The 230686-nt window shown below is 45.6% G+C and carries 143 protein-coding genes and 6 pseudogenes (2 of these 149 cut by a window edge); 55 read left to right on the top strand and 94 right to left on the bottom strand.

Features of this window, described 5'->3' with window-relative positions; genetic code table 11:
• On the top strand, positions 1 to 22 hold the 3' end of the coding sequence (locus G9F50_RS05850) for an acyl-CoA carboxylase subunit beta (protein WP_060561604.1). 1508 nt of this gene lie to the left of the window's left edge; the window shows 22 of its 1530 coding nt (coding positions 1509-1530); its start codon lies beyond the left edge, outside the window; it ends in the stop codon at positions 20 to 22.
• A gap of 54 nt (positions 23 to 76) precedes the next feature.
• On the opposite strand, the gene uptA is transcribed toward G9F50_RS05850, so the two are convergent.
• The 3 genes from uptA to G9F50_RS05835 all read right to left on the bottom strand — a co-directional run bounded on the left by uptA (position 77) and on the right by G9F50_RS05835 (position 2049).
• The gene (uptA, locus tag G9F50_RS05845; RefSeq protein WP_007410125.1) at positions 77 to 667 is read right to left on the bottom strand and encodes an undecaprenyl phosphate transporter UptA; all 591 of its coding nucleotides are present in this window, start codon (positions 665 to 667) and stop codon (positions 77 to 79) included.
• 74 nt (positions 668 to 741) lie between these two features.
• Positions 742 to 1635 (bottom strand): UTP--glucose-1-phosphate uridylyltransferase GalU, encoded by an 894-nt coding sequence (galU, locus tag G9F50_RS05840; RefSeq protein ID WP_060561605.1) that lies wholly within the window; start codon positions 1633 to 1635, stop codon positions 742 to 744.
• Positions 1636 to 1641: 6 nt separating this feature from the next.
• On the bottom strand, positions 1642 to 2049 hold the full coding sequence (locus tag G9F50_RS05835) for a GtrA family protein (RefSeq protein WP_060561606.1): 408 nt from the start codon (positions 2047 to 2049) through the stop codon (positions 1642 to 1644).
• Positions 2050 to 2324: 275 nt separating this feature from the next.
• Here G9F50_RS05835 and G9F50_RS05830 point away from each other — a divergent pair, with 275 nt between their 5' ends.
• The 18 genes from G9F50_RS05830 to G9F50_RS05745 all read left to right on the top strand — a co-directional run bounded on the left by G9F50_RS05830 (position 2325) and on the right by G9F50_RS05745 (position 55600).
• Positions 2325 to 3092, top strand: a complete 768-nt coding sequence (locus G9F50_RS05830; protein WP_060561607.1) for a 6-carboxyhexanoate--CoA ligase — start codon at positions 2325 to 2327, stop codon at positions 3090 to 3092.
• Complete coding sequence (gene bioA / locus G9F50_RS05825) at positions 3092 to 4438, top strand: adenosylmethionine--8-amino-7-oxononanoate transaminase (RefSeq protein ID WP_012117687.1); 1347 nt, start codon at positions 3092 to 3094, stop codon at positions 4436 to 4438. Before G9F50_RS05830 ends, bioA begins: the two co-directional genes overlap by 1 nt.
• Positions 4428 to 5588: an 8-amino-7-oxononanoate synthase gene (bioF, locus tag G9F50_RS05820; protein WP_060561608.1), complete on the top strand. Its 1161-nt coding sequence runs from the start codon at positions 4428 to 4430 to the stop codon at positions 5586 to 5588. The genes bioA and bioF overlap by 11 nt, the downstream gene beginning before the upstream one ends.
• Entirely contained in the window at positions 5585 to 6286 is a 702-nt protein-coding gene (gene bioD, locus G9F50_RS05815) for a dethiobiotin synthase (RefSeq protein WP_060561609.1), read from the top strand. The genes bioF and bioD overlap by 4 nt, the downstream gene beginning before the upstream one ends.
• A gap of 2 nt (positions 6287 to 6288) precedes the next feature.
• On the top strand, positions 6289 to 7308 hold the full coding sequence (gene bioB / locus G9F50_RS05810) for a biotin synthase BioB (RefSeq protein ID WP_007410132.1): 1020 nt from the start codon (positions 6289 to 6291) through the stop codon (positions 7306 to 7308).
• A gap of 1 nt (position 7309) precedes the next feature.
• Positions 7310 to 8506, top strand: a complete 1197-nt coding sequence (locus G9F50_RS05805) for a cytochrome P450 (RefSeq protein ID WP_060561610.1) — start codon at positions 7310 to 7312, stop codon at positions 8504 to 8506.
• A gap of 303 nt (positions 8507 to 8809) precedes the next feature.
• Positions 8810 to 10255 (top strand): GntP family permease, encoded by a 1446-nt coding sequence (locus tag G9F50_RS05800; RefSeq protein ID WP_060561611.1) that lies wholly within the window; start codon positions 8810 to 8812, stop codon positions 10253 to 10255.
• A 24-nt stretch (positions 10256 to 10279) separates the two neighbouring features.
• On the top strand, positions 10280 to 10981 hold the full coding sequence (locus tag G9F50_RS05795; RefSeq protein ID WP_007410135.1) for a CoA transferase subunit A: 702 nt from the start codon (positions 10280 to 10282) through the stop codon (positions 10979 to 10981).
• Positions 10982 to 10998: 17 nt separating this feature from the next.
• On the top strand, positions 10999 to 11661 hold the full coding sequence (locus G9F50_RS05790; protein WP_007410136.1) for a CoA transferase subunit B: 663 nt from the start codon (positions 10999 to 11001) through the stop codon (positions 11659 to 11661).
• Positions 11662 to 11673: 12 nt separating this feature from the next.
• Positions 11674 to 12459 carry a 3-hydroxybutyrate dehydrogenase gene (locus G9F50_RS05785; protein ID WP_060561612.1) on the top strand — a complete coding sequence of 262 codons (786 nt, stop codon included), beginning with the start codon at positions 11674 to 11676 and terminating at the stop codon, positions 12457 to 12459.
• Positions 12460 to 13018: 559 nt separating this feature from the next.
• On the top strand, positions 13019 to 14221 hold the full coding sequence (gene bamD / locus G9F50_RS05780; protein ID WP_060561613.1) for a bacillomycin D biosynthesis malonyl-CoA transacylase BamD: 1203 nt from the start codon (positions 13019 to 13021) through the stop codon (positions 14219 to 14221).
• Positions 14222 to 14240: 19 nt separating this feature from the next.
• On the top strand, positions 14241 to 26189 hold the full coding sequence (gene bamA / locus G9F50_RS05775) for a bacillomycin D hybrid PKS/NRPS BamA (protein ID WP_165406468.1): 11949 nt from the start codon (positions 14241 to 14243) through the stop codon (positions 26187 to 26189).
• A 44-nt stretch (positions 26190 to 26233) separates the two neighbouring features.
• Positions 26234 to 42361, top strand: coding sequence for a non-ribosomal peptide synthase/polyketide synthase (locus tag G9F50_RS05770; protein WP_165406467.1), 16128 nt, complete (start codon positions 26234 to 26236; stop codon positions 42359 to 42361).
• 83 nt (positions 42362 to 42444) lie between these two features.
• Entirely contained in the window at positions 42445 to 50304 is a 7860-nt protein-coding gene (gene bamC / locus G9F50_RS05765; protein WP_060561616.1) for a bacillomycin D non-ribosomal peptide synthetase BamC, read from the top strand.
• A 170-nt stretch (positions 50305 to 50474) separates the two neighbouring features.
• Positions 50475 to 52013 (top strand): glycoside hydrolase family 43 protein, encoded by a 1539-nt coding sequence (locus G9F50_RS05760; protein WP_060561837.1) that lies wholly within the window; start codon positions 50475 to 50477, stop codon positions 52011 to 52013.
• A gap of 61 nt (positions 52014 to 52074) precedes the next feature.
• Positions 52075 to 53346, top strand: a complete 1272-nt coding sequence (gene xynC, locus G9F50_RS05755) for a glucuronoarabinoxylan endo-1,4-beta-xylanase XynC (protein WP_060561617.1) — start codon at positions 52075 to 52077, stop codon at positions 53344 to 53346.
• A 143-nt stretch (positions 53347 to 53489) separates the two neighbouring features.
• Positions 53490 to 54197, top strand: a complete 708-nt coding sequence (locus G9F50_RS05750; protein WP_015239948.1) for a response regulator transcription factor — start codon at positions 53490 to 53492, stop codon at positions 54195 to 54197.
• Between the two features lie 2 nt (positions 54198 to 54199).
• Positions 54200 to 55600, top strand: a complete 1401-nt coding sequence (locus G9F50_RS05745) for a sensor histidine kinase (RefSeq protein ID WP_060561618.1) — start codon at positions 54200 to 54202, stop codon at positions 55598 to 55600.
• 51 nt (positions 55601 to 55651) lie between these two features.
• Here G9F50_RS05745 and G9F50_RS05740 read toward each other — a convergent pair whose 3' ends face one another.
• Positions 55652 to 55963 (bottom strand): magnetosome magnetite crystal formation protein family, encoded by a 312-nt coding sequence (locus G9F50_RS05740; protein WP_017417895.1) that lies wholly within the window; start codon positions 55961 to 55963, stop codon positions 55652 to 55654.
• 459 nt (positions 55964 to 56422) lie between these two features.
• Between G9F50_RS05740 and G9F50_RS05735 the strand changes: the two genes are divergently transcribed.
• From G9F50_RS05735 to G9F50_RS05700, 8 genes are all read left to right on the top strand, one after another.
• Positions 56423 to 57922 (top strand): cellulase family glycosylhydrolase, encoded by a 1500-nt coding sequence (locus tag G9F50_RS05735; protein ID WP_060561619.1) that lies wholly within the window; start codon positions 56423 to 56425, stop codon positions 57920 to 57922.
• 259 nt (positions 57923 to 58181) lie between these two features.
• Positions 58182 to 59318, top strand: coding sequence for an alpha/beta hydrolase (locus tag G9F50_RS05730; protein ID WP_060561620.1), 1137 nt, complete (start codon positions 58182 to 58184; stop codon positions 59316 to 59318).
• A 263-nt stretch (positions 59319 to 59581) separates the two neighbouring features.
• Positions 59582 to 60727, top strand: coding sequence for a tyrosine-type recombinase/integrase (locus tag G9F50_RS05725; RefSeq protein ID WP_060561621.1), 1146 nt, complete (start codon positions 59582 to 59584; stop codon positions 60725 to 60727).
• Positions 60720 to 61064 carry a helix-turn-helix domain-containing protein gene (locus tag G9F50_RS05720; RefSeq protein ID WP_079891060.1) on the top strand — a complete coding sequence of 115 codons (345 nt, stop codon included), beginning with the start codon at positions 60720 to 60722 and terminating at the stop codon, positions 61062 to 61064. Before G9F50_RS05725 ends, G9F50_RS05720 begins: the two co-directional genes overlap by 8 nt.
• 11 nt (positions 61065 to 61075) lie before the next feature.
• The gene (locus G9F50_RS05715) at positions 61076 to 62341 is read left to right on the top strand and encodes a tyrosine-type recombinase/integrase (protein WP_060561622.1); all 1266 of its coding nucleotides are present in this window, start codon (positions 61076 to 61078) and stop codon (positions 62339 to 62341) included.
• 66 nt (positions 62342 to 62407) lie between these two features.
• Positions 62408 to 64537, top strand: coding sequence for an AAA family ATPase (locus tag G9F50_RS05710; protein ID WP_060561623.1), 2130 nt, complete (start codon positions 62408 to 62410; stop codon positions 64535 to 64537).
• A complete protein-coding gene (locus G9F50_RS05705; protein ID WP_060561624.1) occupies positions 64527 to 66287 on the top strand; it encodes a UvrD-helicase domain-containing protein in 1761 nt (586 codons plus the stop codon). Before G9F50_RS05710 ends, G9F50_RS05705 begins: the two co-directional genes overlap by 11 nt.
• Positions 66288 to 66392: 105 nt before the next feature.
• Positions 66393 to 66995 carry a hypothetical protein gene (locus G9F50_RS05700; RefSeq protein WP_060561625.1) on the top strand — a complete coding sequence of 201 codons (603 nt, stop codon included), beginning with the start codon at positions 66393 to 66395 and terminating at the stop codon, positions 66993 to 66995.
• A gap of 540 nt (positions 66996 to 67535) precedes the next feature.
• Here the strand turns inward: G9F50_RS05700 and G9F50_RS05695 are convergent.
• The 15 genes and pseudogenes from G9F50_RS05695 to G9F50_RS05625 all read right to left on the bottom strand — a co-directional run bounded on the left by G9F50_RS05695 (position 67536) and on the right by G9F50_RS05625 (position 83068).
• Positions 67536 to 67805, bottom strand: coding sequence for a hypothetical protein (locus G9F50_RS05695; protein WP_060561626.1), 270 nt, complete (start codon positions 67803 to 67805; stop codon positions 67536 to 67538).
• A gap of 301 nt (positions 67806 to 68106) precedes the next feature.
• On the bottom strand, positions 68107 to 68316 hold the full coding sequence (locus tag G9F50_RS05690; RefSeq protein ID WP_060561627.1) for a bacteriocin-like WGxF protein: 210 nt from the start codon (positions 68314 to 68316) through the stop codon (positions 68107 to 68109).
• A 13-nt stretch (positions 68317 to 68329) separates the two neighbouring features.
• Positions 68330 to 68950 carry an ATP-binding cassette domain-containing protein gene (locus tag G9F50_RS05685; RefSeq protein ID WP_060561628.1) on the bottom strand — a complete coding sequence of 207 codons (621 nt, stop codon included), beginning with the start codon at positions 68948 to 68950 and terminating at the stop codon, positions 68330 to 68332.
• On the bottom strand, positions 68947 to 71112 hold the full coding sequence (locus G9F50_RS05680) for a DUF1430 domain-containing protein (RefSeq protein ID WP_060561629.1): 2166 nt from the start codon (positions 71110 to 71112) through the stop codon (positions 68947 to 68949). The genes G9F50_RS05685 and G9F50_RS05680 overlap by 4 nt, the downstream gene beginning before the upstream one ends.
• A gap of 199 nt (positions 71113 to 71311) precedes the next feature.
• Positions 71312 to 72913, bottom strand: a pseudogene (locus G9F50_RS05675) (YndJ family protein); the annotation flags it as partial.
• Complete coding sequence (locus G9F50_RS05670; protein ID WP_060561630.1) at positions 72907 to 73515, bottom strand: DUF4166 domain-containing protein; 609 nt, start codon at positions 73513 to 73515, stop codon at positions 72907 to 72909. The pseudogene G9F50_RS05675 and the gene G9F50_RS05670, both read right to left, overlap by 7 nt.
• Complete coding sequence (locus G9F50_RS05665) at positions 73512 to 74327, bottom strand: hypothetical protein (RefSeq protein ID WP_060561631.1); 816 nt, start codon at positions 74325 to 74327, stop codon at positions 73512 to 73514. The genes G9F50_RS05670 and G9F50_RS05665 overlap by 4 nt, the downstream gene beginning before the upstream one ends.
• A gap of 118 nt (positions 74328 to 74445) precedes the next feature.
• Positions 74446 to 75717 carry an MFS transporter gene (locus tag G9F50_RS05660; protein ID WP_060561632.1) on the bottom strand — a complete coding sequence of 424 codons (1272 nt, stop codon included), beginning with the start codon at positions 75715 to 75717 and terminating at the stop codon, positions 74446 to 74448.
• A gap of 77 nt (positions 75718 to 75794) precedes the next feature.
• Positions 75795 to 76796, bottom strand: a complete 1002-nt coding sequence (locus tag G9F50_RS05655) for a substrate-binding domain-containing protein (RefSeq protein WP_060561633.1) — start codon at positions 76794 to 76796, stop codon at positions 75795 to 75797.
• 83 nt (positions 76797 to 76879) lie between these two features.
• On the bottom strand, positions 76880 to 77716 hold the full coding sequence (locus tag G9F50_RS05650) for an SDR family oxidoreductase (RefSeq protein ID WP_015239937.1): 837 nt from the start codon (positions 77714 to 77716) through the stop codon (positions 76880 to 76882).
• A complete protein-coding gene (uxuA, locus tag G9F50_RS05645) occupies positions 77713 to 78789 on the bottom strand; it encodes a mannonate dehydratase (RefSeq protein WP_060561634.1) in 1077 nt (358 codons plus the stop codon). The genes G9F50_RS05650 and uxuA overlap by 4 nt, the downstream gene beginning before the upstream one ends.
• A gap of 1 nt (position 78790) precedes the next feature.
• A complete protein-coding gene (locus tag G9F50_RS05640; RefSeq protein WP_165406466.1) occupies positions 78791 to 79426 on the bottom strand; it encodes a bifunctional 2-keto-4-hydroxyglutarate aldolase/2-keto-3-deoxy-6-phosphogluconate aldolase in 636 nt (211 codons plus the stop codon).
• Between the two features lie 13 nt (positions 79427 to 79439).
• On the bottom strand, positions 79440 to 80459 hold the full coding sequence (locus G9F50_RS05635; RefSeq protein ID WP_060561635.1) for a zinc-binding alcohol dehydrogenase family protein: 1020 nt from the start codon (positions 80457 to 80459) through the stop codon (positions 79440 to 79442).
• 29 nt (positions 80460 to 80488) lie between these two features.
• Positions 80489 to 81445, bottom strand: coding sequence for a sugar kinase (locus G9F50_RS05630; protein ID WP_032871576.1), 957 nt, complete (start codon positions 81443 to 81445; stop codon positions 80489 to 80491).
• Between the two features lie 204 nt (positions 81446 to 81649).
• Positions 81650 to 83068: an alanine/glycine:cation symporter family protein gene (locus G9F50_RS05625; protein ID WP_015239933.1), complete on the bottom strand. Its 1419-nt coding sequence runs from the start codon at positions 83066 to 83068 to the stop codon at positions 81650 to 81652.
• A 376-nt stretch (positions 83069 to 83444) separates the two neighbouring features.
• On the opposite strand from G9F50_RS05625, the gene G9F50_RS05620 reads away from it, so the two are divergent.
• Both G9F50_RS05620 and G9F50_RS20540 read left to right on the top strand, forming a co-directional pair.
• Entirely contained in the window at positions 83445 to 83798 is a 354-nt protein-coding gene (locus G9F50_RS05620; protein ID WP_003153956.1) for a hypothetical protein, read from the top strand.
• Between the two features lie 24 nt (positions 83799 to 83822).
• Positions 83823 to 83948, top strand: a complete 126-nt coding sequence (locus tag G9F50_RS20540) for a hypothetical protein (RefSeq protein WP_013352436.1) — start codon at positions 83823 to 83825, stop codon at positions 83946 to 83948.
• Positions 83949 to 84000: 52 nt separating this feature from the next.
• Here G9F50_RS20540 and parC read toward each other — a convergent pair whose 3' ends face one another.
• From parC to G9F50_RS05605, 3 genes are all read right to left on the bottom strand, one after another.
• On the bottom strand, positions 84001 to 86424 hold the full coding sequence (gene parC, locus G9F50_RS05615) for a DNA topoisomerase IV subunit A (protein ID WP_060561636.1): 2424 nt from the start codon (positions 86422 to 86424) through the stop codon (positions 84001 to 84003).
• A gap of 2 nt (positions 86425 to 86426) precedes the next feature.
• Entirely contained in the window at positions 86427 to 88394 is a 1968-nt protein-coding gene (gene parE / locus G9F50_RS05610) for a DNA topoisomerase IV subunit B (protein WP_007611767.1), read from the bottom strand.
• Between the two features lie 423 nt (positions 88395 to 88817).
• Positions 88818 to 89225, bottom strand: coding sequence for a CoA-binding protein (locus tag G9F50_RS05605; protein ID WP_007410316.1), 408 nt, complete (start codon positions 89223 to 89225; stop codon positions 88818 to 88820).
• A 151-nt stretch (positions 89226 to 89376) separates the two neighbouring features.
• On the opposite strand from G9F50_RS05605, the gene plsY reads away from it, so the two are divergent.
• The gene (plsY, locus tag G9F50_RS05600) at positions 89377 to 89958 is read left to right on the top strand and encodes a glycerol-3-phosphate 1-O-acyltransferase PlsY (RefSeq protein ID WP_007410317.1); all 582 of its coding nucleotides are present in this window, start codon (positions 89377 to 89379) and stop codon (positions 89956 to 89958) included.
• Positions 89959 to 90046: 88 nt separating this feature from the next.
• Positions 90047 to 90334, top strand: a complete 288-nt coding sequence (locus tag G9F50_RS05595) for a HesB/YadR/YfhF family protein (RefSeq protein ID WP_007410318.1) — start codon at positions 90047 to 90049, stop codon at positions 90332 to 90334.
• Positions 90335 to 90366: 32 nt separating this feature from the next.
• Here the strand turns inward: G9F50_RS05595 and G9F50_RS05590 are convergent, their stop codons facing one another.
• From G9F50_RS05590 to acnA, 7 genes are all read right to left on the bottom strand, one after another.
• Positions 90367 to 90666 (bottom strand): hypothetical protein, encoded by a 300-nt coding sequence (locus G9F50_RS05590; RefSeq protein ID WP_003153968.1) that lies wholly within the window; start codon positions 90664 to 90666, stop codon positions 90367 to 90369.
• 15 nt (positions 90667 to 90681) lie between these two features.
• Complete coding sequence (locus G9F50_RS05585; RefSeq protein WP_003153973.1) at positions 90682 to 91098, bottom strand: YbgC/FadM family acyl-CoA thioesterase; 417 nt, start codon at positions 91096 to 91098, stop codon at positions 90682 to 90684.
• Positions 91099 to 91184: 86 nt separating this feature from the next.
• Positions 91185 to 91427: a small acid-soluble spore protein Tlp gene (gene tlp / locus G9F50_RS05580; RefSeq protein WP_007410320.1), complete on the bottom strand. Its 243-nt coding sequence runs from the start codon at positions 91425 to 91427 to the stop codon at positions 91185 to 91187.
• A gap of 26 nt (positions 91428 to 91453) precedes the next feature.
• A complete protein-coding gene (locus G9F50_RS05575) occupies positions 91454 to 91600 on the bottom strand; it encodes an acid-soluble spore protein N (RefSeq protein ID WP_003153977.1) in 147 nt (48 codons plus the stop codon).
• A 63-nt stretch (positions 91601 to 91663) separates the two neighbouring features.
• Positions 91664 to 91789, bottom strand: coding sequence for an FbpB family small basic protein (locus tag G9F50_RS05570; RefSeq protein WP_012117651.1), 126 nt, complete (start codon positions 91787 to 91789; stop codon positions 91664 to 91666).
• A gap of 78 nt (positions 91790 to 91867) precedes the next feature.
• The gene (locus G9F50_RS05565) at positions 91868 to 92377 is read right to left on the bottom strand and encodes a TlpA family protein disulfide reductase (RefSeq protein ID WP_060561637.1); all 510 of its coding nucleotides are present in this window, start codon (positions 92375 to 92377) and stop codon (positions 91868 to 91870) included.
• Positions 92378 to 92438: 61 nt separating this feature from the next.
• Positions 92439 to 95165, bottom strand: coding sequence for an aconitate hydratase AcnA (acnA, locus tag G9F50_RS05560; protein ID WP_060561638.1), 2727 nt, complete (start codon positions 95163 to 95165; stop codon positions 92439 to 92441).
• A gap of 231 nt (positions 95166 to 95396) precedes the next feature.
• On the opposite strand from acnA, the gene sspO reads away from it, so the two are divergent.
• The 4 genes from sspO to G9F50_RS05540 all read left to right on the top strand — a co-directional run bounded on the left by sspO (position 95397) and on the right by G9F50_RS05540 (position 96846).
• Positions 95397 to 95543 carry an acid-soluble spore protein SspO gene (gene sspO, locus G9F50_RS05555; RefSeq protein ID WP_003153982.1) on the top strand — a complete coding sequence of 49 codons (147 nt, stop codon included), beginning with the start codon at positions 95397 to 95399 and terminating at the stop codon, positions 95541 to 95543.
• A 29-nt stretch (positions 95544 to 95572) separates the two neighbouring features.
• Positions 95573 to 95719, top strand: a complete 147-nt coding sequence (locus tag G9F50_RS05550; protein ID WP_003153984.1) for a small acid-soluble spore protein P — start codon at positions 95573 to 95575, stop codon at positions 95717 to 95719.
• A 93-nt stretch (positions 95720 to 95812) separates the two neighbouring features.
• A complete protein-coding gene (locus tag G9F50_RS05545) occupies positions 95813 to 96184 on the top strand; it encodes an Hsp20/alpha crystallin family protein (protein ID WP_007410324.1) in 372 nt (123 codons plus the stop codon).
• Between the two features lie 233 nt (positions 96185 to 96417).
• A complete protein-coding gene (locus G9F50_RS05540; protein ID WP_060561639.1) occupies positions 96418 to 96846 on the top strand; it encodes a DUF2621 domain-containing protein in 429 nt (142 codons plus the stop codon).
• A 27-nt stretch (positions 96847 to 96873) separates the two neighbouring features.
• Here G9F50_RS05540 and G9F50_RS05535 read toward each other — a convergent pair whose 3' ends face one another.
• The 3 genes from G9F50_RS05535 to G9F50_RS05525 form a co-directional block, all read right to left on the bottom strand.
• On the bottom strand, positions 96874 to 97365 hold the full coding sequence (locus G9F50_RS05535) for a CcdC family protein (protein ID WP_007611735.1): 492 nt from the start codon (positions 97363 to 97365) through the stop codon (positions 96874 to 96876).
• A gap of 79 nt (positions 97366 to 97444) precedes the next feature.
• Positions 97445 to 97807, bottom strand: a complete 363-nt coding sequence (locus G9F50_RS05530; protein WP_033574804.1) for a response regulator — start codon at positions 97805 to 97807, stop codon at positions 97445 to 97447.
• An 84-nt stretch (positions 97808 to 97891) separates the two neighbouring features.
• Positions 97892 to 98599 (bottom strand): cytochrome c biogenesis protein CcdA, encoded by a 708-nt coding sequence (locus G9F50_RS05525; RefSeq protein ID WP_088056486.1) that lies wholly within the window; start codon positions 98597 to 98599, stop codon positions 97892 to 97894.
• Positions 98600 to 98800: 201 nt separating this feature from the next.
• On the opposite strand from G9F50_RS05525, the gene G9F50_RS05520 reads away from it, so the two are divergent.
• Positions 98801 to 98974 carry an aspartyl-phosphate phosphatase Spo0E family protein gene (locus G9F50_RS05520; protein ID WP_012117647.1) on the top strand — a complete coding sequence of 58 codons (174 nt, stop codon included), beginning with the start codon at positions 98801 to 98803 and terminating at the stop codon, positions 98972 to 98974.
• 73 nt (positions 98975 to 99047) lie between these two features.
• Here G9F50_RS05520 and G9F50_RS05515 read toward each other — a convergent pair whose 3' ends face one another.
• From G9F50_RS05515 to yneA, 6 genes are all read right to left on the bottom strand, one after another.
• Positions 99048 to 99266, bottom strand: coding sequence for a YneF family protein (locus G9F50_RS05515; RefSeq protein WP_003153994.1), 219 nt, complete (start codon positions 99264 to 99266; stop codon positions 99048 to 99050).
• A gap of 85 nt (positions 99267 to 99351) precedes the next feature.
• Positions 99352 to 99798, bottom strand: a complete 447-nt coding sequence (sirA, locus tag G9F50_RS05510) for a sporulation inhibitor of replication protein SirA (protein WP_003153995.1) — start codon at positions 99796 to 99798, stop codon at positions 99352 to 99354.
• Positions 99799 to 99949: 151 nt separating this feature from the next.
• On the bottom strand, positions 99950 to 101953 hold the full coding sequence (gene tkt, locus G9F50_RS05505) for a transketolase (RefSeq protein ID WP_007611727.1): 2004 nt from the start codon (positions 101951 to 101953) through the stop codon (positions 99950 to 99952).
• Between the two features lie 166 nt (positions 101954 to 102119).
• Positions 102120 to 102353: a DUF896 domain-containing protein gene (locus G9F50_RS05500; RefSeq protein WP_003153997.1), complete on the bottom strand. Its 234-nt coding sequence runs from the start codon at positions 102351 to 102353 to the stop codon at positions 102120 to 102122.
• 68 nt (positions 102354 to 102421) lie between these two features.
• Positions 102422 to 103072, bottom strand: coding sequence for a YneB family resolvase-like protein (locus tag G9F50_RS05495; RefSeq protein WP_007611724.1), 651 nt, complete (start codon positions 103070 to 103072; stop codon positions 102422 to 102424).
• A 15-nt stretch (positions 103073 to 103087) separates the two neighbouring features.
• Positions 103088 to 103399 carry a cell division suppressor protein YneA gene (yneA, locus tag G9F50_RS05490; protein WP_003154001.1) on the bottom strand — a complete coding sequence of 104 codons (312 nt, stop codon included), beginning with the start codon at positions 103397 to 103399 and terminating at the stop codon, positions 103088 to 103090.
• A 156-nt stretch (positions 103400 to 103555) separates the two neighbouring features.
• Between yneA and lexA the strand changes: the two genes are divergently transcribed.
• Complete coding sequence (gene lexA, locus G9F50_RS05485; protein WP_003154004.1) at positions 103556 to 104176, top strand: transcriptional repressor LexA; 621 nt, start codon at positions 103556 to 103558, stop codon at positions 104174 to 104176.
• A gap of 339 nt (positions 104177 to 104515) precedes the next feature.
• Here the strand turns inward: lexA and G9F50_RS05480 are convergent, their stop codons facing one another.
• A complete protein-coding gene (locus G9F50_RS05480; protein ID WP_060561640.1) occupies positions 104516 to 104944 on the bottom strand; it encodes a hypothetical protein in 429 nt (142 codons plus the stop codon).
• Between the two features lie 153 nt (positions 104945 to 105097).
• Here G9F50_RS05480 and G9F50_RS05475 point away from each other — a divergent pair, with 153 nt between their 5' ends.
• Positions 105098 to 105547, top strand: a complete 450-nt coding sequence (locus tag G9F50_RS05475; protein ID WP_003154009.1) for a YndM family protein — start codon at positions 105098 to 105100, stop codon at positions 105545 to 105547.
• Between the two features lie 27 nt (positions 105548 to 105574).
• Here the strand turns inward: G9F50_RS05475 and G9F50_RS05470 are convergent, their stop codons facing one another.
• The 3 genes from G9F50_RS05470 to G9F50_RS05460 form a co-directional block, all read right to left on the bottom strand.
• On the bottom strand, positions 105575 to 106405 hold the full coding sequence (locus G9F50_RS05470) for a prohibitin family protein (RefSeq protein ID WP_007410333.1): 831 nt from the start codon (positions 106403 to 106405) through the stop codon (positions 105575 to 105577).
• Positions 106392 to 106541, bottom strand: a complete 150-nt coding sequence (locus G9F50_RS05465) for a hypothetical protein (protein ID WP_007410334.1) — start codon at positions 106539 to 106541, stop codon at positions 106392 to 106394. The genes G9F50_RS05470 and G9F50_RS05465 overlap by 14 nt, the downstream gene beginning before the upstream one ends.
• 108 nt (positions 106542 to 106649) lie before the next feature.
• Positions 106650 to 107471: a poly-gamma-glutamate hydrolase family protein gene (locus G9F50_RS05460; RefSeq protein ID WP_060561641.1), complete on the bottom strand. Its 822-nt coding sequence runs from the start codon at positions 107469 to 107471 to the stop codon at positions 106650 to 106652.
• Positions 107472 to 107683: 212 nt separating this feature from the next.
• Between G9F50_RS05460 and G9F50_RS05455 the strand changes: the two are divergent.
• A pseudogene (locus G9F50_RS05455) lies at positions 107684 to 107791 on the top strand (DUF4177 domain-containing protein); the annotation flags it as partial.
• Positions 107792 to 107878: 87 nt separating this feature from the next.
• Here G9F50_RS05455 and G9F50_RS05450 read toward each other — a convergent pair.
• Positions 107879 to 108313 carry a dUTP diphosphatase gene (locus G9F50_RS05450; RefSeq protein ID WP_060561642.1) on the bottom strand — a complete coding sequence of 145 codons (435 nt, stop codon included), beginning with the start codon at positions 108311 to 108313 and terminating at the stop codon, positions 107879 to 107881.
• Positions 108314 to 108691: 378 nt separating this feature from the next.
• On the opposite strand from G9F50_RS05450, the gene G9F50_RS05445 reads away from it, so the two are divergent.
• The 4 genes from G9F50_RS05445 to G9F50_RS20535 all read left to right on the top strand — a co-directional run bounded on the left by G9F50_RS05445 (position 108692) and on the right by G9F50_RS20535 (position 112532).
• The gene (locus G9F50_RS05445; RefSeq protein ID WP_060561643.1) at positions 108692 to 111109 is read left to right on the top strand and encodes a peptidase G2 autoproteolytic cleavage domain-containing protein; all 2418 of its coding nucleotides are present in this window, start codon (positions 108692 to 108694) and stop codon (positions 111107 to 111109) included.
• Positions 111110 to 111278: 169 nt separating this feature from the next.
• On the top strand, positions 111279 to 111440 hold the full coding sequence (locus G9F50_RS05440) for a hypothetical protein (protein ID WP_020955874.1): 162 nt from the start codon (positions 111279 to 111281) through the stop codon (positions 111438 to 111440).
• Between the two features lie 285 nt (positions 111441 to 111725).
• Positions 111726 to 112262, top strand: a complete 537-nt coding sequence (locus tag G9F50_RS05435; protein ID WP_060561644.1) for a hypothetical protein — start codon at positions 111726 to 111728, stop codon at positions 112260 to 112262.
• A gap of 135 nt (positions 112263 to 112397) precedes the next feature.
• Complete coding sequence (locus tag G9F50_RS20535) at positions 112398 to 112532, top strand: hypothetical protein (RefSeq protein ID WP_023356917.1); 135 nt, start codon at positions 112398 to 112400, stop codon at positions 112530 to 112532.
• Positions 112533 to 112601: 69 nt separating this feature from the next.
• Here the strand turns inward: G9F50_RS20535 and G9F50_RS05430 are convergent, their stop codons facing one another.
• Positions 112602 to 113141: a GNAT family N-acetyltransferase gene (locus tag G9F50_RS05430; protein WP_060561645.1), complete on the bottom strand. Its 540-nt coding sequence runs from the start codon at positions 113139 to 113141 to the stop codon at positions 112602 to 112604.
• A gap of 141 nt (positions 113142 to 113282) precedes the next feature.
• Here G9F50_RS05430 and G9F50_RS05425 point away from each other — a divergent pair, with 141 nt between their 5' ends.
• Positions 113283 to 113381 (top strand): YjcZ family sporulation protein, encoded by a 99-nt coding sequence (locus G9F50_RS05425; RefSeq protein WP_003154022.1) that lies wholly within the window; start codon positions 113283 to 113285, stop codon positions 113379 to 113381.
• A gap of 164 nt (positions 113382 to 113545) precedes the next feature.
• Here the strand turns inward: G9F50_RS05425 and G9F50_RS05420 are convergent, their stop codons facing one another.
• The 9 genes and pseudogenes from G9F50_RS05420 to G9F50_RS05380 form a co-directional block, all read right to left on the bottom strand.
• Positions 113546 to 114166, bottom strand: a complete 621-nt coding sequence (locus G9F50_RS05420) for a lytic polysaccharide monooxygenase auxiliary activity family 9 protein (RefSeq protein WP_003154023.1) — start codon at positions 114164 to 114166, stop codon at positions 113546 to 113548.
• A gap of 207 nt (positions 114167 to 114373) precedes the next feature.
• Positions 114374 to 115447 (bottom strand): LLM class flavin-dependent oxidoreductase, encoded by a 1074-nt coding sequence (locus G9F50_RS05415; protein ID WP_060561646.1) that lies wholly within the window; start codon positions 115445 to 115447, stop codon positions 114374 to 114376.
• Positions 115448 to 115672: 225 nt separating this feature from the next.
• On the bottom strand, positions 115673 to 116293 hold the full coding sequence (locus G9F50_RS05410; RefSeq protein ID WP_060561647.1) for a DUF3885 domain-containing protein: 621 nt from the start codon (positions 116291 to 116293) through the stop codon (positions 115673 to 115675).
• Positions 116294 to 116844: 551 nt separating this feature from the next.
• Positions 116845 to 117322, bottom strand: a pseudogene (locus tag G9F50_RS05405) (DUF4944 domain-containing protein).
• Between the two features lie 128 nt (positions 117323 to 117450).
• Complete coding sequence (locus tag G9F50_RS05400; protein ID WP_207195667.1) at positions 117451 to 117786, bottom strand: DUF3902 family protein; 336 nt, start codon at positions 117784 to 117786, stop codon at positions 117451 to 117453.
• Positions 117787 to 118308: 522 nt separating this feature from the next.
• Positions 118309 to 118852 (bottom strand): annotated as a pseudogene (locus G9F50_RS05395) (GNAT family N-acetyltransferase).
• A 232-nt stretch (positions 118853 to 119084) separates the two neighbouring features.
• Positions 119085 to 119846: pseudogene (locus G9F50_RS05390) on the bottom strand (GNAT family N-acetyltransferase).
• A 35-nt stretch (positions 119847 to 119881) separates the two neighbouring features.
• A complete protein-coding gene (locus G9F50_RS05385; protein WP_060561650.1) occupies positions 119882 to 120298 on the bottom strand; it encodes a UPF0715 family protein in 417 nt (138 codons plus the stop codon).
• 177 nt (positions 120299 to 120475) lie between these two features.
• Positions 120476 to 120619 (bottom strand): hypothetical protein, encoded by a 144-nt coding sequence (locus G9F50_RS05380; protein ID WP_007611678.1) that lies wholly within the window; start codon positions 120617 to 120619, stop codon positions 120476 to 120478.
• A 285-nt stretch (positions 120620 to 120904) separates the two neighbouring features.
• Between G9F50_RS05380 and adhP the strand changes: the two genes are divergently transcribed.
• Positions 120905 to 121921 (top strand): alcohol dehydrogenase AdhP, encoded by a 1017-nt coding sequence (adhP, locus tag G9F50_RS05375; protein WP_060561651.1) that lies wholly within the window; start codon positions 120905 to 120907, stop codon positions 121919 to 121921.
• A gap of 137 nt (positions 121922 to 122058) precedes the next feature.
• On the opposite strand, the gene G9F50_RS05370 is transcribed toward adhP, so the two are convergent.
• A complete protein-coding gene (locus tag G9F50_RS05370; protein WP_060561652.1) occupies positions 122059 to 122520 on the bottom strand; it encodes a DinB family protein in 462 nt (153 codons plus the stop codon).
• 346 nt (positions 122521 to 122866) lie between these two features.
• Positions 122867 to 123052: a hypothetical protein gene (locus G9F50_RS05365; protein WP_003154035.1), complete on the bottom strand. Its 186-nt coding sequence runs from the start codon at positions 123050 to 123052 to the stop codon at positions 122867 to 122869.
• A gap of 812 nt (positions 123053 to 123864) precedes the next feature.
• On the opposite strand from G9F50_RS05365, the gene G9F50_RS05360 reads away from it, so the two are divergent.
• The gene (locus G9F50_RS05360; RefSeq protein ID WP_072589120.1) at positions 123865 to 123963 is read left to right on the top strand and encodes a YjcZ family sporulation protein; all 99 of its coding nucleotides are present in this window, start codon (positions 123865 to 123867) and stop codon (positions 123961 to 123963) included.
• A gap of 723 nt (positions 123964 to 124686) precedes the next feature.
• Here G9F50_RS05360 and ppsA read toward each other — a convergent pair.
• From ppsA to xylA, 3 genes are all read right to left on the bottom strand, one after another.
• Positions 124687 to 127284, bottom strand: coding sequence for a phosphoenolpyruvate synthase (ppsA, locus tag G9F50_RS05355; RefSeq protein WP_060561654.1), 2598 nt, complete (start codon positions 127282 to 127284; stop codon positions 124687 to 124689).
• Between the two features lie 174 nt (positions 127285 to 127458).
• Positions 127459 to 128958, bottom strand: coding sequence for a xylulokinase (gene xylB / locus G9F50_RS05350; protein WP_060561655.1), 1500 nt, complete (start codon positions 128956 to 128958; stop codon positions 127459 to 127461).
• A gap of 135 nt (positions 128959 to 129093) precedes the next feature.
• A complete protein-coding gene (xylA, locus tag G9F50_RS05345) occupies positions 129094 to 130431 on the bottom strand; it encodes a xylose isomerase (protein ID WP_015239909.1) in 1338 nt (445 codons plus the stop codon).
• A 263-nt stretch (positions 130432 to 130694) separates the two neighbouring features.
• On the opposite strand from xylA, the gene xylR reads away from it, so the two are divergent.
• Positions 130695 to 131849: a transcriptional repressor XylR gene (gene xylR, locus G9F50_RS05340; protein ID WP_060561656.1), complete on the top strand. Its 1155-nt coding sequence runs from the start codon at positions 130695 to 130697 to the stop codon at positions 131847 to 131849.
• 142 nt (positions 131850 to 131991) lie between these two features.
• On the opposite strand, the gene xynB is transcribed toward xylR, so the two are convergent.
• Entirely contained in the window at positions 131992 to 133593 is a 1602-nt protein-coding gene (xynB, locus tag G9F50_RS05335; protein ID WP_060561657.1) for a xylan 1,4-beta-xylosidase, read from the bottom strand.
• A 42-nt stretch (positions 133594 to 133635) separates the two neighbouring features.
• Positions 133636 to 135027 carry an MFS transporter gene (locus tag G9F50_RS05330; protein WP_039063141.1) on the bottom strand — a complete coding sequence of 464 codons (1392 nt, stop codon included), beginning with the start codon at positions 135025 to 135027 and terminating at the stop codon, positions 133636 to 133638.
• 567 nt (positions 135028 to 135594) lie between these two features.
• On the opposite strand from G9F50_RS05330, the gene G9F50_RS05325 reads away from it, so the two are divergent.
• Complete coding sequence (locus tag G9F50_RS05325; RefSeq protein WP_165406465.1) at positions 135595 to 136689, top strand: L-dopachrome tautomerase-related protein; 1095 nt, start codon at positions 135595 to 135597, stop codon at positions 136687 to 136689.
• A 784-nt stretch (positions 136690 to 137473) separates the two neighbouring features.
• Here the strand turns inward: G9F50_RS05325 and G9F50_RS05320 are convergent.
• The 7 genes and pseudogenes from G9F50_RS05320 to spoVK all read right to left on the bottom strand — a co-directional run bounded on the left by G9F50_RS05320 (position 137474) and on the right by spoVK (position 144336).
• Positions 137474 to 138103, bottom strand: a complete 630-nt coding sequence (locus tag G9F50_RS05320) for a hypothetical protein (RefSeq protein ID WP_224181736.1) — start codon at positions 138101 to 138103, stop codon at positions 137474 to 137476.
• Between the two features lie 107 nt (positions 138104 to 138210).
• Positions 138211 to 138470, bottom strand: a pseudogene (locus G9F50_RS05315) (ArpU family phage packaging/lysis transcriptional regulator); the annotation flags it as partial.
• 317 nt (positions 138471 to 138787) lie between these two features.
• The gene (gene glnA, locus G9F50_RS05310) at positions 138788 to 140122 is read right to left on the bottom strand and encodes a type I glutamate--ammonia ligase (RefSeq protein ID WP_007410365.1); all 1335 of its coding nucleotides are present in this window, start codon (positions 140120 to 140122) and stop codon (positions 138788 to 138790) included.
• A gap of 57 nt (positions 140123 to 140179) precedes the next feature.
• On the bottom strand, positions 140180 to 140584 hold the full coding sequence (locus G9F50_RS05305) for a MerR family transcriptional regulator (RefSeq protein WP_007410366.1): 405 nt from the start codon (positions 140582 to 140584) through the stop codon (positions 140180 to 140182).
• A gap of 109 nt (positions 140585 to 140693) precedes the next feature.
• On the bottom strand, positions 140694 to 141959 hold the full coding sequence (locus tag G9F50_RS05300; protein WP_012117612.1) for a methionine gamma-lyase family protein: 1266 nt from the start codon (positions 141957 to 141959) through the stop codon (positions 140694 to 140696).
• Between the two features lie 16 nt (positions 141960 to 141975).
• Positions 141976 to 143238: a GTPase HflX gene (gene hflX, locus G9F50_RS05295; protein ID WP_015239904.1), complete on the bottom strand. Its 1263-nt coding sequence runs from the start codon at positions 143236 to 143238 to the stop codon at positions 141976 to 141978.
• Positions 143239 to 143367: 129 nt separating this feature from the next.
• Entirely contained in the window at positions 143368 to 144336 is a 969-nt protein-coding gene (gene spoVK / locus G9F50_RS05290; RefSeq protein WP_015417523.1) for a stage V sporulation protein K, read from the bottom strand.
• A gap of 306 nt (positions 144337 to 144642) precedes the next feature.
• Here spoVK and G9F50_RS05280 point away from each other — a divergent pair, with 306 nt between their 5' ends.
• On the top strand, positions 144643 to 145401 hold the full coding sequence (locus tag G9F50_RS05280) for an N-acetylmuramoyl-L-alanine amidase (RefSeq protein WP_012117610.1): 759 nt from the start codon (positions 144643 to 144645) through the stop codon (positions 145399 to 145401).
• A gap of 49 nt (positions 145402 to 145450) precedes the next feature.
• Here G9F50_RS05280 and G9F50_RS05275 read toward each other — a convergent pair whose 3' ends face one another.
• The 9 genes from G9F50_RS05275 to G9F50_RS05235 form a co-directional block, all read right to left on the bottom strand.
• Positions 145451 to 146071, bottom strand: coding sequence for a hypothetical protein (locus G9F50_RS05275; RefSeq protein ID WP_012117609.1), 621 nt, complete (start codon positions 146069 to 146071; stop codon positions 145451 to 145453).
• Between the two features lie 48 nt (positions 146072 to 146119).
• On the bottom strand, positions 146120 to 147109 hold the full coding sequence (nrdF, locus tag G9F50_RS05270; protein ID WP_012117608.1) for a class 1b ribonucleoside-diphosphate reductase subunit beta: 990 nt from the start codon (positions 147107 to 147109) through the stop codon (positions 146120 to 146122).
• Positions 147110 to 147126: 17 nt separating this feature from the next.
• Positions 147127 to 149229, bottom strand: coding sequence for a class 1b ribonucleoside-diphosphate reductase subunit alpha (nrdE, locus tag G9F50_RS05265; RefSeq protein ID WP_007611605.1), 2103 nt, complete (start codon positions 149227 to 149229; stop codon positions 147127 to 147129).
• Positions 149189 to 149581, bottom strand: coding sequence for a class Ib ribonucleoside-diphosphate reductase assembly flavoprotein NrdI (nrdI, locus tag G9F50_RS05260; RefSeq protein ID WP_003154061.1), 393 nt, complete (start codon positions 149579 to 149581; stop codon positions 149189 to 149191). Before nrdI ends, nrdE begins: the two co-directional genes overlap by 41 nt.
• A 259-nt stretch (positions 149582 to 149840) precedes the next feature.
• A complete protein-coding gene (locus tag G9F50_RS05255) occupies positions 149841 to 150056 on the bottom strand; it encodes a hypothetical protein (protein WP_003154062.1) in 216 nt (71 codons plus the stop codon).
• Between the two features lie 82 nt (positions 150057 to 150138).
• Positions 150139 to 150414: a YmzC family protein gene (locus G9F50_RS05250; RefSeq protein ID WP_025284768.1), complete on the bottom strand. Its 276-nt coding sequence runs from the start codon at positions 150412 to 150414 to the stop codon at positions 150139 to 150141.
• Positions 150415 to 150511: 97 nt separating this feature from the next.
• The gene (gene hfq / locus G9F50_RS05245) at positions 150512 to 150733 is read right to left on the bottom strand and encodes an RNA chaperone Hfq (RefSeq protein ID WP_003154064.1); all 222 of its coding nucleotides are present in this window, start codon (positions 150731 to 150733) and stop codon (positions 150512 to 150514) included.
• A gap of 39 nt (positions 150734 to 150772) precedes the next feature.
• Positions 150773 to 151717: a tRNA (adenosine(37)-N6)-dimethylallyltransferase MiaA gene (miaA, locus tag G9F50_RS05240; RefSeq protein WP_060561660.1), complete on the bottom strand. Its 945-nt coding sequence runs from the start codon at positions 151715 to 151717 to the stop codon at positions 150773 to 150775.
• A gap of 98 nt (positions 151718 to 151815) precedes the next feature.
• Positions 151816 to 152220 carry a YmaF family protein gene (locus G9F50_RS05235; protein WP_014417831.1) on the bottom strand — a complete coding sequence of 135 codons (405 nt, stop codon included), beginning with the start codon at positions 152218 to 152220 and terminating at the stop codon, positions 151816 to 151818.
• 101 nt (positions 152221 to 152321) lie between these two features.
• On the opposite strand from G9F50_RS05235, the gene G9F50_RS05230 reads away from it, so the two are divergent.
• From G9F50_RS05230 to erbB, 3 genes are all read left to right on the top strand, one after another.
• Positions 152322 to 152627 carry a hypothetical protein gene (locus tag G9F50_RS05230; RefSeq protein WP_060561661.1) on the top strand — a complete coding sequence of 102 codons (306 nt, stop codon included), beginning with the start codon at positions 152322 to 152324 and terminating at the stop codon, positions 152625 to 152627.
• 138 nt (positions 152628 to 152765) lie between these two features.
• Positions 152766 to 153080: an SMR family multidrug efflux transporter EbrA gene (gene erbA / locus G9F50_RS05225; protein ID WP_007410378.1), complete on the top strand. Its 315-nt coding sequence runs from the start codon at positions 152766 to 152768 to the stop codon at positions 153078 to 153080.
• 17 nt (positions 153081 to 153097) lie between these two features.
• On the top strand, positions 153098 to 153451 hold the full coding sequence (erbB, locus tag G9F50_RS05220) for an SMR family multidrug efflux transporter EbrB (protein WP_029973435.1): 354 nt from the start codon (positions 153098 to 153100) through the stop codon (positions 153449 to 153451).
• Between the two features lie 13 nt (positions 153452 to 153464).
• On the opposite strand, the gene G9F50_RS05215 is transcribed toward erbB, so the two are convergent.
• The 3 genes from G9F50_RS05215 to G9F50_RS05205 all read right to left on the bottom strand — a co-directional run bounded on the left by G9F50_RS05215 (position 153465) and on the right by G9F50_RS05205 (position 155173).
• Positions 153465 to 153917 carry an OsmC family protein gene (locus tag G9F50_RS05215; RefSeq protein ID WP_014305039.1) on the bottom strand — a complete coding sequence of 151 codons (453 nt, stop codon included), beginning with the start codon at positions 153915 to 153917 and terminating at the stop codon, positions 153465 to 153467.
• Between the two features lie 59 nt (positions 153918 to 153976).
• Positions 153977 to 154684: a poly-gamma-glutamate hydrolase family protein gene (locus G9F50_RS05210; RefSeq protein WP_007410381.1), complete on the bottom strand. Its 708-nt coding sequence runs from the start codon at positions 154682 to 154684 to the stop codon at positions 153977 to 153979.
• Positions 154685 to 154939: 255 nt separating this feature from the next.
• On the bottom strand, positions 154940 to 155173 hold the full coding sequence (locus G9F50_RS05205; protein ID WP_060561662.1) for a hypothetical protein: 234 nt from the start codon (positions 155171 to 155173) through the stop codon (positions 154940 to 154942).
• Between the two features lie 178 nt (positions 155174 to 155351).
• Between G9F50_RS05205 and aprX the strand changes: the two genes are divergently transcribed.
• Entirely contained in the window at positions 155352 to 156680 is a 1329-nt protein-coding gene (aprX, locus tag G9F50_RS05200; protein WP_060561663.1) for a serine protease AprX, read from the top strand.
• Between the two features lie 193 nt (positions 156681 to 156873).
• Positions 156874 to 157197, top strand: coding sequence for a protein YmzB (gene ymzB, locus G9F50_RS05195; protein ID WP_165417695.1), 324 nt, complete (start codon positions 156874 to 156876; stop codon positions 157195 to 157197).
• A gap of 33 nt (positions 157198 to 157230) precedes the next feature.
• Here ymzB and G9F50_RS05190 read toward each other — a convergent pair whose 3' ends face one another.
• Both G9F50_RS05190 and G9F50_RS05185 read right to left on the bottom strand, forming a co-directional pair.
• A complete protein-coding gene (locus tag G9F50_RS05190; RefSeq protein ID WP_060561664.1) occupies positions 157231 to 157986 on the bottom strand; it encodes a YoaK family protein in 756 nt (251 codons plus the stop codon).
• 59 nt (positions 157987 to 158045) lie between these two features.
• Entirely contained in the window at positions 158046 to 158480 is a 435-nt protein-coding gene (locus tag G9F50_RS05185; protein ID WP_007611576.1) for a NucA/NucB deoxyribonuclease domain-containing protein, read from the bottom strand.
• A 288-nt stretch (positions 158481 to 158768) separates the two neighbouring features.
• Here G9F50_RS05185 and G9F50_RS05180 point away from each other — a divergent pair, with 288 nt between their 5' ends.
• Entirely contained in the window at positions 158769 to 159980 is a 1212-nt protein-coding gene (locus G9F50_RS05180; protein WP_060561839.1) for a cytochrome P450 family protein, read from the top strand.
• A 136-nt stretch (positions 159981 to 160116) separates the two neighbouring features.
• Here the strand turns inward: G9F50_RS05180 and G9F50_RS05175 are convergent, their stop codons facing one another.
• The 13 genes from G9F50_RS05175 to G9F50_RS05115 all read right to left on the bottom strand — a co-directional run.
• Complete coding sequence (locus tag G9F50_RS05175; protein WP_165417694.1) at positions 160117 to 167574, bottom strand: beta-ketoacyl synthase N-terminal-like domain-containing protein; 7458 nt, start codon at positions 167572 to 167574, stop codon at positions 160117 to 160119.
• 13 nt (positions 167575 to 167587) lie between these two features.
• Positions 167588 to 183889, bottom strand: a complete 16302-nt coding sequence (locus tag G9F50_RS05170; RefSeq protein WP_060561666.1) for a non-ribosomal peptide synthetase — start codon at positions 183887 to 183889, stop codon at positions 167588 to 167590.
• Entirely contained in the window at positions 183879 to 194414 is a 10536-nt protein-coding gene (locus tag G9F50_RS05165) for a type I polyketide synthase (RefSeq protein ID WP_060561667.1), read from the bottom strand. Before G9F50_RS05165 ends, G9F50_RS05170 begins: the two co-directional genes overlap by 11 nt.
• Positions 194415 to 194431: 17 nt before the next feature.
• Positions 194432 to 207850, bottom strand: a complete 13419-nt coding sequence (locus G9F50_RS05160) for a type I polyketide synthase (protein WP_311388959.1) — start codon at positions 207848 to 207850, stop codon at positions 194432 to 194434.
• Position 207851: 1 nt separating this feature from the next.
• Positions 207852 to 222803: a non-ribosomal peptide synthetase gene (locus G9F50_RS05155; RefSeq protein ID WP_060561669.1), complete on the bottom strand. Its 14952-nt coding sequence runs from the start codon at positions 222801 to 222803 to the stop codon at positions 207852 to 207854.
• A 39-nt stretch (positions 222804 to 222842) separates the two neighbouring features.
• Entirely contained in the window at positions 222843 to 223592 is a 750-nt protein-coding gene (locus G9F50_RS05150) for a polyketide synthase (RefSeq protein ID WP_003154094.1), read from the bottom strand.
• A gap of 9 nt (positions 223593 to 223601) precedes the next feature.
• A complete protein-coding gene (locus G9F50_RS05145; RefSeq protein WP_015239888.1) occupies positions 223602 to 224375 on the bottom strand; it encodes an enoyl-CoA hydratase/isomerase in 774 nt (257 codons plus the stop codon).
• Complete coding sequence (locus G9F50_RS05140) at positions 224372 to 225634, bottom strand: hydroxymethylglutaryl-CoA synthase family protein (protein WP_060561670.1); 1263 nt, start codon at positions 225632 to 225634, stop codon at positions 224372 to 224374. The genes G9F50_RS05145 and G9F50_RS05140 overlap by 4 nt, the downstream gene beginning before the upstream one ends.
• A 51-nt stretch (positions 225635 to 225685) precedes the next feature.
• Entirely contained in the window at positions 225686 to 225934 is a 249-nt protein-coding gene (locus G9F50_RS05135) for an acyl carrier protein (protein WP_007409841.1), read from the bottom strand.
• A 65-nt stretch (positions 225935 to 225999) separates the two neighbouring features.
• Positions 226000 to 228240: an ACP S-malonyltransferase gene (gene fabD / locus G9F50_RS05130; protein WP_060561671.1), complete on the bottom strand. Its 2241-nt coding sequence runs from the start codon at positions 228238 to 228240 to the stop codon at positions 226000 to 226002.
• Position 228241: 1 nt separating this feature from the next.
• Entirely contained in the window at positions 228242 to 229216 is a 975-nt protein-coding gene (locus G9F50_RS05125; RefSeq protein ID WP_060561672.1) for an acyltransferase domain-containing protein, read from the bottom strand.
• A gap of 136 nt (positions 229217 to 229352) precedes the next feature.
• Positions 229353 to 230222, bottom strand: a complete 870-nt coding sequence (gene fabD, locus G9F50_RS05120; RefSeq protein ID WP_060561673.1) for an ACP S-malonyltransferase — start codon at positions 230220 to 230222, stop codon at positions 229353 to 229355.
• A gap of 314 nt (positions 230223 to 230536) precedes the next feature.
• Positions 230537 to 230686, bottom strand: the end of a protein-coding gene (locus G9F50_RS05115; protein ID WP_003154103.1) for an MBL fold metallo-hydrolase. The gene runs 528 nt beyond the window's last position; only the last 150 of its 678 coding nucleotides appear in the window; its start codon lies off the right edge, out of view; it ends in the stop codon at positions 230537 to 230539.

Genomic DNA, 230686 nt, shown 5'->3' with positions numbered 1-230686 from the left:
ACACCCCGTATACCCGGTATAAATAAAAAAAAGACTGCATAGATCCGGCTCGCAGCCGCTCTTATGCAGTCTTTTTTCACAGTCTTGATCTCATTTTCTTCACAACAAAATAAACAACAATAAATACGAGAGCCAATATAATGATCGGAGTTGTATACATTCCGGCATAGCTGTCTACGTCTTTCCACTGTCCCCCGAGCTGATACCCGAGATAAACGAAAATGACAGACCACGGAATAATGGCGAGCGTCGTCAATATGACAAACTTGGAAAGAGGCATTTTCGCAAGGCCGGCCGGGATGGAGATCGCATGTCTGACGACCGGGATAAACCGCGCCGAGAACACAACGCCGGCGCCGTAACGGCGAAACCAGTTTTCCGCAACATCAACATGATGCTTTTTCAGAAGTAAGTACTTGCCGTACTTGTCCAAAAACGGCCGTCCCCCATAACGGGCGATCCAGTAAATAAAGCACTGCGCGATCGTTCCCCCGATCACACCGGCGACAATGGCGCCGATAAAGCTGATCGTGCCTTCTGACACCATATAGCCTCCGTAAGCCAGAACGATTTCACTCGGAATGATTTCGATCATTAATCCGAGCGCAATCCCTAAATAGCCCATACTTGTCAGCCAGGATAATATTTCACTAATAAAATTGCCCACACTGTTCACAACCTCTTTATCTTTTTACCCAATTATATGACTGATTGACAAGCAAAATGGTTACAAATTATTTTTTAACGCACGATTTCTTCAGATTCTCTTTTTAACACCTCTTCTAAATAAGCTAAAAGTTTCGGTCTCATTTCTTCCCGCAGAAGCCCGATCTCCGTGCCGGCCTTAAAACAGCCGAACTTATCTCCTATATCAAACCGGCTTCCTTCAAGCTCCCGCGCGTAAATGCTTCGGGTGCGGCACACTTCGCGCAGCGCGTCTGTCAATTGGATTTCGTTGCCCGCGCCTCTTCCGATCGTCTTCAGCGTTTTAAAAATAGCAGGGGTTAATATGTAGCGGCCCATCACGGCAATATGAGAGGGCGCCTTTTCAACAGCCGGTTTCTCAATCAGATCCTCAACCTCGTACTCATGACCGCTCTGCCGCCCCGTCTGTATAATACCATATTTGCTGACATCAGCAGGATCGACGGGCTGTACGCCGATCGTTTCTGTGCCGTGTTGGTTATAGACGTCGATGAGCTGTGAAAGAGCGGGAGTATCAGATACCATAATATCATCACCTAATAGAACGGCAAAAGGCTCATCTCCGATAAAATGCTTCGCACACAGCACCGCATGTCCTAATCCGAGCGGTTCTTTCTGACGGAGGTAATGAATATTGGCCAAATCGGCAATCCGCTGCATTTCCTTCAGCGTCTCCGTTTTGCCTTTTTCCTGCAGATTGAATTCCAATTCCGCCGACCGGTCAAAATGATCTTCAATCGAGCGTTTGTTTCTCCCTGTAATAATCAGTATATCTTCAATTCCTGACGCTGCGGCCTCTTCGACAATATATTGGATGGCCGGTTTGTCGACAATCGGCATCATTTCTTTCGGCTGCGCCTTTGTCGCCGGCAGAAATCTCGTTCCTAAACCCGCTGCGGGAATGACCGCTTTTCTCACTTTTTTTCTCATTCATCTTCACTCCTGATCCTGTATGTTTTTCAGCGAATCTCCAAATACCCAGATTCGGTTTCCGATAAAATTCATCATCATCCCGCCGATAGTGGCGGCGAACTTACTCACCAATAGCGAACAGCCGCCTTTTTGAAACGCGTAAAGCAGCAAAAAGGTGATTCCCGACGCGGCAAGATTAATGATGAGAAAGCGCATGATCTCTTTCCCGTCAGCCTTGCGTTTTACACGAAACGTCCACTTCCGGTTCCATACATAGCTGTTGATGATCCCTGCCGAATAGGAGCAGATCTGCGCCGGAAGATAGGGGACATGACAAGCGGCGAGAAGAAAGAAGACACCAAAATCGATCAGCGTATTGCCGACGCCTACAGTGCAAAAACGGCCTGCTGTCTTTACTTTTTCTTTCAGCATAACGGCATCCGGTGTTGACCTCCCTTCATAAAAGAATCAGATGGCTGTCATATTTGTTGATATGGACTACTTTAGCGGACGGTGTTGAATAAACAATTACTAAAATATGAACAAAACATGAAAACGTAATGAGGCTTTGCAAAACTAATTAAGTTAACATTTTGATAGTTTAGGTTGACATATTCCGTGAAGGGCACTAATATTCTGTATAAGTGTTAACCTTAAATTAATTTTGGTTAACTTAATTTTCAAAGTAAGAGAAAGGAGGGGAATATATGCGGGAAGAAACCTATTACAGCGTCAGAATGAGAGCTTCCCGAAACGCCCCCCATGAGCAGGGCGGAAAACACATTTCCGGCGGAGAACGGCTCATCACTTACAGCGGTTTACAGGAAGCGGTAGATGGCTTATTACATAAAGGCTTCTCGCACTCAAGAGGGATACCTGATTTTATGCAAATTCAGCTTGAAAGCATTAATGAACCGATCGAAACGATCGGCCCTTTGCCGGTTGCTTTCCATCAAACAGACACGCCGGAAAAAGGACAAGCAATCGCCCGCAAGCTTCTGCAAAAGGCGGGGATTTCCCCGTACATGATAGAGAAAGCGTACGAAAACCTTGCGGAATATGCAGAGGCAAGAGGAGCGGTCCTGTTTGATATCCGGGCAGGAGAACGCATTGACGGCAGAGGAAATAGAGGTGTGCGGGTATCCCGAGTGGATTGGCCGTCACATGATTTTCAAAAATGGGCTTTTACTCACAACATGCCGGAACATTCACGAATAAAAGAAGCACATGCCATCGCGGCAAAAGTTTGCGCATATCCGGGGATTATTGCTGAATTGTGCTGGTCGGATGACCCTGATTACATAACAGGCTACGTTGCCGCAAAGAAGCTGGGATATCAGCGGATTGCCAAGATGAAGAATGCCGGAGATGAAAGCGGATGCCGGATTTTCTTTACAGATGGCTCCATAGATACGGAGAGCTGTATCCATTTTTTAGAGAAGCAGCCTGTATTCATTCAGCGGGAGGAGAAATGATGAAACAATCAATGATTGAAAAAAGCAAACAGCATCTTTGGCTGCCTTTCACACAAATGAAAGATTACGATGAAGATCCGTTAATCATTGAAAGCGGAAACGGGATCATGCTGAAAGACATCAGCGGCAAAGAATATTATGACGGCTTTTCTTCAGTATGGCTCAATGTACACGGCCACCGCAAAAAAGAAATGGATGAAGCGATTCAAAAACAGCTTGAAAAAATCGCTCATTCGACCTTACTGGGTATGACGAACGTTCCCGCAACAGAACTTGCCGAGATGCTGACAGGCATCACACCGGAAAAGCTGACACGCGTTTTTTACTCCGACAGCGGAGCGGAAGCAATGGAAATCGCTCTGAAAATGGCCTTTCAATACTGGAAAAACATAGGGAGACCCGAGAAACAGACGTTTATTTCTATGCAGAACGGCTATCACGGCGATACGATCGGAGCCGTCAGCGTCGGCTCCATTGAACTCTTCCACCATGTGTACGGCCCGCTGATGTTTGAAAGCTACAAAGCCCCGATTCCGTATGTATACAGATCTGAAAGCGGTGACCCCGTACAGTGCCGGGATGAATGCCTTCACGCGCTCGAACAGCTGCTTGCAAAGCATCACGAAGAGATTGCCGCACTTACGATCGAATCGATGGTGCAAGGCGCATCCGGGATGATCGTCATGCCTGAAGGCTTTCTGGCAGGCGTACGAAAGCTGTGTACGGCATATGATGTGTTAATGATCGTTGATGAAGTGGCGACGGGGTTCGGCCGCACCGGAAAAATGTTTGCCTGTGAGCATGAAAATGTCCAGCCGGACTTGATGGCGGCAGGGAAAGGCATTACGGGAGGCTATTTGCCGATCGCTGTGACGTTTGCCACAGAAGCCATTTATGAAGCCTTCTACGATGACTACGACAAAATGAAAACATTTTTCCACGGCCATTCCTATACAGGAAATCAGCTTGGCTGTGCCGCGGCAATTGAAAATCTGCGTTTATTCGAATCAGAGCGCATCGTTGAACAAGTCGCCGAAAAATCAAAAACGGCAGCGAAATTTCTTCATGATCTGAAGCAGCTTCCTCATGTCGGCGATGTCCGCCAGCTCGGTTTCATGTGCGGCATAGAGCTTGTGCAGGATAAGGGGACAAAACAGCCTTATCCGCCTGAAAAGCGGATGGGATACAAGGTGTCCTTGAAAATGAGAGAGCTTGGTATGCTGACACGGCCGCTCGGAGACGTCATCGCCTTTCTGCCGCCGCTTGCCAGCACAACCGATCAGTTACAAGCCATGATCTCCATTATGAAAGAAGCGATAGCCGAGGTGACCGGCCGTGGATTTTGACGGATGGCTCTTCAAAAGGCTCGATGCGGTGAAAAGAGACGGGCTGTATCGGACGCTGCGAACACAGGAATCCGCTCTCAAAACCAAGGGGCAAAAGCGGCAGACCTGGGCGTCCAATGACTATTTAGGCCTGTCAAAAGATGAGCGGCTGATCACAGCTGCGCAAACGGCGCTGAGCCGGTTCGGGGCAGGAAGCGGCGGCTCACGGTTAACGACAGGAAATACTGTGTGGCACGAAAAACTTGAACAAACAATCGCGGACTTTAAACAGACGGAAGCGGCTTTATTGTTTTCAAGCGGTTACTTGGCAAATATCGGCGTGCTTGCCTCACTGCCTCAAAAAGGCGATGTCATTTTAAGCGATCAACTGAACCATGCGAGCATTGTTGACGGCTGCCGTTTATCAAAAGCGGAAACCCTCGTGTACCGCCATATTGATATGGCTGATCTTGAGAAAAAACTTGCCTCCGTCCAGGCTCGGAACCGCCGCTTTATCGTCACAGACGGCGTCTTCAGCATGGACGGCACAATCGCGCCTCTTGACCGCATAATGGCGCTTGCAAAGCAGTACCAGGCATTTGTGATAGCAGATGACGCGCATGCAACCGGTGTACTCGGGGAAAACGGCGGGGGAACCAGTGACTATTTCGGTGTTTGTCCTGATGTTGTCATCGGCACATTAAGCAAAGCTGTAGGAACGGAAGGCGGTTTTGCCGCGGGATCAAACATTTTCATTGATTTTTTGCTGAATCAGGCGCGGACGTTTATTTTTCAGACGGCCCTCCCGCCGTCAATTTGTGCGGCTTCGCATACGGCACTTGACATCATATCAGATATGCACGATACGCGCCGTGAGCTGCAGTCGTCTGTCAAAACGATAAAAACGCGTCTGGCCGATATGGGCTTTACCGTAAGAGGCGGAGATACACCGATTATCCCCGTTATCATCGGTGATGCAAAAACAGCGGTTTCAGCCGCTGCGCTGCTGGAGAAAAAGGGAATCTGCGCCCCGGCCATCCGCCCGCCCGCCGTTCCGGAAGGCGAAAGCAGAATCAGGCTGACCGTTACGGCTGATCGCAGCTTACAGAACATAGACGAACTGACAGAAGCATTTGATTCCATTAGAAAAGAGCTGAATATAAACAAATGAGAAGTTTTTTTGTTACAGGAACAGATACCGGCGTCGGAAAAACCATCGTTTCTTGCGGACTTGCCGCGGCATTCCGGCAGAAACAGGCGGATATCGGAGTGTTTAAGCCGTTTTTAAGCGGCGTGCCGCGATCTCATCCGGAAAGTGACACCTCGCTGTTGAAAGACATGTCACAAACCGCACTGTCTCATGAAGAAATTACGCCATTTGAATGGAAAGAGCCGCTTGCGCCGTACACGGCCGCCATGCTTGAGGGGAAATCCGTGAGCATGGATGAAGTCATGGCCCACTGGAGTAAGATCAAAAATCGTCATGAGTGTTTCATCGTCGAGGGGGCAGGCGGCATTTCCGTCCCGCTTGGTGAAAATTACTTAGTCAGTGATCTGATAAAAGCCTTGGAATTGCCGGCAGTGATTGTCACCAGGCCTGATCTCGGAACCATCAACCACACATATTTAACCGTTGAATATGCGAAAAACATGGGGATAGAGGTTCTCGGCATTATTATCAACGGCGTAAGGAGCAGGCGGGGGCTGGACGAAAAGACAAACCCGAGCATGATTGAAACATTATGCAAAGTTCCGATTTTGGGAATCACACCGAAGCTGGATCACGTTTCACCGGAAAACATTCAACACATGATTGAGAAACATATAGATGTTTCCTCTTTCATGAATCTGACACAAATGGGGAGATAAACATGAATCAATGGATGGATCTTGCAGAGAGAGTGCTGGACGGGGCGGAAGTAACGAATCAAGAAGCGCTGGCCATTTTAAATTGTCCTGATGAGGATCTTTTATTGCTGATGCATGCCGCTTTTCATATCAGAAAACGATTTTACGGAAAAAAAGTAAAGCTGAATATGATTATGAATGCAAAATCAGGCCTGTGTCCGGAAAATTGCGGGTACTGTTCACAATCTTCAATATCAAAAGCGCCGATCGAGTCTTATCGGATGGTGGATAAGCATATATTGCTGAAGGGGGCAAAACGCGCCCACGACCTGAATATAGGGACATACTGTATCGTCGCCAGCGGGCGGGGACCGTCAAACAGAGAAGTAGATCAAGTTGTTGATGCTGTCAAAGAAATTAAAGAAACGTACGGTTTAAAAATCTGCGCATGCCTCGGTCTGCTGAAGCCGGAACAGGCAGAGCGGCTGAAACAGGCAGGAGTAGACCGGTACAATCATAACATCAATACATCACAAAGGAATCACTCAAACATTACGACCTCCCACACGTATGACGACAGGGTCAACACAGTGGAAACGGCGAAACAATCGGGGATGTCACCTTGTTCTGGTGTCATCGTCGGCATGAAAGAGACGAAACAGGACGTCATTGATATGGCGAACAGCTTAAAAGCGCTTGACGCCGACAGCATCCCGGTTAATTTTCTGCATGCGATTGACGGAACTCCGTTAGAAGGGGTAAGCGAATTACATCCGGTGTATTGCCTGAAAGTGCTCGCCTTGTTCCGTTTTATCAATCCGTCAAAAGAAATCCGTATCTCAGGAGGCCGGGAAGTCAACCTTCGTTCGCTGCAGCCGCTGGGACTTTATGCCGCAAATTCGATTTTCGTCGGAGATTACTTAACGACAGCAGGGCAGCAAGAAACAGAGGATCATCAAATGCTCCATGATTTAGGTTTTGAAGTCGAATCCGTTGAAGAAATGAAAGCCGGCCTGCAATCCGCCTGCAATACGGAGGTATAAGATGACGGCGGGCCTATCGATTGCACATCCGTCTCTCCATGCGGATTCGGATTTTTGGAATGACCCTTACCCGTTTTATGACAAACTGCGATCCATTGATCCTATTTATAAAGGAACCGTATTAAAATATCCGGGCTGGTATGTCACCGGGTACAAAGAGGCGGCAGCGATTCTGAAAGACACCCGATTTAAAAACCGCATTCCTCTTCCGGAAGCTTCAACGAAATATCAAAATCTATCGCATATCCAGCACGATATGCTGTTATTTAAAAATCAATCAGACCATAAGCGGATGCGGATGCTTATCGGTAAAGAATTTACCGCAAAGACGGCGGAATCACTTCGCCCCTGTATAAAAAAAACCGTTCATGACTTGTTGGATCAAGTCCAAATCAAAAAAACCGCGGATCTTGTTTCAGAGTTTGCCTTTCCATTGGCAAGCCTTATCATTGCGGAGATACTCGGAGTGCCGAAAGAGGAGAGATATCAATTCAGACAATGGACGGCAGACGTCATCCAGGCCATTGATCTTACCCGATCAAGAAAGACGTTAGTCAGAGCAAGCGACACCGCAGGCAGGCTGACGTCATATTTCAGAGATTTGATTCACAAGCGGGAAGCGCACCCTCAGCAAGACTTGATCAGCAGGTTTATTATGGAGGAACAGCTTTCAAAAGAGGAAGTGCTCGCGACATGTATCTTACTTGTCATAGCCGGACACGAGACGACGGTAAACCTCATAAGCAACGGTGTGTTTACTTTATTGAAACACCCTGAACAGCTTAGCGCACTGAGAGAAAACCCCTCGCTTATTGAAACTGCAGTTGAGGAATGTCTGCGCTACGACAGCCCCGCGCAGCTGACGGCACGCACCGCCTCAGAAGACTGCGAAATAAATGGGAAGACCATAAAAAAAGGAGAGCAGGTATATATCCTTTTAGGGGCAGCCAATCGCGATCCAAGCATATTCGATCAACCTCACAAAATGGATATCCAAAGAAAGCCGAATCCGCATCTTGCATTCGGAAAGAACGCCCATTTTTGCATAGGCTCCTCATTAGCGCGCATCGAAGCACAAATTGCAATTCTCACACTGTTTGAGCGGATACCTAAGCTTCGGCTGGCTGCACACCGCCTTGAATACCGCAAGCTCATTGGTTTTAGGTCGCTCAAAGAGCTCCCGGTTGTCATTGGCTGAATGACCATGCAGGAGGGCCGGATTTTATCGGTTCCTCTTGCAGGAAATAAATGAAAGAAAAAAGAATACATATTTATAAAGCAAAAATCCTCTCTGATCCATCTCACTATCCCTAAAAAAACTCACTGCTCAGCCAATCAATCTAATACAGCAAGGGTCTCCCTTTCTTTCGCCAAAACGGAACATTCACCATGATGCACATTTTTTCAGCCTCAGAAACTGTGCAAAACCGGCATGTTTTTTGCTTTATTTTCTCGATTTTTGTAAGCGCTTACTAATATTGAGCAGAAAAGAGGGGGATTTGTGGACATTGTTATTATTTTATTGGCATTAGGCATGCTGATGTTTGCGGCTTACCGGGGCTTTTCAGTCATTTTATTCGCCCCGATTTGCGCGCTGTTTGCCGTGCTCCTGACAGATCCAAGCTTCGTACTTCCTTTCTTCTCGAATATATTTATGGAGAAGATGGTAGGATTTATTAAGCTGTATTTTCCCGTATTTCTTTTAGGGGCCGTTTTTGGCAAGGTTGTTGAAATATCCGGGCTCGCCGAGTCGATTGCAAAAACAATCGTCAAGCTTGTGGGAGCAAAAAGAGCCATTCTCGCCATCGTCTTAATGGGTGCGATTTTAACGTACAGCGGCGTCAGTCTCTTCGTAGCGGTGTTTGCCATTTATCCGTTTGCTAAAAACTTATTTATTAAAGCTGATATTCCCAAGCGTCTGATACCCGGTACGATTGCATTGGGCGCCTTTACATTTACAATGGATGCGCTTCCCGGCACACCGCAAATTCAAAATGTCATTCCGACCGCTTTTTTTAAAACAAACATTTATGCCGCTCCCTGGCTCGGACTGATTGGTGCAGCATTTGTGCTTACGGCCGGAATGATTTATTTAGAATCCCGGCGCAAAAAAGCGGCCAATGCCGGAGAAGGCTATGCTGGATTTCAATCTGAAGTTTCCGCTGCAGAGGAATCCTCAAGTCTGGCTAATGAAACACATACGCCTGTTTTACCGCAGAAGGCAGAACCCAGCCCCGCGCGGCAAGTGCTCGCCTTTGTTCCGCTTATCCTTGTGGGGGTCATGAACAAATGCTTCACGATGTGGCTCCCGCATTGGTACCCTGGCGGATTTGATTTTGCGCCGCTCGGCTTAGAAGCGTTCGGGAAGATTGACCTTTCCTCCGTCACTGCGATCTGGTCAGTAGAACTCGCACTGTTCACCGGAATCATGACCACGATTTTGTTCGATTGGAAAAAAGTCCTCTTCAATTTGAAAGAAGGACTGAATGAGGGTATCGGGGGTGCCTTGCTGGCGTCGATGAATACAGGAGCCGAATACGGATTTGGCGGCATCATTGCGGCGCTTCCCGGCTTTAAAATGGTCAGCAGCGGCATATCGCAGACGTTTACTGATCCGCTCGTCAACGGAGCGGTGACGACCACTGCGCTTGCCGGGATTACAGGATCGGCATCAGGAGGAATGGGCATCGCTTTAAGCACGATGTCAGCAGCGTATACAGAAGCAATCAATACATTCCACATCCCGCCGGAGGTCATGCACCGGGTGATCTCGATGGCCTCCGGCGGGATGGACACTCTTCCTCATAATGGCGCCGTCATTACGCTGCTCGCGGTCACCGGGTTGACCCACCGCCAATCCTACAGGGATATCTTTGCCATTACCGTCATTAAAACAGCCGCTGTGTTTGTCATCATCGCCATTTACAGTCTGACGGGCCTTGTGTAGCCAAAACAGAAAGGGGAAACGAATATGGGAAAAGGAAAAGTGATGGACTCTTATCAAGATGCTGCTGCACTGATCAAGGACGGAGACACCCTCATCGCAGGAGGCTTCGGCCTGTGCGGCATTCCGGAACAATTAATTCTCGCGATCAGGGACAGCGGCGTAAAAAACTTGACCGTTGTCAGTAATAACTGCGGTGTTGATGATTGGGGGTTAGGCCTCTTGCTTGCAAACCGGCAGATCAAAAAAATGGTCGCATCCTATGTGGGAGAAAACAAAACCTTTGAACGGCAGTTTTTAAGCGGAGAGCTGGAAGTCGAATTGGTGCCCCAAGGAACGCTCGCAGAAAGAATTCGCGCGGGAGGGGCGGGCATTCCGGCGTTTTACACACCTGCGGGCGTCGGAACATCAGTAGCCGAGGGAAAAGAACATAAGACATTTGACGGACGCACCTATCTTCTGGAGAAAGGGATTACAGGGAACGCCGCCATCGTAAAGGCCTGGAAAGCCGATCCTCTGGGCAACCTGATGTTCAGAAAGACGGCGAGAAATTTCAATCCGCTCGCTGCAATGGCAGGCAAAGTGACGATTGCAGAGGCTGAAGAAATCGTCGATGCCGGAGAGCTTGATCCGGATCAAATTCATACGCCGGGTATTTTTGTGCAGCACGTGCTGCTCGGCGGGATTCATGAAAAACGGATTGAACGCCGCACCGTCCGGCAAGCATGATAAAGGAGGCTGACAGAATGAGAGATAGCAGAAAACGAATGATCAAACGGGCTGTAAAGGAAATTAAGGACGGAATGAATGTGAACTTGGGGATAGGGATGCCGACGCTTGTAGCCAATGAGATACCGAATGATTATAACGTCCTGCTTCAGTCTGAAAACGGCTTGCTCGGGATCGGTCCTTATCCGGCGGAAGGAACGGAGGACCCCGATCTGATCAATGCGGGAAAAGAAACCATCACCGAAGTAAAGGGAGCCTCGTATTTTGACAGTGCCGAATCCTTTGCCATGATTCGCGGCGGCCACATTGATGTAGCGATCCTCGGCGGGATGGAAGTGTCCGAACGGGGAGATTTGGCGAACTGGATGATCCCCGGAAAAATGATCAAAGGAATGGGCGGCGCCATGGACTTGGTCCACGGAGCAAAACGGATTATTGTCATTATGGAGCACGTGAATAAATATGGGGAATCTAAAGTGAGAACGGAATGTACGCTGCCTTTAACCGGCAGGCAGGTGGTCGATCGGCTGATCACAGATTTGGCTGTATTCGATTTTCATGATGGCCGTATGACGCTCACCGAACTGCAGGAAGGTGTAACAATGGAGGAGGTCTTTGAGAAAACAGAAGGTCATTTTACTGTCAGCCAGTCGTTAAAAAACGGGGTCAGACCAAAATGAGGAGGTGCCGTCATGCATTCATTGCTTATTGAAAAAACAGCCGTTGTAACAGGAGCAGCCGGAGGAATCGGGCTTGAAATCGCAAAAGAATTCGCCCGTGAAGGAGCAGCCGTCATCATCTCTGATATAAACGAACAAGCGGGGAAAGAAGCGGCGGCAAGACTGAAAGATGAAGGCTGTGAAGCAGTCAGCATCACATGCGATGTAACAAATGAAAAGCAAGTGGCCGACATGCTGCAGACGGTCGAGAAACAATTCGGACGTCTCGATATCCTTGTGAATAATGCCGGCATTCAGCATGTCGCGCCCATCGAGGAATTTCCCACCGAACAGTTTGAACGGCTCATTCGTCTCATGCTGACTGCGCCATTTATCGCAATGAAGCATGCATTTCCCATTATGAAAAAACAGCAATTCGGTCGAATCATTAATATGGCGTCTGTCAACGGACTGATCGGTTTTCACGGGAAAGCGGCATATAACAGCGCCAAGCACGGCGTCATTGGTTTAACGAAAGTCGGCGCACTTGAAGGCGCGGCTGACGGCATTACCGTCAATGCGCTTTGTCCGGGATATGTGGACACTCAGCTTGTCCGCAATCAGTTAAAGGACATTTCCGCAACAAGGAATGTACCGTACGAGCGGGTGCTTGAGGACGTCATCTTTCCGCTCGTTCCCCAAAAACGGCTGCTGTCAGTGAAGGAAATCGCTGATTACGCCGTATTTTTGGCCAGCGACAAAGCAAAAGGGGTCACAGGTCAGGCCGTAGTCATGGATGGCGGGTATACCGCTCAATAGTTCTTATACTTTTTAAAAAAACAGCCGCTCTGAACGGCTGTTTTTTTATGCCTGAAAACCTTGCTCACTCAATAGGCCGATTTACTGCGTCAATCGGTATCCGGGCAGGGTCATTCGCATGTTCTGCGGCGTATTTCGTCCTTGCGGATTTTCCCCATCCAGATCCATCTCTTGCGCCACATTTATAAACAAGCGCAATCAGTTTACAATCCTTCACAGATATACAAATGATTTTTTACAATAAACAGAAAATATGTAATTTCCGACACAATAATGCCAATAGCCCTAAAACATATGAAACATGAAGAGCGCGTCCGAAGTGAAGAAGAGCCGGTAACAGGCTCCACCCCGGCTTTCATCATCTCTCTTTAGGACTGATTTTCGGCGAAACCCCCATGTTTTATTTTATGAATAAATATATCTAATTCGTTTGTGAAAACGAACAATAACTCCTCCGAAAGTATTCTATACACATTTGTTATAATCATGCTAGGATGTTAGATAAAGGGATATTTTGTAGGATATTGTATCCCCTGTTCAATATGATCGGAGGAATCTCATGAACAATCTTGCCTTTTTATTTCCTGGACAAGGGTCTCAATTTGTAGGAATGGGCAAACAATTTTGGAATGATTTTGTGCTCGCAAAGAGATTGTTTGAAGAAGCGAGCGATGCGATCTCCTTGGATGTAAAAAAACTGTGTTTTAACGGAGATATGAATGAATTGACAAAGACAATGAACGCGCAGCCCGCTATTTTAACGGTCAGTGTAATTGCTTTTCAAGTGTATATGCAGGAAATAGGGGTGAAGCCCCGCTTCCTGGCAGGCCATAGCTTAGGCGAATATTCAGCGCTTGTCTGTGCCGGCGCCCTTTCTTTTCGGGATGCCGTTACACTTGTAAGGGAGCGGGGAATTCTTATGCAAAATGCAGATCCTCAGCAGCAGGGGGCGATGGCCGCCGTGACTCACCTCTCTCTTCAAACCTTGCAGGAAATATGTTCGAAAGTGTCGACGGAAGACTTTCCGGCAGGAGTAGCCTGCATGAATTCAGAACAGCAGCACGTAATTTCCGGACACCGGCAAGCTGTGGAACGTGTCATCAAGATGGCGGAGGAAAAGGGTGCGGCATACACTTATTTGAATGTCAGTGCGCCTTTTCACAGTTCGATGATACGATCAGCCTCCGAACAATTCCAGACTGTATTACACCGGTATTCCTTCCGGGATGCCGCATGGCCGATCATTTCAAATGTCACCGCGCGCCCTTACAGCAGCGGAAATTCAATCAGCGAACATCTCAAGCAGCACATGACGTTGCCGGTTAGATGGACAGAATCGATGCATTACTTGCTTTTACATGGAGTCACAGAAGTCATCGAAATGGGTCCGAACAATGTCTTAGCCGGTCTGCTGAGAAAAACAACGAATCACATTGTACCTTATCCCTTAGGACAGACATCTGATGTTCCCCCGCTTTCCAATCCAGCGGAAAGAAAGAAACATATTGTCCATTTACGCAAAAAACAACTGAATAAATTGATGATTCAATCCGTCATTGCGCGAAATTACAACAAGGATTCAGCGGCTTATTCCACTATGACGACGCCATTATTTACGCAAATCCAAGAGCTGAAAGAGAGAATGAAAAGGCATGAAGACGTGCTTTCAGAACAAGAACTCGAACATTCGATCCATTTATGCAAATTAATTTGTGAAGCTAAACAGCTTCCGGCTTGGGAAGAATTGCGGATTTTAAAATAAAGCGCCCAGGAGGGGACCTATGTATACCAGTCAATTCCAAACCTTAGTAGATGTCATTCGGGAAAGAAGCAGTATCTCTGATCGCGGGATCCGTTTTATCGAATCCGATAAAAACGAGACGGTTGTCTCTTACCGCCAATTGTTTGAAGAGGCGCAAGGGTATCTTGGCTATTTACAGCATCTCGGCATTAAGCCGAAGCAGGAAATTGTATTTCAAATCCAAGAGAACAAATCATTTGTCGTTGCTTTTTGGGCTTGTATATTAGGAGGAATGATCCCGGTTCCGGTCAGTATCGGTGAAGATGATGACCATAAACTGAAGGTCTGGCGCATTTGGAATATATTAAATCATCCCTTTCTGATTGCCTCTGAAAAAGTATTGGACAAAATAAAGAAATACGCTGCAGAACACGATTTACAGGATTTCCATCATCAATTAAACGAAAAATCTGACATCATTCAAGATCAAACCTACGATTACCCCGCTTCATTTTATGAACCTGATGCGGATGAACTCGCCTTTATCCAATTTTCTTCCGGATCGACAGGAGATCCAAAAGGAGTCATGTTAACGCATCACAACTTAATACATAACACGTGCGCCATTGGGACTGCCCTACACGTTCATTCGAAAGACTCTTTCTTATCATGGATGCCTTTAACGCATGATATGGGGCTCATCGCCTGCCACCTTGTTCCCTTCATAACCGGAATCAATCAAAATCTAATGCCTACAGAGTTATTTATTCGCAGACCTATTCTTTGGATGAAAAAAGCTCATGAACATAAAGCCAGTATTCTATCCTCTCCTAATTTCGGGTACAACTACTTCCTTAAATTTCTGAAAAACGAACCAGACTGGGATTTATCCCACATCAAGGTCATCGCAAACGGTGCAGAACCGATATTGCCGGAGCTGTGTGACGAATTTTTGAAAAGATGCGCAGCATTCAATCTGAAAAGATCCGCCATTTTGAATGTTTACGGTTTAGCGGAAGCTTCGGTTGGCGCAGCGTTCTCTAAAATAGGTAAAGAATTCGTTCCTGTTTATTTGCATCGTGACTATTTAAATCTTGGTGAAAGAGCTGTAAAAGTCAGCAAAGAGGACCAAAATTGCGCTTCATTCGTCGAGGTGGGACAACCTATTGACTATTGTCAGCTTCGGATCTCCGATGAAACAAATGAAAGAGTAGAAGACGGAATCATCGGCCATATCCACATCAAAGGAGACAATGTGACGCAAGGGTATTATAACAACCCAGAGAGTACGGAAAAAGCGCTGACTTCTGACGGCTGGGTAAAAACGGGAGACCTCGGATTCATTAGTGAAAGTGGTAACTTAGTCGTAACCGGAAGAGAAAAGGACATTATTTTCGTGAACGGAAAAAATATCTACCCGCACGATATTGAACGGGTCGCGATTGAAATGGAAGAGGTTGACTTAGGAAGGGTTGCCGCCTGCGGTGTATATGATCAAAAGACACAAAGCGGAGAAATCGTGCTCTTTGTTGTTTACAAAAAATCACCTGAAAAATTCGCACCGCTTGTCAAAGAGATAAAAAAGCATTTGTACAAGCGGGGCGGCTGGAGCATAAAAGAAGTCCTTCCGATCCGAAAACTCCCTAAAACAACCAGCGGAAAGGTTAAACGCTACGAACTTGCCAGACAGTATGAGGCAGGGAATTTTTCAACAGAGTCTGCCGCCATCAATGAATGTTTGGAGAGCAGCCCGGAAACATCCGGACAGACACCCATTCATGAGATAGAAACGGAATTGCTGTCTATCTTTTCCGAAGTGCTCAACGGGAAAAAAGTTCACCTCGCTGACAGTTATTTTGATATGGGAGCAAATTCATTACAGTTATCGCAGATTGCCGAGCGCATAGAACAGAAATTCGGACGCGAGCTTGCCGTTTCAGATCTCTTTACGTATCCTTCTATCACTGATTTAGCGGCATATCTGTCTGAAAGCCGGGCTGAAATCAAACAGGACGCGGCAGCGAAACCAAGCCATGTGACACCGAAAGATATCGCCATTATCGGGATGTCGCTCAATGTCCCGGGAGCGTCAACGAAAAGTGATTTTTGGAATCTGCTTGAAAAAGGTGAGCACAGCATTCGAGAATACCCCGAATCCCGGCTGAAAGATGCGGCGGATTATTTAAAGTCCATCCAAAGCGAGTTCAATGAGAGTCAGTTTGTGAAGGGCGGCTATTTAGATGAAATCGACCGCTTTGATTATTCGTTCTTCGGTTTAGCTCCTAAAGCGGCTCAGTTTATGGACCCTAACCAAAGACTGTTTTTGCAGTCTGCATGGCATGTGATTGAAGATGCGGGCTATGCCGGCGGGAGCATGAACGGGAGCCGTGTCGGGGTATATGCGGGGTACTCGAAGGTGGGCTACGATTATGAACGTCTCCTTTCTGCGAATTATCCGGAGGAACTTCATCAATATATCGTGGGCAATCTCCCTTCCGTGCTAGCCAGCCGAATCGCTTATTTCTTAAATTTAAAAGGGCCGGCGGTCACAGTGGATACGGCATGCTCCTCATCGCTTGCCGCCGTTCATATGGCATGTAAATCTTTAATGTCCGGCGATTGTGAAATGGCTCTTGCCGGAGGTATCCGAACATCGCTCTTGCCGATCTGTATCGGGCTTGATATGGAATCTTCGGACGGGTACACGAAAACGTTCAGCAAAGATTCAGACGGCACGGGCACAGGTGAAGGCGCGGCCGCAGTCCTGCTAAAACCTTTGCAGGATGCTGTTCGCGACGGAGACCATATTTACGGTGTAATCAAGGGAAGCGCGATGAATCAAGACGGAACAACCGCCGGGATTACAGCACCGAATCCGGCAGCTCAGACTGAGGTCATTGAGACGGCTTGGAAAGACGCGGGCATTGCCCCTGAAACACTGTCTTTCATCGAAGCGCATGGCACCGGAACGAAGCTCGGTGATCCGGTTGAATTTAACGGACTTTGTAAAGCGTTTGAAAAGTATACGGCAAAAAAACAATTTTGTGCGATTGGTTCTGTTAAATCGAACATCGGTCATTTGTTTGAAGCGGCAGGCATCGTCGGGCTGATCAAATCTGTCCTCATGCTGAATCACAAGAAAAATCCGCCGTTAGCGCACTTTAATGAACCTAATCCGCTCATTCATTTTCACTCTTCACCATTTTACGTAAACCAGGAAGCTGCAGCGTTCACATCCGGTGATGAGCCGCTGCGAGGCGGAATCAGCTCGTTCGGTTTTAGCGGAACGAACGCTCATGTGGTATTGGAAGAATATATTTCTCAAAGTGAGTATGCACCCGAGGATGAACATGGGCCGCACCTATTTGTTTTATCCGCTCATACTGAAAAATCACTCTATGAACTCGCACAGCAGTACCGGCAATATGTATCGGATGACAGCCAAGCTTCATTAAAGTCCATTTGCTATACAGCCAGTACGGGCAGGGCTCATTTGGATCATGGCATTGCCATGATTGTATCCGGTAAACAAGAACTATCGGATAAGCTGACCCGCCTGATTCAGGGAGACAGAAACCTTCCCGGTGTATACATCGGTTACAAGAATATGAAGGAAATGCTGCCTGCTCATAAAGAAGAGCTGAATCAACAAGCAGCCGCTCTGATTAAGCAGCGTTTACGTACGCAAGATGAACGGATCACATGGCTGCATCGCGCAGCCGAATTATTTGTGCAAGGAGCCGTTATCGATTGGCGCGCGCTTTATTCCGGTGAAACTGTACAAAAGACGCCATTGCCCCTGTATCCGTTTGAACGGAGCCGATGCTGGGCTGAAGCTGACCAATTGCGCTTAAACGAGGGCGAAAAGAAAGGAGGAGCAGCATTGAATATCAATCAATCGAAAGCGCACATTGAATCCTTCCTGAAAACTGTAATCAGCAACGCTTCAGGGATCAGAGCGGAGGCACTCGATCTGAATGCTCATTTTATCGGGCTCGGAATGGATTCTATCATGCTGTCACAGGTCAAAAAAGCCATCGCGGACGAATTTGGGGTAGACATCCCGATGGATCGTTTTTTTGATACGATGAACAACCTTCAAAGTGTCATAGATTACTTGGCTGAGACCGTTCCATCGTCCTTTGCATCCGCTCCCCCTCAAGAGAATGTTCCGGCGCAGGAAATACAGGTCATTTCAGAAGCACAGTCTGAATCGGATCGCAGAGAAGATCATCAAGAGCATATGCTCGAAAAAATAATCGTATCTCAGAATCAATTAATTCAGGATACCTTGCAAGCTCAATTAAATAGCTTTAATTTGTTGAGAAACAGCGGACATCATTCCGATGAGAAAGAATACGCTAAAGCGCAAGAGAAATCAATTCCTTCTGTCAAGCAGGGGCCTCCGACCGTCACTGCAGAACAGAAAGCGGCTCAAGAAGCGAAACCCTATGTTCCTTTCCAGCCTCAGAACCTGAATGATCAGGGGCACTATACCGTACGGCAAAAACAATACTTAGAAGATTTCATCAAGAAATACGCAGATAAAACGAAAGGTTCCAAAAAATATACGGACAACACCCGATTTGCTCATGCAAACAACCGCAATTTGTCCAGCTTCCGTTCGTATTGGAAGGAAATCGTATACCCGATTATCGCCGAACGTTCTGACGGTTCTAAAATGTGGGATATTGACGGAAATGAATATATCGATATCACCATGGGATTCGGGGTTAACCTTTTCGGGCATCATCCTTCCTTTATTACAGAGGTTATCGATGATTCAACCCGTTCATCATTGCCTCCGCTCGGCCCGATGTCAGATGTCGCCGGTGAAGTTGCCGACCGGATCCGCACATGTACCGGAGTGGAAAGGGTCGCTTTCTATAATTCCGGAACAGAGGCCGTCATGGTTGCCCTGCGTTTGGCGCGGGCGGCAACAGGAAGAAAGAAAGTCGTGGCGTTCTCCGGATCTTATCACGGCACGTTTGACGGCGTATTAGGGGTTGCCGGCACAAAAGGCGGGGCTGCGTCTGCGAATCCGCTGGCTCCAGGCATACTGCAGAGCTTTATGGATGATTTGATTATTTTACATTACAACAATCCCGATTCGCTGGACGTGATCCGCAGTCTTGGTGATGAATTGGCAGCCGTACTGGTGGAACCGGTACAAAGCCGCAGACCGGATTTGCAGCCGCAGGCATTTTTGAAAGAATTGCGGGCGATCACGCAGCAATCCGGAACAGCTCTGATTATGGATGAAATTATTACCGGATTTCGGATCGGTCTCGGCGGCGCACAGGAATGGTTCGGCATTCAGGCTGATTTAGTGACCTACGGAAAAATCATCGGCGGCGGACAGCCGTTAGGGGTAGTTGCCGGAAAAGCTGAGTTCATGAATGCGATCGACGGGGGTACCTGGCAGTATGGGGACGATTCCTACCCGCAAGACGAGGCGAAACGCACGTTTGTGGCCGGCACCTTCAATACACACCCGCTTACCATGAGGATGTCATTAGCCGTCCTTCGCCATTTACAAACCGAAGGAGAACATCTGTATGAGCAGCTTAATCAAAAAACAGCCTACCTGGTCGATGAGCTGAATCGCTGCTTCGAACAAGCGCAAGTGCCTATCCGCATGGTTCGATTCGGTTCTTTATTCCGGTTTGTCTCATCGCTTGATAATGACTTGTTCTTTTACCATCTCAACTATAAAGGGGTCTATGTATGGGAGGGACGCAACTGCTTCTTATCTGCGGCGCATACCGCGGATGATATCGAAAATATTATTCTAGCGGTGAAAGACACGGTGGAGGATCTTCGCCGAGGCGGATTTATTCCGGAAGGCCCGGATTCCCCTGGTGGCGGAGGCCGTAAAAAGTCCGGGACGCGCGAGCTTTCATCTGAACAAAAGCAGTTGGTTATGGCATCCCATTACGGGAATGAAGCTTCCGCCGCTTTAAACCAGTCCATTATGCTGAAAGTGAAGGGCGAACTGCAGTATACATCATTAAAACAAGCCGTCCGGCATATCGTTGACCGTCATGAAGCTTTACGTACGGTGATTCATCCCGATGACGAGGTACAGCAAGTGCTGGAACGGATGAATATAGAAATACCTGTCATTGATTTTACCGGTCACCCGCATGAACATCGGGAGCCGGAAATCCAAAAATGGCTGACAGAAGATGCCAAGCGGCCGTTTCATTTTCATGAACAAAAGCCTTTGTTTAGAATCCATGTGCTTACATCGGCTCACAATGAACATCTGATTGTGCTCACGTTCCATCATATCATTGCCGATGGATGGTCAATCGCCGTTTTTGTTCAAGAACTGGAGAGCAGCTACGCGGCAATCGTACAAGGAATACCGATTTCACCGAAAGAGGCAGATGTTTCGTTTCGCCAATACTTAGACTGGCAGCAGGCACAGATTGACAGCGGCCATTATGAAGAAGGGGTCCGTTATTGGCGGCGTCATTTTTCTGAACCGATACAGCAGCCAATTCTGCCAAGCACAGCTTCTGTCCGTTATCCGAACGGGTATGAGGGAGACCGGTGTACCGTCAGGCTTGGACGGCCATTGAGCGAGGCTTTAAGGTCATTAAGCATTCAGATGAAAAATAGCGTATTTGTGACGATGCTGGGTGCATTTCATCTTTTTCTGCACCGGCTTACCAAACAGTCAGGCCTTGTGATCGGGGTCCCCGCAGCAGGTCAATCGCATATGAAACAGCATGATCTGATTGGAAATTGCGTCAATATGATTCCGGTGAAGAACACGTCTTCTTCAGAAAGCACTTTATCCGGTTATCTTGGCAGTATGAAAGAAAGCGTGAATCTTGCAATGCGGCACCAAGCCGTCCCGATGACACTGGTGGCCAGAGAGCTTCCGCACGATCAAGTGCCGGATATGCGTATTATCTTTAATTTAGACAGGCCTTTTCGAAAACTGCATTTCGGAAAGGCTGAAGCGGAGCCCGTTGCATACCCGGTAAAATGCACCCTGTACGATTTATTTCTGAACATAACAGACGCGCATCAAGAATATGTTCTTGATTTCGACTTTAATACGAACGTCATCAGTCCGGAAATCATGAAAAAGTGGGGAGCGGGTTTTACAACATTGCTGCAAAAAATGGTTGAGGGAGATTCAATCCCTCTTGACGCCATGATGATGTTTTCCGATGAAGAACAGCATGATTTACAAGCACTTTACGCCGAACACCAGAAGCGGGTCTCTTCAATAGGAAGCAATACGGCAAATTTTACTGAAGCCTACGAGGCGCCGGTAAATGAAACGGAGCGGCAGCTGGCGCGGATTTGGGAGGAACTTTTCGGCCTTGAACGGGTCGGCAGATCAGATCGCTTCCTGGCTCTGGGGGGAAACTCACTCCAGGCAACGCTTATGCTTTCCAAAGTTCAGAAGACATTTCATCAAAAGGTTTCCATCGGACAATTTTTCAATCACCAGACTGTTAAGGAATTAGCACGTTTCATTCAGAACGAAACGAAAGTCGTGCACCTCCCGATGAAGGCTGCCGAGAAAAAAGCGTATTACCCGACATCGCCGGCACAGCAAAGAGTATATTTCCTGCACCAACTGGAACCGGATCAGCTGGCGCAAAATATGTTCGGCCACATATCAATAACAGGGAAGTACGATGAGCAGGCCCTGATCTCATCTCTTCAACAAGTGATGCAGCGGCACGAAGCGTTTCGCACGTATTTCGACATTATAGATGGCGATATCGTTCAGAAACTTGAAAACGAAGTTGATTTTAACGTTCATGTCCGGGCAATGAGCCGGGACGAATTTGATGCCTATTCAGACCGGTTTGTAAAACCGTTCCGCCTTGATCAAGCTCCGTTAGTTCGTGCGGAGCTGATCAAGATTGAAAACGAGCAGGCCGAACTGCTCATCGATATGCATCATATCATTTCGGACGGTTATTCCGTCAACATCCTTACAAATGAATTGCTGGCTTTATATCATCAGAAACCATTACCGGACATTGAATTTGAATATAAAGATTTCGCAGAATGGCAAAACCAACGGCTGAATGACGATGCCATGAAGCGGCAGGAGACATATTGGCTGGAACAATTTCAAGACGAAATTCCCATCCTTGACCTGCCGACAGACGGTTCAAAAGCGGCAGAACGGTCTTCTGAGGGACAGCGTGTGACATGCTCCTTACAGCCGGATGTCATCCGTTCGCTTCAAGACTTGGCGCAAAAGGCGGAAACGACTCTCTATACAGTGCTTCTGGCCGCCTATAATGTGCTGCTTCATAAATATACGGGACAAGAAGACATTGTCGTTGGCACGCCTGCATCAGGAAGAAATCATCCGGATATCGAAAAGATCATCGGTATTTTCATACAAACCATCGGAATCCGGACGAAGCCGCACGCCAATAGAACGTTTACGGATTATCTGGAAGAAGTAAAGCGGCAGACGCTTGACGCTTTCGAAAACCAAGACTATCCATTCGACCGGCTTGTGGAGAAATTAAATGTGCAGCGGGAAACAACCGGAAAGTCTCTGTTTAACACGATGTTTGTGTTTCAAAACATTGAATTTCATGAAATCCGGCACAATGAATGTACATTTAAAGTGAAAGAACGAAATCCAGGGGTCTCTTTGTATGATTTGATGCTCACGATCGAAGATGCCGGTCAACAGATAGAGATGCATTTTGATTATAAACCGGGACGATTCACAAAAGACACCATTGAACAGATCACCAGACACTATACCGCCATTTTAAACAGCCTTGTTGAGCAGCCGGAGATGACATTGTCTTCCGTTCCTATGCTGTCTGAAACCGAACGGCATCAACTGCTGACGGAGTGTAATGGCACAAAGACGCCGTATCCGCATAAGGAAACGGTATATCGGTGGTTTGAAATGCAGGCGGAACAGAGTCCCGATCATGAAGCCGTTATTTTTGGCAATGAGCGGTATACGTACAGACAGCTCAATGAACGGGCGAACCGATTGGCGCGGACGTTACGGACAAAAGGCGTACAAGCGGATCAATTCGTTGCCATCATCTGCCCGCATCGGATCGAGCTGATTGTCGGAATTTTGGCTGTTCTGAAAGCCGGCGGCGCATACGTGCCCATTGATCCTGAATATCCGGAAGATCGGATCCAATATATGCTGGGAGATTCAAGAGCGGAGGTTGTGTTGACACAGCGCAGCCTGCTGGATCAATTCCCGTATGATGGTGACGTTGTGCTTTTGGATGAGGAAAACTCATACCATGAGGAGCACTCGAATCTTGAATCGGACAGCGATGCGCATGATTTGGCCTACATGATCTATACGTCAGGTTCCACGGGAAATCCAAAAGGTGTACTCATTGAGCATCAGGGGCTGGCTGATTATATTTGGTGGGCGAAAGAGGTTTATGTAAGAGGTGAGAAAACCAACTTTCCATTATACTCTTCCATCTCTTTCGATCTGACTGTGACCTCGATATTTACACCGCTGGTTACGGGAAATACCATCATTGTCTTTGACGGCGAAGACAAAAGCGCTGTGCTTTCTGAGATTATGCGGGACTCAAGAATAGACATGATTAAATTGACCCCGGCACATCTGCACGTCATCAAGGAGATGAATATCGCTGGCGGCACCGCAATACGGAAAATGATTGTCGGCGGAGAAAATTTAAGCACCCGTCTGGCCAAAAGTGTCAGCGAGCAGTTTAAAGGCCGGCTGGACATTTTCAATGAATACGGACCGACGGAAGCTGTCGTCGGATGTATGATTTATCACTTTGACGCAGTACGGGACAAGCGGGAATTTGTACCGATCGGCACTCCGGCTGCCAACACGGATATTTATGTGGCCGATGCAAGCAGAAACCTGGTTCCGATCGGGGTAATCGGCGAAATATATATCAGCGGACCGGGTGTTGCCAGAGGGTATTGGAACCGCCCGGATTTAACGGAAGAGAAATTTGTTGAAAACCCGTATGTCCCGGGAGCGAAAATGTACAAATCAGGGGATTTGGCTAAGCGATTGAAGGACGGAAATCTTGTATATATTGGGCGCGTTGATGAACAAGTCAAAATCAGGGGACACCGAATCGAGCTTGGTGAAATTGAAGCAGCGATGCATAACGCGGAAGCGGTGCAAAAAGCCGCGGTTACAGTGAAAGAAGAAGAAGACGGCTTAAAACAATTATGCGCGTATTACGTAAGCGACAAGCCTATAGCGGCTGCGCAGCTTAGGGAACAATTGTCATCGGGGCTTCCGGACTACATGGTTCCGTCCTATTTTGTCCGTCTGGAGCATATGCCGTTAACGTCCAACGGGAAAATAAACCGTAAGGCACTGCCTGCACCGGAATCGAGTCTGCAGCAGACAGCTGAATATGTTCCGCCGGGTAATGAGACGGAGTCCAAACTGACAGATTTATGGAAGGAAGTGCTCGGAATAAGCCATGCGGGGATCAAACATAATTTCTTTGATCTCGGAGGCAACTCCATCCGAGCGGCTGCCTTAGCCGCCAGAATTCACAAAGAGCTGGATGTGAATCTGTCTCTCAAAGACATATTCAAGTTTCCTACCATTGAACAATTGGCTGACAAGGCGTTACACATGGACAAAAATCGATATGTACCGATTCCGGCTGCAAAGGAAATGCCATATTATCCGGTTTCTTCAGCTCAGAGGCGGATGTATTTATTAAGTCACACAGAAGGCGGCGAGCTGACTTACAATATGACGGGTGCCATGAATGTGGAAGGGACGATCGATCCCGAACAGTTAAACGCCGCTTTCCGAAAATTAATCGCGCGTCATGAAGCATTGCGGACCAGCTTTGATTTATATGAAGGCGAGCCGGCACAGCGTATTCATCAGAACGTCGACTTTACGATAGAACGAATTCAAGCAAGCGAAGAAGAAGCGGAAGACCGTGTGCTTGATTTCATCAAAGCGTTTGACTTAGCCAAACCGCCGCTGATGCGGGCCGGACTGATTGAAATTGAACCTGCGCGGCACGTGCTTGTGGTGGATATGCATCATATCATTTCTGACGGCGTGTCCGTCAATATTCTGATGAAAGATTTAAGCCGAATCTACGAGGGGAACGAACCGGACCCGCTCTCTATTCAATATAAAGACTTTGCAGTTTGGCAGCAATCGGACATTCAAAAACGGAACATCAAGAACCAGGAAGCGTATTGGCTGGATCAGTTTCACGGTGATATTCCTGTACTGGATATGCCTGCGGATTATGAGAGACCTGCCATACGCGATTACGAAGGCGAATCATTTGAATTTCTTATACCCGAACACTTGAAACAGCGTTTAAGCCAAATGGAAGAAGACACAGGAGCAACACTGTATATGATTTTATTGGCAGCCTATACGATTCTTTTATCCAAATACAGCGGACAAGAAGATATTATCGTAGGAACGCCATCTGCCGGGCGGACTCATCTGGATGTAGAGCCCGTCGTGGGAATGTTCGTCAATACGTTAGTCATTCGCAATCACCCGGCGGGCCGTAAAACATTTGATGCCTACTTAAATGAAGTAAAAGAAAACATGCTGAACGCCTATAAAAATCAAGACTATCCGTTGGAAGAATTAATTCAGCATCTGCATCTTCCAAAAGATTCAAGCCGCAATCCTTTATTCGATACGATGTTTGTGCTGCAAAATCTTGATCATGCTGAATTGACTTTCGATTCCCTTCAACTCAAGCCGTATCCATTTCATCATCCGGTTGCCAAATTCGATTTGACCTTGTCGATTCAGGCGGACCGCGACAACTATCACGGACTGTTTGAATATTCGAAAAAACTGTTTAAGAAAAGCAGAATCGAGGTTTTATCAAACGACTACCTACACATCCTATCGGCGATTTTGGAACAGCCAAGCATTCTAATCGAACATATCGGATTGAGCGGCAGCAATGAGGAAGAAGAGAACGCGCTTGATTCTATTCAATTGAACTTTTAGGGAAAAGCATTATTTCTTTAAAATATATAAAATGAGGTGCTCCAATGTCGGTATTTAAAACTCAAGAAACGTACTGGGAAAACCTGTTTGATGAAGAAGACGGCCTAAGCGCATTCCCTTACTTTAAAGCAGCGGATAAAGCGTCGTTGGCCCGTACCGGCTACCAGGAAAAATGCATCTGCCGTTCCTTATCTCCGGAAGTATCTCAAAGAATCATGACAATGGCGAATCATTCCGATATGGCGGCCTATCTGATTTTATTGGCGGGTATTGAATGCTTGTTATATAAATATACGGATCGAACGAGCCTGATTCTTGGCATTCCAACGGTATCGAAGCAAAAAGCCGGCCAGTCAGCCGTTAACAACATTGTCCTCTTAAAAAATACGCTTTCAAACGAGAGCACATTTAAAACCGTATTCGGGCAGCTGAAAGAAGCCGTTAATGATTCTCTGAAAAATCAAAACCTGCCGTTTAGAAAAATGGCCCGGCATCTGAGCGTGCAATACAATGACGAGCATATGCCTTTGATTCATACCGTCGTTTCGCTTAACGAAATTCATTCCTTGCAATGTAAAGAAGATACTGCAACCGATACGCTGTTTCACTTTGATTTGGAGAACAACGGGATTCATTTGAAGCTTTTTTATAACGGCAATCTGTACGATGAGCGCTATATCAATCAAATTGTATCCCATTTGGATCAGCTGCTGTCTGTGATCCTGTTTCAGCCTCAAGCCGCGATCCATACGGCAGAGATCTTACCGGAAGCGGAAAAACAGAAGCTATTGTTTGATTTTAACGACACCGTCAGAGATTTCTCCGGGAGCAGAACAGTCTATCAATTATTTGAAGAACAGGCAGAAAGAACGCCTGAGCATGCGGCCGTCAAGTTTAAAAACGACCATTTGACGTACAGGGAACTGAATGAGAAGGCGAGCCGTTTGGCAAGAACATTGCGTAATTGCGGGGTTAAACCCGATACGTTAGTTGCCATTCTCGCTGATCGTTCATTAGAGATGATCGTATCCATTATAGCTGTTTGGAAGGCAGGGGGCGCTTATGTGCCCCTGGATCCTGAATATCCAAAAGAGCGGCTTCAATATTTGCTTCATGATGCGGATGCAGACGTTCTCCTTGTTCAGCATCATTTAAAAAACAGCCTCGCCTTTGACGGCCCGGTGATTGATTTGAATGATGAAACATCATACCATGCCGATTGCTCATTGTTATCACCAGTAGCGGGACACAGCCATTTAGCCTATGTCATTTATACGTCGGGTACAACAGGAAAGCCGAAAGGGGTCATGGTTGAACACGGCGGCATTGTGAACTCGCTTCAGTGGAAGAAGGCGTTTTTCAGGCATTCTCCGGCGGATCGCGTACTTGTCTTGTACCCGTATGTTTTTGATGCGTTCATTTTAAATTTCTTCGGCCCGCTCATCTCAGGAGCAACTTTGCACCTTTTGCCTAATGAAGAGAATAAAGAAACTTTCGCCATTCAAAATGCCATAAAACAAGAAAGAATTACCCATTTTTCAACTTCTCCCCGTCTTCTGAAAACGATGATCGAACAGATGAACAGAGAGGATTTCATCCATGTTCAGCATGTTGTTGTAGGCGGTGAGCAGCTGGAAACAGATACAGTTGAGAAGCTGCATTCTCTGCAGCCTCGCATTCGGATCAATAATGAATACGGACCGACAGAAAACAGCGTGGTATCTACATTTCACCCTGTTCAGTCCGCTGATGAACAGATCACAATCGGCAGCCCGGTGGCCAACCATCAAGCTTATATTTTAGGAGCGCACCATCAAATCCAGCCGATCGGCGTACCGGGAGAGCTGTATGTCGGAGGAGCGGGAGTGGCCCGCGGCTACCTCAATCGGCCTGAATTGACGGAGGAAAAATTTGTGGAGCATCTGCATGTCCCTGGTCAAAAGATGTATAAAACGGGGGATCTCGCCAGATGGCTGCCGGATGGAAGAATCGAATATTTAGGGCGGATTGATCATCAAGTGAAAATTCGCGGCTACCGGATTGAGATCGGCGAGGTAGAGGCAGCCATGTTCAATCTGGAAAACGTTCGTGAAGCCGCAGTCGTCGCGCGGGAAGACGCAGACGGGGCAAAACAATTGTATGCCTATTATGTCGGCGAGCCTTCTTTGACCGCTGCGCAGTTCAGAGAAGAATTATCCCGGGAACTGCCGAATTATATGATTCCCTCCCGCTTTATCCCTTTGGAACGCATTCCGCTCACTTCCAATGGGAAGATTGATCTGAAAGCTTTGCCTGCTGCTGACGAAAATACGCGGGCGGAAAACGAATACATAGCCCCGCGGAACACAATAGAAGAACTGCTGGCGTCTATCTGGCAAGAAGTATTAGGGGCAGAACGTATAGGAATTTTGGATAATTTCTTTGATTTTGGCGGAGATTCGATTAAATCAATTCAGGTGTCATCCAGATTGTATCAAGCCGGATACAAGGTTGATATGAAGCATTTGTTTAAACACCCCTCGATTGCTGAACTTAGTCAGTTTGTAGCACCGGTCAGCAGGGTGGCTGATCAAGGAGAAGTGAATGGCGGAACCAAGCTGACCCCGATACAGCATTGGTTTTTTGAGCAAAAAATGCCGCATGCACACCATTACAATCAGGCCGTCATGTTATATTCGGCGGAAGGCTTTAAAGAGGGCCCGCTTCGCCGGACGATGGAACGGATCGCGTCGCATCACGATGCCTTGAGGATGATTTTTGAAAAAACACCGGATGGATACGCTCCGCGAATTACAGGAACAGATGAAAGTGAACTATACCATCTGGAAGTGATGAATTATAAAGGGGAAACCGATCCGGCTCAAGCGATTGCCGATAAAGCGAATGAGATTCAAAGCAGCATGGTATTAGACAAAGGGCCATTGATGAAGCTCGGTTTGTTCCAATGTCCGGATGGAGATCATTTGCTGATTGCAATTCATCATTTGCTGATTGACGGTGTATCCTGGCGTATTTTGCTCGAAGATTTTGCAAGCGGTTATGAGCAGGCAGAACGCGGACAAACGATCCAGTTCCCGCAAAAAACAGACTCGTTTCCATTCTGGGCCGGTCAATTGTCCAAATATGCGGCGGAAACCGATATGGAAGAGGAGATTGCGTATTGGACTGAGCTTTCAAGTATAAAGCCTCAGCCATTGCCTAAGGACACTATCAGCGAAGGATCGTTATTAAGAGACAGCGAAGAAGTGACGATTCAATGGACAAAAGAGGAAACGGAGCAATTATTAAAACAAGCGAACCGCGCCTACAACACGGATATCAACGATCTGCTGCTGACTTCGTTAGGGCTGGCTGTTCACAAGTGGACAGGCACGGAAGAGATTGTCGTGAATTTGGAAGGCCACGGGAGAGAACCGATTATTCCGGATGCTGACATTTCCCGCACGATAGGATGGTTCACAAGCCAGTACCCTGTCGTCCTGAGGATGGAAGCCGGAAAAAACCTGTCGCAGCGGATCAAGATCGTAAAAGAAGGGCTGCGCCGTATCCCTGACAAAGGAATGAATTACAGCATCATCAAATATATAGCCGGGCATCCGGAAGCCGACAGCCTGCAGCTGAAACCGGAGATATCGTTTAACTATTTGGGACAATTTGACCAAGACCTGAAACATCAGGCTTTACGCATGTCGCCTTTTTCCACAGGGTTATCAATGAACGAAAACCAAGAGAGAACGGCCGTGCTTGATTTGAACGGCATGATTGCCGAAGGGACATTATCACTGACACTGAGCTACAGCAGCAAACAATACGAAAGATCTACTATAGCGCAATTTGCCCGGGGGTTGAAAGAAAGTCTGCAAGAAGTCATTGCGCATTGCGTAAGCCGGCAGCAGACTTCTCTCACACCAAGTGACATCCTGTTAAAAGACATCTCAATCGACGAACTGGAACAGCTTTTGGAGCAGACGCGTGAATTAGGCGAAGCGGAAAATATTTATCCATTAACGCCGATGCAGAAGGGCATGCTGTTTCACAGCTTATTTGATCCGAATTCTGATGCTTATTTTCAGCAAACGATGTTTGATCTGCATGGAGATCTGGAAATTGATTCATTTTCAAAAAGCTTGGACGGCTTATCGCAAAAATATGATATTTTCCGCACGAATTTTTACAGAGGCTGGAAGGATCAGCCGCTCCAAATCATATTCAAAACGAAAAAAATCGGCTTTCAATTCAATGACTTACGAGAGATGAAGGAATCTCAAAAAGAAGCGATGATTCAGCAGTATGCCAGAGAAGATAAGATGCGGGGGTTCGACTTAGAAAAAGGCGCGTTAATGCGGTTATTCATCCTTCGTACGGATGAAAAGACATACCGTTTTATCTGGAGTTTCCACCATATTTTGATGGACGGCTGGTGTCTGCCGCTGATTACAAAAGAAATTTTCGAGAATTACTTTGCCTTGCTTCAGCAAAAGCAGCCTGAACAATCGTCAATTACTCCGTACAGTCAATATATTGAATGGCTCGGCCGGCAAGATGCGAAAGAGGCCACGGCTTATTGGGATCAGTACTTGGAGGGATATGAGGAGCAAACCGGCCTTCCTAAGGATCACCATGCAGCGGAGGACGGACGATACGTTCCTGAAAAAGTGACGTGTGACATAAGCTCCGATCTCACTTCGAAAATGAAGCGGACGGCAGGCAAGCATCATGTCACGCTGAACACGCTGCTGCAGACGGCATGGGCGGTTTTGCTGCAGAAATATAACCGCAGCCGGGACGTTGTGTTTGGAAGTGTTGTATCCGGAAGACCTGCTGGAATTCCAAACGTGGAAAACATGATCGGCTTATTCATTAACACCATCCCCGTCCGGTTCCGGTGTGAAGCCGGGACAACGTTTGCCGGGCTTATGAAAGAGGCGCAGGAAAGGGCTGTAGCGTCTCAACAATTTGAGACGCACCCACTGTACGATATTCAAGCGCGTACAACGCAAAAGCAAGATTTAATTACACATTTAATGATATTCGAAAATTATCCGGTTGATCAGTATATGGAAAGTATAGGCCGCCAGAACGGAACATCCATCACGATTTCCAACGTCCAAATGGAAGAACAGACCAACTACGATTTTAATTTGACCGTTATACCGGGCGACGAGATGAACATCTCTTTTGAATACAATGCAAATGTGTATGATCGGGCAAGCATAGAGCGGGTTCGGGAACATTTCATGCAAATCCTGCATCAAGTCGTGACAGATGCGGATATCCGGGTGGACCAAGCGGAATTGTTAACGGAAGGCGAAAGAAGAACCCTTCTGCAGACGCTTAACGACACGGCCGCGCCGTTTCCGCAGACACCGGTTCATCAATTATTTGAAGAGCAATCGCAGCGTACGCCCGATCAAGCAGCCGTCATTGATAAGGACAGGCAGCTCACGTACGGAGAGCTCAATAAGCGGGCCAACCGACTGGCGCGAACGTTAAGAGCGAAAGGAGTGCAGGCGGATCAGCCTGTAGCCATCATCGCAAGAAACAGCATCGAATCGGTGGTCGGAATCCTTGCCGTTTTAAAATCAGGCGGAGCCTATGTCCCTATAGATCCGGAATATCCGCAAGACCGCATCCGGTATATGCTGGATGACTCCCAAGCCGGAATCGTTTTAATGCAGCGGGACGTCAGGAAACAGCTTGCCTATGAAGGCGTCACGGTTTTACTTGATGATGAAAGTTCTTATCACCAAGATGGCTCTGACCTTGCTCCGATAAATGATGTGAGTCATTTGGCATATGTCATTTATACGTCAGGTTCCACAGGCCGGCCAAAAGGCGTACTAATCGAGCACGGAGGCTTGACCAATTATATTTGGTGGGCGAAAGAAGTTTATGTAAAAGGCGAGAAAGCCAACTTCCCATTGTATTCGTCAATTTCTTTTGATCTGACGATGACTTCTATTTTCACGCCGCTTGTCACAGGCAATGCAATCATCGTCTATGACGGAGAGGATAAAACAGCTCTGCTTGAATCGATTGTGCGGGACCCGAGGGTGGATATCATTAAATTGACCCCGGCCCATTTGCAGGTTTTGAAAGAAATGAACTTTGCCGATCAAACGGCTGTCCGAAGAATGATTGTGGGCGGGGAAAACTTAAGCACCCGGTTAGCCCGCAGCATTCATGAACAGTTCGAAGGCCGGATTGAAATATGCAATGAGTACGGACCGACGGAAACCGTTGTCGGCTGCATGATTTACCGTTATGATGCCGCAAAGGACAGGCGGGAATCAGTACCGATCGGAACCGCTGCGGCAAACACGAGCATTTACGTTCTTGATGAGAATATGAAACCCGCGCCGATCGGTGTCCCGGGAGAAATCTATATCAGCGGCGCCGGAGTGGCAAGAGGATATTTGAACCGTCCCGAATTAACGGCAGAGAAATTTGTCGATGACCTGTTTGAACCCGGAGCGAAGATGTATAAGACCGGAGATTTGGCGAAGTGGCTGGCGGACGGAAACATTGAATATGCGGGCAGAATAGATGAACAAGTGAAAATCAGAGGCTATCGTATCGAATTAGGCGAGATCGAGGCGGCACTGCTTCAAAAAGAAGCAATCAAGGAAGCTGTCGTTACAGCCAGAGAGGATGTCCACGGGTTTAAACAATTGTGTGCATATTACGTGAGCGGCGGGCAAACAACGGCAGCCCGGCTCCGGAAACAATTGTCTCAAACCCTTGCAAGTTATATGGTTCCGGCTTATTTTATTGAGCTTGATGAAATGCCTTTAACTTCTAACGGAAAAATAAACAGAAAAGGGCTGCCGGCTCCGAATTTCGAGCTGCAGGACAGAGCAGAGTATAAAGCTCCCCGAACAAAAGCTGAAGAAATATTAGTTTCTGCCTGGGAATCGGTATTAGGCGCTGAAAACGTCAGTATTCTTGATAATTTCTTCGATCTTGGCGGAGATTCCATTAAATCCATTCAAGTATCCTCCAGATTAAATCAGCAAGGATACAAAATGGAAATCAAAGACTTGTTTCAATATGCAACAATTGCAGAATTGAGTCCGCATATCAAGCAGAATCTGCGTATAGCCGATCAAGGTGAGGTCAAAGGAAAAGTCAGCCTGACTCCTATTCAGCATTGGTTTTTCGAACAAACAACAACAGATCAGCATTATTACAATCAAGCCGTCATGCTGCATGCGCCGGAAGGTTTTCAGGAAACGCAGCTTCGTCAAACCCTGCAAAAGCTTGCTGAACATCACGATGCGCTCCGCATGACGTTCCGGACTACGGAAAATGGCTGTGAGGCACAGAATGAAGAAATCGCCCAAAGCGGGCTGTACCGCTTAGAAGTCCTGAATCTGAAAGAAGATCCCGATCCGGGGCGTACAATTGAAGCCAAGGCTGATGAGATACAAAGCAGTATGCGTTTAAGTGATGGGCCGTTAATGAAAGCCGGGTTGTTTCAATGCGCAAATGGAGATCATCTGCTCATTGCCATCCATCATTTGATTATAGACGGGATTTCATGGCGTATTTTACTGGAAGATATCGTTAGCGGCTACAAGCAAGCCGAGAACGAGCGAGTGATTCAACTGCCGCAAAAAACAGACTCTTTCCAATTATGGGCTGAGAGACTGTCAGAATATGCGCAAAGTGAAACGATAAAACAAGAACAGGAATATTGGACAAAAATCGAACAAACCGAAGTCAAACCGCTGCCTAAAGATTTTCATGAAACCCATACAACTGCAAAAGACAGCGAAACAGCAACTGTGGAATGGACGAAAGAGGAAACGGAGCTCTTATTAAAACAAGCGAATCGCGCTTATCACACGGAAATAAACGATTTGCTTTTAACTTCTCTGGGTCTTTCCATATCGCATTGGTCAGGACTGGAACAAATTCCGATTCATTTAGAGGGACACGGCCGAGAACAGATTATACAAGATATAGATATCTCCCGCACGGTCGGGTGGTTTACAAGTCTGTATCCGGTTGTGCTGCACGCGCAGCTGGGCAAAGAAATCTCTGATTATATCAAGACGACCAAAGAAGGATTGCGCCAAATTCCGCATAAAGGGATCGGATATGGAATAGCAAGGTACTTAAGCGGCGGAATGCCATCGAAACTCAATCCCGAGATCAGCTTTAACTATCTGGGACAGTTTGACCAAGATTTACAGCAGCATGGGGTTCGGTTATTATCTTCTTATTCTTGCGGTTCAGACTCAAGCGGAAATCAAGAAAGACCGTATGTATTGAATATAAACGGAATGATCACCGAGGGCCGGCTGAAGCTTACGATCAGCTACAGCAGCAAACAGTACGCAAAAGAAACGATCATGCGGTTATCGGAAACGATTCAAAGCCGCCTGCGGACAATCATTACGCATTGCGTTCATAAAGAACAATCGGAACTGACGCCAAGCGATATTTTGTTAAAAGGCATATCCATTGACAAATTGGATCAGCTCCTCATTCAACTGCCGCATGCAGGTGAGGTTGAAAACGTGTATCCGCTCACTCCGATGCAGAAAGGAATGCTCTTCCACAGCCTGCTGGACGAGGCCTCAAGTTCTTATTTTGAACAAGCATCGTTCGATTTGCAGGGAGAGTTAAAGATTGATTGGTTTAAAGCAAGCCTTGAACGATTATTTGAAACATACGCCGTGCTCAGAACCCGTTTTTACAGCGGCTGGAACGATACTCCTTTACAAATTGTCTATAAAACGCAAACACCGCAAATTCATTTTGCAGATTTGCGTGATATAGAGGAGCACCTGAGAGAGGATGCAATCGCAGCCTATCAAAGAGAAGACAAGGCAAAAGGATTTGACTTGGCTCGGGATCCGCTGATGCGCATAGCGATTTTCCGTATGGAAGACCGCAAATATCATTTGATTTGGAGCTTCCATCATATTGTGATGGATGGCTGGTGTCTGTCTCTTATCACGAAGGAAGTGTTTGATCATTATAGCGCCTTACAGGAAGGCAGGGAACCAGAACCGCCATCGGCAGCTCCTTACAGCGACTATTTCGAGTGGCTTGACCGCCAAGATCAGGGAGCGGCAAAGCGGTACTGGAGCGGGTATCTTGAAGGATATAAAGGTGAAACCACGCTTCTTCATAAAATAGCGCAGCATGAACAAAAAGAATACGCTTATGCCAATGTGATCTGCCGATTTGATCACGAACAGACAAAACAATTACAGCAGATCGCAAATCAGCATCAGGTTACGTTAAATACGTTGATCCAAACGTTATGGGGGATTTTGTTACAGAAATACAGCGGGTCCGCAGACGTTGTCTTCGGCAGTGTCGTGTCGGGAAGGCCGGCGGAAATTCCTGATGTGGAACAGATGATCGGCCTGTTCATCAATACCATTCCGGTTCGCATCCGCTGCGATGAGGACAGCACTTTTGCTGATACGATGCAAATGGTTCAACAAAACGCGCTGGCTTCCCAATCGTACGATACCTATCCTTTATACGAAATTCAGGCCCAAACGGAACAAAAGCAAAACTTAATTGATCATATCATGATCTTTGAAAATTATCCGATAGGGCAGCAAGTCGAAGAGGGCCATGATGCTGCGGATTTAAATATCGTGAATTTCCATATAGAAGAACATACCCATTACGATTTTAATGTAGTTGTCATCCCTGGCGAACAACTCACCGTTCATTTTAGTTTTAACCGAAATGAATATGGACAATCAGAAGCAGAGCGGATTCGCGGACATTTTGAACAGCTCATGCAGCAAGTATTGCAGCTGCCGTCTGTCAAAATAGAAGAAATGGAACTTCTGACGCAGCAAGAAAAAGAACAGCTGCACAGCCGTTTTCAGTCTAACGAAATGCATTACCCACGTGAACAAACGATTCATCAGCTGTTCGAGGAACAAGCACTCCGGACGCCGAACCATGAGGCGGTTATATTCGAGGAGCAGCGTATGACATACCTTGAGTTAAATGAACGGGCCAATCAACTAGCACGCACTTTACGAGCTGAAGGCCTACAGGCCGACCAGCTTGTTGCGATCATGGCTGAGCGTTCTCTAGAAATGATGGTCGGGATTTATGCAATCCTGAAAGCGGGAGGCGCTTATGTGCCAATCGACCCGGATTACCCGGAGGAACGCATACGCTACATCCTTGAAGATTCAGGAGCGACCCTGCTGCTGTCACAGCGTCACGTGAAAGAACGGGTTGCTTTTGCAGGAACGGTCATCGATCTCGATGATACTTCCGTTTACGATGATGACGTTTCTAACTTGGAGCCGCTGTCTGGTGCGGGCGATAGGGCATATGTAATCTACACGTCCGGATCGACCGGCAAGCCCAAGGGGGTTATGGTTGAACATCGTCCGGTTATAAACCGGTTGATGTGGATGCAAAAGGCTTATCCGATCGGCAGCGGCGATACGATTTTACAAAAGACAGCGATCACCTTCGACGTCTCGGTATGGGAGCTGTTCTGGTGGGCTTTGACCGGTGCGAAGGTGTGCCTGCTTCCGCTCGGCGGAGAGAAAGACCCTGAAGTGATTTGGAACACAATAGAAGAGCAAAGTATCACGACAATGCATTTCGTCCCGGCGATGCTGCACGCCTTCCTGAAGTTTGCGGAAACACAGACGGCGAGCGGACAGACAAGCAAGCTGCGTACGTTGCGGCAAGTGTTTGCAAGCGGTGAGGCATTAATGCCGGCACATACGGCAAGATTTCATCGCCTTATTACGCCTGTGAACGGCGCCCAACTGATCAACCTGTACGGCCCGACGGAAGCAACGGTCGATGTGTCGTACTTCAACTGCGAAGCGAACCAAGCGTATGCATCGGTACCGATCGGCAAGCCGATCTCGAATATACAGCTGTATATGATGGCACCGGGATCAATGCGTCTACAGCCAGTCGGAGTACCGGGAGAGCTTTGTATCGCAGGCGACGGACTGGCGAGGGGGTACCTGAACCGTCCGGAGCTGACTGCGGAGAAGTTCGCGGATCATCCGTTCGAACCCGGCAAACGGATGTACCGGACGGGCGATCTGGCGAGATGGCTGCCGGACGGTAACATCGAATATTTGGGCCGGATCGATCATCAGGTGAAAATTCGAGGATACAGGATCGAACTCGGCGAGGTGGAAGCTCAGCTCTTAAAGATAGAATCGGTACAGGAAGCAGTAGTCACCGCTCTTGAAGACGGAGCCGGAGAAAAGCAGCTATGCGCATACTTTTCAGCGAACACCGAGCTGATGGTAAGCGAGCTGCGAATAGCGCTGTCGCAGGAACTGCCGGGGTATATGATCCCGTCGTACTTTATCCAACTGGAGCGTTTGCCGTTAACGGCAAACGGAAAAATCGACCGCAAAGCATTGCCAGCACCAGAAGGAGGCGTGCAAACAGGGATCGAATACGTTGCTCCCCGTACAGCGGCGGAAGCGCAGCTGGCGCATATCTGGCAAGAGGTGCTTGGACTTCCGCGTATCGGCGTGAAAGACAATTTCTTCGACATCGGCGGTCACTCGCTGCGGGCAACGACGCTGACAGCGAAACTGCACAAAGAGATGGGGGTCAGCCTGCCGCTGCGGGAAGTGTTCCGATCGCCAACAATTGAAGAAATGGCAGAAACGATTACCGGTATGAAACACACAGCATATACATCTATCCCGACCGTTGAAGCAAAAGAATACTATGCCGTCTCCTCGGCGCAGAAACGGTTGTACATTTTGAATCAGCTGAAAGGCGGTGAGCTGAGCTACAACATGCCGAGTGTCATGAGAGCCGATGGAGCTTTGGATCGGGAACTTGTCGAGAAGGCGATCCGCAAGCTGATTCAGCGCCATGAAACGCTGCGTACCGGCTTTGAACTGATAGACGGAGAACCGGTGCAGCGGATCTATGACGACGTCCCATTTGCAGTGGAATTCACTCAGGCGAAAGAAGAACAGGCGGAAGCCCTTGTTCATGGGTTTGTGCGGGCATTTGACTTGGAGAAAGCGCCGCTGCTGCGGGTAGGACTGATCGAGCTTGCAAAAGACCGCCATTTGCTGCTATTTGACATGCATCATATCATTTCCGATGGCGTATCTATCAAGAATTTGATTGAAGAGTTCGTTTCATTATATGAAGGAAAAGAATTGCCGCCATTGCGGGTTCAGTATAAAGATTATGCGGCGTGGCAGCTGTCGGATATGCAAAGCGAACGGATGAAGAAACAGGAAGCGTACTGGCTGGATGTGTTCAGCGGAGAGGTTCCGGTGCTGGATATGCCAACCGACTACGGAAGACCGGCTGCGCGGAGCTTTGAAGGAGGACAAATCGAGTTTGTCATCGGACCGGAGTTGACGGAACAGCTGAAAGGCTTGGCGCTGAAGAGCGAAAGCACGCTGTACATGGTGCTGCTGGCTGCTTATACGACCATGCTTGCCCAATACAGCGGGCAAGAAGACATCGTAGTAGGCAGCCCGATTGCCGGAAGAACCCATTCGGATTTGGAAAGCTTAATCGGCATGTTCGTGGGCACACTGGCGATACGAACGAATCCGGTCGGGGAAAAAACATTCCGGGAATACGTGCAGGAAGTCAAAGAGCATACATTAAAAGCGTATGAAAACCAGGAGTATCCATTCGACGAACTGGTGGACAAGCTGAATGTGTCCCGGGATTTCAGCCGCCATCCGCTGTTTGACACGATGTTCATATGGCAAAACACAGAACAGGGAGAATTGAGCCTCGATGATGTGCGTTTTACCCCTTATCCGGACAACCATGCGATGGCGAAGTTCGACCTGACGTTCCAAGCGGCAGAAAATGAAGACGGAATTACAGGTATGATCAGTTACGCGGCAGCGCTGTACAAGCAGGAAACTGCGGAACGCATGGCAAAGCACTTTATCCAATTGATCGAGGCGATTGCGAATGATCCGCAGGCGCCGCTTTCATCGCTGGAGATGATCACCGCGCAGGAGAAAGAGCAGATTGTGGAAAGATGGGGTCAACCGGCGATAGACTGCCCAAGGGACAAAACAATTCACCAATTGTTCGAGGAGCAGGCGGAGCGCACGCCGGAACATACGGCCGCAGTTTACGAGAAAAGCCGATTCACATACCGTGAGCTGAATGAGCGGGCCAACCGCCTGGCGCGGATTTTAAGAAGCGAAGGCGTGCAGCCTGACCAGCCTGTGGGTATTCTGGCAGAACGTTCTCTGGAAATGATCGTGGGGATTATGGCGATCCTGAAAGCCGGGGGCGCGTATGTGCCGATGGATCCGGACAGCCCGCAGGAACGCCTCCGCTATATTCTGGAGGATTCAGGAGCAAAGGTTCTGCTGGCACAGCCCCATTTACAAGATCGTGTATCCTTTGCCGGAGAGATTTTACTGCTGAATGACGAACGAATGAACAGCGGGGACGGCTCGAATCTGGTGACGGCAGCCGGACCGGATCACTTGGCGTATGTGATTTACACATCAGGCACAACCGGCAAGCCAAAAGGCACGCTGATTGAGCATCGCCAGGTCCTTCATTTGATGGAGGGGCTCCGCGGACAAGTGTACGGTGCTTATGATTCGGGATTGCGTGTGTCTTTGTTGGCACCGTACTATTTCGACGCATCTGTCAAGCAAATTTTCGCGGCACTGTTAAGGGGACATGCACTGTATATCGTCCCTAAAGCATCAGTATCAGACGGTTATGCCTTGTCAAACTATTATCGCACCCACCGCATTGACGTAACAGACGGAACACCGTCACATTTGCAATTGCTTATCGCTGCAGACAGCCTTCATGGGGTAACGATCCGGCACATGCTTATTGGAGGAGAGGCGCTCCCGCAGGCGACGGTGGCGCAATTGCTTGAATTGTTCGCTTCGAACGGGTCATCAATGCCGCTCATAACCAATGTATACGGTCCGACGGAAACCTGCGTGGATGCATCGGTCTTTCACATCGTACCGGAGACATTGGCATCCGCTGACGACGGCGGTAACGTGCCGATCGGCAAACCGCTGGGCAACAACCGTGTGTATATTGTTGATTCCCATGATCGGATGCTGCCTATAGGTGTAAAAGGTGAGCTGTGCATCGCCGGAGACGGAGTAGGACGGGGGTATCTGAACTTGCCTGAATTAACGGGCGAAAAGTTTGTGGCCGATCCGTTTGTAATCGGAGAGCGGATGTATAAAACAGGCGACCTTGCCCGTTACCTGCCGGATGGAAACATTGAATATGCCGGAAGAAAGGATCATCAGGTTAAAATTCGCGGTTACCGGATCGAACTTGGCGAGGTGGAAGCCGCTCTTCTCAACATCGAGCATGTACAAGAAGCGGTGATCCTGGTCAGAGAAAATGCAGAGGGGCAAAGCGATTTGTATGCCTATTTTACAGGGGAGAAGTCACTGCCGATCAATCAGCTTAAAGAAAAACTCTCCGATCAAATACCAGGCTACATGGTTCCTTCATACTTGATGCAACTGGAGCAAATGCCGTTAACCTCCAATGGAAAAGTGAATCGCAGCGCGTTACCGCTGCCTGAAGCAGGCTTGCAGACCGGGATTGACTATGTTGCTCCAAGGACAAAGCCGGAAGAGCAGCTGGTTCACATCTGGAAAGAAGTATTGAAGGTAGAACAAGTCGGCGTAAAAGATAACTTTTTCGATCTCGGCGGGCATTCGTTACGGGGGATGACGCTCGTTACCAAGATCCATAAGCAATTCGACAAAAGCATTTCATTGAGAGAAGTGTTTCAATACCCGACGGTTGAAGAAATGGCGAGGGTCATTGCAGGCGCGGAAACCAGCGGTCCGGATGAAATCCCTGTTGCAGAAGCCAAAGATATTTATCCTGTATCTTCTGTGCAAAAGATGGTTTACCTGTCTACACAAATTGAAGGCGGAGAACTAAGTTACAACATGCCGGGGATTTTGACATTGGAAGGCAGGATCGACATGAATCGTTTACAATCTGCGTTCCAAAGTCTGATCCAACGCCATGAATCGCTACAAACCGGATTTGAAATGATCCGCGGAGAGCTGGTGCAGGTGATCAAGCCGCAGGCGGATTTCTCTATAGAAAGGTACAAAGCAGCTGATGAAGAGGTCGAGGAGCTGTTCCGCAATTTCGTGCGGCCTTTCGATCTCAGTCAGGCTCCATTGCTTCGGGCCGGACTCATCGAATTAGAACAGGACAGACATGTTTTCATGTTTGACATGCATCATATCGTTTCAGACGGCGCTTCTATGAATATTTTTGTTGAAGAACTGATTCAATTGTATGACGGCAAAGAATTAACCCCGCTCCGGATTCAATACAAAGATTACACTGTATGGCAGCAGCAGGCGGAGCAGAGGGAACGCATCAAGAGCCAGGAGAACTATTGGCTGAATGTATTTCATGAGGAACTCCCGCCATTTGAGCTGCCGAAAGATTTTGCCAGACCGCGAATTCGAAGCTTTGAAGGCAAGCGATACAATTTCGCTCTCGATGAGAACGTGGTCCAGGGGATAAAACAGATGGAAGAATTGACCGGATCGACCGCTTACATGATCTTGCTGTCAGCCTATAACATACTGCTGGCCAAATACAGCGGTCAGGAAGATATCGTCGTCGGTACGCCTATTGCGGGAAGAATGCATGAAGATTTACAGCATATTATCGGGATGTTTGTGAATACGCTGGCCATCCGTACGGCCCCGGCTGGAGAAAAGACTTTTATGGACTATGTAACGGAAACAAAAGAAACGATGCTGAAAGCTTATGAAAATCAAGAATATCCTTTTGAAGAATTAGTTGAGAAACTGGGAGTGAAACGGGACTTAAGCCGGAATCCGCTATTCGATACGATGTTTGTTCTGCAAAATACGGAACAAACGGATATCGAATTGGACTCTCTCGCGGTCAGACCATATGAACAAACAAATACGGCGGCCAAATTTGATTTACAGCTGACCTTCGTGATGAATCCGCACGAGATACGAGGAAGCTTTGAGTACTGCACGAAGCTGTTTAAACAGAAAACCATCGCTACACTGAGCAAGGATTACGCCATGATTCTGTCGGCGATCATAAAAGACCCATCGATTCCTTTAAAAGAAATTCAATTAAGTGAGAAAGTAAACAAAAGTGAACACTTTGCAAGCGAAATCGAATTGAATTTCTAAAAACGGCCGGTACCGGCTGTCCCCGGCATGATGTTTTTACGGGGACAGCGGTCAGCCGGCTAAAACTTACTGGAGGGATATTAATGTCAGAATTTAAGCAACAGGAGTTGTTCTGGAGCAGTATGTTCGATGCGGAAGATCGTCCCAGTGCAATCCCTTCGTTTCAAATGTCGGACTCAACAATAGAGCACGATGCGTCGAGTGCACCCAACCGGATTCACAGTTCATTGAGCTCCGATGTATCCCTGCGCATCATGAAGATGACGAATAAATCGCCAATGGCCGTTTATATGGTTCTCCTGGTCGGAATCGAGTGTCTTTTGTACAAATATACGGGGGAAGAGGGCGTTATTGTAGGCGTTCCGACCTTTGAAGAAGAAACCGATGAAGACCTTCGTTTAGATCAAGTCATGTTAATCAAACAAAACATAAATCCGGACGGCACGTTTAAATCCATATTTAATGAATTCAAGCATACGCTGAACGGAGCCATCTTACATCAGCACGTTCCTTTCGATAAAATGGCCGGTCCATTAAATCTGAACTACGATTCAAATCATTTGCCAATGATCCACACGATCGTATCACTAGATCAGCTTCACCCCATTCGTTTTATAGAAACGGCTGCTGCTGATACGTTATTTCAGTTTTCCATAGAACATGATTCGATTCATTTAAAGTTAACTTATAATGAACAAGCTTATGATCGCCAGTATATGATGCAAGTGATCGAACATGTAAACCGGATTTTTTCGATTTTGTTATTCCAACCCGACCTTATGATCCGCCAGCTTAATATTCTGTCAGACTCAGAGACAAATCAACTCATCGCCTATAATCAAACGGCTGCAGAGTATCCAAGAGAAAAAACGATTCATCAATTTTTGGAGGAACAAGCGGAACGTACCCCTGATCAAACGGCTGTTGTCTACGAGGATAGCCGTCTAACGTACCGGGAATTGAATGAAAGGGCGAATCAACTCGCTCGGACACTGCAATCTGAAGGCGTGCAGCCGGATCAGCCGGTCGGGATTATGGCCGAACGCTCCCTGGATATGATTGTAGGGACCTTCGGGATCTTGAAAGCCGGCGGAGCGTATGTACCAATTGACCCGGGCTATCCGGAGGAACGGGTTCGATACATATTGGAGGATTCGGATACGAAGTTGTTACTCGTGCAGAATCAATCGCAAGAGAGAGTACCTTTTAAGGGAAAAGTGCTGGATATGAAAGATCCGCAAAACTTTTGTGAAGACGGGTCGAATGTAGAGCCGGCTGCTGGTCCGGATCATCTGGCCTATGTTATTTATACATCGGGTTCAACGGGAAAGCCGAAAGGGGTTATGGTTGAGCACCGGTCGGTCATCAATCGGCTGGTGTGGATGCAGGAAAAATACCCTCTCGATGAGCGGGATGCGATTCTGCAAAAAACTGCGATCACCTTTGATGTATCAGTGTGGGAACTGTTCTGGTGGACGATATCAGGTTCCAGATTGGTTCTGCTGCCAAACGGAGGAGAAAAGAATCCCGAGCTGATTTTAGATACAATTGAACAAAAAGGTGTCAGCACAATGCATTTTGTACCGGCGATGCTGCATGCCTTCCTGGAATCCATGGATCAGAAGCCAAGCGGGATGTTGAAACAAAAATTAGCGTCATTAAGACATGTGTTTGCAAGCGGTGAGGCTTTGAAGCCTGTACATGTCGCAGGCTTCAAACGCATCATCACGTCGGTGAGCCAGGCTCGAATCATCAACTTGTACGGACCGACTGAGGCAACAATTGATGTATCATACTTTGATTGCCAGACGGAAGAAACGTATGCATCGATTCCGATAGGCAAACCGATTTCCAATATTCAATTGTATATATTACATGCTGATTTGGAACATATGCAGCCGATCGGTGTGGCGGGAGAACTGTGCATAGCGGGCGATGGGCTTGCAAGGGGCTACTTGAATCGTCCCGAACTGACGGCCGAGAAGTTTGTAAACCATCCGATTGCAGCAGGAGAACGGATATACCGGACGGGAGACTTGGCAAGATGGCTGCCGGACGGCAATATCGAGTATTTGGGCCGGATTGATCACCAGGTGAAAATCCGCGGTTACCGCATTGAAATCGGCGAAGTCGAAGGCGCTTTTTTTCAGCTGCCGGCGATCAAAGAAGCCATCGTTATCGCCCGGGAAATCGATGGGGAAACATCCTTGTGCGCCTATTATACCGCACAACATGCTTTAACTGCAGGCGAGCTCCGTGAAGAGCTGTCCCGGCAGCTTCCATCCTATATGATACCTGCGTATTTCGTTCAGCTGGAAGAGATGCCGCTTACTTTCAACGGGAAAATAGACCGTAAATCCCTTCCTTCTCCAAGAGAGAATCTTTCAGGCATGAACTATGAAGCTCCTCGAACAGAACTGGAAAAAATACTGGCCGCGGTGTGGGAGTCGGTCTTAGGCTTAGAACGGGTCGGAATCTCAGATCATTTCTTCGAATTGGGGGGCGACTCCATTAAGTCGATTCAAGTGTCCTCAAGATTATACCAAGCCGGGTATAAGTTTGAAATCAAACACTTGTTTAAATACCCAACGATCTCCGCGCTTGTTCCATACGTAGAGCCGGTAACCCGAATCGCAGAACAAGGAGAAATTAAAGGCCGGGCGCTGCTGACACCGATTCAGCATTGGTTTTTTGACCAGAAATACCCGGAATTACACCATTATAATCAAGCGGTTATGCTTTATTGGAAAGAGGGACTGGATGAATCAAAGCTTCGGGACGTCATGAAGAAGATCACGGAGCATCACGATGCTTTGCGCATGGTCTATGTTCCGACAGAAGATGGATATGCAGCCCGAAATCGCGGGATCGATGAAGGTGATCTGTTCAGCCTTGAAGTGATCTCATTACGCGAAGAAAACAATGTGTCCCAGACGATAGAAACCATTTCCAATGAGATTCAGCAATCCATTCATTTAGCCGAAGGACCGCTCATGAAACTGGGATTGTTCCGGTGTCAAGAGGGAGATCATTTGCTGATTGCGGTTCATCATCTGGTCATCGACGGCGTATCGTGGAGGATTTTACTTGAGGATATAGCGGCAGCTTATGAGCAGCTTCAAAACGGCGAAGCGATCCGGCTTCCGAAGAAAACGGACTCTTACCTGTTATGGGCTGAACAGTTGAATCGTTATGCAGAAAGTCAGGAATTCAAAGCGGAAAATCAATACTGGTTCAGCCAGAAACATAATCCGCAACTTACATTGCCAAAGGACAATGAACAGGAGACCGGTCTGGCCAAAGACAAGGAAACGGTTATCGTTCAATGGACCGTTGAGGAAACCGAACGTTTATTAAAAAACGCTCACCGGGCTTATTCGACCGATATGAACGATTTATTACTGACCGGTCTGGGAACTGCTATTCATCGTTGGACCGGATATGAAGACATTCTCATTGATCTTGAAGGACACGGCAGAGAGTCTATCATTCCGGATCTCGATATTTCGCGTACGGTGGGATGGTTCACAAGCCTATATCCGGTTTCGCTTCAAATCAAAGCTGATCAGGATATCCCGCAGCGGATTAAAATAGTGAAAGAAAATTTGCGTCAGATCCCCCAAAAAGGAATAGGTTACGGCCTGATCAAATATTTGTCCGATCACCCGAAGGCACATGAATGGACCGGACATCCGGAAATACGTTTCAATTATTTGGGTCAATTTGATCAAGATGTCCGGAACGGCAGGATGGAGGTATCCCCTTACTCAAGCGGGAAAACAGCCAGTGACAATCGTCCCTTGACCTATACACTTGATATCAACGGCATGATTTCAGACGGCCGATTGTCGCTGGCCATCAGCTATTGCGGAAAACAATATCAAAGAGAAACAATGGAAGCCTGTGCCGATCTCTTAAAAAGCAGCCTGCAGCAAGTCATCGCACATTGTGATGCTCAAGATCAAATTCACCTGACGCCAAGCGATATTTCGTTAAAAGGTATAACGATCGGTGAATTAGATCAATTTGTGCAGCAAACGAGTCATCTCGGTGACATTGAAAATATATACCCATTAACCCCGATGCAGAAAGGAATGTTGTTCCACAGCTTGATCGATTCGGCTTCCGAAGCTTACTTTGAACAAGCCGCTTTTGATCTGAAAGGTTTCTTGGATATCGATGCATTCAAGATGAGTTTGGCGCATCTGGCCGAAAAATATGACATTCTTCGGACTCTTTTTTATACAGAATGGAAAGATCAGCCTTTGCAGATTGTATTCCGGCAAAAGCCGATTGAAACGGCCGTTGAAGATATTCGCAGCATGAACAGTCATCAGCGCAGCGAGTTTATTGCCGATTTTGCAAGAAGAGATAAGGCGCGGGGATTCAATCTCACCCGGGATGCTTTAATGCGCGTATCGATCCTGCGGACAGAAGAAGACCAAGCGCGATTGATATGGAGCTTTCATCATATTTTAATGGATGGCTGGTGTTTGCCTCTTGTTACGAAAGAAGTGTTTGAAACCTATTATGCGATACTCGAGCAAAGGCAGCCGAAGCGGGGAGCCGTCACTCCATACAGCCGATATATCGAATGGCTGGATCAACAAGATCACAAGCAGGCGTCAGCCTATTGGCGTAATTACTTGGAAGGTTATGAAGGGCAGACTGTTTTGTTACAAGAACAAACTTCCGACCGGGCGAAAGGATACGAAAAAGGTGAGTATGAGTTTCGTTTGGGAAAGCGGCTCACAGACGAAATCAAACGGGCCGCAAGCCGCCAGCAAGTCACCGTCAATACATGGATACAAACCGCATGGGGCTTATTGCTGCAAAGATACAACGGGAGTCAGGATGTCGTCTTCGGCACGGTCGTATCCGGCAGACCGGCAGAAATTCCGGGAATTGAAACCATGGTCGGTTTATTTATCAATACCATTCCCGTACGTATTCATACGCAGCCTGAAATGACAGCTGCACAAGTATTGAAAATGAACCAGGAGCGGGCACTGGCTTCTCAAAAATATGATACATTTCCGTTGTATGACATTCAGGCTCAAACTGAGCAAAAGCAGCAGTTGATCAATCATATTATGGTATTTGAAAATTACCCGGTTGAGAAACAAATAGAACATATGAAGCAGGATGACAACGCATTAGACATTCTCGATTTTCATATGGAAGAACACACTCATTACGACTTTACTTTTATAGTGATGCCGGATGGAGAAATTGACATTCGTTTTGTATACAATCGCGATGTTTATGACCAAGCAAGTGTCGAACGGATGCAGACGCATTTCATACAAATCATGAAGCAAATGGCGGACGATCAAGAAATTCGCGTTCAAGACCTTGATATCGTAACAGCGGATGAGCGATCGCTCCTGATAGATAAGTTCAACGATACGGCGGCTGAGTATCCGAAGGAAAAGACGATTCATCAATTGTTTGAAGAACAAGCGGAGCGAACGCCGGAGCAAGCGGCGATTGTTTTTGAAGATAAGAAGATAACGTATCGGATAGTAAATGAACGCGCCAATCAGCTGGCCCGAACCTTGGTTGCCAAAGGACTTCAGGCCGAGGAGCTTGTCGGCATTATGGCGGAACGTTCACCGGAGATGGTGATAGGCATCCTTGCTATTTTGAAAGCCGGGGGCGTTTACGTACCGATCGATCCGGATTATCCGAAAGAACGCATCCATTATATGCTTGAGGATTCTAACGTCTCTATCTTATTATTGCAACATCATCTTCTGGAAGGTACCGATTATCAAAGTCAGACTGTCTTCCTTGACGATCCGTCATCATACGGCTCCGAAGCATCTAATCTCAATCTGAACGTGATGCCAAATCAATTAGCCTACATTATTTATACATCAGGAACAACGGGGAATCCGAAAGGCACGCTCATTGAACATAAAAACGTGGTTCGTCTGTTATTTAACAACAAAAATGTTTTTGATTTTAATGCATCGGACACATGGACTTTGTTTCATTCCTTCTGCTTTGATTTTTCAGTATGGGAAATGTACGGAGCGCTGCTGTATGGGGGCAAATTAGTGATTATTCCGAAACAAATAGCAAAAAACCCGGAAAGGTATTTGCAATTGTTAAAATCGGAAGCTGTGACCATTTTAAATCAAACGCCAAGTTATTTCTACCAACTGATGCAGGAAGAGAGAGCAGATCCCGAATCCAATTTAAACATCCGAAAAATCATATTTGGCGGAGAGGCGTTAAATCCATCCTTCTTGAAAGACTGGAAGCTTAAATATCCTTTAACACAATTAATCAATATGTACGGCATCACCGAAACCACCGTTCATGTCACATATAAAGAAATCACGGAACGGGAAATCAACGAGGGCAGAAGCAACATCGGACAACCTATTCCTACTCTGCAAGCGTATATTTTGGACGAATATCAACGTATTCAGGTAATGGGCATACCGGGCGAGCTCTATGTGGCAGGAGAGGGACTGGCCAGAGGATATTTGAACCGCCCGGAATTAACGGCTGAGAAATTTGTTGAACACCCGTTTGCCGCAGGCGAAAAAATGTACAAAACGGGAGATGTCGCCCGGTGGCTGCCGGACGGCAATATCGAGTATTTGGGAAGAATTGATCATCAGGTGAAAATCCGGGGCTACCGGATTGAAATTGGCGAGGTCGAAGCGGCTTTATTGCAATCGGAATCTGTCAAAGAAGCGGTCGTCATCGCAATTGAAGAAGAGGGCTCAAAGCAGCTGTGCGCCTACTTGTCAGGAGACGACTCATTAAATACGGCGCAGCTGAAGCATCATTTACTGAACAAACTGCCCGCTTATATGATACCGGCTTACTTTGTACAAATGGAGAAGATGCCGATAACCGCAAATGGAAAAATCGATCGAAAAGCTTTGCCGGCTCCTGAGGGAAATAGGCTCACCGGAACCGAATACGAAGCGCCCGGAACGTTAATTGAAAAGCAACTGGCCGAAATTTGGAAAAACATTTTAGCTCTCAGTGACCCGGGAATTAAAGATAACTTCTTTGACGTTGGCGGCCATTCGCTCAAAGTATTGCAAGTTATTCATCAAATCAACGACCGTATGGGAATCAAAATGCATTATCAAGCCGTATACGATTTTCCTACCATCGAAACAATGGCACGCGCCATTCAAGCGGCAGTTTTCGAGTCCAAGACGGATAACGTATTCGTCAAGATGAATCAGAACGGTTCAATCCCTGTGTTCTGTTTCCCGCCTTTAATCGGATACGGGCTGGTCTATAATGAAATGGCGAAAAGACTTGACGGCCGCTGCACCGTCTATGCCGCTGATTTCTTAGAAGAGCCGTCTTACGAAAAAGAGATCGTTGACCGGTATGCAGAAAGCATGATAGGCATTCAGGAACAAGGGCCCTTTGTTTTACTTGGTTACTCCTCGGGGTCGAATTTGGCTTTTGAGGTTGCCAAAGCCTTGGAGAAGCGCGGACGCATCGTGTCGGACATTATGATGCTTGATTCTAAAAGAGCCGTTTCGGTGAATTATTTTTCGGAAGAGGAAACCGAAGAGATCATTCATCGGAATCTGGATATCATTCCGGATTATTATAGAGAATTATTAACCATTCCTTCGATTAAGGATAAAATCAGAAGCTATCTCACATATCACAATAAACTGATCAATTCCGGCGCGGTGAACGCCAACATTCATCATTTTCTATGCGGCGAGTTGACCGATAGAGGATGGAAGCAATCAACCGCACAGCATTACCTTGAGTACAAATTAAAAGGAGACCATGTGACGATCTTTGACCCTCACAATATTGAAGAAAATACGGATACAATTCGATCTATTATCAAGAGGATTGAAGAACGGCATCATCACGGACTTGTTCTTGAAGAACAACTGTCAATGGGATCGTTTGCTGGCGACACGAAGTTTGACAAAATGTAAGTGATTCAGGGCAAAATGCCGCTGACTGCAACCGGCGGCATTTTTCATAAAAGAGGGTCAGATATTTGCAACGTTTTCACTCTAAAAATCATTCATTTTACGCATTCTTCATGACCTGTTGTTATCATATTTTTTAAAAACCTAATATGCGGAAACAGGAGGATGTTAAGCTGATGAAAAAGTGCAGCGTATGTTTATTGATTCTTGCTTTATTATTGAGCTGTTTACCTGGGGAATATGCGAATGCGGTAAGCACTCCAATTGCAAAACATGTTGGGAATTCAAATCCGCTTATCGACCATCATCTGGGCGCAGATCCGTTTGCGCTGACCTATAACGGAAGAGTCTACATCTATATGTCAAGCGATGACTATGAATATAATAGCGACGGCACGATTAAGGATAATTCATTTGCCAATTTGAATAAAATATCCGTCATATCTTCAGCGGATATGGTGAACTGGACAGATCACGGAACGATTCCCGCAGCGGGTGCCAATGGGCTGAATGGCGGCCGGGGGATTGCCAAATGGGCAGGAGCATCATGGGCCCCGTCAGCCGCGGTGAAAAAGATCAATGGTAAGGATAAATTTTTCCTTTATTTCGCAAACGGCGGCGGAGGTATCGGGGTTCTCACCGCAGACAGCCCGACCGGCCCATGGACAGATCCGATCGGAAAAGCGCTTGTAACGCCAAATACGCCAGGAATGTCCGGTGTTGTATGGCTTTTTGATCCTGCAGTATTCGTAGATGATGACGGTACCGGTTACCTATATGCCGGCGGAGGCGTTCCGGGCGGTTCAAATCCCGCACAGGGGCAATGGGCCAATCCTAAAACAGCAAGAGTCATGAAATTAGGTCCTGATATGACCAGTGTTGCCGGAAGTGCGTCTACGATTGATGCGCCTTTTATGTTTGAAGATTCGGGAATGCATAAGTATAACGGAAAATATTACTATTCCTATTGTATCAATTTCGGGGGCGCGCACCCGGCCGATAAACCTCCAGGTGAGATCGGCTATATGACCAGCTCAAGTCCTATGGATTCTTTTTCGTATAGAGGGCACTTTCTGAAAAATCCGGGAGCATTTTTCGGAGGCGGCGGGAACAATCACCATGCTGTTTTCAATTTTAAAAACGAGTGGTATGTGGTGTATCATACTCAAACTGTCAGCTCCGCTCTTTACGGGGCCGGCAAAGGTTACCGTTCTCCCCATATTAATAAGCTTGTGCATAATCCAGATGGCTCCCTGCAAGAGGTAGCGGCAAATTTTGCAGGTGTCAAACAGCTATCCAATTTGAATCCATATCACCGCGTAGAAGCGGAAACGTTTGCCTGGAACGGACGGATTTTGACAGAGGCATCCTCAGCACCCGGCGGCCCGGTCAATAATCAACATGTCACAAACATTCATAACGGAGACTGGATTGCTGTTGGAAATGCAGACTTCGGCTCAGGCGGTGCCAGGACGTTTAAAGCAAATGTAGCGTCCGCTCTTGGCGGGAAAATAGAAGTGCGGCTAGACAGTGCAAACGGTAAGCTTGTCGGAACCTTGAATGTCCCTTCCACAGGCGGAACGCAATCTTGGAGAGAAATAGAAACTGCGGTAAGCGGCGCATCCGGTGTTCACAACGTATTCTTTGTATTTACCGGAACTGGTACAGGAAACTTGTTTAATTTTGATTACTGGCAGTTTACACAAAGATAAGCAAAGGGAGACAAAGGTACGTTTTCTAAGTCCATAAACGACATATGAAGGAGAGGAAAAAATGATGTCGAGCGTAAAAAAAACAATTTGTGTATTATTGGTATGTTTCACAATGCTGTCCGTCATGCTCTTAGGACCGGGAGTTACTGAAGTTTCAGCAGCAAGTGATGCAACAGTTAATATATCTGCAGATAGACAAGTGATTCGCGGTTTTGGAGGAATGAACCACCCGGCTTGGATTGGAGACTTGACTGCGGCTCAACGGGAGACCGCTTTTGGCAATGGACAGAATCAGTTAGGTTTTTCGGTCTTAAGAATTCATGTAGATGAAAATAGAAATAATTGGTACAAGGAAGTAGAGACTGCAAAGAGTGCAATCAAACATGGAGCAATCGTTTTTGCTTCCCCTTGGAATCCGCCAAACGATATGGTTGAGACTTTCAATCATAATGGTGACACATCAGCTAAGCGGCTGAGATATGATAAGTACGCCGCATACGCGCAGCATCTTAACGATTTCGTTAATTTCATGAAGAGTAATGGTGTGAATCTGTATGCGATTTCTATGCAAAACGAGCCTGATTACGCTCACGAATGGACATGGTGGACGCCCCAAGAAATCCTGCGTTTCATGAGAGAGAATGCCGGTTCCATTAATGCCCGCGTGATTGCGCCGGAATCATTTCAATACCTGAAAAATATATCGGACCCCATTTTGAACGATCCGCAGGCGCTTAGGAATATGGATATCCTTGGAACCCACCTGTACGGCACTCAGGTCAGTCAGTTTCCTTATCCTCTATTCAAACAAAAAGGAGGAGGGAAAGAGCTATGGATGACGGAGGTATACTATCCGAATAGTGACAACAATTCAGCGGATCGCTGGCCTGAGGCTTTAGGTGTTTCAGAGCATATTCATCATTCAATGGTAGAGGGAGATTTTCAAGCTTATGTGTGGTGGTACATCCGCAGATCATACGGCCCTATGAAAGAAGATGGGATGATCAGCAAACGCGGATACAATATGGCTCATTTCTCAAAATTTGTGCGCCCTGGCTATGTAAGGATTGATGCAACGAAAAATCCTGAACCGAATGTTTACGTGTCAGCCTATAAAGGAGACAATAAGGTCGTGATTGTTGCCATTAATAAAAATAACACAGGGGTCAACCAAAACTTTGTGTTGCAGAATGGAACTGCTTCGCAAGTATCCAGATGGATCACGAGCAGCAGCAGCAATCTTCAACCTGGAACGGATCTCAAAGTAACGGACAATCATTTTTGGGCCCATCTGCCGGCTCAAAGCGTGACAACATTTGTTGTAAAGCGTTAAAGGCATCAGCATCGCAATAAGCCAATTTTCTTACTTGAAAAAGAAAATTGGCTTATTTTCTGTGGGATAGAAGTGTTGATTTTTTTAACGATACACAGACATTGGGTATAATAATGACAATGACTTCAAGGAGTGATCAATATATGTCACGGCTTCACAGCAAAGTATTAATCATAGACGACGAAAAAGAAATTTTGGAACTGATCAAAACCGTATTAATAAGAGAAGGCATTGATCGCGTAGTGACCGCTTCGACTGCCCGTGACGGATTGGCTCAATTTCATCAAGAAAATCCCGATCTGGTGATATTGGATATCATGCTGCCAGACGGTGAAGGCTATGATATCTGCAAGCAAATAAGAGACATTTCACACGTTCCTATTATCTTTTTGTCTGCAAAGGGGGAGGAAACGGATAAAATTGTAGGACTTGCCATCGGCGGGGACGACTACATTACAAAACCCTTCAGCCCTAAGGAAGTTGCATATCGAGTCAAAGCGCAGCTGAGACGGGTCTCTTACTTACAGCCTTCTCAAACCGGAACCATAATAAAAAAAGGGCCATTTGAATTAAACCAACAACAAGCCGAGCTCACCAAAAATGGAGCGGCTATTGAGTTAACACCTAAAGAACTTATGCTTATGACCTATTTTCTGCAGCATCCCAACCGGGTGATCAGTAAAGAAACACTCTATCAAGCTGTATGGGGAGAAGATTTCTTCGGTTCTGACAACACGGTGATGGTTCATATACGCAGGCTCCGTGAGAAAATAGAAAACACCCCATCAAAACCAGACTTTCTCGTCACTGTGAAAGGGTTAGGCTACAAATTTGTTGTAAAGGATGCGTAAGGATGAATTGGCGATTAACAGGCAGATACATGGTATCTGTCATCATAGTGACCATCATTACAGTCTTCATTAATTTATTTATTTTTATGTTTTGGCTCGTTTTCCAGGCGAACACCCAACATGACGAAGAAAGTACACCGGAAACTTTCACAAGATCATTCCGACAATATGTCACGTTATCGAACAATGGTATCACAGTAAACAAAGAGGGCCAAAAAGCTTTAAAAGAGCAGAATGCATGGATTCAAATATTAGATGAAAACGGACGGGATGTTTATCATGATAGAGAACCTAAAGGACTGAAGAAAAAATATACGCCTATTGAAATTGTAAATTTACATAAATATAAGGATGAACAATTATTATCAACCATTTACGCCGGCGGAAAAAAAGTAAACGGCAAGGAGTACAGTTACTTTATAGGGTTTAAAAATCCCTCTCTCGGAAAATATGTCCTCTCATATGATACCAAGGAATTTGTGACGAAGTTCAATGCAGGAACCATCATATTATTATCAATAGATGCATTGATCGCGTTACTCATTGGCTATCTATTCAGCCGGCAGCTCACAAAACCGCTCGGCCGTGTCATTCAAGGAATCCAGCGGTTAGCTAATGGAGATTATACGATCAAAATGAAATCCAAAGGCATTTATAAAGATGTCTTCTATAATGTCAATCATTTATCGGAACAACTATCTTCAAGCAAAAAAGAAAAAGATAAATTAGAGCAAATGCGTGAAGAGTGGATCAGTCATATTTCTCATGACATTAAAACACCATTAGCATCTATTCAAGGCTATGCAGAAATCATCCAAGATCCAAATTACCATCTCACAGCCGAACAGACCAGAGAGTACGCCCATATCATTGAGAGTAAATCCCTCTATATGAAAGATGTGATGGAAGATTTAAATTTAACGACAAGGCTGAAAAACAACGATGTGATGCTACATACAGAACGGGTAAACCTTGTATCGCTGCTGCGGGAAACGTTAATTGATATGTTAAACGATTCTAGATATGCGGATAAGTCCATTGAGCTTCAAACGAACGTGGAAAAGCTGATGCTGAACCTTGATGCGATATTGATTCGGAGAGCGGTCACGAATCTCATTTTAAATTCCCTCGTTCACAATGATCCTGATGTGAAGATCGTTGTACGGCTTGAACAAAAAGAACGGACTCATGTGACAATTAAGGACAACGGCAAAGGGATAGAAGAAGAGGAGCTGGAAAAAGTGTTTGATCGCTATTACAGGGGGACAAATACAGGAACGACGCATGCAGGCTCTGGTCTTGGAATGGCCATAGCAAAGGATATTATCCAAAAGCACGGAGGGGACATCACCATTCACAGCACCGCGGGAGAAGGGACAACGATAGATATACAATTATCATAATGGCTATACAAAAAAAACGGTTCTGCTGATTAATGACAGAACCGTTTTTTCCTATTGTTCCGAAAATACTTTGATTCCTTTGACAATGTTCCAAATGAAAAAATAGATCGCCACAAGGAATGTAACAGCATACGTCGCAAGCAAGAAAGGCCCGGCGTGCCTGATGTCATTCATACCAAGTAAACCTGAAGCGATGATGCCAATTCCAAAAATCAAATAAGGAATCAGATGCGTCCACAAAGATTTTTTCGCATGATATTTCACATCGTCCTGTCCTAAGAAATAGACGATAATCGGAAACAGAAACGGCGCAAAAAATATACTGAAGTAACATAATGAAGACAAAATTTTATTTTCTCTCAAACCTTTTCACCTCTATGATTTATTGAAGGGGGAATTCTTCTGGCTGAATCCCTCACTGAAGTACAATCTTATTGTACAACTCCAACCTTAACCCGTATTAATCCAAACCTTACATCAACCTTACATTAACAAGGACGGGCAAGGGCTCGTCTTCTTACAGCAATCATAAGATTCAATGCCATATTGAGACTCATCACATTCAGCATGTCTGCGTTGGAAATACATTTAATTTTTCGATTCGATTGAAAAATGACGTGTAAAGTCCCGATTCAGCCCGGTTTTCTTTGTTCTATATGTGTCAGGTGTGTCTTATTCAATAGAGATAGAGCAAATTGACAGGCTTTTACACCTCCCAAAAACAAGAAATTAGGTTGATAGACAATCATGAGAAAGATTTTTACAATGAGTTCGAGCTCATAAGAAAGAGCCAAAATGATGCGAAGGAGGAAAAGATCAGATATGAAACGGTCAATTTCTATTTTTATTACGTGTTTATTGATTGCGTTATTGACAATGGGCGGCTTGCTGCCTTCGCCGGCATCAGCAGCAGGAACAAAAACGCCAGTAGCCAAGAATGGTCAGCTTAGCATAAAAGGTACACAACTTGTAAACCGAGATGGCAAAGCGGTACAACTGAAAGGGATCAGTTCACATGGATTGCAATGGTATGGAGATTTCGTCAATAAAGACAGCCTAAAATGGCTGAGAGACGATTGGGGCATAACCGTTTTCCGCGCGGCGATGTATACGGCAGATGGCGGTTATATTGACAACCCGTCCGTGAAAAATAAAGTAAAAGAAGCGGTTGAAGCGGCAAAAGAACTTGGGATATATGTCATCATTGACTGGCATATCTTAAATGACGGCAACCCAAACCAAAATAAAGAGAAGGCAAAAGAATTTTTCAAGGAGATGTCAAGTCTTTACGGAAATACGCCAAACGTCATTTATGAAATTGCAAACGAACCAAACGGTGACGTGAACTGGAAGCGTGATATTAAACCGTATGCGGAAGAAGTGATTTCCGTTATCCGCAAAAATGATCCAGACAACATCATCATTGTCGGAACCGGTACATGGAGCCAGGATGTGAATGATGCTGCCGATGACCAGTTAAAAGATGCAAACGTCATGTACGCGCTTCATTTTTATGCCGGCACACATGGCCAATTTTTACGGGATAAAGCAAACTACGCACTCAGCAAAGGAGCGCCGATTTTCGTGACGGAATGGGGAACAAGCGATGCGTCTGGAAATGGCGGTGTATTTCTTGACCAGTCGCGGGAATGGCTGAATTATCTCGACAGCAAGAACATCAGCTGGGTGAACTGGAATCTTTCTGATAAGCAGGAATCATCTTCGGCTTTAAAGCCGGGAGCATCTAAAACAGGCGGCTGGCCGCTTACAGATTTAACTGCTTCAGGAACATTCGTAAGAGAAAACATTCGCGGCACTAAAGATTCAACGAAAGACGGCCCTGAAACGCCAGCACAAGATAACCCCACACAGGAAAAAGGCGTTTCTGTACAATACAAAGCAGGGGATGGGCGTGTGAACAGCAATCAAATCCGCCCGCAGCTTCACATAAAAAATAACGGCAATGCGACGGTTGATTTAAAAGATGTCACTGCCCGTTACTGGTATAACGCGAAAAACAAAGGCCAAAACGTTGACTGTGACTACGCGCAGATGGGATGCGGCAATCTGACCCACAAATTTGTGACGCTGCATAAACCTAAGCAAGGTGCAGATACCTACCTGGAACTGGGGTTTAAAACAGGAACGCTGTCACCGGGAGCAAGCACAGGGAATATTCAGCTTCGTCTTCACAACGATGACTGGAGCAATTATGCACAAAGCGGCGATTATTCCTTTTTCCAATCAAATACGTTTAAAACAACGAAAAAAATCACATTATATCATCAAGGAAAACTAATTTGGGGAACAGAACCCAATTAGTTAAGCTTTAGGCGGACATCAGCAACGATGTCCGCTTTTGTCATCTTAAACAGCAATACAAGGAGGTTTACGTGGCGGATGAAACTCTGAAACAGTATATGGGCCTGTACAAATATTGTTAGCAATCTCAAGAAAGCCAAGGAGTAGATATGATTCACTGAACATATGATGTAATCGTTTCACAGTTTTGAAAAGCGTTTATAGCGCAATGTATGTATTTCACATCCGCCACTTTTATTACGTAAGGGGGAACAAGAGAATGAAAAAGTATGACGCATTTCCAGAGCCAATTGGCGGCTATACTGTCGGCCGAACCCAGATGGATTTTGAGTACACGGCATCAGATCATACAAAAAGAGAACTGACGGCGTTTGTGTACTATCCGTCTGACAGCAGCGAAGGGAAGACTACATCAACGTACATGTTTCCTGAAGTCTGCGAAATGCTTGATGAGCAGCCGCTTCTCACTGCGTTGAAGGATGCTTACTCTATAGATATCAAGACCCAATGTTACGACGACCTTGCTCTCTCCGGGAAGGAAAAACGCTATCCGGTGTTATTTTATGTTTGCGGCGGGGGCGGTTCTCCAGAATGGGGTACAGTGATCTGTACAGACTTGGCAAGTATGGGATATGTTGTGGTAAGCATCGGCCATCAGAATAGCACGATGTATAAGCGTAAAGATGGGCGCCTGTTTAATGTATCAAAGGATTTTTCGGATGTCATTATAGCGTTTTCTGAAGATCCGGAGATGCTGGCTTTGGCAGGTAAGATGGAGATGCGGCCCGACGATGAAACTGCCATTGAGATGTGCCAAAACGTGCTTACACTGCCGATACTTGACAAGTTAACAGAGTATAGTGAATTACAGGCAGAAGATGTAAGGTATGTAGCCGATTATCTTGTCAAATTGGACTCTGGAGAGCTGAATTCCATCTTTAAGGGCAGATTGTTGCTTGACATCGGCATGGGCATAGTCGGACATTCTTATGGAGGGCCTACGACGGCGATTGTTTGCCGGGACGACGAACGGTTCGCCTGCGGGATTGGCTTGGATAGCGGTGCGTTCGGCCTTCAGGGCAGCGACCTTAAGAAACCCTTTTTGCTGCTGTTTTCTGAACCGAACTATAACATGAATGCGATCATTGGCGCTAACAATAGCATGGATACCTATTATTTCTCTGTTGATCGTGCTGCGCATTTAGATTACTGCGACATCGTGTTTACCAGTGTGAATGAGGAACTTAGAGGCGAACGGGATGCCATGGAGATGCGAAATCTTGTTACAGACTATACGAAGAACTTTTTTGATCATTATATACTGCAGAAGGCTGCAAGTGTGGAAAGTCTGGCATACGATGGCGTGGACTTGATCAAGAAGACCAGCAACAAGTGACATAACCGATTAAAATACTCAAACTGAAAAACCTTTATGACCAATTTAATTTATTAAGGGCGTAGAGGTTTTCCTTACAAAAGGGGATGCTCTTAGAATATGGATCCACTTTTATATTCTCTACATAATTTCTGCTGGAAGAGGCTCATGTCATTTTATCGACATAAGTCTTTTTTTGTCGGAAAAATACAGCATTTAATTGCATAATCAAACTTTTAATTGTATAATCCAATTAAAAGTTTGATTATGGAGGGAAAGCTATTATGAGTAAAAGTAGCTCGTTTAAACTTATTAGTTCTACTTCTTCTAGCCGACCTCAAAATTCAGAGAATAAAAATATAATAGACTATTCAGAGGTGAAAGGAGACCATAAAAGAATTATTGAACATTATTTAATTTCAAAGAAGCTCAGAAACCACTCTCCAACAACAATTAAAGGTACATCAAGTGTACTTAGAAGGTTCTTTGATATAGTCAGAAAACCTTGCTGGGAAATAACAATTAATGATGTAAATGATTATCATAGTGGCTTAATTGATGCAGGTCTTTCTCACTCTACAAGAAGAGGATATATTAACATCATTACCAACTTCTATAACTTTTTTATCGATCATCCAGAGATTCCACAAAGTTCTCTTGAACTACAAGCTGGAAAACAGCTTGAAAGAGCTGATATTAAATATAATGTTAAATTAATACAGCCTGTAGACAAGTGGTTTGTTCAAAAACATGTAACCGATGATATAGCAGTGGAAACTTCAATTCCCTCAAAAGATAATATGCGAAGTTTTTTTAAAACATTACGAAATAGTGCATTGACTTCTGTCAAACCCCTTGTTATTAATAGAGATTATGCAATGTTTAGGTTGATGTACCACACTGGACTTCGATTAAGCGAATTAATGATGCTTGATGTTAGAGATATTAGTTTTGAAAGAGGAACTATACATGTTCGTTACGGAAAGGGCTCTAACGGTTCCGGCAAAAAAGAGAGGTGGGTACCGGGTTCTTTATATAATCTTGAAAGTGTTCTTTCAATTTATTTAAAACAAGTCAGACCACATTTTTTAAATGCAGAAAAAGAGAAAGCCCTCTTTTTATCCGAACATGGAAAACGTATTAGCACAACTACTATCAAAAATAGACTCATAGAAGCTCTCCAAAAGTGTGAACAAGAAAAATTATTCATCCCTCACTTTACATGTCATGATTTTAGAAGATCATTCGCAACACATTTTTACGAAGAAAATCCGACTAAAATAGAAGCCATTAGACACATACTTGGACACTCTCTTCTAGGAACTACACAACGTTATTTAAAACCAAGCAAAGAATTTCTGAAAGAACAGCTTGATGATGTTACTAATGGAAATTTCAATAAATTAATAGGAGATATCAACAATGATTAAATGGCATCTAAGACAAGTCATGGCCGAGAAAGGTATTTGGACAGGTCAAGAGCTTTTAAATGCTCTAGAAAAAAAAGCAGGAATTATAATTTCACATACTGCAGCCATGCAGTTAATAAAGCAAGAACCTAAAGCAATACGCTTCCAAACTCTAGATGCTTTATGCCAAGCATTAGACTGTAACCCTTGGGACCTAATTGAATACAAAGCAAATCAAAAAAGTAAACAAGATAAACAAGTAGCAGGAGAAAATTACGAAGCAATTAGACCTTATGCTAGAAAGGCAAAAATTGATGAGGCACCTAAAAATAACATATATCCAGAAGAGGATTTTTAGGAGGAAAAAAGATGGGCAAATGCTTGAACTGCATTAACTGTGGTAAAAGTTTAAAACGCTATGGTAGACTTTGCAGAACATGTGAAACTGACAAACTCATGACCAAGAAATATATACTATTCAAAGAAAAATTCACATCTTCTACAGATGCAAAACATTCTTTGTTGAATAGGTTTATGTTATACCTAGATTCGGTTTATGGTGACCAAAAGCGTGAAATAGCGACTAGAGTACAATCAATTCACAGTTGTATGGAGGATGAAAAAAAGAAGCTGATATTAAAAAAGAACTGGAATATTAATGACCTTGTGGAACTCGATATTTATAGACAGAATTTATCTGTAGCCAAAAGAACTGCAATTTATCATCTTATAGAATTCTTAAAAAACGAATTTCAATTAAAAGATGATTGGAATGAAACTCTATTGTTAAAAACAGTGGAAGAAATACCTGCAATATTTAGAGAAATCACACACGATTATTTATACTTCTTAAAAGAGAAAAGGGAATTAAAACATTGGACAAGATATCAAATAAGTTTTAATTTAAAATATTTTTTTGAATTTATTCATGATAAAGATGTATCAAGCCTTACACAAATCCAAAGAGCTCATATTATTGAATACTTGACTTACCTAAAAAAGAAAAATTCGCAAAAAACAGTTTATACACGTTCCCGTGAATTAGATTCTTTTTTTAAGTGGGCATACGACAATAAAAAAGTATTCGTCAACCCGCTGAAGAAATTAAATGTGAATTACTTTCATCAGACATCTGAAGCATTAACCACTGAAGAACAAAAAGAACTAATTTCACAGTGGCTACATCCTGATTGCGACCCCTTAGAAGCTTCTATTGGTTTATTAGCAATAGTTTACGCATGTTCACCTCTAGAAATCTCCAACATAAAATTAGAAGATTTAAGTACAAATCAAATAAACTTTTCCAATCGCTATGTTCAAATTGAAATTCCTGTTAAAATCACTACAGTCCTAAACCGATATTTAGAATGGAGAGAATACTTTATTAAAGGAGCCAACAGTGATTATTTATTTGTAACAAGACGTTCATATAAATTAAATAAACCCGTTAGCTCTACATTTATTTTAAACAAACTTCGTCCCTATAACATCAACACAAGAACACTTAGAGCAACTAGATTAATTAATATCGCTCAAACGGGGAATGTCAAAATTCTTGAAGGAATGGGGCTGTCTTATGAAGGAACAAGGCCTTATCTAAAGGCCGCATCACATAAACTTAAATTAGATAATTGAAATATATAATTGGTATATAATTATTCAAATTAAATTATAAATCGGGTATTAGAGAGGGGTTTTAGCTTGTTTATCTCAGATGTGACAGTGCGAAACTTTCGGAATTTCAGCAATGCAACTTTTTCTTTTGCAAGAGGTGTGAACTCTTTAATTGGTGAAAACGGTTCTGGAAAAAGTAATATCTTATATGCTATGAGACTTCTTCTTGATGGTAATCTGCCACAAAGAGCATCAGTACTTACAGAAGACGATTTCAATAGAGATTTAATAGATTGGAGAGGTCACTGGATTATCATTCACCTTACATTTAAAGATATTTCAAAAAATGAATTAGGTTCCTTTATGGCCCATAATATATCATCAGTTGATTCAAAAGATGATAAAGGAACGTACACTTTCTATTTTAGACCAAACTTTAAAATCAGAAATTCATTATATGAGCTTTCAAAAGATCCTGAAAAAAATGAAGATAAGTTTGAAGAACTAAAAACAAAAATAACCATTGATGATTATGAATCCATATTTACATTTCGAGGCGAAGCAAATTTTGCAGATGAAAAGGTTTATGAGAACATTATAGGGAATTTCAGCAAAATTGAATTTCCAGATCCTAAAAATGATGATAAGCGACTGATTGGAGAAACCACGTCTTTTATTACTTCAATGCGCAAAGAGATGGTATGTACATATATTAAAGCTTTGCGAAATGTAGTGAACGATTTGAAAGGCCGAAAAAGCCCCCTTCTAACTCTTTTACGCGGCGAAGCGAAAGAGTTAGAACTCAGTGAAATAAATGAGATGAAAACAAAGATACAAGAATTAAATAATTTAATCGGTACAATGGATGAGATTACAGATTTAAGCACAAGAGTTAGTAAAACTCTTGAAAATACAGTGGGTTTTACATATGCACCATCAGTGGCAATAAAATCAGAATTCCCTGAAGATATAAATAAGATCATGCAATCTTTAACTCTTTGGATTGGGGATGGATTTAATAATAAATTTGATGGAAGGATAGAAGACTTAAGCCTTGGTGGTGCTAATTTAATCTATATGACTTTAAAGTTATTAGAATATGAACTTAAGCAACCCAGAGAAGAGAAAATCGCTCATTTTTTACTTATTGAAGAACCTGAAGCGCATGTGCATAATCATATTCAAAAAACTTTATTTGATAATTATCATTTTGAAAATACACAGGTTTTCGTCACAACACATTCTACTCAAATATCATCTGTCAGCAGAATAAGCTCTATGAACATTCTTTTAAAAAATGATTTAAAAACCCTAGTTTGTCAGCCAAGTAAGGGCTTATTAAAAGATGAATGTAAAAAAATTGAGAGATACTTAGATGCCACCAGAAGTAATCTACTCTTTGCTAAAGGTGTGATTCTTGTAGAAGGGGATGCTGAGTTGATTTTGATACCTACAATGTTTCAAAAAGTATTTGGCTTAAGTTTAGATGAAATTGGTATCAGTATTATTAACATGAGTAGTGCTTTTTTCAAACATATAGCCAACTTATTTCATGATGACAGAATTCACCGTAAATGTGCAATTATCACAGATTTAGACCGTTCAATAAAAAAGCTTCCTAATGATCCTAAAATGGATACACCTCTTCAAAAGAAGTATCGTTCTTCACAAAAAAAGGGATTTCAAAGAAGGGAATTTTTAAACGAATTTTGTTCGAATAACTGTTGGTTAAAGCCATTTTATGCTGAGCATACTTTTGAAATAGATACGTTCAAAGATAATCTAAATTTGATCATTGAAACATTAACAGAGGTTTATAGTCAGAAAATGAAAATTGCAGAAAAAGAAAATAAATTGAAATCGAGTAACTTAGAGGAGGTTTATGAAACAATTTTACAAGTTGCAGAGAAAGAAGGGAAAGGTTGGTATTCATTGATGTTATCGGAAAAAGTAGAATTCGATTTCTATTTTCCACAATATATTCTTGCTGCCATTTCATTTGCTTCTTCTCATCTTGATGAAAGACACTTACAAAAAATGATGTATTATCGTTTAAGTGAAGGGAAAAAGTTCTCTCAACAAGAATTACTAGACCTAGATAAAAAATTTCAATCTGAAAAGGAACGGCTCTCTAAACTATACGATATATATTCCACTCATTTTTCAGATCCAAACGACTCTTTTAATCGTTTGAAGGGTTTGTTAGATGATGAATGATATCCTTAAAGGTCTAAATAATGAACAAAAAAAAGCAGTACTTGCAACAGATAATGCTCTGGTAATTGCTTGCCCAGGAAGTGGGAAAACTAGGGTTTTGACCAGAAAAATTGCTTATGAACTCAATCAAATAACATCCTCTAAACAAATGATTGTAGCATTTACTTTCACAACTAATGCGGCTGAAGAGATATACTCCCGAGTTGAAGAAATGGATTTGTCTACTGAAAATCTTTGGATCGGTACTTTCCATTCTTTTTGTTCTCAATGGATTATTAAACCTTATGGAATGTACCATAATGAATTAAACTTGGGTTTCTCTTATGCTACAGATTACTATCAAAATAAAGTTCTAAAAGAAATCAAAGCAGAAAGTGGATTGAAGTTTTTTGATAACGTGAATACAAAATTTAATCGTGCAGGAGAATACACAAATAAAATTCATAAATTTAACGAAGTAGCCAAGTTATATCATCAAAGATTAAAAGAAGAAAAATTAATTGACTATAACCAAATCATCTACTTTTCTTATCAATTAATAAAGACACACCCTAAGATTTCAATTAATTTATCCAATTTGTTTAAGTATATCCTTGTAGATGAATACCAAGATACTCAGGATTTACAATACGGAATAATTGGTGAGATTATTAAAAATTCACATGGAAAAAGCAAGCTCTTTATGGTCGGTGATCCTGAACAAAATATATACTCCAGCATAGGAGGAATAGCAAAAACTAAAGATGAAATTCAAAAAGATCTTGGTGATAACAAATTAGTGGAAGTAAAACTCAATGGAAATTATCGATCTACACAGAGAATAGTGGACTTTTGCAAATCATTTCAGTTAGAACAAAGAGAAGTTGTCTCATTAGCAGTATTAAAAAATTCACGTGGAATAATAACTTTTGATGATAAGATACATTCTAATGAGGTTACAGATGAAATTGCTAATCTTGTAAGGTCTTATATTACTAAGGGACATGCCCCTAACGAAATTTGTATCGCAGCACCTCAGTGGTTTATGTTAAATCAAGGTGTAAGAAAATTAAAACAAGCTTTACCTGATATAGCTTTTGCTGCACCTGATTTAACACCACTTCCTAAACAAACGGATAATTTTTATTCGAAGCTCTCTAGGATCTTATGTACACCATCGTCACCTAAAATGTACCTGCATAGACTAAGATGGTCAAAAGAAATTGTTGAACAATTAAATGAAACTTGTAACTCTTCTTGGCCAAATAACAAATCGTCTTGCATTAAACTTTTAAACTTAATGAAGAGATGTAAGTCACACCAGTCAAACATAAGAGAATACTTAGAGCAATCTTTTGAAATGATCATGGTGGAATTAAATCTAGATTTCTATACATATCCTGATTTAGCATTAATGTATCAACTCTTTTTTGAACAATTAGATGAGAAACTGAAAATCCCAGAATATCCACAAGATATAAATTCAATATTGAATTTGCATGAGCCAAAAACAGGAATCGCGATTAAATCTTTTCATGGTGTAAAAGGTGAGGAGTATGAGACAGTAATAGCATTTGGTTTACTTGAAGGATATATTCCACATTGGAATGAGATAAGTGATAGAACCGTATCAAAAAGACTTCTATACGTTTTATGCTCAAGAGCAAAAAAAAATTTACACCTTTTTTCAGAAACAAACAGATGTACTGGTAAGGGTTATCCTTATAAAACGAATAGGGAATTAAAAAATGTAGAATTTGAATATGATTAAAATGAAAAAGGCGATAAGCACTGAACCATGTAAAATTAATTCAAATATGCAAATAATCATGACAAATATTTTTCAATCATAATTGATTTATACTGGAGGAGTTACATGAGAATTGAATTACCCACACTAAACCAAAAGTTATTTATTAGTGGAAAGTATGAAGACATGGCATACATTGGAGTCTCAAATCCTATAAAGCATATGGACTTAATAGCTGAAGGTTATAAGCTAGCTGCTGATAATTTAGTTGAAAACTGCCTTGAAAATCCAAGTATGCTTAAATCTAAAGACAGTCAAATTTATCCCATAATTTTTCTATATCGTCACTATCTTGAGCTCCGTTTAAAACAGATTCATCTAGTCTACAATAAAAAATCAGATCCAAAGAAGCTGAACCATAGCTTAATAGAAAACTGGGAGAAAGCAAAACCAGTTATTGAGAAGGTTTTTAATAAAGAAGAAAAAGTAGATGAAGTAATCCAAGCTACGGAGAATTATATCAAGGAGTTTGCTGAAAAAGATGACAATTCATACGTTTTCAGATATTCATTTGAAAAGATGAAGAAAAACCAAACTAAACTTAAGAGTTATTATACTTCAGAGCTCAGAATCGACTTAAAACACCTTAAAGATCGAATGAATGAATTAGAAGTGCTTTTCTATGGTTCAATTGCAATTTTAGAAAACCATGAAGAGTTATCTTATTAGCTGCAATAATATAATAAGGAATCAACTGCAAGTTTATTTGGCTGGCTCACATACTTAGGAGGATTCCACTGAAAATCGAAGTTCAAGAAGAAGGTTTGTTAGAAATCCAACAAATACTTATTATTGCCTTTCGTTTTGTAAAAGGTGGTCCAAGTCCAAAACCTGAAGATGATTTGTATAAATCAGTTCAAAGTATAGATCGTATGATAAAGACAAAAGATTAAAATTAGTCATTAAATGAAATTCCAGAAAAAATCAGCTGTAATTCGCATGCTGATTTTTTCTTACACATTATGAATTAATGGAGGACTGAAGAACATGGTTATAAAACAAGAAACAGCTCAAGTAATAGCAAATTTTCAATACAACCAAAACTTAAACTCGGGCTCTTTTAGTTTACATAATATATATTCTAGGAAGTTGAATAGTGAATAAAAAATTTTGTCTCATTATCCTAAGTATACTTAGATATTGAGACAAAATGAGAAAAATAGGACTTATTACGATTTATCTTCGCTATATACTATGAATAAGACTTCTTCATTCATATACGTAACAAACTCCGCCTTCTGTAGTTACACACTCAAAATCTTCCCAATAATATTTTCCTTCACTGTCTCTAAAGAAAATTCTAACAGTATCATTACCAAGCCATCTGTATTCTTCAACCTTATCATCAAATTGTTTGTTTCGAATTGGTATTAAATTTCCTGGTTTAGTTGCAGCATCAGCTGCTTGTGCGCCAGATAATAGCAAGGCCCCCACCAGTGCTGTAGCTCCTGCTATCTTTTTGAGTTTACTTGTCAACATTTTTATTGCCCCCTTTTGATTTGTTGCCTGCTGCTTACTCACTTAGCAGGCAATCTGATTTTATCACCTTGCAAGAGGGAAATTTGTCATATTTTGTAGATGAGAGTATTATTTTTGGAAAAAACACAAAATTATGGCGATTCTTTTCCATTCTTGAATTCTGAAACTTTTCGAAGGGCTTCTGATAGCGATCCTTTTTGCAAATATGCTTACATAAAAAAACCGGCGTGTTGGCCGGTCCTTTCTTCTAGAACAACATGTACCCTTATTGATACTTCGTGAGGAAGCATTAAAGCCTTTATTAAGCCTCGTAATTTCTGCTGTTTGAACCTAAATTCCTAAAGAGTAAAGAAGAAAGCAGAGCTAGTACAAAATAAACAACTACAAATCCGCCCCAGAAGATTACTGCTTGATCAAAAGGTAAACTAAACATTCTAAAAATTATTCTGTGTACCCCCCCGGTAATAATGACCAGGATGCTTGCTGATAACGCAAAAGTAATGTGTTTCAATTTAAACCTCTCCTTATGAAAGATTAATAACTCTGTCAGACCCATTGGCGATTTCTTGATCGTGAGTAACACAAATAATCGTTTTCCCCATACCTTTTAACTGATGAAATAAAGACAAAATAATGCTTTTGTTATATTCGTCTAAGTTTCCTGTCGGTTCATCAGCCAGGATAATATCACAAGGCTTCAAAATAATTCTTGCGATGGCCACACGCTGCTGCTCTCCGCCACTCAGCTGATAGACCTTTTTCTTTAAAAAGCTTTTATCAAGGCCGACCATTTCTAATGCTTCTGTCAACTTTTCTTTCTTGAAATCTTTTGCATATGCCGTAGAAAGCAGTAAGTTTGTTAATACTGTTTCGTTGTCCATAAGCACGTAATTTTGAAAGATATACCCTAAGTTTTCTCTCCTTAGTTTCATCACCTCTGTAGGTTTAGGGTTTCGAAAGCCTAAAATTTCAACATCCCCTGAGTGTGGAGTATCAAGAAGACCTATGATATTTAGCAGGGTAGTCTTCCCTGAACCGCTCTTACCAACAATTGAAACAAATTCATTTTCTTTTATCTGAAGAGAGAAATTCGAAAGAACAGATTTTTCATCAAACGTCTTTGATATGTTGTTGAGTGTAATCATATTCTATCTCCTTTTAAGATCTTATTCATGTTTTTCCTGTTTAAATAGACACTCAGAAAATAAAGAATAAGCAGCTCGATTACAATAAACAGCGCGATGAAAATTGTTAATTCGAAGATTTTGTAATAAATACTGCATCCTAAACCTATAAGGCAATTGGTTAAAAGGGAAAAGATGATTAAATTTTTATTTCTAGCCCAATATGAATATCCAAAAAGCTCTTTAAGGTACAGCCGATATGCATTTGCGCTGTAATACGACCAAATATAAGCGACAAGAAAGGCTGCGGACAGGATAACCGTTATTGTTAGGCCAATTAAATTCTGTAAGAATTGATTCTGAATTCTTGCTATATTGTCGCTTAACTCTTGATAAACAGAAATTGATGAATCAATTAGATCTCTGGTATTGGTCTTCTCCAAATAAGGAACTATGCGATCATCCGCCATGCCTTTTGAAGAATCTGAAAAGAATAAACATGAGGTTGAGTAAGCACCTATAACAGATGGATCAACGTTATCTGTGAAAACAGCAGCTATTGGATCAACAATGTTATTCTTATTGCCGGCATCACCAAGTTGACTATTAAAGGTGAAATACTCCTGCCTATTTTTAGTATAAATGATGTTGATTTTCAATTCATCTTTTTTAAGTGTGTTTAGAGGTTGCTTAATCTCCTTGTTATACATATTATCTAATTCAACTTTGTCAAAGAAAAACTGATCCCTGTATGCAGCTATTATTTTTTCTTTATATTTTTCATACTTTTGTGGAACAAGCAGGTTCAATGTATTTGAATCAACCCTTAATTGCTTTTGGCTTATGGCTTCCCCATTAGCACCGATAATGGAATTCACCTTTAAATAATTAGGGCTGATTGTAATACTTCGTCCAGAAGGGGAATAAATTTCATTTTTCTTTGTCGTATTTAAGGTATAAAAATAAACAGGTTTTTTCCCGTCTTTTCTTAGTAAACCATAGTTTTGTGCATCAATGACAAACGCATTTTTATGCTTCTCTAATTGATGATACAACGCGCGAACTCTAACATTTTTCTCCCTGTCTAATTTTAAATCACTATAGTCTATCCCGGTATTTGCAAAGCTTGTCTTATAAGTGTTTTGTGTCTTTTTCCAGTACGATTGATTATCAAGCTGCTGTTTGAGATCGAATACGTTAGAAAGTGAAAACGCAACAATATTAAAAAGCAATATCGTGACAACAATTTTAAAGCCTACAGATAACCATTGGAATTTTTTAATCGGTGTGCTGCCTTTGATCGAACCACTAATGTCGCTGTTGTTATACAAGACGAGAGTAACAATGATGGTGTATACCATCATGATAAGCGCACCAATCACCGCGTTCCTAATGTAAATTCTAAGATATGCAGCCAGCCAGTCATTTAAACTGAAAGGAAAGGTTAGCAAAGCCACAATAATTGCACCGCAAAATATGATTATAATTAGAGGCTTCAAAAACATTGCTGGGTAAGAAAGCAGTGTTTTAACCTTGGAATACCCCCATAACTTTTGCAGCAGAAGCCGTTTGCGATTTTTAATTACAAAATAAAGGACACCAATAAACAAAATCAGCATAGAAAGCAACACCAGCATAAGCAAAGTTTTGTTAAACATAAAAGCAGTATTCTCAGTGATGTCCTCATAACTTACTTCACCATAGTCAGCAAAAAGGTTTTGTGCTTTCTCCAATACCTTGTCATCGTTAGATGAAATATAAAATTTGCTTCCTATGCCTATATTCTTTATTTGATTGAAGTCAAAATATCTGATTTCCCATGTTGACAGCGGAAAAGAAATGCTGCCGATCATCTTCTGCTCTGAATGGCCTCTTAGAAAATTTGACACAAGTTTATTGCCGTTATGTATTGATGGTTCATTTTCAGGGCTTGTAGAATAGATGTTTAAGCTCTTTTCATCCAAGAAATTGTATTGAGAAATGTTCACTTTGTTTTCTTTGGAGAAGGCGACCAATCTCTTTACAAAGTCCTCACTTTTAAATTCTGAAGTATAATCGATTATCAATGCTTCTTTATTGGAGAATAAAGTGTAATAGATTTGTTTGTTAAGAGTGTAATGATAGCTTGACATATTCATTGAGAGCAAAACCAGAATGAACAATATGTAGATTGTTTTCTTCATTGGACAGCCTCCATAAAAAGAAATCCGGTGCTGTCTTGTATTCAAGTTTGACCACACCGGAAGGAAAATTAAAAAATCACTTTGCTATCGTTTTCTTTATTTTGTATCCCAAAAAGCCTTGTTTCCAAAAAGGGTTTGATACACGGCAGCGTAGGTATACCCTTCGTCTTTTTTCTTCCATTCGGTTACCCGCGGAAGCATGAGTGATCCGATAATGCACAGTTAAAAATTTCAGTCCGAACAGCCACATATGATGAACGGCCTTCAGGCTGGTTTCGCTCTGGGCTGAAATAAGAAATGTCTCTGCCAGCGGAAGATGACACGTCCCCCATTTCGTCTGCAGATAAATCCCTTCATCACCCGCTCCGCTTTTTCGCCGTCTGCTTGTCAAAATAAGATTCTGCTTACGCGCATAAGGCTTTAAAATGCCCGTCATTTGACCGTACGGCAGCGGAAGAGAGATATTCATGTATCCTTCCCCTTTTGCCCTGTACGCTGAATACAGCGCAGTAAAAACGGTTTCCTGCTTTTCATTTGTTCTGATCCACGCACGGACATTTTTTCTGCCGTCTTTGTCAGAGTCAACTCCTATAATATCACTGTGCATGATATACCAATCCGGATTCATGGACAGGTGAATCTGCCCCGCTCTTCTGCTGAACGGCTCGTACACGCGCGCGAACGGACGAAACCATCCGCTCCACGTCACTTTTGCCATGATGTCATAATCAATTGTCTCTTCATAAAAGGAAATAACGGCCGGCGCCAGTTTTTCAGTTGAAAAGTCTTCAGAATGCAGTTCTCTCATCTGATCCAGAAGGCCGGTATAATGGATGTCATTTGCTGCATGAATATCAGTCAAAAAGTCTTTGCCTATCGTTCTCTTCCCGTAAATACGGCTGAACGTTCTTTCGCTGCCCTCATCAAACAATCTCGGATTTTCTAACCTCCACCCCGCCAAAGCCGGCAGGATAACGCCGAATGCATTGACGGCCCCGTGAATCCAAATCATCTGGCTGATCGTGAACGTTGCCTCCTCGCGGTAGACACCGTACGAATATATCAAAGATAAAGCAATTGTGATCATTAACACAGCCGAAGAACTCTTGATCAAGACCCTGCCTGTTTTCGTAACAAACGGCGCCGTAAAGACGAGATATGCATTTACATACAGACCCGCCAGATACAGAGCGACAGCAATCACATCAAGTGTCTTTGAAAATGTTATCCCCAAGGCAATAAGGATCGGCGAAATCAAAATAATGACCGTGCTCCATCTGTAAAGAACCCGTTTCTCCCGTATGATCCTGCCGAGCAATCCGTTAAAGATCGGAATGAGAAAAGCGGAATAGTGAAAGTGCACCGCCGTCAGCAGAACGATAAGCGGGCCGAAATTCATGACGGGAATCTCAAGGACATATGCGAAGAACCAGAATCCGCCCCCGGCCAAATAAATGAAACCCGCCATAACAGACATCTCTTCAGTTCTGTGAATATTTGTTTTCATCAGCCGCCAGACAGCATACAGTGCCAGCCCAAGCGTATAAATGAGCCACACAACGGCAAAAAAACTGAAGTCTGTGACAAGCGCAAGCACCGCACATAAAGCGGCAACAGGATAACTCCGTAATAACACATTCTCTAAGGTCTTTGACGGCCGAAAAGCAAAATCGAATACAGCGGGAACGAAAAAAAGTACGGAAAATAAAACAAACGTCTCAGCAGCTGATATATGCGGAGCTTCAGCCGCCGCAAATCCCAAAAAGCAAATCACGCTTACCATGAGATGACGCTTCAGCATGTTTCCCCCTCTGTTTCACGGAAAGTCCCCCGGTAAGAGAAAAGCGTGCCGAGTATCCGGTTTTTCACATGAACCTTTATGCTGAAGCAATTCATTTCCTCATCATAAGCCTCATAAACGGTTGAACTGCCGCACAGCCATGCCGGAAGCGGGATTTTCTTTCCGACTATCAGGAGCCACTGCCTTCCGGATGTAATAACAAGCCCTCCGTCTGAAGACGCTTCTAAATGCAGTTCAGACAGTAGGATGCGGGGTTTGCCGAAGTAATCAAGAATTCTGTTTTCCCGCTCATCATATTCCATGACGGCATCAAAAAAACGCGTTTTGCTTTTAAAGAAAAAGGTACGATTCCATTCCACGCCATTTTGCCTGTTTTTGTTTTCGATAGTGAAAGGGATATCGTTTCCCCTCTCTGAGAAAAAACATCTGAAAAAAACACCTGTCTTTAAAAGCATTCTGACAAGAAAAGAACCTCCCTTTATTTCTGACATAACTCCTTCTCCGCAAAACGTGCGTGATCCGTCAAATCTGTACCGTTTCTGCAGCATCGGGTGCAGTGATTGATAATGAGTAATCGCTTTTTCATACATTGAATCCGTCATTTCACTTCTCTCTTTCGTTTTGTATGCCAGGCGCTCGGCAGCTTGGGCTTAAGAATCATTGCGGCTATCGTAAGCACTCCTAATGAGATCACGAATCCGCCGCCCGAATATAGCAGTGCCGTTACACAAAAGAAGACTGACTGCCCGGTGTGAATCAGCCACTTTCTCCGCATGGGAAGCAGCCATAATACCCCTAACCCTGTCTCCAGCGCTCCCCTCACGATCTCTGCATCGGCACAGCCATCATGAAAGCCTTGAAAAAACCAATACAGACTGAATACGAGACACATAAAGACATAGACAAACCCGAAACGGACTGATATCTTCGGATGTCTGTTTTGTTCTATCCAAAGCCGCAACGCATCAAAGCTCCATGCGGTAGCCCAGCTTAGCAGAGGACGAAATAAAAACCGGTCTATCCAACTTCCCGGCAGACCGCGGGCCGTTTCATATTGATATTGAGTCAAAAATGCGGTTTGTCCGTTATCCCGCTCTATATACTTCCAGTAGCCACTGCCTTCTTTTATAAGTGACAGCGGATGATCAGAGGCAAAAGCGAGCGAAGACACTCTTTCTGACGAGCGAGGCCTTATGTCACCTATTGATTCGCCCGTGCCGGATACCTTCAGCCCAAAACCGATTCGTGTTTCATATAGAAATCTCTGCGGTTCATCTGGCAGCCTATGAAGATATGTAATGTCAGAAAACCGCAGATCCCATTCCTTATGAAGATGCGGGTTTTGCGTATATTCCCAAAGCGTTTCTATATCAGATGCAATATTGATTTCGACATATATCGGCTTCTGTTTCATGCCCCCTCCTCTTCCCTTCTTTTGTAAACAATTCCTATATTATCATAGGAACAGATCAAGCGGCAGAACAAAAAGGCCATCCCGTTATCTGCAGGACAGCCTCAGTGGCTTTGATAACTTATGAATAAGGTATCGTGTCTTTTTTATCTTCAGAAGCGGTTTGAATGATAATCGGGCGCACGAATCGGATTACCGCAGCCGAGGCCAAAACGGCTAATCCGCCTGCAAGCAAAAACGCCCCGGAGAATGATCCGCTTTTGTCCGCGATAAAGCCGGTTAAAGCAGGCCCGATAATACCGGCCGTGTTTGCAAGAAAATGCATAAAGCCGCCGACTGATCCGACATTCCTTTGATCAACCACATCATGAATCACCGCCCAATAGATAGAGCCCGTTATATATAAAAAGAAGACTGATAAAGCAACGAGAATAACGGCACTTACGGTAGTGGTAACAAGTCCGGCAAATCCGATCAGTACAGCGGAAGCGAACAGACAAGTGACAAGAATGACTTTCCGTGAGAACAAAACCCCTTTTCCGGCGGTTTTTTTGAATACATAATCAGAAATCATTCCGCCTGCCGCCAAACCGATAAATCCAAGAATCCAGGGAATAACAGTCACCACGCTCATAAATTCAACACTTAAACCGCGTTCTTTCACCAGATAGCTCGGAAACCATGTTAAGAAGAAAAATAAGATGTAATTGTAGGCGAAAAAGGCAAAAGCCGTGAAGAGAACCGTTTTTTGTTTCAAATAAAAGGTCATCGGGATATGCTGCTCATGCGACTGAATCTCCGCTTTTATTGCCGGGGCGTCTTCCGTCTGCGCCGGCCGTTCTTTGACAAATTTAAACCAGATGACCGCCCAGACTAAACCGATGATCATGATCAGGACAAAGGAAACCTTCCAGCTGAACGCCACAGCAATCATCCCGACAATCGGGCCGGAGATCGCTCCGCCGAGCGGCGTTCCGCTGTTTGTCAGGCCGATGACCGTGGCGCGCTGAGACGGAGGAAACCAATTGTTGACCATTTTGCTTATGGCAGCCGACAGCGGCCCCTCTCCCATACCGAATAAAATACGGATAATCAAAAGACTTACAAATCCGAAAGCAAGCGCAACCGCTCCGCTGAAAAGAGACCAAACGATCATCGCCGTACACAATGTCAATTTAGCCCCGTACCGGTCAGATGCAACACCGCCGAGAAAGTTAAACACAGCGTATCCGACAGAAAAACTGCTGAAAATCAGCCCCATTTGGGTTGCAGACAATGTGAGATCCTGCTGTATGAACGGCGCTGCAATAGACAGCGCTGAGCGGTCTAAATAGTTAATCACCCCGGCTGAAAATAAAAGAAGAATAATAGGGAATCTATCTTTTGAGAACATAAAAAAATCCCCCTCTCATTTCGCAATATTCAGACATTTAAATTGCCGGAGTAAACCGGTTTATGCAATGAAACCGGTTATCCGGATTGCCTTGCGAGCAGCGCCGGTTTATAGCGGTGAATCCGTTTTTCACCGCCATCTTTTTCTTGTATCTGACGAAGAAGAAGGCTTCCCGCTTTTCGCGCCATTTCTGCCGCAGGCTGGACGATCGTCGTAATCGGAGGAGTAAAAAAACCAGCAAAAGGAACTTCATCAATTCCGATGACGGCTGCCTTATCCGGAATTGCCATATCATGCTCCTTCATATACTTCAGCACCTCAACAAGAACGATATCGTTTGCCGCCAATATCGCTTTCGGAGGCTCCTCAAGTGAGAACAACTCTGACAAAACATTGGAAATATCAGCTGCATCGGCTGTTTTGATATATTCGTCCCGCACCATCATTCCGTGGCGGTCAAGCGCCTTCTTATACCCTTCAATCCTTTCTACCCTCGGACTGATTTCCCGAATAATAGACGTCGTAATAATTGCGATTCTCTTAATGCCGCTTTCGATAAACCGGTCAACGGCAAGACCGGCTGCATGATGATTATCAAGCATCACTGTCGGAATTCCGAGTTCTTCAATGGTTCTGTCCATAAACACGACCGGAAACGTATCGCGTTTCATCTTTTCATATAAAGAGAGATTTTCACCCGTCGGAAAAATAATAATTCCGTCCACCTGCTTAGCCCGCAGCATTTCAATATATTTCTTTTCTTTTTCCGGTTCATCATCCGCATTGCAGACAATAATATGAAATCCTTGTTCATGAAAATAGTCTTCCACCGCCCTGATGACCTGAGTGGAAAAAGTGTGAAGAATATTAGCCACCACCACACCTACCGTAAATGTTGATTTCTGTTTTAAGCTGCGGGCGACGAAATTCGGCTGATAGTTCAGCTCTTGAATGGCCGCTTCTATTTTTTGTTTCGTTTTCTCGCTCATATAGTCATAGCGCTGATTTAAAAATTGAGATACGGTGCTTTTAGATACGTTTGCATATTTCGCCACATCAGAAATTGTAATGGTTTTCATAGACTCATCCCCGTCTGTCTTCATTTTTCACTAGTATAAGTCAGAAGTAAATGGTTTACAATCTGACAGGGACATGGATTCTGTCACACTCCGGAATAAGCCATAAAACCTCCGTCGACGGGAACGGTGACCCCGGTGACAAAGCCCGAGCATGAATCATCCGAAAGCCACAGGAGCGTTCCCAGAAGGTCTTCCGGTTTCCCGAAACGTTTCATCGGTGTATGTGCCATAATCTTATTGGATCGGTCTGTCAGACTTCCATCTTCCTGTAATAACAACCCACGGTTTTGCGCTGTCAAAAAGAAACCCGGAGCGATGGCATTCACCCGCAGCCCTTTTTTTGCGAAATGAACAGCCATCCACATCGTAAAATTCTGAATCGCCGCCTTGGCCGCGCTGTAGGCGGGCACCTTTGTCATCGGTGTATACGCACTCATAGAAGAAATATTAATAATCGCGGGACATTCCGCCTTCAAAAGGTCTTTTCCAAACACTTGCGATGCCAGAAATGCACCGGTAAAGTTGGTTGAAAATACGCTGGAAAACCCCGTTTCGTCCATATCAAAAAATGATGTGCCCTGCTCATCCTCTTCATACGTCTCGCTGGCAGTGATCGCATCAGGGTGGTTTCCCCCGGCTCCGTTAATTAAAAGATTGACAGAACCGAACCGGCTGATAATCTCGTCTTTTGCCTTTTCGAGCGAATCACGGGCTGAAACATCAGCCGGTACAGAAACCGCGGTTCCTCCAGCGTCAGCAATCTCGCCCGCCGCACGCTCTGCTTTATCAGCATTCCGGCTGACGATCGCAATTTTCATCCCCTGCCGTGAAAGCTCCTTTGCCATTGCTGAACAGAGAACACCGCTCCCGCCTGTTATGACAGCGGTTCTTCCTGATAAACGTTCATGAATCGGTCTCATCTCTTCACCCCTTTCTCATGAGACGAGAACGCATCCCACAGCCCGTTCAAGTACATAATTCCTAAAGCACGATCATATAAACCATAACCCGGCCGGCATTGTTCGCCCCAGATATGACGGCCGTGATCAGGCCGTACATATCCTTTATAGTCTTGGCCGTGCAATTCTTTTACAACACCGGTAATATCAATGGACCCATCACTGGTAAGATGCGAAGTTTCCGTAAAATCACCGTTATCGCAGATTTTCACATTTCGTATATGGGCAAACGGCGCAGCTCCCGCATAGTGTTTGGTGATCTTCACCATATCATTGGCGGGATCCGCTCCCATCGAACCCGTGCACAACGTAATACAGTTGGCGGGTGAATCTGAAATCTCTTGCAGCTTTTCATAACTTTTCTCATCGGTGATAATACGGGGCAGGCCAAAAATTGACCAGGGCGGATCATCCGGATGAATGGCCATTTGAATGCCGTGTTCCTCCGCTACAGGAAGGATTTCATGTAAAAAGAATTCTAGATTGGCCCAAAGCTGTTTTTCATCAACCGTTTGATAGGCCTCAAACAGTTCCTTGATCCGGGCCATTTTCTCCGGCTCCCACCCGGGAAGCGTCAAATCAGAAGATTCTTCAACCGTGCGGATCAGTTCCTCCGGAGGGAGACTTTCCACTTTCGCTTTTTCAAAAAACAGTGCGGTTGACCCATCCTCCAGCGCGCGGAACATATCGGTACGCGTCCAGTCAAATATCGGCATGAAATTGTAACAGATGACTTTCACGCCGAATTCGGACAGATTGCGAATGGTCTGTTTATAGTGCTCAATATATTGTCCGCGTTCTTCATGACCGAGTTTAATGGCTTCATGAACATTCACGCTTTCCACGACCTCTGCATGAAACCCATAGGATTGAATGAATCTGACTTCCGCTTCAATGTCCTCCTTTTCCCATACATCGCCCGCGGGCTTCTGGTGAAGAGCCCAGACGATGCCTTTGACCCCGGGAATTTGTCTGACATGTTCAAGAGTCACCGTATCATTACCTTGGCCGTACCAGCGAAACGTGATATTCATGTTACACCCCCGTATATTCGTTTTTTCGGCAGACGTATTCTTTGCTGAGGGATACGGCAGCTTCATAGCCGCCCTTTTGATATGCTTTTGTCAAGTCGCTTCCCACACCGACCGCGACCGCTCCGGCAGAGAGCCAGTCATTCATGCTGTTTAATGAGATACCCCCGGTCGGCATAATGCGGACATTCGGCAGAGGGCCGTTGACCGACTTGATAAATGAAGGGTCAAACGAATTAGCGGGGAACAGCTTTACCACATCACATCCGGCTTCGAGCGCCAAAGCCATATCAGACACGCTCATGCATCCCGGAAGATACGGTACGCTGTACTGGTTGCATAGAGATGCTATCTCTTTTACAAAATGAGAGCTGACGATAAATGAGGCGCCTGATAAAATGGCGTGTCTCGCCGTTTCTGTATCCATTACAGAACCGGCTCCAAGAAGAATATCTTGATGCCGGAGTTCCTTAAAGACATCTTCCACTTCAGGAGTTGTGTATGTAAGCTCAATGGCGCTGATACCTCCTGAAATGGCCGCTTTTGAAACATCAAGCGCCTCTTGGCTGTTTTGTCCCCTTATGACAGCCACCACTTGTGCATGCAGAAGTTTTTCGTAAATGGCGTACTTAGGCAGCATTCTCGCTCCTCCTTTAATCAAACGTAATGATTGCTTTTCCCACCTTGCCCGGATGCTGTTCGATCAACTGAAATGCTTGATGGACGTCATCTGCTGAAAATGTATGTGTAATAAGACCGCCGTGCGTTAAGAGGCCTTTATTCAGTAAGTCTGTAATGTACGGAAACTGGTTCGTCTGCAATCTTGAACCGGTTATCGTGACTTCCTTTTTTGTGATCGGAAGCTGAGAAATGCCGGCAGTCCTCTCATCAAAACCAAGCACAACCACATGACCGGCCGGAGACACCGCGTCAATGGACGTTTCAAACGTTGAGGGGAGACAGACGGCATCAATGACGACATTGGCGCCTTCTTTTTTTGTCCATTCGTTCACCCGCAAAACGGGATCTTCTTTTTGCGCGTTGACGGTAACGTCCGCACCGTTTTTTTCAGCGAATGCCAAGCGTTCATCATTCAAGTCAGTTATCATGACGGAAGCGCCTTTGAACTTTGCCATTTTTAATATGCAGATTCCGATCGGTCCCGCCCCCTGAATCAAAACGGTATCTTCCTTCTCGACACGGCCTCTCCAAACGGCCTGGGCGCCGATCGTATATGGTTCTGCCATGACCGCTTCCTCCCAGGGCAGATCGGGGGAAACGGCATGCAGCTGCTTTTCCGGAACCACGATATATTCCCGCATCCCGCCATCTTCATGAACGCCGAACACCGAAAGCGCTTTGCAGACGTTCGGACGTCCTTTCCGGCAGGCATAGCATGTTCCGCAATAAGATATCGGTTCAACCACTACGCGGTCACCCGGCTTGAAACGCCGAACATGAGAACCGGTATTTGCGACTTCCCCTGTAACTTCATGTCCGATTACTCTCGGCAGGGACGCTAACGGATTTGTCCCATGATAAATATGCAAATCTGATCCGCAAATTCCGACCCGCTTCACCTTGACAAGAACATCATCCGCGTGGACAACAGACGGTTTCTCACATTCCGTCACCACCAGATCAAATGCTTTCCGTACTAGAACCGCTTTCATTTTCTCACCCGCTTTTTAAGTTGTGCTTGCTACCGTTCAATCACAGTCTCTTTGTTTACAAATGACAGAACCTCTTCTAGATAGGGAAGCCCTTCATTGTCACCTGAAACTGTGGTGACGAGCGCACCGACCGCATTGGCAAACTCCAGACGTTTTTCCGGTTCAAAACCATGCAGATAACTGTACAGGTAGCCGGCATTAAAGCCGTCACCCGCTCCTACCGTGTCAACAGGCGCAACCGGGAAAGCCTCTTTGTGAATCCACTTATGATCATGATACAGCGCAGAACCTGCTTCACCGTCTTTTATGACAAGCTGACTGATTGAATAGGTCTCTGCAAACCGGGCTAATGCTTCATTTTCCCCTATACCTGTCAGCTGTTTCATTTCGTCCCGGCCCGCCAGAAGAATATCAGTATGCGGAAAGATTTGATGAAATGCCGCACGCGCCTCCTCGATCGTCCACAGCTTCAGCCTGATATTCGGATCAAAAGATACGGGAATCCCCCTTGCTTTGGCGATGGAAAGCACCCTTTCAGCAATTTCAAGATTTTTCTTATCAAGTGCGAGGAACACACCGGTAAGATGAACGATGTGAATGCCGGCAAACATATTCTCTGTTATATCTTCCGGTGCAAGAGTCAGAATTGGTGAATTGAAACGATAATAAAACGTCTTGCCTGAACCGTCATTTCTGATCTCTTTGACATTTAAAGATGTAGGAAAGCCTTCAACATAGGAGACGTCAGTCACATCAATTCCTTCTCCTTTGGCAAACTGATAAATCACTCTGCCGAACTCATCCTTCCCCAGTCTGCTGACCCACTTTGAGTGCAGATTCAATCTGGCGCATGCAATCGCAAAATTCAGTTCAGCTCCTCCTGCTTTTCGTTCAAAATGGGTAACAAAACGCAAAGGTCCTGTGCTTGCGGGATTTAAGGTGATCATCGCATCACCGATCGTAAAAATACCATAATCAGAAGCCACATCAATACTCCCTTCTTTGAAGACTAAATCGGTTTGGTAAACCGGTTTAGTTAAACTTTATATGAAAGCCCTTACATACACAAGAGAAAAATACAACAAATTCAAAAAAATCTGTTTTTAGTAAAAATAACCCGATTTTTCACATAAAAAAAACCCCTCACAACAAAATGTAAGGGGTTTTTTGAAAATTGTATGCATGTTTCCTCAGTTAGCAGTCTTACGTTCGGGGCTTGTACCTTCTTCTTCCGCCCATGTTTCAATATGCTTGAGCTCCGGGGTATTCTCGGCTTTGAATACGGGATCAAGACCTTTTTTGCGCTGAGCGGCATAATCCTTATAGATCTTGTAGGCTACATTACTCAACAGTAAGATTGCCACTAAGTTAATGAGAGCCAAGAGTCCCATAAACAAGTTTGCCATGTCCCAGACGATCTGGAAGTCAGCCAAACATCCGTATACCACCATCACTACAACGAATACGCGGTAAATATTAAGCCATGTTTTGCTTGTTTTAATAAATTCAATATTCGTTTCACCATAGTAATAGTTGCCGACGACAGAGCTGAATGCGAATAAAAACATCGCAATCGCAATAAATGTCGGCGCCCATCCGCCGAGGTGGTGCTGCAGTGCGGCTTGTGTCACTTGGATGCCGTCGCCTTTAGGCGTAAAGCTGTACAATAAAATGATAAAGGCAGTCGATGTACAAACAATAAATGTATCAAAAAACACGCCGAGCGTCTGAATTAATCCCTGCTTAGCCGGATGAGACACATGTGCAGCCGCTGCGGCATTCGGCGCGCTTCCCATACCCGCTTCGTTTGAAAACAGGCCGCGCTGCGCACCGATAATAATGATGCTTCCTAAGCTTCCGCCGACGATCTGTTCAAGACCGAACGCATTTTTCACAATCGTCATAAGCAATTCAGGTACCGCGGTAATATTCACAATTACAACATACAGCGCGATCAGAATATACATACCCGCCATGACCGGAACGATTAATTGCGAAACGGATACAACACGTTTCAGACCACCGAATATAATGAAAGCCGTTAATACAGCTAAAATGATTGCGATAACTGTTTTATTCACATGGAATGCTTCGTCAAACGCCACAGAAATCGTATTTGACTGCACGGCGTTAAAGATAAGTCCGAAAGAAACGGTAATCAATACGGCGAATAAAATACCGAGCCAGCGGGCGCCCAGTCCCTTAGCCATGTAATATGCCGGACCGCCGCGGAATTCGTCACCGGAACGCACTTTATACAGCTGCGCCAAGGTGCTTTCCACAAAGCTGGAAGCCATACCGACAATCGCTACGATCCACATCCAAAATACTGCGCCGGGACCGCCTGTTGCAATCGCCAGCGCGACGCCGGTCAAGTTTCCGGTTCCGACACGAGAAGCGGCTGAGATAAAGAATGCCTGCATTGAAGACACTCCTTTATTCCCTTGCGGCTTCTCCCCGACGATTCTGAACATTTCAATAAAGTATTGGAATTGAATAAAGCGAAAACGGAACGTAAAGTACAATCCGATCCCGACTAAAATATAAACAAGATACTTCCAAATAAAATCATTTGGAACATTTATGATTTCACTGATGAAAGCCTCCATGTTTAACCTCCCTTTTACATATCTTTTACTGTCATTTTTGCTGCATATGTTAGATCTTTTAACACAACGAGTATTATTATATCACAACAACAGTGGTTGAGAAGTTTTTTTAAGAAAATGTTTCGGTTTCTACATCACGTATTTTGCTGTCATGCCCCGTTTTTTATCTTACTGCCCGAAAAATGTTGTCACGTCATAAGAAATGCGTGCATATCATAACAAATAGGTCTTTAAGAAAAAAGAGATGAAAAGATGAATGGAATGGTATATACTTAACCAGGATAATAATTTTTTAAATTTAATAAATATGTTTACTTTACATTTAAATTAGGGTATTATAATAAAAATATTCAGACTTATGAAGGGGGGAGAACATTTGAAAAAAATCTTGTTTTTGAAAGCTTCTATTTTATTTTTAGCGATTGCAAGCTTTCATTTGCTCTCTATTCCCCATGCGTTTGATACTGCTCATCATTTTAAAGCGGTAGCCGACCAGCAGGAAATGCACGAAATGAAGGCCGGCCAAAATGCTGATGATGAGAAAAAATCGCTGACGGGCTCATATATCTTGACGGCGCTTTTTGCCGCTTCTGTCTCACTGATCGTGATATCAGACAGGAGACGCCCCGCTTCCCGGAGAAGACAGCGAAAGAAAAGCTTTTTAATCGCTAAATTTTATCAGTCCTCGTATTTCGATGAGCTTCATGTTCAACATCGCCTATCTATGTAACATAAAATGAGGAGGTTGTTAAACATGTTGTTTATCTTACGAATGGTGATTTTAGGGTTATTTTCATTCACTGCATTGAATTTATTTGTATGGCAGGGAATCGAAGTCGTTCACGCTATCACTGACTTATTCGGCAGCCATGAAAGCTAAATAGTAAAACCTCCGCTCAATGAGCGGAGGTTTTTTTATTTTATTTTTACTCTTAAACATCAGACGCGGGGATACGCCATACATCTGTTACCGGCCCTGTCTCATCTTCATCGGTAAAGAAGGAACCGTTGCTGTATCGGTCATTCGCCCGCAAGGACTTCACGGCGATTTCGATTCTCTCGCCTTTTTCTGTTTCCGCAGCGATCATGTCGGCTAAAGCGCACGCGAATACGCCGACTGCGCGATGCGGGTTCTTTTTAAGCTCACGCAGCATGATGACACCGCGCTTCGCCCTGGATGTTTTTTCGAATTCAGATAGGTTCATCCGCTTGATTGCTCCCCGCTGTGTGACAAGGACAAGCGAATCTGTCTCATGCATGATTTGTCCTGATACAACGGTATCACCCTCTTTTACATTTATACCCTTTACGCCGGCCGCACGGGCACCGACTACATTTACTTCATCTTCACCGAACCATAAACCATACCCGAGGCGGGTGGCGATAAACAGCTGGCTGCCGCCGTCTGTGACATGAACATCAATCAGCTCGTCGTCCCCTTTAAGGTTAAGGGCAACAAGCGCTTTCGAGTAACGCTGCGCTTTGTAATGCGTCATTTCAGTTCTTTTCACCATGCCGTTTTTCGTCATAAACAATAAATATGAAGATGGATCAAATTCTTTTACCGGTATAGCTTTCACGATGGTTTCATCACGGTCAATCGTGATGATGTTCGTTACGTGCTGCCCCATGTCTTTCCACCTGATATCGGGAAGCTGGTGAACCGGACAATAAACATAGCTTCCCTTATTGGTAAAGAGCAGGAGAACATCCGTTGTATTCATTTCAAATTGGTGAATCAGCCTGTCAGTATCCTTCATACCGAAATCCTGGCCGTTAGAAGCGGCAAATGACCGCTGGCTTGTTCGTTTTACATAGCCGTCTTTTGTGACTGTCACATATACGTCCTCAGAGGCAACCATGACTTCAAGATTGATTTTAATTTCCTCAATCTTTTCTTCAATGACAGACCGTCTGCTGTCAGCATAGGTCTTTTTCAATTTTTTCAGGCTGCTTGTAATGACTTTTAACAGCTTTTTATCATGACTTAAAATGGCTTCGAGCTCCTGAATTTTCTTGCTGAGCTCTTCCGCTTCCTCTTTTAGCGCCGTAATATCCGTGTTTGTCAGACGATACAGCTGCAAGGATACGATCGCTTCGGCCTGCGGCTCCGTAAATGCGAATTTAGACATTACGTTTTGTTTCGCATCTTTCTTGTCGCTGCTTGCCCGGATGACGGCTATGACCTCATCTAACACAGACAGTGCCTTCATCAGGCCTTCAACGATGTGGTGCCGCTCTTTTGCTTTTTGCAATTCAAAGACGGAGCGGTTTGTCACCACTTCCTTCTGATGGGAAATATACGCATCCAGGATGGCCGTAAGACTCATCAGCATCGGCCGGCGGTTATGTATGGCGACCATATTAAAGTTATATGTTGTCTGCAGATCAGTGTTTTTATATAAGAAATTCAAAATGCCTTTTGCATCGGCTTCTTTCTTTAACTCAACGACCACCCGAAGCCCCGTGCGATCAGTTTCATCCCGGACTTCAGAAATGCCTTCGACTTTTTTGTCTATGCGGTATTCGTCCATTTTCTTTACGAGATTGGCTTTATTTACTTCAAACGGAATTTCTGTAATGACGATCTGCTCCCGTCCGCCTCTTACGGATTCCACTTCAGCCTTGCCGCGGATAATAATTTTGCCTTTCCCGGTTTCATAAGCCTTCCGAATGCCGTCGACTCCTTGAATAATGCCTCCTGTCGGAAAGTCAGGCCCTTTAATCACCTGCATCAAGTCATCGACGGTGCAATCCGGAGATTCAATCCGTTTAATGACGGCATCAATGACCTCACCCAGATGATGAGGGGGAATATCAGTCGCATAGCCCGCTGAAATCCCGGTTGATCCGTTGACAAGCAAGTTAGGGAACATGGCGGGCAAAACAACCGGTTCTTTACTAGTGTCATCAAAGTTCGGAACGAATTCAACCGTATTTTTATCAATGTCACGCAAAAGCTCTGATGCGATAGAAGATAATCTCGCTTCCGTATAACGCATGGCAGCCGGCGGATCACCGTCAATGCTTCCATTGTTGCCGTGCATCTCAATCAGCACATTCCGCACTTTCCAATCCTGGCTCATCCGCACCATCGCTTCATAAACGGAACTGTCACCGTGCGGATGATAATTACCGATAACATTTCCGACCGTTTTTGCCGCTTTACGGAAATTTTTATCGAATGTATTTCCGTCTGCGTGCATGGCGTATAAAATTCTCCGCTGCACCGGCTTTAAACCGTCACGAGCGTCGGGCAGCGCCCTGTCTTGAATAATGTATTTACTGTAGCGTCCGAAACGGTCGCCGATTACTTCTTCTAACGGTAAATCATGAAATAATTCTGGCTGTGCCACTATTAAACCTCCTCAGCGACCGACAAGTTTTCATTTTCTAAAATATTGCTTTCCTCATCTAATCCGAAGGCAACATTTTTTTCAATCCATTTTCTTCTCGGTTCTACTTTGTCTCCCATTAATGTCGTTACACGGCGCTCTACCCGTGCCGCATCGTCGATCTTGACTCTGACGAGCGTTCGCGATTCGGGATTCATCGTCGTTTCCCAGAGCTGGTCTGCGTTCATTTCTCCCAGACCTTTATAGCGCTGGATGGTATACCCTTTGCCGACTTTCTTTAAAACGCCGTCCATTTCTTCGTCGGACCAAGCATATTCAATAATCTCTTTCTTACCGCTTCCTTTGCTCACTTTGTAAAGAGGCGGAAGGGCGATGAAGACTTTTCCGTGCTCGATTAAAGGTTTCATATAGCGGTAGAAAAATGTTAACAGCAAGACTTGAATGTGCGCGCCGTCGGTATCCGCGTCCGTCATGATGATGATCTTGTCATAATTGATGTCGTCTATCTCAAAATCTGCGCCGACACCGCCTCCGATCGCATGAATAATCGTATTGATTTCTTCATTTTTGAAGATGTCTGCAAGCTTTGCTTTCTCTGTGTTGATGACCTTTCCGCGAAGGGGCAGCACGGCTTGGAATTTCCGGTCTCTTCCCTGTTTTGCAGAACCTCCCGCAGAGTCTCCCTCCACAAGATACAATTCATTCTTCGCCGGATTTCTGGAACCGGCCGGTGTGAGTTTTCCGCTCAGCGTCGCTTCTGATTTTTTGCGTTTTTTGCCGCTTCTCGCTTCTTCTCTCGCTTTACGGGCCGCTTCACGGGCCTGGCTTGCTTTAATCGCTTTTTTGACAAGCAGGGTTGCTGTATCGCGGTTTTCTTCCAGGAAATAAGCAAGATTCTCGGAAATGACGGCATCCGCGGCGGATCTCGCCTCACTTGTGCCAAGCTTCCCTTTCGTCTGGCCTTCAAATTGCAGCAGTTCCTCCGGGATACGCACGGAAATGATTGCGGACAAACCTTCCCTGATATCGGCGCCTTCAAGGTTCTTGTCTTTCTCTTTTAAAAGGGCGACCTTTCGCGCATACTCGTTAAACGCTCTTGTCATTGCCGTTTTGGCTCCTGATTCGTGGGTGCCGCCGTCCTTTGTTCTGACGTTATTAACGAATGACAGCATATTTTCTGAATACCCGTCATTAAACTGAAAAGCGAAATCGACTTCAATGTCATGATGCTCGCCTTCAAAGGAAACCACTTCGCATAAAGCGTCTTTTTCCTCGTTTAGATAAGCGACAAATGCTTCAATTCCGTTCTCATAATAAAATACTTCTTTTACGCCGTTCCGTTCATCAATTAATTCTATTTTCAAACCTTTTAACAAGAAAGCCGATTCGCGCAGACGTTCTGACAGCGTGTCAAAATTATAAACCGTTGCGCTGAACATTGACGGATCAGGTTTAAAATGGGTAAGCGTTCCCGTTTTTTTGGTCGTTCCGATTTTTTCAAGTGAAGTCACGGGCTTGCCGCCGTTTTCAAACCGCTGTTTATACACATATCCGTCACGCTCAATAGTAACCGTCAGCCACTCTGATAATGCGTTTACGACAGATGCGCCGACACCATGCAGACCGCCGCTTGTTTTATAGCCGCCCTGTCCGAATTTCCCCCCGGCATGCAGCACGGTGAAAATAACTTCCGGCGTCGGCTTTCCGAGCTTATGCATCCCGGTCGGCATTCCGCGTCCTCTGTCCTGTACAGAGATGCTGTTGTCCTTATGTATCGTTACGATAATATGATCTCCGTAGCCGGCAAGAACTTCATCGACGGAATTGTCGACGATCTCATATACCAGATGGTGCAGGCCGCGTGCGTCCGTCGAACCGATGTACATTCCCGGTCGTTTTCTGACGGCTTCCAGGCCTTCAAGCACCTGTATGGCATCTTCGTTGTAATCAAATTGCTGTTTTCTAGCCAAACGTACAAACCCCTTTCAAAAAACCTGCTCTTAATCATTCTCTTTTTTAACTGTTTTCATGTCTTTGTTTTTCAGTATGCGCAAGCTTCGGTCCAATTCTCCTCGGACTCACAATTATAACCAATATGCTTGATTTCGCAACATATTTAAGCGAATGGCTCGTTTTTTAGGCCGCAAGACATACATTCGAACGGCTTTTCATCTTTCTGGTGCCCTTTTCAGCGAATAAGAACATGAGTTCGCTTTCTATTATATAGCTTTATGCCGGCCATCGCAAACAGACTGTAAACCCCTGTATAAAGGGGTTTCTAAAAAAGCTGTTCATGCTTTATTGTATCTGTTTCATCATCATACGCAAAGAGTATTCTTTCAATAAAAAAGCAAAAACCCCTGATTCGCCAAGGATTTTTGCCTTTTTTGTTCCTATTTTATAACAGCGCGGGCGACTTTTATACATAAATCCATAACAGCCGTCCGTCCTTTGTCTGTAATCATGCGATACGCTTCTTCATTTGCAAGGCCCTGCTGCGCCCAAAAAACGGGAGCGTCCGTCTGTAAAAATTCTTCAGCGACACCGGGAAGCTGCTCAGAGCGTCTGAACACATTCACGATATCAATCGGTCCCTCCACGTCTTTTAATGAAGCGACGGCTTTAACGCCAAGCGCCTCATCAATCGTTGGATTGACGGGAATAATTTCATACCCTTCATCCTGCATCGCTTTGGAAACCATGTAAGAAGTCCGGTCGGGACGGTCTGACAGCCCGACGACTGCGATCCGTTTGCTCCGATCCAGAATTTCTTTAATCTCTGATTTTGAAGGATTTTGCATCTTTACCATCTCCTTTTGATATATTGTACATGACCGCTTCGCCGGAATCAAAAAAAGCGCTTTGTCAGCTTAATTCTCAAAAAACTTGTCATCAGACGGTAACAACTCGTGTTAAAATAGAGTGAAGGGACATTGAAAAGGAGAAATGTAGATGTTGATTGCTTTATTGATTATTTTGGCCTATGTAATAGGCAGCATCCCGTCAGGTTTAATCGTAGGCAAACTTGCGAAAGGGATCGATATTAGAGAACACGGAAGCGGCAATTTGGGCGCTACAAATGCTTTTCGCACGCTTGGCGTTAAAGCGGGATCTGTTGTCATCGCAGCCGATATTTTAAAAGGCACCTTGGCCGCGGCGCTCCCATATTTACTGCACGTCCCCATTCATCCTCTTCTCGCAGGGGTGGCAGCAGTAATCGGCCATGTATTCCCCGTGTTCGCAAAGTTTAAGGGAGGCAAAGCCGTAGCCACATCAGGGGGCGTCCTGCTGTTTTATGCTCCGCTGTTATTCGTTACGATGGTTGCAGTATTTTTCGTATTTTTATTCCTTACGAAATTTGTTTCTCTGTCTTCAATGTTAACAGGGATTTATACGATTATTTACTGTCTGTTTGTAAAAGACCCTTATTTATTAGTCGTAGTGACGCTCTTGACCGCGTTTGTTATCTACAGACACAGGGCAAACATCAAACGGATTATAAACAAAACAGAACCGAAGATCAAATGGTTTTGATGAAACTTCAATTTTGACATCAAAATGCCATATGCGTTTATAATAGAGATAATTTCTTTATATGAGAAACAAAAAGGGAGTGTTCCGGATGAACATGAAAGTAACGAAAGGCGCGCTGGATTGGTACAAAGAAGAGCTCGATCTGGAAACAGGCGACCATGTCCGTTTCTTTGTCCGTTACGGGGGATGCAGCAACGTTCAGAAAGGCTTTTCTCTCGGCATTTTAAAAGACCGGCCGATGAACATCGGCACCAGCACGGAAGTTGAAGGCATTACCTTTTTTATTGAAGAAAGCGACTTATGGTACTTTGATAATCACGATTTGTCAGTCACATATTCAGATCAGGCAGAAGAGCCGGTATTTGATTACGTGTAAGAAAAAAAGAACGCAGCGGATGCGTTCTTTTTTTACAGCCTGAACCTTTTGAGATGATCAGTCAGACGTTCTTTTTCTAATATGCTTCTTTGCGTTTCACCGAGCAGGTCAAAGTGGGGAAATTCATTTTTATGGTGAATCCACTCCGGCTTCAGCCCGTACTCCGCTCCCCATCTGATCAGTTTATTGAGGTCGCTTGAACCGGCCTTCGTCACGGTCTTAGCCTCCGGAAAACGGTCATCCAGCCAGTAATGCGTTAAAAAAGCGATTTTCCCTTCCGATACATCCCGCTTCCATCTTTCCAGTTCCTTACGCGTAATTCCAAATGCCATAACTGCAGCCGCTCCTTATTTTTTTGCCTTTTCGTAAGCGGCATGCCAATCAGGAAAAGCCTTGCGAAACTGAATCGGTTTGAAGCTCTCTTTATCAACGCATATATGAGAGGATGTCGCTTTGATGGCAAGTTCTTGATCCGGATTATAGATGTGGTAGCCGTAAACGGTTTTAAATCCGTTATATTCTTCAATCCAAGTATGTACGACAGCCGTTTCTCCGTAGCGGAGCGGCTTTTTATAAGAAATGCTGATATCCAATACAGGGGACAGCACTCCTCTATCTTCCATATCCTTGTAAAGGAATCCGAGTTCCTTAATCAGCGCCGTTCTGCCGACCTCCATCCAGACTAAGTAATTGGCATGATAGACGATACCCATTTGATCTGTTTCCGCATAACGCACTTCTATTTCTTTTTTTGACACATGCAACGTTCTCTGCTCCCTTATTATCAGATTAGCCCCATTTTATCACAACGAGCCGGAAAGAGAAAAAAACCAGGTTTCCCTGGTTTTTATTATGATTGATAGCCGTTTTCTCTTGCAGCCGATTCATCCTGGATTTCACTGCGGAACGATTCAATGCTTTCATTGCGTCTGGCATTCTTCTCTTGAATGCGCTGTTTTTCCTCATCTGTCGCAAATTCCATTGATTCTTTGGCTTCTTCTATATTTTCAATGGTATTCTGCACCATATCCTGCAGCTTTTCAACGTTATCGGAACGGTCATCCGGATTCGGTTTTTGATAATTGTTTGTCATAATGTCTGCTCTCCTTTGATATGATGTTATTCGCCTTTCGTCTGCATGACAATCGGATGTCCGTTTGACTTGTCATGAAACTTTTCCCCTTTGTTGCGTTTATATTTAACGGGTTTTGTCCCTAAGTGGCTCGGAGCGTATTGCGGCTGGCCGTCTTTCTTGTTTATGCCCATGTTCATCCCTCCTTAAGAGTATATTTTGCAAAAGGAGGTGCAAACATGACTGCAAATTAAAGGTTATTTTTGTTTGAACCGCTGCTCCAGCTTTTCTTCAAGCTGATTCAAATATTCCGTATTGGTCATCAGCTCACGTTTATTTTCCATAACCAATTCATGAAAAGAACGTTTTCGCATTTTTTTCAATCTTCTCACCTCCGTGTTTTCATTCATTTTTTCCAATTTTTCAAAACCTAAGCCCTTCACAATAAAAAAACTGAACCTCTATTTGAGATCCAGTTTTTCTTTCATTTCTTTTTTTGTCATCGTGCCTACGCGAATATGCTGAATGGTTCCTTTTTCGTCTAATATGTATGTTGTCGGATAAGAAAGCACGTTGAAATCTCCGTTAATTCCGCTTTTGTCAATCAGAATAGGAAAGGTCAGCTGATAATGATCAGCAAATGATTTCACAGCCTGTATATTTTTTTCAGAGGATGTAAAATTAACGGCTGCTACCGCAATATCAGGATATTCTTTCTGCAGCTCCTGCATATCGGGCATTTCCATTCGGCACGGCTTGCACCACGTCGCCCAGAAATTGAGGAGCACTTTTTTTCCTTTATAATCAGAAAGGGAGATACTTTTTCCTGACAATGTATCAAGTGTAAAGTCAGGGGCTTTCATCCCTTCTTCTGTCCCTTCTTTCGGACTTTTTTGTCCAGAATAAATGTTCCAGCCCGCATACACTAACAACCCGATAAGTAACATTCCGCCCAGCCATTTCGCAAGCATCTCAAGGCCTCCCGCATAAAAAGAGAGAAAGCAGACTGCTTTCCCTCCTTTGTTCATTCTGCTACTGTTTCATTTTATCGCGAAGCACCATTTGTAAAATGCCGCCGTGGCGATAGTAATCAATTTCCACTTCACTGTCAAAACGGACAACAACTTCAAATGTTTTTACCGTACCGTCTTCACTGATTGCTCTGACAGTCAGCAAGTCGCGCGGACGTACAGATTCATCAACATCCACCTCGATGACTTCCTTACCGGTTAAGCCGAGTGTATCCGCGTTTTCACCCTGTTTGAACTGAAGCGGCAGCACACCCATGAAGACGAGATTGCTTCTGTGAATTCTTTCAAAGCTTTCGGCAATGACTGTTCTGATGCCGAGCAGGTTTGTTCCTTTTGCAGCCCAGTCACGTGAAGAGCCCATTCCGTAATCTTTTCCGGCCAGGACGACAAGACCCGTTTTATCTTCTTTATACTGCATGCAGGCATCATAAATAGATGTCACTTTCCCGGTAGGCCAATGTGTTGTGTATCCGCCTTCTGTACCAGGTGCGATTTGGTTTTTAATGCGGATATTGGCGAATGTTCCTCTCATCATGACTTCATGGTTTCCGCGGCGTGAGCCGTAAGAGTTAAAGTCACGAGGAGAAACGCCTTTTTCCTGCAGGTATTTGCCCGCCGGTGTGTCTTTTCCGATTGCTCCGGCCGGAGAAATGTGGTCAGTCGTCACGGAATCGCCGAATTTGCCGACAACGCGAAGCCCTCTTAAAGGCTCAACTTTTCCCGGCTCTACAGACATTTCCTCAAAGAACGGCGGGTTTTGAATGTAAGTGGAATCCTGATCCCACTTGTACAGCGCTTCATCCGTCGTTTCGATTTCGTTCCAGCGCTGGTTGTCGTCAAATACCGTTTCATACTCTTTGCGGAATAACTCTGGCGTAACAGTCTGTTTGACGAGAGAATTGATTTCATCCATGGACGGCCAGATGTCATCGAAATAAACATTTTGTCCGTCATTTCCGACACCGATCGGATCCGTTTTCAGGTTGATATTCACAGTGCCTGCTAATGCGTATGCGACAACAAGCGGAGGTGACGCAAGGTAGTTTCCTTTGACAAGCGGATGGATCCGGCCTTCAAAGTTTCTGTTACCCGACAAGACAGAAGTGATCAAGAGATCATTTTTAGCAACCGCTTCTTCAATCTCTGGAGAAAGCGGGCCGGAGTTCCCTATACATGTCGTACAGCCATACCCTACGAGGTTAAAGCCGAGCTCCTTCATGTAAGGAAGCAGGCCTGAGTTGACTAAGTATCCAGTAACAACCTTAGACCCCGGTGCAAGTGATGTTTTAACATAATTCGGCACTTTCAAGCCTAATTCTACCGCTTTTTTGGCTACCAATCCGGCACCGATTAATACATAAGGGTTTGATGTATTCGTACAGCTTGTAATAGCGGCGATTGCAATCGCCCCTGTTTTCATAACCGCATCTTCGCCGCTGTTAAGTTTAAATGAAATTTCTTTGTTCTCTTCAGCAGCATCCGCTCCGAATCCTTGGTTGCCGGCCGGGCTGACAAGATGTTTTTTAAACGTTTCCTGCATAACGGAAAGCGGGATTAAATCCTGCGGACGTTTCGGTCCTGAAAGGTTCGCTTCAATTTTTGACAGATCAATTTCCACAACGTCTGTAAAAATCGGCTCTTCCGCGTCAGGCGTATAGAATAAACCGTTGTTGCGGCAGTATGCTTCCACAATATCGATCTGCTCTTCTTCACGGCCGGTCAGACGCAGGTAAGAAAGTGCTTCCTCGTCAACCGGGAAGAATCCGCAAGTCGCTCCGTATTCCGGCGCCATATTGGCAATAGTCGCACGATCCGCAAGCGGAAGCTCAGCAACACCAGGACCGAAGAATTCAACAAATTTATTGACTACGCCTTTTTCGCGCAGCACTTGAGTGACTTTCAGCGCCAAGTCAGTCGCCGTCGTTCCGTTAGGCAATTTTCCGACAAGTTTCGCGCCGATGACCTCAGGAACAGGGAAATATGAAGGCTGGCCGAGCATTCCCGCTTCCGCCTCAATACCGCCGACACCCCAGCCGAGAACGCCGATTCCGTTAATCATTGTTGTATGGGAATCTGTTCCCACCAAAGTATCAGGATATGTCACAAGTTCTCCGTCTTCCTCTTTCGTATGAACGACACTTGCCAAAAATTCAAGGTTTACCTGGTGAACGATACCTGTTGCAGGCGGAACGGCCTGATAATTGTTAAACGCTTTCTTTGCCCAGCTTAAAAATTTATAACGTTCTGCATTTCTTTCGAATTCTAAGTCCATATTAATGGCTAACGCGTCTTCCGTACCGGCTTTGTCGACTTGTACGGAGTGGTCAATGACCAGGTCAACCGGAATTTCAGGATTGATTTTATCAGGGTCTCCGCCGACAGAGGCCATGGCTTTTCTTAAAGATGCCAGGTCAACTACGGCCGGAACGCCTGTAAAGTCCTGTAGAATAACCCGTGACGGTTTAAACGGCACATCGATATCTTTTAATTCAGCAGTACCCCATCTTGCTAAATTTTCAACATGTTCCTTTGTAATGACGCGTCCGTCTACCTGACGCAAAACGGATTCCAAAAGAACCTTAATAGAATAAGGAAGTTTTGAAACATTGCCGACCCCTGCGTCTTCCAATGCTTTTAATGAATAGTAGTTGTATGTTTTCCCATTTGAAGAAAATGTTTTTCTTGCTTGGAAAACGTCTTGTGTTGCGACTTTTTGCTGATTTGTCATTCTCCAAAATCCCCCTTCAATGATCAAGATCGTTCTTTAGATGAATGTTCACATTCCATCACAATTTTCTCACAATTTCATCTTAGTATAAAATCATACATAAGTAAATATCAATGTTTTTATTAAATACAATAAGATCGTCTTATCAGCATGATTTTCGGTAAATTTTGTCCGATTTTCCGCCTCATACAACGGGCTGTAAAGAGCCATATTAATGTTGAGGTGATGATCATGGTAAAACGGAAAGCCAATCATGTCATTAACGGCATGAATGATGCGAAAAGCCAAGGCAAAGGCGCGGGTTATATAGAAAATGACCAGCTCGTCCTGACGGAAGAAGAACGGCAGAACAATAAAAAAAGAAAAACAAACCAATAGCCGGAACACCTTAAAAAGGAGGCTTTAACATGACAAATAAAAATACGAGTAAAGATATGCATAAAAATGCTCCGAAGGGCCATAACCCCGGCCAGCCGGAACCGCTGAGCGGAAGCAAAAAAGTGAAAAACCGCAACCATACAAGACAAAAACATAATACAAGCCACGATATGTAAAACAGACCCCGTGTCTGTTTTTTTGTGCCATTCACCCATTCAAAGCTTCTGCATACGTTATAGCAAGGCTTTTTAATATGGAGGGATGCTTCCATGAATCACTCAAAAAACGCTGAAGAATTTGATGATACGGAAGAATGGCTGCGGCAGTTTTACGAGGACCCGTATGCTTGGTATGACGAGACGCTGCCGATCGATCTATATGAAACAAGCCGTCAATATATCATTGAAGCCGACCTGACGGCGCTGAAGCAGGTGCAAGCGATAACCGTCACTCTTTCGGGGAATGAATTTATGCTCTCTGTTAAAACGCTTGAACGGACGTTAAACAAACAAATGATGCTTCCTTTTTATCTGAATGACAAACATATTTTCACTGATTTCACCAACCATATTCTGACCGTCTCCATGAACAAGGAGCCAAATGAGACTCCTGCCTCTTTTTCCTTTCAATTTCCTCTATAACATAAAAAAGCCGCTTTCATCCCTCAATGGAAGCGGCTTTTTTGTCCGGTCATATCAGTCATATACCCTCAAAGTGAATCTCCCATGGCCAAATAGCAGAATCACTATACGATAGAATATGTTCTACCAACCGGAATGACTGGACATCTATCATTTTTTCTATTCTTTTTTTCATGTGTTCTTCTATTCTGTCTTCGTTTACAATATGGTTAAAGTAAGGAGGAGATAGAACAATGCTGGAAGGCTGGTTTATGTGGTTTATTTTATTTTGGGTCATCGTGATGATCGGATTGCTGTCTATCGGCGGGTTTTTTATGTTTCGAAAATTTTTAAAACGCTTACCGAAAGAAGACGGCCGGTCAGAACTGGATTGGCAGGACTATTATATTGAAAAAAGCAGACACTTATGGAATGAGGGTGACAAGGCGTTTTTGGATGAATTGGTCGCCCCCGTGCCGGAGCTCTTTCGGGATGTAGCCAAAGCGAAAATCGCCGGAAAAATCGGTGAACTTTCCTTAGCGGAGGAAGCTGAACAAATAAACCATGATTTAATCATCAGGGGTTACATACTGGCCACTCCTAAGCGTGATCATCAATTTTTAAAAAAGCATCTCCGTGAAAAACAGATTGATCTTACTCCTTATCAAGCCCTGCTCAAATAAAAAACCTTTCCGCCGGACGGAAAGGTTTTAATTCATCTGAATATCAGCGGTCTTCAGTTCATTCGAAAGTTTGCGGTAAGACAAAAACATCGCGATGCGCCACGGAACAATCATTCCGAAAGCAAGAATCCAAAACATTCCGCTTAAAGCTCCGTAATCAATCGTCGTGCTCAAAATGGATTTCATAGCGATTCTGATAACCAAGAGACCAATCAGGATAAACACAAACGCTTTTGACCGTTTTAAATAGATTTCATTATTTTTAATCTCAAATTTAGATGTTTTAATCAGAAAAATAGAGAAGATTACGCCCAGCGTAATGGCCTCCAAAAATTCTTCGCCCGTCACTCTGAAAATCGGAAAAAGGAACATAAGCGCTCCCGTACTCATGAAAATCGGCGGGAGAATTATTTTTTTAGGTGAAGCGGGCTTGTCGGAGGATTTAATCCTGACGATCATCACGGAAATTGCCATGGCCGCTGCAATAACGGATGAAATTATAATCATCATCTTTATCATTCCTTTGCTTGCACGGAGTTTGATACTATATACTATACTCCAAAAACATAAAAAAAACCAATTTGAAAAGAGAACACGTTTACGTTCCCGTTACCCGGCCTACGGCCTCCAGCACTTTAGATGCTTCAAACGGTTTAACGATAAAGTCTTTAGCGCCTAATTCAATCGCTTCCAGAACGATCCGCTGCTGCCGCATGGCGGTGCACATGATGATCCGGGCTTTCGGGTCAAAAGCTAAAATATCCTGCAGGGCCTGTATACCGTTTTTGACCGGCATGGTAATATCCATAGTCACCAGGTCGGGACGGATTTTTTGATATACTGACAGGGCTTCCTCACCGTCAGCCGCTTCCCCGGCCACTGTGTAATTCGCCGATTCCAGAATCTCTCTGATTTTCACCCTCATGAACTTGGCGTCATCTACAACTAAAACTCGTGTCATATTCCCCTCCACATATTTAACATTAACTAGTCTTATTGTACCAAAAACAAAAGGGTATATAATAGTTCAAAAGTTATTAATCCGTTACAGACCCGTAAATCCTCCGAAAAGATTTGACAGAACGATCAGAATGTAGCTCATCCAGTTAAAAAACAGCATAACTCCGATCAGAATCATAAGAATGCCGCCGATTTTCATGATAAGCAGCTGATGCTTGCGAATCCAATTCATTCTGGTAATAAAAAATGAAAGAACAAGAAAAGGAATCGCAAATCCGAGAACATATAAAAACATATACGGCACTGCTGAAGAAGGATTTGTATTGGCCAGCGAAAACACGGCTCCTAAAATGGGCCCGCTGCACGGCGACCAGCCGGCTGCAAACGCAAGACCGATCAGAACCGAACCGATAAACCCTTCCGGACGGCGCTTAAAGTGAATGCGCCGCTCTTTCATCATGAATTTCGGCTGAAACACACCGGCAGTAATCAGCCCGAAAAGGATCAGCATGATAGCGCCAAACTGGCGGATCGCTTCATGATATTGGGTAAAAAAACTGCCGATAAACGAAGTTCCATATCCCAATGCGATAAAAATCACGGAGAAACCAAGCAAAAAACAAAGTGTATGCACGAGGCCACGCTTTTGCAGCATCACCTTTTCTGTTTTCACCTCGTCCATACTGACACCAGTTATGTAAGATAAAAAGGCGGGGTACAACGGCAGACAGCATGGAGAAATGAAAGACAAAAATCCGGCCCCAAACGTCAAAAAGTAATTAAAACTCACGATGACACACTCCCTTCGAGTTATGACAAAATCATTTCATTTTTTTAACACTTTCCCGAGAAGGATTACTTTTTATAGAAAAAGCTTATATAATTTAATTTGACATCGAGATATTATACTCCTTCTTATTTGAAAAACAGTATAAATGTGGATATAATAATAGCGACTCAGGTGAAAGATTTATGTATGAAAGGATATATCCCTGTGATTAGAGAGCATCTATTAAATGAAATTGAAAAAAAACGGGCAGAGCTGCTTAAAATCGTCATGACAAACGGAATGACATCAAACATTACGATAGAACTCAGCCAGGAGCTTGACCACCTTCTCATACAATATCAAAAAGAACTGCACACCGGCAGTTGGGGTGAAACATGACGCCAAAATAAAAAACCCTCTCCGGGTTTTTTATTTTTATAACCATGTATCTCTATATCATAATCTGTACGTATTATTTCGCTTGATTATTCATGGCTTTCATCATTTGATTAATTTTCTTTTGAGAAGGTTTCATTCCCATTTGCATCATCATCATGCGTAGCATTTGTTCATTAATAGGCGGATTCTTTTTCAAATAGCTCATCATATATTTACGAGCAATAAAAAACCCGAGTGCAACACCTATGAGCAATGCGACAACGCCCACTAGGATGCCAACCCATAAAGTCATTTTATTTCCTCCTTCATGTTGTCTAGTTTAAAGTGTACTAAACCAAAGGCTATTATACAACATTTACATCTCTTTTTCCTCGTTTTTAGACAAAATTTCTTTCTCTGACCGGATTTAACCACCCGTAGCGCCGTGTCTTGAAATCCATTGCAAGAAAACAGGGGCTGATTTTACGCAGAATCTCAAAGAAAATCGTTTCCGCCTCATAATCTCCCGAAGCCGCAATCTCAATTAAACTGTCTTTCATCATGAAGGTGGCGCGGCCCTTTTCTCCGGGCAGTGTAAGCCGGTAAATGGAATCCAAACGGCTGTAACTCATTCGGTTTAAATGCAGCTGGAGACGCTGATGCATATGTATCACCGGAATCGGTTCCGTTATATATTGAACTTGCTTTTCTGTCATTTGATATTCCTGGGGTGTCAGATCTGTCCAATGATAGTCTCGAAACAACTCAAACATAGCCGTTTCCCGCCCGAAGTAGTGGTTCGCAAACTCATCCTTTATCAGGTGTGTATAGTAATGACGTTCCATTTCCTCATCCCCTTTTACAGCGCTTCGTTATTGCTTTCTATTATACAAAAGGAGAAAAGAAAGAATTGTCTATTACTGTTACGCCGCCCCTTCTATTTTTGTCGCATAAACAGGAAAAAGAGGATGATTTGACTCATCCTCTTTTGTCTCGTTATTTGTTTAAAAGTTTTTTCACGCGGTCAACCACGTTTTCTGCAGTAAACCCGTATTCTTTCATAATTGTTTCTCCCGGAGCTGAAGCACCGAAACGGTCAATTGCAAGAACGTCTCCTTCAAGACCGGTAAATTTACCCCATCCGAAGCTTGAACCCATTTCGATCGCAAGACGTTTCGTCACATTCGGAGGAAGCACGCTGTTTTTGTACTCGGCCGATTGTTTTTCAAAGCGGTCCCAGCTCGGCATGCTGACTACAGATACGTGAATGTTTTCTTCAGCCAGTTTCGCTTGAGCTTCGATCGCAAGTCCGACTTCAGAACCTGTCGCTAAAAGAAGAGCGGCCGGTGATTCCGTTTGGGCTTTGGAAACGATATAAGCCCCTTTTTCCACGCCCGCATACGCTTCTTCAGCCTGCTGATCAATCGTCGGCAGGTTTTGGCGTGTCAATACAAGAGCTGTCGGATGATCTTGGCTTTGAACGGCAACCTTCCATGCAGCTGCGGTTTCATTTCCGTCAGCAGGTCTGATCACAGAAAGGTTAGGAAGTGCGCGTAAAGAAGCAAGCTGCTCAATCGGTTCGTGAGTCGGCCCGTCCTCTCCTACGGCAATACTGTCATGCGTGAATACATAAGTGACGGGAAGACCCATCAATGACGCCAGACGAATGGCAGGTCTTAAATAGTCAGAGAACACAAAGAATGTGCCGCCGAATACGCGGAGGCCGCCGTGAAGCGCCATTCCGTTTAATGCAGCGCCCATCGCAAATTCACGGACACCGAACCAGAAGTTTTTCCCGGCGTAGTCTTTGGCCGTGAAGTCTCCTCCATTTTTGATTGTCGTTTTATTTGAACCCGCAAGGTCAGCAGATCCCCCGACAAAGAAAGGAATTTTCTTGGCGATCCCGTTCAGCACCTCACCTGAAGATGCGCGGGAAGCAAGGCTGCTGCCTTTTTCATAAACGGGAACTTCCTGATCCCAGTCTTTAGGAAGCTCGCCTTTCATGCCGAGTGACAGCTGTTCAGCAAGCTCAGGATATTTTTCTTTATAAGCCGCGAACAGTTCATTCCATTCCTGTTCTTTTTTCGAGCCGGCTTCTTTTACAGCTTGATTGAAATGCCCGTATACTTCTTCCGGAACATAAAAATCTTCTTCAAACGTCCAAGCATACGCTTCTTTTGTCAGCTTGCTCTCTTCTAGTCCTAACGGAGCGCCGTGAACGCCGGATGTCCCCGCGCGGTTTGGAGAACCGAAACCGATCGTGGTTTTCACTTCAATCAAAGTCGGTTTTTTATCATTCTGGCGCGCTTTTTCAATTGCAGCCGTCAATTCAGCGATGTTGTTTCCGTCCTCAACATAAAGAACTTCCCAGTTCATTGCTTCAAAACGCTGCTTTACATTTTCAGAGAAAGAACGGTCTAAATCGCCGTCTAAGGAAATGTCATTAGAATCGTATAATACGATCAGGCGGCCTAATTCAAGATGGCCTGCAAGAGAAGCGGCTTCGGAAGAAATGCCTTCCATTAAATCACCGTCTCCGCAAATACTGTATGTATAATGATCAACTACGTTGAAAGAATCACGGTTATATGTCTCAGCCAGATGGCGTTCTGCAATTGCCATTCCCACTGCCATTGCAATACCCTGTCCAAGCGGCCCGGTCGTTGCGTCTACTCCGGCTGTGTGCCCGAACTCCGGATGTCCCGGTGTTTTGCTTCCCCATTGACGGAACTGTTTCAAGTCTTCAATGCTGAGGTCATATCCGCTTAAATGCAGCATGCTGTATAAAAGCATTGAACCGTGGCCTGCTGATAAAACAAAGCGGTCGCGGTTAAACCAGCCCGGATTCTGCGGGTTTACATTCATAAATTTCGTCCACAGCGTATATGCCATCGGAGCGGCTCCCATCGGCATGCCCGGATGTCCGGAATTCGCTTTTTCAATTGCGTCTATAGATAGTGTACGAATGGTGGCAACTGATTTCTTTTCAATTGTATCCATTATAATCCCCTTCCTTATTGTTGTACCTTTTCATCATAAAGCGATGCTGACTTTTTCTCAACTCTTTCAGCTTAAATTTGAGATAAACTTGTTGAAAATTGTCGTAAAGTACATCCTGATATTAGTATATACGAAAAAAGAATACGTATTGCCGTATTCTTTCTGTTTAATGAAGATTATTTTTCTGTTGTTCTCTTTTTAATTTTTCAGGGGTGACATCGTTGCCTTCCGGATCAATCACTTTTACGCTCTTTAACGTATTTTTCATTGAGGAGCGGAATCCTTTCAAATACTCCTGGCGAAGCTTTTGCTGTTCAGCTTTTTCCTCATCCGTTATCGTGTTTGATTTAGCTTTTTGAGCCAATTCGTTAATTCTTGCGATTTTTTCTTTAGAAATCATAATAAGCTCCTTTGGTGCGTGTTGATTATATACTACTAAAACGCAGTCTTTTTTACAACTGATGCGCGTCAGCTGCCTTCTGTGTCTGCGATATATTCCTGAAACCGCCGGTGAACCGTGGCTTTGGACACATCGTAGCCGAATCCCCTTAAGGTCGCTGCGATTTCTGCAAAGGTAAGCTTGTTGGCTCTCAGCCTGATAATTTCCGAAACCGGAACCTCTTTTTTTTCTTTTCCGCTGTTTTCATGTCTGTTTTTCAGATTCCGTTCAGGTTTGTAGCCGTTTTTCACGGCTCTTTTCATTCCCCGCCGGATTTTCATATTGTGAATTTTCCTTTGATATTCCTCAACAATACTGACGATTTCGAGGACCATCGAATCAGCTTCGGAAAGCTCCAGTTCACCTTTATGAGCCGTCGTATATATTTTTACGTTCTCCCTGTAAATGCAGTGCAAAAGCGCAATCTTGGCGTTTCCTCTTCCCAATCTCGTTTCGTCCTGCACCAATATCGCGTCAATATGTGATTTTTTAATTTCATCAAGCATTTCAAATACTCCGTCGCGGTCCATTTCGTAACCGCTGGCTTTCTCAGAAATGACTTTCACGACTTCCATGCCGTTTGCAGCAGCAATCTCACTGAGCTCCTCTTCCTGTCTTTTTAATGATGTTTGCTGCTGTTCTTTGTTTGTGCTTACGCGGGCATAAATGAGCGCCTTCATTTCTCTCTTTCCTCTCTAATTGACAATGGCCAGCTGATATACGGCCGGATGCTTTTTCTTAACCGGAAGAATAAGTTCGTCTCCGGGCTTTATATCAGCAGTTTGGAGATGATTATTCTCCGTCACCCACTCAATGAAATCTTCTTTATTAATGTGTTTCTTTTCTGCTACATGATCCGCAAGTGACCAGAGTGTATCGCCGTCCTGAACCTTTATTTTAACATATTGGCTGAGGGACTGATCATTTCCCGCACATGAGACAAGTAAAATAGCGGCACTTAAAATCGCAGTAAACAGTCCGACAAATATAATAGATTCTTTCGCCATGTAAACAACCTCCGATAAGAATGTTTGTTCGCTTTTTATACCTTTCAGTATATACGAACAAACGTTTCTGTCAATCGTTTTTTTCGAACCTATGTTTGTACTGTCAGGAAAATCATGCTATAATCTACTTAAAATCGACGTTTTGAGGTGCGAAATATGACGAAGCTATCAAAAAGGCAGCTTGATATCCTGCGTTTTATTAAAGAAGAGGTAAAAACGAAAGGATATCCGCCTTCTGTAAGAGAGATAGGAGAAGCAGTAGGACTGGCTTCCAGTTCAACCGTGCACGGCCATTTGGCGCGGCTGGAGACAAAAGGCCTGATCAGACGGGACCCTACTAAACCGAGGGCGATTGAGGTATTGGATGAAGAAGAAGTCCACATTCCGAAAAGCCAGGTCGTAAACGTTCCGGTCATCGGGAAAGTGACGGCGGGTATTCCGATTACAGCTGTTGAAAATATCGACGAGTATTTTCCGCTTCCTGACCGGATGGTTCCTCCGGGCGAACATGTCTTTATGTTAGAAATCATGGGAGAAAGTATGATCGACGCCGGCATTTTTGACAAAGATTACGTCATTGTCAAACAGCAGAACACGGCCAATAACGGAGAAATCGTCGTAGCTATGACCGAAGATGATGAAGCGACGGTCAAGCGCTTCTATAAAGAAGACAATTATGTACGGCTGCAGCCGGAAAATCCGACGATGGAGCCGATTATCCTGCAAAACGTAAGCATTTTGGGGAAAGTTATCGGCGTATTCAGAGCCGTACATTAATTCTATTAAACTTCATTTATCGTAAAAAACCCCTTACAGAGGGGTTTTTTTTGCATAAAAAAAGCAGATTCGCCCTGGCTTAAGAAACGAATCTGCTAAGGAGGAAAAACTTACATTCTTATTATCCGACATCGCACTTTTGAAGTCAACTAATAATGTTTCCCTCAAGAAACTTTTTATTCATTTTTCAACTTTGTATATTTGTGCGTGATGAATTTACTTTTGTTTATGTTTTCTTTGGACGGGTGCATTAAAATTTATGTATGAATATTTAGTACATAGTACAATAAGTTATATTTAAATATAAAAAAACCCGCTGCCTTTAGCGAGTATCTATTTTCAATCAAAATGATAATATTCTACACCGTATAACCCTTTAATATAGACGGGCCCACAGACGTTTGAAGAACTTTCAACCAGAATCCTGTATTTGTGATACGGATCAATTGATTTTTTATCCTGGGCACTGAGGTTTAACCAGCTGCCGCTGTAGTTTTTAGAACTTAATGTATAAAAATTCCCGTTCAGCGCCATCCGCTGGAGTTTCATGCTTAAACCGCACGAAGAGTTGTTCATTATGGTGAACTTATATCCTAAAAAGTAATCGTCGGCAGCTACAGCCCCCGGATTTTCAATATGAAACTCTTTTGCATTTCCCTCCAAAGTGAAGCTTGTTTTTGATCCGAATTCAGTGGTAGCCGCTTCAGCTAAGTGTATTCCGCTAAAACATAATAAAAAAACAGCAATACATATCCAGTATTTTTTCATTTGCATCCCCCTTTTTACATATTTTAACTTGTGAATCCTGTGATGTCTATTCACATTTTATTAAAACGTATACTTTATAACCACTATATACCAGTTTAAAAATTTGCGGATTGCTTACAATGAAGACTAAACGAAATAACGAAGGTGGTTCAAATGAAACACGTAATTGCTTTCGCTTCTAAAACGGCGCTCACACTTGCTTTACTGTACATTGTTCTGGATCTTATGTACCAAGTAACCTTTTTAAACGTTCTGTTTATTACAGTGATCTTAAGTTTAATCACTTATTTTGCGGGTGATTGCATGATTCTGCCGAGAACAAGCAATTTCACAGCCGTTGCAGCTGATTTCGGAATTTCATTCATTATATTATGGATATTCCTTATGAACATTGGCGGATTTAATGTCTCTCCTGCCGCGGCATCGGTTATCTCTGCACTTTGCATTTCTGTTTTTGAGGCATTTTTTCACCGGTATTTGCAGCAATATGTACTTCCCGAAGATTATCAGGACACAACAGAGACGGATAGCACGCTATGGAGCTATCAAACCGAGGCGTCTGAAGAATTAGTGCCGGAAAAAGACCCTCAGGAAAAAACATAAAAAGGAGGCAATCGCCTCCTTCTCTTTTTATTTTTGCTTCTGATCGTCCAGCGGCAGCTGCAGCAGTGAGTCTGTGCCTGTCGCTTTCGGTGTTTTTCCGTCCCATTTTTCAATCCATTTATATTTGATCATCTCATCGGACATTGATTTCTTTATGATTTCGTTATAATCAGCGATCCCTTCCGCTTCAATTTTTTTCTTTTTCGCTTCGGCTTCGGCTATTTTAATTTCAGTTTGTGTCCGTTCAAGTTCCTGTGAAGACTTCACCCTTGCATCGATGGCTTCCTGTGTGGCTTTATCCGGCTTCGGTACGCCAAGTGTCAGATCATCAATTAAAAATCCAAGACTCTTCATATCATCAGCAAATCTCTTTTGAACATCGGCAGCGGCTTCTGCAGATTTTTGCCCGTATGTGTCAATAACCGAGTATTTGCTGATTGATTTTCGCGCCGCATCCCACAGCCTTGTTTTTAAATATGTATTTTCAATCGTTTCAACGTCTACCGCGCCGAATTTGTTAAACAGATCGACTACTTTGTCAGGCTGCACGACATAGTTGTAAGCGATATCCATTTCTATATTTTTACCGTCTGAGGTTGCCACTTTTATATTTTCATTATTCACTGTCTGCATACGCACCGGATATTCCGTTACTTTATTAAATAAACCGACTAAGTGCCAGCCTTGGTCCAATGTGTCGGATTTTACCCCGCCATTCGGTGAGTATACAACCCCGACATAACCGTTCGGTATTTTTTCAATGAATAGTGACGCTGTAACGCCCGCAATTAAAAGGGCTGCACCTATAATCACACCGCCGATAATTTTTTTTGTGTTTCCGCGCTTATTTTCGCTCATGCTGATCTTCTTCCTCCCATGACTTTTTGAATTTTTTGGCTCCGCTTCCCACTTGTTTAAAGATTGGACTAAGCATCAGCCATAAACCGAATCCGATGATGACAAGAAGAATGATAGACCCGATCATCACTTTCATTTGCCCACCTCTTTTCTTTCATCCTGTCAATTATGTATACGATCTTAAGAACTTAAAGTTTCATAAATTTCAAAAGAAAAAGCCCCGCCGACAAAATAGGCGTGCTTATTAATAATTGTCACTGATAAAATCAGAAACCGTTTTTGTGAATTGATAAAAGGTCCCATTTTGTGTGGATGCTCTGCTTTTCAGCGTAAAAGTGTCAAATAGTGATTTTCTGAAGCCGGTGCTCATTTCAATTTGAATACTCAATCCGGATGAAGATTGATTGGCAAGGTTGTTCGGACTGACGCCTGCATATTTATCATTTATGCCAAGAAGAACGGCAGGATACCCGTGCCGTTTCAGCACATCGGTCAAAAGTTCGGCCCGTTCTCTGTCTGTACCGCCGATTTTTATCTTTTTATCATCACTGCCGTAACCGTGCAATGAAATGACATGAGAGTGCTCTTTCACCATTTGCACGGCCTTCGGTTCATCGAAATGCGAACTTGTCAAATGCAGAGCCGCATTACCGGCTGATTTTAACCCTTCAAATAAATATAAACTCTGGTTTTCGGCAATTTCTCTGGCTAACTCACTGGTCCCCGGCTCTATGCCTCCGCCGTGTATAGCTAATATGAGGACAGAAGGGTCATGCTCTCGCGTTGAAATGGAAAAATCGGAAGGATCTTCATTCAGCTTTAATTCCTCGAAACCGCCGTAAATATCTGAAGCGGCATCAGCCCGAAAGAACGGCAGAAGCAAAAACGGTAAAATCAAAACTAAAATTCCTTTTTTGGTTATTGATGGCATTTGTATGTTTATGTTACAATACAAATGCTTCAGCCTTTGAAGCGAACGGCAGAACAGGGTGACTTTGGACGGTTTCTTCTGCTCTGCCTCTTTGCCAGCTGCTTTACGGTCTACTCTTCTAACCCTTTTTGCCATAACATCATCCTTTCTTTTGTTTACACTTTTGTCACAATATTATATACGTTGGACAAAACCTCCGTTCATCTTGAAGAATAAAAACATCAAAACAACCTCTATCCTTTAACCTAAAAAAGTCTTTCTGTCAAAGAGACGGAAAGCTTAAATGATAAAAATGAAACCCTTCTCCTTAGTTTTGGAGGAGAGTGAGGACTGCAGGGAAATCATTTTATCAATATGCTGAGTTAGGCTGGCGTCCGGCTCAAATATTTGCTCCCGGCATAGACGGTTACGGAGCGGCCGCTTATTTCGAAGTCAAATTCGAACGTGACGTATGATTTCCCAATTCAAGAATCCCCGAAACAAATGGATGTAACTGCTGTTTCCATAAAAAAAAGACTGCTGTTAAGCAGTCTTTTTTCGTTTTATTTCGTGCCTGTTGATCCCAGTCCGCCACGGTCATTGTTCCCGAGCTTGTCTACTTCGATCAGCTCCACTTCAGGCATTTTCTTCATGATTCTGAATTGGCAGATCCGCTCCCCCTTGGAAATGTCGGTATCCCGAAGCGCGAATGCAGGAAAAAACCAGAAGTCATTGTCGCCTTTATAAGATTCATCAATGACTCCCATTGAATTTGTCTGAATGATACCGAAATGCTTATATGTACTTGAACGCGGAACGACATGGGCCTCATATCCTTCCGACAGTTCCATCGCAACTCCAAGCGGGATAAGTTTGAATTCACCTTTTTTGATTGTTATATCTTCAGCTGCCCGCAGATCAATCCAATCGCCCTGTTCAATTTTACTGATTCTCGTTTGCGTATCATCTGAATATTTAATTTTGATTTGTAAAGTCATTTTCGCTGCTCCTTTTGCTTCCCTATTTCAGTCGTATTGATGACCAATCCGTGCCCCATTATACCATTTAACTGATAAAAATGTTGATTTTGGTGTATATACAGCCGAAGAGGAAGCACTGCGAAGCCAATGAGAATAAACCTAAAATGAGTGCCCCTCCTATCAGTTTTTCCTCCATTTTCACATGACAGGTTTAAATTACAATAATGCAAAGCTATATATCCGTTCTTCAACAGAGCTTTTTTTAAATTTCACCTTGGTTTCAAAAGGAATTTCGTTCTGAATAAAGAATTTGAAGAATAAGCGCTTAAAGGGCGCGCGACTCTTTTCTGTCCCCTGCCTCAGGCGCTTATATCAAAAGAAAGAGGTGTCTTTAGAATGGTTCAATTTAAAAACTTTCCTGATCCGTCTTTAAACGCCCCATTGCAGTCTCGCCCTGCACATCCCTCTGAATTGGAGCATCTCAAAGCAAGGATGCAGAATTTTATTAAGCATTCCGCAACGGATGATAATCTTGAGATCGCAGATGCCCGGGTGACGGCGGAAGGAATGGTCACCTCACTTTTAAAAGAACGGCTTGATACCGAATACGAAATGCTTATGAATAAAATCACCCGGGAAGTGAATGTGGAGGACTACGGAGCGATCCCTGACGGCCGGGACAATACGGAAGCCTTTCGGAGAGCGATCGGGAACGGCCGGGTCAAAGTAAATGTTCCCGCAGGAGAATTTTTGGTTCAAGGGATAAAACTCCCCTCATGGACTACCATTTCCGGTGAGGGACAAGGGATTACCGTGCTTAAGCTTCATGAGGACACTCCCGCATACGAATGGGTCATTACTAACGATGATTACGAAAATGGAAACCGTAATATTTTTGTCGAAAACATGACTTTAGACTGGAATCCTGATCGTCAATGCGGGGTCAGGAACCCCGGAGGACAGTTTTCCAGCTGTTTAACGTTTGCTAATGTGCAATACGGCTGGATTAAGAATGTTGAAACGGTTAACGCGGGTCTCCATGGTATTGATATTACATCTCCGACTTACGATCATTTGCCTGAAACAGAATGGACGAAAGACGGCTGCCGATATATATGGATTGATAACTGTGTGGCATACGGCGCCGGAGACGACGGCATTACCACCCATTACAGCGAGTATATTTTCATTTCCAACTGCCATTCCGGAAACCCCCGCGGCACAGAGCATGCTGAAGGCAGCGCAAACTCGAACGGCATTGAAATTGACGACGGCTCTAAACATGTATGGCTTTTAAATAACTATACGAGCGGAAATATCCGCGGGATTGAGGTAAAGGCGCACAGCCTGTGGCCGGCTTCTCAAAATGTTCATATTATCGGTCATGTTTCGTATCGTGATGTACGTTCATTTGATATTCGTCATATCGGCCATCATCAGGCCTCAGACCCCGAAAGCACGACGGCTTATGATGTTACTTTAACCGATTGCACCGCGATTGAACCGGTATTCAATGCTCTCTATGACGGTGTGACCCCGAGGGCGCTGGTCATCTCTGCCTATAAAAACGTTAATGTAAACGGATTCACAGCTATTGGTGATCCCTCATACGACTATGGCGGGAATCCAGTCGTGGCTCTTCAATACCGCAGTCAAAATATCACGATCAACGGCATTAAAATACGCGGCTTTACACAAGCCGGTGTTGACATCAATATATCCGGCGGATCAAATAAAACCGATTATGTTAAAATTTTAAATTTTGATATATACAAGTCATCTCCTAAAGGCATCTCAATCGGAGGAGGCCAATATAACGTAAATATTATGAACGGTACGATGATCGGAGACGGCGGTTCCGTCGGAATTACGTCCCCTAACAGTCAGGCCGTCATTCTCGGGGTGCAAGCGGAAGGTTACAGCGCGGCCGCATCTATAAAAGGACAGACTTATGAGCAGATCCCCGTCAATTTAAAGGGAGGCGCACAGCTCGCGACCAGCTCCGGTTTTGCATTCAACCCGACAAGCGCCGTTATTGCGGGAACAGGCGATATTACAGCCAGAGGTGACAGAAATGCGATCATCAGCTCTTCCGGAGGTTCAAGTTCTGAAGGTTCAAGGGCATTTATCGCCGCTTCAAACAATGCCCATATTACGGGCAGCAAAGTCTCCAGAACGATTCTGTCATCAGAAAGCATTACATTGGAAGAACCATACACGGTTGCCGGAGGGCATCAGTCCATCAAATGGAAATTGGATTCAGCGGGCGGCCACGGTACGTTCGCCGGAGCTGTCACCTCTTCCCTGTCAGGGTACGGAGAATATTTTGAAAGTGTAACCGGCCAGACAATTCCCGCCGGGACAATCGTCACAGTGAAAGGCGAAAAAATTGAATCGGCTCACGTCGGAGATTACATGCTCGGCGTCATTTCAGAAACAGCCGCTTTTATCTCAGGAGCCGCAAGCTTCGGATGGCAAAGCCGCTTTTTGACAAACGAGTTCGGCGGTTTCATATACGAAAATGTGACTGACGAGGAAACAGGAGAAACGGTACGCGTGCCGAAACAAAACCCAGACTGCAGTCCGGCTCTTGAAGCTGACTATGAAGCACGCGCGGCCAGAGACGAATGGCACATTGTCGGACTCAACGGCCGGCATTACGTACGGGTCGACAGTACGGTCAGCCCGGGAGATTATATCACGGCTCATAACGGAATCGGGACTAAAGCCGCGGAAGGCTGGAAGGTATTGAAACTGACAGCCTTATACAGTTCTGAAAAAGGGTACGGCATTGCAATTGCGGTTATCAAATAGGATCTCAATATCAGGATCATCTCCTCTCTTTTCTATCGGGCGGGTATGATCCTGTTTTTTATACCGAATGAAATGCCTCTTTTTCAGCATACCGTTTCATTTGTCCAAGCCATCCATGCTTTCTGTCATAGAATACTACCGTCAGATGAAAAAAGGAGGAATTATGAGTATGGATATGGGTATGGATATGGACATGGATATGAACGGACATTATGATCACCACCCAAAGCAGCCTAAACAAAAAAAGAAGAAACAAGATAAAAAGCATCTTGATTATGATTACATCGTTGTTTATAAAAGAAAATGCAAAAAATGTAAAAAATGCTGCTAACTTGACATATCAACACTTTTTACACCCGGTAAACTCCGGGTGTTTTTCTTATTATGGCGTTTCTCCGGGCTATTTTCACACAAAATCAGTCCATCCTATCACAATACATAAAAAGACTCTATTATTTTCTTCCCTTTTCGCTTAATTAAAAGTATTTCATTTACAGAAAACAACACAAATAGAATGACATGACTTTTGAGAAAATCTACTCTTTGCTTGGTCAATTTTTCTGCGATACCGTGAATTTGCAACAATTTTTAAAAATTTCCTCAGGAGGTCATAGCCATGAAAATCGCCAGAACGATAGTCGGATCATGCTTAGCTTTATCTCTAACAATTCCTTTCACAGCCAGTGCCTCAGCAGCCAGTCAGTCTGAACACGCAAACGCGCCTCACGTTTCACCCGTTGCAAATCCGTTAGAAAGTAAATTATCCAAAACAGCAGACCAAAACGTAAAAGCAGCAGGTGTTGATGCCGGGCTGAACGTAAACGTAGATGTTCTCGGAATCTCAGATCGCATTGCTGAAGCGGTTAAGTCAGATCAAAACCGAGCCGGCTGGGTAAAAAATGTCATGGAAACAACATTTTACGCATCAGGACAGAAGTACAACGTCATGGTGTTCAATTTAAATCAAGAATATGAAGACCGCTTTAACGGCGTTCAATTTTACGGATCAGCCGTTTATGACGGTATTACTTACGGAATCTGGGTCTTCGAAGACGGGTCCTTCGATAACAAAGGAGACGGGGGCTGGATCAATTGGGCATTCAGAGGGTGGTTCGATCGTGATAATCAGCATATTGAATTCCACAGACCTTAATACGGAGAAAACTTGCGGGCGCTGCCGCAAGTTTTTTTTAACTGGACTGCACATTTTTCACCGTTATAACGACTATACTTGAAGTGCGGGCTCCGATCGCAGCCCCGGTAAAGTCTTTCAAAGTGAGGGTATACCATGTCAAAGTCTTTAAAAATAGTGTTGTGGAGCATATTGGTGTTCATCATCTTGTTAGTGATTATCGGAATCGTTTCTTACAATCAAACTCCGTCTGCAGAAAGCGCAGCAAAAAGAATGCTTTACAGCGTCTAATCAATGTTAAGCCTTCATCGGCTTTTTTTATTTACCGCAGAACACTTGACAAAACGACGAATTTTCAATTTATTCGTTAACGATCTCATTCAGTATAGAATATACACGTGTATCATGGGGCAGTCCGTTTTGATACATATATCTTCTCAAAATTCCTTCAGATTGAAACCCCGCCTTTATCAGTAATTGATGAGACGCTGCATTCTCAATGAAAACAACAGCGCCTATACGATGCAGCCTAAGCTTTTCAAACCCAAAAGAAAGAACATTCTCCAACGCTTCAAAAGCATAGCCATTCCTCCAATAATTCGGATGAATCTCATAACCGACCTCCGCCCGCTTATGCTTGGGCACCCAAGAGTTAAAACCAATAGTTCCGATTATTCCCTTTGCATCTTTTCTCTCGATTCCCCATCGCATTCCCTTTTTATCATGATATTGATCTTTAAACCAGCCAATCATTTTTTCAGCCTGTTCCATTGAATCAAAAGGTTCCAAACCATAATAGCGTGTTACATTTGCATTTGAAAAACAAGCAAATATTTGCTTTGCATCTTTCTTTTCAACTTCTCTAAGAATAAGTCTGTCCGTTTCTATTACAGGAAGCATTTACGGTCCCCCTTTAAAAGAAATGTGAGAAGAAAATATATGCAGACTAAAAAAACTTTTTTCAAAAAGTAAACTAACATCCCTATCAAACTTTTCATTTCGGCATAATATGTATTAATCCTCTTTAGGAGGTGAGATTATATGGGATTCTCAGGTGGTTATGGTAGCTCCTTTGCGTTAATCGTGGTGCTATTCATTTTATTAATCATCGTTGGGGCTTCTTTCCTCGGCGGTTATTAAGAATCCTCTTACCTCCGCATCCATGTCAGCAGCACCTCCATGATCGTACGGCGCCATAAATGAAATGTTTATGGCGCTCTGCTGTTTTTCCCCTTTTCATTCACACATTAAAACTAAAAAGATCGGCCGATGTATCAACATGCAGCCGATCAGTAATTCATAGATTATTGTGTAAGGTTTACATCGATGACGTTATAGAAGGCATTGGAAGTATCCGCAACGTCCCATACCCCTAAAATGACATGATACCCGCTTCGATCAGTCGGCACAAAAATCTTATGAGTCAGATTCGTATCTGCCTTGGAACCGTCGTGGTTTACCGTTCCGATTAATTCGAATTCATCTCTTGACAAAGGTTTATTCGGATTCCAGTTTTTCTTGGTGATATAATAGTGCCACTTTGATGTCGCATGAGGGGCCGTGTAGTACCAAGTAAAGGTGTTAAAACCGCCGCGGATGTTTTGTTTCACCCAATAATCTGCAGTCTGCTTGTCTAAACCGAAGTCAATTTGTCCCGATCCCCCATTTGCAGACGCAATTCTTCCATCCGGCGGACCTGCAGCCGGAAATCCTTTCGGCCCTTCTACAGACTGAGGATTATCAATGACGGAGCCATATTTCTGCGCAGCGGCCGTCCAGCCCAATGTTTGTTTCTCTAATGCTCCCATGTACGCTCTGCTGACGGGCTCTTTTATATACCCGTGCGCAGATGCATCACTTGAATAGAAAGCGCCTCCAATACCAAGAGTAACAGTTAAAACTGCAGCTTTGACTAAACCCTTCATTACTGCATCATCCTCCCTCTTTTGTTAATAAAAACCTTTCAGTATATACACTTCACGATGGAGGATGAAATGACCTTCCTTTTCTTGATAGGAAAAAGCAATGAGGTTGGCGCTTTTCCCTTTGTTTTTTATAATCATAAAGAAAAAGCCGGACCGATTCTGTTGTCGAATCCGCGATTGACCGGCCCGCCTATTTTGCTCAGAACTTCATTCGCTGGATTTGCCGGTTTCTTTTCGGATAACCGGTGCTACTTCCGCTGCTAATCGTTCGATGTTTTCCGCGGCTTTTTTAAACGGCATACCTCCTATATCGATTTGCGCGAGAAATCGCTGATGTCCGAATAACTCGTATTGATGCATGATTTTTTCAATGATCTGCTGTGAGCTTCCCACAAATAAAGCTGTTTCTTTTCCGGACGCCCGCTCAAAATCTTCCTTCGTTAAAGGCTCATCGATCCCGTGATATGAATGAACGTGAGACCAGTAATTTGAATGATACGGATAAAATTCTTGTATTGCCTGTTCATTCGTTTTTGAAATGAACATATGTCCGGTTACGGCAACCTTCACATTTTCCGGAGGATGACCGGCTTTAGAAGCCGCTTCCCGGTATTTGTCAACAAGCGGCTTAGATGACATCGGATCACCGCTCAGTACAGCTAATGCCAACCCCGCACCTGCACGCCCGGCCCGTTCTGCGCTTTCCGGAGTCCCCGAAACACCTAACCATAGCGGAATGCTTCCGCGAAAAGGCCGAGGAGAAATTTCTGCTTCGCGCAGCGGCGGCCGGTAACGTCCTTTCCAGGTAACCGATTCTTCCCCGGAATTTAATTTCAAAAAAAGGTCAATGTGTTCTTCAAACAGTTCTTTATAATGGCCTACGTCATAACCGAAAAGAGGAAACGAGTCTAAAAATGCGCCCCGTCCCGCAATGATTTCCGCCCGGCCGTCTGAAATCAGATCAAGCGTTGCAAAATCCTCAAATAAACGGACGGGATCTGCGGTGGATAATACAGTCGTGGCACTGGTCAGCTTAATATTTTCAGTGATCTGTGAAATCGCTGATAAGATGGTCGGCGGCGAAGATACCGCATAATCAAGACGATGATGCTCGCCTACACCGAATACATCAAGCCCTGCGTCGTCAGCCAGTTTCGCCAGCTTCATCAATTCATCTATCCGCTGCTTTGCGCTGACTGTTTTCCCTGTCAGAGGATCGGGATATAATTCTGCAAATGAATAAATTCCAATTTCCATACAATAACGGTGTTCAGCCCTCACATTTCTCTCCTCCTGCACTGTGTAAAAAAGCTTTTATGTTATTCTATTCAGCCGTTTTACAAATAGGAATTCGTTCAAAATAAATACAGAAGCTTAACATACAGAAGGTCGGTATGAGAGAAAAAAAAGTTTCTGGCGTCCTTCAATTCTGCCCATTATACTCATGCAGCCGGACTAGGCAAGAACAAAGCCGGCACAAGCGGATTCGAATTCATGTGTTCATTTTCAGTCCAATTCAATCCAATCGTGATATTGATCATAAAGCTTTCGTATTCTTCCGGCATCAAGAGCAATGACTTCACACCCTCTGTCATCATACAGAAAGAAAATAATATCTTTTGTCATATTCACAAAGAAAACATCAGGATACCCAACGGAACAGCCCCCGAACCTTGGCTTCAGCGGAAAATCTTCGTGGACGGCTGCCTTAAGTAATTGGGGAATACGCAGATCTTTCCGTTTACATAATAGAGAAAACTGCTGTATTTCATATTCTTCTTCGACCGGGCATGGACAGGTCTTCACTTGAATCCGATATAAATCATCCTTACACTTCAGAAACGGCTGATAAACCTTTAATTTTCTCGCGTGATTACCTTGAGTTTTGTGCTTATACACATTGGCAACAAGGAACATGTCATCGCTATGTTCAAACAGCTCATTGAAAAGTGCGGCGGTTTGATGATAAACAAGCTGAAAATACTCAAGATTCAAAGCACCGCTTTCATTAAATTGATACATATTGCCGCCGAGAGAAAAATGAATTCCCACGTCCCATTGATGATAAATGCCGGGCACTAATTTTAAAGTCGGAAACCTTTCCTTCAGATAATCATTTATTTTCATTCAAACATCTCACTTTCCTTTTCCCGCTCCAGAGGCAGAAGAAGCCGAAAACATTCCGCTTTTTCACCCTTGTAATATTATTCCGATTGGAATACAATGAAATAGAACACTGTGAACCCCATTGATCAGGGTGGATGCTGGTCACATTCATCCTGATCCTTTCTTTTACACAAGATCGCCCCAACTTTGAACCCCTCCGTTTCCAACCTTATTCATTGATATTACATATATTTCAATGGTATTATTTTCTTATGCATAAGCATCAAGAGGTGTCAGCTTTGAACAATATCAGAAGATTAAGAGCATATTTTCAGTCTCACCGTAAAATAGGTTTGGCTGCAGACTTGCTTACGGCTGTATTGCTTATCTCATTATCCATTCTTTTTTACGGATGCCGGCAGGGAGCTTTTAATGGTTTCTTTATGTATGTCTTAGTAAGTAATTTTATCGGCTCCAATGCCTCTTTTATCGACTTCAGCACATCGAGGAAAAACAGTCAAAAATAAAGGCTCTGGTCAAAAAGAGGGTTATACCGCCCTCTTTTTATTCTTTCAGTCATACCAATGCGTTCTTTTCAGATAGAATTTTTCTGAATAGGACTCATGATCGGTTTTCCATGTTGCTTCAACAGTGATTTCATGACCGATCACTTCATTTTCGGGCATATATTCAAACGTCTGAATATGGTCTTCTCCCGTTCCGCCGCCTTCTAATTTCTCTCCGGTGTATTCTGAAAGATGATAGTCTTTATCTTCACCATATCCGGCCGTCAACAAATAATGTTAATCTCTTAATCACCGTGTTCTTTTCATTCACTTTATTACCTCTGTAATACAAATTCAAGAAATAGTTAGGGCCGATAGAGGTCTTGCCTGATTTTTCGATTGACGCTTCCCACGTCTTGCTTTGGCTATAGCCGATATATTTAACTTTTTCTCCTGAAATGAAAGAAAACAGTGCAAATCCGGCTGCTATTATGAGAACAGTGATAATAACCAGCAATGTTTTAATGACTTTACGTTTTTTCATGACATCCCGCCTTTATCATTTAGAACGTTTGAACATTAGAATTGTTACTTTTAATTTGAAAGAATAATATAAAGGGATTCTAATTCCAGGAATAAAAAAATACTAAGAAGATCATATTCCCCTTAGCTTCACATCCCAGACTGCCATGCAATAATGATAAAAGTCGTCCAAAAAGTTGTGACTAAAATAAGCATAACGGTTACAATCATTAAAATGAGACAACTTATTGTTAGAATTGAGTCTTTGTTTTTGTTAAGAATCAGAGTAACCATTGATCCTGCAGCAAATAGATACGACAAAACCGCACCGACCCAATACCACAGAATAGAGTCATTGCTCCAGTAAGCCATTGGCTGCATATAAATACTGAATATAAATCCTGACAATGCTAATAGAAACGAAACTAAATTTGATTTCAAGTTAGAGTTCCTTTCTTCATAAGTTTTATTTTTAGGCACGGTCATGCATCTGATAACACCTTTTATGCGATATGCTTCGCCGCTTTGTCTGCATATTTTAATTCTTATTTCGTTTTTAAATATGTTTACGAAAACAGAAATGATATAAAGTTCACCGAAACGCCGATTTAAAATTAAATAGATGTTTTATAAGCGTTAATTGCTTGATTTCTCAAAGCATATTATCTTTCGTAACCATTTTTCCATTCTCGAGCGCATCTTTAAATTCATCAAAATGAATTGAACATTGCTGATTCGATTACTTCCCGCTCCTTCTGTCGTTAAACTGCAAAATGTCCATCACATTCATCCTCTCTCCAATTTTACAACGTTGCTATAACGAATTTTATGTTTTTCCCAACCTTCAAGCTTAATCTTTTTGATCGTTACTAATCTAAGTACTTTTTTCAATTCCATAATCCATTGGTATGATCGGTAACCTAATGAAGTATTTAACTTAAATACAAAAAAACCTGCTTTCAGCAAGGTTTTTTCGACAAAGGGGAGATTATTTCCCCACAAATTCTATTAACTATTGTTTTGTTTTAACCATTCTTTCTTTAGCAATGCGTATTGGTAAGTGTTTTCATATTTAGGTGTTCCATCCTCGTGTGCAGTAAATGAAATAAATTCAAGAAAATAACCTTCTTTACGCATTCCTAATCTTTCACATAATTTTTGTGACCTGCAGTTATCATCTTCAACATATGCATAAAGCCTTTTTGCTTCTTTTTGCATAAAGAGATACTCAAAGAAAGCCTTCGCACTTTCACTTGCGTATCCCTTCCCTTCAAAACGGGCATTGAAATTCCAACAAACAGAATAGGTACCTGGCTCTTCTTTTAAATAAAATAGTTCTCCGACCAGATCATTACTGTCTTTTAAACAAACTGCAATATAAGAGTCATCTCGGCTTCTTTTTTGAACGTTTACGGCAGCTTCTTCTAACGTAGACATTCTGTCATCAAGAAAGCAATTCACTCTCGGATGTGCAGAATATTCCAACAGACCTTGCGCATCTCTCTCGGTAAAATTTCTTAAAATTAAAGCGAAGGGTTTCAATTTTTTGCATATGCAGTCTCCTGTTTCATTGTTATCGATCTTTGAAAAGAACTTCTTCAACAGATCTTATTCGTTTGTTGAAGAACTTATCTCAATCTATTTTTACTATAATGATGGACGTTATCATCTTTGTCAAAAAACATAAATCATTCATTTGCCGCCCGCGATGTAAAGTACTGAACAATTTTCGTAAAAAACCCTCAGTATCAATATAGAAACGAGGAATAGTAATTAAAACAAAGTTAAGCCATTAAAAGCTTATTGAGTATTTTTTCAAACTTATTCACGCTCATCATCTCATGAGTGAGAAATGTCCCATTATAAAACACGCTGAAAGTCGTCCAAACTGCCGGGGATTTTTGCGCCATATCTTTTGTCGTTATTCGCCGGGCCTGAAAATGAAGTCCTTTCTTTTCAGTCAGTTCCTTTAAATCCTTTAACAATCCAACTGCAAATGGGCATTGGGCTGTATAAAATATTGTGATTCCCTCATCATTAACGGAATTACTTTTCACCTGTTTTTTAAATACAGGAGGATATGCATGTTTATTCCACGTCAGTGACATCAACTGAAAATAGGGTTCTGCTTCATCTTGCACAGCAAATCCCATATGTTCAAAGAAATGCTTATCACTTAAATAAGGGAGTTTTTTCTTCCCCACTATATGAACTATCCCATCCATACCGCGGGATTTTGCATCTGACACACATTTTTCTAACAAGTGTGTCGCATGTCCGTTATTCTTATATTTACCTGAGACCCAAAGACAATTAATAAACATAAAATGAGGTGCGCTTACCGGAACCCACGCTTCTTCTGCAGGTAAATATTCAATAAAAACTTTTGCCCGTTCGTTTAGGCGATAGAACACCAAGCCATCAATCATCCGATCCTAGAGCCAGCTCTTCTTTTCATTTACCACATCCTCATATTGTTTCGTACCTAATGCACAGCAAATATGATTGTCATCAATATTGTCCCTAGTCAACTCAATGTATTTCATTTTTCCTCACCCGCTTTCTTTTGGAAACATCAGCTTTACTTGCAGTGAACATTGTAATTTCTCAGAAATATAGAGTCCCAGAACCAATATATGAACGCAGCAACAAAGCTCATTATGTAATAAATGAAACTTCTGAAAACTGTGAAATCAATTGGCGGATTATCTATGTGCCAGAACAAGAACACGGCTGAAAAAGCGACTGCTGTATAAATGAAAAGATGAACCAAGCTAAACTGTTTAGGCTTCTTTCTTAGCCATAGTTGCACAGGAACAGCAAACAAAAAGTAAGTAATAAATGCGTAAAAAGCAATGATAACCACAGTAACCAATGCAAATGGCACAAAACCCGAGTATACAAACATATATAGCCCGAAGATCAAACCATACGACAAACTTGAAAAAGCCAATGTGTAAGTATAGCTTTGCCTTTTGCTCCAAGACGCTGCTTCCATATATTTCACCTGCTTTTTATAAAAATAAAATTTCCATTTTTTATTGTTTAAAATCAGTATAAATCCATTACTTTAAAAGATCTATGTTTTTTGGCAGATCATCAATTCACTATCTTAATATCCAGAAATTTTATTGCCATTAAAAAAGGTCAAGGAAATACCTTGACTGTGTATCGCTCACCAATCTGCATCCGGCTCATCGTGTTCGAATCCGTAAAAGCCTTTAATCCACACATCTCCGCAGCCGGCTCCTTTTGTGATCAATAAGTAATGATTTCTGTTTGCATCACCATTCACCTTATCAGCCGCGCTCAAGTTCAAATGATTACCCGTGAAATTCTTTTCACTAAGGGTAAAATCATCTCCTGCCAGTGTAATTCTCTGCAGTGCAAGTCAAATATCGGCAGAAAGATTACGACCACAAATTCAAAGCATTCTGTGCATTTGGAGATGACAAATCATCCATAGAATCCTCCCTGCATAGCTCCCTCAATTTTTGTAGAGACACTTGTCTGCAAAAATGTAAGGGTTTTCAAAAGGAGAGCAGTGTGCTAAATTGTAAGATAAGTAAAAATTTTCTGCTAATATTCGAAAGGGGTGCATGATTTGAAAGCAGTAGTAGCAACAAAAGACAAAAGTATAGCGATCGTACAAAAAGAATTACGTCCTTTGCGACATGGTGAAGCCAAAGTTAAGATAGAATACTGTGGTGTATGTCATACTGACTTGCATGTTAAAAATGCTGATTTCGGGGATGTTACTGGCGTCACTTTAGGTCATGAGGGAATAGGCATTGTAACTGAGATTGGTGAAGGTGTAACAAGTTTGAAAAAGGGCGACCGCGTCTCTATTGCCTGGATGTTTGAAAGCTGCGGCTGCTGTGAATATTGCCTAACTGGCCGTGAAACCTTGTGCCGCGATATAAAAAATGCCGGCTATACAGTTGACGGCGCAATGGCTGAAGAAGCAATCGTAGCGGTTGATTATGCAATAAAGGTGCCGGAAAATTTAGATCCTGCAGCAGCAAGCAGCATTACTTGTGCAGGTGTAACAACTTATAAAGCGGTTAAAGTCAGTGAGATTAAACCAGGTCAATGGATCGGTGTATTTGGAGTCGGCGGTTTAGGCAACTTGGCTGTTCAATATGCAAAAAATGTCTTTAACGCTAAAGTAATTGCTTTCGACATTAGCGATGAAAAATTGAATTTTGCTAAGAGCTTAGGCGCTGATGCGGTTGTAAACAGTTTAAACGAAGACCCCGTCGCTAAAGCAAAAGAAGTGACTAACGATTTAGGGCTTGATGCTGTGGTCATCACGGCTGTCTCTAAAACCCCTTTCAATCAAGCGATTGATGTTGTAAAAGCAGGAGCCCGCGTAGTCGCTGTCGGTTTACCGGTGGACAAAATGGATTTAGATATTCCCCGTCTCGTGTTAGATGGAATTCAGGTAGTAGGTTCATTAGTGGGTACCAGAGAAGACCTGAAGGAAGCTTTTCAATTTGCTGCAGACGGTAAAGTTGTACCTAAAGTGACAAAACGCCCGATTGAAGATGTGAATGATATTTTTGAAGAAATGGAGCAAGGTAAAGTGACCGGCCGCATGGTTATCGATTTTACTTCCTAATCATTAAGGCTGCCGGGAATGATACGGCAGCCTTTGATCTCTATTCTTGCTCAGCGCCCCACCCAGATGTCATTTAGTTCAGAAAAGAAACTTTACAGACCATTCAGCGGTTATTCATTTTGCAAGTATTCTCTGAACTAATCCTGATACCAATATAATACAAGGTCATTCATTGCCGAAGCGTAGCCCTGCTGTCTTAACATAGTTGTTATGCTGCCCCGATGATAAGTTCCGTGATTGGCAACATGGAATAAAATTTCTGAGTAAGCAGTTTCTCTGTAACCTAACCAAGGGTTATTTAAGTTCATTTTTTGTTCTACATCTGTTTGGCTATTCATCCATTCTTCAAACTGTGAAGCCAGTTCTTCATAAGACGCCGCAAATTCATCTGCAGAATATAAATGAGCCCTTTCTGCATAAGCCGCAGAACCTTCCACTGCTTCCTGCATGTCTATTCCTTTAAGTACTTGCAGCCACATAGCATCCACCGCGCAGATGTGACTGAACGTTTGAGCAATTGTAGGATATGAACTGTGAACCTCTTCATATTCATCTTCACTGAGTAATTTGAGGCCTTTTTCGAACTTCTCTAATTTAATCTACATAATAGTTCACTGAATCTCTCAACAATTTTAGATAAACATCTTCTTTTTATAGAGATGTTCGTTCAATCGACATCCTTGTGATATATATGGTAAAATTTATAGAAACAAAGGAGTGTTGTTACATATGAGTCTTATCATTTTAGCATCCATGCTTTTATGGGGTGCAGTGATCCACGAGCTAAACAAACCTTCAAAAAAGCAAAGTAAACGAAAAATGATCCCTTTGGTATCCCTCAGTTCTTTATCTACTTTAATCATCACAATTTCGCTTTTTTCTAATTTAATTGGTTGATATTTGTTATGAGGAAACCCGCCAGAGGTTCCTCATAACACTAAAAACCTACTCACTGCACTTTTTACAGCAGACCTTATCAGAGTGTTTGCTTAACACTTTATCCATTCTCCCCACAGGCATCTTCTTCTCACTCGGAAGTGTAAGATAAGCTGTTATCTCATCCCCTGATTTTAATGTTTTTCCGCAGATAGAGCATTTTAACTCAGTATTAAAGAAATTTTTTAATCCCATTCATAAGCCTCCTTATTTACCTTTATAAAGTAATACGTTAATGCTTTATAAAAGTTTCAGGTTAAAGAAATACTTCTTGCCTGGGAATTTACTTTGTTTCAGTTGATCCGCATCCGCCCCGGTCATCGTTATACCCTCACTCAATCAGGAAGCTTCTTCCTTATATCCTCTACGACATTAAATGCGGGGAAAACGTTCATTCAGGAATTCAGCGTTAACCAAAAAGGAGAATACATCCTGAAATATGATAGCGGCACCGGTGATCGTGTCGATGGTTTCTTTAGATCTGTTGAGATCTAAATTCCGTTAGGAAAGTCGGCAGTTTTGCCGACTTTCTTTTACAAGCATTCTGCTGGAATAAACGTAAAGTTCCGAATAAACATACGACCTTTTTGAAACGGAAACTTTATCTGCACCACAAACCCGCAAGCAGCCTCCTTGTATCGTACCTTCCGTCCCTTTGTGATTTGTTTTGATTTGTCGTATACTGCGCTTGCCCGGGAAATGATGAATATTTTCGTTAACTATAATTTCCCTGTACCTCTTCGTATGTGACTCCGCATGATGAAGTAACTTCATGCTCACCACTTTCATACACAGTTTTATTGCATGTTTAGCCATATCCCTCCTCTTTAAACAGCAAACCGTCCCATCCATTTCTCTCTTTCAGTTAACCTCCCATTATTTTATTGTTTTAGAAGCTCTTCATTTTAGACATAACATCCATTTTTTCTTATTTAGACTTAAATCTATGTCGAATTTTATCGTCCGGCATATTATGTACTATCCTAACAACAGGAGGTGGCAATAATATGGGGAACTACGGTGGAAATTATGGCGGAAACTCTTTCGTATTGATTGTTGTGCTGTTCATTTTGTTAATCATTGTAGGTGCTGCATTCCTTTTCTAGCACATTGACGATTTATATTCGTCTCCCAAACATTGCATCCCTTAGTTCGGACAGACGCCATAAGAAGTTTTATGGCGTTTTTACTTTTTAAAAAAACCAATCTGAGATAAACATTTTTTATTTTTACCTGGTAAGCGGGAGAGTTTCCACCCCTGCCTGCGCCAATATTGCCGCTATAAAGAATGAGGCGAACAATCCAAAAGGCGTTGTGATCCATTCTTTAAAAACGATTCCGAAAATCAACAATTCGCAAGCAGTTCCATATAAAAATAGCTAAACCAGTGATTGCTCATTGGCTAATATTCTTATCGCCTAAACAATCTGATACATATCCAGTTCAACCGCTCATCATGTTTGATGATGGGCCCGTTGTATCTTCTGCAGACTTTTCTTTTTCAAAGACACCAGACTTATCTTCATCTTTAACGCCATTAACCCAATAGGTCATTTTGTTTTGAATAAAGACTTGTTCATGAACATAGCCCCTAAATAATTGTTACTAAGGCGTTTTTAATTCATCGGATTACAGATGTTGTGAACTTAAAAAGGATATTACTCACCTTCATAAAAAGATTTAGTCACTGAAGGGCTCACCCGCAAAATGCGGTGTTCACACATTGAGTCATTTTCACATAAAAAAAACCGGATTCCTCCTCTAAGAGGTTCCGGCTTTTCTTAGTAAAATGCGGGAAATATCTGGTGACGTGCTGCACACCCCCGCTATTATAATATTTCAATAGAGCCTTCTGTTCCATGAACGCGGATTCGCTGCCCATCTTTTATCAATTGGGTTGCATTTTCAACTCCGACAACTGCAGGTAAGCCGTATTCACGCGCGATAACCGCTCCGTGGGTCATCAGTCCGCCAACTTCAGTGACCAGGCCTTTTATGGATACAAACAATGGTGTCCAGCTGGGATCAGTATAGGAGGTAACTAATATATCCCCATCTTCCAAATCGGCATCTTCCATGTTTAAAATAACCCGTGCCCGCCCCTCTATGACTCCCGAGGAAACGGGCAGCCCTGCAATCGCTCCTGCCGGGAGATTTTCTCGTTTGTACTCGCCTGTAACGATTTCACCGTCAGATGTGATAACACGCGGCGGAGATAGTTTTTCATATACTTGGTACTCGCCTTTTCGTGTGCTGATGATTTGGTAATCCAATTTATGTGTGCGTACGACTTCCTGAAGTTCTTCAAAAGTGAGATAGTATATGTCTTCTTTTTCATGAATAACGCCCGCTTCTGCGAGTTGTTCGGCTTCTTTCAGTAAAGCCTGCTTATAAACGAAGTAGCGGCTGATCATGCCGTATTTTGGATATTCTCTGAACCCGCTGAAGTTCCGGATGATGCGGATCATTCGTTTAGTTTCTTTGGCTTTTTGTTCACCATCCGGTAATTGCTGCAATCGGTCTAATAACTCTTGTTCTTTCTTCAACGCCTCCTGCCGCCCTTGCTCAAATTTCCGCTGGCTGGCATTTGGCTCAAAGTTTTTGAGATTATTAAGAATCATAGGGACAAGTGCAGTTGGTTTTTCGCTCCATCGAGTTCTTGTGATATCAATTTCTCCGGCACATCGCATTCCGTACTTGTTGAGATAAGCATAGATAGCTTTATGGGTTTCCCGCCCGCCTTCAAACTTCACAAGCCCATCCAAAAAGTGATCATCTTTTACATTCTCTAAATAGGCAATTACTTCTGGATAAGGGCGGATCACATCGGCGACGTCCAATAGCGCAAGCCCCATTTCTGAAGTAATATTATGGGGTACAGATTGAGAAAGCGTATCTGCTGCGTTTTTTTCACCTAACCACTCGTTCATTTTTTCGTTAATCCATGATGAAGCATCCATTGCAGTTCGAATCAACACCGAACTTTTTGGGTTAAATAGAATCTTCTTTAATTCCTGGATATCTTCCAAAATAAAACGAAATAAATCATATCCTGATTTCGTCTGGATGTTTTGTTTTAACTCTTCTATCGATGCTTGACTGCTCTTAATCAAATCAGAAACAATTGCCGGATCGTTTTCAGCTTGTTCCGGCATATCTGCATTGCCTTTGCCGGGAATCGGTGCCGTTTTATCAGGTATCGGCTTAATGAAATCATCTCGCTCTATTATGGTCATAAGTGCGTCTTTTAAGAGCGGATCGTGCTGCCCCATGCCTTTTAAGAAAACTTCTCTGACAGTAGGAGATGCCAGTTGATGTGTGACATCAACGAATAGCCTTCCGCCGGCTTTACGCATGGGTGCAGCAGTCGTCAACAGAAAAAAAGACAATCCAAGGGGTTTTATGGGATCCGTCATCATTTGCTGATGACCAACAGAGATATAGACGTGATTTTCTTGATCGTTCGCTTCAGGAACGGGGTATAACGTTGTGATCGGCCGGCTTTGGACAATATAAAAAGTATCGCGGTCCAAACACCATTCGATATCTTGCGGCTGGCCGAAATGAGCTTCGATCTGTCTCCCGATACGTGCCAGCTGTAAAATTTGTTCATCAGTCAGTGTTTGAATCTTTTGCTGATCAAGAGCGATCTCCTGTGTTTCTGTTCCGCCTTCTTTTCGTCCATAGATAGCCAATTTTTTAGTTTCTATTCTCTTATCGACGATTTGCCCGTCCTGTACTTTATAACAATCGGCAGAGACTAAGCCGGAGACCAGTGCTTCACCAAGTCCAAAACCGGCATCGATGGATAGCAGCTTTCGGTTTCCGGTTATCGGATCAGCGGTAAATAAAATTCCCGAAGCCTGAGGGAACACCATCCTTTGGATGATAACGGATAAATAAACTTGGCTGTGATCAAATCCATTTTGCATACGGTAAATGACCGCGCGATCCGTAAATAGAGACGCCCAACATTTACTGATATGCTTCAAGATCGCATCGTCGCCGGTAATATTTAAATAGGTGTCTTGTTGACCGGCAAAAGAGGCATGCGGTAAATCCTCAGCTGTCGCACTGGAACGTACGGCATAGGCATGTTCTTCGCCGAACCGGGAGAGATGATAAGCAACTGCTTTGACTACATCTGAAGGAATTTCTGTTTCCATAATGGTTTGCCGGATTTTTTTGCTGACATCACCAATTTGATCGCGATTCTCCACTTTCAGCATGGTCAGTTGATCCAACAGCGCTTGTAATGTTTCGTTTTGTTCAATGGCTTTTTGATATCCTGCGGTTGTGACACAAAATCCTTCCGGTACTTGTATTCCTTGAATTTTTGATAATTCCCCTAAATGTAACCCTTTTCCTCCAACGAGCAAAGGCTGTGTTTTTTCAATTTCGTGAATGCCGAGAACGAAAGAACTCATTCTATATCTCCCCTTCAAAAAAATTTGACAAGAGCTTTTCAGCATGATATAATCATAATATAAGATGGATTACTATGACTTTTCACACAGAAAGCGCGCGTGTTCTGATTATATCACCGTGTCTGTTTTTGTGCAATATAAAAAGAACCTGGCCAATTTGGCGAGGTTCTTTCTTCATTTTTGTCTAAAGCTCTTTAAAGCTGTATTGAGATCTTTTGTGTGAACGTAAATGTTCTTATACAACTCGAATAGTGTTTTATATTTTTGAACATTTTGTTCTTTTGGATAAAATGCAGCTGCTTCATGAATGAACTGCTCTGCACATTCTTCAAGAGAGTCAAACCACCCGCTTCCGAAGGCAGCTAACATCGCAGCCCCCATGGCGGGACCTTGTTCATTCTCTAACTTAACCACCCTCGTATTGAAAATATCAGCCTGCATTTGAAGCCACGTTTCATTTTTAGCTCCCCCGCCAATAGAGACAACCGTATCAACTGATTTTCCCGCTTCGCGGAATAGCTCAATTGATTCATATAAAGAGAATGTGATGCCTTCCATTATCGCCCTCAAAAAGTGCTCTCTTTTATGGGCTCCGTCCATTCCGATCAAGCTTCCCCGAATAGATGAATCAGCATGCGGCGTTCTTTCACCGACTAAGTAAGGAGTGTACAGCAGTCCATTTGCTCCTATCGGAACAGATTCCACCCCCCGTAATAATTGTTCAAACGATTCGTTTGGCGCAAACGTTCTTTTAAACCAGTCCAAGCTGTACCCTGCAGCGAGCGTGACTCCCATCGTATAAAAAGAATCCTTCTTTCCATGATTAAAAAAGTGCACTTTCCCTTTAAAGTCCCTTTCTTTGTCTTCTTCACAGGAAAGTATGACTCCTGACGTCCCGATACTGCATAATGTTTTTCCGGAAGAAAGAATACCGGCTCCGAAAGCACCGCAAGCATTGTCTGCTCCCCCGGCGTACACTTTTGTTTTTTCCAACAGCCCAGTCTCCGCCGCAACGCTCGGAAGCAGCGATCCTACACAGTCATGGGATTCAACAAGCGGAGGACAAACTTCCGCTGAAATACCAAATTGATTGCAAATCTCATCGCTCCACTCTTTACGGGTCATATGTAAAAGTAACGTTCCCGCCGCATCGGAGTATTCGGTGTGAATGGCGCCAGTCATGCGGAATCTCACGTAGTCTTTCGGAAGCAAAAAAACAGCGGTTTTGTTAAAAAGTTCAGGCTCATGTTCCTTCACCCATACCATTTTAGGTAATGTAAACCCTTCAAGGACACGGTTTTTTGTGATATCAAGCAGACGATCGCCAAATGTCTCGGTCATCCTGCTACATTGAGGCGTCGTTCTGGTATCATTCCAAAGAATCGCATGACGCAGCACTTGCCGATCTTGATCAAGCAGTACTAACCCATGCATTTGTCCTGAATAGCTAATCCCGTCAATATCCCCGGGTTGAACGTCGGATATCGAAATCAATTCAGCCAATGCTTCAATTGTTTGCTGCACCCAGTCTTCAGGATTTTGCTCACTATATCCCGCCTTCTCTTGGATGAGCGGGTAACTTTTGGACGTTTCTGCACAAACCTTGCCGTTTTGATTGACTAAAATGGTTTTAACGGCACTCGTACCAAGATCTATTCCAATGACATACTTCATTTTTTCACTCCTTCCTCTCTAAATAGATCCCCATTGAATTGACCCGCCATAACAGTAACTTCATGACGGGCAATTCCGGGAACTTGGCTGCCTGCATCTTTTTACAGCTGGATCTGGAGCTTCTTTTTTCATTTGTTATACCTGTAAAATGTATTGATTTAATATCGCTTTTAACCGCTCCTGTCTCCCTGATTCGTTTTTAATTGGCTGATTGTTCAGCGCATATTGCTCAAGTGTTTTAAAATCAGCTCTTCCTTCTGCAATTTCAAGACCAATCCCTTCAGTAAAGCTGCGGTAACGGTGTTGAATCACATCTTCAAACACACGATCTTCGATTAATTTGTGGGCGGCTTTCAACCCTCTTGCAAATGTATCCATCCCTGCAACATGGGCATATAGTAAATCATCAGGCTCAAAAGAAGATCTCCTGACCTTTGCGTCAAAGTTTAATCCGCCGCTTCCAAGACCGCCATTTTGCAGGATTTCGTACATTGCTAATGTAGCAGAATATAAATCTGTCGGAAATTCATCTGTGTCCCAGCCTAAAAGCGGATCACCCTGATTCGCGTCAACAGAGCCAAGCAAGCCATGCACTCTCGCCATGCGTAATTCATGTTCGAATGTATGCCCGGCTAATGTGGCATGATTGGCTTCGAGATTTAATTTAAAATGATTGTCTAAGCCATATTGCTTTAAAAAGGCAATGGTTGTTGCTGCGTCCGTATCATATTGATGGGTGGTCGGCTCTTTTGGTTTTGGTTCAATCAAAAACTGCCCTGTATACCCGATTTCCTTCGCATAATCCACTGCCATATGCATAAATCTGGCCATATTATCAAGCTCAAATTTTAAATCGGTATTTAACAAAGTTTCGTACCCTTCACGTCCGCCCCAAAATACATAGTTCTCGGCGCCAAGCTCTTTTGCTGTTTCTAATCCTTTTTTTACTTGGGCTGCGGCATACGCAAATACATCTGCGTTACAAGAAGTCGCCGCACCATGGACGAAACGGGGATTCGTAAACATGTTTGCAGTATTCCATAATAACTTAACGCCGCTGGTTCTCATGTAGTCTTTTATCATATCCACGATTAAATCCAGATTTTGATTTGTCTCTTTTAACGTACTTCCTTCCGGTGCGATATCCCGGTCATGAAAAGCAAAAAATGGCGCATCCAATTTTTCAAACAGCTCAAACGCTGCATCTACCCTCGCTCTCGCCAGATCCATGCCTTTATAGTGATCCCACGGTCTCTGCATCGTAGCTGCGCCAAAAATGTCTGTGCCGTCAGCGGTAAATGTATGCCAATAGGCAATAGAAAATCGCAAATGCTCTTTCATCGTTTTTCCGCCAATTACTTCTTGAGAATTATAGTATTTAAATGCTAAAGGATTCGTGGATTCTTTCCCTTCGTAAATCACTTTGTTTGCGCTTTCAAAATAGTTGACCGAACCGGAATGAGAGTGAGCCATGTGTGATTTCCCCCTTAAAAATAAATTCTAAACATGATCATTCAAATACAAATGCTTTTATGTCATGTTGCACATTAGTTTGTTGCCCAAACAAACTAACTTATTTTCATCTTATATAACCTCATCAGTATTTTCAATATTTTTTTTAGTTTTTTACGAACACATTAGATATAATAAAGGTTGGATTCGCTATGTACTGCGTTTCGCACGATAACACAGAACGTTCAACTTAATTTAAAGATTATACAAATGGAGTGGATGAAGTGGATATCGCTGATCAAGCCTTTGTCAAAAAAGTTAACCAAAAGTTATTACTAAACGAAATACTTAAAAATTCACCTATTTCAAGAGCAAAATTATCTGAAATGACCGGATTAAATAAATCAACTGTTTCGTCACAGGTAAACACATTAATGAAAGAAAACCTCGTATTTGAAATCGGTCAGGGACAATCAAGCGGCGGCAGAAGACCTGTCATGCTTGTTTTTAATAAAAAAGCAGGATACTCCGTAGGAATAGATGTTGGCGTGGATTATGTTAATGGCATTTTAACAGATCTTGAAGGGACGATCGTCCTTGATCAACACCATCATTTGGATTGCAATTCTCCAGAAATCACTAAAGATATTTTAATTGAGATGATTCATCACTTTATTGCAAATATGCCGCAATCTCCATACGGTCTTATTGGTATAGGGATATGCGCGCCCGGGCTGATTGACAAAAATCAAAAAATTGTTTTCGCTCCGAACGCCAACTGGAGAGATATTGACTTAAAATCTTTCATCCAAAAGAAATTCAATGTGCCCGTTTTTATTGAAAATGAGGCAAATGCCGGCGCATATGGAGAAAAAGTATTTGGTGCTGCAAAAAATCACGATAACATTATTTATGCAAGTATCGGTACAGGAATAGGGATCGGCGTTATGATCAACAATCATTTATATAGAGGGGTTGGCGGATTCTCTGGAGAAATGGGACATATGACAATAGACTTTAAGGGTCCTAAATGCAGCTGCGGAAACCGAGGCTGCTGGGAATTGTATGCTTCAGAGAAGGCTTTAGTAACATCTCTTCAGACGAAAGAGAAAAAAGTGTCCAGCCAAGATATCATAGACCTCGCCCATCTGAATGATGTTGGAACTTTACAGGCATTACAGAATTTTGGTTTCTATTTAGGAATAGGCCTGACCAATATTTTAAATACATTTAATCCGCAAGCCATCATTTTAAGAAACAGCATCATTGAATCGCATCCTATGGTATTACATTCAATTAAAAGCGAAGTGTCATCCAGGGTTTATTCCAAACTAGACAATAGCTATGAATTATTACCATCTATCTTAGGAAAAAATGCCCCTGCTCTAGGAATGTCCTCTATTGTTATTGATCATTTTCTCGACATGGTTCATAACTGAATGTACATACTTCTATGTTTTACGCTCATCTTTAAAGATGAGTTTTTTTATTCTAGGAGTATTTCTGAATCAATACTGACATGGGCACCTTCTAATATGAAAAAGGAGTTCTAAAATAGAAATCTCCTTTTTCATGTGCTAATTATTTTTCTTTATAACGGAAATATCTGAAGTCGGCCGGAATATGATGACCGCTCGTATCTTGGCATTGCATCCCTACAAAAGCTCCTGTAAAGAATCCCCCGCCGCGGATGTAATCATCTGATAATTTTTTCGATTCTAATGCAATGTCGATTTTGTGCCAATCTTCTTTGTTAAATGAATACAAATAATAATATTTTTCGTTTTCAATATTCACTTTTAAATAGACATACTTGACTTCACGAGGAATCACAATTTTATTTTTTAACGGTTGTGAAAAAGAAAAGTTATCACATATCGTTAATTCAAGAATACGGCCAAGTTCTTCATCATACGTGACTTGAAGAGCCGTCCAATTCTCTGTATTGTAATAGTTCACCAAACCAGCGGCTTGCTGAAAATTTTCCGGATAAAACGCAACAGCCGTTTCCGCTTCAAAATGGAGGCTTTGCCAGCGTCTTGCTACAAATGCCTGAGTAAATGTCGAAGTTAAGGATTCATGGCCATATAATCGTAAATGATTTGGCGCTTGAGTTAATGAACCTAATTTCTCCGTAAACGGGATTCTTAACGTTTGAAAATTAATATTTAATGTTGCATCCTCAAATTCATCAACTTCCGGATACGTGTCTTCAAACATTGTTTCAGGTATAGAAGGCGCATCCACCTCCAAGCTCCCTTCTTTTCCGCCTTCTACATAAGGCCAGCCATCTTTCCAATAGAGCTTTTGAATAGCAGTTTCTCTGCCCAAAGGACAATATCCCCTCTGCTGAAAAATTGAATCATCGTCCGGATGAATGGGACGTCCCGTTAAATGAGCTAAATACCACTCACCTGTATGTGTTTGTACAATGGATGCATGTCCGCATTTTTGCAGCGGATTTTCCGGCGCATGCCATGACGTTAAGATAGGATTATCAGGATGTACTTCATATGGACCCTCAATATTTGCAGAACGGGCAATTGTAGCAGCATGTTCGAACCGCGTTCCTCCTTCTGCGGTTAATAAATAATAATAGTTCCCGATACGGTAAAGGTGCGGCGCTTCTGTCAGCTTTCTTTCAGTTCCTTTAAAAATCACTTTCGGTTTACCGATTAGTTTTTGCTCCTTATCAGAATATTCCTGCATGACAATGCCTCCAAAGGAGTGCCGATCAATACGCTGATCCCATAACATATTTAATAAATATTTTTTCCCATCCGTATCATGGAACAAAGAAGCATCAAAACCCGAGCTGTTTAATGTGATCGGCTCCCCCCAATCACCATCAATCGTGTCACAAGTCACTAAATAATTGTGGCAATCTTTCCAGGCGCCATCTACGACCTTAACATCCGTATAGATCAGCCAAAACTTTCCGTCGCTGTAACTTAAACATGGCGCCCAGACCCCGCCTGAATTAGGATTTCCTTTCATGTCTAATTGCGAAACTCTCTGTAATGGATGTGCAACCAACTGCCAATTGACTAAATCTTTTGAGTGGTGTATCTGGACTCCCGGAAACCACTCAAATGTAGATACAGCGATATAATAATCCTCTCCAACCCTGCAAATACTCGGATCGGGGTTGAATCCTTTAAGTACTGGATTGATAATCTTCATTTTGAACTCCTCCTCAGCTATTTTCTGTTGACTCATCATGTTTTAAGCTTTGAAATCGTCAATATGATCCAAATAAACTTTGTCTCTATTCTCTAATTCTCGAACCATGCTTTTATATTTTTTCTCATCTAAGTTATAGAAATTAATATCAATCATGGCCAGAACCAGTAAGAACACGGGAATAATGGTTGTTGTAATTAAAATTCCCGTCAATGCCTCCGGCGTTTGCACCTGATTTGCCACATATCCAAACTGATCTAGAACCAAACCCGGTACAACCCCTCCCAAGGCCATGCCGAATTTAAAGAAAAATCCGATAATAGCGTATATAAGACCGCCCATTCTTTTCCCGGTCTTATACTCTCCATATTCTATTGTTTCAGGAATAAGCGCCCACATATATCCCCCGGCAGTGAGACTTCCTGCAGCAGCCAGCAATCGAAAGGAAAGTATCAGGAATACATTACTTGACGGAACGAAAAGTAAAGCTAAGAGGCCGATCATATTCAGTAATAATGCATAGTTTAGTAATTTCTTCTTCCCTAATAATTGATGAAGCTTTGGAATAAACGGTAAAATGACCAAAGCAGGCAAACTTCCCAACAAACCGTACCACTTCACTAAATCCGCTCTTTCTAAATTATACGTTACGTAATAGATGCCAACCGAATTACTGATTGAATTCACTCCAAAAATAATAATAAAGAAAATACTTAATACAACTAGAGGCCGATTAACACGAAATTGCTCAAATATATCCGAAAATTTAATTTTTTCTTCCGATTTTTGAAGCGTGACACGCTCTTTTGTGCTTTTAAAACAAAAGATTAAAAGGCACCCGCCTATAACTCCCATAATACCCATGGTTAGCTGCCAGCCAAGAGATTCGCTGCCGGAATTATCGCTTAAATAAGCAGCCAGTAAGGGAACAAAAAATGCAACGACAAGTCCTCCAAGATTCGCAAATAACATACGGACAGACGTTATACTAACAACTTCTTGATTATTTCTGGTCATTGCAGATGTTAACGCGCCATATGGCACGTTTATCATGGTGTATGTAAGCGATAAGCCGACATAGGTGATATAGGCATATATTAATTTCCCCATATCCGAAAAATCCGGGGTTGTAAAACAGAGTATTGCCAATATGACAAAGGGAAAAGCTCCGAATAAAAGATACGGTCTGAAGCGGCCAAACCTGCTATTTGTTCTGTCAACTATTGTTCCAATAAAAGGATCAGCGAGAGCGTCGATGATTCTAACCACTAAAAACATCGTACCGGCTGCTGCTGCCGATAAACCAAAAACATCTGTATAGAAGAACAAAAGATACGTAGACACTGTTGCATAAATTAAATTACAAGCAAAATCTCCAGACGCATATCCAACTTTTTCAACCATGCTGATCTTCTTTACATTTTCACTGAGCATGATTTCTCCCCTTTTCGATCCTTTACATAAGGAACATGATGAAATGGTATAACATTTTATTTAAAATTATCGGCCAGTGAGCGGTGTATAAAAGCGCTTTCAAAAAATGATAGCGGTTTACTTTCACAGAGCATTTTCAACATCCAAATGGTGATCAGATAGCAGTGAACAGGATAAAAGCTTGGCTTTCGCTTTTTATATACCTCCAATTAAATCGAGCCTCTTATCCCCCTCCCATTTAAGACCTTTACATAATGGACAATTAAAGTGATTTTATTAGTTTGTTGACCGAACAAACTAACTTGATTTCATATTATAAAATCTTTTCTGCTTTTTCAACTCTTTTTTCAGAGAATTTAAAACCGACCAAAGGACATACCATGTTGTAATTGCCGACTGCTTCGACAGACGTTAAGTAAAAACCCCCCCTGTGTCACCTGACTGACTTATTACATGATAAGCACTTCCATCATCTTTTGTTTAGAAAAACTTATTAAGAAACATGCACTTGAAAAAATGCGAATCATATATAAGTGATATCCCGTTTAATTGGTTGAGGAGGATATTATGAAACCTATGCTGCCTTTTGAAAATTATTTCGGTGATTTAGAACTGGTTTATGCATTTTATGGAGCTATGCCTACTGGTGTTACGGTTTCAGAAACTGGTCGTATTTTCATTTGTTTTCCGAAATGGGGAGACGATGTTAAATTTACGGTGGCGGAGATAATTGGGGAGAAATTGCAGCCTTATCCTGATTTACAAACCAATTTGGTTAACCCTGAGAATATCAAAATGACTTTCATCAGTGTCCAAAGTGTAGTTACTGATGGAAAAGGAACGCTTTGGGTACTAGATACGGCGGCACCCAATTTTTCTGAACCAATTAAAGGCGGGGCAAAATTAGTCGCTGTTGATTTAAAAACCAATACAATCAGAAGAGTTTATACCTTTACAGAAGATGTTGTCCTTCCAACAACTTACCTGAATGATGTCCGATTTGATTTTCGTGTTGGAACTGCAGGTTATGCCTATATAACGGATTCTTCTTCCAAAGGACCAGGAGCTATTATCGTCGTGGATTTAGAAACCGGAAACGCATTTAGACGGTTAAATGGAGCAAATCCAACTTCACCGGATTCCTATTTTATACCGAAAGTAGAAGGCAAAATTTTGATGAATCGTAACAGGGATGGTTCAACTTCCCCATTTAGGCTGGCATCCGACGGTATTGCGATTTCTCCTGACGGAAAGGTATTATTTTTTTGTCCACTGACCAGCCGTCATCTGTTCTCGATCTCAACAGAAGCCCTGAGAGATAGAAATATACCGGACATGGATTTACTTTATCATGTGGCGTATTGGGGAGAAAAAGGCGCGTCTGATGGAATGATTACAGATGCAAAAGGAGCCATTTATGCCGGAGATTATGAGAACAATAGTATTCGAAAGTTGCTGCCGAATGGCACAATGGAAACCATCGCACATGATCCGAGAATTTTATGGCCGGATACTTTTTCGATTGGTCCGGATGAATACTTATATGTCATCGTGAACCAATTACATCGGCAGGCTAGATTTCATTATGGAAAGGACTTACGACAGAAACCTTATAGTTTACTTCGTATCAAAATTGATGAATTTCCTGCTCCTGCTTTTTGAAAATAAAAATGGCCGGTTCAATTTTAGAACATAATTGGCTTCATTTAGCCTTCATCCTAAAAGAATCAAATTTCAAATGAAAATGAAGGAAATCATATAATATCCTCATTTAAATATAAAGGGTTTATTCGAGCCGTTTATAACGCACTGTTGACGTATATAAGAAAAAAACAGACCTCCCTTGAGCCTCAGAACCTGAAGGAATAGGTCTATCATGAATATCAGATGAGCAAGCCCTTTGATGGGCAGTTTTATTACAGAGCCGGGGTGACACCCCGGTCTTTTTATTAAGGGAAAAACACTGTAACCCGTCTGGATTTTACAGTTTGCCACGCTTTTCTTCTTTTTGAATCTGGGGCAATATTGAAATTTGTACAAGGAATATTTGGACATAAAAATATAACCATCACTTCCGACATGTACTCCCATATCTCAGAGAAACTTGAAAATTCGTCAGTTGATTGTTATGAAGAATATATAGTCCCCCCCCCTTTTCTCCCCCAATTTGTCCCCTGTTTTGTCGGGAATTTGTCGCTTAGTTTTCGTTTTACACCCAATAAAATAAATAAAAAAGAGCAGACCGAAGTCTGCTCCCTTCAAAAGTTTATGATTTGTCATTATCAGATAGCCTTAGAACCGTAATACTCAATAATATTAAGCCTATAAACGTGCCGTATTTTCCGGTATCTATATCTGTGAGTGGAGCTACAATATATTCAATCAGGAATATAATAATAGCTATTGAGACTAATATACGATTCATTTGACATTACCACCTTAATAATTAACCATTTCTCCAGGGTACAACAACAGGGGTACCAATTATCCAATTATAAGAAATTCCGTACTTTCCATTATCGGATACTTTTTTTATGGCATACTTACCAGCAAACATTGCCCCTGCAATTGCTCCAGCATATACTGAAATCCCAGGTATTTTTTTTATCAATGCTGCTATCCCGGCGATAGCCCCTGCTATACCGTCAGCATCCTCAACAATATCTAAGAATTTTTTAATTACACACGAATTCATGCTCACCTTGACTATAGGAATTGCTACCGAAACACCTTGTTTCCCTCTACATTTTGCTAGAGTTGACATCTCACTTGATTCATCAGAAATATTAACTGTAGCAGAATCGACTAGTGTTCGATGGCCGTCAGTTAACAAATATTGATCAACTTTAATCGACTCTTTAGAGGTTCCTTTATCTAGAGTTTTTTGATCAATAAAATACTGTTTTCCGCCATATTCGATTGTATAAGATGCTTCACCTTCAGACTGACTTATAACATTCATTCCAGAAACATTGGTTTTTACCTTTTCATTCATCGATGTCTTAGCATAAGAAGGAAGTGCAAATCCGCAGACTAAACTCAATACAAGAAGCAAGCTTACTATTTTTGTTTTCAAATTATTATCCCTCTTTAAGGAGACTAACATAGTCATAATGAAAAATACACCATATAACGTTAAAATAGGAAATCTCACCTACACAACTGCTTACTACAAAAAAGCACTCAGATTATTCCGAGTGCTGTAGCAATGCGTAAAATAGCACGCTGTTTCATAATAGGTGTCCTTCTTCATGCCGAGTTCCATATAAATATGAATGTCTTTCGTTTGGCTGGCTGCTAAGTATTTTTTCCCAAGGATCATGCGTTCTTCATGGTCCAGGCTGTTTTCTAACGCCCTTTCCATCTGCTTAACCTTCAGTTCATTTAATGAAAGAATCTCTGATTGAAGGAAACAGGCTGATACCAGCATCAACCGATTCCTTCAAAAATTTAAAGAAAAGTCTAAGCCTGGTTTTTCCACAAAAAAAGAGGTTCAATTGGCTGTAGCTGGAAAAGAAAAACGAATGGATCATCAAAACAAATAAAAAACGAGAATACAATATGGAGTTTATCAATAGCGATGACATACCTTTTTTTACGTGTAGCATATGAATGAGAATTATATCTCCACAATTATGGAGTAATTTTTTATTGATTTTTCGTGGGTGTTTTGTGGGTGGTATTGTATTTATATTAAATTATTAAATTTGTTTACAAACAAAAAATCCCCTGACACCAATAGTGCCAAGGGATTGAGAGATTAATACTGAGACATGTATTGTTCGCGCTCCCACGGATGAACCTGTGTGCGGAACATATCCCATTCGATTTCTTTTGCTTCGATGAAGTGTTCGAACAGGTGCTCGCCGAGTGCTGCAACCATGACTTCGTTTGATTTGAATTCATCGAGAGCTTCCGCCAGTGTCGCCGGAAGATCTACGATGCCGTTTTCCATGCGCTCTTCTTTGCTCATGACGTAGATGTTGCGGTCAATCGGAGCCGGTGCTTCAAGTTTGTTTTTGATTCCGTCAAGGCCTGCTGCAAGCAATACGCTTAACGCCAGGTACGGGTTTGCCGCCGGGTCTACGCTGCGGACTTCAACACGCGTGCTGATGCCGCGGGAAGCCGGGATACGGATCAGCGGGCTTCTGTTTTGCGCGCTCCATGCCACGTAGCAAGGTGCTTCATAGCCCGGAACAAGGCGTTTGTAAGAGTTCACTGTCGGGTTTGTGACAGCCGTAAAGCTTGTCGCGTGTTTTACGATACCGGCAATGAAATGTTTTGCTGTTTCACTCAGCTGAAGATCAGCGTCTTTATCAAAGAACGCGTTAACGCTATCTTTAAAGAGTGATAGGTTGCAGTGCATACCGGAACCGTTTACGCCGAACAGCGGTTTTGGCATGAATGTCGCATGCAGACCGTGTTTGCGGGCGATCGTTTTGACAACCAGTTTGAAAGTTTGGATGTCGTCACAAGAACGGATGGCACCGGCATATTTAAAATCGATTTCGTGCTGACCCGGAGCAACTTCATGGTGAGATGCTTCGATTTCAAAGCCCATTTCTTCAAGCTCAAGCACGATATCGCGGCGGCAGTTTTCTCCCAAGTCAGTCGGAGCCAGGTCGAAGTATCCGCCTTTATCGTTCAATTCAAGCGTCGGTTCGCCTTTTTCATCTAATTTAAACAGGAAGAATTCAGGCTCAGGTCCAAGATTGAAATCGCTGAAACCGAGTTCTTTCATTTCTTTCAGAATCCGTTTGAGGTTGTTACGCGGGTCACCTTCGAACGGCGTGCCGTCCGGATTGTAAATGTCACAGATGAAGCGTGCTACTTTACCTTTTTCAGCCGTCCATGGGAAGATTACAAATGTGTTCAGATCAGGATATAAGTACATATCAGACTCTTCGATACGGACGAAACCTTCGATGGAAGAACCGTCGAACATGCATTTATTATCAAGTGCTTTTTCAAGCTGGCTCACAGGAATTTCCACGTTTTTAATCGTTCCGAGAATGTCTGTGAATTGAAGGCGGATATACTTTACGTTTTCCTCATTTACTAATTTTACGATGTCTTCTCTTGTGTACTTTGCCATTTCGTAAAACTCCTCCTCTAAAAGGTAAATGTATATAGCAAAACAGTTGCTAACGGATTAATGAAAGAATCGGGACATGTCACCTTGGCGGAAAGTATTTCCCCGCTGGAAACGGCCTGCCTGCATCAGTTCGTTTTTCAGAAGCTTTCTGAGTTCGTCATCAGACAGATTGTGCTTCATCGGTTTGGCGGTTTTTTCGGATTTTTCTTCCGGTTCGGCAGATGCCTTATCCAGAATTTGTTTGATCCCCGCCATATTGACGCCTTGTTCAATCAGATTTTTGATTTCTAACAGTTTATCTACATCATGGAATGAAAATAATCGTCTATTTCCTTCGCTTCTCGCTGGAAATATCAATCCATTTTCCTCATAATATCGAATTTGCCGGGCAGAAAGTTCTGTTAACTGCATGACAATCCCAATTGGAAATAAAGGCATTGAGCGGCGAATGTTATCACTCATCTCAATTTCCTCCTTTTCTTATCTTAGTCTCATTATAGGTGATGTTATATTTTGTGTCAACACAATGTAAGGAATCTTAACATCAAATTCTTTGAAAATTGCAAACGGCCTAAATCAGCTCTTTTTCCATTAAAGCATTTACGGCGCTGCAAATCGCATTTTTCACGTGCGCGTAGGTTAATCCTCCTTGGACATACGCGACATAAGGCGGTCTGATAGGTCCATCTGCTGATAATTCAATGCTTGCCCCCTGTACGAAAGTGCCCGCTGCCATAATGACATCGTCTTCATATCCCGGCATATAGCTCGGATAAGGCGTCACATGCGCATTAATCGGTGAAGCATATTGTATCGCCTGGCAAAAAGCGATCATCTTATCAGGGTCCTGAAACTCAACTGATTGAATCAGATCCGTTCTCGGCGCATTCCATGCAGGGTTTGACGTAAAGCCGAGCTTTTCAAGAAAACGGGCGGTAAATACCGCTCCCTTCAAGCTTTGCGCCACTACATGCGGAGCGAGAAAGAAACCTTGATACATTTCCTGCAGTGAATAAAGCGAAGCGCCGGCTTCACTTCCGATTCCCGGGGAGGTCATCCGGTAAGAGCAGGCCTCAATCCACTTGGCTTTCCCTACAAGATAGCCGCCCGTTTTAGCAAGGCCGCCGCCCGGGTTTTTAATCAGGGAACCGGCCATAAGATCCGCTCCGACATGGCAGGGTTCCCGCTCTTCTGCAAATTCTCCGTAGCAATTGTCCACAAAAACAATGACATCTTCTTTGATTTCCTTTACGAAACGAATCATCTCTTCAATTTCATTTATTCTGAAAGACGGACGATTCGCATATCCTTTTGAACGCTGGATGCCGATCACTTTTGTATTCGGCTGGATTGCAGCCCGGACCGCTTCAAAGTCCACTCTGCCTTCTGATGTTAAATCGACTGCATTGTATCCGATTTGAAATTCCTTAAGCGAGCCTGAATACTCCCCGCCTCTTACTCCGACGATTTCCTCGAGTGTATCGTAAGGCTTGCCTGTGATATAAAGCAATTCGTCCCCGGGTCTCAGCACACCGAAGAGCGCGATTGAAATCGCATGCGTTCCGGAAATGATTTGCGGCCGCACGAGTCCCGCCTCTCCTCCGAACACATCAGCATAGATCTTCTCCAGTGTATCTCGTCCGATATCATCATAACCGTATCCGGTTGAAGGCGTAAAATGCGTATCGCTTACTTTATGTTTTCTGTAGCTTTGCAGGACTCTCCATTCATTCCGTTCACTGATTTCTTCTATTCTTTTATGAACGGCGGAGATTTCCGCTTCTGTTTCTTCGGCGGTTTTTTGTAAAAGAGCGCCGTGGGTCAGTGTGTCAAACATGTTGTGTATACCTTCCTTACATGAATTTCTTCAGTTCTCCAAGTATGCTTTGTTCTTCCTGTACATAACCTGAGACTTCGTAGCGTTCATTTTCTTCATTAAAATAAAGGCTGTCGATCATGGTCTCTGATTTGATGCGTGACATCAATTTGCCTTCGGCGGCAGGCACATGAACTTCATACGGCGTCATCAGCTCCCGGCGCAAATAAGCTTCGATTTCCGCTTTTAGTTTTGCTTCATCCCCGGCGATTCTGGCGCTGATCATGATGTGGCCTTCTCCCGCTGTCGGGATGAAGTCAGGAAGTGTCTCATCACGTTTGTTATAAGCGGTCAGCACCGGAATATCATCTGCCTCAAGCTCTTTTAACAGACCGAGGACCGTCTGTTCATGCCCGGCATAATCTTCATTGGATGAATCAATGACATGAATGATCAAGTCTGCTTCCTTCACTTCCTCAAGCGTTGAGCGGAAAGCGGCAATCAGCGTCGTCGGCAGATCCTGAATGAAGCCGACCGTATCAGACAAAAGGACGCTGTAGCCGCTTGGGAGCGCCATCTTTCTCGTCATCGGATCAAGTGTTGCAAACAGCAGATCTTCTTCATAGCTGTCAGAGCTTGTTAATTGATTGAACCATGTTGATTTTCCGGCATTGGTATAACCGACGAGCGCAGCCTGAAGCACGCCGTTCTTTTTACGCCGCTCCCGATAACGGCTTCTGTGGCGGATAACCGTTGACAGCTGCACGTTAATTTCGTGTATGCGGTTTCTAATGTGGCGCCGGTCTGTTTCAAGCTTTGTCTCACCGGGCCCTCTCGTCCCGATTCCGCCGCCTTGTCTTGAGAGATTGATTCCTTGTCCGCTCAGACGCGGCAGCGCGTATTGAAGCTGGGCCAATTCGATCTGAAGCTTTCCTTCTCTCGTCTTCGCCCTTTTTGCGAAAATATCCAAAATAAGCTGCGTGCGGTCGATGATCTTCGCTTCAATTGCAGTGGCGAGTGATTTAAGCTGGCTCGGTGACAGTTCATCATTAAAAATGACCAGATCCGCTTCAAGCTCTTCACACAGCGCCTTCAGCTCGTCTACTTTCCCCTTGCCTATATATGTAGCGGCATCCGCTCTGTTCCGTTTTTGCGTAATCCGGGTCAGCACCGTTCCGTCAGCCGTTTTTGTCAATGAAGCAAGCTCTTCCATGGAATGTTCAAAGTGCTCATCTGTCATGTGCGGAAGCTGGCAGCCGACCAAAATGACCGTTTCTTTTTTTCCTTCCTGTTCGTTCAAATGGATGTTCCTTTCTGTGTCGTATTGGGCAGTAGTACTATCATACCAAACCCGCAGGGCGTATACCACACATCCGGCGGGTTTTAAAGAGAGAAATAAAAAAGAGACCCCTCAAACCGGCTGAGAGGTCTATTCGTGAGCTGCCGCCTCATCTTTTATAAGTAAATCCTGGCTCTTGATCGTCATTAAATCGTTTTTTAAGTATTGGTCTCCCATTAAAAGTCTCATGGCCTGAGCGCGGATTGATTTTTCAATCACGTTTCTGACAAAGCGCCCGTTGCTGAATTTAATGGGGCTTGTCGTGCTTTTCACTGTCATTAAGTAATCTTTTAACTTCCACTCGGCTTCCTGGCTTAATTGATACTCACGCTCTGCTATCATGCGCTTTGCGATGTCCATCAGCTGAGTGACAGAGTAATCCGGAAAATCGATGCTGATAGGGAAACGCGATTGCAGGCCGGGATTTAATGACAGGAAATGTGTCATTTCTCTCGAGTACCCTGCCAGGATCAGAATAAATTCATGCTGTTTGTCTTCCATATGCTTGACAAGCGTATCAATCGCCTCTTTACCGAAATCCTTTTCTCCGCCCCTTGCAAGTGAGTATGCTTCATCAATGAATAAAATGCCCCCGAGCGATTTTTTAATGAGATCTCTCGTTTTTTGCGCCGTGTGTCCGATGTATTCACCGACCAGATCAGCACGTTCCGCTTCGATCAGATGTCCTTTGGAAAGCACGTTCATTTCGAAGAAAAGCTTGCCGATCAGTCTCGCGACGGTGGTTTTCCCGGTGCCGGGGTTCCCTTTGAACATCATATGAAGAGCTTGTTTTCCGACTTTCAGCCCTTGTTCGGCCCGTTTTTGGTTGACGAATATCCACGCGTAAATTTCTTTAATGTTGCGTTTCATTTCTTCCATACCCACTAATGTGTTCATTTCTTTTTCAATTTCTTTCAGAATACTGTGCTTGGCTTCATTTTTTTGCAGGGCGGCCTGATATTCCGCCTCAGCTTCCGCATTTGTCAGCACTTGCTTTTGGCCATTAAGAATGATGTTAATTTGTCCGTTATTTTTATAGGTTACAGCGCGCTCCAACATGCTCACCTCTCTGTTCTCTCTTTATCTTACTCATGATGAAGCGGTTCCGTGACATCCGCCTATCATCATGAGACCCGTTTTCCTCTTTATCTGTCACTTTTTCCGTTCTCTTCGGGAATGATGTTGAATCCTGCGCTTTCCCGAGAAATATTTTTCATTTCTTATTGTATTCAGCAGAAACGGGAGGACAAACCATTTATTTTTATTTTCCGGGAAATGTTGGGTATATTTCTCATTTTTTTTATGAATGACAGCCGTACAAGCACTATTTGAATATCATCATATGCTGTAATGAGGTGATGGAGAATGGTTAAAATTTTTATAGACCCCGGTCATGGCGGAACTGATTCAGGTGCAACCGGAAACGGACTTCAGGAAAAAGCGGTCACGCTGGAGATCGCGCTGGCTTTGCGCACGATTCTGACGAATGAGTATGAAGGAGTTTCTGTCACGATGAGCAGGACAAGCGATAAGACGGTCAGCCTGACGGAAAGAACGGATGCCGCCAACAGCTGGGGCGCAGATTATTTTTTATCCATTCATATTAACTCAGGAGGCGGAACCGGATTCGAAAGCTATATTTACCCCGGTGTCGGAGCGCCGACCTCGACTTACCAATCAGCCGTCCACACGCAAGTGATTCAAGCATCGGGTTTTAATGACCGAGGAAAAAAAACAGCCAACTTCCATGTGCTGCGGGAGACAAGTATGCCGGCGATTTTGACGGAGAATGGTTTTGTTGATACGTCAGCTGATGCAAACAAACTGAAAACAGCCAGTTTTATTGAAAGCCTTGCAAGAGGACATGCCAAGGGCTTGGAGCAAGCTTTCGGTCTAAAAAAAAAGGCTGACTTATATAAAGTGCAAATCGGCGCATTCAAAGTGAAAGCAAATGCTGATGCGCTTGCCGCCGATGCGGAGTCTAAAGGTTTTGACGCGATTGTGCTTCCAAAAGGCGGCTTATTTAAAGTGCAGATCGGCGCATTCTCTTCCAGAGATTACGCTGAAGCGTTGGCAGCGCGGGCCGAAAAAGCCGGATTTGATGCCTTCATTATGCAAGACTAAATGAAAAAACCCCCGCTCTCCCTTTTTTGGGCCGAACGGGGGTTTTTTGTTATTGAAGTATATCGGCGACAAACTGAGACCAAGCTTCAAGACGCTGATACACATTTTCCTCTTTCAGTTCGCTCAGTTTCATCCAGCGCCCGGCGATTTGATCTTTTTCTTTCACTTCGACTTGTGCCGCAGACGCTAACTGGAGCGCAGAAAGGATGCCGATATGCACCTTTCCTACATCGTTTTCATCATCATTGATCAGGCCGAGTGTGACAATGTTTTGTTTGTCTTCCTCGCGAATGTACAGTTCTTCCGCCAGCTCCCGGTCGGTATTCTGTTTCAGCACTTCCGAAAATGAAGCCGCCCCTTCCATAGGGTTCATGTGTCCGCCGAAGCCGAGAGAAAGCTTATTATGGAGGCGCGATTCCCCTCCGCCCGCGAGCCGTTCATACACAAACACCTCATCGTCACGGCGGATGACGACATACGGAATCGGCTGTTTAAATCGCGGGTCCTCTTCCGCGTCGCCTCTTCTGATTTCAAAAAAATGCGCCTCAATTTGAGCCATAATGTTTACGATACGTTCATCCTCGCTGTTGACTCCCTGAAATGTCAGCATTTCGTTTTGAAAGACGTCACTCCGCGGTGCAGCCAAGATGATTTCATCCATTTTATTCATGCCCGTTCCTCCTGTCTTACCTCTCCATTCAAGCCAAAAGAGCAGATATTATATCTGCTCTTCATCTTGGCCAAAATAAAAATCTTCGTCCTTAATCGGTTCTACCGTCGCCTTTTTGTAGCCGTTCCCTTTCATGGAGAAGAAATCATGTGATTTTGTTTTGGTGTTTAATCCGTTTAATACGATCGGATTAATATCCTCTTCTTCAAAGTAAGGATCGAACCCTAAGTTCATCAAAGCTTTATTGGCGTTATAGCGGATGAATTTCTTTACATCGTGTGAGAGTCCGACTTGATCGTACAAGTCCTCTGTATATTCAAGCTCATTTTCATATAACTGATTCAGAAGGTCAATCGCAAATTCACGAAGCTCTGCTTTTTTCTCTTCTGTCTGTTTATTATAAATTTCCTGAGCAAGGAGACCGACATACACGCCGTGAATCGCTTCGTCACGAAGGATCAGGTTAATGATCTCACCGCTTTGCATCAGTTTTCCTTGTCCATAGAAATATAACGGATAATAGAAACCGCTGTAGAAAAGGAAGCTTTCCAGATAGACGGAAGCAACCATCGCTTTGAACAGTGAAATTTCATCATCTTTTTGAATGGCTTTGTAAAGCCCGACAATCATTTGCGCTTTTTTCTGCAAATATTTATTCTGCTTTACCCATTCAAATACTTCGTTGATCGTTTCAGTCGGAGCAAGCGTCATAAAAATATTTGAATATGATTTTGCGTGCACCGCGTTTTCCATCATCGCCATGAAATTAAGAACCGCTTTTCGCTGATGGCCTTCGACGTGCTCGGCCACAATCGGCATGCCCGTGTTCCCCTGCTCAGTATCAAGCAGTGTCAGGCCGGCGAGCACCTTCATGTACGTATCCTGCTCATTTTTACCCAAATACTTCCAAGTGAGGAGATCGCCGTTTAATGCGATCTCTTCCGGAAGCCAAAACTGCTTTACGTTTTGGTTGTAAAACATTTGGGTGAAATCATCTTCATGCTTTGACCAGTTTGCTGCGTCATAAATTTTTGTCACTGTAAACTCTCCTTTAATCAAACGACACAAGAAAGACAGCTGTCCTGCCCGGTATCTTTCGTTCTTGCATAGTAAATGGTTTTGATGCCTCTATGGTGGGCATACAGATCAATACGGTTCAGATCACGAGTTGTCATCGTATCTTTCAAAAACAGGGTAAAGCTGATTCCCTGATCGATATGCTGCTGGATTGTCGCGATCATATCCACCACTTTGAACATGTCCATATCATAAGCTTCTTTGTAGAAGAACCAGTTATTAGACGCTAACCCCGGCATCGGGTAATACGTTTTTGAATTTCCGTATGTTCTTTCTTCGATCCGTTCCATGATCGGCATAACGGACGCCGTGCTGGATTGGACGTAGGAAATGGAACCTGTCGGCGCGATGCACAGTCTGTAGCTGTGGTACATGCCGTTTTCAGCGACAAACGCCTTCAGCTCTTTCCAGTCTTCGATTGTCGGAATGTGCATGCCTTCAAAGAGCGCAGCGATTTTTTCGTATGCCGGTGAGAACTCTTTTTCGATGTATTTATTGAAATATTCTCCCGTTGCATAAGTGGAGCCTTCATAATGCTCAAACGTTTCGCCTTTTTCTTTCGCAAGCTCAGCTGAACGCTGAATGGAATAAAAGTTCACCATCATAAAGAACGTATTCGCGAAATCTCGTGCTTCCGGGCTTTCATACGCGATGCCGTTTTGGGCCAGGTAGCCGTGAAGGTTCATGGCGCCTAAACCGATGGACTTCATCGCTTTGTTCGCGCGTCTGACTGCCGGCGCGTTGCGGATGTCCGTCGTCTCAGATACATGAGTCAGGGAATCCGTCGCGAGTTTCACCGTGCGCTCAATCGATTTATGTTTCATGACATTCAAAATATTTAATGAACCAAGGTTGCAGGAAATGTCCAAGCCGATTTCGTCTTCTTCATCATAATCTGTGTAAGCCGAAACTTGTGACGCCTGAAGCACTTCAGAGCAAAGGTTCGAGAATTTCACTTTTGATACGTGGTTATTCGCGTGCTCTTTGTTTACGTTGTCCTGGAACATAATGTACGGATAACCTGACTCAGAACGGAGAACGGCAAGCTTTTCAAGCAATTTGCGCGCATTCACTTTTTCTTTTTTGACACGAGGGTTGTCGACAAGCTCTTCATACATCGCCGTCATGTCCATTTCGTCCATATGCTGGCCGTATTCTTTATAAATCGTATGCGGATAGAATACATAAGCCGCTTTATCCTCACGTGCAAGCTCAACGAACTTATCCGGAATGACGACACCGATAGAAAGCGTTTTGACGCGCACATCTTCATCCGCAGAAATCTTTTTCGTATCAAGAAAATCATTGATATCGCGGTGGAAAATATTTAAATACGCCGCGCCTGAGCCTTGTCTTTGGCCCATTTGGTCAGCGTAACGGAACGCATTATCAAGAAGCTTCATGACGCCTACAACACCTTTTGTGGCGTTTTCAACATCTTTAATCGCTTCGCCTTTCGCGCGAAGCTTGGACAGATTAAGAGAAACCCCGCCGCCCAATTTAGACAGCTGCATGGAAATATCGATCGCCCGTGAAATATCGTTTAAGGAATCATTGACTTCGAGCAAGAAGCAGCTCACCAGTTCTCCGCGGCGTTTTCTGCCGGCATTCAAAAATGTCGGTGTACTCGGCTGATATTCCTGGTTGATCATCAGGTTTACATATTCTTTTGCTTTCTCAGTGTCGCCGTTTGCGAAGAACAGCGCGACGATTGAGATTCGGTCCTCATAACGCTCGAGGATTCTTTTCTTGTCATTCGTTTTCAAAGCATAGTCATTATAAAATTTAAACGCACTCATGAAGGAAGGAAAACGAAACTTCTTTGCGTAAGCTGTCTTAAACACTTCTTTAATGTCTTCAAAAGAGTAAAGGCTTAAGAATTCCTCTTCGTAGTATTGGTTTTCAATCAAATAATCCAGCTTCTCTTTTAAATCGTGAAAGTAAACTGTGTTTTGATTGATATAGTCAACAAAATAGCTATGTACAGCCTCTTTATCTTTATCAAACTGGAATTTTCCATCTTGTTGGATCATGATTTCGTTATTTAACTGGATCCATTTTGGCACTTGATTTTGTGACAACTCTTTCTACCTCCTGAGTAAACAATTCAACGTCTTTAGATGTGCCGCTGAGTTCAAATTTGTGCAAGATCGGCACCTGATATTGTCTTGAAATGGTATCGGCGCTTTTTGCAAAGTTATCGCCCCATACTTTGTTGCCGCTCGCAGCGACTCCTAATAAGAGATGGGCGTATTTTTCGAGAAATGATTGTGTTGATGCCGGTACCTGGCCGAAGTTTGTCGTGTAGGTGACCAAAACAAACGGAGTGTCCACGTGGTCCGTTTCGTCCACCTTGCGGATCAGCTGAAAGTCTGTTTTATTCACAAAACGCTGAACATTCCCTGTCTTTGAATCAAATATGATTTGAACCATCCTTATCACGACCTATCAAAAATAATGAATCTCTTAACACTATATATAGTATACTAACCTCTCAGAAAAACACAACATATTGAGATCGATTTATAAAAAATTCATATTTTTGAAAGAGCGGACTTTGGCTCTGCCCCGATTAACGCCCAAAAAAGAGAGCAGAACGAGAATCATCTCTCATCCTACTCAAGGTGTCATGTGTAAGCCGATGTCTATCATAACATGAAAAAAAACTGCTTAGTAGTCTAGACTTTTATTCTTATTTTTTGTAAGAATCACATTTTTTTTCGCTTTCAACGGTTTCTTCAATCTCCACATCAGCACCGATTTCTTTCAGTACGGCTTTCAGAGCGCTTGTGATGGAAGCCTCTCTGATCAGTTCTTTGCCGTCAACGATGATGCTGGTTCCATATTCATAGCAGGAATCATCTTCACAAGTTTCTTCCCAATGGTTGATTATCACCTTGTGTTTCAATCGTCTCACCCTCTGCATGATCAATGTCAGTACTTAGTGTAGCTTGTGCGGCCCGCTTTGTAAATTCGAACGCTTGTGAAATTTATTCAAGCTCATCCAGCGCCGTTTCTTTTTTCAGTTCGATTCTATTCGTTTTTTCATCATAGCGGTATATTTTTAAGTAACCGTCCTCAACGATGCCGAAACGATTATGTTCCAGCTGCACCATGCCTTCTGTCTGCGGTTCGGTATCCGTTGAACCGCCGTCATCATCCGTCACCACCGTCTCATGATTGCTGCAAGCTCCAAACAGCAAAAAAACAGCGATCCAAACGAGCGTAATTCTGATTCTTCTCAGTTCATTTTCACTTTCGAACACGATTTTCCGAACCCCCTTTTATGTTTCCGATATACAGCCTGCAATATACAGATGCGCATAGAAAAAGACCATTGTTCATGGTCTTTTTTCAAAAAGTCTATTCAAGCTCAAGCTGGACGTTTTTTTGCGGGGCGAACGTGGAGATGGCATGTTTATAAATAAGCTGCTGCTTCCCCTCCGTTTCGAGCAAAACGGTAAAGTTGTCAAAGCCTTTTACCTGGCCGCGAAGCTGGAAGCCGTTGAGTAAAAACACCGTGACGAACGTATTGTCTTTTCGGATTTGATTCAAAAACTGATCTTGAATATTAATCGGTTTCATGTTTCGTCCTCCTTGGTTCTCAATACAATACTGTTTCGATTAAATTTCCAGTTTTCCTGCTATGCACTCGAAAATTTCCTTTTTTTTCTGCTCAATATCAACAGGCGGCGTCATATCTGTCCATGAAACGGGCATTTTATTGCGAAACCAGGTCAGCTGGCGTTTCGCATATCGCCTTGAATTTTGTTTTAATTGCTCCACAGCCTGAGGGAGCGGCACTTTTCCATCAAGGTATTCATACAGCTCTTTATAGCCGATCGCCTGAATCGATTGGCTGTCCCGGATATTCATATCATACAGCCGCTTTACTTCGTCAAGAAGGCCGGTTTCCAGCATCAGGTCAACGCGCTCGTTAATCCGGCCGTACAGCACTTCTCTGTCCATTGTAAGACCGATAAGAACCGCATTGTAAAGCAGCTCCCGTTTTTGGGTTTTAAGATGCTCTGACATTGTTTTTCCCGATACATGCAGAATTTCGAGCGCGCGGATGACTCTTCGCGTGTTGTTTTGATGAATGGCTGCCGCCGCTTCCGGGTCGGCTGCCGCAAGCTTGGCATGAAGCACTTCCGCCCCTTCTTCAGCCGCCAGTTTCTCCATGCGCTCCCGGAATACAGGGTCGCCGGAGTTTTCCGTGAACGTATAGTCATACAGCACGGACTGAATGTACAGACCCGTTCCCCCGACAATCATCGGCAGCTTTCCTCTATCGGCAATCTCGGTGATTTTTCCCCTTACCATTTTCTGATAATCCGCCGTTGAAAAAGTGTCGGACGGCTCCAAAATATCAATCAGGTGATGCGGCACGCCTTCTGTCTCTTCTTCGGTGACTTTGGCCGTTCCGATGTCCATCCCTTTATATACCTGCATGGAATCTCCGCTGATGATTTCCGCATTCAGCATTTTCGCGAGTCCGATGCTTAGTTTTGTTTTTCCGACTGCCGTCGGTCCGACAAGTATGACGACAGGCTGTTTTTTATTTTTCAATATGTATCACTCTCTTTTATAAATCTCCCCCTAATTATAGCATTCATTTCTTCAGGCACCTATCCATTTTGCCCTTTTTCCTGAGCGCTAAACGTCCGCTACCACCCGATCGGCTCGTTTCCGACAACCTCTCTCGTTTTTCCTTTGAGTGTATGGCGGTGCGTTTTCCGTCCTTCCTCCCGCGGATCGTAAACGACGCCGCCGTGCTGGATCTGAATCGGCTCATTGTAGGCGGCAAAGGTGGTCTCTGAAAGCTCATGGTAATGTGTTCCGTCAACCCTCGGGATGGCAGGGCCGGAAATGCCGTAATACCTATGAAAATGGCCGTTTTCAAACGAGGTGATGCCCGTATAGAAATGTGTATGCTCATCTGTATTGCTGCCGTTCTCCGGCTGCGAAAAGCCTTCAATCAAATGATAATGCCCCTGCACTACATCCGTAACAGCCCGGTATGCGTGTGTGTGCGGAGGTTTTTTTGACCAATCGGACTGATACAGGCCCACAAAAGCTCACTCCTTTATTTTTTTGATAAACGCCCAATCAAAAATTGGTGGGCTGAATACTCTGTTATCATCTCAAATTTATTCTTGGAGGTACCTTAATTATGATTGAAGAATACACATACGAAGCAGATAGTGATATGAGACAGTTTGGACGGCCCGGATTTGGGTTCGGACGGCCGGGCTTCGGGTTCGGGCGTCCCGGATTCGGATTCGGCTTCGGGCGACCGGGTTTTGGTTTTGGCCGGCCTTGGTTTGGCCGCCCTTGGTTTGGCGGGTTCGGACGGCCGTTTGGTTTTTACGGCGGACCGTTTGTCGGAGGGCTTGTCGGGGGGCTTGTCGGAAGCGCTTTGTTCAATCCGTATTTGTACGGAGGTTACGGCTACCCTTACTATCCGTATTACTACTAAGACAATCAAAAAGGGCTCCTTTCAGGGGCCTTTTTGTATAGGCTTAATGTCTTGACTTGGCGGGCAAAGTTCGGATATTATTTTATTTTACTGCCTTAAACAAAAGGCATAAGGATTATGATGAGAGGGGGATTTGATATGATTCTGGGTTATATCTTCCTCACAATTGCTATTTTATCAGAGTCAATCGGCGCGGCCATGCTGAAAGTCTCCCGCGGATTTACGCGGTTTTTGCCGAGCGCGCTTGTAGTGGCAGGCTATTCATTGGCCTTTTATATGCTTTCACTGACACTGAATCTCATTCCGCTCAGCTTATCCTATGCAACATGGAGCGGAGCCGGAACGGTGCTCGCATCCATTATCGGAGCGAAATGGTTTCATGAAAAACTGGACAAGCAGGCCGTCATCGGACTCTTTTTCTTATTGGCCGGTGTCATTTTGATGAATTGGTAGAAAGGAGAGGCATGCTGATGAAAGGATTACTCTGCCTGGCATTAGCCATTGTATCAGAAGTGTTCGGGAGCACGATGCTGAAGCTGTCGGACGGTTTTACGCACCTGTGGCCCGCTCTCGGCGTCATTGCCGGAATCGGAGCCTCTTTTATGTTTTTGAGCTTCTCATTGAAAAGCCTTGATTTATCCGCCGCATACGCGACATGGTCAGGTGTCGGCACCGCTTTAACGGCAATTGTCGGCTTTTTTGTTTTTAAGGAGGCCATGACAGTCAAAATGATGATCGGGCTTGTTTTTGTCATCACGGGCGTCATCCTGCTGAACCGTTCCAAGTCTCAAAAAGCTAAAAAAAATCAAACGGCCCGGAGCTGACCGTTTGAACTCGTCAAGCGCGGGCAGCTTTTACTTCAACCTCAAGCTCCATCTCCACGTTTCCTTGGACCGCTCGTGAAATCATACATGAGGACTCCGCTTTTTGCGCTAACTTCCTGGCGAGCGTAAAATCCGTTTCGGCTGCATCCGGCTTTAATAATATAAACGGGCGGTGAATGATTTTCTGGTACGTGAACACACCGTTCGTGACGTCTACAATTCCTTCAGATTCCATATGTAGATCTTCTTTATCCAGGCCGCTTCTTTCCATCATCGCCGCAAGCGTTATAATATAACAGGTCGCGGCCGCTCCAAGCAGCATTTCATCAGGATTTGTGCCTTCTCCGGGTCCGTCCATTTCCTTAGGAATGGACACAGCCGTCTCCAGCCGGCCGCTTTTAATATCGCCGACGTCGTTGCGATTTCCGGGCCAATTTGCTTTTAAATAAAAGTGATGTTTTGCCAAGGGACAAACCTCCTTTTTTTCAGTTTACTCATCTTTCACTGGTTTGTCTTTTTTTAAGCTCACGAATACTCTTGATTGATCACTCTTTTTATCGTACGGACAAACCGGTAAAATTCCTCCGTTTTTGTGAATTCCCTTTCGCGGTAATCAAAATTATCAAAAAACGCTTCCCGCTGTTCTCTGCTGATCTCAAGCTGTATGCTCAGCCCGGTTTGCGCCTGGTTATTGATATTTTCGGTGTCAACCCCGGCCAGACCGGTTTTTGAGGTTGCCAATTCTGCAGAAAATCCGTTTCGTTCGAGAGCTCTCACCAATTTTTTCGCCCGCTTCCGGTCGCTTCCTCCGACAAGAGTATTTTTCTCGTCGCCTTTATAACCGTGAACTGCGATAACATAATGGTGCTGCTTAATGCTTTCGACTGCTGAAGGCTCATCGAACCTGGTGCTCGTAATATGAAGAGTCTGGTTATCATGCGTTTTTAATCCCTCAAACAGATAGGTTGAATAATCATCTCTGAAAGAGCGGACGATCTCGCTCACCCCGCCCTCAATTCTCCCTCCGTGCGGCGACATGATCAATACGGGACTCCCCTTTCGCTTATTGTACGATATATGATAATCATCGGGGTCTTCATGTTCAGCCAAATCTTTAAAATCTGTGTATGTATCAGAAGAATTCGAGGGATCAGGGTCTGACGCATAATGAGCACATCTTATTAGTAAGACCATTGCTACGATAATGATGACATTAAGTAAAATTCTTTTCATCAGCTCTCCTTCTTTGCTCCTTTCTGAAAAATGACATGTTCATTATATGGATTTTTGTCAATAGGTCTTATCTTAACATTCTATTAACATTATCATCAGTGAAAAACTTCCCGGTTTCGAAAAATCAATGGATTGTCACGGTTCAAGCGCTCAAATGCCGGGCATCAGTGAAAAAAGGTTGAGAGAGGGCAAAAAAAAAGGGAGGAACGCCCGAATTTTCAGGGGCGGGAGATTCACGGCCGGAAACGGACGGCATCAAGAATACGCTTTTAAAAATGAATATCCGCCTCCCGAAGCAAATGCACAGGACAGAATGGAGCCCGTCAAAAAAGTTCTCATCTGCCTTTTTGTACAGCAAAATGCCGTTACAGCCCGCTCATCCCCTTTTTTTATCATGATGGTCCGTTTTGAAATGGAACCGTCTTTTTTCATATATATAATATCAATCTGAAGCTGTTTTTCCAAGGAATGTCTCAATATGATGTTCATGTATATACCTCCTTCCGCCGGCTTCATTATAAACGAACAAACGTTCCGTTTCAACTCGATTTCTTCTCCTGAAAAAGCCGCAAGTAACCAGCGCTCCTGAAGGACAAACAAACTGACCGAACATACGGCCTGTTCATATGGTATAGAGAGAATCGCCAGAATGGGAGGAAAAGTATATATGTTTGGTTACTCAATGGTACAAATGGTGCGGTCAAATGCTCATAAGCTGGACTGGCCGCTCAGAGAAAACGTATTACAGTTATATAAACCTTTCAAATGGACACCTTGCTTTTTGCACAAGTTTTTCGAAAAAAAGGTGAAAAACAGAAAGAAAATGTCAGTCATCATTGAATTTGAAGAGGGCTGCCATGAATCCGGTTTTCACAGCACAGGACAGGTCTTATCAAAAGAAAAACGCTGCACCATAAAAAAGCAGTTTCAAACAATCAATTGCTGCAGCGCCGAAGTCACTCCGTCCGCCCTTCACATGCTTCTTTCGCAATGCCGGGATATCCGTAAAATCTATTTAAACCGTGAAGTAAAAGCGCTCCTTGATACGGCAGCTGAATCGTCTCATGCAAAAGAAATGACCCGTAACGGCACCGTATTAACAGGAAAAGGCGTAACCGTCGCCGTTATTGATACCGGAATCTATCAGCATCCCGATTTAGAAGGCAGAGTTATCGGATTTGCGGACTTTGTCAACCAAAAGACAGAACCGTATGATGACAACGGACACGGCACCCATTGCGCCGGTGATATCGCAAGCAGCGGCGCTTCATCTTCCGGTAAATATCAGGGGCCGGCGCCGGAAGCCGATCTGATCGGAGTCAAGGTATTAAACAAATCAGGATCAGGAACCTTGGCTGATATCATTGAAGGTGTGGAATGGTGCATACATTATAATAAAGAACACACAAAGAATCCGATCAGAATCATCAGCATGTCACTGGGCGGAGATGCGCTCAGATATGATAAAGAAACGGACGACCCGCTCGTCAAGGCCGTTGAAGAGGCATGGAATGAAGGAATCGTCGTCTGCGTCGCCGCGGGCAACTCCGGTCCGGAAGCTCAAACGATTTCAAGCCCCGGTGTCAGCGAGAAGGTCATCACGGTAGGCGCCTATGATGACAATGATACGGCCAGCAATGAGGACGATACGGTCGCTTCTTTCTCAAGCCGCGGCCCGACGGTGTACGGAAAAGAGAAGCCTGACATTCTTGCGCCCGGGGTCGATATCGTATCTCTCCGTTCTCCGCGTTCATACCTTGACAAATTACAGAAATCAAACCGTGTAGGCTCCTTGTATTTCAGTCTGTCGGGCACGTCCATGGCCACTCCGATCTGTGCGGGCATTGCTGCCTTAATTCTTCAGCAGAACCCGCAGCTTTCGCCTGACGAAGTGAAAACACTGATCAAACAAAGTCCGGATCAATGGACAAATGAAAATCCGAACATTTACGGAGCGGGCGCAGTTAACGCTGAAAACGCCGTGCCGAAAGAGTAACCTTTTTATCATGAGAACGGGGTCGTCTAAACCTGCAGATGACTCCGTTTTTCAGGTGAACAGATGAAACATTTATAATGAAGGAACTCGGAATGCTTCAGAACCGGCTGTCAGAAAAAAAGATCAATGCAAGGCAGTGTATTTCTAAAAAAAATAGGGAATAAGTATGGTGTAGATAAAAGGAGGAATCACAATGGCACTTACAAACACCGAATTGTCTGAATGGCTGCAAAAACAGATCGGACAAACGCTTGATATCAGAAAAGGAGAGCTGACAGACAGCCGAAACGAGATTTCTGATATGGACCAGATCATGCTTCACCTTGATGATGTTCTCGTCCGCCGGACAAACCATCCCGATGACTATGTAGCGGACGAGGAAGGAAATGTCCCGCTTCCCCAAGATGCGTATGAAATCCCTCTGCTCGGCGACATCACCATCCAAAAGGAGCAAGACGGATTAAAGGTACATACAGATCGGGCCGTTTATACAATCGGGACCCGGAAAGAGCAATAAAAAGAAAAAACGCCCTGAATAAGCGGCGTTTTTTTATTGGTTTTTTTCTTCAGAATATCCGTGGAACATCGTGAATGCGCAAAGCATAATGCCTAAAATAATGATAATCGGAAGCCAGATCACGGCAAACTTATAATCCGGTTCGGCAAAAGCGCCTATGACCGCCCCAAAGCAATACAGAACCAAGGCAAGCGCGCGCAATACAGCATCTCTCGTAAACTGCTTCCGCTTGTCTGCTTTGTAAAACCTTGCGGTGAGATCTTCAAAAAAATTAGCGAGCGTTCCCGTTAATACGGTCGTGGAAATCCCCGCTACACCAAGTTTTCTCGCGGCTGTCGTCTGCATTCCCATTGCGAAGCTGAGCAGCATAATCAGCACATAAACAGAAATGGCATCTGCAAAAAAGCAGGAGAACAAAGCAAACAGCAGCAAAACAGCTCCTTCAATAGCTAAAGCGGCAGTTACCGCAGGGGGCCAGAATGATTTCTTTTTATTGCCTACAAGCAGGGCCGCGGCAATAACGCCGGCAATAAATCCGATTAACGAGGTTAACGATTTGAGTACGGCAAGGTGCCACGAGTTGCCGATCGCCAGGCCGAACAGAACGATGTTCCCCGTCATATTGGCGGTAAAGATATGTCCCAGGCTTAAATAACCGATCACATCCACAATTCCCGCTGTTAAACAAAGAAGTAAAAGTGCAATATTTCGGTATGTAGTCACTGTCAATGTGATCCAATCCTTTCTCATGCTGATTCCAAATAATAAGTTTACTCTTTGCCATTTCATATGTCCAGCCGGCGTGCCGCTTTTTCAGAGCATAAAAAAACTCCGGCGAACCGGAGAAGCTACTGAACGATAAATAATACTCTCGTGCCGTCGGAATATCCGCTCATTTGATTTCCAACCCATGAACCAGCCCCGCGGTTATCCGACGGGGTTACATATCTGATATCAGCGCCCGCTCCGCCTTCTGTGCAGACTGCCATGGGCCATTCATCACGGTCAAACCCGGGCTTTGTCGGAATTCCTTTCAATGATTCTTTCCTTCTATTCTCCGCTCCGCCCCGATCAATTGTACAAATCTCAGAATGACCTGCCGAAATGGCGTCTTTTATATGATTTCCCGTCTCCGGATATTTTGACAGCGGGAAATACAGCACCTGATCGTATCGGGATGCGGCACGAGCAGCACTGTCCGAATGGATGCCGGCGCCCGTAAGGCCGAACTGAAGAGAGATCACCAAAAGCAGACTTGCCGCCCATTTCATAAACGCATTCATTCACATCCTCCTTAAGAAGTTGATATGAAGCGTAAATATGTATATTAGCAGGATTTAACACACATGATGAAATGGCAAAAAAAGTTTGCTGTTTTGTTGATAATCAACGAAAATGGCGGCTTTACGATTTGTCTATTGAACCGGCTACTGTTTCCTTATATATTTTAGACATACTTATGAGCCGTTGTGATCAGTGTCTTCGGCAGATAAAAGGAGGAATGCCGTCCGGTCGGCAGGCACCGGCTGTTTGTTATGTCTTTTCAAAAACATGAAGGCGGGGAAATCCAGATGGAAAAAACAATGTTTCACCCACACTCACCCGAGTTTCACGAAAACCCTTTTGCGGTTTTAAGCAGATTCAGAGAGCAGGACCCCATACATAAATTCGAACTGCAGCGTTTCGGAGGCACCTTTCCGGCTTGGCTCATCACGCGTTATGATGATTGTATGGCGTTTTTAAAAGACGGCAGAATTACGAGAGATGTAAAACGAGTCATGCCGAAGGAGCTGATCGCGAAGCTGAATGTCAGTGAAGATATCGATTTTGTCTCAGAGCATATGCTGGCAAAAGACCCCCCGGATCATTCACGACTTCGATCTTTGGTGCATCAGGGGTTCACTCCCCGGATGATTGAGCAGCTTCGCACCGGGATAGAGCAGATCACAGAAGAGCTGCTGGATGAAATGGAAACAAAAGCAGACCCTGATATCATGAGAGATTTCGCCGCACCGCTTCCGTTTATCGTCATTTCCGAGCTGCTCGGAATTCCGAAAGAGGACCGCGCCAAATTTCAAGTGTGGACAAACGCAATGGTCGACACGTCAGAAAGCGGACAAGATGCGACCAACCAGGCTCTCAAAGAATTTAAACAATATATGAAAACACTGATCGAAGAAAAAAGAAAACATCCGGGTGAAGACTTGACGAGCAAGCTTATTTACGCTGAAGAGGATGGCCAAAAGCTGAGTGAATCAGAGCTGTATTCCATGCTGTTTTTGTTAGTCGTTGCCGGGCTTGAAACAACGGTTAACCTTCTCGGCTCCGGCACCCTGGCGCTTCTTCTGCACAAAGACCAGATGGAGAAGATAAAGCGGCAGCCGGAAAATATCCAGACGGCGGTCGAAGAGCTTTTGCGTTATACCTCTCCCGTCATCATGATGGCGAATCGATGGGCGATTGAAGATTTCACTTATAAAGATGTTTCTATTAAAAAAGGCGATATGATATTTATCGGCATCGGTTCAGCCAATCGGGACCCGGAATATTTCGATGATCCTGATACATTAAATATAGCGAGAACACCGAACCGTCATATCTCTTTTGGATTCGGCATTCATTTTTGTCTCGGGGCTCCGCTCGCCCGGATGGAAGCATCCATTGCCTTTAGCACGCTTTTAAAACGGTTTCCGAATATAGATCTGAAAGGCGCGCCCGAGGATGTAACATGGAGAAAAAATGTGTTTTTGAGAGGGCTTGAAACATTGCCTGTCAGATTTTAATATCACCCCCCTGTTTATCGGGGGTTTTTTTAATGTCTTATAAACAGAAATCAATATGACAATGAAAATTTAGTACATAGTAAATTTAGTTCTACATAGATAAAAAAAGCGGCCGGATTACTCCGGCCGTTCTCTATTACCGTTTTACCAACTCATTTGTTTCGTCCAGCTTTTTTTTGAAAGATTTAAGGAAATTTGCGCTTATCGTTCCTTTGTTTGCGTACAGTTTTTCGCAGAATGCCTTAATGGCGTTTTGCGGCTTCGGTTCCGACAGCATTGTGACATGATTGGAAGAGTGAACGTCCAGCAGGTGAAACTGTTTCATCTGGCGTTCCCATTCTTTCCAATACGCATCATGGTCTAACGGAATTTGTTCTTCCTCTGCCGTCAGATAACGTTCAAGATCTCCAAGGAACAAACCGCTTTTATTACGGAAGTAGTAGCATTGCAGCGCTTCCGGATGAGGCAGCGGCTTCATGTCATACTCTTCCATTCCGTAAGCGAGCTGCGTCTTCATCATTTGCTCCAGCTGCATCCGGATTGCTTCTTCGGATTTTGGCAGACCGCGCTTTTTGGCAAGGCCGATCAATTCTTTCAATACTTCTTCTTCCTCAGCCTGGACGGTAATGTCTTCTCTGCTGATTAATGCCTCTTCAAGGTTTTCAGGCTTAAGATATGCTGTAAGCATCGTATTGATCGTTTGCAGCATGACTGACTTAACAGATGGTTTTCTTTCTCTCCATTTTTCACTGTACGGGGTGTCGATCATGACGGCGCTTTTTACCGTATGACCTTCCTCCTGCAAGAGGCGCGCGGTTTCATATGCAAGCATTCCGCCCAAGGAATATCCGCCGAGGTCATAAGGGCCTTTCGGCTGTACCGCTTGGATGATTCTCTTATAAGAAGCGGCCGTCTCATCGATTCCTTGCAGCGGCTCTTTCCCTGTCAAACCTCTTGCCTGGATGCCGTAAAAAGGTCGCTGACTCTTTTTGGCAAATGGCTGGTATGCTTCCACGCCTCCCGTTCCGCCGTGAAACCAAAAAACAGGACGGCCTTTTTCTCTTTCATTCAGCTTGACGAGTTCGGGAAAATTCCGGCCCGTCTCCTGCGGTTGGTTCGTTTTTAACAGCATGCCGATCTCCTGAAGAGTGCTGCATTTCTGAAGAGCCTCCAGACTGATGCGGCTGTCTCCGTCCTCAAGTTTCTTCAACAGCTGAATAGAGGAGATTGAATCGAAGCCGTATTCAGTCAGCGGCTTATTTTGATCAATTTCCGCTGCCTTCATCCCCAAAATGTCTGCCACAATGTCAGCCGCGCTCCCGCAGCGGATCTGAGGATTCTGTGAAACCGGTGCAAGGCTGATGTCTTCTGGCTGACCGCCGTTCCAATACTTGTGGTTTTCAAAAGGATATGTCGGAAGCGGCACTCTTTGAACAGATTTGCCTTGGTGGAGTCTGTCCCACGGTATATCCGCACCTTTCACCCAGCAAAATGCAAGTTTTTCGAGATTGTTTTCAGCCAACAGCGTCTCCGTGACGACTGTACCGAGAGTCCCTTCCAGTAAAACGCCGATATCTCCTGATCCAGTCTGCTGACTGCCTGTAAAGAAGCTTTTCATTCCATTGCTTTCTTCGGAAAATGCTCTGTACTCTTTCAGTTTTTCCAGCAATTCATCTTGATTGCGGGCAACGAGTGCCAGGCGGCAGTTCATCGCCTCACGGCCGATCTGAAGCGTATAAGCAATATCCCGCAATGACGGAGCATCTCCAGTTTGCACAAAATCAGCCAGTTGACTTGCGGCCGCCTTAAGACGCCCTTCGCTCTTAGCAGAGAGCACGATAAGCTGCGGTTCATGCACAGATTCTTTGTCTTTATGGCTCGGGCTGTACTGTTCCAAAACGACATGCGCATTCATGCCGCCGAAGCCATAGCTGTTAATTGCGGCCCGGCGCGGGATCGGTCTGCCCGTATGGTCGGTGAGCTGTGTCCATTCCTGATTGTCTTCGGTGAAACGGAAGCGGCTTTTCTGAATGGCCATTTGCTCATTTGCAGCTGTAAATCCGGGAATGCCCGGGATGGTATGATGCTTCATGGCCATCGCCACTTTTATAAGGGCGGCCAGTCCGGAAGCGAGTTCGCCGTGCCCGATGCAAGGTTTCACGGTGCTGATATAACAAGGCGCGCTTTCCTCTTGATTTGCAGACTCGCCGTAACCCGCTTTGATTGCATTAAACTCCAGCGCATCTGCCATTTCGGAGGCAATGCCGTGCGCTTCAATATAAGTGACGGTTTGCGGATCAACATCGGTGTCTTCGTACGCTTTTTTCATCGCGGCCTTCATTCCCGCCGGATTCGGTGCGTGAAGCGACATGCCTTTACCGCCGTGAGACACTCCTGTTCCTTTAATGACCATGTGAATATGATCGCCGTCTTCAATTGCCGCCTCAACCGGTTTGATGATGATAACGCCCGCCCCTTCGCTTCTGACAAAGCCATCGGCATCTTTTTGGAACGATTTCGCCCGGCCGTTTTTGCTTAAATACCCCATTGAATCAAAACCGATAAAGCCCTTCGGCGACTGCAGAATATTGGCGGCGCCCACGACAGCCTGCTCACATTCGTTATGACGGATTGATTGAACCGCCCTGTGCAATGCCACCAGGGTTGACGTGCAGGCAGCCTCGTAATATTCACTCGGTCCTTGTAAATTCAAAGCATATGATATTCTGTTCGGAATGATGGACGGAATGGCTGTTCCATTGTTCGGATCGCTGTTGCCCGCGGCAACGAAAACGCCTGTCGGTCTGCTTGATAATGCCTTATTTGTCAGGCCCGCATCCTCCATTGCCTTCCATGTATGCATAAAAAGCAGAAATTGCTCCGGCCCCATTTGTGATGCCTCTTTAGGGGAAATTTCGAAAAAGAGCGGGTCAAATTCGCCGACACCGTCAATAAAACCGCCCCATCTGAGACTCGTGTCATTCTCATCACCGGCGTAACGGCGCCAGTCCCAGCGGTCCGCCGGAATTTCGGTAATACAGTGATCCCCGTTTACGATGTGCTCCCAAAAAGACTGGATATCCGGGGATTGCGGAAACTGAGCTGACATACCGATAATCGCGATTCCTTGCTTGATATCGGCGTTATCACAAGGCGTATGCTGTTTCTTCGGTAAAGTGCGCTCTTCTGTTTCCGTGACCCTGACCTCTTCTGAATACTTATGATCGGCAAGCAATTGAGAAAACTTGCTCTCATATGCTGACACGAAGTGGCGGGTCAGCTCCTCCGCAGTCGGATACTCGAAAAACAATGTTGGATTCACATCGATATCCGCCTCTTGGCCGATCTCTTTTGTCAGCCCGATCAGGCTCGCTGAATCAAGTCCCAATTCCATGATATTCGCGTCAGAACGAAGAGATGGCGCGGGTTCATCCATCATCTTGGCGAGCTTGCCAAGGACGTAGCTGCGGATATCATCTGTCAGACTGCCGGCAGAAATCGGTGCTCCCGCATTCTTCACAGCCGTTCGGGCCGGCTGATTTATCTGTTCGGTTTTCGGGCGGAACCGTTTCAGGGCATAGCCTTCAAAACGCATCACCACTTCCGATCGGCTGCTGATGACATCTGCGTTAATCAGAATCATTTCCCCCGTTTGTTTGGCCAGCTTGATGTGCAGCCAGCAATCGGTAAGATCTTCCGGGCTGCTGAAGGTGACGGAATTAATGCCGAACGGCAGATAGCTTTCCGCCTCCGTTTGATCCAATAAAGAAAGCGAGGCCAAGTAAGCACTGTTGGCGATGAACGGATTTACGGCATAATGATGCGCTTGTTGTGAGTCGCTATTGTTCAGGTTCACTTTCGCTAAAACGGCATCAGAGCCTTTGTACAGGCGGGTGATCGTTTTAAATTCTTCTCCCCACACGACGGTTCCCGTTCCGTCTCCGTATAACTCATCTATCCGGCCCACTTCCCGGTAAGAGCGCTGAATGGCCGCCAGATTCGCGTGCTGCTTTTGAAACGGATACGGGCTGCACTCGGCATACGCCGCTATGCTCCAATCAGGAGACGTGCGGCTGCGGTGCATTATGCTCAGTTCAAATCCATCCCCGTTTTGTTTCGATTCTGTTTTCATCTCGATGCGATCGCCTTTTTTTACGGTAATGGGGCTGACGTAATTCAGTTTTTTAATTTGTCCTCCTTCCGCATCAGGAAAAAGATCACAAAAATGATCGACTGCCAGACTGTTATATGTAGCGCCGACGAGTACCGGTTCTCCGCTGAATTGATGCCCTTTCACGTATGGGTCGTCATCACTGTATACCGCCTGAACGCCGGCAGCGTTTTCTGATTCACCGAATTGAAAAGAAGTCCCGTGGTCAAAAGCGTAGGCCGGCAGATGAACGGCGTGCTCTTGCTGCAACTGATCAAACGCGATATTCTCTCCTTTTTCCCATTGCCGCGCACGCCGGCCAATATCAGATTCAGAGAAATTGAGATTCCGCTGATCCATGCGGTAAGCGGCCAGCTTTTCCAGCAGTTCCTGAACGGAAGCAGCCGTAAATGCCGCCCGATACTCCGAATGATGCGTTCTTTTTTGCAGCGCGGATGCGATGGCGGCCGGATGAAGAGATGGCGTCTTTTCTAAAAAGGCCGCCAGTCTGTCAAGATAGGCTTCAAAACTCCATTTTGTTTTCGCTGACACAGGGAAAATATATTCCTCATCGCCGTGACGGGCCTGATCGGAATTCGGGCTGATATATTCTTCTACGATGAGATTTGCATATGCCCCGCCTGCCCCGAAGGAATTAATCATGCTTCTCCGCGGGATGATGTCCCCCGTTTCGGCATCCCTCATACGCTCCCAATACTCGGTTTTTTCCTGCAGGTGAAAAGCCGTTTGTTCAAGGTTGATATTCGGATTTTGCGGTTTTGCGTTAATCGTCGGGACTAATGTTTCCCGCTCCATTTGCAGCAGCACTTTCGCGAGCTGGGACATGCCGGAAGCCGCCTCTAAATGGCCGAGATTTGACTTGACGGATCCAAGCGCGCAAAAACGTTTTTTATCAGTATATTGCGCGAACGCATTTGTCAGGGCAATGACCTCAATCGGATCTCCCAATACAGAGCCGTTTGCCGCTGATTCAACATAACTGATTGTTTCCGGATTGATTCCGGCCTTGTCGATGGAAGCCGCCATGAGCTTCGCCTGCTGTTTCGGATCCGGAGCCGTGTACATCTGCCTTCCGCCGCTATGGCACAACGCGCTGCTTTTAATGACCCCGTATATATGGTCTTTGTCGGCAAGCGCTTTGGAGAGCGGCTTCAAGAGCACTGCCCCGACTCCTTCTCCCGGCATCAGGCCCGTGCCGGTTCCGAAGCTTTTGCTTTCACTTCCCTGTTCAAGCAAATTCGCCCGTTCGAGCGCATCATATTTAGACGGTTCAAGCGTGAGATTGACCCCTCCGGCAATCGCCATGGAACAGCTGTTAAGCTTCAGGCTTTCACAGGCGAGATGAATGGCGCTCAGTGAGCTGGAGCATGCGGTCGTAACGCCCATGCTCGGGCCCGTTAAATTGAAAAAGTGGGAAATGCGGTTGGCGATATGCCAATCCCCTCCGTTAGAGCTGAGCGCAGCTTTTTCCAATGACGGGATATTCCAGAAATATTGATTGTACATACTGCCCATAAATACACCGATGCCGCTGTCTGATTCCTGCCATTCGTTTACTCTTTCTAACGAGTAACCGCCATTTTCAAATGTTTCCCATACGGTTTCTAAGCTTAGACGGAGCTCAGGCGTCATCTCCATCACATGGTCTTCCCGGATGTCAAACAAGTGATGGTCAAAAGCTTCAATATGCTGCAGAAATCCGCCGTACCGTGTTTTGCGTTCTTCTTTTCGTGTTTCTTTTGCCATTGTTTTCAGAAGACCGGATTTCCATCTGTTTTCCGGAGCTTTCGTAATACAGCTGTCTCCGGCTTTTAAATGCTCCCACAGCTCATCGAGGGTTTCAGACTCGGGATAGCGGCCGCTGATGCCGATAATGGCAATGTCGTCACGATCAGAACGATTAACGGTGACGGTTTCTGTTTCCGGCTTTGGCGCTTTTGGCTCTTTTTGTTCAGTGATAAACCGCCGCGTTTCCGTGACAAGCGGCGCCGGTTCATTCATTGCAGGTTCCGGATGCTCCGTTTCAGGAGGCGCTTGTTCGGCTCCGAATGCCTGTTGCAGCTTATCCGGGTAAGTTTCCAGCAAATACTCGGCAAGTTCTTTCGTATTCGTGTGTTCAAATAAGACCGTTTTCGGCAGCTCGCCCGTCAATGTTTCCAGTTCGCGGATAAAATTCACCTGCAAAATGGAGTCGATGCCGTATTTTTCAAAGCTGGTTTCCGGCTGAATGCGCTCGGGAGCAAGCTTTATGGACTTGGCTAACGTTTCTTTTATGAATTGCACAGTCCGGTCTGTGACTGAGAAAGACGGTTCTGTGACATCAGCCGGCTCTTTGGAAGCCGCAGTTTCTTCAACCGCCTGCGCGTCCGGCTGCTTTTGTCTGATGACACCGTCGCTTTCTGCCGCCACGATCTGCTGGCCGAGGTGATGTGACGATTCCGCCATAAATGTAACGTACCGATATCCCTCGCTTTCCAGCGCAGACTGCCACGCTTCAGGATACAGCCCCGGGCATCCGGGAATACGCAGTTTGGCGTCTTCATACAGCCACCAGCCTTCCAAAAGACCGAATGTCAGATGAGAATAAACCGAATGGCTGCTGATCTCATTTAATAGCAAAATCCCATTCTTTTTAAGCACCGCTTTGGCATTGCGAAGTGTCCGCCGAATATTTTTTGTCGCGTGAAGCACATTTGCCGCAATGACCGCGTCATATGCGCCCGCCTCTATACCCTGCAAAGCCGGGGGCTCTTCCACATTAAACCGCTTATAAGTCAAATACGGATTGTCGGGACCGTATTCTTTTTCAGCATGCATGAAAAAGGCCTTTGACAGATCGGTGTAGCAATATTCTTTCACATGAGGTTTGACCTCTTTTAATCTTTTGAAAACGGCCGCGCTCGTCCCGCCCGTCCCCGCTCCGATCTCTAATATCCGGATTTCCGCGTTCGGGTCTTCTTTCAGGCGTTCTTCAATAAAAGCCGTCAATGTGTCAGCGAGCACCTCATTAAAGTAGTCTGCCGTTTCATTGTTTTTATAGATTCCTTCAACCAATTCCATTGAGGAATCAGGAAACAGAACATCAGTGGCAGAAACTCTGCCGGATAAAATATCCGGCAAAGCTCTGAGAGCGGTCTCCACTAAGGTGATCATCGCCTGTTTGCTGCTGTCCTTGAGCAAAGGAGCTTTCTTTTCATCCCATTCTTGCCACAGAACGTCCGCACGCTCTATCGGACCCGTTAACACATACGTACTGCCAGACTGTTTCAAAAAGCCTTTTTGCACCAAGATGGAGATGCTTTCTTCCAGCCACCTGCCGTAAAACCCCTGCATGACAGGCTGCGTTTCGTTTTCCGTAAAAAATCCGACAGATTTCAGCTGGCCTGCCAATAGTTTGTAAAGAAGATCTTCAGTGTTTTGCAAAGCCGTCCCCTCCTTAACTCAATTGTTGTACATGTCTTGTTACTTTAGGCTGATAGCTTCGCAGTTTTTGCATCGCCGAGCCGTGATGTTCAGGGTATACTTCTATCATTTCTTCCGGTTTTTCCTCCGGCTCTTCCGCCTGTTTCATCATGACGAACTGATTCAATGGGCCGCCGAGCAATCGTTCAAGCGCCGCCATTGCTTCGGGCGCTTCAATTGATCCGACTCCCGCCTGTTTCATCCGTTCTTGATATTCGGCAGATGATACGATTCCGACACTGCCCCAATAGCTCCAATTCATCACTGCCGCCGAATACGGCCGGACTTGAGCCAAATGAGCGGCAAAGGCATCTTTGAAACTGCACCCGGCAGCATAATTGCTTTGTCCGGCCGCTCGTGCAAATGATTGAACAGATGAGAAGAACAAAGCAAAGTCCAGCGGCTCATTTTGGAACACGCGGGCCATATTCACGCTGACATTGACTTTTGCAGCGAGCACGCTTTTCAAACGGCTTTCCGGCATATTCGCCAGGCTCTGATCCTCTAAAACAATTGCGGAATGGATGATTCCGTTAATTTGCGGGTGCGTGCGTTTAATCGTTTCATACGCCCGTGTGAGCTCATCCGGGTTTGCCGCGTCAGCTTCAATATAAATCGGCGCCGGCCCGAATTGGCTGAGTCTGTCGATTTTTTCCTGGATGGCGCTGTTATGTTTTCGTCTGCCGATCCAAACGACTCGCGCCTGATACGTTTTCACGGCATATTCGCTCCATGCCTCGCCGATGCCCCCCGCGCCGCCGATGACGACATAAACGCCGCCTTTTTGGTAAGCGGTCCGGCTTGACACCGGCTGCTGTACAGGAATAAGGCGCTGTTTGTACCAGTGATTGTTGCGGTACGCCCATGTATTTCCTTGCTCATCAAACGGCGCTGAGAACAGCTCCGCCTTTGAAACATCTTCCGGACATCCGGCATCAATCAGCCGTGTTTGCCAGTTCGGATACTCTTTTGCGAGCGAACCGATCAAACCGTGAATGCCTGCATGAGCCGGATCAATGATGTCCGCCGGCTGTACGGACTGTGTTTTTATTGTGACTGCAGTCAAGCTGATTCGCTTGCCTCCGTATCCTAAAGCAAGCATCGCCTTAATCACTCTGTACATCTGGATGACGCCCGCATCTTGAGCTTTCACCATGTCATCAGCGCTGTGAAAAGGAGCGATCCATACGATATGCCCGAAAGACCCTCTTGCTTTCAGCTCAGCCGCAACAGCCTCTATTTCATCCTCCGGGTTGATATGAAGCCGTTTCGCAGAAGGATGATGCAATTGAAAAGCCGCGCTTTCCTCATCCCCTGCGATAAAGACAACCTCTTCCGTCTTATATGCCGGGCTTTGGTCACGGAATTCCGCAAGATCCCATACCGGAGCCAGAAGGTTTGCTCCATTTAATGATGTTTCCGGCGCCGGGCCTTCCATCATTCTGGAAGAAATCCCTTTAATCCTGACACAGACGCGGCCTGTCTCATCGCATAAGTCAATGTCCAGCCGCTGTATTTTTTCATCCGTTCCCCGGGAGCTGACATACGCCCACATGCTTGTCGTGCACGGGCTGAAAATGTCCAGTTCCTCAAGGGCGAACGGCAGTGACAGCTGGTTATCATCTGCATGCAGCTTCAGTCCGATTGTCGCTTGCAAAGCTGAATCAAGCATACACGGGTGAAGAACGTATTGATCTGCCGTTTCTTCGAGGAAGGAAGGCAGACGGAGCTCAGCTAATGCTTGATTGCTTCCGATATGAATGTGCTGAATTCCTTGTTGTCCGGGACCGTAGTCAATGCCGATTTTGCTGAATAAGCCGTAACACTGTTCAGAAGTCAGCATGCTGCGACCGCATTGAGCTTTCAGTGCGCCTATATCACGGTGCGGAGCCTCACCGGCGCCGAGAATGCCGGCAGCCCCCTGACAGTGTATCTGCCTGCCGCTTGCTTCTGTTTGTGAATCCGTGTAAATGTCATACACGATTTCACCGTTTTCCCTCGGAATCAGGCTGATTTGCGCTTCAATCGGGCGGGTTCCCGCTTCTATCGGCCGAACCCAAACTATGTTTTTCAGACGGATGACAGACGGAACTTCCTTTTGCCCTTTGACTGCCTGAGCAACCGCCGCCCTGGCCATTTCCAAGTAGGCAACGCCCGGCATAACCGGCTTGCCTTTAATAAGATGATCGGTGAAAATCGTCTCTTGTCCCGTAAATTCGGATCGGTACCGCTGCTCTGTTAAATCCGATACATTCTCGTGAAGCAGCGGGTGCAGCACCCGCGACGTCGGCACAGCTTGCGGTTTTTCTGCTTTCGGCCGGTTGTCCGTGATCCAGTACCGCTCTTTCGCAAACGGGTAAGCAGGAAGACTCATCCGTTGGGGCTTGATATCAGAATATAAGCCGTCCCATTTGATATCCGCACCCTGCACCCATAATTCCGCAAGCTTGTCATTCTCCCGGCGGCTTATCAGCTCTTCGATATCCGCTTCGCCGTTTGCGCCTGCCAGAATGGATTTCAGCGGGGTTTTACCCGCTTTTCCTTTATAAATGCCCGCTTTGTCATAACGTCCTTTCGCACAGCTCTTTAGCTTGTCCCGCAGTTCTTCGGCCGAGGAAGCGATAATGGCCGCTCTTTCTTCCATCGCATCACGTCCCTGCTGAAGCGTGTAAGCAACATCGGCAAGATCCGCATCCGTAAAAGAAGCTTGCGCCAGCTGCTGCGCCTGTTCCTGCAGACGTTCTTCTTCTTTGGCCGACAGCACAAAGATTTGAGGGTGTGTGAAAACAGCTGTTTTTCTTTCTTCCTTCGGGATATATTCTTCAATGACGACATGGGCGTTTACGCCGCCGATGCCGAAAGAACTGATTCCCGCACGGCGCGGCAGATGATTGCCGTTTTCGTCTTTCAATGCCGTCCATTCTCTTTTTTCCTGTACGATGTAAAACGGACTGTCTTTCAGCTTGATATACGGGTTGATGACCTCGCTGTGGAGGCTTTTTGCAAGTGTTTTATGCTTCATCTGCATCAGCACTTTGATCACACCCGCGACACCGGCTGCCAGTGACAGGTGGCCGATATTGGTTTTAGCCGATCCCAGACCGCAGTGACTCGCGTAAACGGCGGGATCGCCTGTTTTTTCGTACAGCTTTTGAAAGGCGGATTTCAGGCCGTTGATTTCGACCGGATCGCCAAGCTCCGTTCCGGTTCCGTGCGCTTCTATATAAGTGACGGTTCTCGGATCAATGCCTGCTTTGTCATAAGCCGTTCTGACGACTTCCGCCTGGGCTTTCGGATTCGGTGTCGTCAAGGAGTTCGCGCGTCCGCCGTGGTTGACCGCGCTGCCTTTAATGACGCCGTAGATATGATCGCCCGCTTTTTCCGCTTCTGACAGCTTTTTCAAAAACAGAATTCCGGCACCTTCACTGACGGCAAATCCGTCCGCCCTGTCGGAGAACGTTTTGCATTTCCCTTCTTTGCTCAGCGCACCCGCTTTGTCATAAGCGATGTGGCCTTGCGGTGTGACGACGGTATTCACGCCGCCGGCGATCGCCATCTCGCAGTTCCCGTTTTCAATGGCGCATACGGCGTGATGAATCGCGACCAGCGAGCTGGAACAAGCCGTGTCGATCGGTTCACTCGGCCCGTGCAGATTGAGCATATAGCTGACGCGGTTCGGCCCTGCTGACGGACTCATATTTGCGGCTGACGCACCGCCGATATCCAGGTCGGAAAACAGTGAGCCGTATCCGGTATTCCCCGTGCCGATATACAGGCCTGTTTTCGTGCCGGAAAGGCTTTTAGCGGAATATCCCGCATCTTCTATCGCCTTCCACGCATACATCATTAACAAGCGCTGCTGGGGATCCATCTGTTCGGCTTCCAGCGGTGAAATTCCGAAGAACAGCGGATCAAATTCCGCAACTCCGTCAATAAATCCGCCCCACTTTACATTTGTTTTGTTGGCTTCGTTAAGCGGGTCACCGTAATACTCCCGCCAGTCCCAGCGATCCGCCGGCACCTCTGTTATACAATCTTTTCCCTCTTCTAAATTGCGCCAATACTCATCAATATTTGCGGCCTTCGGAAACACTCCGCTCATGCCGACAATGGCGATCGGTTCCGGTTTATGTTCAGCCGCAGTCTGAACAGGCTGTACGGCTGCTTTTGCAAATCGTTTGTTCCCTGCCAGTCTGATGCCGCCATCATCTGTTACACCGCTTTTCTTTTCTTCTTTCGGCTGTGTGCTGCCTGCAAATTGTGTTTGATAGTCTTCTGCTAAATGATGCGCCAAGGCTTGAATCGTCGCATATTCAAAAAATACGGTCGGTGTGAGATCAAGCTGATAAGTGTCATTCAGCTTGTTGGCGAATTCCGTTAGCGTAATGGAATCAAATCCGTATTGATTGAACTCCAATTCGATATCGATTTCTTCAATGTTTATTTTCAGAAGCCCGGAAACCTCTTTTGCCAGCAATTCCTGAAGTTTTGCCGTCAGGTCTTTCGGCGCAGGCGTTTCATCTGTTTTCTTAACCGGTGCAAAAGCGGCTGCAGGAGTCTTTTGAAGCAGCTTTTCCCGCATTACGGTGCGGTTTCCTTCCATGACGAGCACGCTTGTTTTTCCCGTGCTCCATGCTTTGTAAAGAGCTTCTATTCCGGTCTCAGTGCGCATCGGCGTTACGCCGGTTCTTTTTTCGGTGAGCTTCGCCATTTCTTCATTGACTTGCATTCCGCCGTTTTTCCAAAGCGGCCAATTGACCGACAATGTGTGACCGTGGCGGTACATTGCGGTAACCAGTGCGTTGCGGTATGCCGCATAGCCGTCCATAAATGCGTTTGCCGCCGCATAATCCGCCTGTCCCGCATTCCCGGTGACGCCGGAAATGGATGAGAAAACGATGAAAAAGTCCAGCGCTAAATGCTCGGTTGCTTCATCAAGGTTGACAAATCCGTCCGTTTTAGGAGCCAATACACTGTAAAACTCTTCGGTTGTTTTCTTTGCGATATATTGATCTTTCATCACACCCGCGCTATGAATGATGCCGTGAAGGCCGCCATATTCCGTCTCAATTGTTTTGACCAGGTCTGCCGCAGTTTGAGCGTTTGTTACGTCAGCCTGCTTGTATTCCGCTTTTGCTCCGAGTGATTCAAGCGATTGCAGCTGCATCCGCTGATTCTCGCTTAATGCGGAACGGCCTGTCAAAACCAGTGTCGGCTCTTTGACTTTGCGGGCGATTTCTTTCGCGAAAATAAAGCCTAAGCCCCCGGCTCCTCCGGTAATGAGATATATGCCTCCGTCGTTCCACGGAATGCGTATTTTGCCGCCGGACACGGCCGTTTCTTTGACATCTGCGCTGTATCGGATGCCGTTTTCATATTTGATATGGCTGTCATCAGCCCGTGTTTTATTTTCTCTGATGATGTCTGTGATTCTGCCGTTTTCCGCCGGTTCTATTTCAATCAGCTGGGTTTTCAGTTTTTTATGTTCCAGGCCGGCTGTTTTTAACAAAGCTGAAATGCCTGAGAGCAGCTGATGCTTATCTGTTTTAGAGAGAACCGTCTGGATGAGGACGTCTCCATCCGTCTCTTCCTGCAGCAGTTTTTGCAGCGTCTCCAATATCCGTCCTGTATAATCACGGAAGCGCGCCGCCGCTTTCCCGTGCCGGGAGGTCATTTCAATACATTCAGCTCCCGCGGCTTCAACGGCTTGTTTCAATCCGGCGTCTGTGTCACAAAGCAACACGATATGCCGGGCAAAAACCGGTTCCGTTTGAACGGCGGTTTCATCGCTTCGGGTCCATACCGGCTCAAGCATGAGCGTTTCCCGAGCTTTTTCTTTTTTCTCAGGTTCTTTTTCAGCCGTTCTGAATGACAAACCTTTCAGCCTTACGCAAACCTTGCCGTTTTCATCACAAATATCAAGATCGCGTTTTTCAATCTGGCCGGCTTTGTGGTCTTCAGAAAGTCTGGCGTAAACCCACATCTCGGCAGCGCATGCGCTGAATACTTCAAGCTCCTGAACCGCAAACGGAAGCATCAGTTTTTCATCATTTGTTCCGGTTAATATGCTTGATGCCTGCAATGCAGAGTCCATTAAGCCCGGATGCATGACATACTCCTCTACCGTGTCCGCACAAGCCGCATCAAGTGACAGTCTGCCCAATACGAAATCATCACCTGTATAAATCGCTTTGACACCCCGGAAAGCCGGGCCGTAATCAAAACCGATTTTGCGGTACATATCGTACACTTCATCTGCAGAAAACGGTGTCTCGGCGGATTGTGATCTCAGCTTTTGGAGATCAATGACCGGAGCCTCGGCGTCAGGGCGGACTGATACTGCCCCTTGGCTGTAAACGGACGGCTGATCTGTTTCCCGGCCGCTGTAAATGTCGAATTGAACGTCATTTGCCGTTTCAGGAATGAGACGGATGTTGACATGAACCGGCTCGTCTTCAATGGTGATCGGCCGCACCCAAACCGTATTCTTAAGCTTGACGCTTCCTTGTCCGGCCGGAACTTCAGATGCCTGTTCCATTGCTGCGCGCGCCATTTCAAGATGTGCCACTCCCGGTAAAATCGGTACGCCTTTTACAACATGGTCCGCAAGGTAAAATTCTTTTCCTGTATAGATTGAACTGAACCGCTGTTCTGCAAGGTTTGAAGTATTTCTGTGCAGAAGCGGATGAAGCGCGTCTTGTTTTCCGGCAGATACAGTGCTTGTTTTTTCGTGTTTTCCGGTGCTTTTTGCCGCCCAATAGCGGTCTTTTGCAAAAGGATACGATGGCAGGCTCATGCGTTTAGGCGGCCGGTCTCCATACAGCTTCGCCCAATCGACGTTCAGCCCTTTGACCCATAATTCAAGCAGCTTCGCGTATTTGCCGCGTGCCATCCATTTTTCAACGGCTTCTTGAATTTCTTCATCTTCCGTCAGCATTTGCAGCGTGCCTTTGTCTATTCTTCCTCTGTACAAGTCCGCGTGCTTATCTCCAGTGATAAACTGTGACAGTTTTTCCTGCAGTTCTTCTGCAGATCCGGCAATAACCGCCAGGCGTTCTTCCATGGCGTCCCTTCCGATTTGGAGGGTATATGCCATAGAAACGAGGGAGGATTGATCGTACCATTTTTCAGTAAGCGCGCGTTTCAGCTGTTTTGCCTGCTCTTTCAGGCGTTTTTCATTTTTGGCGGACAGAACGAAAAGACATGGGTCGATATGAAAATCATCTGCTTCCTCTCTGTCTTCTGGAATGTATTCTTCGATGACGACGTGGGCATTTACGCCTCCGATGCCGAATGAGCTGATGCCCGCGCGGCGCGGCTGTTCGTTTCCGCGTTCGTCCGTCTGCGTCTTCCATTCCATCGTCTCCCGCACCAGATAAAACGGGCTGTCTTCAAGCTGAATGTACGGATTTACCGTCTCACAGTGGAGACTTTTTACTAGTGTCCGATGCTTCATCTGCAGCAAAATTTTAATAATGCCCGCTGCTCCCGCGGCAAGGGATAAATGGCCGATATTCGTTTTGACCGACCCTAAGCCGCAATAGCCGGCCGCTTTCTCTTTTCCGTCTGCAAACGAGCTGAACGCTTGTTTCAGTCCGTTAACTTCAACGGGATCTCCCAGTTCTGTTCCGGTGCCGTGCGCTTCGATATAAGAGACTGTTTTCGGATCAATGCCCGCTTTTTTGTATGCGGCTTTAATGACTTCCGCCTGTTGTTTCGGGTTAGGCGTTGTTAAAGATGCCGCGCGGCCGCCGTGATTCACCGCGCTTCCTTTAATGACGCCGTAAATATGGTCCCCATCCGCCTCAGCGGCTTTCAGCTTTTTGAGGAAAAAGAGACCGGCTCCTTCACCATGGGCAAAACCGTCAGCCTGATCAGAGAACGTTTTGCATCTTCCTTCTTTACTCAGCGCGCCCGCTTTATCAAAGCTGATATACACATCCGGAAGAACAATCGTATTGATTCCTCCCGCCAAAGCCATGTCGCACGTTCCTTCTTCAATTGAAGAAACGGCATGGTGTATGGCAACGAGCGAGCTTGAGCAGGCGGTATCAATCGGTTCGCTCGGCCCGTGCAGATTGAGCGTATAGCTGACACGGTTCGGTCCGACAGACGGACTTGTATTCGCCGCGGATGACCCTTCAATCGCCGCATCGGTATTGGCTAAAAGAGAACCGTAGCCGGTATTTCCGGTCCCGATAAACACACCTGTTTTTGTGCCTGAGAGACTCTTTGACGCATACCCGGCATCTTCGATCGCTTTCCACGCGTACGTCAGCAAGAGGCGCTGCTGAGGGTCCATTTGCTCCGCTTCCCGGGGTGAAATCCCGAAAAATAACGGATCAAATTCAGCAATTCCGTCAATAAACCCGCCTTGGTTGACGTTTGTTTTATTGGCTTCTTTTGCGGGATCCCCGTAATAGTCCCGCCAGTCCCAGCGGTCTTTCGGAATCTCGGTCATGCAGTCTTTGCCTTCTTTCAGGTTCTGCCAGAAAGCTTCAATGTCTTCTGCCATCGGGAAAATCCCGCTGATGCCTACGATTGCGATCGGTTCCGGCCCTTGGCCCCGCTGCACTGTCTGCGGAAGTGTCTCAGGCAGAGTGCGGCGTCGCTTAACGGCCGGGCGCGTGATTTGAGTCTCTTTTACCGGTCTTGCCGATTGAACCGTTTTTGTATTTACCGCAAACCGTCCGGCAAATTCCTCTTCGTATTCACTGATTAAATGAACGGCAAATTCATGGATTGTCGGATGATCAAAGAAAATCGTCGGCGTTAACGTAAGCCGGCACGTTTTGTTTAACTGGTTCGTAAACTCAGTCATCGAGATAGAATCCAGCCCGTATTTTGTCATTTCTTCATGAGGATCAATTTTGTCAATGTTTACTTTTAACAGTGAGGCCGTCTGCTGTTTTAACAGATGCTTCACTTTTTCAAGCAGGCTGTCAGCATCAATGTCATGACGTACGCCGGTCTCTGCTTCCGGATGATCATTCTCTTTGCGGAACAGTTTTGCTTTCATGTGTTTCACATCTCCTTCAACAACCGTCATCCGGGCTGTCCCGCTCATCAAGCCTTGATATAAAGCCTTGATGCCGACATCTGTGCCGAGCGGTGCGATTCCCGCCTCCTGCATCAGCATATCTTCCGTCTGCTTTCCTGCCTGCATTCCGCCTTCTTTCCATAACGGCCAGCTGACAGAAAGCGTCTTTCCGTATCTTTGTCCTGCGGCTTGTAAAGAACGGCGGTACTCGGCATACATCTCCATAAAGACATTTGCAGACGCATAATCAGCCTGGCCGACGCTTCCAAGCACACCTGATAAGGATGAAAAGACAATAAAGACATCTAATTTCTCATGTTGTGACGCTTCATCAAGATACACAAGGCCCTTCACTTTCGGAGCGAGAACGTGTTGGTATTCCTCTGCCGTCTTCTTCACCATGTAGTTGTCTTTTATAATGCCGGCACTGTGAACAATCCCGTCCAGCCTGCCATGCCGTTTGCGGATATTGCGGATCAATCGGTATACTTCTGCTTCGTCCGTGACATCGGTCTGCTCGTAGAAAACAGAAGCGCCGGCAGCACGTACTGTTTCCAGCATGTCTTTCTGCTTTTCTCTGAGAGCGGACCGGCCGGTTAGTATGATGACGGCATCTTTTGTACAGTTTGCGATCTCTTTTGCAAAGATCAGACCTAAACCTCCCGCACCTCCTGTAATGAGATAAACGCCTTCGTCTTTCCACGGAATGTCCGGCTCCGCTTGAGAAATCTCCATCTCTTCCCAATCAGCGGCAAAGCGCTTGCCGTTTTCATATTTCACATGGACGCTTTCGGCATGCATACGGTTTTCGGACGCTTTTTCCGCTATGCCTTCAGCACTTTCTTTCTCCTCGGCTTCGATCATTTGACAAATCAGCTTGGAATGTTCAAGGCATGCGGTTTTGAAGAGGCCGGTAATGCCTGAGAACACCCGCTGTAAGCCTGCTGACCGCGTAACAGCCTGAAAAAGAACGCGGCCCTTCGGCTTGCTTTTCATTATGGTTTTGATATGGTCAAACAGCTGGCCCGCATAAGAATGATACCGCTCTGCAATAGATGCGGGACTATCGTCCAAGATAATGACGCTTGCATGTTCAAGCTTTGCTTCGACAGCTTGTTTTACGGCTTCATCGTACTCACAAAGAAAAATGATATGCTCTTCATACGTTGGCTCGTGGTCCGCCGGTTCCGTCTGCTCTTTCCAGATCGGTTCAGCGAGCAATGTGTCCGTACGGCTGACCGAAACGCCAGCACCCGCGTTTTCTTCCATGATCCGTGTTGAGAAACCTCTCATCCGCACACAAAGCCCGCCGTTATTGTCATATAAATCAATATCGGCTTTTTGGATAGGATCGCCGGCTTTATTGTTCGCACTGAATGTGACGTGCACCCACATATCATCAGCGCACGGATTCAGAACGTCCAGCTCCTCTAAAGCAAACGGCAATGCGGCTTTGAATGGTTCCCCGCTTTCTGCAAGCAGCGCTCTCGTCACGTTTTGCAAATATTCGGCGGCCTGAAGCGCACCGTCCATCATACTCGGATGAAGGATATAATCAGCTTTTGTATGAGAGACGGATTCAGGAAGCTTCAATTTAGCAAGCAGCCGGTCTTCGCCTTTGTATACAAGCTGCACCCCTTTGTAACCCGGCCCGTAATCAGCACCGATCATTCCTTTGTAAAACGCTTGAGATTCGATTGTTCCCTGCGTGCATCGGCGCTTCAGCTGCTCAATATCCGCCGCTTCCTCCGGTTCCTTCCGGATGATTTCAGCGATGCCCTGATTATAAAGAGGAGCTTCTTCACCGATAGAATCGTTACCCCCGTACATTCTGTATTGAATCTGTCCGTCCTCTTCTTCATAAAGTCCGATATGGACACGGACAGCCTCCTGATCGGCTATCACCGGACGGACCCATACAATATTCTTTAAGCGCAGGCCCAGAGATTCCTCTGTTGCCCCGCCGATGCTTTTCTCCGCCGCGGCCCGTGCCATCTCAAGGGTAACGGCAGCCGGCACGATCGCCATTCCTTTAATGATATGCTCGGCAATAAAATACTCTTTTCCCGTGAATTCCGAACTGAACCGCTGTTCCTGCAAGACGGATGTATTCTGATGTACCAGCGGATGCAAAAGCTTGGTATCCGTTTGCTTCACCGTTTCTTCCGGCCAGAAGCGCTCCTCTGCGAACGGGTAGGTCGGCGCACTGATTCTTTGCGGCGCGGAATCCGGATACAATAAGCCCCAATCGACACGCGCTCCTTCAACCCAGAGCGCCGCGAGTGCTTTCAGCTTTTCATCCCGTGTCTGACATGCCGCAAGCTCTTCCATCTCCTGAGCTGACACTTCTCTGCTTCTCACTTTTTCGCCCCGTAAGATGTTTTGGTCATTGCCGTTGATAAAATCCTGCAGCTGACGCTTCAAATCGTGACGATCATGACTGATAAAAACGGCTCTCTCTTCCATCGCTTCACGTCCGGTCTGATACGTATATGCCAGATCATGCAAGGAAACATCGTTTTCGGCTTCATCCAGAAAGCCGGATAAACAGGATGCATAGGCAGTAAGACGCTGCTTATTTCTCGCGGACAGCGGAACGATATAAGGCGGCTGTCCGTCATTTGATCCGCTGATCGTTTTGTTTTCATACTGTTCAAAAATGGCGTGTGCGTTTGTTCCTCCGAGTCCGAATGAGCTTAACGCTGCGCGGTGCGGCGTCTCTCTCTCCGGAAGCGGTTTTCTCTTATCCGCCACATAAAACGGCGAACCGCTGAATTTGATATTCGGATTCGGTGACGTGTAATTAATGGTAGGCGCCAGCTCCCGATGATATAAACTCATGGCGACTTTGATGCACCCGGCCAGACCTGCTGCTGTATCCAAATGTCCGATATTCGTTTTTACGGAGCCGATCCCGCAATACTGCTCCCGGTCCGTGTAACGTTTATACACTTGCTGCAGCGCGGACATTTCAATCGGATCACCCAATGTCGTTCCTGTGCCGTGCGCTTCGATATAGGAAATCGTCTCCGGGTGAATATTCGTGCTGTCTAAAACATGCTGGATGACGTCAGTCTGACCTTTTACACTCGGTGCGTAAAAACCGACTTTATCCGCTCCGTCATTGTTCAGACCGATGCCTCTGAGCATGGCGTATATGTGATCTCCGTCCTGAACAGCTTGTGACGCCTTTTTCAGCAGAATGACGGCCGCTCCTTCTCCGCCCGCCATACCGTCGGCTGAAGCATCAAATGCTTTGACATGCCCATCGCTTGAAAAATTCAATCCGTTTTGGTGCACATAGCCGATGCCGGTCGCTGCATGCAGAGTTGCTCCGCCGACGAGCGCGTATTCCGATTCTCCGCTCGTTATGCTTCTATAGGCTGAATAAAGACCGACTAATGATGATGAGCAATTGGAATGAACGAAATAGCTTGGCCCTTTTAATCCGAGCTTATGGGAAACCATCGTCGGAATCGTGCCGCTCTGCGCTAACACCCATGACACATAGCCGTCGGGAGATTCATGGCCTTCTGTCGTTTTTTCCGGCAAAAGCGACCGATACGAATTATTGCTTGCCGACATATAAACGCTTGTCTTCGGAATCTCTTTCGATACATATCCCGCGTCCTCGACGGCTTTCCAAGAATGAAGCAGCAGAAGCCGAAGCTGAGGATCCATAAATTCTGCGTCTTTCGGAGAAATGTGAAAGAACTCAGGGTCAAAGAGATCTTTTCCTTCTATCGTCGATAATGCCGGCACATAGTCGGGATTTTCGATCAAATCTTCAGGCACGCCGGCTTCCCGAAGTTCTTCTTCCGAGTAGAACCGGACGCTTTCCTTTCCTTCTCTTAACTGCTTCCAAAACTCATGATGATTTTTCGCGCCGGGGAACTGGCAGGAAATCCCCACTATTGCCACACTGTCATCAAAGTAAGACGGCACCCCGTTTTGCGGTGTTTGTTCTCTTTCTCTCTCATCTTGGCAGGACGCCACTGATTCAGCCGCCTGTTTTGTTTCAACAATAAATCGGCTGATCGCCTGAATGGTAGAGTGTTCGAATAAATCCGTGACGGTAAAATCGCATTCAAGCTCCTGTTTAATGCGTTCTGCCGCCGCAACAGCCAGAAGCGAGTCGCCTCCCACATCGAAAAAGCCGTCTTCGATTTTGATGCCCGCCGTATTCAGCAGGTCTTCCCATATTGCGGTCACTTTTGCTTCCGCTTCTGATAACGGCAGTCTGCCCGTCTTTTCAGACCGGTGAACGATTACCTTGCGCTGTTTTAGGTCTTTGCGGTTCACTTTTCCGCTCGGTGTTAACGGCAGTGCATCCAGGCGGATAAAATGGGCAGGCGCCATATAATCCGGCAGGCTTGATAAAAGATGGTTGCGGAGCGCTTTTTCATCTGCCGTATGACCGGAGCGGGCCGTATAATAAGCAATCAGCTTTTTATGTCCGTTCTTTTCCTGAACCACAACCGCCTGGTCAAGGATATCTGGATGTTCGCTCAATTTCGTTTCAATCGCTCCCAATTCGATGCGGAAGCCGCGAATTTTCACCTGACTGTCAATCCGGCCGGCATATTCTATATTTCCGTCAGGCAGCCATCTGGCCAAATCACCTGTTTTGTAAAGTTTTTCTCCTTCACTAAACGGATTATCAATAAATGATGCCGCCGTCAGCTCAGGCTGATTGTAATAGCCTCTGGCCAGACCGGCGCCGGCTACGCAAAGCTCGCCGGCCACACCGTCAGGGACGGGGCTGAGCTTTTCATCGACGATATAAAGCCGCGTATTGTGAATCGGTTTCCCGATCGGCGTATTCCTGCTTGTGATTTCCTTTTGGCCGCAGCTGTAGTAAGCGGCATAAATGGATGTTTCCGTCGGGCCGTATATGTTTTCAATTCTGGCATGTTTGAAGATGGAAACTGACTTTTTAACTAAATCTTTCGGAAACGCCTCACCGGCCACCATCACATATTTCACAGGGCCGTCTTCTGTAAATGCCGTATGCCGCTTTACCGTTTCCAGAAATACATTAAACACGGCGGGCGCAAAATTCAGATGCGTGACCTGGTGGGTTTGGATATATTCCATGCAAAGCTGCGGATTTTTTTCTGCACCAGGCGGCAAAATGACAAGCCGTCCGTTTCCAATAAACCAGCCGAATAATTCAGAAATCGAAACGTCAAATACGTAATTCGTTTTTAACAAATAGGCATCCTCTTGTGCGACCGGATACTCATCTTCCAAAAACTGCAGCGTATTCATGATGGCCCTGTGCTCAACCATGACGCCTTTCGGTTTTCCCGTGCTTCCGGACGTATATAGAATATAAGCGAGATGATGCGGTTTTGAACGCGGCGTCAGTTTTATCCCGCTCGCAGAACGTCCGCTGCTTTCAATTTCCACCGTGCTTACACTGCCGATGGCCAACTGTTCAATCATGCCGCGCGTCTTTTCCTGCGTTAATACGATTGACACGCCGCTGTCAGTCAACACGTGGGCCATCCGTTCGTTTGGAAAAGCCGGGTCCAGCGGTACATACGCGCCTCCCGCTTTTAAAATGGCGAGGATGCCGATGACCATCTCAAAAGAACGCTCCGTACAAATGCCGACCGGGCATTCCGGTGTGACGCCCTTTTCTTGCAGGTACACAGCGAGCGCCGTGCTTCGTTCATCTAATTCGCGATATGTAAGACTGTTTTCACCGAATGTGACGGCTTCTCTGTCAGGGTGGCGTCCGGCTTTTTCCGCAAACACTTCATGAATGCAGCGCTCATTCGGCTGATGGGATGAACGGCTTTCATCCCGTTTTTGATTGAGCAGGCCGGAACAGGCTTCAAAAGCGATCTCCGGATCAGAAAGCACCTTTTCTGCCAGTTTCATATAATGCTCCGCCATTCGTTCGATGAAAGAAGGGCTGTAGACATCCGGGTTGTACAGAAATTGCAGGACGGTTCCCGTTTCTTTTTTATAGACTTCAAGCGCAAGCTCAAATTCGCCTTCCTGATGAATGTCTTCTATCATTTCAATGCCGAGTGATTGATATAGTTCCGCCAGCTTTTCCGCTCCTTCTGTCCGGAAGAAGTTTTGATAGAAAAACGCGGTTTGAAAAACAGGCGACACCGCAGGCGAGCGTTCCGTCTTCAATTCTTTGACAAGCGCGGGAAACGGATACGCGGCATGGTCCAGCCCTTCTGCCAGTGTCAGCTGCAGCTCCTTCAAAAACGCCGTAAAAGATTTAGCGCCCGTCTCCCTGCTTCTGACCGCGATCATATTAATAAAGTATCCGATGACAGACTCAAATTGAGCCTCAGAACGCCCCATCGTCGGCATGCCGACGATGACATCTTCCTGATTCGTATATTGATAGAGCAGTCCTTTGAAAATAGCGAGATACACAACGGATTCATTGACATTATTTTTTTTGGCGCAAACTTTAATCTGCCGGTTCAGTTCATCAGGAAGCAAGCGCTGATACGCCTGCCCTTTGCAAGTTTGAACCGATGATCTCGGATAATCCGACGGAAGCTCAAGCACCGGCAGCGGTCCTTCCAGCTGCTTTTTCCAATAAGAGAGATGCGTTTTTCCCGCTTCGCTTTCCAGCAGCTCTTTTTCCCATTTCACAAAGTCATGATAATCTGCGGCCTGCTGAAGCATGACAGGTTCTTTGCCTTCACTTGCTTTTACATAAGCGTCCAGCAGCGCCGACATAAACGTCATAAGAGAGACGCCGTCAAAAATGATATGGTGAATGGTGATTAACACAATCGGCTCCCGCTTCGCCCGCCGGAATACTTGAACACGCAGGAGCGGCCCGGTTTCAAGCGCGAACGGTTCTTTTGCTTTTTCTTTAATAAACGAAAGAGCGTCACGCCCGCTTAATTCAGAAAGATCCATTTCTTCAATCGGAAAATGCCGATCCGTATCTTCTATCTGATACGGAAGGCCGTTTTCCTCTTTTATCACACTGGTCAAAATAGGGTGCTGGCGCTGCACGGACAAAAGGGCGTTTTTGAATGTCTCGATATCCAGCTTTTGAAAACGAAAGCATAACGGAATGTTATATGCGCTCATCTCCGGAAACATTTTCTGAAGCATCCACAAACCTTTCTGGCCTTCAGAAAGCGGACGTTTTGCAGTTGTCCGCTTGAAAGCCTGAAGCTTTTGTTCTACTTCAGCGATGGTGAGCGTTCCTGATCTGTAGGCATCGAGAAGTTCTTTATGATTCATAGGTCTTACTCCCTTCTATGATGTCTTGCACTCTTTTAAAATCTAATGTCCCCTCAGAGACCTGTTTCATCATGGCGATGATCTCCTGATCCGTATACTCCTTGTTATCCGGAGCGGCGGCTTCTGTTTCGGTTTCTTCCGTTCGGTAAAACGTTTCGATCGTTTCTTTATGTTCTGTCAGGTAATAGCTGATGACGTCTCCGAGCGTGGCATAGCTGTAAAATAACGCCGGAGTGACTTCAATGCCGTAATGACTCGTCAAAAGAGCGGCAAATTTGGCTAAATAGATGGAATCAAATCCGAATTCCGCCCAGTTTTTATGCAGGACGAGTTTATCTTTGGATATTTTCAGCAGACTGTGTATCAGCTCTTTCAAATCCGCTTCGAGCCGTTTTTCTGCGCTTTCTTCCGGGATGCGGCGGCTCACGGTTTCCAAAAGCGCATCCGGTTTTGATGAATCGTCCCGCCGTATGCCTAAAAATCGTTCGGCACGGCTTCTTTCGCCGGCAATGACAAGGCACTGGGTGTTGTCTTGAGAAATGATGCGCTCAAAAAGCTCAATGCCTTCATCTGTTTCTAACAGGCGCTGGCCGCTTGATTTCAGGTACATGCCCGTCGTCTCTTCACCGCCGACGGCCATTCCGCCGTTTTTCCAGACCGGCCAGTTGATGACAAAAGCGTTTCCGCTTTCTGATTGTTCGTTTTTATAGTAGGCATACGCCATTTGGAACCTGTTCGCGACCGCATAATCACAGCAGCCGAAATCTCCTAAAACAGCCGATGTGGATGAAAAGTAGCAGATGAAATCCGGCGTTTCGTTTTTCAGCCACTCGTCAAGAAGCAGGCTTCCGTTTATTTTCGGTTCAAGCGTACTGCGGAAATTCCCGATTTCATTTTCAAAGACGGATGTTCTGCTTTCGATGCCCGCCGCATGAATGACGCCGTGAATGGCTCCGAATCGTTCTTTCGCGCGCTTGATGCAGTCGCCCATTCCGATCGGATCACAAACATCGGCTTCGGCGTAAAGAACACCCGCGCCGAGATTTTCCAGGTCTTTCATTTTTTCTTTCTTTTCTTCATTGATCGGCGACCGCCCCGTGAGAATGACATTTGCCTGGTAGTTCCGGGCGAGATGGCGGGCAAATAAGTAGCCGAGCCCTCCTAATCCGCCTGTAATGAGATATGTTCCGCCGGTTCTGATCCTGCCGTTTTCTTTCGTTAGTCCGGTTGGTTCGGTGTGATAGACATATCGTTTTCCCTTTTCCAAGAAAACGGTATGGTCTGTTTCAGCTTTCAGCTCGTCCCAAATGGTTCTCATCCAGTCCGTTATGGCCGCTCCGGCTTTTCTGAAGTGGCCGGTAACACTTGTTTTCGGGAGAACAATGCCGAGCGAACGCTCAAAGCCGATCCATGATTCCAAGTAGCACCTTTCCAGACCGGATGCATATTCCCCCGCCAATAACAGCCTTTCCGGCTGCAGAACGGTCTCAGCCATTGCTTTGAGAATATGGACGATACATGAATAATCTTCGATGCAGCTTTTATCTTCAAGCGCCCATAAATACAAAATGGCAGAAGCTTCACCGTACTCTTTTTGAATATCCGCAAAAGCGTTCACATATGATTGCGGATCTTCCCGCACCACTTGGCAGCGGCCGGCGGACAGAGCCTCATACCGGTCTCCCTGAGCGATAAAAATAACGTCAATGCCACTGTCATACGATTTGATCACAGAGACGGCTTCCTGCTGCTTCTTCTGATCAGATAAGAAAGAAATCACCGTTTTGACTTGCTTTTCTCCGGCAGCCGGCAGAGCCTGTTCTTTAAGAACTTCTCTAAAAGCCATCACTTCAAATTGTTCCGCCGGATCATTTTCATCAGCCGGCGCCTTAACGGACGCGGCCTTGCTTTGTACAGGCTGCTGATGCCAGAAGCGTTCTTTCGCAAACGGATAAGCAGGCAGGCTGATGCGGGCCGGAGGACGGTCTCCGTATAATTTCGCCCAATCGATGTCCAATCCTTTTACCCAAAGCTCAAGCAGCTTAGAATATTTCCGTTTGCTGATCCAAGCGTCTATGATTGTTTCCATATCATCATCCGCCGAAAATACGGCAAGCATCCGTTTGTTTTCTTCCGTGCCGTCACGGTGCAGTCCGGCGCTGTTTTGTCCGGCGATAAATCCATTCAGTTTTTCCTCAAGTTCATGAAGTGAATGGACGATAAAACCGAGACGCTCTTCCATCGGCACCCGGCCCGTCTGAAGAGTAAAGGCTATGCTCATAAGGTCGCGGCCGCTGTATCTTTTTTCACGGATGGCGTCTCTGAGCTGTTTTGCTTTTTCAGTGAGCCGTTCGCTGTTTTTCGCGGACAGGACGATGATGGCGGGCTGATCTGCCGGCGTCTCATCAGGTTCTTTGTCTGCCGTATATTCTTCTATGACGAGGTGGGCGTTTGCTCCTCCCGCGCCGAAGCTGCTTAACCCCGCCCTTCTCGGAAGCTCTTGGCCGCCGATGACGGGACGTTTCCACTCACCGAGCTCCTGCTGAACGGCAAACGGCGTATACGCGAAATCAATATTCGGATTCAGCTGTTCCGCGTGCAGGGACGGCGCAATTTGGCGGTCTTTGAGCTGGAATAGTATTTTTGTCAGACCCGCAATGCCCGCGGCGCTTTCACAATGGCCGATATTTGATTTTGCGGAGCCGATGGCGCAAAACTGTTTATCTGTTGTATCCTCTTCAAATGCTTTCGTTAATCCGGCGATTTCAATCGGATCTCCTAATGCGGTCCCCGTACCGTGGGCTTCAATATAACTGACGGTGCGCGCCGGGACGTTTGCCCTTTCGAAAGCTTCTTTTATTAAGGCGGCCTGCGCATTCGGATTCGGAACGGTGTATCCGTTCGTTTTGCCTCCGCTGTTAATGGTGCTTCCTTTAATCACACCGTAAATGTGATCGTTATCGGCAATCGCCCGGTCTAACGGCTTTAACACGACCGCGCCTACCCCTTCCCCGTCTACAAAACCATCCGCGCGGTCTCCGAACGATTTGCACGTGTCGCCTGCGGAAAGCATGTTCATGACTGACAGATTCATATAATGGATCGGGTCGGTCACTATGTTTACGCCCCCGGCAATCGCGCATTCGCTTGAACCGCTGTATATGCTCTCAAGCGCCAGATGAATGGCAGTCAAAGAAGAGGAGCAGGCTGTATCAACGGCAATGCTCGGCCCTTGGAAATCAAAAAGGTAAGATACCCTGTTGGCAATGGACCAATAGCCGTAGCCTGTCGGGTAGTTTTTGTTCATCGCGCCGGCAAAAACACCGATTTTTCTGCTTTGGCACAGGTTGTCAGGCGTATAGCCGGCATCCTCGATACTCGCATACGCCGTTTCTAAAAATAATCGCTCCTGCGGGTCCATTCGCTCCGCTTCCAAAGGAGAAATCTGAAAGAACAGCGGATCAAACTTGTCCATATCCTCAATGAAGCCGCCCCATTTCGTATAAATAGAGCCTTCTTTACCTTTCTCTTCATCGTAGTAATCCTGCCAGTTCCAGCGTTCCCGCGGGATTTCTTCTATGCAGTTTTTTCCTTTTTTAATATTAGCCCAAAGCTCAGCCGCTGTTTTTGCCTGCGGATAGCGTCCTGAAACACCGATGATGGCCACGTCGCGAACCGAACTTTGCCGGACGGTCTCTTTGGCTGCCCGTTTTTCCCTCCGCCGCCAGTCAGTGCGAAGCGGCTTAGCAGGCTGTACAGCCTGCGGTGCTGGTGATGCCTTCCGTTCTTCCTGAACAGGCGTTTGTCCCGTCAGTTTGATCATCGCGTCTTTTTTCGTTTTGATTAAGTGAGCGACGAGCGCCTCAATCGTCTGATATTCAAAAAATAAAGTGCTGCTGACTTGGTCCAATACATTTCGTAACGCGTTTGTCAGCTGTACGACGACGATAGAATCAATTCCGTATTTTTCAAGCGGCGCTTTCGGATCAATTTGAGCCGGCGGAATTTTTAATGTTTCTCCGATTAACGTTTTCAAGTACTCGGTGCTTTTTTCTGTTAAAGACGTGTCGCCTTTTTGCACCGTTGTTTGCGCCTGAAGTTCCGGCGCATGTGCTGCTTTTGGCGGAGCGGTCCGTTTTCCGGCCCCTGCTTTAAGCGTTTTTTGGCGAATAATGCCGTTGCTTTTTGCCGCTATAATCTGATGGCTTAATTCATGTGCCGCTTCTGCCGGGAAAAAGACAGAATGCCAGCCTTCACTTTCTAACACGCATTTCCAGCTTTCTGGATACAAGCCCGGGCACCCCGGAATACGAAGGGCAGAATCTTCATGCAGCCACCAGCCTTCAAGCAGTCCGAAAGTAATATGCGGGAACAGGCTGTTTCCCGCCATTTCATTTAAGAGCAGCAAACCGTTGTCTTTTAAAACGGCTTTGGCGTTTCTCAGCGTCTGGCGGATGTCTTTCGTCGCGTGGAGCACATTGGCCGCAACGACGATGTCGTATGCGCCCGGCTCTATGTCCTGGCCGGCAAGCGGCGCTTCTGCGTTAAAAAGCTTATACGTCAGATAAGGATTCCGTTTGCCGTATTCCGTCTCCGCATGCACGAGAAAAGCTTTCGATACATCGGTGTAACAGTATTCTTTTATATGGTTTTGATACGGCCTAAGCTTTTCAAATATGCCTGCGCTTGTGCCGCCTGTGCCCGCTCCGATTTCCAGGATGCGGATCTCGGCTTTTGAATGTTTGCTGATGTTTTCTTTCACATAAGCAGTTAATGTATCTGACAGGGCGCTGTTAAAGTAATCCGCGACTTGATTGTGCTTATAAATTCCTTCAACAAGTTCCATTGAAGAGTGCGGGAACATGATATCTGTCGCCGGCACGTCTTCGCGCAGAATGTCCGGCAGTGCTTTAAGCATCGTCTCGGCTAAAACAGTCATCGCTTTTGTATCGGCGTTATTGAGCCATTCCTCTTTTTCCCGCTCCCATTTTTGCCATAGCGCGGCGGTTGTGTTTTCGGCTCGCGCCGACAGTTTATATGAATCCGCATTCCCTTCCAGATAGCCATGTTCCAGAAGGAAAGCGATCGTTTGATTGAGCCATTTTTTAAAGTATTCATGTTCGGGCTCATACGCTTTAAGGCTTTGCGGCGTCAGCAAGTCTGCTTCTTTAAGCTGGGCGATCAACAGCTGATACAGAAAATCATCGAGCTCCTGATGTTCAGCCTCTCTAACAAGACGTGCGCCGGGCGGAGCGACCTTCGGCTGTTGTGAAAAGACAAGCGGCTGAGGCGGATAAACGGAAATCTTTTCTCTTTCATTCATCCCTTCGACTGCGACCGGTTTTGTCGTATGAATGAAAGCCGCCTGATCAACCGGCAGCGTCATAAGGGTTTCAAGCGCATCCATTGCAGCGTCCGGTTCGATCAATCCCAATCCGATCTGATCCATCAGCTGAATAAAATCCCCGTCTTCAGCCGCTTCGCTGTTGCCCCAATAGCCCCAATTCATCACTTTGACCGGACAATTCCATGTCTGATCAAGTTCCTTCGCAAATGCGTCACTGAAAGCGCATCCCGCGGCATAATGGCTTTGTTTCACGTTATGGATAAATGCCACAAGCGAGGAGAAGAAGAGCGCAAAGTCAAGCGGCTCCCGTCCAAATACCTCCGCCATGGACACACTTACATCGGCTTTTGCCCGCAGCACCGATTTGAACTCTTCTGTCTTCATATTATTTAAGCTTTGCTCAGACAGATCCATTGCCGAGTGGATGATTCCGTTTATTTTTGTGTGGCGCTCTTTTATGAACTGATAAGCCCTCTCTAAGGAAGCACTGTCGGCGGCATCGGCGGAAACATATTCAGGCGCCGGGCCGAATGCGCTGAGCCGGTCGAGTTTCGCCTGTATGGAATCATTCAGTGTGCTTCTTCCGATCCAAATGATGCGTGCTTTGTAGCGGCGGATCATGTATTCACTCCATGCCTCGCCAAGATACCCCGCGCCTCCGATCACGGCATAAACCCCGCCTGTTTGGTACAGCGTGCCGTTTTTCGGCATATTGTCAAGCGGTATCAGCTGCCGCTCAAACAGCTGCTGATTGCGGTACGCCCAAATTTGACCGTTTTTCCCGGCAGAAAGACTGAGCGCCTCTTCGATCGGCCAGCTGCCGTCCGTTTCTGTGTCAATCATGCGGATATGCCAATGCGGATATTCTTTCGCCATTGTTCCGGCAAGTCCGCTGACTGCGGCTTGTGACGGGTCGGCGCTGTCTTGATCCGAAAACGGCTGGGCATTTGCTGTGACGATGCACCAGTCCAAACGTTTTTCTCCGTACCCTAAGGCAAGTAATGCTTTCATCAGCTTGAACACATGAAGAACGTTTCTTTCCTGTTCCTTGAGGCTGTCCGCACTCTCAGCCTGCGGAGCAAGCCAAATGATTTGCTCCAGTTCTTTTTGTCCTTCAAGCATGTGCGTAAGAGATGTGATATCATCCGTACCTCTGATCGGATAATAGGAAGCGTTCGGCAGATGTTCTTTTATGCGCGTATGTCTCGAATCCGTTCCGCCGAATACTGCCGTCTGCTTATCCGCCGCTGCTTCCCCGGCTTTTTCAAGCGCAACAGGCTCCCAAGCCGGAATCAGCATCGTATGGCCGACAGGCGCCTCCGAGGTTTCTCCGCCCGCTGTTTGGCTTGTGTCAAGCGCCCGGACGGACGCGCCTTTCATCCGGACATAAACTGTACCGGCATCATCGCACATATCAATGTCAAATTTTCTTACGTTGTCATCTGCTTTGCTGCCTTCTGTGTACCGGATATATGACCAGATATGTTCAGGACACGGCCCGAACACTTCCACTTCCTGCATCGCAAACGGCAAAGAAAGCTCGTGGCTGTCTGCATCGTCATGTATCGATCGGACAAGCAGACCGACGGAAGCGTGAAAAGCGGCGTCCATCATACTCGGGTGAAGCGTATACTGTTCTTTTTTGTCATGTACGGCAGCTGGGAGTGAAATACGGGCCAATAATCGGTCTTCTCCGAGCAGCAATTGCTGTACGCCCCTGTATGCCTCTCCGTAATCCAAACCGATCTTCTCAAAAGCACCGTAACATTCTTCCGCAGTCACGATTCCTAAATTGCAGGAAGTTTTGACAGACTCGATATCAATCTGGGCGCTTCCCGGTTCGGTAATGACCGCTTCACCCTGGCTGTGAATAACCGGATCTTCGCCGTTTTCTGCCTCACTGTATATTTCATAGGTAATCTCACCATTATCTTCTGGGTAAAGGGCAATATGTATTTCCTTCGGTTTGTCTTCAATCATGACCGGCCGGACCCAAACAACCTGTCTGAGTGTGACGCTATGGTCTTTTTCCGTCACGGCAGCAGCCTTTTTGACCGCCTCTGCGGCCATTTCCAAATAGGCGACGCCCGGCAGTATTTTTTGTCCGTTGACGACATGGTCAGATAGGAAAAATTCATCTCCCGTAAAAAGAGACGTGAAGCGCTGCTGCGAAAAATCTGACGTATTTTCTTGTAAAAGCGGATGCAGCACTGTGCCTGACAGGCTTTTCTCCTGTTTTTTCTGCTGCGGAATCCAATAGCGTTCTTTTGCAAACGGATAAGTCGGAACGCTTGTTTTACGCGGTTTACCCGAAGCGTACAGCTTATTCCAATCTATTATTTTCCCTTCTGCCCATAACGCGGCAAGCCGTTTCGGATCGTCCGTCTCGGGAGCGGCTTCGCTCATCTCCGGCAGCTCAGCTTGTCCGCGCCATAAACCGGGGATGTTTTCGTTTCCTTTTACGAAATCATTCAGCTTTTCTTTCAAATCGCGGGTGTCATTTACAAGGAAGACAGCTCTCTCCTCCATTGCTTCACGTCCTGTCTGAAGAGTATAAGCCAGTTCAGACAGCACCGTCTTTTCTGAAAGCGATCGGGCTAGTTTTTCCGCATAGGCCAGAAGCCTGTCTTTATTTCTTGCTGACAGCGGGATGAGTTTTGCTGCATCGTTCTCAGGTGCAGGCGCTTTTTGTTCAGGCTGAATGTATTCTTCTAAAATGATATGGGCATTCGAACCTGATGCACCGAAGGAACTGAGCCCGGCCCTGCGCGGATAATGTGTGACTTTACCGTTTTCTTCAGCTGACGGCTGCTTCCACGGAGCAGTCTGCTGCTGTACGTAAAAAGGAGATTCCTCAAATTTCAGGTAAGGATTTAATTCCGCAGAATGCAGTGATTTGACAAGCGTTTTGTGATGAAGCTGCAGCGCCGCTTTTGTTAACCCGCTGATCCCCGCCGCTGATTCTGCGTGACCGATATTTGATTTGACCGAACCGATGGAACAAAATTGCTGATCCTGCGTCCCTTGACTGAACGCTTTTGACAGACCTTCAATTTCAATCGGGTCTCCTAACGAAGTACCCGTGCCATGGGCTTCCACATAACTGACGGTCCGCGGGCTGATACCTGCTTTTTTCAGACAGGCCTTAATGACTTCTGCCTGTGCAGCAGGACTCGGGACGGTAATTCCGCTTACTTTTCCGACGTGGTTAACGGCGCTTCCTTTAATGACCGCGTAAATGCGGTCGCCGTTTTGTTCGGCTTTTTCCAGCGGCTTGAGCAATACAGCACCGACTCCTTCTCCGGAAACGTAGCCGTCCCCGCCCTCGCCGAATGTACGGCAGCGGCCGTCACTTGAGTGCATGCCCACGCTTCCGTAGCTGAGATATTTCGCCGGGTGCAGCGACAAGTTCACCCCTCCCGCAAGCGCGGCCTCACATTCGCCGCGGCGGATGCTTTCAATGGCCAGATGAACGGCGGTCAATGATGAGGAACAAACGGTATCCACCGCGATGCTCGGCCCGTGGAAGTCACAATAATAGGACACTCTGTTGGCGATCTGCGCATAATTCAGTGAAACCGGAAAAGGATCAGTTTCAGATAATTGTTCTGCGCCGATTAAGGAATAATCTTTATGCATCACCCCTGCAAATACGCCGATCGGATGCTGTTTCTCCCCTTTATTCCCCAGCGTTTCAGGCGTATACCCCGCATCTTCAATCGTTTCCCAGCATGTTTCTAAAAACAAGCGCTCCTGCGGGTCCATCGTTTCCGCCTCACGCGGTGAGATTCTGAAAAACTGCGGATCGAAGCAGTCGGCATCGTCAATGAAACCGCCCCATTTTGATACTGTTTTTCCAGACGGGGATGTTACGTTTTTATATGTTTTCCAATCCCATCGGGACTTCGGAACTTCAGTGATGCAATCCGTGCCTGCCTTCAGGTTTTCCCAAAACTCCGCCACACTTTTCGCTTTCGGATAGCGGCCGGCCATTCCGATAATCGCGATGTCTCCGGTGTTTTTATGATGTTCTGGCGCGTCCGGCGCTTCAGCTTCAGACCGTGATGGTTCGGCTGCACGTTCCGCACATTCAAATGAAACGGTCTTTTTCAAAAAGGCTGCGAGTTCTTTTATATTTGTATATTCAAAGAGAAGAGTGGGCGCGAGGTCCGCACCCGTCTTTTTACTGATATCTTGTACAATCTCAAGCAAAGAAGATGAATCCAGCCCAAGCTCATAGTAGCCTGCAAGAACGTCCAGCGTCTCCCAGGGCTGCCCAAGCTTATCAGCCAAAAGCTTCTTTAAAAACAGAATGATGTCTTTTTCATCTGTGCTTTCCGGCTCAGTTGCAGCCTGTTGATTCTGTTCGGCTGTATTCTCGTCTTCTTCAAGCCGAACCGCTTTTCCCGTAATGTTTTTAAGCTCCGCCACCTTCTGTCCGGATCGGCTGAAATACTCGATCGTCATCGTTGTGAGTTCTTTTTCCTGACGGACGCCGGAAGCGGCGATACGCGCCGTGCACTCTGATTGGAGCCTGTCGGCGGCCGTGAACGATTCATAATATAAAGGCAGATGAAGCCGGTTTGTTTCAGAAAGCAAACCGCTCCCCCCGATTCCGCTCGCATCCAAAAGGGCCGGATGGAATAAAAAGAAATCTTTTCCTTCTTCGCAAGAAAGCTCAGCCAGCATGCCGTCTTCTGTTTCGTACAATCGTCCGTTCGATTTCATCATGCCGGAATGAACCAAGTCATGATCCAGGCTGCGGTTATACATGTCATCAAGATTCAGAGATCTGACTGACTGCTTCACATCGCTGAAATCAATGGTTTCGTCAAATGTCACAGCGTCTCTTTTCACCATTTCAGCCGTCGCATATTGTATATCGTCTGACAGCTCGTCACCCTGCTGTTTCTGCCCCGAAAGGGAGATGAGCCACTTTCCATCTCCGGTTTCAGAACATTGAATGGTCAGAATGATTGCAGCCGTTTCACTGACGGTTAAAGGCTGATAAATCGTAACGTGCTTCAATTCGAGCTCATTGTATACATAACCGTGTTCCTGAAAAACCTGATAAATCAAATCGATATAAGCAAGACCGGGCAATACCGCTTCACCAAAGACCTTATGGCCCTTCATGATGGGATGATCCAGTGAGATATTGATTTTTTCCGATATCATTCCTTCCCACTCCTCTCTCATTTAAATGCTTTCCAGAACATTTTTTTCGCAGGAAGCTCTTGTTTCTCCGCCGGTGCGTCAGGCTCTTTTACCAGAGCCTTACGTCTTAATGACGGTGCCGGCAGCGGCTTTCTTTTCATTCGGGTATCTTTTTCTTCCCAAGCTTCCAGAATGACGTGGGCGTTCGTTCCGCCGTCGGCAAAGCAGTTGATGGCTGCTGACGGTCTGGCTGCATCCCATTTGCCGGCTGTTTTATGAAAATGAAAATCTGTCTTTGTTATATCAAAATGCGGCATCGGTTCGTCTCCTGAGAGAAACGGAACCGTTTGTTTATGCTTCAGCATTAATACGACTTTAATGAAGCTTGCGATGCCTTCTGCGCAAAGCGGATGCCCGATGTTCGGCTTAATTGACCCGATGCCGAGCGGAACATGCTGGCCAGAACGGTATACGGATTGAATCGCCTTCAGCTCAAGCAAATCAGTTACAGCGGAACCCGATCCGTTTGCTTCGATATAACTGATGTCTTCCGGCTTTTTGCCGCTTTTGAAAAGCGCGCTTTGCATGACATCTTTTTGCGCCTGCATATTAGGAGCTGACGGGCCTGCCGTTCTGCCGTCATTGTTCATGGCGGCGGCCTTAATGACCGCGTGTATCGTGTCGCCGTCTTTTTGCGCCTGGCTTACTGTTTTTAACAGCACCATGCCGACGCCTTCACCGAGGACAACTCCGCCTGAACGCTTGTCAAATACGTGAAATGCCGGCTTTTCGTTTAACAGCCCGCGCTCTTGGAACATCCGGTGCGCCGCATCCGTGTTCAGCAGGCTGACGCCGCCAACTACCGCCGCTTTGATATCGCCGCTTCTCAGTGCCTGAACGGCCATGTTCATTCCTGTCAAAGCCGATGAACAAGCCGTATCAAGCACGATGCTCGGCCCGCGCAGATCAAAAAATTGCGAAACATTTGCCGCTAAATAATTCTGCCCGCCCGCAACGATCGGGTTGCGGGTATTCGCAAGAATTTCAGGATCAGGCTGATGCTGGCTTCGGCCTCCGATATACACACCGGCCTCTATACCCTTGATTTCTTCACGGGAATAGCCGGCATGGCACCAAAGTTTCAAGCTCTCTTCCAACACCGCCAATGCCTGAGGGTCCATCGCTTTCGCGTCGTTTTCCGGAATGAAAAAGAATTCGGAATCAAAGTGATCCATATTGTCAATCAATCCCGCAACGTATTGATTTGCATATCCGAAACGTTCCGCCGGGACTGAGCCGATTGCGGACTTGCCGCTTCTCAGCAAGTCCCAATATTGTTCTAACGATTCCGCTCCCGGAAAACGGCAGCTCATTCCGACGACGGCAATGTCTTCAGTTACGGCATCACGCTTTTGTTCAGTATGAACCGTTTGTACGGCAGCCGGAACCAACATTTCTGTATCAGGTTCCTCCCTTTCTGCAAGCAGCGGCTGCCCATTGGATACAAGCCATTCGGCAAACGCGTCAATCGTCGGATGTTCATATAAAACAGACGGATCTAAGTCCTCTTTGAGCGCTTGATTCATTTGCTGTAAAAGCTGCGCTAAAATGATCGAATCAACCCCGTAATCCTGAAACGGTTCGTCTGTTTCCAGCTCTTCCGGAGCGATTTTCAGCTCATCGGAAAACAGTTTCACAAGCCACGCCTTCGTATCAAGAAGCAGTTCTCTGTCTGAATGTTTTTCCGCGGCTTTGCCGGTTATTACGGCTTTTTGTGTTTTCTCTTGACAGAGCAGCCTGTCAGGATGCCATTCGCTCCGATCAACGATAGCCGGCAGAACGGTCGGGCGGATGTTTTCAGATAAAATGCGATCCAGCAAGTCAAGTCCTTCCGCGTTGGACAGTCCCAGCAGCCCGGTCTGCTTCAGGCTTTCTGTGCGGACTTCACCCAATCCGGTTTCCTTCCAGTTCGGCCATTGAATGCTGACTAACGGATATTGATGCTGATGAGCCGCCGCGAAATAATCCATGTACGCATTTGCCATCGCATAATCCGACTGTCCCGCCGCGAGCGCCGGAACGACTGCAGATACTGAAGAAAATAAGACAAAAAATTGCAAAGGATCATTTGTGAAAAGGCTGCTTAATGTTTGAAGCCCTGCGACTTTCGGTTCCAGCACTTCTTGTATGTCGTCGGCAGTCTTTCTGATAAATGCCGGATTTACTGAATTAACCGATCCCGCACAATGAATGACGCCGCCGATCGGTCCCATCGTGCGCCGGATCGTTTCAATTTCCGCTGCCGCCGCATCATGATCAGACAATTTCAGACTGATCACCGCCACTTGCACTCCTTTTGCTTCAAGCTCTTCAATCGCCCGTATCTTCTCTTTCAGCCTCGTATTAACGGCTGACCGTTTATGACGGGGAGGAATCGGCTCCCTGCCTGTCAGCACTACTTTTTTCACGCCGTGTTTTTCTGTGAAATGGCGGGCGCATAAGAGACCCAGTCCCCTCGTGCCTCCGGTAATGAAAAGCACATGGTCTTCAGGAAACGGTGCGGGCTTATGTTCTGCTCGCTTCCCGCTTGGAATCTCCCTAAATAAAGCACGGTATCTCTGTCCGTTTCGGCGGCAGATTTCCGGTTCTGTGCTGTCCGCCGAAAATTCATCTGCAATCTGTTTGGCAAGCGTCTGCTGATCCGTATCTGTATCGGCATCCATGTGTCTGGACGTCACGTTTTGATACTCATTTTGAAGCATTCTGTACAGGCCGCTTTTTGCCGCTCCTGCAAGTTGAATCGTTTTCTGCTGAAATGGCTCCAAGCCTTTTGTTACATATAGCAGCGTCAGCGGCCGCGCTTGCCGGCGGCTTGTATCAATCAGAGTCTGGAGCCGGCTGATCCCTTCCAGTGAAGGGTCTTCGTCTCCGCATCCCGTCAGATCGATTGCGCCATCTATGTGATTCCAATCGCTAGCTGCAGTGTCAGCCGAATCGATCGGGAGAATGAATGAGTCAGCGATATGCTTTGCAGTCTCTTCGGCTAGCTCCGCTGTTCTTTCATCAGCCAGAATCATGACCGTCCTGCCGCTTTTCTCACCGGCCGAATCGATCTCACACGGAACCCATTGCTTATCTAAAAGCACAGCCTTGCGCCGGTCTTCTGTTTCCTGCGGTACGGCTTTCGGCTCAGGCAGCCAGTACGGCTCCTTCGCAAATGGGTAAGCCGGCAGACTGATTCTGCGGGGTTTTTCGCCTTGATAGAGTCTGTCCCAGTCCGTCTGAAGCCCTTTGGCCCACAATTCCGCTATTTTGGCGTATTTTTTCTTATCGAACCACGACCTGACAAGCTGCTTCAGATCATCGTCCGTTTCAAATGCTTTGATTTCTTTTTTTGCCGTTTTAATGTGGGCTTCATATATCCCTTCACCCGTATTTCCGTTTACAAAATCGGTTAAACGGCTGATCAGTTCTTCTCTCGAACCGGCTGTAACTGCAAGACGGTAATCCATCGCATCACGCCCGGTTTGAAGCGTGTACGCCATATCTGAAAGATTGATATTCTGATTGGCTTTTGCAAATTCGATCACAGACTCGGCATAGGTTTTTACCTGCGGCGCTTTTTTCGCCGACAGCACAAAAATGTTTGTCTCATCAGACTTACGGCTTCCCCGGTCTTTCGGCTGATACTCTTCGATAACGAGATGAGCGTTTGTGCCGCTGTAGCCGAATGAGCTGACACAGGCCCGCCGCGGTGCTCCGGCTGTTTCCCAAGGTTTGAGTTCGGTATTGACAAATAAAGGCGAGTCATCAAAATCAAAATGTTCATTCGGCGTGCTGAAATGAAGGGTCGGTACAAGCTGCTGATGTTTCATCGACAGCAGAACCTTCTGGACGCTTGCTACACCTGCTGCCGCCGACGTATGCCCAATATTCGATTTAACCGAACCGATGGCGCAAAATTGTTTGCGGTCCGTTTTTTCCTTAAATACAGAAGACAGGGCTTCTAATTCAATCGGATCCCCCTGCTTTGTGCCGGTGCCGTGCATTTCCGCATAGGTGATGCTCTCAGGGTGGATGTTGTGCGCTTCATACACTTGGCGCTCTAAATCCATTTGGCTTTTCGCGCTTGGTGCGGTAATGCCGTTGGTTTTTCCGTCCTGGTTAATTCCAGATCCGATAATGACTCCGTAAATATGGTCTTGATCGGCTTCCGCATCTTTCAGCCTCTTCAAAACGAGCGCCCCCGCGCCTTCGCCGGGCACAAATCCGTTCGCACTGTTATCAAATGCTTTACATTGGCCGTCAGGAGACAGCATTCCTGCTTCACACATGCTGATGTATGATTCAGGCGTTAAATACAAGGTCACGCCGCCGACAAGCGCCATGTCAATTTCATGATTCAACAGCGCCTGACGCGCCAAATGAGTCCCGACGAGAGATGAAGAGCATGCCGTATCGATCGGAATGGCCGGACCTTTCAAATTGAGATAATAAGGCAGACGGGCCGCCGCGATGCTGAAACTGTTGCCCGTCGCGCTTCCTCCTGTCTGATGTTTGTTTAACATCATGCCGTATTCATTGTTCATAATCCCCAAATAAACGCCGCAATTTTTCCCGTTTAATTCTTTTGAGCTGTAACCCGCATCTTCAAAGGCTTTAAAACCTTCCTGTAAAAATATCCGGTGCTGCGGGTCCATAAGTTCCGCTTCAGACGGAGAAATATTAAAGAACAGCGGATCAAATTCTTCAATGCCGTCAAGCATACCGATTGATCTGCAGTATACTTTGCCCTTCTTGTTCAAGGCCGGATCATAGTATTTGTCTACATCCCAGCGGGAAAGCGGGATGTCGCGAATGGCGTTTTTCGCACGGGCTAAGTTGTCCCAATACGTCTTTAGGTCCGGCGCATCCGGGTACTTGCCCGACATGCCGACGATGGCTATCGCGTCCGCCATCTCGTCTTTAGGCTCCCGTTTGGCCTGCACCGGTTCAGGTTCCTTTTGAACCGTTAATCTCTCAGGCTCGGCAGGTGTTTTCTCCTGCAGGGCGTGTTGCTGTGTAAGCGGCTTTGGACGTACGGGAACCGCCTGTTTTTTTCTTCCGCGGACGGACGGCTGCGTACGCAGAAAATCGGCAAATTGGCGGATTGTCGGATAATCATACACTTTCGTTACGTTACAGTCCGTGCCGTACCGTTTATTGACGGCCTTTATCCATTCAAGACCGGTAATCGAATCCATACCCAAGTCAATAAAGGCCTCATCAATATCTACTTCATGACGCTCCATGTACAATACATCAGCCAGTGCTTTTGATAACTCGTCATGCACTGCTTCAATCGGTTCTTCCGGTTCGGCGGAAGCTGCCGTTTCAGACATCGCCTCCAGAATATCCGCTTCTGCTTGTGTCACATGCTGCTTATGAGCGTTTAAAGGCTGCAGCATGATGTTTGACGGTTTTTTCACGGCCTCTGTTTTCTGCGGTTCGGTTGCTTCCTCAAGGATCGGTTCTGTCCCGAGCTCTTTTTGCAAGAAAGCCGCAAACTGGCGGATTGTCGGATAATCATATACTTTCGTCACCGTAAGGGACGTGCCGTATGCTTTATTAACAGCCTTTATCCATTCAAGACCGGTAATTGAATCCATGCCGATATCAATAAATGTGTCGTCTGCGTCGATATCGTCGGCATCCATATATAAAACGTCTGCCAAACTTTCGGTCAATACGGCACTTACTTTTTCAGCGGAAACCGCCGGACGGGAAGCGGGCTGTACGGTTCTTTTCGGTTTCGCGCCGCTCAAAGGCTGCAGTGTAATGTTTGACGGTTTTTCTTTGACAGTCTCCTCGTGAAGAGTTGTTACTTCAATGACCGGTTCCGGGACGGCCGCCGGTGCGATCGGCGCAGACTGTGTTTCGGCCGGTCTTTTGACAGCTGCATCTGCTGATATGTCGATCCAATAACGGTCTTTTGCAAACGGGTAGGCTGGGAGACTGATTTTTTGCGGTCTGCCCATTTGATACAGCTTATCCCAATTCAGCGGAAGGCCCTTCACCCAAAGCTCTAATACCTTTGCGGCTTTGCCTTTTTCAAGCCACGCCTCAATGGTTTTTTCCATGTCCTCATCAGCCGCAAACAGCGCCATCGTGTCTTTATTCTGTTTGACTTGTCCGCGGTAGAGCTGGTCAATTGACTCCTTGCCGCCCGTAAATTCGTCAAGCTTCTCTTCAAGCTCGCGCAAATTGCTGACAATCATTCCGAGACGCTCTTCCATCGGTTCACGGCCGATTTGAAGCGTATATGCGATCCGGCTCAGATCTGCTTCCCGGTAACGCCCGCTCCGCAGTGCATCAAGAAGACGTTCCGCCCGTTTTTGAAGCCGTTGCTCATTTTTCGCAGAAAGGACGATCATCGACGGATGAGGCGCGGCAAAAGCCGTCTCCTTATCCTCATCAGCGGAATATTCTTCGATGACGATATGAGCGTTGACGCCGCCGGCTCCGAATGAGGAAAGCCCCGCGGTTCTCGGCAGTTCTTTATTTACTCCGTTTTCATTTATGACCGGTCTTGTCCACTCTTCAAGCGTCTGCTGCACTTTAAACGGCGTAGCGAGAAAATCAATATTCGGGTTAAGCGTCCGGGAATGCAGTGACGGTGCGAGCTGCTTATGTTTCATTTGCAGGAGCACCTTCGTCAGACCCGCGATGCCCGCCGCGCTTTCACAGTGCCCGATATTGGATTTCGCTGAGCCGATGGCACAAAACTGTTTATCTTGTGTTTGTTCTGAAAAGGCTTTTGTCAGACCCGTGATTTCAATCGGATCGCCGAGTGAAGTCCCGGTGCCGTGGGCTTCGATGTAGCTGACCGCCCTCGGATCGGTTCCCGCGTCTTTTAACGCCTGTTTGATCACCGCGGCTTGGGCGTTCGGATTCGGTACGGAATACCCGTTTGTTTTTCCATCATGGTTCACGGCCGTTCCTTTGATCAGGCCGTAAATATGATCACCGTCCGCTTTTGCTTTAGAAAGCGGCTTAAGGAGTACGGCGCCCACTCCTTCACCGGGCACATAACCGTCTCCGCCTTCTCCGAAACTTTCACATCTGCCTTTGCTTGATAAAAATCTGTTCTGGCCGAGCATCAAATATTTATTCGGATGAACGGATACATTGACGCCCCCGGCAAATGCTGCCTCGCATTCCCCGTTCCGCAAGCTTTGGCATGCCAGATGAATGGCTGTTAAAGAAGAAGAGCACATCGTATCCAGAGCCATGCTCGGGCCGTTAAAACCGAATACATAGGAAGCCCTGTTCGCAATTGATGACGGATTTCCGGTCAGCGCAAGCGATTTTCCGCGCGCCTGTTCTTCGGCTCCGTAAAGCTGATATTCCTCGTACATGACGCCGACGTAAACACCGACATTGGCGCCAAGCAAATCACCCGATTTGTCCGTGAGCTTTTTGCGCGTGTAACCGGCATCTTCCATCGTTTCGTAGACACATTGCAGGAATAACCGCTCCTGCGGGTCCATCAATTTTGCATCCCGGGGTGAAATAGAGAAGAATTGCGGATCAAATTTGTCCACGTCTTTCAAAAATCCTCCCCATTTTCCGTACGTCTTGCCTTCTTTATCTTTATCAGCGTCGTAATAAAGACTGTGATCCCATCGATCGTTTGGAATTTCGGTTATGCAGTCAGTGCCTTCACTCAAATTCTTCCAAAATTCCTGAAGATTTTCGGCCTGCGGATATCGTCCTGATATACCGATAATCGCGATATCTTCACGCTCTGTCAGCTGCTGATTTTCCCGCGTGTCTGGACGGACTTGCGCAAAGCCTTTTTTGTCTTCATTCCGTTTGAAAACGGGCTTTACTTTCGCTTTCTCAGACAGCGCAGGTTTGGTTGCAGGGGTTTCTTCTGTTTTCATCCCGGTCACTTCCAGCAGCGTGTCCCGGTGTGCTTTCATAAAATACTGCGCCAGCGATTCGATATTCTGGTACTCGAAAAACAATGTTTTTGATAATGAGCCGAAGCTCTTTTCCAGCCGGCCCGTCAAATGCATAATCATAATCGAATCAATTCCGTAATCTTCCATAGGCGCTTTGGCATCAATTTTGCCGACAGGAAGTTTGGTCACTTCCGAAAGCACTTGTTTCAAGAAATGCTCCGTTTTTTCTGCAAGCATGTTCTCTCCGCCTGCTGTAAGACCCGCCGGTTCTTCGGTTTCGCTGCCCTTATCCGGCTGATCATCCGCTGATTTTTTCAGAAACGCCCGGATTTTTGCGGCGTAGCCTTCCGTCACCATGACTTGGGATGTGTTTGCCGCCCACCCGCAGTACAAAGCCTGAATGCCGTTTTCTGTTTGCATAGGGACCATGCCGCTTTCTTTTGTCAGCATGGCTTCCGTTTCAGCATCAACCGTCATGCCGCCGTCTTTCCAAAGCGGCCAGCAGATTGAAAGGGTGTGTCCATAGCGTTCATTTCGGGCTTTTTTACGGTTTCTTTTTTCACTGAAGGCGTTCATAAACGCATTGGCCATCGCATAATCAGCCTGGCCCGCGCTTCCGGCGCTTCCGGCTCCGGAAGAGAAAAGAATCAGAAAATCAAGCTCAATGTCCTTTGCCGCTTCATCAAGATGAACCAGCCCGGAGACTTTCGGCGCCAGTACATCACGGATTTCATCTTTGTGTTTTTTCAGAATATAGTTGTCTTTTATCGTTCCGGCGCTGTGTATGATACCGTTTAATCCGCCGTACTGCCGACAGATGTCCGCTGTGAGCGATTGAACTTCTTGTTTTTCCGTTATGTCCGTTTGTTTGTACACGGCTTGCGCGCCGAGATCGGACAGTTCTTGAAGCTGGGCTTTTTTACGGTTATCCAACAGAGAACGCCCCGTTAAAATAAGAACGGCGTCTTTTGCATGCCGGGCGATTTCTTTGGCGAATAAAAATCCGAGTCCGCCCGCACCGCCTGTGATCAGATAAACACCTTTATCCTTCCACGGCTTTTCGGCGCCGAACTGTTCAAGCCCTGTTTCCTGCCATTGTTCCGTATAGCGCTTGCCGTTTTCATAGCGAATATGCTTGTCATCAGGTTGAGCGCTGCATTCTTTTACATATCGGGACAGCGTGTCTGCCTTGACGTCCGGCTCCAATTCAATCAGCTGGCCGGTCAGGTTCGGGTTTTCAAGCGCCGCTGTTTTCAAAAGCCCCGTTAAGCCGCAAAGGAGCTGCGTATCCGCTTCTTGAGGCACGACAATCTGAATGAGCTCGCGCCCGCCGGAATTTGAAGCGAGGATTTTCTTCACTTCTTCGAAAACCTGAAGCGCACAAGCTTCAAATCGTTCGTCTTCACTCTTATGCTGATCACGGAGCACATGACAGCTGAAGTCTGTCTGTATGCTGTTCATTTGATCCGTAAACCGGTCAGATATCATCACGTGACGGGCTTTGAAATGGATCGGCGCTTTTTCATGTACAGCGGCCTTCTCTTCCCATACGTGTTCAAAAAATAGTGTATCTGTTTTATCCGTTTCAATTTCCCGTGCGGAATAACCAGTCATTTTCACACATACATTGCCTTGTTCGTCACATACATCAATATCCAGCTTCTGCACGGCATCTTCAGGCTTACTTTCGCCGCTGTACGCAATGGAAACCCACATATCGCTTTTACAGCTTTTCAACACATCAATCTGTTCGAGAGCAAACGGCAGCATCGGCCGTATGTCAGTCCCGTCTCTGTCAAGCATTAACCCGATTGTCGCGTGGAAGGCCGCATCCAAAAGGCTCGGATGGAGGACAAACTGATCTTTTGTATGAGAAATAGATGACGGGAGTGAGAGCTTCGCGAGCACTTTGCTGTCTTTTGCATAGATTTCCGTGACCGCTTTGTGAGCATCCCCGTATTCAATCCCCATTTGTTTGTATGCCTGATAGCAAGCGTCAGGTGTGATCAGACGGCGTGACTCTCTTAATTTGTCAATCTCGATTTTGGCCGGTTCGCCCGCTCGGACAAACGCTGCGCTTCCTTGTGCATAGAGAACGGGCTCTTGTTCCGAGGAAGCCGATTCACTGTAAACCGTAAATCCCATCTCTCCATTTTCTTCGTCATAAAGGCGGAGATACAGTTCTGCGGACTCATCCGCCGCTGTAAACGGACGTATCCATACGACATGTTTCAGACGGACTGTTCCTTCTTCCTTCGTTTCTGCCGCGTGTTCAACGGCCGCCCGAACCATTTCCAGATAAGCCGCGCCCGGTAACGTCCGCTCGTTTTTGACGACGTGATCTTTCAGGAAAAATTCTCCGCCGCTAAACGAGGACCGAAAACGGACGCCTGACATGTTTGATACATTTTCATGCAGGAGCGGATGCAGCATGCCTGCATTTTTTTGCGGCAGCGATTCTCTTTTCTCCGCCTTCGGCACCCAATACCGGATTTTTTCAAACGGATACGTCGGCAGGCTGATCCGATTCGGTTTGTTTTCAACGTACAAGAGCTTCCAATCCATCGTTCCTCCGCCGGCCCACTTTTCGGCAATCATCTCCAGTCTCCCGGAAGAAAGCCATTTATGTATCAAGTCCGGAGCAAGCTCTGCTTGTTTGCTTTTATCGGCTCGGTTCCGCCAGCACCCGCTGACCGTTTTACCCGCCAGAAAGCCTTCCAGCCGCTCTTTGAGCTGTGTCATATTCTGAGCGGTGAACGCAACCCGCTCCTCCATCTGTTCACGGCCGATCTGAAGTGTATACGCCGCATCCTCAAGCGGCAGGCCGGGATGAATAAATGCAGACAGCTTCGCAACGTACTCTTTTAGCCGTTCTTCATTCCGGGCTGAAACCGGGAAAATGAATGTCTGTTCTTCTGCCGGTTCAGCATTTGTTCCGTGTGATTCTTCAGGGATAAATTCCTCCAGAATGAGATGCACGTTTGAACCTGTCGCCCCGAAAGAGCTGATGCCCGCACGCCGGGGATATACGGTTTCGTTTCCGTTTTCCGTCACTGATGGCTGCTGCCATGCTTCGGTATGATGCTGGACGTAAAACGGTGATTGTTCAAAATCTAAATACGGATTCAGCTCCTTCGAATGAAGAGACGGCACCAAAGTTTTATGGTGAAGCTGCAGGGCAACCTTGCTTAAGCCGCTGATGCCCGCAGCCGATTCTGCATGGCCGATATTGGACTTCACTGATCCGATCGAACAGAACTGTTTGTCCTGTGTGTACTGGCGGAACGCCTTGACAAGGCCTTGAACCTCAATCGGATCGCCGAGAGAAGTTCCCGTCCCGTGCGCCTCAATATAACTGACCGTGCGCGGATCAATGCCCGCTTTGTCCAGGCATTCTTCAATCAAATCGGCCTGCGCGACAGGACTCGGCACGGAAATTCCGCTCACTGTCCCCACGTGGTTGACGGCACTGCCCTTTATCACCGCATAAATCCGGTCTCCGTCTTTTACCGCCTCTCGCAGCGGTTTTAATAACACGGCACCGATTCCTTCAGCCGGTACATAGCCGTCTCCGTCTTTCCCGAATGTATGACAAACTCCGTCTGTTGAAAACATGTCCCATAAACCGTATGTCAGATATTTATTCGGATGCAGCGACAAATTGACCCCTCCGGCAACCGCCGATTCACATTCCCCGCGCCGAATGCTTTCCGCAGCAAGGTGAACCGCAGTCAGCGAAGATGAACAGACCGTATCGACCGCCATGCTCGGCCCGTGAAAATTGCAAAAATATGAAACTCTGTTTGCGATTTGCGCATAATTAAGAGAAAGCGGGAATACATGATCTTCAGAAGAAGCTTCAGCCCCGACCAACGTATAATCCTTATGCATCACCCCTGCGAAGACGCCGACGCGCTGTCTCTTATTCCGTCCGCGCACCTCTGCGAGCGACTTCGGCGTATATCCGGCATCCTCAATCGTTTCCCAGCATGTTTGTAAAAACAGCCGTTCCTGAGGGTCCATTGTTTCAGCTTCCCGCGGCGTAATCCGGAAAAATTGGGGATCAAAGCAATCGGGATCATCAATAAATCCGCCCCATTTTGAAATGCTCTTTCCGGAAGGCGACTTTACATTTTCAAACCGGCGCCAGTCCCAGCGAGACTCCGGAATTTCGGTGACACAGTTTTTTCCTTCTTTCAGGTTTTCCCAGAATTCATGAATATTTTCGGCCTGCGGATAGCGGCCGGCCATGCCGATAATCGCGATATCTTCATCTTGCGGAACACTGCTTTTCCGGCTGTTTTCTGTTTGCGGCTCAACCGGCTTCTCCATTTTTGCCGGAGGCGCGCTGAAATGGCTCCCGTACTGCTCAGTCAGGAAAGCTGCCAGCTCTGCTGCCGTCGTATATTCAAACAGCAAAGTCGGAGAAAGGGTTTCGCCGATTTTTTCGCTGATCGTTTCGACGACGTCAAGCAGTCCGGACGATGTCAGCCCCATTTCATAGTAGCCGACTTGAGAATCAATCTGTTCAAGCGGCTTGCCGATTTTTTCAGCCATCAGATTCATGACATACCGCTCTGCTTCCTCATGCGGGTGTCCGCCTTCAAGCGATGCCGCAACTTCCGGTAAACCGGCTTTTCCAGGAGACTTCTCAGCTGGCTTTCGTTCTGTATTGATCAGCTCGGCATCCCGCACGAGCTTGCTTGTGAAATCTTTCAGCTCGGCTACTTTCCGGCCGGATGCGTTAAAAAACTCCAGTGTAATGTAAATGAGCTCCTTTTCCTGCCGAAGCGACGAACGTTTGATTCTCGTGATGCAGCCGGCCTGCAAAGGTTCGGAAGCTGTAAAAGATTCGTAGAAAAGAGGCAGAAACAGCCTCTTTTCCCCGTTTAACAGCGATGAGATCAATAGGTTTGCGCCGACGCCGCTTCCGTCAAGAAGAGTCGGATGGAACAAAAACCCCCCGGCCTGTCCCATCGCGTCTTTTCCGAGCGATACATCAAAGGTGACGCCGTCCCGCTCCTCAAACACTTCTCCTTCTGCTTTCATATATCCGCTGTGAACCAATTCCTGGCTTCTGCATTGTGCATACAGCTCATTTAAATCGATGGTGCGTTCCGCCTCGCGTTTGACAGAGTCAAGATCAAGCGTGTCACTGAAAACTGCGGGTGCCGTCTCGTGCATTTCCGCTTTGACGTAAATACGTTCTTCCGGCTGTACTCGTCCGCCGCTGACCTCAGCCCCTTTTGCGGTAAGTTTCCAGCGCCCTTCTTTTACCTTTGTACATTCAACCGTAAGCTTGACGGCGCTGTCTTCTTTCGCAATAAGCGGCTGATATATGGATAAATGGCGCAGCTGAAGCCCGTCGTATGAATAGCCGCGCTCTTTGAAAATCTGATAAAACATATCAATATAAGCCAATCCCGGAAGGACTTTTTGTCCGTAAACGTCATGATGTAAAATAAACGGATTTTTCAGCGATAAAGTGATTTGCTTATTGAAGTTCTTCACGTTAAACCTCCACTTCATAGGTATCCCAGATGTTTGCCGCAGCTTTTTCGTTCGTTTCTTCTTTGCTGTCCGGCGAAATCAGCCGCTTATTTAATGCAGGCGGTGTTAAAGGATGGCGCTTGATTCGGCGCCCTTCGTCTTCCTGCCACGCTTCCACAATGACGTGGGCGTTTGTTCCGCCGTCGGCAAAGCAGTTAATTCCTGCCGCCGGTATTGGTGACGGCCAGTCTGCCAGAGTGCGGCTGAACTGAATATTGGCCTTTTCTCTATCAAAATGTGTATTTTCATGCTCGCCTGATAAAAACGGGATAAAGCTCTTTTCTTTCAGCATGAGAACAACTTTTATGAAACTTGCAATTCCTTCCGCGCAAAGCGGGTGCCCGATGTTCGGTTTCACAGATCCGATTCCGAGCGGGCCGGCGTCTTTTGAACGGTAGACGGATTGAATGGCCTTCAGTTCTAACAGATCCGTAACGACCGTGCCTGAACCGTTCGCTTCAATATGAGTAATGTCTTCCGGCTGTTTTCCGCTTTTTTCAAGAGCCGTCTTCATGACGGATTTTTGCGCTTCCAGACTCGGCGTAGCCGGGCCTGCCGTTCTTCCGTCATTATTGACGGATGCCACCTTCACTACGGCATAAATAGAATCTCCGTCTTCAATCGCCTGAGACACGGTTTTTAAAAGAACCATTCCGACACCCTCGCCCAGCACGACTCCATCGGCGCGTTCGTCAAATACATGGAACGACTGCGCTTTACTTAATATGCCGCGCTGTTCAAATAATTTATGGGTTTCTTCTGATTCAAACAGGCTCACGCCGCCGACGACGGCCGCTTTTATTTCTCCTGTTACAAGAGCCTGCACAGCCATATTCATTCCGACTAAAGCAGAAGAACAAGCCGTATCGAGGACAACGCTCGGGCCGCGCATATCAAAGTATTGAGAGAGATTGGCGGCCAAATAATTCTGGCCAAGCGCGACGATCGGGTTTTTCGCGTCCAGCAGTTTCTCTTCACCCGGTCTGTGACGGCTGCGTCCGCCGAGATACACACCTATTGCTTCTCCCTTTATCTCATCCGGCGTATAGCCCGCGTGATACCACAGGTTAAGGCATTCTTCCAGAGCGGCCAAAGCTTGAGGGTCCATTGCCTTTACATCTTCTTCAGCCAGTAAAAAGAAGTCCGGATCAAATTGATGAATTCCGTCAAGCATTCCCGCGTAATAAGGAGTCTTCAACCCCCATCGTTCAGCCGGAACAGGACGGATAGCCGAACGGCCTTCAGCCAAAAGCGACCAGTACGCCTCTAAAGAAGCCGCTCCCGGAAACCGGCAGGACATGCCGACGACCGCGATATCTTCCCGGTGAATCTGTTTTCCGGCCGGCTCTTCTTGCACCTTAACGGCTTGTGTTTCAATTACCGGCTCAGCCGGCTTCTTCTTAACAGGCTCCGCCGCCGCCAAACCAAACAGTTCCGACAAAACTTCTGTATATCCTTCGAGAAGCCAATTTGAGAAAGATTGAATCGTCGGATATTCATACAGAATGGACGGGTCAAGCGATGCCGAGAGATTCCGGTTGATCCGCTGCAGAAGCTGGGCAAGGATAATGGAGTCCACTCCGTAATCTTGGAATAATACGTCTGTCTCAAGCTGATCCTGGTCAATCCGCAGCTCTTCAGAAAATAATTCTTTCAGCCATTCTTCTGTTTTCCTTGTTAATTGAGCGTTGTCTGCGGCAGTATAAGCGGTTTTTTCCGCCGGTTTTACCATAGCCGGACTCATTGGCTGATCCTGCCTGCTCCGCCGCAGGAATCGCTCCGGCTTCCACAGCTTAGGATTCAGAACGGCCGGCAGCACCGGGCCCCTTGCTGATTCAAGAAGTATGCCGTCAAGGAGCTGTAATCCTTCTGCATTCGTGATGCTGTATAGCCCGCTCTCTTTATAAGCTTTGTTCGTTACTTCGCCCATTCCGGTTTCTTTCCAGTTCGGCCACTGAATGCTTACGATCGGCAGCTGCTCTTTGTATGAGTTTGCAAAATAGTCCATATACGCATTGGCCATGGCATAGTCGGCCTGTCCTGCCGAAAGCGCCGGTATCGCAGCTGACACGGAAGAGAACAAGACGAAAAACTTCAGCGGCTCTTCGCTGAGCACACTGTATAACGCCTGAAGCCCGTCTACTTTCGGCTCGAGCACGCGCTGTATGTCTTCATCGGTTTTTCTGATGAATGCGAGCGTCTCTTTATCGGTCACACCCGCGCAGTGAATCACGCCGCCGATAGGTCCGATCGTCTGTTTTATCTGATTCAGTTCCTGTCTCAGCCCGGCTTCATCAGCTAACGGGACTGACAAAACCTTCACTTGTACACCTTTGGATTCCAAGTCGAGAACAGCTTCAATTTTCGCTTTTACAGAAGCCGTCACCCCATTCAGTCCGCCCGTCCACTCACTTCGCGGCGGAAGGGTCTCGCGGCCTGTAAGCACCAGTTTTTTCACTCCGTAATGTTCGGCAAAATGGCGTGCGCATAAAAGACCGATCCCCCTCGTCCCTCCGGTGATCAGAAGCACATGGTTGTCCGGAAAATCAATTCTCTCGCCTTTCATATTCATATTTTCTGATCCGCCCAATACGGCGCGGTAGCGCAAGCCGTCCCTCCGGCAAACTTCGGCGTCATCAGTGCGGGCATGAAACTCATCGGCAATCTGCTTCGCCAGTTTGTCATCCGAAAGCGCTCCTTCAAGGTCGAGATGCCTTGAAGACAGGTGACCGTACTCGCATGCCAGCATTCTGTACAGACCGGCCCGTTTTGCTCCTGTTGTTTGATTGGCCTCTTTATTTAATGACTCAAGGTCTTTCGTGACACAAAGCAGTGTCATCCCTTCTTTATGCCCATGCTCAATCAATTGCTGAAGCCATTTGATTCCGGCCATGTCTTGAGAATCTTCTTTCGCTGCGCCGAGGAGGTCGATGACTCCGTCAAACGCCTGCCAGTCATATTCACCGGTAAGGTCTGATGCGGTGATGATACGGTGATTCGGCATATGCGCTGCGATCTCTTCTGCGAGATTGATCGTGTCCCCGCCTGTCAAAATCGCAACGGAACGTGCGCACGGTTCACCCAGTTCGAGCGGGCTCGGTTCCCATTGTTTCGTCAGAATACGTTTCATCCGTTCCTCTGTATGGACCTTCTTTTTGTCAGGATTCTCCGGTACCCAATACGTGTCTTTTGCAAACGGATAAGACGGTAGACTGAGTAAACGCGGCGTACCCTTTTCATACAGCCGGTTCCAATTCAATACGCCGCCTTTCACCCATACCTCTGCCAGCTTGGCGAATTTGCCTTTTTTAATCCAGGCGTCAATGACGATGTCCATATCTTCATCGGCCGTGAACAAGGCAAACGTATCTTTATTGCGCTGAGACTGGCCGGTATACAGCCCGGCGATGTTTTTCTCATTTTTCGTAAATGCTTCCAGCTTTGTTTCCAATTCCGCCATCGTCGCTGCAAGAATGGCCAAGCGCTCTTCCATTTCGTCCCTTCCGGTTTGCAGCGTATAAGCGACGCCCGCCAAGTCTTGATCTGTATACGGCGTTTGACGGATCGCTTTTTGCAGCTGCTGCGCCTGTTCAAACAGTTTTTCTTTTGATTTGGCGGACAAAAGGATGATTGCCGGATTTTCCGGGCTGTGCTCAGGCTGAGCGGCTGCTTTCGGGACATACTCTTCAATAACGATATGGGCGTTGACCCCGCCGATGCCAAATGAGCTGACCCCGGCCCGGCGCGGAACAGCATTTCCGTTTCTATCTTTTGCTGCCGTCCATTCCTGATTTTCCCGCACGATGTAGAAAGGACTGTCATCGAGCTGAATGTACGGATTGATCGTTTCGCAATGCAGGCTTTTCACCAGCGTTTTGTGCTTCATTTGCAAAAGCACTTTCATGACGCCTGATACTCCCGCGGCAAGCTCTAAATGGCCGATATTGCTTTTGACCGAACCGATGCCGCAGCGGTGACCGGAGACTTCAAGCTCTTGATTTGTTTTCGCCAGCTCGTGAAACGCCGCTTTCAGACCGTTTATTTCAATCGGGTCGCCCAATTCCGTTCCTGTACCGTGCGCTTCAATATACGTGACGGTGCTCGGGTCCACTCCCGCTTTCCGGTATGCTTTCACCAATAAATCAGCCTGCAGTTTCGGATTCGGCGAGGTTAACGTATTCGCCCGGCCGCCGTGGTTTTCAGCCGTACCGCGGATCACGCCGTAAATCGGATTGCCGTCACGTTCAGCATCTGTCAGTTTCTTTAGCATCAGAATTCCCGCGCCTTCTCCTCTGACATACCCGTTGGCATCTTTGGAGAAGGTTTTGCATTTTCCGTCTTTGCTGAGCATGCCTGCTTTGCTGTAGCTGATATGCGCTTCTTCCGTCAGAATCGTGTTGATTCCCCCGGCAATCGCCATGTCGCATTCTCCGTTTTCTATAGCGGATACCGCCCGGTGAATCGCCACAAGCGAGCTTGAACATGCCGTTTCAATCGGCTCGCTCGGCCCGTGAAGATTTAACAAATAGCTCAAACGGTTCGGACCTATGGAAGGAATCATGCTGCCTGTCGCCGCATGTCCTTCCGGCGCAAGACCTGCCCTTGTGAACAAATCTTTATAACCGGTATTTCCGGTGCCGATAAAGACGCCCGTATTTGTACCGGAAAGGCTTTCCGGCTTACAGCCCGCATCTTCTATCGCCCCCCATGCATAAGTCAATAACAGCCGCTGCTGCGGATCTAAATATTGGGCTTCCCGCGGTGAAATCCCAAAGAACAGCGGATCAAATTCAGCTATTCCGTCGATAAAGCCGCCCCACTTAATATTCGTTTTGTTCCCTTCAAGATTCGGGTCGCCATCAAACGCTTGCCAATCCCAGCGTTCTTTCGGAATGGTTGTGATCGAATCCTTTCCTTCTTTCAAATTGCGCCAAAATTCCTCTATATCCTTCGCGCCCGGGAATCGGCCGCTGATTCCGACAATGGCAACCGGGTCAAAGCGGCGCGGCTCTTGTGTCGCTGCCGAAGCGTTCATTACCGTTGCGAAGCGCTTTTTCCGCTGCATTTTCGGTTTTTGGGCTTTTGGCTGCTCTTTTTTCGGAGACTCTTTCTTCTTTTCGCCGAAACGGCCCGGATGCTCTTTTGCCAAATATCCGGCGAGACCGCTGATCGTTCCGTGCTCAAAGAAAATCGTCGGCGCCAGCTCCAGCTGATACGCTTCATTTAATTGATTCGTAAAGACGGTAAACGATACGGAATCAAAACCGTATTCACTCAATTCCGTATCTGTCTCAATGTCCTCACGGTCAACTTTTAAAATGCCGCTTACCATGGCTGTCAAAGCGGTGTGAAGCGTTTGAAGAGATTCTTCTGCATCGTGTTTTTCTTCCGGCTGAGAAGGAAGGCCGGCTTCTGTCTCATCCGTCAAATACTCCGCTAAACTGCGGATCGTGCCGTGCTCGAAGAAGATCGTCGGCGCCAGTTCCAGCTGATACGCTTCATTTAATTGATTCGTAAAGACGGTAAACGATACAGAATCAAAACCGTATTCACTCAGTTCCGTATCAATATCAATCTCGTCTTGGCCGACTTTTAAAATTGAACTGACCAATCGGATAAGCGCACCGTGCCATTTTTCTCCCGAAACGGCGGATACAGGCTCTATTTTCTGCACCTGCGGCTTTTCAGTTTCAGAAACGGATAGGAACGACTGTTTTAATTTCGCTGCGTGTCCTTCAGCTGCTAAAAGCTGCGGCTTTTCCTGAGCCATTCCTTCATAAAATGCAGCCAGGCCTGACGCCTTTTGAAGCGGAACCATGCCGAAAACTTTTTTCATCATTCTCTCCGTCTCGTCTCCCGCCTGCATACCGCCATCTTTCCACAGCGTCCAGTTAAAGGCGACCGTTTTTCCGTGCCGCAGGCCATTCTCCGTAAGGGATTGCCTGTAAGCGGCGTATGCATCCATAAACGCGTTGCCGGCGGCATAATCAGCCTGCCCGACATTGCCGAGAACGCCGGAAACACTGGAGAACAATACGAAAAAGTCAAGATTGCAGTCTTTGCTGGCTTCATCTAAATAAGCGGTTCCGATCACTTTCGGATCAAGCACTTCCCTGAACTCTTCCTTCGTTTTTTGCAGCAGGAAGCGGTCTTGTATCACTCCCGCAGCGTGAATAATTCCGTTAAGCTTACCGAATTCCGCCGTAATCTCTTTGATCAGCGCTTCACTTTCCTGCCGGTCTGCCGCATTCAGCTTTTTGTAGACGACATTTGCGCCTGAGTGCTGAAGCATAGCAAGCTCACGCTGTTTGGCTTCTGTCCGATTTGAGCGGCCGGTCAGAATGATGTTCGGGTGTTTTACGCAATCGGTGATTTCTTTTGCGAACATCAAGCCCAGGCTTCCTGCGCCTCCGGTAATCAGATATACACCTTCGTCCTTCCAGACGGTGCCGCCTCCTGCAGGATGCATTTCTTCCCAAGCTTTCACATACCGTTTTTCTCCTTTATAACGGATATGTTTATCATGCGGCCGATGACTGTCGTTTTTCAGTTTTTGAGCGACAGCCGGCATTTCGCCGATTGATTCCATTTCGATGAGCTGACAGTCAAGTTTTCCGTATTCCAGCTCGGCTGTTTTTAACAGACCTGTTAACCCCGCAAACAATTGCTGGCTGCCGTCTGCTGAGATAACGGTCTGAATCAGAATGCGGCCCTGCCTTTTTTCGCTGATGATCCGCCGGATGTGTTCAGCGATTGTCTGCGCAAAGCTTTGGAAGCGTTCAGCGGCTGTTTCACCCTCACCTTCTGCAATCAGCAGTTCGGCGTCTTTCAGGCCGGATGCCGCTTCATCTTTTATACGGCAGGCATCTTCACAAAGTATGATCAAATGCTCATCAGCACGGACAGAATGTTTCTCGGATGCGGCGGCTTCTTTCCAGACCGGTGCAAACAAGATCTTTTCCGATCTTGATGGCGGCTGAGCCGATTCTGCATCGCCTTCAAGCACTCTCGTAGAGAATCCTCTCACCTTCACGCAAAGCGCTCCTGTTTCGTCGAACAGGTCAATGTCGGCTTTCTGCACGGAATCACCGGTTTGATATCCATCGCTGAAGCGTGCATGCGCCCGCATAGTCGGCGTGCATGCTTTGATGACTTCAAGATATTCCAACGCAAACGGCAGAATCAGCTTTTGTCCGGAAAACTCCTGCATAATGCAGATCGTCGCCGTCTGAATAGCCGAATCAATGATGCTCGGATGAAGCGTAAATTGTCCGTTCGTATGAGAAACAGAATCCGGAAGCTGTATGTCCGAAAACACTTCTTTCTCGCCGATAAAGGCGGACTTAATGCCTTGGAAGGCTTTTCCGTGGAACATCCCCCTGCTCCGGCCTTCCCGATAAAAGGCCGCCGGATCAAGAATGTCCGCTGTGCACCTGTTTTGTATGGCAGAAAGGTCGGCCTCAGGCTCTCGTTCAGCCTTTATGATCTCGGCACGCCCTTGGCTGTGCAGCACTTCTTCGCCGTCAGCGTTGACGCTGTAAATGTCATATGAGATGATGCCGTCCTCTTCAGGGAACAGCGCAATATGGACTTGGCGCTCTTGTTCGTGAACGACGATCGGTTTCATCCAGACCGTATGATGGAGCGTTATTCTGTCTTGGTCTTTTAATAAGCCGCCAAGCGCCCGTTTTACCGCTTCATAAGACATTTCCAAATATGCCGCTCCCGGCAGCACCGCTTTTTCCCTGACCACATGATCCTTCAGGAAAAATTCTGAGCCTGTAAACCGTGAGCTGAACCGCTGAACGGCCAAATCCGACGTGTTTTGCTGCACGAGCGGGTGTAAAACTGAGACTCCGGTGTGTGCGGCAGATGTGTTCTTTTCTGCTTTTTTCGGCCAGTACGGCTCCTTTGCAAACGGGTAGACCGGCACGCTGATTCGTTTCGGATGCTTGTCTTTGTAAAGCTTGTGCCAATTAATGGCGACGCCTTTACTCCACATTTCACAGAGCTTCGGTCCTTTTCCTTTCGCAAGCCATTTCTCAATGAGTTCAGCGCTGTCATCATCATCAGAAAGCCAGGCAATATCTTTCGCCTGCTGTTTTTCTCCTCTGAAGCAGCCTGTTACTGCCGGCTTATCATTGATAAAATCGGCAAGCTGCCGCTTCAGCTCCGCAGTGCCGCTTGTGATAAAGGCCGCGCGCTCTTCCATCGCTTCCCTTCCGACTTGGAACGTGTAGGCAAGATCAGCGAGGTCTGTGTCCGTTTTTCTTTCCAGAAAAGCCAGCAGCTGTTTTGCGTACTCCTTCAGACGGTCTTTTTTTCTGGCAGACAACGGAATGATGAACGGACCCGCAGCGTCTGCTGCTTCAGATGCATCCGGATATTGTTCAAAAATCGCGTGTGTGTTTGTCCCGCCAAGACCGAAAGAGCTTAAAGCCATGCGGTGCGCTCTGTTCTCACGAGTTAACTCTTTCTTTTCTTCCGCTACGTAAAACGGAGAGTCTTCTAAATGAAGATTCGGGTTCGGCTCTTTGTAATTGATGCTCGGCGCGATTTCCTGATGATATAAGCTCATGACAACCTTGATGCAGCCCGCCATTCCGGCCGCTGTATCCAAATGCCCGAGATTTGTTTTGACTGAACCGATGCCGCAGTATTGTTTTTTATCTGTATATCGGCCGTACACCGATTGAAGTGCGGACAGTTCGATCGGGTCACCGAGTTTTGTTCCTGTGCCGTGAGCTTCGACGTACGCGATCGTTTCAGGATGGATGCCCGTCTGATCAATGACCTTCTGAATGACCTCAGCCTGTCCTTTGACGCTCGGCGCATAAAATCCGACCTTATCCGCCCCGTCGTTATTGACGCCGATTCCGCGCAGCAGCGCATAAATATGGTCGCCGTCCTTAACGGCATCAGACGCTTTTTTCAAGAGCACGGCGCCGGCTCCTTCACCGCCGATCATTCCGTCAGCATCCGCGTCAAACGCTTTAATATGCCCGTCGCTCGAAAAATTCAGCCCCGGCTGATGAACATATCCGGCGCTTGATTCCGTATGAAGGGTCGCACCGCCGACAAGGGCGTACTTGGCTTCGCCGGACTGCAGGCTTTGAAAAGCCGAATGCAGGCCGATTAACGAAGATGAGCAGTTGGCATGGACAAAATAGCTCGGCCCTTTCAACCCGAGTTTATGAGAAATCATCGTCGGAATCGTACCGCTTTGGGCAAGCACCCATGACACGTAGCCATCCGGCGTTTCCAGCTGTGCTGTCGTCTCCTCCGGCAGCAGGCTGCGGTAAGAGTTCGTGCTGGCAGACATATACACGCTTGTTTCCGGAATTTCTTTGGAGATATATCCCGCATCCTCGATTGCCTTCCATGAATGGAGCAAAAGCATTCTCAGCTGAGGGTCCATATATTCCGCATCTTTCGGTGAAAAGCCGAAGAAACCGGGATCAAACATTTCTTTCCCCTCTAAAACTGATTTAGCCGGAACGAAGCCGGGATGATCAGCCAGTTCTTCAGAAATACCGAATCGGCGGAGCTCTTCTTTTGAAAAGAAGGTGATGCTTTCTTTGCCTTCTTTGATGTTATTCCAAAATTCATAATGATCTTTCGCTCCCGGAAACTCACAGGATATACCGATAACCGCAAGGCTGTCCTCGTAATAATCGGGAAATTCTCCCGCCGGGTGTTCCCGGTCTTCTGTATTCACTTTCTTTTGCGGTACAGGAGCCAAAACGGCTTCTTTCGGTTTTTGTTCAGCGATATACCGGCTGATGTCTTTTACCGTCGCGTATTCAAACAGCTCCGTTACACTGAATTCACAATCCAGTTCCTGCGTCATCCGGTCAGTGACAGTCACGGCAAGAAGCGAATCTCCCCCCGCATCAAAAAAGCGGTCATCAAGCTCTATATCTTTGCTTTTCAATACATCCTGCCAAATCGCCAGCACCGCCTGCTGGATATGAGATGATGAAAATGTTTGTGTGTCCGGTTGCTTTTCCGTCAGATCGCGGGCAGCAAGAAGCTTGCGGTCCACTTTTCCGTTCGGCGTAAGCGGCAGCTCTTCAAGACGGATAAACGAAGCTGGCGTCATATAGGCCGGCAGCGCTTGTTTCAAATGATTGCGCAATTCCTTTGCAGACGGAAGCGGCTCTCCGTTTTTCCGGATATAAAACGCGCAAAGCTTCTCATTTCCGGAGTGATTGTTCACAACCACTACACTTTCCTGTACGGCCGGATGGGCATTCAGCCTGCTCTCAATATCTCCGGGTTCAATCCGGTAGCCGCGGATTTTAACTTGGGTATCCATCCGTCCCATGTATTCAATGCGGCCGCCGGGGAGAAAACGCGCCATATCGCCTGTTTTATAAAGCTTTGATCCCAGTTCGAGCCGGTGGCTGACGAAAGCTTTATCTGTCAGCTCAGGCTTGTTGAAATACCCTCTTGCCAATCCGTCTCCCGCAATACAAAGTTCTCCCGGCACCCCTTCTAAAACAGGGTTGAGACCGGAATCCATAATATACACGCGGGTATTGGCGATCGGGCGCCCGATCGTAAGCGCGCTCTCATTTTCCGTTATACGCTGCACCGCGGACCAGATTGTCGTCTCTGTCGGCCCGAACATATTCCAAGCCTCGCTTTTCGTATCGAGAAACTGCTGCTTCAATTGTTCGCTAAGCGCCTCCCCGCCGCAAAGGATTTTCACATTTTCTTCATTTGACCATCCGGAATGAAAGAGCATTTTCCATGTAAACGGCGTCGCCTGCATGATCGTCGGTTTGTACTCTTGAATCAGCTCTTTCAGCTTCCGTGCGTCTTTTGTGACTTCTGTCTTACAGATGTTGCACTCCGCTCCTTTGATTAAAGGAAGGTAAAGCTCCAGTGCCGCGATGTCAAAGCAATATGTCGTGACGGCAAGCAGTTTGTCTTCGGACGAAAGCCCCGGTTCATTCGCCATCGAGAGTAAGAAATTGGTCAGCGCCCGGTGCGGAATCATCACGCCTTTCGGTTTGCCCGTGCTGCCCGACGTGTAAATGACGTACGCCAGATCGTCAGGTGTCACTAACCGCTTCAGCGACGTTCTTTCCGCGGCTGTACTTTCAATATGAGACCAATCGCGGTCAATGGCAGTGGTCTGCACGCCTCCCCAGTTCAAAGAGTGCTCTAAATCAGCTGTCGTCAGGCACATTGAAATCCTGCTGTCGGCGATCATATATTCCAATCTGTCAGCGGGATAAGAAGGATCAAGCGGCACATACGCTCCCCCGGCTTTTAAAATGCCGAGAAGGCCGACAGCCATATGCAATGAACGGTCTGTATAAATGCCGATGAGGTCATCAGGGCCTGCACCGTGCGCCTGCAAATAGAGCGCCAGCTTCGTGCTTTTTTCATCAAGCTCACGGTACGTCAGCTTTTGCTCTTCATACACGACCGCACAAGCGTCCGGCGTTTCTGCCGCCTGACGTTCGAATAATTCATGGAAGCAGGCATCCGGATATTCACGGCTTGTCTCATTCCAAGTCTTAAGAATCATGTGCTCCTCTCTTTTTGTCATGAGAGAAACGTTCTCAAGCGGCGTATCCGGATTCGCCGTCAAAGCTTCAGCAGCCTGTACAAATTGGCTGAAAAGTCTGGCCGCCCCTGCTTCGTCGAATAATTCGGTGCTGTATTTAATCGTAAGATCCATGCCTGATGCTTCTTCCCACATTTCAAATACAAGATCATATTCCCCCTCCTGATGAATGTCTTTTACAAACTCACAGGAGAATTCCTTGTATTCATCAAGCATCGATTGATAGCTGGAATGCTGCAGAAAGTTCTGATAGAAAAAGGCATTGCTGAAAACAGGCGAACCGTTCTGCAGGGGTTTTGCATGCACATCACGCACCATTTTCGGAAACGGATAAAAGGAGTGATCCAGCCCGTCCAGAACGGCATCCTGCACCTTTTGAACAAAGTCAGCAAATGTTTCTTTTCGTCCGGCTCTGCTCCGTATAGGAAGCATGTTAAGGAAATGGCCGACCACTCCGTCAAAGCGTTCTTCGGGTCTGACCATTGCAGGCATGCCTGTCACAATATCTTCCTTATCCGTATATTTGCTTAAAAGCACCATGTAACAGCTCAGCATGACGGTAGACAAATGAATCTGACGGGATGCGGCAAACGCCGTTATATTATTCAGCAGCCGTTCGGGAAGACGGCGTGTCAGCGTATCTTCTGTAAACTCCGGAACACTGCTGTCCGTGCGCATCGGCGGAAGCTGAAGGTCAGGCAGATCGCCCTCGAGCTGTTTCATCCAGTAAGCGCGGGCAGCTTTGCTTTCTTCACCCGCTAAATACCGCTTTTCCCAAGCCGCGAAATCCGGATGAATGCCGGGAGCGGCAGCCGTAAACTCTTCTTTTCCCTCCAGCAGCGCCTGATAATGATCCAGCAGACTGTGAATAAATGTAATGGATGAAATGCCGTCAAACACGATGTGGTGAATGACCGTCAAAAGATAATGTTCCTCGGCGGATTTTGAAAGCAGCTGCACGCGCAGCAAAGGCCCGCCTTCTTTGACAAACGGATCTTTCACTTTTTTCCGTATCAGAGCGGATATTTGTGATTGATTGACGTCAGAAATATCTTCTTCCGAGAATACAAAAGGATCTGCCGCTTCTATGAAATAAAACCCGCCGTCTGTTTCATTCACGGCGCTTTTGAGCATCGGATGCTGCTTTAATACGAGCTGAAACGCCTGTTTCAGTTTCTCTTTGTCGATTCCGGATGTGAATCGGAAACAGAGCGGGACATGGTATGCAGTCGTTTCAGGCGACATTTTCTGCAATGTCCACAGCCCTTTTTGGACTTCTGAAAGCGCTGGCGCCGTTTGCCGTCTCTCCCGTTCTCCCGGCGGTTCGGCTTTTTGGGGATGATGGTCCGCTGACATGTTTGCCGCTTTTTCAGCAGTATAAGCCGCTAAAGCGCCAATCGTCGGGTTTTTGTGCAGCTCTCTTGCCGTCAGCCGGATGTGATACGTTTTTTCAATTGATCTGGCGAGTTTCATCATCTTGATCGAATTGACGCCAAGACTTTGAAACGGTGTATTTGGATCAACGAGCTCCTCCGCGATGGAAAGTTCCTCTTTCAGAAAACGGATAAAATCCCGTTCAATTTCTTTCTCTGCAGAAGCCGTGTCTGAATTGCCGCCTTCTTGTCTGTTATTATGTAATGAATCAAATTGCCCTTGTTCAAATGAATGTTTCAGCTGAGTGCGCTGGATTTTCCCGATCGCCGTCTTAGGAATGTCTTCTTTTGCGACCGGAAGCAGATAATCAGGGGTAACGCCGATTCTCTGTGTCACGTGCTGGTGAATGTGATGAAGAAGCTTCGTCATGCGGTTCTCATCCAACGGAACAGATGTCACAAAGAAAATCGCCAGCTCATCTGTCGTGCTTTGATTCGGCCGGACGGCGCATGCCGCTGTATATGACGTTTCAATTTCCGGCAATTCCTCAACGGCTGATTCAATGGCGTGGCTGTAATAATTCACACCGTTGATAATGATGGCATCTTTCGTGCGCCCCGTTATCGTCAGGCGGCCTTCACGCAGAAATCCGAGATCTCCCGTTTCAAACCAGCCGTCTTCTGTAAAGACACTCTCGTTTAAGTCCGGGCGCTCATAATATCCGCTCGTTACAGTCAGACCCGACACTTGGAAGCGGCCGATTTCTCCTTCTTCCACCACTTGATTGCGGTCATCCGTAATTCTCATATTAAACCCCGGGATCGGCAGACCGATCTCGACGAAACGATCGTCGTCACTCGTGTTTTCCAGTGTAAACTCATCTGAGAAAATAACGCCCGAAGACGTTTCGGACATTCCCCATGCGGGACGGATGGCATTAGCCGGCAGACCGTGCGGCTCTAAAAGCTCCATAATTCTGCGTCCGACTTTCGCAACCGCGGCCTCCCCGCCGTTCAGCATGTAACGCATGGAAGATAAGTCCCATTTCCGCGTTTGAATCTCTTCTGCAAAATCAGCAAGCAGCCCAAAGGCAAAATTTGGGGCCCACGTGACCGAAGCGCGGTAATGATCAATCAGGTCGAGCCATTTTAAAGGGTCCATCAAAATGGATTCGCTCGGTATGTTGATTTCCTCACATCCGAGATAAACATCACGCAGATGAAGCATTCCGATGCCGCCGACATGGTCAAAAGGCATCCAGTTAAACGTGACATCCTCACTTGTATAGCCCTGCATCTGAATATTTCCTTTGACCATGCAGACGATGTTTTCATGGCTGAGCATCACGGCTTTCGGCGTGCCCGTGCTTCCCGAGGTCAAAAGCAGCATCGCCAAATCTTCCGGACGGGGATGATGACAGTCCGTATCCATTTCGTGCGCACTGAGATCTTCTGCCGCCAAAGCGCAAAACCCGGAAAGCTCCTGCTCCTCCGCCCATTCAGTCATCTCCGGCAGCACGTCACGGCTTGTGATGACATACGGCTGATTCAACAGCGTCCAGGCGTCTTTCAGTTTTTGCGTCCCGCTGTTCATTTCTGTATAAGCCGGAGCGGCCGCAAGCGGAACCGGGGTCGCTCCTAAAAAAACACAGCCCCAAAAAGCAGGAATGAGCTGGGAATTGTCACTGAGCTGTAATATGACTTCATCCTGAGCCCTCACTCCTGATTGGCGGAGCCCTTTCACAATCGAAAGAGCGATCTTTTTCAGGCCGCTGTAAGTCTGGTACACTTTGGTGCCGTCAGGCTGTATATATGTGATGCCCTTTTGATCTCCCGCTGCCGCGGCGGTTTTGTGCAGGACTTCAGGAATCGTCATCGGCTGATCCGCTGAAAGCCGCAATGATTTTCCATAGCTGACAGATGGCTTGAGTAACCCGCTTGCCTTCATATCACTTTTCATAGAGCTGCCTCCATTTCATCTGTATGTAAGATGTATGTCTTATACTCCGTACATCGTCGTGATTCGTTTTTTCACTTCATCATCATGAAACGTCTCATCGTGCATGATTAACTCCTTCTCAATGACGGCCGGAAGCTGCTCGCGAAACGGCGTCACCAAGTGCCTTTTCAATGTAATTAAAGAGTTTCTCGGTTTTTCCGCAAGCTCACGGGCCAATTCCTGCGCATAGTCTAGTACTTCCTGCCGAGGAAGCACCGGAAAAGGCACCCCTCTTTTCTCCAGGTCACCGCCGCGGTAGTGGCCGCCGTTTAACAGCATTTCATGGCCGAGGCTTGCCCCAAGCTTCTCCGGAACGATAAAGGTAGCGCCCATTCCGGGGGTGAAACCGTATTTCATAAAGTTTGCGGTATACACGCTTTCTTTGCTTAAAATGACAAAATCACTGAAAAGCCCCATGACAAACCCGCCTCCGATTCCGTGGCCCTGCATGGCGGAAATGACGGGAATATCACATTCCAGCGCCAAAGAGTACATGCGGTCTTCCGTAAACTTCGTGATGCCCTGCTGAATCCTGAGCAGGCCTTCCTGTGTGCCTCCGGAAGCAAAGTAATGGCCGTATCCTGTTAAAATCACAGCTTTATAGACTGACGATTTTTTTATACGGGTGAATGCTTCCATCAATCCATCCGTCAGTTCTTTGGAGAAGGCGTTTTTATGGGCTTTATCCTGCATTGTCACTTGGATAATATCCGGTTCAATTTCGAGCAGTTCAACTGCGGCGTTCGGCATGATATCCTCCTAACTGTTCTCCGTTTCCCAAGGAAGCCGCCCCGTTTCTGCATAACGGAAGATGGCTGATTGGTTATCCGGATCTGAAAACATCGCTTGATTTTCGGCTAGAGCAATGGATTTCGAACGATGAACAAGGTCGTTTAAGGAATCCATGTATTGTTTATAGCGGATGACTGCTTTTTTCGACAGAGGGCGAAGACGCAGCAAATGCTTTCTCAGCTCTGTTGCTGAGTCCGGGACGCATACGTCACAAAGTCCCCATTCAAGCGCCTGGCGTGCCGGCACGGGCTTTGTCATAATCGTCATATAATGCGCCTTTTGAAATCCGATTCTTTGAATTAAAAACGGCAGAACGCAGGCCGGATAAAGTCCGAATAACAGTTCAGATAAACTGAACGAAGCATTCTCCTCTGCAATGACGATATCGCACGCGGCGGCAAAACCGACACCTCCCGCATTTACTTGTCCGCGGACGCGAGCGATTGTGATGTACGGCCCGGATTTTAATGCCAGCCACAAACGGTAAAGCGGCTCCTGCGATTCCGCATGCTGCATTCCCTGCCTCATTTTCCGGTACATCTCATCAAAATCCGCCCCGAAACAAAATACCTCCGGCTGCCCTTCAAGCACTACGGAGGTCACGGAGTCTTCACATTCAGAAAGAATATGCAGGCATTCCTCCACTAAACGCTCATTAATCGTATTGTTGGCTTCAGGCCGATCAAAGGTGATGAAGCAGACATTTTGCTGAAAACGGACGTTTATCGTTTCATAGGTCACGATATCCACCTGTATTTCCGATGAAATTCCGTGATTTCTTCCAAATATAAACGAGGGCTCCCGGCACGATGGTCTAAAATGTTCGGAATCATATTCATATCCAATTTGACATTCCGGGTTCCGAACTTCACCAGACCGCTGCCTTTAAACAGTTCTTCATACTCTTCCATGGACAGCCTGTATCTGTTGTTCAGATGCTCTTCTATTTTGAAAGAATGCTGCCGCGCTTGCCCTTCAGGCGTCACAACGCCGCTGTAAAATTCTGAACAGCATCCGGAGCCGTAGGAGAAACAGCCGATCCGCTTAGAAGTGTCGAATCCCCCTTGGTCAATCGTGCTTGCAAGAGCCAGTAAAGAGGCTGCTCCCATAATATTTCCGACTCTTTGGCAATAGCGGAGCCCCGGCTCTACTCTGGTTTGAAAATCCTGTTCGATTTCAGCGTTTTTCGCTTTTGCAAGCTTGCGCATCATCGTCCGGTGGGCCCCTTTGACCATGCCGCCAAACGGTGTATGGAAGGCAAGATAGTGAAACGTCTCTTTGTAGTCAGCGCCCGGCACACGGTTTTTGTACTCGCGAAATGTCTGTTCACAGCAATCGAGGTAAGACATCAATGACAAATCGGCGTCACCGGCTTCACTGTCCGGGATCGGACGGCATGTATCCATCACCTCATAGCCGTAGTAGCCGTTAGCGCCCGCATCCGCCTGAAATACAATTGGATTTTCACCGATCAATAAGGCGACGGCACCCGCTCCGGCGCTCGGTTCTGCGTAAGACCAATCCTCGCTTAACGCATCGCCGCCTTCGGCAATTAAAAACCGGGAAATATCCGTCGCGACGACAAGCGCCTTCGCTCCGGGGGATGTCTGCGACAAAATAAAGTTAAGCGCCATCTGCAAACCCGCCGTTCCTGAATAACAGGCTTGTTTCAGTTCAAATAAACGGCAGTTCCGGTTGAGGCCTAAGTAATCATGAATATATGTACTGAGTGATTTTCCGAAGTCAATGCCGGACTCCGAGCAGGTAATCAGCAGCTCGATTCTGTCTTTTTCAGCCTCTGTCAATCGGTCGATAATCGGCTTTGCCGCGTTAACGCCGAATGTAACAGGGTCTTCGTACGGAAGCGCCACCGCTTTTTCTTTCATCAGTAAATTCTCAAATCTGGCAGGGTCTAAGTTTCTGTACTCCGCCAGCTGCATGACATCAAGGTATGCTGTCCCGCCAAACACATTTATCGCTTCTATTCCGGCAGCCGCCATGAACTTCGCCTCCAATATGAATTTTGAGTTTCCGATTATTTCACCGTTTTATCAGACAGCCTGTACCTTTTCATAAAGCTTTGCCGCCAATTCGCCGATGTTTGACACTCCCGTCAGCTCAACACGCGGGATCTGCAGTGATAATTCTTCAAGCATCATCGTGATAATTTCGGCGCGGTCCACTGAATCCGCCCCCAGATCAACTAACCGGTCTTCCTGTGAAAGCTGTTCGCCTTCTAAATCAGGTAAAACCTCGTAGATTGTGTTCTGCAGCAATTCAAAGATTCTTTCTTTACTCATTGTCAGTTCCTCCCTGTTTCATCTTTTATGAATATTCCATGTTTTCAATCTATCATTTCGTCTTGTCAACACGTTTGTAAAAATGAACCTAACTTCTGATTCAAAAGCGAGGCCGTCTCTTCCATAAGCCGCAGGCCGATACCATCGGCATGGCGGTTTTTCCAGGACTCCAGCTCCGTACCTTTCACCCATTGATTAAAGGCGCCTAATGCCGGGCCGCAATGAATCTGGAAGTCTACCTTGGCATCCGGGTCTCCTTTAATCGCCGAAGCAGAACTTTGCCTGAAATACCATTTGAATATGAGCGCCATTTTCTGTTTCGGATTCCGTTCGGCTTTTGAAATGTCTTCATTCGAATAATGAGCCTTCACTTTGTCATAAATACTGCTTACACTTGCCTTAAAATACTTCTCTTCTATTTGTCTGAGTGTCTTTTCATCAATTTCTTCAATTGAGCGGTGACGCTGATACAGTTCATGCAGCTTAGAGGCGCGGGTCGGAAAGAACAGCCCTTTCTTTAATACCTGCACCTTGCTGCCTGATTCAAACATATCGCCGGCCGGCGCGTAGGCCGTGTCCTGTACATTCATCTGCTGCAGGAGGTCCTTTACGAGGCTGCTCGTCGCTGCCTCAACGGTGCATTGGTTAATAGATCCGGTCACAATAAAATCAGCGCCGAGCATAAATGCGGCCATGGCAGCCTCTGGCGTTCCGATTCCCCCTGCGGCTCCGACGCGGACGGTTTTGCCGTATCGGTATTTTTTCATCATGTCATCTCGTAAACGGATGATCGCCGGCATGAGACTGTAAGCAACTCCGCCGTCAGTGTGGCCGCCTGAATCAGCCTCTACGCAGATGTCATGCGCAACGGGTATTTCTCTCATCAGACTTGCTTCTTCAGCGGTAATTTTGTTTTCGGCTGCAAGTTTCTGCAGAATGTGATCAGGCGCCGGGCTGAGAAACGCTTCCGCTACTTCCGGACGGGACAGCTTGGCGATAATCCGCTGACGCGCTATTATTTGTCCGCCGGCACCGCGTTTTAACCCCTTAGCGCGAAACCTTACTAAAGCGGGAGTAACCGTTAAAAACGCTGATGCTTCCAAGTTCTGAATCCCATGCTTCAGTAAAAGATCAATCATTTTTTCTTCTGAATCTGTATGCTTCATGTTATGTACAACATTTATGCCGAAGGAACCGCCGTCACGAAGCTCATGCTGAATTGACAAAATGGCGTCCTCAACGTGCGCGATGTTCAAACCGCCCGTTCCGAAAAAGCCCATCATTCCTTTTTCAGCCAGTTTGACAACCATTTCCTTCGAAGAAATTCCGCGGTACATGCCGCCGGCCAAGTAGGCGTATTTCAATTGATAATCGCGCTTAAACTCTTCATTTCCTAAAGACGCCGCCGTAATTGAGCTTTTTCCAGCCTCAGCCGGGACTTTGATTTCATCTGTTATCGGCTCCGCTTCAGCCGTAATTCTTTGAATCAGCCCCGTCAGCACTTTTCCGGGACCGATTTCCTCAAAGCTCATGTTCTTTCTTCCCATTAAGAAACGGATGCTGTCTGTCCAGTTCACCGATCCCGTTATTTGTCCGGTGAGTGTCTCTTTCAGCTCTCTCTGCTCATAGGGTCTTGCCGTCACATTTGAAATGACCGGGATGGACAGCGGCTTAAAATGGAAAGATTCAATAAACCGTGAAAACTCTTCCTTCGCCTCCAGCATGTATCTGGAATGAAAGGCGCCGCTGACATTTAAGCGGTGAACCATTTTTACGCCGTTTACAGCTTCAAAAACGGATGCTGCTTTTTCAATATCTTCTTTATATCCGGAAATGACAATTTGCTGCGGTGTGTTCATGTTGGCGATATCAATCATATCCAAGTGATTTTCTCTTAAAACATCCGTCACCTGCTCATGAGTCAGGCCGATCACCGCTGCCATGCCGCCTCCTTTTGCGCGGCTCATCAGTTCGCCCCTTTTTTTGACCAACTGTAAGCCTTCTTCAAAATCAAAGGCGCCCGAAGCGTATAACGCGTTATATTCGCCCAAACTGTGTCCGGCGGTAAAATCCGGTTTCAAGCCGGTTTCTTCTGTTTTTTTCAAATAACTGAGGGCATTGACGACATAGAGCGCCGGCTGAGTGAATTGAGTCTGATTGAGACGTTCTCCGTCCCGGCACAGCTCCTGAATGGAATATCCGAGAATGTGATCGGCCTTTGCGGTTAATTCAGGATAGCGGCCGAACAGGTCCTCTCCCATCCCTATTCTTTGCGAGCCTTGGCCTGGAAAAACAAAGCTGATCATCTTACAGTCTCCTTCCGGGCGGTGATAAAATGCTGTCTTCTATTTGCTGCAAATGTGTTTGTTCTTTATGAAACGGCGTCATAATGGCACGGATGCGTTCAGCCGATCCTGCAGGAAGAATCTGTTTGGCAAATGCGGCCAATGTTCCGGAAGGCCCGGCATCAATATACAATCCTTTTTGGCGGCTGTCTGCGAATTGAAGTGCTTCGCGGAATCGAATCGGCTTTCTTACGATATCCCAGAAAAAGTCCGCTTGTATATCGGTCTCAGCCCCTCCGGTCGCACTGGAGATGTACGGTATAAACGGAGTCCGGATTGATTTCTGAGCTAAAAAACGCTTGTACGGCTGTTCCGCCTGATCAACCAGCGCTGAGTGAAACCCGTAAGATACCGGCAATAGCTGATGAGGAATCTGCTTTTCTCTCAGATCGTCCATGATCTTTTTGATATGTTCCCGCTCTCCCGAGATGACAAAGTGAGAATGATAGTTTACAGATGCCAATTCACTATGTTCGCCGAGCAGCGGATCATCTTGATATAAAGCCGGATCACCCAGTATCGCAAGCATGCTGCCGTTACGGCAAGTTTCCGTAACGATTCGGGCCTGTTCCAGCACGCAATCTAAAGCATCCTCGGCGCTCAGCACGCCCGACACAGCGGCCGCTGCATACTCTCCGAGGCTTGCTCCGATCACATAATCGGGACGTATGCCTCTTTGCTCCAAAGCATATGCAAGTGCGTACTCAGCCATGAAAATGGCAGGATGGCTGAAAAGAAGGCGGTCAAATGGATCAGACAGACGATTGCCTGTATGATACATCTCTTTTAGGACAGAGTAACCGAAACGGCTGACTGCAAAATCGTCCAAGTCAAGCATTTTCTGCCGAAAAGCGGCGTTATGTGCAAACAGCTCTTTCCCCATTTGATAGTATTGGGAACCCTGTCCAGAAAACATGAAAACAATTGGCTGGTTCATTTGTTCTCCTTTTCGCTCTTTATTTTTTCAAAATATTGATTTGTAAGTTTTTCGTGATGTCGTGTGCAGGTGAAGTGGTCGTGATGTTGTATGGCTGGCACTATTGTGTGAGATAAGAATTTTGACTTGCATTCCGCTACGTGGCGGGTGAAGCTTCAGTTTCTTTTTTGATGCGGTGAATAAGTCCTGTCAGCACATGGCCCGGGCCGACTTCTTCAAATTCCATCCGCCCTTTGTCCAGCAGATAGCGGATGCTGTCGTTCCATCGCACTGAATGGTCGATCTGATCGGCCAGAACGGAGTGGATTCCGTCTTGCTCATAAGGTCTGGCATGAACATTAGAAATGACAGGAATTGATATAGCAGAAAAATGAAATGACTGTAAAAATTTTTCGAACTCTTGTTTTGCTTCACTCATATATCTCGAGTGAAAAGCGCCGCTTACGTTTAACGGATGAAACATCGTAACGTCTTTTAATCCTTCGAATACGCTTTTGGCTCTTTCAATGTCTTCTTTGCGTCCGGATATGACAACTTGGTGAGGAGAATTCATATTAGCAATATCAATCGTATGTAATCCGTGCGTTTGAAGGGCGTCTGACACTTGAGCTGCAGTTAACCCCATAACAGCGGCCATTTTTCCGTCAGTGGCCATACTCATTAATTCGCCTCTTTTACGGACAAGCTGCAGGCCGGTAATAAAATCAAAAGCACCTGCTGCAAACAGCGCATTATATTCTCCCAAACTGTGGCCAGCCACATAATCCGGCTTTATGTCATTGTCTTGGATTTTTTTCAAATAGCTTAACGCGTTTACAACATATAAAGCAGGCTGGGTGAACTGCGTCTTGTGAAGGTTCGAATACGGATTCTCAAGACAAAGCCGTTTCATGGAATATCCGAGTGTTTCATCAGCCTGCTCCGTTAAGTCTTTAAATTCATCAAACAATGAGCTCCCCATTCCCTGCTTTTGAGAACCTTGTCCGGGGAATAAGTATGTGATCATTTTCTCAGCCATCCTTTCTCGGATTCAGATAAGAAGCATGTTCAAGTTGATAGTAACTTCACAAAAATACCATGTCAAGTTAATTTATCCTATGCGAACTCCTGAATAATGCCTATTTTTCCCTGTCGAAAGGCGGACTCAGGGCTTTCGGAACAGGCGTAAGCAGAATGTCCCATCCGGCCTGCCCGGCGTTCTCTTCCGCAAACTCCCGTTACTCAGCCATTCATCACCAGAAATCTAGTAATAACTACCATTCCATTTCAGAACTTCTTTGCCTTAAAAGAAAAGCTAGTTAGAAAGAACTAAATTACACATTACTTAAAATGAAACAGCCCTTTTTGGTTTTTTCTGTTGCGGAAATTCACAAAATGTTCTTTTTTTTCAATCTGAAAGTAAATATTGTTTTTCAAAAGACTCTCCATTTTTTGACCCGGCTTCTCCCCGAAGGAGTGCCCCGGATACAC

This window comes from Bacillus sp. EKM206B (assembly GCF_011066015.1).
Classification (GTDB): domain Bacteria; phylum Bacillota; class Bacilli; order Bacillales; family Bacillaceae; genus Bacillus; species Bacillus velezensis.
This window is presented reverse-complemented; position numbering and strand designations above follow the sequence as displayed.

Excerpts from the sequence above, each read along its gene's own strand:
- G9F50_RS05545 (WP_007410324.1), top strand. The coding sequence starts at position 95,813 with ATGAATCACTCAAAAAACGCTGAAGAATTTGATGATACGGAAGAATGG.
- G9F50_RS05475 (WP_003154009.1), top strand. The coding sequence starts at position 105,098 with ATGAAACACGTAATTGCTTTCGCTTCTAAAACGGCGCTCACACTTGCT.
- erbA (WP_007410378.1), top strand. The coding sequence starts at position 152,766 with ATGATTCTGGGTTATATCTTCCTCACAATTGCTATTTTATCAGAGTCA.
- bioD (WP_060561609.1), top strand. The coding sequence starts at position 5,585 with ATGAGAAGTTTTTTTGTTACAGGAACAGATACCGGCGTCGGAAAAACC.
- G9F50_RS05665 (WP_060561631.1), bottom strand. The coding sequence starts at position 74,327 with ATGAAACAGAAGCCGATATATGTCGAAATCAATATTGCATCTGATATA.
- G9F50_RS05330 (WP_039063141.1), bottom strand. The coding sequence starts at position 135,027 with ATGCTCAGTGAAAATGTAAAGAAGATCAGCATGGTTGAAAAAGTTGGA.
- G9F50_RS05185 (WP_007611576.1), bottom strand. The coding sequence starts at position 158,480 with ATGAATGCGTTTATGAAATGGGCGGCAAGTCTGCTTTTGGTGATCTCT.
- spoVK (WP_015417523.1), bottom strand. The coding sequence starts at position 144,336 with ATGTTGGAGCGCGCTGTAACCTATAAAAATAACGGACAAATTAACATC.
- bioA (WP_012117687.1), top strand. The coding sequence starts at position 3,092 with ATGAAACAATCAATGATTGAAAAAAGCAAACAGCATCTTTGGCTGCCT.
- tlp (WP_007410320.1), bottom strand. The coding sequence starts at position 91,427 with ATGACAAACAATTATCAAAAACCGAATCCGGATGACCGTTCCGATAAC.
- lexA (WP_003154004.1), top strand. The coding sequence starts at position 103,556 with ATGACGAAGCTATCAAAAAGGCAGCTTGATATCCTGCGTTTTATTAAA.
- G9F50_RS05360 (WP_072589120.1), top strand. The coding sequence starts at position 123,865 with ATGGGGAACTACGGTGGAAATTATGGCGGAAACTCTTTCGTATTGATT.
- G9F50_RS05190 (WP_060561664.1), bottom strand. The coding sequence starts at position 157,986 with ATGAAATGGCAAAGAGTAAACTTATTATTTGGAATCAGCATGAGAAAG.
- G9F50_RS05805 (WP_060561610.1), top strand. The coding sequence starts at position 7,310 with ATGACGGCGGGCCTATCGATTGCACATCCGTCTCTCCATGCGGATTCG.
- sirA (WP_003153995.1), bottom strand. The coding sequence starts at position 99,798 with ATGGAACGTCATTACTATACACACCTGATAAAGGATGAGTTTGCGAAC.
- G9F50_RS05205 (WP_060561662.1), bottom strand. The coding sequence starts at position 155,173 with ATGAACATCATATTGAGACATTCCTTGGAAAAACAGCTTCAGATTGAT.
- G9F50_RS05550 (WP_003153984.1), top strand. The coding sequence starts at position 95,573 with ATGACAAATAAAAATACGAGTAAAGATATGCATAAAAATGCTCCGAAG.
- G9F50_RS05385 (WP_060561650.1), bottom strand. The coding sequence starts at position 120,298 with ATGGAAGCAGCGTCTTGGAGCAAAAGGCAAAGCTATACTTACACATTG.
- G9F50_RS05445 (WP_060561643.1), top strand. The coding sequence starts at position 108,692 with ATGGTTCAATTTAAAAACTTTCCTGATCCGTCTTTAAACGCCCCATTG.
- G9F50_RS05450 (WP_060561642.1), bottom strand. The coding sequence starts at position 108,313 with ATGACTTTACAAATCAAAATTAAATATTCAGATGATACGCAAACGAGA.
- G9F50_RS05515 (WP_003153994.1), bottom strand. The coding sequence starts at position 99,266 with ATGACTTTATGGGTTGGCATCCTAGTGGGCGTTGTCGCATTGCTCATA.
- G9F50_RS05635 (WP_060561635.1), bottom strand. The coding sequence starts at position 80,459 with ATGAAAGCGGTTCTAGTACGGAAAGCATTTGATCTGGTGGTGACGGAA.
- xylA (WP_015239909.1), bottom strand. The coding sequence starts at position 130,431 with ATGGCTCACTCTCATTCCGGTTCGGTCAACTATTTTGAAAGCGCAAAC.
- G9F50_RS05605 (WP_007410316.1), bottom strand. The coding sequence starts at position 89,225 with ATGCAAAATCCTTCAAAATCAGAGATTAAAGAAATTCTGGATCGGAGC.
- G9F50_RS05595 (WP_007410318.1), top strand. The coding sequence starts at position 90,047 with ATGAACATGAAAGTAACGAAAGGCGCGCTGGATTGGTACAAAGAAGAG.
- acnA (WP_060561638.1), bottom strand. The coding sequence starts at position 95,165 with ATGACAAATCAGCAAAAAGTCGCAACACAAGACGTTTTCCAAGCAAGA.
- sspO (WP_003153982.1), top strand. The coding sequence starts at position 95,397 with ATGGTAAAACGGAAAGCCAATCATGTCATTAACGGCATGAATGATGCG.
- G9F50_RS05565 (WP_060561637.1), bottom strand. The coding sequence starts at position 92,377 with ATGCTTGCGAAATGGCTGGGCGGAATGTTACTTATCGGGTTGTTAGTG.
- G9F50_RS05735 (WP_060561619.1), top strand. The coding sequence starts at position 56,423 with ATGAAACGGTCAATTTCTATTTTTATTACGTGTTTATTGATTGCGTTA.
- G9F50_RS05655 (WP_060561633.1), bottom strand. The coding sequence starts at position 76,796 with ATGAAAACCATTACAATTTCTGATGTGGCGAAATATGCAAACGTATCT.
- G9F50_RS05730 (WP_060561620.1), top strand. The coding sequence starts at position 58,182 with ATGAAAAAGTATGACGCATTTCCAGAGCCAATTGGCGGCTATACTGTC.
- G9F50_RS05660 (WP_060561632.1), bottom strand. The coding sequence starts at position 75,717 with ATGTTCTCAAAAGATAGATTCCCTATTATTCTTCTTTTATTTTCAGCC.
- G9F50_RS05125 (WP_060561672.1), bottom strand. The coding sequence starts at position 229,216 with ATGAACCAGCCAATTGTTTTCATGTTTTCTGGACAGGGTTCCCAATAC.
- G9F50_RS05460 (WP_060561641.1), bottom strand. The coding sequence starts at position 107,471 with ATGGCAAAAAGGGTTAGAAGAGTAGACCGTAAAGCAGCTGGCAAAGAG.
- G9F50_RS05410 (WP_060561647.1), bottom strand. The coding sequence starts at position 116,293 with ATGAAAATAAATGATTATCTGAAGGAAAGGTTTCCGACTTTAAAATTA.
- G9F50_RS05230 (WP_060561661.1), top strand. The coding sequence starts at position 152,322 with ATGATTGAAGAATACACATACGAAGCAGATAGTGATATGAGACAGTTT.
- G9F50_RS05540 (WP_060561639.1), top strand. The coding sequence starts at position 96,418 with ATGCTGGAAGGCTGGTTTATGTGGTTTATTTTATTTTGGGTCATCGTG.
- G9F50_RS05830 (WP_060561607.1), top strand. The coding sequence starts at position 2,325 with ATGCGGGAAGAAACCTATTACAGCGTCAGAATGAGAGCTTCCCGAAAC.
- G9F50_RS05420 (WP_003154023.1), bottom strand. The coding sequence starts at position 114,166 with ATGAAGGGTTTAGTCAAAGCTGCAGTTTTAACTGTTACTCTTGGTATT.
- G9F50_RS05700 (WP_060561625.1), top strand. The coding sequence starts at position 66,393 with ATGAGAATTGAATTACCCACACTAAACCAAAAGTTATTTATTAGTGGA.
- G9F50_RS05835 (WP_060561606.1), bottom strand. The coding sequence starts at position 2,049 with ATGCTGAAAGAAAAAGTAAAGACAGCAGGCCGTTTTTGCACTGTAGGC.
- G9F50_RS05170 (WP_060561666.1), bottom strand. The coding sequence starts at position 183,889 with ATGAATCATAAAGAACTTCTCGATGCCTACAGATCAGGAACGCTCACC.
- G9F50_RS05785 (WP_060561612.1), top strand. The coding sequence starts at position 11,674 with ATGCATTCATTGCTTATTGAAAAAACAGCCGTTGTAACAGGAGCAGCC.
- hfq (WP_003154064.1), bottom strand. The coding sequence starts at position 150,733 with ATGAAACCGATTAATATTCAAGATCAGTTTTTGAATCAAATCCGAAAA.
- G9F50_RS05725 (WP_060561621.1), top strand. The coding sequence starts at position 59,582 with ATGAGTAAAAGTAGCTCGTTTAAACTTATTAGTTCTACTTCTTCTAGC.
- G9F50_RS05150 (WP_003154094.1), bottom strand. The coding sequence starts at position 223,592 with ATGCCGAACGCCGCAGTTGAACTGCTCGAAATTGAACCGGATATTATC.
- tkt (WP_007611727.1), bottom strand. The coding sequence starts at position 101,953 with ATGGATACAATTGAAAAGAAATCAGTTGCCACCATTCGTACACTATCT.
- glnA (WP_007410365.1), bottom strand. The coding sequence starts at position 140,122 with ATGGCAAAGTACACAAGAGAAGACATCGTAAAATTAGTAAATGAGGAA.
- G9F50_RS05500 (WP_003153997.1), bottom strand. The coding sequence starts at position 102,353 with ATGATTTCTAAAGAAAAAATCGCAAGAATTAACGAATTGGCTCAAAAA.
- xylB (WP_060561655.1), bottom strand. The coding sequence starts at position 128,958 with ATGAAGTATGTCATTGGAATAGATCTTGGTACGAGTGCCGTTAAAACC.
- xynC (WP_060561617.1), top strand. The coding sequence starts at position 52,075 with ATGATGTCGAGCGTAAAAAAAACAATTTGTGTATTATTGGTATGTTTC.
- G9F50_RS05715 (WP_060561622.1), top strand. The coding sequence starts at position 61,076 with ATGGGCAAATGCTTGAACTGCATTAACTGTGGTAAAAGTTTAAAACGC.
- fabD (WP_060561673.1), bottom strand. The coding sequence starts at position 230,222 with ATGATCACATACTTATTCCCCGGACAAGGTTCTCAAAAGCAGGGAATG.
- G9F50_RS05495 (WP_007611724.1), bottom strand. The coding sequence starts at position 103,072 with ATGAAGGCGCTCATTTATGCCCGCGTAAGCACAAACAAAGAACAGCAG.
- G9F50_RS05210 (WP_007410381.1), bottom strand. The coding sequence starts at position 154,684 with ATGAAAAGAATTTTACTTAATGTCATCATTATCGTAGCAATGGTCTTA.
- G9F50_RS05790 (WP_007410136.1), top strand. The coding sequence starts at position 10,999 with ATGAGAGATAGCAGAAAACGAATGATCAAACGGGCTGTAAAGGAAATT.
- fabD (WP_060561671.1), bottom strand. The coding sequence starts at position 228,240 with ATGATCAGCTTTGTTTTTCCAGGCCAAGGCTCGCAAAGAATAGGGATG.
- plsY (WP_007410317.1), top strand. The coding sequence starts at position 89,377 with ATGTTGATTGCTTTATTGATTATTTTGGCCTATGTAATAGGCAGCATC.
- galU (WP_060561605.1), bottom strand. The coding sequence starts at position 1,635 with ATGAGAAAAAAAGTGAGAAAAGCGGTCATTCCCGCAGCGGGTTTAGGA.
- yneA (WP_003154001.1), bottom strand. The coding sequence starts at position 103,399 with ATGGCGAAAGAATCTATTATATTTGTCGGACTGTTTACTGCGATTTTA.
- G9F50_RS05470 (WP_007410333.1), bottom strand. The coding sequence starts at position 106,405 with ATGAGCGAAAATAAGCGCGGAAACACAAAAAAAATTATCGGCGGTGTG.
- xynB (WP_060561657.1), bottom strand. The coding sequence starts at position 133,593 with ATGAAGATTATCAATCCAGTACTTAAAGGATTCAACCCCGATCCGAGT.
- G9F50_RS05720 (WP_079891060.1), top strand. The coding sequence starts at position 60,720 with ATGATTAAATGGCATCTAAGACAAGTCATGGCCGAGAAAGGTATTTGG.
- G9F50_RS05305 (WP_007410366.1), bottom strand. The coding sequence starts at position 140,584 with ATGAGTGATAACATTCGCCGCTCAATGCCTTTATTTCCAATTGGGATT.
- G9F50_RS05435 (WP_060561644.1), top strand. The coding sequence starts at position 111,726 with ATGAAAATCGCCAGAACGATAGTCGGATCATGCTTAGCTTTATCTCTA.
- G9F50_RS05795 (WP_007410135.1), top strand. The coding sequence starts at position 10,280 with ATGGGAAAAGGAAAAGTGATGGACTCTTATCAAGATGCTGCTGCACTG.
- G9F50_RS05625 (WP_015239933.1), bottom strand. The coding sequence starts at position 83,068 with ATGGAGGCTTTCATCAGTGAAATCATAAATGTTCCAAATGATTTTATT.
- bioB (WP_007410132.1), top strand. The coding sequence starts at position 6,289 with ATGAATCAATGGATGGATCTTGCAGAGAGAGTGCTGGACGGGGCGGAA.
- bamA (WP_165406468.1), top strand. The coding sequence starts at position 14,241 with ATGTATACCAGTCAATTCCAAACCTTAGTAGATGTCATTCGGGAAAGA.
- G9F50_RS05650 (WP_015239937.1), bottom strand. The coding sequence starts at position 77,716 with ATGAGACCGATTCATGAACGTTTATCAGGAAGAACCGCTGTCATAACA.
- ppsA (WP_060561654.1), bottom strand. The coding sequence starts at position 127,284 with ATGAGTTCTTTCGTTCTCGGCATTCACGAAATTGAAAAAACACAGCCT.
- G9F50_RS05300 (WP_012117612.1), bottom strand. The coding sequence starts at position 141,959 with ATGTTTGACACACTGACCCACGGCGCTCTTTTACAAAAAACCGCCGAA.
- uxuA (WP_060561634.1), bottom strand. The coding sequence starts at position 78,789 with ATGAATATCACGTTTCGCTGGTACGGCCAAGGTAATGATACGGTGACT.
- G9F50_RS05365 (WP_003154035.1), bottom strand. The coding sequence starts at position 123,052 with ATGGGATTAAAAAATTTCTTTAATACTGAGTTAAAATGCTCTATCTGC.
- nrdI (WP_003154061.1), bottom strand. The coding sequence starts at position 149,581 with ATGGTTCAAATCATATTTGATTCAAAGACAGGGAATGTTCAGCGTTTT.
- G9F50_RS05770 (WP_165406467.1), top strand. The coding sequence starts at position 26,234 with ATGTCGGTATTTAAAACTCAAGAAACGTACTGGGAAAACCTGTTTGAT.
- erbB (WP_029973435.1), top strand. The coding sequence starts at position 153,098 with ATGAAAGGATTACTCTGCCTGGCATTAGCCATTGTATCAGAAGTGTTC.
- G9F50_RS05750 (WP_015239948.1), top strand. The coding sequence starts at position 53,490 with ATGTCACGGCTTCACAGCAAAGTATTAATCATAGACGACGAAAAAGAA.
- G9F50_RS05640 (WP_165406466.1), bottom strand. The coding sequence starts at position 79,426 with ATGCTGCCTAAGTACGCCATTTACGAAAAACTTCTGCATGCACAAGTG.
- G9F50_RS05425 (WP_003154022.1), top strand. The coding sequence starts at position 113,283 with ATGGGATTCTCAGGTGGTTATGGTAGCTCCTTTGCGTTAATCGTGGTG.
- G9F50_RS05280 (WP_012117610.1), top strand. The coding sequence starts at position 144,643 with ATGGTTAAAATTTTTATAGACCCCGGTCATGGCGGAACTGATTCAGGT.
- G9F50_RS05685 (WP_060561628.1), bottom strand. The coding sequence starts at position 68,950 with ATGATTACACTCAACAACATATCAAAGACGTTTGATGAAAAATCTGTT.
- G9F50_RS05430 (WP_060561645.1), bottom strand. The coding sequence starts at position 113,141 with ATGCTTCCTGTAATAGAAACGGACAGACTTATTCTTAGAGAAGTTGAA.
- G9F50_RS05680 (WP_060561629.1), bottom strand. The coding sequence starts at position 71,112 with ATGAAGAAAACAATCTACATATTGTTCATTCTGGTTTTGCTCTCAATG.
- G9F50_RS20540 (WP_013352436.1), top strand. The coding sequence starts at position 83,823 with ATGTTGTTTATCTTACGAATGGTGATTTTAGGGTTATTTTCATTCACT.
- ymzB (WP_165417695.1), top strand. The coding sequence starts at position 156,874 with ATGGCACTTACAAACACCGAATTGTCTGAATGGCTGCAAAAACAGATC.
- G9F50_RS05575 (WP_003153977.1), bottom strand. The coding sequence starts at position 91,600 with ATGGGCATAAACAAGAAAGACGGCCAGCCGCAATACGCTCCGAGCCAC.
- G9F50_RS20535 (WP_023356917.1), top strand. The coding sequence starts at position 112,398 with ATGTCAAAGTCTTTAAAAATAGTGTTGTGGAGCATATTGGTGTTCATC.
- G9F50_RS05440 (WP_020955874.1), top strand. The coding sequence starts at position 111,279 with ATGGATATGGGTATGGATATGGACATGGATATGAACGGACATTATGAT.
- G9F50_RS05745 (WP_060561618.1), top strand. The coding sequence starts at position 54,200 with ATGAATTGGCGATTAACAGGCAGATACATGGTATCTGTCATCATAGTG.
- G9F50_RS05140 (WP_060561670.1), bottom strand. The coding sequence starts at position 225,634 with ATGGCGGCTGCCGGAATAGAAGCGATAAATGTGTTTGGCGGGACAGCA.
- aprX (WP_060561663.1), top strand. The coding sequence starts at position 155,352 with ATGTTTGGTTACTCAATGGTACAAATGGTGCGGTCAAATGCTCATAAG.
- G9F50_RS05325 (WP_165406465.1), top strand. The coding sequence starts at position 135,595 with ATGAAACCTATGCTGCCTTTTGAAAATTATTTCGGTGATTTAGAACTG.
- G9F50_RS05465 (WP_007410334.1), bottom strand. The coding sequence starts at position 106,541 with ATGAAAGTGATGATCGGGTCTATCATTCTTCTTGTCATCATCGGATTC.
- G9F50_RS05135 (WP_007409841.1), bottom strand. The coding sequence starts at position 225,934 with ATGAGTAAAGAAAGAATCTTTGAATTGCTGCAGAACACAATCTACGAG.
- G9F50_RS05535 (WP_007611735.1), bottom strand. The coding sequence starts at position 97,365 with ATGATAAAGATGATGATTATAATTTCATCCGTTATTGCAGCGGCCATG.
- bamD (WP_060561613.1), top strand. The coding sequence starts at position 13,019 with ATGAACAATCTTGCCTTTTTATTTCCTGGACAAGGGTCTCAATTTGTA.
- G9F50_RS05165 (WP_060561667.1), bottom strand. The coding sequence starts at position 194,414 with ATGATATCGGAAAAAATCAATATCTCACTGGATCATCCCATCATGAAG.
- G9F50_RS05480 (WP_060561640.1), bottom strand. The coding sequence starts at position 104,944 with ATGAAAAAATACTGGATATGTATTGCTGTTTTTTTATTATGTTTTAGC.
- G9F50_RS05180 (WP_060561839.1), top strand. The coding sequence starts at position 158,769 with ATGGAAAAAACAATGTTTCACCCACACTCACCCGAGTTTCACGAAAAC.
- G9F50_RS05400 (WP_207195667.1), bottom strand. The coding sequence starts at position 117,786 with ATGACCGTGCCTAAAAATAAAACTTATGAAGAAAGGAACTCTAACTTG.
- bamC (WP_060561616.1), top strand. The coding sequence starts at position 42,445 with ATGTCAGAATTTAAGCAACAGGAGTTGTTCTGGAGCAGTATGTTCGAT.
- G9F50_RS05590 (WP_003153968.1), bottom strand. The coding sequence starts at position 90,666 with ATGGCATTTGGAATTACGCGTAAGGAACTGGAAAGATGGAAGCGGGAT.
- G9F50_RS05530 (WP_033574804.1), bottom strand. The coding sequence starts at position 97,807 with ATGACACGAGTTTTAGTTGTAGATGACGCCAAGTTCATGAGGGTGAAA.
- G9F50_RS05705 (WP_060561624.1), top strand. The coding sequence starts at position 64,527 with ATGATGAATGATATCCTTAAAGGTCTAAATAATGAACAAAAAAAAGCA.
- G9F50_RS05695 (WP_060561626.1), bottom strand. The coding sequence starts at position 67,805 with ATGTTGACAAGTAAACTCAAAAAGATAGCAGGAGCTACAGCACTGGTG.
- G9F50_RS05275 (WP_012117609.1), bottom strand. The coding sequence starts at position 146,071 with ATGAATAAAATGGATGAAATCATCTTGGCTGCACCGCGGAGTGACGTC.
- G9F50_RS05670 (WP_060561630.1), bottom strand. The coding sequence starts at position 73,515 with ATGACGGATTCAATGTATGAAAAAGCGATTACTCATTATCAATCACTG.
- G9F50_RS05155 (WP_060561669.1), bottom strand. The coding sequence starts at position 222,803 with ATGAAAAGTGATATGAAGGCAAGCGGGTTACTCAAGCCATCTGTCAGC.